At 63.8% G+C, this 227904-nt stretch carries 217 protein-coding genes and 4 tRNA genes (2 of these 221 only partly in view); 130 read left to right on the top strand and 91 right to left on the bottom strand.

The genetic code is table 11. The features are described from left to right. Positions 1-1109 carry the 5' portion of a hybrid sensor histidine kinase/response regulator gene (locus DW352_RS14605; protein WP_115692019.1) on the bottom strand. 796 nt of this gene lie to the left of the window's left edge, so only the first 1109 of its 1905 coding nucleotides appear in the window; the start codon lies at positions 1107-1109; the stop codon falls past the left edge of the window. Positions 1110-1659: 550 nt separating this feature from the next. On the opposite strand from DW352_RS14605, the gene DW352_RS27075 reads away from it, so the two are divergent. Then, a complete protein-coding gene (locus tag DW352_RS27075; RefSeq protein ID WP_170153525.1) occupies positions 1660-1821 on the top strand; it encodes a hypothetical protein in 162 nt (53 codons plus the stop codon). 58 nt (positions 1822-1879) lie between these two features. Here the strand turns inward: DW352_RS27075 and DW352_RS14600 are convergent, their stop codons facing one another. Beyond that, the gene (locus DW352_RS14600; protein WP_115692018.1) at positions 1880-2410 is read right to left on the bottom strand and encodes an invasion associated locus B family protein; all 531 of its coding nucleotides are present in this window, start codon (positions 2408-2410) and stop codon (positions 1880-1882) included. Between the two features lie 456 nt (positions 2411-2866). Between DW352_RS14600 and coxB the strand changes: the two genes are divergently transcribed. The 13 genes from coxB to DW352_RS14535 all read left to right on the top strand — a co-directional run bounded on the left by coxB (position 2867) and on the right by DW352_RS14535 (position 14232). Beyond that, on the top strand, positions 2867-3715 hold the full coding sequence (gene coxB, locus DW352_RS14595; RefSeq protein ID WP_115692017.1) for a cytochrome c oxidase subunit II: 849 nt from the start codon (positions 2867-2869) through the stop codon (positions 3713-3715). Between the two features lie 62 nt (positions 3716-3777). Beyond that, entirely contained in the window at positions 3778-5394 is a 1617-nt protein-coding gene (gene ctaD / locus DW352_RS14590; protein ID WP_115694419.1) for a cytochrome c oxidase subunit I, read from the top strand. A 23-nt stretch (positions 5395-5417) separates the two neighbouring features. Further along, a complete protein-coding gene (locus DW352_RS14585; RefSeq protein WP_115692016.1) occupies positions 5418-6383 on the top strand; it encodes a heme o synthase in 966 nt (321 codons plus the stop codon). A gap of 14 nt (positions 6384-6397) precedes the next feature. After that, positions 6398-6565 (top strand): CoxF protein, encoded by a 168-nt coding sequence (locus tag DW352_RS14580; RefSeq protein WP_115692015.1) that lies wholly within the window; start codon positions 6398-6400, stop codon positions 6563-6565. A gap of 13 nt (positions 6566-6578) precedes the next feature. Continuing rightward, positions 6579-7178 carry a cytochrome c oxidase assembly protein gene (locus DW352_RS14575; RefSeq protein ID WP_115692014.1) on the top strand — a complete coding sequence of 200 codons (600 nt, stop codon included), beginning with the start codon at positions 6579-6581 and terminating at the stop codon, positions 7176-7178. Between the two features lie 15 nt (positions 7179-7193). Continuing rightward, the gene (locus DW352_RS14570) at positions 7194-8045 is read left to right on the top strand and encodes a cytochrome c oxidase subunit 3 (RefSeq protein WP_115692013.1); all 852 of its coding nucleotides are present in this window, start codon (positions 7194-7196) and stop codon (positions 8043-8045) included. Positions 8046-8108: 63 nt separating this feature from the next. Further along, positions 8109-8495, top strand: coding sequence for a DUF983 domain-containing protein (locus tag DW352_RS14565; protein ID WP_115692012.1), 387 nt, complete (start codon positions 8109-8111; stop codon positions 8493-8495). Next, a complete protein-coding gene (locus DW352_RS14560) occupies positions 8495-9244 on the top strand; it encodes an SURF1 family protein (protein WP_115692011.1) in 750 nt (249 codons plus the stop codon). Before DW352_RS14565 ends, DW352_RS14560 begins: the two co-directional genes overlap by 1 nt. 102 nt (positions 9245-9346) lie before the next feature. Next, positions 9347-10048, top strand: coding sequence for an SDR family oxidoreductase (locus DW352_RS14555; RefSeq protein WP_115692010.1), 702 nt, complete (start codon positions 9347-9349; stop codon positions 10046-10048). A 121-nt stretch (positions 10049-10169) separates the two neighbouring features. After that, entirely contained in the window at positions 10170-11585 is a 1416-nt protein-coding gene (thrC, locus tag DW352_RS14550; protein WP_115692009.1) for a threonine synthase, read from the top strand. Then, complete coding sequence (locus tag DW352_RS14545) at positions 11582-12853, top strand: M16 family metallopeptidase (RefSeq protein ID WP_115692008.1); 1272 nt, start codon at positions 11582-11584, stop codon at positions 12851-12853. Before thrC ends, DW352_RS14545 begins: the two co-directional genes overlap by 4 nt. Before the next feature lie 27 nt (positions 12854-12880). Continuing rightward, on the top strand, positions 12881-13471 hold the full coding sequence (locus DW352_RS14540; protein ID WP_115692007.1) for a GNAT family N-acetyltransferase: 591 nt from the start codon (positions 12881-12883) through the stop codon (positions 13469-13471). Between the two features lie 104 nt (positions 13472-13575). Beyond that, on the top strand, positions 13576-14232 hold the full coding sequence (locus DW352_RS14535) for a hypothetical protein (protein WP_115692006.1): 657 nt from the start codon (positions 13576-13578) through the stop codon (positions 14230-14232). A gap of 174 nt (positions 14233-14406) precedes the next feature. On the opposite strand, the gene DW352_RS14530 is transcribed toward DW352_RS14535, so the two are convergent. The 7 genes from DW352_RS14530 to DW352_RS26835 form a co-directional block, all read right to left on the bottom strand. Continuing rightward, positions 14407-15063 carry an HAD family hydrolase gene (locus DW352_RS14530; RefSeq protein WP_162826975.1) on the bottom strand — a complete coding sequence of 219 codons (657 nt, stop codon included), beginning with the start codon at positions 15061-15063 and terminating at the stop codon, positions 14407-14409. A 270-nt stretch (positions 15064-15333) separates the two neighbouring features. Next, on the bottom strand, positions 15334-15819 hold the full coding sequence (locus DW352_RS14525; RefSeq protein WP_115694418.1) for a F0F1 ATP synthase subunit B family protein: 486 nt from the start codon (positions 15817-15819) through the stop codon (positions 15334-15336). A gap of 26 nt (positions 15820-15845) precedes the next feature. Beyond that, positions 15846-16382 (bottom strand): F0F1 ATP synthase subunit B, encoded by a 537-nt coding sequence (locus DW352_RS14520; protein ID WP_115692004.1) that lies wholly within the window; start codon positions 16380-16382, stop codon positions 15846-15848. 27 nt (positions 16383-16409) lie between these two features. Then, complete coding sequence (locus tag DW352_RS14515; RefSeq protein ID WP_115692003.1) at positions 16410-16637, bottom strand: F0F1 ATP synthase subunit C; 228 nt, start codon at positions 16635-16637, stop codon at positions 16410-16412. A 32-nt stretch (positions 16638-16669) separates the two neighbouring features. After that, positions 16670-17422 carry a F0F1 ATP synthase subunit A gene (locus DW352_RS14510; protein WP_115692002.1) on the bottom strand — a complete coding sequence of 251 codons (753 nt, stop codon included), beginning with the start codon at positions 17420-17422 and terminating at the stop codon, positions 16670-16672. 2 nt (positions 17423-17424) lie between these two features. Next, positions 17425-17781, bottom strand: coding sequence for an AtpZ/AtpI family protein (locus DW352_RS14505; RefSeq protein WP_115692001.1), 357 nt, complete (start codon positions 17779-17781; stop codon positions 17425-17427). Between the two features lie 118 nt (positions 17782-17899). Next, positions 17900-18079: a hypothetical protein gene (locus DW352_RS26835; protein ID WP_162826974.1), complete on the bottom strand. Its 180-nt coding sequence runs from the start codon at positions 18077-18079 to the stop codon at positions 17900-17902. Between DW352_RS26835 and DW352_RS26830 the strand changes: the two genes are divergently transcribed. Next, positions 18057-18728, top strand: coding sequence for a hypothetical protein (locus tag DW352_RS26830; RefSeq protein WP_162826973.1), 672 nt, complete (start codon positions 18057-18059; stop codon positions 18726-18728). The genes DW352_RS26835 and DW352_RS26830 overlap by 23 nt on opposite strands. A 160-nt stretch (positions 18729-18888) precedes the next feature. Beyond that, positions 18889-19350 (top strand): secondary thiamine-phosphate synthase enzyme YjbQ, encoded by a 462-nt coding sequence (locus DW352_RS14495; RefSeq protein WP_115692000.1) that lies wholly within the window; start codon positions 18889-18891, stop codon positions 19348-19350. A gap of 1 nt (position 19351) precedes the next feature. On the opposite strand, the gene DW352_RS14490 is transcribed toward DW352_RS14495, so the two are convergent. The 6 genes from DW352_RS14490 to DW352_RS14465 all read right to left on the bottom strand — a co-directional run bounded on the left by DW352_RS14490 (position 19352) and on the right by DW352_RS14465 (position 23259). Next, a complete protein-coding gene (locus DW352_RS14490) occupies positions 19352-19720 on the bottom strand; it encodes a hypothetical protein (protein WP_115691999.1) in 369 nt (122 codons plus the stop codon). A gap of 30 nt (positions 19721-19750) precedes the next feature. Next, entirely contained in the window at positions 19751-20167 is a 417-nt protein-coding gene (locus DW352_RS14485; protein ID WP_115691998.1) for a hypothetical protein, read from the bottom strand. A 116-nt stretch (positions 20168-20283) separates the two neighbouring features. Continuing rightward, positions 20284-20610, bottom strand: coding sequence for a hypothetical protein (locus tag DW352_RS14480; RefSeq protein ID WP_162826971.1), 327 nt, complete (start codon positions 20608-20610; stop codon positions 20284-20286). Between the two features lie 5 nt (positions 20611-20615). Next, positions 20616-20918 (bottom strand): YggT family protein, encoded by a 303-nt coding sequence (locus DW352_RS14475; RefSeq protein ID WP_115694417.1) that lies wholly within the window; start codon positions 20916-20918, stop codon positions 20616-20618. A 96-nt stretch (positions 20919-21014) separates the two neighbouring features. Continuing rightward, the gene (locus DW352_RS14470; protein WP_115691996.1) at positions 21015-22988 is read right to left on the bottom strand and encodes a sodium:solute symporter family protein; all 1974 of its coding nucleotides are present in this window, start codon (positions 22986-22988) and stop codon (positions 21015-21017) included. Between the two features lie 10 nt (positions 22989-22998). After that, positions 22999-23259: a DUF4212 domain-containing protein gene (locus DW352_RS14465; RefSeq protein ID WP_115691995.1), complete on the bottom strand. Its 261-nt coding sequence runs from the start codon at positions 23257-23259 to the stop codon at positions 22999-23001. Positions 23260-23651: 392 nt separating this feature from the next. Between DW352_RS14465 and DW352_RS14460 the strand changes: the two genes are divergently transcribed. Both DW352_RS14460 and DW352_RS14455 read left to right on the top strand, forming a co-directional pair. Beyond that, on the top strand, positions 23652-24329 hold the full coding sequence (locus tag DW352_RS14460; protein WP_115691994.1) for a response regulator transcription factor: 678 nt from the start codon (positions 23652-23654) through the stop codon (positions 24327-24329). Between the two features lie 298 nt (positions 24330-24627). After that, positions 24628-24858: a hypothetical protein gene (locus DW352_RS14455; RefSeq protein WP_115691993.1), complete on the top strand. Its 231-nt coding sequence runs from the start codon at positions 24628-24630 to the stop codon at positions 24856-24858. Between the two features lie 80 nt (positions 24859-24938). On the opposite strand, the gene DW352_RS14450 is transcribed toward DW352_RS14455, so the two are convergent. Next, positions 24939-28454: a PAS domain-containing hybrid sensor histidine kinase/response regulator gene (locus tag DW352_RS14450; RefSeq protein WP_115691992.1), complete on the bottom strand. Its 3516-nt coding sequence runs from the start codon at positions 28452-28454 to the stop codon at positions 24939-24941. A gap of 190 nt (positions 28455-28644) precedes the next feature. Here DW352_RS14450 and DW352_RS14445 point away from each other — a divergent pair, with 190 nt between their 5' ends. Together DW352_RS14445 and DW352_RS14440 are read left to right on the top strand one after the other, a co-directional pair. Then, positions 28645-29247 (top strand): hypothetical protein, encoded by a 603-nt coding sequence (locus tag DW352_RS14445; RefSeq protein WP_115691991.1) that lies wholly within the window; start codon positions 28645-28647, stop codon positions 29245-29247. A gap of 25 nt (positions 29248-29272) precedes the next feature. After that, positions 29273-31399 (top strand): DUF294 nucleotidyltransferase-like domain-containing protein, encoded by a 2127-nt coding sequence (locus tag DW352_RS14440; protein WP_115691990.1) that lies wholly within the window; start codon positions 29273-29275, stop codon positions 31397-31399. A 5-nt stretch (positions 31400-31404) separates the two neighbouring features. On the opposite strand, the gene DW352_RS14435 is transcribed toward DW352_RS14440, so the two are convergent. Beyond that, entirely contained in the window at positions 31405-31881 is a 477-nt protein-coding gene (locus DW352_RS14435; protein ID WP_210209834.1) for a hypothetical protein, read from the bottom strand. Between the two features lie 179 nt (positions 31882-32060). On the opposite strand from DW352_RS14435, the gene DW352_RS14430 reads away from it, so the two are divergent. After that, positions 32061-33164, top strand: coding sequence for an AbrB family transcriptional regulator (locus DW352_RS14430; protein ID WP_162826970.1), 1104 nt, complete (start codon positions 32061-32063; stop codon positions 33162-33164). Positions 33165-33170: 6 nt separating this feature from the next. Here DW352_RS14430 and hemA read toward each other — a convergent pair whose 3' ends face one another. The 5 genes from hemA to DW352_RS14405 all read right to left on the bottom strand — a co-directional run bounded on the left by hemA (position 33171) and on the right by DW352_RS14405 (position 38847). Beyond that, positions 33171-34400, bottom strand: coding sequence for a 5-aminolevulinate synthase (gene hemA, locus DW352_RS14425; protein ID WP_115691988.1), 1230 nt, complete (start codon positions 34398-34400; stop codon positions 33171-33173). A gap of 125 nt (positions 34401-34525) precedes the next feature. Beyond that, on the bottom strand, positions 34526-35086 hold the full coding sequence (locus tag DW352_RS14420) for an NUDIX hydrolase (protein ID WP_115691987.1): 561 nt from the start codon (positions 35084-35086) through the stop codon (positions 34526-34528). 127 nt (positions 35087-35213) lie between these two features. Next, positions 35214-36485, bottom strand: a complete 1272-nt coding sequence (locus DW352_RS14415) for a class I SAM-dependent methyltransferase (RefSeq protein WP_115691986.1) — start codon at positions 36483-36485, stop codon at positions 35214-35216. A gap of 136 nt (positions 36486-36621) precedes the next feature. Beyond that, positions 36622-37599 (bottom strand): NAD-dependent epimerase/dehydratase family protein, encoded by a 978-nt coding sequence (locus tag DW352_RS14410; protein ID WP_115691985.1) that lies wholly within the window; start codon positions 37597-37599, stop codon positions 36622-36624. A 201-nt stretch (positions 37600-37800) separates the two neighbouring features. Continuing rightward, on the bottom strand, positions 37801-38847 hold the full coding sequence (locus DW352_RS14405) for a Gfo/Idh/MocA family protein (protein ID WP_162826969.1): 1047 nt from the start codon (positions 38845-38847) through the stop codon (positions 37801-37803). 115 nt (positions 38848-38962) lie between these two features. On the opposite strand from DW352_RS14405, the gene DW352_RS14400 reads away from it, so the two are divergent. From DW352_RS14400 to DW352_RS14390, 3 genes are all read left to right on the top strand, one after another. Next, the gene (locus DW352_RS14400; protein ID WP_115691983.1) at positions 38963-41065 is read left to right on the top strand and encodes a hypothetical protein; all 2103 of its coding nucleotides are present in this window, start codon (positions 38963-38965) and stop codon (positions 41063-41065) included. Next, complete coding sequence (locus DW352_RS14395) at positions 41062-42762, top strand: IlvD/Edd family dehydratase (RefSeq protein WP_115691982.1); 1701 nt, start codon at positions 41062-41064, stop codon at positions 42760-42762. Before DW352_RS14400 ends, DW352_RS14395 begins: the two co-directional genes overlap by 4 nt. 173 nt (positions 42763-42935) lie before the next feature. Beyond that, positions 42936-45230: a putative bifunctional diguanylate cyclase/phosphodiesterase gene (locus DW352_RS14390; protein ID WP_115691981.1), complete on the top strand. Its 2295-nt coding sequence runs from the start codon at positions 42936-42938 to the stop codon at positions 45228-45230. 129 nt (positions 45231-45359) lie between these two features. Here the strand turns inward: DW352_RS14390 and DW352_RS14385 are convergent, their stop codons facing one another. Further along, complete coding sequence (locus tag DW352_RS14385) at positions 45360-47447, bottom strand: ATP-dependent helicase (RefSeq protein ID WP_115691980.1); 2088 nt, start codon at positions 47445-47447, stop codon at positions 45360-45362. A 225-nt stretch (positions 47448-47672) separates the two neighbouring features. Here DW352_RS14385 and DW352_RS14380 point away from each other — a divergent pair, with 225 nt between their 5' ends. The 7 genes from DW352_RS14380 (at position 47673) to DW352_RS14350 (ending at position 57408) form a co-directional block, all read left to right on the top strand. After that, on the top strand, positions 47673-48941 hold the full coding sequence (locus DW352_RS14380) for a DUF763 domain-containing protein (protein WP_115691979.1): 1269 nt from the start codon (positions 47673-47675) through the stop codon (positions 48939-48941). Positions 48942-49372: 431 nt separating this feature from the next. Continuing rightward, a complete protein-coding gene (locus DW352_RS14375) occupies positions 49373-49462 on the top strand; it encodes a K(+)-transporting ATPase subunit F (RefSeq protein WP_115691978.1) in 90 nt (29 codons plus the stop codon). 9 nt (positions 49463-49471) lie between these two features. Further along, the gene (gene kdpA, locus DW352_RS14370) at positions 49472-51175 is read left to right on the top strand and encodes a potassium-transporting ATPase subunit KdpA (protein WP_115691977.1); all 1704 of its coding nucleotides are present in this window, start codon (positions 49472-49474) and stop codon (positions 51173-51175) included. A gap of 17 nt (positions 51176-51192) precedes the next feature. After that, complete coding sequence (kdpB, locus tag DW352_RS14365; RefSeq protein WP_115691976.1) at positions 51193-53265, top strand: potassium-transporting ATPase subunit KdpB; 2073 nt, start codon at positions 51193-51195, stop codon at positions 53263-53265. Between the two features lie 11 nt (positions 53266-53276). Then, complete coding sequence (locus DW352_RS14360; protein WP_115691975.1) at positions 53277-53879, top strand: K(+)-transporting ATPase subunit C; 603 nt, start codon at positions 53277-53279, stop codon at positions 53877-53879. A gap of 158 nt (positions 53880-54037) precedes the next feature. Beyond that, positions 54038-56722, top strand: coding sequence for a sensor histidine kinase (locus DW352_RS14355; RefSeq protein ID WP_115691974.1), 2685 nt, complete (start codon positions 54038-54040; stop codon positions 56720-56722). Continuing rightward, positions 56719-57408 (top strand): response regulator, encoded by a 690-nt coding sequence (locus DW352_RS14350; protein ID WP_115691973.1) that lies wholly within the window; start codon positions 56719-56721, stop codon positions 57406-57408. The genes DW352_RS14355 and DW352_RS14350 overlap by 4 nt, the downstream gene beginning before the upstream one ends. A 48-nt stretch (positions 57409-57456) precedes the next feature. Here the strand turns inward: DW352_RS14350 and DW352_RS14345 are convergent. Next, a tRNA-Thr gene (locus DW352_RS14345) sits at positions 57457-57531 on the bottom strand. Positions 57532-57644: 113 nt separating this feature from the next. On the opposite strand from DW352_RS14345, the gene DW352_RS27070 reads away from it, so the two are divergent. Together DW352_RS27070 and murA are read left to right on the top strand one after the other, a co-directional pair. Continuing rightward, positions 57645-57812: a hypothetical protein gene (locus tag DW352_RS27070; RefSeq protein ID WP_170153524.1), complete on the top strand. Its 168-nt coding sequence runs from the start codon at positions 57645-57647 to the stop codon at positions 57810-57812. 154 nt (positions 57813-57966) lie between these two features. Continuing rightward, on the top strand, positions 57967-59256 hold the full coding sequence (gene murA / locus DW352_RS14340; protein ID WP_115691972.1) for a UDP-N-acetylglucosamine 1-carboxyvinyltransferase: 1290 nt from the start codon (positions 57967-57969) through the stop codon (positions 59254-59256). Positions 59257-59383: 127 nt separating this feature from the next. Here murA and DW352_RS14335 read toward each other — a convergent pair whose 3' ends face one another. Continuing rightward, on the bottom strand, positions 59384-62245 hold the full coding sequence (locus DW352_RS14335; protein ID WP_115691971.1) for a phospholipase D-like domain-containing protein: 2862 nt from the start codon (positions 62243-62245) through the stop codon (positions 59384-59386). Between the two features lie 192 nt (positions 62246-62437). Here DW352_RS14335 and DW352_RS14330 point away from each other — a divergent pair, with 192 nt between their 5' ends. The 10 genes from DW352_RS14330 to DW352_RS14285 all read left to right on the top strand — a co-directional run bounded on the left by DW352_RS14330 (position 62438) and on the right by DW352_RS14285 (position 70642). Further along, complete coding sequence (locus DW352_RS14330; RefSeq protein WP_115691970.1) at positions 62438-63124, top strand: molybdate ABC transporter substrate-binding protein; 687 nt, start codon at positions 62438-62440, stop codon at positions 63122-63124. 81 nt (positions 63125-63205) lie between these two features. Further along, the gene (locus tag DW352_RS14325; RefSeq protein ID WP_245434122.1) at positions 63206-63667 is read left to right on the top strand and encodes a DUF2948 family protein; all 462 of its coding nucleotides are present in this window, start codon (positions 63206-63208) and stop codon (positions 63665-63667) included. A gap of 111 nt (positions 63668-63778) precedes the next feature. Next, the gene (gene hisD / locus DW352_RS14320; protein ID WP_115691969.1) at positions 63779-65074 is read left to right on the top strand and encodes a histidinol dehydrogenase; all 1296 of its coding nucleotides are present in this window, start codon (positions 63779-63781) and stop codon (positions 65072-65074) included. Next, positions 65074-65571 carry a UPF0262 family protein gene (locus tag DW352_RS14315; protein ID WP_115691968.1) on the top strand — a complete coding sequence of 166 codons (498 nt, stop codon included), beginning with the start codon at positions 65074-65076 and terminating at the stop codon, positions 65569-65571. The genes hisD and DW352_RS14315 overlap by 1 nt, the downstream gene beginning before the upstream one ends. A 134-nt stretch (positions 65572-65705) precedes the next feature. Continuing rightward, positions 65706-66173 (top strand): arsenate-mycothiol transferase ArsC, encoded by a 468-nt coding sequence (locus DW352_RS14310; RefSeq protein ID WP_115691967.1) that lies wholly within the window; start codon positions 65706-65708, stop codon positions 66171-66173. Between the two features lie 195 nt (positions 66174-66368). After that, positions 66369-66992, top strand: coding sequence for a Maf-like protein (locus tag DW352_RS14305; protein WP_115691966.1), 624 nt, complete (start codon positions 66369-66371; stop codon positions 66990-66992). A 58-nt stretch (positions 66993-67050) separates the two neighbouring features. After that, positions 67051-68568, top strand: a complete 1518-nt coding sequence (locus tag DW352_RS14300) for an AMP-binding protein (RefSeq protein ID WP_115691965.1) — start codon at positions 67051-67053, stop codon at positions 68566-68568. Continuing rightward, entirely contained in the window at positions 68565-68774 is a 210-nt protein-coding gene (yacG, locus tag DW352_RS14295; RefSeq protein ID WP_115691964.1) for a DNA gyrase inhibitor YacG, read from the top strand. Before DW352_RS14300 ends, yacG begins: the two co-directional genes overlap by 4 nt. Before the next feature lie 442 nt (positions 68775-69216). Next, positions 69217-69292, top strand: a tRNA-Phe gene (locus tag DW352_RS14290). 129 nt (positions 69293-69421) lie between these two features. After that, positions 69422-70642, top strand: a complete 1221-nt coding sequence (locus DW352_RS14285; protein WP_342634866.1) for a tyrosine-type recombinase/integrase — start codon at positions 69422-69424, stop codon at positions 70640-70642. 64 nt (positions 70643-70706) lie between these two features. Here the strand turns inward: DW352_RS14285 and DW352_RS14280 are convergent, their stop codons facing one another. From DW352_RS14280 to DW352_RS26825, 4 genes are all read right to left on the bottom strand, one after another. Next, positions 70707-71639, bottom strand: a complete 933-nt coding sequence (locus tag DW352_RS14280; protein WP_115691962.1) for a hypothetical protein — start codon at positions 71637-71639, stop codon at positions 70707-70709. A gap of 284 nt (positions 71640-71923) precedes the next feature. Next, the gene (locus DW352_RS14275; RefSeq protein ID WP_115691961.1) at positions 71924-72751 is read right to left on the bottom strand and encodes a hypothetical protein; all 828 of its coding nucleotides are present in this window, start codon (positions 72749-72751) and stop codon (positions 71924-71926) included. Further along, positions 72752-74050, bottom strand: coding sequence for a relaxase/mobilization nuclease domain-containing protein (locus DW352_RS14270; RefSeq protein ID WP_425374609.1), 1299 nt, complete (start codon positions 74048-74050; stop codon positions 72752-72754). Between the two features lie 13 nt (positions 74051-74063). Beyond that, positions 74064-74528, bottom strand: a complete 465-nt coding sequence (locus DW352_RS26825; RefSeq protein ID WP_162826968.1) for a hypothetical protein — start codon at positions 74526-74528, stop codon at positions 74064-74066. Between the two features lie 366 nt (positions 74529-74894). On the opposite strand from DW352_RS26825, the gene DW352_RS14265 reads away from it, so the two are divergent. Genes DW352_RS14265 through DW352_RS14255 form a run of 3 tightly spaced genes read left to right on the top strand, consistent with a single transcriptional unit; the run spans position 74895 to position 77049 of the window. Continuing rightward, positions 74895-76268 carry a type IV secretory system conjugative DNA transfer family protein gene (locus DW352_RS14265; protein WP_162826967.1) on the top strand — a complete coding sequence of 458 codons (1374 nt, stop codon included), beginning with the start codon at positions 74895-74897 and terminating at the stop codon, positions 76266-76268. Then, entirely contained in the window at positions 76261-76824 is a 564-nt protein-coding gene (locus tag DW352_RS14260) for a hypothetical protein (RefSeq protein ID WP_115691958.1), read from the top strand. The genes DW352_RS14265 and DW352_RS14260 overlap by 8 nt, the downstream gene beginning before the upstream one ends. Before the next feature lie 33 nt (positions 76825-76857). After that, the gene (locus tag DW352_RS14255) at positions 76858-77049 is read left to right on the top strand and encodes a hypothetical protein (protein WP_115691957.1); all 192 of its coding nucleotides are present in this window, start codon (positions 76858-76860) and stop codon (positions 77047-77049) included. 41 nt (positions 77050-77090) lie between these two features. Here DW352_RS14255 and DW352_RS14250 read toward each other — a convergent pair whose 3' ends face one another. From DW352_RS14250 to DW352_RS14245, 3 genes are read right to left on the bottom strand one after another with little or no spacing between them, the layout of a single operon-like run. Then, entirely contained in the window at positions 77091-77273 is a 183-nt protein-coding gene (locus tag DW352_RS14250; RefSeq protein ID WP_115691956.1) for a hypothetical protein, read from the bottom strand. Next, complete coding sequence (locus DW352_RS26820; protein ID WP_162826966.1) at positions 77270-77431, bottom strand: hypothetical protein; 162 nt, start codon at positions 77429-77431, stop codon at positions 77270-77272. Before DW352_RS26820 ends, DW352_RS14250 begins: the two co-directional genes overlap by 4 nt. Continuing rightward, on the bottom strand, positions 77428-77640 hold the full coding sequence (locus DW352_RS14245; RefSeq protein ID WP_115691955.1) for a hypothetical protein: 213 nt from the start codon (positions 77638-77640) through the stop codon (positions 77428-77430). The genes DW352_RS26820 and DW352_RS14245 overlap by 4 nt, the downstream gene beginning before the upstream one ends. Before the next feature lie 600 nt (positions 77641-78240). On the opposite strand from DW352_RS14245, the gene DW352_RS14240 reads away from it, so the two are divergent. Genes DW352_RS14240 through DW352_RS14230 form a run of 3 tightly spaced genes read left to right on the top strand, consistent with a single transcriptional unit; the run spans position 78241 to position 84130 of the window. Continuing rightward, entirely contained in the window at positions 78241-81369 is a 3129-nt protein-coding gene (locus DW352_RS14240) for a tail fiber domain-containing protein (RefSeq protein ID WP_162826965.1), read from the top strand. After that, positions 81366-81692 (top strand): hypothetical protein, encoded by a 327-nt coding sequence (locus DW352_RS14235; protein WP_115691953.1) that lies wholly within the window; start codon positions 81366-81368, stop codon positions 81690-81692. The genes DW352_RS14240 and DW352_RS14235 overlap by 4 nt, the downstream gene beginning before the upstream one ends. After that, positions 81689-84130 (top strand): hypothetical protein, encoded by a 2442-nt coding sequence (locus DW352_RS14230; protein WP_115691952.1) that lies wholly within the window; start codon positions 81689-81691, stop codon positions 84128-84130. Before DW352_RS14235 ends, DW352_RS14230 begins: the two co-directional genes overlap by 4 nt. Here the strand turns inward: DW352_RS14230 and DW352_RS14225 are convergent, their stop codons facing one another. Then, positions 84131-84721, bottom strand: coding sequence for a tyrosine-type recombinase/integrase (locus tag DW352_RS14225; RefSeq protein ID WP_115691951.1), 591 nt, complete (start codon positions 84719-84721; stop codon positions 84131-84133). It lies immediately after the preceding gene. A gap of 285 nt (positions 84722-85006) precedes the next feature. Between DW352_RS14225 and DW352_RS26815 the strand changes: the two genes are divergently transcribed. From DW352_RS26815 to DW352_RS14210, 4 genes are all read left to right on the top strand, one after another. Continuing rightward, a complete protein-coding gene (locus tag DW352_RS26815; RefSeq protein ID WP_162826964.1) occupies positions 85007-85171 on the top strand; it encodes a hypothetical protein in 165 nt (54 codons plus the stop codon). Between the two features lie 91 nt (positions 85172-85262). Next, positions 85263-86129 (top strand): hypothetical protein, encoded by an 867-nt coding sequence (locus tag DW352_RS14220; protein ID WP_162826963.1) that lies wholly within the window; start codon positions 85263-85265, stop codon positions 86127-86129. Between the two features lie 8 nt (positions 86130-86137). Next, positions 86138-86470, top strand: a complete 333-nt coding sequence (locus DW352_RS14215; RefSeq protein WP_115691949.1) for a hypothetical protein — start codon at positions 86138-86140, stop codon at positions 86468-86470. A gap of 207 nt (positions 86471-86677) precedes the next feature. After that, on the top strand, positions 86678-87004 hold the full coding sequence (locus DW352_RS14210) for a hypothetical protein (protein WP_115691948.1): 327 nt from the start codon (positions 86678-86680) through the stop codon (positions 87002-87004). A 50-nt stretch (positions 87005-87054) separates the two neighbouring features. On the opposite strand, the gene DW352_RS14205 is transcribed toward DW352_RS14210, so the two are convergent. The 9 genes from DW352_RS14205 to DW352_RS14165 all read right to left on the bottom strand — a co-directional run bounded on the left by DW352_RS14205 (position 87055) and on the right by DW352_RS14165 (position 96175). After that, a complete protein-coding gene (locus tag DW352_RS14205) occupies positions 87055-87966 on the bottom strand; it encodes an ArdC family protein (RefSeq protein ID WP_115691947.1) in 912 nt (303 codons plus the stop codon). 865 nt (positions 87967-88831) lie between these two features. Beyond that, complete coding sequence (locus DW352_RS14200) at positions 88832-89926, bottom strand: acyl-CoA dehydrogenase family protein (protein WP_115691946.1); 1095 nt, start codon at positions 89924-89926, stop codon at positions 88832-88834. Then, on the bottom strand, positions 89926-90474 hold the full coding sequence (locus DW352_RS14195) for an OsmC family protein (RefSeq protein WP_115691945.1): 549 nt from the start codon (positions 90472-90474) through the stop codon (positions 89926-89928). The genes DW352_RS14200 and DW352_RS14195 overlap by 1 nt, the downstream gene beginning before the upstream one ends. Positions 90475-90513: 39 nt before the next feature. Beyond that, on the bottom strand, positions 90514-91332 hold the full coding sequence (locus DW352_RS14190; RefSeq protein ID WP_115691944.1) for an ABC transporter permease: 819 nt from the start codon (positions 91330-91332) through the stop codon (positions 90514-90516). After that, positions 91332-92573: an ABC transporter substrate-binding protein gene (locus DW352_RS14185; protein ID WP_115691943.1), complete on the bottom strand. Its 1242-nt coding sequence runs from the start codon at positions 92571-92573 to the stop codon at positions 91332-91334. The genes DW352_RS14190 and DW352_RS14185 overlap by 1 nt, the downstream gene beginning before the upstream one ends. 16 nt (positions 92574-92589) lie before the next feature. Then, positions 92590-93255 carry an ABC transporter ATP-binding protein gene (locus tag DW352_RS14180; RefSeq protein WP_245434121.1) on the bottom strand — a complete coding sequence of 222 codons (666 nt, stop codon included), beginning with the start codon at positions 93253-93255 and terminating at the stop codon, positions 92590-92592. Positions 93256-94022: 767 nt separating this feature from the next. Then, positions 94023-94985, bottom strand: coding sequence for an aliphatic sulfonate ABC transporter substrate-binding protein (locus tag DW352_RS14175; RefSeq protein WP_115691941.1), 963 nt, complete (start codon positions 94983-94985; stop codon positions 94023-94025). A 15-nt stretch (positions 94986-95000) separates the two neighbouring features. Continuing rightward, complete coding sequence (locus DW352_RS14170; RefSeq protein WP_115691940.1) at positions 95001-95609, bottom strand: RBBP9/YdeN family alpha/beta hydrolase; 609 nt, start codon at positions 95607-95609, stop codon at positions 95001-95003. Beyond that, positions 95606-96175 carry a flavin reductase family protein gene (locus tag DW352_RS14165; protein ID WP_162826961.1) on the bottom strand — a complete coding sequence of 190 codons (570 nt, stop codon included), beginning with the start codon at positions 96173-96175 and terminating at the stop codon, positions 95606-95608. The genes DW352_RS14170 and DW352_RS14165 overlap by 4 nt, the downstream gene beginning before the upstream one ends. 546 nt (positions 96176-96721) lie before the next feature. Here DW352_RS14165 and DW352_RS14160 point away from each other — a divergent pair. Genes DW352_RS14160 through DW352_RS14140 form a run of 5 tightly spaced genes read left to right on the top strand, consistent with a single transcriptional unit; the run spans position 96722 to position 100776 of the window. After that, entirely contained in the window at positions 96722-97627 is a 906-nt protein-coding gene (locus DW352_RS14160) for a sulfonate ABC transporter substrate-binding protein (RefSeq protein ID WP_342634865.1), read from the top strand. After that, the gene (gene ssuD, locus DW352_RS14155; RefSeq protein WP_115691937.1) at positions 97624-98793 is read left to right on the top strand and encodes an FMNH2-dependent alkanesulfonate monooxygenase; all 1170 of its coding nucleotides are present in this window, start codon (positions 97624-97626) and stop codon (positions 98791-98793) included. Before DW352_RS14160 ends, ssuD begins: the two co-directional genes overlap by 4 nt. Then, positions 98790-99578, top strand: coding sequence for an aliphatic sulfonate ABC transporter permease SsuC (ssuC, locus tag DW352_RS14150; protein WP_115691936.1), 789 nt, complete (start codon positions 98790-98792; stop codon positions 99576-99578). The genes ssuD and ssuC overlap by 4 nt, the downstream gene beginning before the upstream one ends. A gap of 2 nt (positions 99579-99580) precedes the next feature. Beyond that, on the top strand, positions 99581-100411 hold the full coding sequence (locus DW352_RS14145) for an ATP-binding cassette domain-containing protein (RefSeq protein WP_115691935.1): 831 nt from the start codon (positions 99581-99583) through the stop codon (positions 100409-100411). Further along, positions 100408-100776, top strand: coding sequence for a hypothetical protein (locus DW352_RS14140; protein ID WP_115691934.1), 369 nt, complete (start codon positions 100408-100410; stop codon positions 100774-100776). Before DW352_RS14145 ends, DW352_RS14140 begins: the two co-directional genes overlap by 4 nt. A gap of 42 nt (positions 100777-100818) precedes the next feature. On the opposite strand, the gene DW352_RS14135 is transcribed toward DW352_RS14140, so the two are convergent. Then, on the bottom strand, positions 100819-101019 hold the full coding sequence (locus DW352_RS14135; RefSeq protein ID WP_115691933.1) for a hypothetical protein: 201 nt from the start codon (positions 101017-101019) through the stop codon (positions 100819-100821). Positions 101020-101570: 551 nt separating this feature from the next. On the opposite strand from DW352_RS14135, the gene DW352_RS14130 reads away from it, so the two are divergent. From DW352_RS14130 to DW352_RS14110, 5 genes are all read left to right on the top strand, one after another. Then, the gene (locus tag DW352_RS14130; protein ID WP_115691932.1) at positions 101571-103004 is read left to right on the top strand and encodes an FAD/NAD(P)-binding protein; all 1434 of its coding nucleotides are present in this window, start codon (positions 101571-101573) and stop codon (positions 103002-103004) included. A gap of 276 nt (positions 103005-103280) precedes the next feature. Beyond that, positions 103281-104312, top strand: a complete 1032-nt coding sequence (locus tag DW352_RS14125) for a sulfate ABC transporter substrate-binding protein (protein WP_115691931.1) — start codon at positions 103281-103283, stop codon at positions 104310-104312. Positions 104313-104321: 9 nt separating this feature from the next. Continuing rightward, positions 104322-105173 carry a sulfate ABC transporter permease subunit CysT gene (cysT, locus tag DW352_RS14120; protein WP_115691930.1) on the top strand — a complete coding sequence of 284 codons (852 nt, stop codon included), beginning with the start codon at positions 104322-104324 and terminating at the stop codon, positions 105171-105173. Continuing rightward, a complete protein-coding gene (cysW, locus tag DW352_RS14115; RefSeq protein ID WP_425374608.1) occupies positions 105163-106032 on the top strand; it encodes a sulfate ABC transporter permease subunit CysW in 870 nt (289 codons plus the stop codon). Before cysT ends, cysW begins: the two co-directional genes overlap by 11 nt. A 9-nt stretch (positions 106033-106041) precedes the next feature. Then, positions 106042-107097: a sulfate/molybdate ABC transporter ATP-binding protein gene (locus DW352_RS14110; protein WP_115691928.1), complete on the top strand. Its 1056-nt coding sequence runs from the start codon at positions 106042-106044 to the stop codon at positions 107095-107097. Between the two features lie 168 nt (positions 107098-107265). Here DW352_RS14110 and DW352_RS14105 read toward each other — a convergent pair whose 3' ends face one another. The 3 genes from DW352_RS14105 to DW352_RS14090 all read right to left on the bottom strand — a co-directional run bounded on the left by DW352_RS14105 (position 107266) and on the right by DW352_RS14090 (position 109435). Then, entirely contained in the window at positions 107266-107517 is a 252-nt protein-coding gene (locus DW352_RS14105; protein ID WP_115691927.1) for a helix-turn-helix domain-containing protein, read from the bottom strand. Between the two features lie 177 nt (positions 107518-107694). Beyond that, positions 107695-108606, bottom strand: coding sequence for a nucleotidyl transferase AbiEii/AbiGii toxin family protein (locus tag DW352_RS14095; protein WP_115691925.1), 912 nt, complete (start codon positions 108604-108606; stop codon positions 107695-107697). Next, entirely contained in the window at positions 108596-109435 is an 840-nt protein-coding gene (locus DW352_RS14090; protein WP_115691924.1) for a type IV toxin-antitoxin system AbiEi family antitoxin domain-containing protein, read from the bottom strand. Before DW352_RS14090 ends, DW352_RS14095 begins: the two co-directional genes overlap by 11 nt. A 194-nt stretch (positions 109436-109629) precedes the next feature. Here DW352_RS14090 and DW352_RS14085 point away from each other — a divergent pair, with 194 nt between their 5' ends. Further along, positions 109630-110091 carry a mobile mystery protein A gene (locus DW352_RS14085; RefSeq protein WP_115691923.1) on the top strand — a complete coding sequence of 154 codons (462 nt, stop codon included), beginning with the start codon at positions 109630-109632 and terminating at the stop codon, positions 110089-110091. 137 nt (positions 110092-110228) lie between these two features. Here the strand turns inward: DW352_RS14085 and DW352_RS14080 are convergent, their stop codons facing one another. The 8 genes from DW352_RS14080 to DW352_RS14045 all read right to left on the bottom strand — a co-directional run bounded on the left by DW352_RS14080 (position 110229) and on the right by DW352_RS14045 (position 119656). Beyond that, positions 110229-111518: a DUF2130 domain-containing protein gene (locus tag DW352_RS14080; protein WP_115691922.1), complete on the bottom strand. Its 1290-nt coding sequence runs from the start codon at positions 111516-111518 to the stop codon at positions 110229-110231. 148 nt (positions 111519-111666) lie between these two features. Next, on the bottom strand, positions 111667-113481 hold the full coding sequence (locus DW352_RS14075) for a ParB/RepB/Spo0J family partition protein (protein WP_115691921.1): 1815 nt from the start codon (positions 113479-113481) through the stop codon (positions 111667-111669). Between the two features lie 195 nt (positions 113482-113676). Further along, entirely contained in the window at positions 113677-115899 is a 2223-nt protein-coding gene (locus DW352_RS14070; protein ID WP_115691920.1) for a S8 family peptidase, read from the bottom strand. After that, entirely contained in the window at positions 115896-117041 is a 1146-nt protein-coding gene (locus DW352_RS14065) for an AAA family ATPase (protein ID WP_115691919.1), read from the bottom strand. The genes DW352_RS14070 and DW352_RS14065 overlap by 4 nt, the downstream gene beginning before the upstream one ends. A 194-nt stretch (positions 117042-117235) precedes the next feature. Next, complete coding sequence (locus DW352_RS14060; RefSeq protein WP_115691918.1) at positions 117236-118132, bottom strand: HesA/MoeB/ThiF family protein; 897 nt, start codon at positions 118130-118132, stop codon at positions 117236-117238. After that, on the bottom strand, positions 118129-118632 hold the full coding sequence (locus DW352_RS14055) for a hypothetical protein (RefSeq protein ID WP_115691917.1): 504 nt from the start codon (positions 118630-118632) through the stop codon (positions 118129-118131). The genes DW352_RS14060 and DW352_RS14055 overlap by 4 nt, the downstream gene beginning before the upstream one ends. Then, a complete protein-coding gene (locus DW352_RS14050; RefSeq protein ID WP_115691916.1) occupies positions 118629-118961 on the bottom strand; it encodes a hypothetical protein in 333 nt (110 codons plus the stop codon). The genes DW352_RS14055 and DW352_RS14050 overlap by 4 nt, the downstream gene beginning before the upstream one ends. Continuing rightward, the gene (locus DW352_RS14045) at positions 118958-119656 is read right to left on the bottom strand and encodes a multiubiquitin domain-containing protein (protein ID WP_245434120.1); all 699 of its coding nucleotides are present in this window, start codon (positions 119654-119656) and stop codon (positions 118958-118960) included. The genes DW352_RS14050 and DW352_RS14045 overlap by 4 nt, the downstream gene beginning before the upstream one ends. Before the next feature lie 183 nt (positions 119657-119839). Between DW352_RS14045 and DW352_RS14040 the strand changes: the two genes are divergently transcribed. Then, the gene (locus DW352_RS14040) at positions 119840-120229 is read left to right on the top strand and encodes a helix-turn-helix domain-containing protein (protein ID WP_115691914.1); all 390 of its coding nucleotides are present in this window, start codon (positions 119840-119842) and stop codon (positions 120227-120229) included. Continuing rightward, the gene (locus tag DW352_RS14035; protein WP_115691913.1) at positions 120222-121133 is read left to right on the top strand and encodes an ImmA/IrrE family metallo-endopeptidase; all 912 of its coding nucleotides are present in this window, start codon (positions 120222-120224) and stop codon (positions 121131-121133) included. Before DW352_RS14040 ends, DW352_RS14035 begins: the two co-directional genes overlap by 8 nt. 91 nt (positions 121134-121224) lie before the next feature. Here DW352_RS14035 and DW352_RS14030 read toward each other — a convergent pair whose 3' ends face one another. From DW352_RS14030 to DW352_RS13990, 7 genes are all read right to left on the bottom strand, one after another. Beyond that, the gene (locus DW352_RS14030; protein WP_115691912.1) at positions 121225-121659 is read right to left on the bottom strand and encodes a hypothetical protein; all 435 of its coding nucleotides are present in this window, start codon (positions 121657-121659) and stop codon (positions 121225-121227) included. A gap of 2 nt (positions 121660-121661) precedes the next feature. After that, positions 121662-122456, bottom strand: a complete 795-nt coding sequence (locus tag DW352_RS14025) for a ParA family protein (protein ID WP_162826960.1) — start codon at positions 122454-122456, stop codon at positions 121662-121664. A 281-nt stretch (positions 122457-122737) separates the two neighbouring features. Next, the gene (locus tag DW352_RS14020; RefSeq protein ID WP_245434119.1) at positions 122738-123013 is read right to left on the bottom strand and encodes a hypothetical protein; all 276 of its coding nucleotides are present in this window, start codon (positions 123011-123013) and stop codon (positions 122738-122740) included. 769 nt (positions 123014-123782) lie between these two features. Continuing rightward, on the bottom strand, positions 123783-124679 hold the full coding sequence (locus DW352_RS14015; protein ID WP_162826959.1) for a replication initiation protein: 897 nt from the start codon (positions 124677-124679) through the stop codon (positions 123783-123785). A gap of 176 nt (positions 124680-124855) precedes the next feature. Continuing rightward, positions 124856-126229: an AAA family ATPase gene (locus DW352_RS14010; protein ID WP_115691909.1), complete on the bottom strand. Its 1374-nt coding sequence runs from the start codon at positions 126227-126229 to the stop codon at positions 124856-124858. A gap of 693 nt (positions 126230-126922) precedes the next feature. Beyond that, positions 126923-127957, bottom strand: coding sequence for a hypothetical protein (locus DW352_RS13995; protein ID WP_162826958.1), 1035 nt, complete (start codon positions 127955-127957; stop codon positions 126923-126925). Between the two features lie 407 nt (positions 127958-128364). Continuing rightward, complete coding sequence (locus DW352_RS13990) at positions 128365-129777, bottom strand: hypothetical protein (RefSeq protein ID WP_115691905.1); 1413 nt, start codon at positions 129775-129777, stop codon at positions 128365-128367. A 12-nt stretch (positions 129778-129789) separates the two neighbouring features. Here DW352_RS13990 and DW352_RS26810 point away from each other — a divergent pair, with 12 nt between their 5' ends. The 12 genes from DW352_RS26810 (at position 129790) to DW352_RS13935 (ending at position 140291) form a co-directional block, all read left to right on the top strand. Next, entirely contained in the window at positions 129790-130017 is a 228-nt protein-coding gene (locus DW352_RS26810; RefSeq protein ID WP_162826957.1) for a hypothetical protein, read from the top strand. Positions 130018-130239: 222 nt separating this feature from the next. After that, positions 130240-130905 (top strand): RNA polymerase sigma factor, encoded by a 666-nt coding sequence (locus tag DW352_RS13985; protein ID WP_425374660.1) that lies wholly within the window; start codon positions 130240-130242, stop codon positions 130903-130905. A gap of 141 nt (positions 130906-131046) precedes the next feature. Beyond that, complete coding sequence (locus tag DW352_RS13980) at positions 131047-131871, top strand: flagellin (protein ID WP_115691904.1); 825 nt, start codon at positions 131047-131049, stop codon at positions 131869-131871. Positions 131872-131925: 54 nt separating this feature from the next. Continuing rightward, complete coding sequence (fliD, locus tag DW352_RS13975; protein WP_115691903.1) at positions 131926-133656, top strand: flagellar filament capping protein FliD; 1731 nt, start codon at positions 131926-131928, stop codon at positions 133654-133656. Positions 133657-133659: 3 nt separating this feature from the next. Continuing rightward, on the top strand, positions 133660-134070 hold the full coding sequence (locus DW352_RS13970) for a flagellar export chaperone FliS (RefSeq protein WP_115691902.1): 411 nt from the start codon (positions 133660-133662) through the stop codon (positions 134068-134070). A 108-nt stretch (positions 134071-134178) separates the two neighbouring features. Continuing rightward, positions 134179-134556 carry a hypothetical protein gene (locus tag DW352_RS13965; protein ID WP_115691901.1) on the top strand — a complete coding sequence of 126 codons (378 nt, stop codon included), beginning with the start codon at positions 134179-134181 and terminating at the stop codon, positions 134554-134556. Between the two features lie 284 nt (positions 134557-134840). Continuing rightward, on the top strand, positions 134841-135515 hold the full coding sequence (locus tag DW352_RS13960) for a flagellar hook assembly protein FlgD (protein ID WP_115691900.1): 675 nt from the start codon (positions 134841-134843) through the stop codon (positions 135513-135515). A gap of 17 nt (positions 135516-135532) precedes the next feature. Then, entirely contained in the window at positions 135533-136798 is a 1266-nt protein-coding gene (gene flgE / locus DW352_RS13955) for a flagellar hook protein FlgE (protein ID WP_115691899.1), read from the top strand. 1 nt (position 136799) lies between these two features. Continuing rightward, positions 136800-137132, top strand: a complete 333-nt coding sequence (locus DW352_RS13950; RefSeq protein ID WP_115691898.1) for a hypothetical protein — start codon at positions 136800-136802, stop codon at positions 137130-137132. A gap of 16 nt (positions 137133-137148) precedes the next feature. After that, positions 137149-137592 (top strand): flagellar protein FlgN, encoded by a 444-nt coding sequence (locus DW352_RS13945; protein ID WP_115691897.1) that lies wholly within the window; start codon positions 137149-137151, stop codon positions 137590-137592. A gap of 14 nt (positions 137593-137606) precedes the next feature. After that, complete coding sequence (gene flgK / locus DW352_RS13940; protein ID WP_115691896.1) at positions 137607-139367, top strand: flagellar hook-associated protein FlgK; 1761 nt, start codon at positions 137607-137609, stop codon at positions 139365-139367. Between the two features lie 12 nt (positions 139368-139379). After that, a complete protein-coding gene (locus DW352_RS13935; RefSeq protein ID WP_115691895.1) occupies positions 139380-140291 on the top strand; it encodes a flagellin in 912 nt (303 codons plus the stop codon). A 7-nt stretch (positions 140292-140298) separates the two neighbouring features. On the opposite strand, the gene DW352_RS13930 is transcribed toward DW352_RS13935, so the two are convergent. Continuing rightward, complete coding sequence (locus DW352_RS13930) at positions 140299-142038, bottom strand: methyl-accepting chemotaxis protein (RefSeq protein ID WP_115691894.1); 1740 nt, start codon at positions 142036-142038, stop codon at positions 140299-140301. A gap of 314 nt (positions 142039-142352) precedes the next feature. Continuing rightward, positions 142353-143519 (bottom strand): patatin-like phospholipase family protein, encoded by a 1167-nt coding sequence (locus DW352_RS13925; protein ID WP_115691893.1) that lies wholly within the window; start codon positions 143517-143519, stop codon positions 142353-142355. 213 nt (positions 143520-143732) lie between these two features. Here DW352_RS13925 and DW352_RS13920 point away from each other — a divergent pair, with 213 nt between their 5' ends. The 15 genes from DW352_RS13920 to DW352_RS13850 all read left to right on the top strand — a co-directional run bounded on the left by DW352_RS13920 (position 143733) and on the right by DW352_RS13850 (position 158863). Then, a complete protein-coding gene (locus tag DW352_RS13920) occupies positions 143733-144515 on the top strand; it encodes a 3-hydroxybutyrate dehydrogenase (protein ID WP_115691892.1) in 783 nt (260 codons plus the stop codon). Positions 144516-144536: 21 nt separating this feature from the next. Then, positions 144537-145322 carry an acetoacetate decarboxylase gene (locus DW352_RS13915; RefSeq protein ID WP_115691891.1) on the top strand — a complete coding sequence of 262 codons (786 nt, stop codon included), beginning with the start codon at positions 144537-144539 and terminating at the stop codon, positions 145320-145322. A gap of 50 nt (positions 145323-145372) precedes the next feature. Next, entirely contained in the window at positions 145373-146989 is a 1617-nt protein-coding gene (locus DW352_RS13910) for an inorganic phosphate transporter (RefSeq protein ID WP_115691890.1), read from the top strand. A gap of 68 nt (positions 146990-147057) precedes the next feature. Next, positions 147058-147732: a CBS domain-containing protein gene (locus DW352_RS13905; protein WP_115691889.1), complete on the top strand. Its 675-nt coding sequence runs from the start codon at positions 147058-147060 to the stop codon at positions 147730-147732. 459 nt (positions 147733-148191) lie between these two features. Beyond that, positions 148192-148794 (top strand): hypothetical protein, encoded by a 603-nt coding sequence (locus DW352_RS13900; protein ID WP_115691888.1) that lies wholly within the window; start codon positions 148192-148194, stop codon positions 148792-148794. Positions 148795-148909: 115 nt separating this feature from the next. Further along, positions 148910-149623 carry a TetR/AcrR family transcriptional regulator gene (locus DW352_RS13895; RefSeq protein ID WP_162826956.1) on the top strand — a complete coding sequence of 238 codons (714 nt, stop codon included), beginning with the start codon at positions 148910-148912 and terminating at the stop codon, positions 149621-149623. Positions 149624-149713: 90 nt separating this feature from the next. After that, positions 149714-150685, top strand: a complete 972-nt coding sequence (locus DW352_RS13890) for an NAD-dependent epimerase/dehydratase family protein (protein WP_115691886.1) — start codon at positions 149714-149716, stop codon at positions 150683-150685. 18 nt (positions 150686-150703) lie between these two features. Further along, the gene (locus tag DW352_RS13885; RefSeq protein ID WP_115691885.1) at positions 150704-151927 is read left to right on the top strand and encodes a M24 family metallopeptidase; all 1224 of its coding nucleotides are present in this window, start codon (positions 150704-150706) and stop codon (positions 151925-151927) included. A gap of 8 nt (positions 151928-151935) precedes the next feature. Beyond that, the gene (locus tag DW352_RS13880) at positions 151936-152445 is read left to right on the top strand and encodes a cupin domain-containing protein (protein ID WP_115691884.1); all 510 of its coding nucleotides are present in this window, start codon (positions 151936-151938) and stop codon (positions 152443-152445) included. Between the two features lie 3 nt (positions 152446-152448). After that, positions 152449-153228 carry an ABC transporter ATP-binding protein gene (locus tag DW352_RS13875; protein WP_115691883.1) on the top strand — a complete coding sequence of 260 codons (780 nt, stop codon included), beginning with the start codon at positions 152449-152451 and terminating at the stop codon, positions 153226-153228. Continuing rightward, positions 153225-154004 (top strand): ABC transporter permease, encoded by a 780-nt coding sequence (locus DW352_RS13870; protein WP_115691882.1) that lies wholly within the window; start codon positions 153225-153227, stop codon positions 154002-154004. Before DW352_RS13875 ends, DW352_RS13870 begins: the two co-directional genes overlap by 4 nt. A 49-nt stretch (positions 154005-154053) precedes the next feature. Next, the gene (locus DW352_RS13865) at positions 154054-155016 is read left to right on the top strand and encodes an ABC transporter substrate-binding protein (protein WP_115691881.1); all 963 of its coding nucleotides are present in this window, start codon (positions 154054-154056) and stop codon (positions 155014-155016) included. Between the two features lie 111 nt (positions 155017-155127). Next, complete coding sequence (locus tag DW352_RS13860; protein ID WP_115691880.1) at positions 155128-155616, top strand: (2Fe-2S)-binding protein; 489 nt, start codon at positions 155128-155130, stop codon at positions 155614-155616. Continuing rightward, the gene (locus DW352_RS13855; protein ID WP_115691879.1) at positions 155613-157811 is read left to right on the top strand and encodes a xanthine dehydrogenase family protein molybdopterin-binding subunit; all 2199 of its coding nucleotides are present in this window, start codon (positions 155613-155615) and stop codon (positions 157809-157811) included. The genes DW352_RS13860 and DW352_RS13855 overlap by 4 nt, the downstream gene beginning before the upstream one ends. 62 nt (positions 157812-157873) lie before the next feature. Then, entirely contained in the window at positions 157874-158863 is a 990-nt protein-coding gene (locus DW352_RS13850; RefSeq protein WP_115691878.1) for a Bug family tripartite tricarboxylate transporter substrate binding protein, read from the top strand. A 52-nt stretch (positions 158864-158915) separates the two neighbouring features. Here DW352_RS13850 and DW352_RS13845 read toward each other — a convergent pair whose 3' ends face one another. The 3 genes from DW352_RS13845 to DW352_RS13835 are packed head-to-tail and all read right to left on the bottom strand — an operon-like array spanning position 158916 to position 161610. Continuing rightward, the gene (locus DW352_RS13845) at positions 158916-159773 is read right to left on the bottom strand and encodes an ABC transporter permease (protein ID WP_115691877.1); all 858 of its coding nucleotides are present in this window, start codon (positions 159771-159773) and stop codon (positions 158916-158918) included. 7 nt (positions 159774-159780) lie between these two features. Further along, positions 159781-160584 (bottom strand): ABC transporter ATP-binding protein, encoded by an 804-nt coding sequence (locus DW352_RS13840; RefSeq protein WP_115691876.1) that lies wholly within the window; start codon positions 160582-160584, stop codon positions 159781-159783. A 9-nt stretch (positions 160585-160593) separates the two neighbouring features. Further along, the gene (locus DW352_RS13835; RefSeq protein ID WP_162826955.1) at positions 160594-161610 is read right to left on the bottom strand and encodes an ABC transporter substrate-binding protein; all 1017 of its coding nucleotides are present in this window, start codon (positions 161608-161610) and stop codon (positions 160594-160596) included. Between the two features lie 313 nt (positions 161611-161923). Between DW352_RS13835 and DW352_RS13830 the strand changes: the two genes are divergently transcribed. Further along, the gene (locus tag DW352_RS13830; RefSeq protein WP_115691874.1) at positions 161924-162622 is read left to right on the top strand and encodes an isochorismatase family protein; all 699 of its coding nucleotides are present in this window, start codon (positions 161924-161926) and stop codon (positions 162620-162622) included. A gap of 135 nt (positions 162623-162757) precedes the next feature. Here the strand turns inward: DW352_RS13830 and DW352_RS13825 are convergent, their stop codons facing one another. From DW352_RS13825 to DW352_RS13810, 4 genes are all read right to left on the bottom strand, one after another. Continuing rightward, a complete protein-coding gene (locus DW352_RS13825; protein ID WP_115691873.1) occupies positions 162758-163717 on the bottom strand; it encodes an alpha/beta hydrolase in 960 nt (319 codons plus the stop codon). A 29-nt stretch (positions 163718-163746) separates the two neighbouring features. Then, positions 163747-164223 carry a GlcG/HbpS family heme-binding protein gene (locus DW352_RS13820; protein ID WP_115691872.1) on the bottom strand — a complete coding sequence of 159 codons (477 nt, stop codon included), beginning with the start codon at positions 164221-164223 and terminating at the stop codon, positions 163747-163749. A 65-nt stretch (positions 164224-164288) separates the two neighbouring features. Next, positions 164289-165785 carry an aldehyde dehydrogenase family protein gene (locus DW352_RS13815; protein ID WP_210209832.1) on the bottom strand — a complete coding sequence of 499 codons (1497 nt, stop codon included), beginning with the start codon at positions 165783-165785 and terminating at the stop codon, positions 164289-164291. A 21-nt stretch (positions 165786-165806) separates the two neighbouring features. Further along, complete coding sequence (locus DW352_RS13810; protein WP_115691870.1) at positions 165807-167351, bottom strand: hypothetical protein; 1545 nt, start codon at positions 167349-167351, stop codon at positions 165807-165809. A gap of 347 nt (positions 167352-167698) precedes the next feature. Here DW352_RS13810 and DW352_RS13805 point away from each other — a divergent pair, with 347 nt between their 5' ends. The 6 genes from DW352_RS13805 (at position 167699) to DW352_RS13780 (ending at position 170845) form a co-directional block, all read left to right on the top strand. Next, on the top strand, positions 167699-168442 hold the full coding sequence (locus tag DW352_RS13805; protein WP_115691869.1) for an iron-containing redox enzyme family protein: 744 nt from the start codon (positions 167699-167701) through the stop codon (positions 168440-168442). Position 168443: 1 nt separating this feature from the next. Further along, positions 168444-168791, top strand: a complete 348-nt coding sequence (locus DW352_RS13800) for a 2Fe-2S iron-sulfur cluster-binding protein (protein WP_115691868.1) — start codon at positions 168444-168446, stop codon at positions 168789-168791. Between the two features lie 14 nt (positions 168792-168805). Continuing rightward, on the top strand, positions 168806-169114 hold the full coding sequence (locus DW352_RS13795) for a ferredoxin (RefSeq protein ID WP_115691867.1): 309 nt from the start codon (positions 168806-168808) through the stop codon (positions 169112-169114). Between the two features lie 25 nt (positions 169115-169139). Then, positions 169140-169475: a 2Fe-2S iron-sulfur cluster-binding protein gene (locus DW352_RS13790; RefSeq protein WP_115691866.1), complete on the top strand. Its 336-nt coding sequence runs from the start codon at positions 169140-169142 to the stop codon at positions 169473-169475. Positions 169476-169672: 197 nt separating this feature from the next. Further along, positions 169673-170455 (top strand): GntR family transcriptional regulator, encoded by a 783-nt coding sequence (locus DW352_RS13785; protein WP_245434116.1) that lies wholly within the window; start codon positions 169673-169675, stop codon positions 170453-170455. Between the two features lie 186 nt (positions 170456-170641). Continuing rightward, a complete protein-coding gene (locus DW352_RS13780; RefSeq protein WP_115691864.1) occupies positions 170642-170845 on the top strand; it encodes a hypothetical protein in 204 nt (67 codons plus the stop codon). 12 nt (positions 170846-170857) lie between these two features. Here DW352_RS13780 and DW352_RS13775 read toward each other — a convergent pair whose 3' ends face one another. After that, positions 170858-171301, bottom strand: a complete 444-nt coding sequence (locus DW352_RS13775; protein WP_115691863.1) for a hypothetical protein — start codon at positions 171299-171301, stop codon at positions 170858-170860. Positions 171302-171367: 66 nt separating this feature from the next. Further along, positions 171368-171529 (bottom strand): hypothetical protein, encoded by a 162-nt coding sequence (locus DW352_RS26805; RefSeq protein ID WP_162826954.1) that lies wholly within the window; start codon positions 171527-171529, stop codon positions 171368-171370. Between the two features lie 81 nt (positions 171530-171610). On the opposite strand from DW352_RS26805, the gene DW352_RS13770 reads away from it, so the two are divergent. Further along, positions 171611-172159, top strand: a complete 549-nt coding sequence (locus tag DW352_RS13770) for a hypothetical protein (RefSeq protein WP_162826953.1) — start codon at positions 171611-171613, stop codon at positions 172157-172159. 6 nt (positions 172160-172165) lie between these two features. After that, the gene (locus DW352_RS13765; protein WP_115691861.1) at positions 172166-173629 is read left to right on the top strand and encodes a DUF2079 domain-containing protein; all 1464 of its coding nucleotides are present in this window, start codon (positions 172166-172168) and stop codon (positions 173627-173629) included. A 70-nt stretch (positions 173630-173699) separates the two neighbouring features. On the opposite strand, the gene DW352_RS13760 is transcribed toward DW352_RS13765, so the two are convergent. Continuing rightward, positions 173700-174677, bottom strand: coding sequence for a glycosyltransferase family 2 protein (locus DW352_RS13760; protein WP_115691860.1), 978 nt, complete (start codon positions 174675-174677; stop codon positions 173700-173702). Positions 174678-174965: 288 nt separating this feature from the next. On the opposite strand from DW352_RS13760, the gene DW352_RS13755 reads away from it, so the two are divergent. The 4 genes from DW352_RS13755 (at position 174966) to DW352_RS13740 (ending at position 180030) form a co-directional block, all read left to right on the top strand. After that, positions 174966-175490: a tripartite tricarboxylate transporter TctB family protein gene (locus tag DW352_RS13755; protein WP_162826952.1), complete on the top strand. Its 525-nt coding sequence runs from the start codon at positions 174966-174968 to the stop codon at positions 175488-175490. Beyond that, positions 175491-177023, top strand: coding sequence for a tripartite tricarboxylate transporter permease (locus DW352_RS13750; protein ID WP_115691858.1), 1533 nt, complete (start codon positions 175491-175493; stop codon positions 177021-177023). It begins immediately after the preceding gene. A gap of 236 nt (positions 177024-177259) precedes the next feature. Then, positions 177260-179407, top strand: coding sequence for a hybrid sensor histidine kinase/response regulator (locus tag DW352_RS13745; RefSeq protein WP_115691857.1), 2148 nt, complete (start codon positions 177260-177262; stop codon positions 179405-179407). A 152-nt stretch (positions 179408-179559) separates the two neighbouring features. Next, the gene (locus DW352_RS13740; protein WP_162826951.1) at positions 179560-180030 is read left to right on the top strand and encodes a DsrE family protein; all 471 of its coding nucleotides are present in this window, start codon (positions 179560-179562) and stop codon (positions 180028-180030) included. A 6-nt stretch (positions 180031-180036) separates the two neighbouring features. Here the strand turns inward: DW352_RS13740 and DW352_RS13735 are convergent, their stop codons facing one another. Together DW352_RS13735 and DW352_RS13730 are read right to left on the bottom strand one after the other, a co-directional pair. Then, the gene (locus DW352_RS13735) at positions 180037-180570 is read right to left on the bottom strand and encodes a hypothetical protein (protein WP_115691855.1); all 534 of its coding nucleotides are present in this window, start codon (positions 180568-180570) and stop codon (positions 180037-180039) included. Between the two features lie 83 nt (positions 180571-180653). Next, on the bottom strand, positions 180654-181826 hold the full coding sequence (locus tag DW352_RS13730; RefSeq protein ID WP_115691854.1) for a CaiB/BaiF CoA transferase family protein: 1173 nt from the start codon (positions 181824-181826) through the stop codon (positions 180654-180656). Positions 181827-182077: 251 nt separating this feature from the next. Here DW352_RS13730 and dctP point away from each other — a divergent pair, with 251 nt between their 5' ends. The 4 genes from dctP to DW352_RS13710 all read left to right on the top strand — a co-directional run bounded on the left by dctP (position 182078) and on the right by DW352_RS13710 (position 186447). Beyond that, positions 182078-183073 carry a TRAP transporter substrate-binding protein DctP gene (dctP, locus tag DW352_RS13725; RefSeq protein WP_210209831.1) on the top strand — a complete coding sequence of 332 codons (996 nt, stop codon included), beginning with the start codon at positions 182078-182080 and terminating at the stop codon, positions 183071-183073. A gap of 87 nt (positions 183074-183160) precedes the next feature. Further along, positions 183161-183727 carry a TRAP transporter small permease subunit gene (locus tag DW352_RS13720; protein WP_115691853.1) on the top strand — a complete coding sequence of 189 codons (567 nt, stop codon included), beginning with the start codon at positions 183161-183163 and terminating at the stop codon, positions 183725-183727. Further along, positions 183724-185040: a TRAP transporter large permease gene (locus DW352_RS13715; RefSeq protein WP_115691852.1), complete on the top strand. Its 1317-nt coding sequence runs from the start codon at positions 183724-183726 to the stop codon at positions 185038-185040. The genes DW352_RS13720 and DW352_RS13715 overlap by 4 nt, the downstream gene beginning before the upstream one ends. 45 nt (positions 185041-185085) lie before the next feature. Further along, positions 185086-186447 (top strand): malonyl-CoA decarboxylase, encoded by a 1362-nt coding sequence (locus tag DW352_RS13710; RefSeq protein ID WP_115691851.1) that lies wholly within the window; start codon positions 185086-185088, stop codon positions 186445-186447. Between the two features lie 38 nt (positions 186448-186485). Here the strand turns inward: DW352_RS13710 and DW352_RS13705 are convergent, their stop codons facing one another. Continuing rightward, entirely contained in the window at positions 186486-187193 is a 708-nt protein-coding gene (locus DW352_RS13705; protein WP_115691850.1) for an SDR family NAD(P)-dependent oxidoreductase, read from the bottom strand. Positions 187194-187295: 102 nt separating this feature from the next. Beyond that, positions 187296-188162, bottom strand: coding sequence for a type 1 glutamine amidotransferase (locus DW352_RS13700; RefSeq protein WP_115691849.1), 867 nt, complete (start codon positions 188160-188162; stop codon positions 187296-187298). Between the two features lie 187 nt (positions 188163-188349). Here DW352_RS13700 and glpD point away from each other — a divergent pair, with 187 nt between their 5' ends. The 5 genes from glpD to DW352_RS13675 all read left to right on the top strand — a co-directional run bounded on the left by glpD (position 188350) and on the right by DW352_RS13675 (position 194615). Further along, complete coding sequence (gene glpD, locus DW352_RS13695) at positions 188350-189849, top strand: glycerol-3-phosphate dehydrogenase (protein WP_115691848.1); 1500 nt, start codon at positions 188350-188352, stop codon at positions 189847-189849. A gap of 58 nt (positions 189850-189907) precedes the next feature. Then, entirely contained in the window at positions 189908-191398 is a 1491-nt protein-coding gene (gene glpK, locus DW352_RS13690; RefSeq protein ID WP_115691847.1) for a glycerol kinase GlpK, read from the top strand. A gap of 263 nt (positions 191399-191661) precedes the next feature. After that, entirely contained in the window at positions 191662-192753 is a 1092-nt protein-coding gene (locus DW352_RS13685; RefSeq protein ID WP_115691846.1) for an ABC transporter ATP-binding protein, read from the top strand. A 129-nt stretch (positions 192754-192882) separates the two neighbouring features. Then, a complete protein-coding gene (locus DW352_RS13680; protein ID WP_115691845.1) occupies positions 192883-193800 on the top strand; it encodes an ABC transporter permease in 918 nt (305 codons plus the stop codon). Beyond that, the gene (locus DW352_RS13675) at positions 193800-194615 is read left to right on the top strand and encodes an ABC transporter permease (RefSeq protein ID WP_115691844.1); all 816 of its coding nucleotides are present in this window, start codon (positions 193800-193802) and stop codon (positions 194613-194615) included. Before DW352_RS13680 ends, DW352_RS13675 begins: the two co-directional genes overlap by 1 nt. Before the next feature lie 388 nt (positions 194616-195003). Here DW352_RS13675 and DW352_RS13670 read toward each other — a convergent pair whose 3' ends face one another. The 5 genes from DW352_RS13670 to DW352_RS13650 form a co-directional block, all read right to left on the bottom strand. Next, a complete protein-coding gene (locus tag DW352_RS13670) occupies positions 195004-196854 on the bottom strand; it encodes an AsmA family protein (protein ID WP_245434114.1) in 1851 nt (616 codons plus the stop codon). Between the two features lie 197 nt (positions 196855-197051). Next, positions 197052-198767, bottom strand: coding sequence for an ABC transporter permease (locus DW352_RS13665; RefSeq protein WP_245434112.1), 1716 nt, complete (start codon positions 198765-198767; stop codon positions 197052-197054). After that, complete coding sequence (locus tag DW352_RS13660) at positions 198764-199789, bottom strand: Fe(3+) ABC transporter substrate-binding protein (protein ID WP_115691842.1); 1026 nt, start codon at positions 199787-199789, stop codon at positions 198764-198766. The genes DW352_RS13665 and DW352_RS13660 overlap by 4 nt, the downstream gene beginning before the upstream one ends. A 245-nt stretch (positions 199790-200034) precedes the next feature. Continuing rightward, positions 200035-200778: a DUF1194 domain-containing protein gene (locus DW352_RS13655; protein ID WP_115691841.1), complete on the bottom strand. Its 744-nt coding sequence runs from the start codon at positions 200776-200778 to the stop codon at positions 200035-200037. A 130-nt stretch (positions 200779-200908) separates the two neighbouring features. Continuing rightward, positions 200909-203905: a PAS domain-containing protein gene (locus DW352_RS13650; RefSeq protein ID WP_115691840.1), complete on the bottom strand. Its 2997-nt coding sequence runs from the start codon at positions 203903-203905 to the stop codon at positions 200909-200911. A gap of 191 nt (positions 203906-204096) precedes the next feature. On the opposite strand from DW352_RS13650, the gene DW352_RS13645 reads away from it, so the two are divergent. The 4 genes from DW352_RS13645 to DW352_RS13630 all read left to right on the top strand — a co-directional run bounded on the left by DW352_RS13645 (position 204097) and on the right by DW352_RS13630 (position 205942). After that, positions 204097-204459 (top strand): phasin family protein, encoded by a 363-nt coding sequence (locus DW352_RS13645; protein WP_115691839.1) that lies wholly within the window; start codon positions 204097-204099, stop codon positions 204457-204459. A gap of 262 nt (positions 204460-204721) precedes the next feature. After that, positions 204722-205255, top strand: coding sequence for a phasin (locus DW352_RS13640; protein ID WP_162826950.1), 534 nt, complete (start codon positions 204722-204724; stop codon positions 205253-205255). A gap of 144 nt (positions 205256-205399) precedes the next feature. Continuing rightward, a tRNA-His gene (locus DW352_RS13635) sits at positions 205400-205476 on the top strand. A gap of 37 nt (positions 205477-205513) precedes the next feature. Beyond that, positions 205514-205942, top strand: a complete 429-nt coding sequence (locus DW352_RS13630; protein WP_115691837.1) for a PAS domain-containing protein — start codon at positions 205514-205516, stop codon at positions 205940-205942. Positions 205943-206149: 207 nt separating this feature from the next. Here the strand turns inward: DW352_RS13630 and DW352_RS13625 are convergent, their stop codons facing one another. Continuing rightward, on the bottom strand, positions 206150-208270 hold the full coding sequence (locus tag DW352_RS13625; RefSeq protein WP_162826949.1) for a L,D-transpeptidase family protein: 2121 nt from the start codon (positions 208268-208270) through the stop codon (positions 206150-206152). A gap of 389 nt (positions 208271-208659) precedes the next feature. Then, positions 208660-209232, bottom strand: coding sequence for a MarR family winged helix-turn-helix transcriptional regulator (locus DW352_RS13620; RefSeq protein ID WP_245434111.1), 573 nt, complete (start codon positions 209230-209232; stop codon positions 208660-208662). Positions 209233-209417: 185 nt separating this feature from the next. On the opposite strand from DW352_RS13620, the gene DW352_RS13615 reads away from it, so the two are divergent. From DW352_RS13615 to DW352_RS13600, 4 genes are all read left to right on the top strand, one after another. Beyond that, positions 209418-209807 (top strand): RidA family protein, encoded by a 390-nt coding sequence (locus DW352_RS13615; protein ID WP_115691834.1) that lies wholly within the window; start codon positions 209418-209420, stop codon positions 209805-209807. A 65-nt stretch (positions 209808-209872) separates the two neighbouring features. Further along, on the top strand, positions 209873-210670 hold the full coding sequence (locus tag DW352_RS13610) for an ABC transporter ATP-binding protein (protein WP_115691833.1): 798 nt from the start codon (positions 209873-209875) through the stop codon (positions 210668-210670). 3 nt (positions 210671-210673) lie between these two features. After that, on the top strand, positions 210674-211474 hold the full coding sequence (locus DW352_RS13605; RefSeq protein WP_115691832.1) for an ABC transporter permease: 801 nt from the start codon (positions 210674-210676) through the stop codon (positions 211472-211474). Positions 211475-211514: 40 nt separating this feature from the next. After that, positions 211515-212561: an ABC transporter substrate-binding protein gene (locus tag DW352_RS13600; RefSeq protein ID WP_115691831.1), complete on the top strand. Its 1047-nt coding sequence runs from the start codon at positions 211515-211517 to the stop codon at positions 212559-212561. Between the two features lie 373 nt (positions 212562-212934). Here DW352_RS13600 and DW352_RS13595 read toward each other — a convergent pair whose 3' ends face one another. After that, positions 212935-213825: a LysR family transcriptional regulator gene (locus tag DW352_RS13595; protein WP_115694411.1), complete on the bottom strand. Its 891-nt coding sequence runs from the start codon at positions 213823-213825 to the stop codon at positions 212935-212937. 23 nt (positions 213826-213848) lie between these two features. Continuing rightward, positions 213849-214814, bottom strand: coding sequence for a thioredoxin-disulfide reductase (trxB, locus tag DW352_RS13590; protein ID WP_115691830.1), 966 nt, complete (start codon positions 214812-214814; stop codon positions 213849-213851). A gap of 249 nt (positions 214815-215063) precedes the next feature. Between trxB and DW352_RS13585 the strand changes: the two genes are divergently transcribed. The 3 genes from DW352_RS13585 to DW352_RS13575 are packed head-to-tail and all read left to right on the top strand — an operon-like array spanning position 215064 to position 216776. Beyond that, positions 215064-215531: an Lrp/AsnC family transcriptional regulator gene (locus tag DW352_RS13585; RefSeq protein WP_210209829.1), complete on the top strand. Its 468-nt coding sequence runs from the start codon at positions 215064-215066 to the stop codon at positions 215529-215531. Positions 215532-215565: 34 nt separating this feature from the next. Then, on the top strand, positions 215566-216225 hold the full coding sequence (locus tag DW352_RS13580) for a chromate transporter (protein ID WP_115691828.1): 660 nt from the start codon (positions 215566-215568) through the stop codon (positions 216223-216225). Beyond that, complete coding sequence (locus DW352_RS13575; protein ID WP_115691827.1) at positions 216222-216776, top strand: chromate transporter; 555 nt, start codon at positions 216222-216224, stop codon at positions 216774-216776. The genes DW352_RS13580 and DW352_RS13575 overlap by 4 nt, the downstream gene beginning before the upstream one ends. A 15-nt stretch (positions 216777-216791) precedes the next feature. Here the strand turns inward: DW352_RS13575 and DW352_RS13570 are convergent, their stop codons facing one another. From DW352_RS13570 to carB, 3 genes are all read right to left on the bottom strand, one after another. After that, positions 216792-217184, bottom strand: a complete 393-nt coding sequence (locus DW352_RS13570) for a YciI family protein (protein ID WP_115691826.1) — start codon at positions 217182-217184, stop codon at positions 216792-216794. A gap of 296 nt (positions 217185-217480) precedes the next feature. After that, positions 217481-217954: a transcription elongation factor GreA gene (greA, locus tag DW352_RS13565; RefSeq protein WP_115691825.1), complete on the bottom strand. Its 474-nt coding sequence runs from the start codon at positions 217952-217954 to the stop codon at positions 217481-217483. A gap of 246 nt (positions 217955-218200) precedes the next feature. Then, a complete protein-coding gene (gene carB / locus DW352_RS13560) occupies positions 218201-221494 on the bottom strand; it encodes a carbamoyl-phosphate synthase large subunit (protein WP_115691824.1) in 3294 nt (1097 codons plus the stop codon). A 315-nt stretch (positions 221495-221809) separates the two neighbouring features. Between carB and DW352_RS13555 the strand changes: the two genes are divergently transcribed. Continuing rightward, on the top strand, positions 221810-222823 hold the full coding sequence (locus tag DW352_RS13555; protein ID WP_115691823.1) for a YihY/virulence factor BrkB family protein: 1014 nt from the start codon (positions 221810-221812) through the stop codon (positions 222821-222823). An 18-nt stretch (positions 222824-222841) separates the two neighbouring features. Here the strand turns inward: DW352_RS13555 and DW352_RS13550 are convergent. Then, positions 222842-222916: transfer RNA gene (locus DW352_RS13550), tRNA-Ala, on the bottom strand. A gap of 595 nt (positions 222917-223511) precedes the next feature. Here DW352_RS13550 and DW352_RS13545 point away from each other — a divergent pair. Further along, positions 223512-224339, top strand: a complete 828-nt coding sequence (locus tag DW352_RS13545) for a formate/nitrite transporter family protein (protein ID WP_115691822.1) — start codon at positions 223512-223514, stop codon at positions 224337-224339. Between the two features lie 65 nt (positions 224340-224404). Further along, positions 224405-226138, top strand: a complete 1734-nt coding sequence (locus DW352_RS13540) for a bifunctional protein-serine/threonine kinase/phosphatase (protein ID WP_115691821.1) — start codon at positions 224405-224407, stop codon at positions 226136-226138. A gap of 15 nt (positions 226139-226153) precedes the next feature. Here the strand turns inward: DW352_RS13540 and DW352_RS13535 are convergent, their stop codons facing one another. Next, positions 226154-227071, bottom strand: coding sequence for a LysR family transcriptional regulator (locus tag DW352_RS13535; RefSeq protein WP_115691820.1), 918 nt, complete (start codon positions 227069-227071; stop codon positions 226154-226156). Between the two features lie 148 nt (positions 227072-227219). Between DW352_RS13535 and DW352_RS13530 the strand changes: the two genes are divergently transcribed. Further along, a protein-coding gene (locus DW352_RS13530) for a uroporphyrinogen decarboxylase/cobalamine-independent methonine synthase family protein (protein WP_115691819.1) crosses the window boundary here: on the top strand, positions 227220-227904 show its 5' portion. 452 nt of this gene lie beyond the right edge of the window; only the first 685 of its 1137 coding nucleotides appear in the window; it begins with the start codon at positions 227220-227222; its stop codon lies off the right edge, out of view.

Genomic DNA, 227904 nt, shown 5'->3' with positions numbered 1-227904 from the left:
AGGCCGCTATCGAGCACCTCGCGCACCGAACGAACGAGTGTGGAGACGTCGACGCGTTCGGGATTGACCTGCTGCCGACGCGAGAACGTGAGCAATTGGTTGGTCAGCGTCGCGCCGCGGTCGGTGGCGTGCTCGATCGCCTGCACGGCGCGGGCGAGTCTCGGGTCGGCTCCCATCGAACGCTTGAGCGTCTGCAAATGGCCCGAGACGATCATCAATATGTTGTTGAAGTCGTGCGCGATACCGCCGGTGAGCTGGCCGAGCGCATCCATCTTTTGCGACTCGGCGAGCTGCCGCTGCATTTTCTCGAGCTTGATCTGCGCTTCGCGCCGCTCGGTAATGTCGCGCGTGATCTTGGCGAAGCCGATCAGCTTGCCGGTATCGTCGCGGATCGGATCGATGACGACGCTTGCCCAGAAGAACGTGCCGTCCTTGCGGACGCGCCAGCCTTCTTCTTCGTAGCGGCCGGTGGTTTGGGCTATGCCCAGCGCGCGCTTCGGTTTGCCATCCGCTTGGTCCGACGGCGTGTAGAAGCGCGAGAAGTGCTGGCCGATGATTTCGGTCGGCGCGTAACCTTTGATGCGCTCGCCGCCGGCGTTCCAACTGACGATATTCCCCTGAGGGTCGAGCATGTAGAGCGCGTAGTCGGTGACGCCGCTGACCAGGAGCCGGAATTGACGCTCGCTCTCGAGCAGCGCTTGCTGCGCCTTGTAACGCTCGGTGATGTCGCGCGTGATCTTGGCGAAACCGATGAGCTCGCCGTCTTCGTATAGGGCGTCGATGACGACGAAAGAGCGAAATTCTGTGCCGTCTTTGCGGACACGCCAGCCCTCGATTTCGAACTTGCCCTTCTCCTGCGCCGTACGCAGCGCCGTCTCGGGCAAACCGGCTTCGCGGTCGCGCACGGTGTAAAAGACGCTGAAGTGCCGCCCGATGATTTCCGAGGCTGCGTAACCTTTGATGCGCTCGGCCCCGGTGTTCCAATTGGTCACGTACCCCTTGGGGTCGAGCATGCAGATGGCGTAGTCGACCAGTCCGTCGAGCAACAGCCGGAAGTTGCGTTCGCTGTCCAGTTGCGCGGTGTCCTGCGTCGGATCGTTGTCCTGCATTAGTTTCCTACCCCACAAAACCCGAAACGCGCCCGAGGGGCGGTTCGTTCCAAAGGGCCACTCCCACCGGTACGACGGTGGATGCCGTTCATCAATTCGGCCAACGACCTAGGTCCGGGGGGAGCCAAAGCGGGGTCTTGCACATTAGTAGTGCGGAGAGAGGTGAGGGCCCATGGCGGACGATCCTGACCGGACCATTTCCTGTCCGCATTGCGGCGGGGCAGCTGGCTATGCCGGTATGGTCGGTATGCCCGCCATACAATTTATCAGTGTAATGGCTGCGGCCGGGCGACCTGGGTGCCGCGCAGGTCCGTGCCGACCGGGCTGACGGAAGAGTCCTCCCAACAGCAACAACAACCCCGGCAGCCCCGTGCTGGCGACGAAGGGGGTTGATGCGCGACGACCGCCGCTCTTGTGCGCCCGGACAATTGGCATAAACACTTGATAAATTTAGCGGAACCTCCTCCGGCCGGTATGGACGTGCTTCCCTGCGGGGCCGCGGACTACTATGATAGCTATGTTGCGTAACGCGTAACCATGGAGCATCGCCATGGACCGTTTCATCTGCCGTGAGAACATCGAACGTTATCGGCGTCTGCTGGCGCAGGCCACCGACGTCGAACAACGTCGTCAGCTCATAAAGCTGCTGGCCGAAGAAGAAGCCAAAGAGCAGAGCATCGGCACGATTGCCGATCCGGGCGCCCAAAGCTGAGATCTTTGGACGTGCTTGCTGCCTTTGATGTGGGAGGATGCGGCCTAGGCCGTTTTTCCTACGGCAGCTTGTCGTAACCTTCGCCAAAGCCGTTGAGGCTCATCGGGAAGCCGATGCCTTCCTCCGGCGTCTGGAAAATAATGAAGGTCGCCGTCTTGCCGGTGCGCAGCTTCTTGATGAGCTCGTCGTCCATGACGACCTCGGCAATGCAGCCGTTCGGCAGGCAGCGCACAAATCCCGCGCGGCCGATGTCAGCCTGATCGATCTTGAGGCCCAGCCCGGACGGCAGCAACACCCCGAGCGGCGCCACCACGCGCATCAGCCGGCTCTTCTGATCGGCGGTCTTCAGCACGATCACCGTGAGACCGACATTGGCGCGGTCTTCCGCGGTCACGCTCTGGATCAGCGCGCATTGCTCCGCCTTGGCGCCGGGGGGCGTATCGCAGCGAATCTGCCAGTCCTTATGCACCGACTTGACCGCGCCTTGCGCCGCCGCCGGGCCCGCGCAAATCAGGCCCGCAATCAGCGCCAAGGCTGCGGCGGAAAGAAAATGCACCGCCGCCGGTCCGCCATGCTTGAAAATGCCCATCACATCAGTCCCTTGGATGCCACCGGCGGCGCCTTAGGCGTACGCCCCTGCCTCGAATCGCCGCCGCCGGCATTCTAGTCGTCCCCGTTGGCACATGCGCGGCCGCTCCTGTCAAGCGAGGCACCGCGTATGGTAATGCCGGGATTTCAAGGTCATCCAAGCCCTGCGGGCGTGGCGCAAATGCGGCGGAAGCGCGCGCCGGCGCCTCCGCTTGGGGGTAAGCCGGGCCGCAAACGCGAGCGGTTATAAGGTGCATTGCGGCTGCTTCCGAATTGTGGTTTGAGAGGCCGGGATTTCCCGTCCCGCTGCGCACAAAAGCCGCCACGCCCGTGGCCAAACGGCGTGCTTGGCGGGAGTGAGCCGAACATCTTTCCTGCGATGGGCGGCTCGATCGGGGCCAAAAGAAAGAGCCTTGCACCGCAAGGCCGTACGTCTCGTCGAGGAGAGCATTCGACAATGCTGGTGCTCAAGCGGTTGATCGCCTTTGTGGTCACGAGCGTGACCGTTCTTGCCGGAGGCGCCGCTTTGGCCGCCGATGGCGCGACGGGTCAGCCCCATCCCTGGCAGCTGGGTCTGCAAGGGGGTGCCACGCCGGTGATGGACAACATCATCTGGTTCCACAATCTATTGCTGTGGATAATCGGCGCGATCGTTTTGTTCGTGCTGATTTTGCTGGTGCTCGTCGTTGTGAAGTTCAACGCCCGCAGCAATCCGGTACCGTCTCGCACCACGCACAACACGCTCATCGAGGTGGTGTGGACCGTGGTGCCGGTGCTCGTCCTGGTGATGATCGCGGTGCCGTCGTTCCGTCTGCTCTTTCTGCAGCTCAACACGCCGAAGGCCGACATCACCGTGAAGGCGACCGGCAAGCAGTGGTTCTGGAGCTACAGCTACCCGGACGACAAATTCGAGTTCGACTCCCTGATGGTGGCCGAAAAGGATCTCAAGCCTGGCCAGCCGCGCTTGCTCTCCGTCGATAACGAGATGGTGGTGCCGGTCAATAAAGTGGTGCGCGTGCTCACCACCGGCGCCGACGTCATCCACTCCTGGGCGGTCCCGTCCTTCGGCGTGAAGATCGACGCCATCCCCGGCCGCGTCAACGAGACGTGGTTCAAGGCCGAGCGCGAGGGCGTTTATTACGGCCAGTGCTCCGAGCTCTGCGGCAAGGACCACGCCTTCATGCCGATCACCGTGCGGGTGGTGAGCGACAAGGATTATGCCGCGTGGGTCGACCAGGCGAAGAAGAAGTTCGCTTCCGACGACAGCCGTCCGACGACCGTGGCTGCGATCGGCGCGGCCCAGTGACGCATATCGAGATTTGAATATAATAGCGGGCGACTGAGACAAGCCTCGAAGGAACGGGAATGATGGCTAGTAACACGGCTGCGGCACACACCCACGATGCCCACGAGGAACATGCGCACCCGACCGGGTGGCGCCGTTTCGTCTATTCGACGAACCACAAGGACATCGGCACGATGTACCTGATGTTCGCGATCATGGCGGGCATCATCGGTGGCGCGCTGTCGATCGGCATCCGCCTCGAGCTGCAGAACCCGGGCATGACCATCTTCCCGTCGGCGCACGAGTTCAACGTGTTCACCACGGCGCACGGCCTCATCATGATCTTCTTCATGGTGATGCCCGCGATGATCGGCGGCTTCGGCAACTGGTTCGTGCCGCTGATGATCGGCGCACCCGACATGGCGTTCCCGCGCCTGAACAACGTCTCGTTCTGGCTGCTGCCGGCTTCGTTCGCGCTGCTCATCACCTCGGCCTTCGTCGAGGGCGAGCCGGGCTCCAACGGCGTCGGCGCCGGCTGGACCATGTACGCGCCGTTGTCGACCTCGGGTCACCCCGGCCCGGCGGTGGACTTCGCGATTCTGTCGCTGCACATCGCCGGCGCGTCGTCGATTCTCGGCGCCATCAACTTCATCACCACGATCTTCAACATGCGCGCGCCCGGCATGACGCTGCACAAGATGCCGCTGTTCGTGTGGTCGGTCCTGGTGACGGTGTTCCTGCTGCTGCTGTCGCTGCCGGTTCTCGCCGGCGCGATCACCATGCTGCTGACCGACCGTAACTTCGGCACGACGTTCTTCGCGGCCGAAGGCGGCGGTGACCCGATCCTGTATCAGCATCTGTTCTGGTTCTTCGGCCACCCCGAAGTGTACATCCTGATTCTGCCCGGCTTCGGCATGATCAGCCAGATCGTGTCGACCTTCTCGCGCAAGCCGGTGTTCGGTTATCTCGGCATGGCCTACGCCATGGTCGCCATCGGCGGCATCGGCTTCGTCGTGTGGGCGCACCACATGTACACGGTCGGTCTGTCGACCGGCGCGCAGGCCTACTTCGTCGCCGCCACGATGGTCATCGCGGTGCCGACCGGCGTGAAGATCTTCTCCTGGATCGCCACCATGTGGGGCGGCTCGATCGAGTTCCGCACGCCGATGCTGTGGGCGATCGGCTTCATCTTCCTGTTCACCGTCGGCGGCGTCACTGGCGTCGTGCTTGCCAATGCCGGCGTCGACCGCGTGCTGCAGGACACCTATTACGTCGTCGCGCACTTCCACTACGTGCTGTCGCTCGGCGCCGTCTTCGCCATCTTCGCGGGCTGGTACTACTGGTTCCCGAAGATGAGCGGCTACATGTACAACGAGACCATCGGCAAGCTGCACTTCTGGGTCACGTTCATCGGCGTGAATCTGATCTTCTTCCCGATGCACTTCCTTGGTCTCGCCGGCATGCCGCGCCGCTACGTGGACTATCCGGATGCGTTCCACGGCTGGAACGAGGTCGCTTCGATCGGCTCCTACATCTCGGGTGTCGGCGTTCTGATCTTCCTCTTCGGTGTTGCCGAAGCCTTCGCCAAGAAGCGCGTCGCCGGCGACAATCCGTGGGGTCCGGGCGCGACCACGCTCGAGTGGACGCTGTCGTCGCCGCCGCCGTTCCACCAGTTCGAAACGCTGCCGCGGATCAAGTAAGAGCGAGAGGACCCGCGTAACCGATGTCGTTCGTCACCGAAGGCGCAGAATTGCGCGGCCGTGTCGCCGCCGAATCGGAACTCGGCCTTGCCGAGCCGAGTCTCGCCACCGTGGGCGACTACATCGCGCTGCTCAAGCCGCGGGTCATGTCGCTTGTCGTGTTCACCGCCCTGGTCGGCTTGGCGGTCGCGCCGGGCAGCCTGCATCCGGTCGCCGCTTTCACCGCGCTGCTCTGCATCGCGGTGGGTGCGGGGGCCTCGGGCGCGCTGAACATGTGGTACGACGCCGATATCGACGCCGTGATGACGCGCACCGCGCGTCGTCCCGTGCCGTCCGGCAAGGTGAAGCCTGGCGAAGCCTTGGCCTTCGGCCTGACGCTCTCCGGCTTCGCGGTGGTGACGCTCGGCATTCTGGTGAACTGGGTTGCCGGCGCGCTGCTCGCCTTCACCATCTTCTTCTACGCCGTCGTCTACACAATGTGGCTGAAGCGCTCGACGCCGCAGAACATCGTTATCGGCGGCGCTGCCGGTGCCTTCCCGCCCATGATCGGCTGGGCTGCCGTAACCGGTTCGGTATCGTTGGAATCGGTGCTGCTGTTCGCCATCATCTTCTTCTGGACGCCGCCGCACTTCTGGGCGCTCGCGCTCTACAAGACCGAAGACTACGCCCGCGCCGGCATCCCGATGCTGCCGGTCGTTGCCGGCGATGTCTCGACGCGCCGTCAGATTCTCCTCTACACGCTGATCCTGGTGCCGCTTGGCATCGCGCCCTGGGCGCTCGGCTTCGCCGGCATCGTTTATGGCGTCGTCTCGGTCGTGACCGGCGCGATCATGCTGGCGCTGGCGTTCCGGGTTCTGCGCGAGAGTCGTCCGGCCGACCGCGCCGCCCGCAACCTTTTTGCCTTCTCGATCCTCTATCTGTTCCTGCTGTTCGCGACGCTCCTGGTTGAGCGCGGGTGGGGCGGGCTGATGGCCCGGTTGGCAGCGTGAGTATCGGTATTCCGATGGACGAGCCGCGCAAAGAAGACGAGGGTATCGTGCTCACCGAGGCGCAGAAGCGCGCCCGGCGGTCGCGCTCGATCGCTATCGCGCTGGCGCTCGGCGCGCTGGTGATTCTCTTCTACATCATGACGCTGGTGAAGGGCCCCGCCGTCCTCATCAGGCCGATCTGATTGTGAGGCGATAATGGCCGCTGACGAACCCCGATCCAAGAAGAAGCTCAGCCGCGATATGATCGTGGCGAGCGTCTGTGGCGCGGTGGTCGCGCTGATGGTGGGGGCGTCCTACGCGGCGGTGCCGTTCTACAACTGGTTCTGCCGCACCACCGGTTACGGCGGGACCACCCAAGTCGCCGAAAAGGCGCCCGACCATGTCCTCGACCGCACGCTGGCGATCCGTTTCGATTCGAATGTGACGCCCGGTCTGCCCTGGAAGTTCGTGCCGGAGCAGAACGAGATCCATGTGCGCATCGGCGAGGTGGTGACGGTCAACTACAAGGTGGTGAACCAGGCCGCGCGCGAAATCACAGCGCAGGCCTCCTACAACGTGTCGCCGCCGCAGGTGGGCATCTACTTCAACAAGATCAACTGCTTCTGCTTCACCGAGCAGACCATGAAGCCGGGCGAGACCCGCGAAATGGCCGTCGTGTTCTATGTCGATCCGGCGATCGTCAAAGACCGCGACCAGGACGATCTCAACACCATTACTTTGTCCTACACCTTCTATCGGCTTCCGGACGCCGCGCGGCCGGTCGCGGAGGTCCCGGACAAGTCGAACAAGCTCTAAACGGGGACTGAAACGATGGCTGAGGCCCACACCAAGCATCACGACTACCACCTCGTCGATCCGTCGCCGTGGCCGTTCGTCGGTTCGCTGTCCGCCTTCATCATGGCGGTGGGCGCCGTGAGCTGGCTGCACCACTTGTACGCGGCGGCACCGCTGGTGTTCGGTCTCGGCACGCTGGGCGTGCTCTACACCTTTATCGGCTGGTGGCGCGACGTCATCCGCGAAGCCGAGCATGGCGGTTTCCATACCCGCGTGGTGCAGATCTCGCACCGCTACGGCATGATCCTGTTTATCGCTTCCGAGGTGATGTTCTTCGTCGCCTGGTTCTGGGCTTACTTCAACACCGCGCTGTTCCCCGGCGATGCGCATGAGATCGCACGCGTTGCGGCGACCGGCGGCGTCTGGCCGCCGAAGGGCATCGAGACCTTCGATCCCTGGCATCTGCCGCTTCTGAACACGCTGATCCTTCTGACCTCGGGCACCACGGTGACCTGGGCGCACCATGCGCTTCTGGAGAACGACCGTCAGGGCGTGAAGTGGGGCCTGATCCTCACGGTCTGCCTCGGTCTCATCTTCACCTGCGTGCAGGCCTTCGAATATTCGCACGCGACCTTCGGCTTCTCGGGCAACATCTACGGCGCCACCTTCTTCATGGCGACCGGCTTCCACGGCGCACACGTTATTATCGGCACGATCTTCCTGATCGTTTGCCTCGTGCGCGTGCTCAACGGTCACTTCACGCCGACGCAGCATCTCGGTTTCGAGTTCGCCGCCTGGTACTGGCACTTCGTCGACGTCGTGTGGCTGTTCCTGTTCGCCTGCATCTATGTGTGGGGCCACGGCGCAACCGTTGCCGCCGGCCACTGATGTGACGGCAAATTCATGAAAGGGCGGCGGCAACGCCGCCCTTTTGCTTTGAGGGATGCAGTCATGACCGACATCGTGCCCAACACCTATTTGCCGATCGGGCGTGGTTTGCGCGGGCGCTGCCCGCGCTGCGGCGAGGGCAAGCTGTTTTCCGGCCTCGTCAATCTGCGCAGCAAGTGCGATCGCTGCGGGCTCGATTACAGCTTCGCCGACGCCGGCGATGGCCCGGCGGTGTTCGTCATTTTGATCGGTGGCGCGCTGGTGGTGTTCGCCGCCTTGATCACGGAGGTGGTGTATGAGCCGCCTTATTGGGTGCATGCGGCGTTGTGGCTGCCGATGATTCTGCTGGTTACCTTGCTGCCTCTGCGCTTGATCAAGGGAGTGCTGATCGCGCTGCAATATTATCACAAGGCCGCGCCCGGCCGGCTCGATGAGAAGGGCGAGTCGTGATGGTGGAGCGCGGGCGAGGCCGTGGCGGCAGCATCATCGGCGCGACTGTCTTCACGCTCGTCTGCCTCGCGATCCTGATCGGGCTTGGCGTCTGGCAGCTCGAGCGCAAGGTCTGGAAGGAAAATCTGATCGCCAGCCTTACCGAACGGTTGGCAAAGGCGCCGCAGGATTTGCCGCCGCGCGAAGAATGGCCACGGCAGACTGCCGAGGCCGATGAATTCCGCCGCGTGACGTTTCCCGCTGAGTTCATCCCGGGCGAGGAAGCGCTGGTCTATGCCGCCGGCTCGGCGCTGCGGAAGGATATTAAGGGCCCCGGCTACTTCGTGTTCGCACCGGCGCGCCTGGCCGGCGGCAGCATTGTCATCGTCAACCGTGGCTTCGTGCCGCTCGACCGCAAGGAGCTGTCGACGCGTGCGGACAGTACGCCGCAAGGCTTGATCGACATTGTTGGCGTGATGCGCTGGCCGGAGAGCCGCGGCATGTTCACGCCAGCCGACGACGTGAAGGGCAACGTCTGGTATCTGCGCGACACCAAGGCAATGGCGGACGCGAAGAAATGGAACGTCGCCGCGCCCTTCTACATCGATCAGGAAGCGCCGGTGCCTGCCGGCGGTTTCCCCTTGCCCGGCAGGCTCGAAGTGCATCTGCCCGACAACCACCTGCAATATGCGATCACTTGGTTCGGGCTCGCGCTGGCCCTCGTCGGCGTTTACGTCTTCTGGTTGGTCGCGCGTCTGCGACGGCGCTGATCTCTATTTCATTTCATGAAAGCGCGTGCCATTGGCGCGATAACGCCGGCATGATTAAGTGCGCGCATAAAGCATCATAACAATACGCAAGGGAGAGAACGAATGCTCGCGGGTCAGAAGGTCGTTGTCGTGGGTGGCTCCTCGGGCATTGGTTTCGCGACAGCCGAGTTGGCGAAGCGTGAAGGTGCCGACGTCGTCATCGCCTCGCGCAATGCGGAGCGCTTAAAGGCCGCCGCCGACAAGATCGGCGCAACGGCAATTCCTGCCGACGTTTCGAGCGACGAGAGCGTTGCCAATCTTTTCCGCGCTTGCGGTCCGGTCGATCATGTCGTGGTGACCGCGGCCCAACTCCGCTCCGGTCCGTTCAAGTCGGTGGCGATGGAGGACGTGCGCGCAACTTTCGACGGCAAGTTTTGGGGCGCCTGGCGTTGCGCGCGGGCGGCCGATATTCGCTCCGGCGGCTCGCTCACATTGGTCTCGGGTTTTCTCAGCCTTCGGCCGCGGCCTGGCTCGGCGATCGTGAGCTGCGCCAATGGCGCGCTCGAATCGCTCACGCGTGCGCTGGCGCTCGAGCTTGCACCGGTGCGGGTGAACTGCGTATCGCCCGGCATCGTCGACACGCCGATCCGCGCGGCGATGCCGGAGGCTGCGCGCAAGGACATGCTGGCGAAGACGGGGGCCGGCCTGCCGGTGGGCCGGGTCGGCGTCGCCGAGGACATCGCGCTGCAGATTCACGCTTTCATGCGCAACGGGTTCGCCACCGGCTCCATCGTCTATCTCGAGGGCGGTGGCTTGGTGGTTTGATGTTCTTCCCCTGCCCAAAAGGGCGGGGTGGAGCGCCGCTGCTTTCCTTGTGAAAGGGTGCCGCCGGGGCTACTGTGCCCGGAGAATGCGCCGCAGCGGAACTATAAACCTAGACTAATCAATGCGTTATATATCGACACGGGGTGAGGGAACCCCGCTGGATTTCACCGACGTCATGCTCGCGGGTTTGGCCCGCGACGGCGGGCTTTATGTTCCGCAGGAATGGCCCACCCTCGACTTCACGGCCATGGCCGGCTTTGCCGGCCGGCCCTATGCCGAGGTGGCGGTTGAGGTGATGCGGCCGTTCGTCGGCACGAGCATCCCCGCGGCGGACCTCGCCCGCATGGCGCAGGAAGCCTACGGCACCTTCCGCCATCCGGCGACGACACCGCTGGTGCAGCTCAATCCCGGCCTGTTCGTGCTGGAGCTGTTTCACGGACCGACGCTCGCCTTCAAGGATCTGGCGATGCAGCTTGTCGCCCGCCTGATGGATTATGCGCTGGAGAAGCGCGGCGAGCGCACCACCATCGTCGTCGCCACCTCGGGCGACACCGGCGGCGCGGCGGTCGAGGCGTTCCGCGGCCGCAGTCAGGTCGATCTCGTCGTGCTGTTCCCGCAGGGGCGCATCTCCGAGGTGCAGCGGCGCATGATGACGACGGCGGGCGATGCCAACGTGCATGCCGTCGCCGTCGAGGGCACCTTCGACGATTGTCAGGCGTTGGTGAAGGCGATGTTCAATCACCATGCCTTCCGCGATCAGGTACGGCTCTCCGGCGTCAATTCGATCAACTGGGCGCGCATCGTCGCGCAGGCGGTCTATTACTTCACCGCGGCTGTCGCGCTCGGCGCACCGCATCGTAAGGTCGCCTTCACGGTGCCGACCGGCAATTTCGGCGACGTCTATGCCGGCTATGTCGCCTCCAAGATGGGCCTGCCGATCGACCGCCTGGTGGTGGCCACCAACGTCAACGACATCCTGGCGCGCACCTTTGCGACCGGCACCTACGATATCCGGGAAGTGGTCGCGACCACGTCGCCGTCGATGGACATCCAGGTGTCCTCGAATTTCGAGCGGCTGTTGTTCGATGCCTATGGCCGCGATGCGCACGCGGTGCGCGGGCTGATGGGCTCGCTGGCGCAGTCGCGGCGCTTCTCGGTGTCGGCGCCGGCGCTGAAGGCGCTGCGGACGTTGTTCTCGGCCGAGCGCGCCGAAGAGCAAGAAGTCGCGGCGACCATTCGGACGTGGATGCGCGAGGCCGAATATTGCGCCGATCCGCATACGGCTGTGGCGCTCGCCGTGGCCGAGAAAGAGACCCGCGACCCGTCGGTGCCCATGGTGGTGCTGTCGACCGCGCATCCGGCGAAATTCCCCGATGCGGTCAAGGCGGCCTGCGGCGTCGATCCGGGCCTGCCGGATTGGTTGAGCGACCTGCCGAAGCGCGAAGAGCGCGTCACTGTGCTGCCGAACGATCAGCATCAGGTCGAACGTTTTGTGTTGTCGGCGTCGCGTGCGGCGCGTGAAGGAGCAGCGGCATGAGTGTCGAAGTCACCCGTCTTCCCTCCGGCCTCGCGGTCGTCACCGACCGCATGCCGCATCTGGAGTCGGCGTCGCTCGGCGTCTGGATCGGAGCCGGCAGCCGCGACGAAAAGCCCGACGAACACGGCATTTCGCATCTGCTCGAACACATGGCGTTCAAGGGCACCAAGCGCCGCACGGCGCGCCAGATCGCCGAAGCGATCGAGGCGGTTGGCGGCGATCTCAACGCCGCGACGAGCGTCGAGTCGACCGGTTACTTCGCGCGCGTCTTGAAGGCGGATGTGCCGCTGGCGCTCGACGTGCTGTCGGACATTCTGTCGGAGCCGGCCTTCGATCCGGAAGAGCTCCGGCGCGAGCAGAACGTGATCGTGCAGGAGATCGGCGCCACCGAAGACGCGCCCGACGATCTGGTGTTCGATCGCTTGCAGGAGACCGCGTTCCCGAAGCAGCCGGTCGGCCGTTCTATTCTGGGCACGCCCGATACGGTGCGCTCGTTCAACTCCGCCAAGCTGCGCGCTTATCTCACGCGCAATTATCGCGCGCCGGACATGCTGGTCGCGGCTGCGGGCGCTGTCGAGCACGACAAGATCGTGGCCGAGGTTGAAAAGCGCTTCACTGGCTTTGCCGGGCCGGCCGGCCCGGATCCGGAGCCCGCGACCTTCCACGGCGGCACGCGGGTCGAAACCCGCGATCTCGAGCAGGTGCATATCGCCATGGCGCTGCAAGGCGTGCCGGTGAAGGACGAGCAGCTCTACAGCCTGCAGGTGTTCACCAGCATCTTGGGCGGTGGCATGTCCTCGCGGCTGTTCCAGGAGGTGCGCGAGATTCGCGGCCTCTGCTACGCCATCCATGCCTTCCACATGCCTTACAGCGACACCGGGCTGTTCGGGCTCTACGCCGGCACCGACGAGGCGGACGCGCCCGAGCTCATGCGCGTCGTTATCGATCAGATCGGCGGCGCCACCGACACGATCACCGAGGCCGAGGTCAACCGCGCCAAGGCGCAGATGAAGGCCGGCCTGCTGATGGCGCTCGAGAGTTCGGAAGCGCGCGTCGGGCAACTCGCCCGGCAGATGCTCGCTTACGGTCGGCCGATCGCGCTGGAGGAGATCGTTGCTCGTGTTGACGCCGTCACCGTCGCCAGCGCCCGCGCCGCCGGCCATGCCTTGATCAGCCGCGGCCGTCCGGCGATCGCCGCGCTCGGCCCGGGTCATGGCCTTGAAAGCACCGCAGCGATCGCCGAAAGTCTCGTTCGCCGGGCGGCATAACCGAGCTCCGTTCGGCCCAAATCGCGCATGGCGTTCTTTCGCACCGTCAGCTTCGGCGAACTCATCCCGGCCATTCCTGGCGCCGGGGTGATGCTGCGCACGCCGGTGGCGAGCGATTATCCGGAATGGGCGGCCGTCCGCGAGGCGAGCCGCGACTTCCTGGTACCCTGGGAGCCGACCTGGCCGGCCGACGACCTCAGCCGCAGCGCCTTCCGCCGCCGCCTCCGGCGCTACGCCGAGGACCAGCGCAGCGACATCGCCTACGCCTTCCTGATCTTCCGCAGCGACGACGGCGCGCTGGTCGGCGGCCTGACCCTCGCCAATATCCGCCGCGGCGTCGCGCAGGCCGGCAGCATCGGCTACTGGATCGGCCACCCCTACGCCCGCAACGGCTACATGACCGCCGCGGTCAAGGCGCTGATCCCGTTCTGCTACGGCACGCTGCGGCTGCACCGTCTGGAGGCGGCCTGCATCCCGACCAACGTTCCGTCGATCCGCCTCCTGGAGAAGACCGGCTTCCAGCGCGAGGGTTATGCCCGGGGCTATCTCTGCATCAACGGCCAGTGGCAGGACCACCTGCTGTACGCGCGGCTCAAGGACGACCCGGAGCCGGGCTGAGACGGCCTGCCGCCTTGGGCTTGCCACGCTTGGCTTGCTATAACGCGGACACAAACGTGACGAAAAAGAGCGAGCTGGGGACCATGCGCGGGGATCGATATCGAATGGGGACGACGGGGCTGCGCGCGGTTGCCTTCGCGGGCGTGGCGTTGGCGCTCGGCGCGTGTGGCAGCACGAGCACCAGCAGCCTGCTGAGCGGCTCGCCCCTGGATCTGTTCAGCTCGTCCTCGAAAGCGACCAAGACCGATACCGCGGCCAGCGGCACGGAAACCGTCAGCGCAAGCGATATCGAATGCCCCGAGATGAAGGTCCGCACCGGCGCGTCGACCTTGATGGTCGGCAGCAAGCCGGGTGACGGCGAGCCGGCCGCGCTCGACGTGCGCTATCAAGGCACGATCATCCGCATGGCGCGCGAGTGCAATGTGCACGCCGGCATGATGACGATGAAGGTCGGCATCGAAGGCCGGATCATCACCGGGCCAGCCGGCGCGCCAGGCACGGTGGACGTTCCGCTGCGTATCGCGGTCGTGCAGGAAGGCCTGACGCCGAAGCCTATCGTCTCGAAATTCGCGCGCGAGCAAGTGACGATCTCGAGCGCGGTCGACCGCGTGACCTTCACGCATATCGACAACGACCTCACGTTTCCGCTGCCGCAGCCGCTCGGCCTGATCGACTCGTTCGTCGTCTATGTCGGCTTCGATCCGCTCGGCGCCAAGCCCGAGCCGAGGCGGCCGGCGCGGCGCAAGCCGAAGCAGAGCTGAGCCGGCGGCTCTGGGCGCGGCCACATACTCTCTGTCATTCCCGCGAAAGCGGGAATCCTGTACGCCGCAGCCCATCGTGAGCAAAAGGCGTCCTTGATTCCGGCTCTCGCGGAGCCTGTCATCGGGCCGCGCTTCGCGCCGACCCGTTGGCTCGGCCGGCATGACGGGTGGGGCTCACCAGCCTCTGAGATCGACGATCGTCGTCTTGAGCGCGCGCATGTCGGTGATCACCGTCTTGGCGCCGGCGGCGCGCAGATTGTTGCCGAGATGGCTGCCGGCGTGGCTGCCGCCGACGAAACCGATCACGGTCATGCCGGCCGCGACACCAGCGGCCACGCCAACGGCGGAGTCCTCGACGACGATGCATTCGCGCGGCAGCACGTGCATCTTCTGCGCGGCATAGAGGAACAGGTCGGGCGCCGGCTTGCCCTGGGGCACTTCGTTCGCCGAAAACAGATAGGGCTCGAAGAAGCGCAGGAGGTCGGTCGTCTCCAGGCTCGTGCGGATGCGGTCGAGCGAGGAGGAGGAGGCGACGCATTTCGGCCCGCGGATCCAGGACAGGGCCTGCATCGCGTGGCTGGTGGCGCGCAGTTCGGCCTTAAAACGCCGCAGCGTCTCGTTCGCGACCGTCGCGGCGAAGTCGGCGGGCAGCTTACGGCCGGCCGCGATCTCGACCTCGGTGAACATGTCAGCGGGACGCCGGCCGGTGAAATAGCGCGCGATCAGGTCGGGCGTGAGCGCGAAGCCCGCCCGTATGAACGCGTTCGATACGACAGCAGTCGCCAGCGGCTCGCTGTCCACAAGCACGCCGTTGCAGTCAAAGATGACCACAGGTCCCCCGATAGCTTAAGCCGGTGAACAACCGGCACCGCCCCGAACGCTGCGGACGAATCAGATGCGACGAGGATAGGCGCCCACCCCCGGTAGTCAAAGACCCGTCACAATTTGGGTTGCCCACAGCAAAAGAAATAGCGGGGAAATTCGCGGATAAGGGTCTTGCGGGTAAGGCAAGCCGACCGCCGGCGGCCGGTCGGCCCGGCCGCAAACGAAAATGGCCGGGGCGAGCCCCGGCCATGAACGTCTGTCGGTGTGTTTAAGCCGTCAGTTCAGCTTCTTGCGGACGTCCTCGATGCCCTTGGCGATCAGGTCGGCGGCGAGGGGGCCCTTGGTCTCCTGGACCAGGATCCTTTCCGCTGCAGCCACGGCGGCCTCCGCGGCAGCCGCGCGCACGTCGGCGGCCGCCTGGGCTTCCGCCTGGGCGATCTTGGCCTCGGCCATCTTGGTGCGGCGGGCGACGAATTCCTCGATCCGCGCCTTGGCTTCCTCGGCCATCCGCGCCGCCTCTTCCTTGGCGCCGGTGACGATCGCCTGCGCTTCGGACTCGGCCTGGTGCTGCTTGCGCTGATACTCGGCGAGCAACTGCGCCGCCTCGTCCTTCAGCTTGCGGGCTTCCTCGAGCTCTTCCTTGATCCGCGCCGCCCGGTCGTCGAGCGACTTGCCGACCATCTTGAAGACGCCGAGATAACCGAGGCCGATGACGAAGAGGACGAAGGCAACGGCAACCCAGAACTCGGCATCGCCCAACAATTCGACGAGCTTTTCCACGATCGACCTCAGCCTTTCAGTGCTTCGCCGACGGCGGCATCGACGGATGCATCCGCCGGCGCCTTGCCGATCAACTGCTCGACGATCGCCTTGGTCGCGTCCGTGGCGATGCCGCGGACATTGGCCATCGCCGCCTGCTTGGTGGCGGTGATGGTCTTTTCCGCTTCGGCGAGCTTCACGTTGAGACCGTCTTCGAGCTGCTTGCGGCGGGCTTCCGCTTCCGCCGCCTGCTTTTCACGCGTCTCGTTGGCGATCGCCTGCGCATTGGCGCGGGCATCCGCCAACGCTTTCTCGTAGGCCGCCAGCGCCGCGTCGGACTGCGTTTTCATCGCAGCCGCATCGGCAATGTCGCCCTCGATCCGCTTCTGGCGGCCTTCGATGATGCCGCCGAGACGTGGCAGCGTCACCTTGGCCATCAGCACGTAGAGGACGACGAAGGTAATGGCGAGCCAAACCAGTTGCGAAGTGAACGTCGACGAGTCGAAGGGCGGAAAGCCGCCTTTATGCCCTTCTGACGGCACTTCGGTGTGGGAGTTGGTTGCCATCTTGGCGACCTCAGCCGGCGTTACAGATTAGACCGCGAACAGGAGCAGAAGCGCGATCAGCAGCGAGAAGATGCCGAGCGCTTCGGTCACGGCGAAGCCGAAAATCAGGTTGCCGAACTGGCCCTGAGCGGCCGACGGGTTACGCAGGGCCGACGAGAGATAGTTGCCGAAGATCGAGCCCAGGCCGATGCCCACGCCACCCATGCCGAGGCAGGCGATACCGGCACCGATGAACTTTGCTGCGACGGGATCCATAGAACGACTCCTTTTCGAGGGATTGTCCGGGCTTAGTGGCCCGGGTGAATAGCATCGTTGAGATAGATGCAGGTGAGGATGGCGAAGACGTAAGCTTGCAGGAACGCGACCAGCAGCTCGAGCGCGGTCAGGCCGATGACCAGCGCCAGCGGCAGCGTGGCGCCGGCGACGCCGATGATGCCGGCGCTGCCGAGCATGGCGATGAAGCTGGCGAACACCTTCAGCGTGATGTGGCCGGCGAGCATGTTCGCGAACAGACGCACGCTGTGCGAGATCGGGCGCGACAGGAAGGACAGGATCTCGATGCAGACGATCAGCGGCAGAATGTAGACCGGGATGCCCTTCGGCGCGAACAGGCCGAAGAAGTGCAGGCCGTGCCGGTAGAGACCGTAGATCAGCACCGTGAAGAACACCGTCAGCGCCAGCGCCAAAGTGACGATGATGTGGCTGGTGACGGTGAAGGTGTAGGGAATGAGGCCGATGAGGTTCACCGTCAGGATGAAGGTGAACAGCGTGAACACGAAGGGGAAGAAGCGCATCCCTTCGGAACCGGCGGTGCTTCTTATCGTCGTGGCGACGAATTCGTAGACCAGCTCGGCGGCCGACTGCAGACGGCCGGGCACCATGGCGCGGCTGGCCGCGCCCGCGAGCAGGAACGCGGTGATGATGACAACGGCTGCCACCATGAAGGCCGCCGAATTGGTGAAGGCGATATCCGTGCCTCCGACCTTGGCGACCGGGAAGAGATTGACGATCTGGAACTGATGGATTGGGTCGGTAGCCATGTCTAGTCGTTCACAGTCGGGTCACGAACAATTCCCGCCGCCCGCATTACATTGAGTACGCCGGCGGCGAAGCCGAGTAGAAGAAACACGATGAGCCCCCACGGCGAAATGCCGAGCCAGCGGTCGAGTAACCAACCAAGGCCGGCGCCCACGAGCACGCCTGCAACCAGCTCGGATGACAACCGGAAACCGCGGGCCATGCCCGAGGTATCGGTGGTCGGACGCGAGTCGTTGCCGCGTTCGGAAGGCTCTTTCGCTTGCGCGATTCGATCGCCGAGACGTTTAAGTCTCGCAGAGAGAGCAGCCTCGTCGTCCGGCGGTTCTTGGCGTTTACCCTTGTCGCGCGTGCCGTCAGCCATGCTTTCGACTCGCTCGCGCGTAGGTTTTGCTCTGTCCCGCCGCCCTTAAAGCCGCGCGGACCATACTGATGGGCCCCCTATGAGTCAAGGAACCGTGATCGTGGGATAAGTGTTTGATTCATGCGGAAAAACGCAGAATTTTCGAGGAGCGGACAATGCGCCGCGTGCGGTGCGGCAGCTTCATCAACAGGGCATTGCCGGAAAGCCGGTTCAGCGACCCGCCCTGCGGTGCTAGGGTCGCGCTTCCGGCGCCAACACGAGACGAGGACTTCGCCATGCGCACCTTGATGGTCGCCATCGCCGTGCTGCTCGGCGCTGCGGCGCCGGCTTTGGCCGATGCCCGCGTCTTGAGCGTCGACGAGGCGCCGCCCGCGGCCGCGCCGTCAACGCCGGCCCCCGCGCCGCAGGCCCCCGAGCCGGCGCCGCCGGCCGCCGAGCCGGCACCGCCGCAGGCCGTCCCGCAAGCCCCGGCGCAGGCCGCGACGCCCGCCGTTCCCGTGCCGGGTGAGAATGCGTCCGCGCGGTTCAACTTCGAGACCGTCAAAGACGGGCTGCTGCGGCTCGATCGCCAGACCGGCCAGGTGGCGTTCTGCGCCAGCCGCGCGGTTGGCTGGGCCTGCGAGCCGGTACCGGAGGAACGGGCCGCGCTCGAGAAGGAGATCGCGCGCCTTCAGGACGAAGTCGCGTCCTTGAAGCGCGACGTTGCCGTCTTGCGCGAACCGCCGCCGCCGCCGCGTCCGCCGGCCGATCTCGCGCCGCGCCCGCCGGCCAAGGATAGCGAGAAGCCGGCCGATAAAAACGGCGAGCTCACGCTCAAGCTGCCGTCGCAGGAAGATGTCGACCGCGCCACGTCGGCGTTGCAGCGCGCCTGGAATCGCGTGCTCGACATGATCGGCCAGCTCAGGAACGACCTGTCGCGCAAGGCGCCGGACCGGACGACGCTCTAGTGCCTATCGCGTTTAGCTGGAATTGCCCAACACTCCGCTCGTCCCCGCGGAAGCGGGGACCCAGAGTCGCACGGAACGACATTTCAAATGCCGCGCTGGATTCCCGCTTTCGCGGGAATGAACGGAGATTGCGGCTGCCCGATCACGGATTGCTCTCATTATGACTGGACGTCTATCGAACCTGAGCGCGATCGCGCCCGATGTGATCGTCTCCGCCACGTTGCAGCTGGAGACGCCGGGCGCCGGCTTCACCGAGATCACGCGCCAGGCCGCCGACTTCGTCGCGCGTGCGCAAGCCGGCGATGGCGTGCTGTTCGTGTTCCTGCGTCACACCTCGGCGTCGCTGACGATCCAGGAAAACGCCGATCCGGACGTGCAGCGGGACCTCGTCACCGCGCTCGACCGGCTCGCACCGGAAGACGTGCCATGGGTGCACGACGTCGAGGGGCCGGACGACATGCCGGCGCATGTGAAGGCGATGCTCAACGGCGTGTCGCTGCATATCCCCGTGCGCGGCGGGGCGCTCGCGCTTGGCACGTGGCAGGGACTTTATCTGGTCGAGCACAGGCGGCGGCCGCACAGCCGCGAGGTGGTCCTGCAATTCGTCGGCAGCAAGCGCTGAATCAAAGGCCCGCGAACGAGAAGAGCAGCGCGACGATCCACATCGCGATGGCGATGGCCGAGGTCCACAGCGCGAAGGTGAGGTAGGTGTCGCGGAGCACCGTCGCGCTCGCCCATTGGGCATAAGCTTCCGGCGGGCGAAAGTTCTTCGGCAAATAAAGCCACATCTCGGTGCGGCGGTAATCCTTGGTGAGCGCCTCGCGCGCCTTGTAGATGAGGATGCCGGCCATCAGCATGGTCAGCGTGCCGCCGGTCTGGAAGGCGAGGCGCGGCTCGAACGACATGCCGACCATGGTGCAGAAGATGGCGAGCGAGCCGAAGAGGCAGGCGCGCAGCACCGTCTCGTAGGCGATCCGCCGCATTTCCTCCATGCCGGCCCCCGTCGTCGCGACGGCGCCATCCTAGCCCGGACCGGCGAGGCCCGCGGTCACGATGGCGTCAAAGCCGGGATCGTCCAGCGTCAGGGACAGCAGCAAGGCCGATGCGAAAAGCAGCGCGGCCACCGCCGATGCGCCCTGGGCGAAGCGCAGCAACAGCGTCTCGAAGTGCTCGCGGGCGAACTGCTGTCCGGTATCGCCGGCCGGCCGCTCGTCGGGGGTGAGCGCGCGCCAGGCTTCGCTGCGGCGGAAGCGCTCCTCGTTCATGAAGTAGCTGCGCGCGAGGAGCCCGATCGAGAAGACGAGCGCGACCGAGGCGCCGACTTCGAAGGCGAGCGGCGGCTCGAAGCTGAACGCCGTCATCAGCAGCAGGCCGGCGAGCGCGACGAACAGCGAGTCGCGGGTGAGGGTGAAGAATGCAAACCGGGCGCAGGGAATCATAGCGGCTCCTTGCCGAACCTTCGGCGCCTGCGAAAAAGCAAAGGACGTGCCAGGGCAATATCTGGGCTTCAGACTTGCCAACGGCAATGCCGCCGATGCGTTCCGGAAGGAGCGGCTTACAGGCCGAATTCGATAAAATTGCCGATCGCCGGCAGGGTCAGTAGCGCGGTACCGGCGAGCCAGATCCACAGCGAGGCGACCGTCGAGTCGTCCTTGGCGCCGGTGAAGCGCTCATACAGCGCGGCCGGAATGCCGGCGAGGATGATGGTCGCCGTCGAGACCATCAACGACGACAGCATCAAAGTGAGACCGGTGCTGCCGAACAGCAGGGCCGGCGCCAGCACCTGCAGATGAATGAGCGCGAAGACGAGCGCGGTCTGGTTGAAGATGCCGTTGATCATGCCGAAGAAGGCGATGCCGATGTAATAGGCGTTGCGGCTCATGAGCGTCACCCGGCCTTCGCGCCGATCAGCAGGAACAGATAGAGCAATCCGACGCGCAGCCAGAACAGCCACACGACGCCCATCAGCCATACAAGGACCGGCACGGTCGCCTTCGGCGTCACCACGCCGATGAGCGCGACGAACGGATCGGTGACGCGGCAGAAGAAACGCCAGATATAGTTCGGCGAGTCGGGCGCGACGAACAGGCCAAGCACGGCGCGGCCGAGCAGCGTGTACATCAGCGCCGCCAACGCGAAGTTGGGCACCAGATAGAGCCACGATGCGAGCAGCGGATTGGCGGATGTCATGACGGTCATTCTCGATGCGAGACGCGCGCCGGTCATTGTGCCGAAAAAAGCGGGGCCCCGAGGGGCCCCGCTCCGATCGGACCGGCGAGGCGCCGATCAGGTCTTCTCCTGCAACACCGTGCGGCCCCGCGGTTTGCGGATCTCGTCCACATAGTCCTGCATTTCCTTGGACGGTTCGGGCGTCATCAGGCTGACCACATAGATCACCAGGAAGCCGACCGGCATGCCGATCAGACCCGCGGCGATGTTGTTCAGCCCGAACCAGCCGACTTTGCTGGCCAGCGGATGCGACGCCGCAACCAGGCCTTCCATCGCGTTCGGCGCGGTCATCGCCTTGGCGAGGTCGACCAGCGGAGCGCCCGTGGCCGGATTGGTCAGCGAGCTCATGAACAGGTACTTCACGCCGAAGCCGGGGAAGTAGCGCGTCACGATCAGGTAGAGCAGGCACAGACCGAAGCCGGCGATCATGCCGGCAATCGCGCCGGCCGCCGTCGACCGCTTCCACCACACGCCCATAACGAGAGCCGGGAAGTTGCCGGCCATCGCGAGGGAGAAGGCCCAGCCGACCATCGCGAGGATGTCCGCCGGCCTGGTCGAAGCCGTGTAGGCCGCCAACACCGCCACGAAGAACAACAAGACGCGTGCGACCGTCAGGCGCCGGACGGTCGGCGCATTCGGGTCGATCATCTTGTAGTAGACGTCGTGCGATAGAGCGTTCGCGATCGCGAGCAGGAGACCGTCGGCGGTCGAGAGCGCGGCCGCCAGACCGCCCGCGGCGACGAGACCCGAGATCACATAGGGAAGGCCCGCGATCTCCGGCGTGGAGAGCACGATGACGTCTGTATTGATCACGAAGTCCTGCAGTCGCACCACGCCGGGGTGGCCGGCGATGGCCTTACAAGCCGCGACGATGGCGTCGATGCTGGTCGCGTTCTTGCCGCAGATTTGGATCAACCCGAGTTCGCCCCAGGTGAAGAGCCAGGGTCTGACCTGCGTCAGGTCGCGGCCGATGACGTTGGTGTACACTTCCAGCTTCGAGAACGCCGCATAGGCCGGCGCCGAGAAGTACAAGAGGAAGATGAACAGCAGCGACCAGGCCACCGACTGACGCGCTTCACGCACGCTCGGCGTGGTGAAGTAACGCATCAGGATGTGCGGCAACGAGGCCGTGCCCACCATCATGCAGAAGCAGATCGCGAAGAAGTTCAGCGGCGTGTAGTTGATGAACGGCTGAATGTGAGGCTTGAGCGCCGCCGCCGTCGTCAACCCCGTCTGCAGCATCTGCTGCTCGCGGGCCGTGATTTCCGCGATCGCCTGGCCGTAGGTCAGCTCCGGAATCGGGATGCCGTAGTGCTTGGTGGACAGGATCACGATCGGCGTGAGGTAGGCGATGATCAGCACGACGTACTGAGCGATCTGCGTCCAGGTCACCGCCTTCATGCCGCCCAGCATCGAGCAGAGCAGAATGCCGGCAAGACCCGCGAACACGGCGATCTCGAAGCTCAGGCCGAGGAAGCGTGAAGCGATGATACCGGTGCCGTAGATCTGCGCCGTCACATAGGTGAACGAGCAGCAGACGAGAACGACGACGGCGATCATGCGCGCGGTGTTGCCGCCGAAGCGGAAGGCCATGAAGTCCGGGACGGTGTAGGCGCCGAACTTGCGCAGATAAGGGCCGATCAGGATCGACACCAGCACATAACCGCCGGTCCAGCCCAGCACCCAGGTTAATCCGTCGTAGCCGAGCAGGAACAACGTGCCCGCCATGCCGACGAAGGAAGCCGCCGACATCCAGTCGGCGCCGGTCGCCATGCCGTTATAGAAGGCCGGCACCACGCGGCCGGCCACGTAATACTCGGACACTTGCGCGGTGCGGCTGAGCACGCCGATGACGGCATACACAGCGATGGTGAAGCCGACGAACAGATAGCCCAGTATTTTGTTCGGAACGCCGACCTGCTCGAGGATGGCGAGCAGAATGATGAAGGCGACGAAGCCGCCCGTATAGGTGCCGTACATCCGTCCGAGGTTTTTGATGAAATCGGACCCGCCGGCTGTTTGCGCTGTCATTGGTCCCCCCTCAGTCTTCTTCGGCGAAGCCGTGGTCGCGATCGATCTTGTCCTGCTGCCTGGCGAACAAGAACAGCATGACGACGAAGGCGATCAGCGAGCCCTGCGCGGCCATGTAGAAGCCGAGCGGGAAGCCGAGGATCGGGATTTTGATGGCGTTGAGAGGAACAACGAAGAAATGAACGATGTAGCCGAAGAACAGCCACACCCCGAGATGCTTGAACATCAGATTCCGCGTCGCGGTCCAATGCGCTTCGGTCTTGTCTGACATGGGCGTTGCCTTTCCGTCCCTGAAATGATCCGGGCCGCTGGTGCGGCCGGAACTCCTTGCGGGGAGGGCCGAGGCATTTGAAGAAAACGGCACCCCCCCGAGTTGCCGTGCCGGCTCGGTCTTGGGCGCCGAGTCCGATTTATGAACAAACCGTAACATCGCGCTTAACGGGCAATGCTATAGACTTTAGAATTAAGTGCGCTGCAAAAGCATTGTATTTATTGAATAATTCTTATCCTCTATGCCGCTGCCTTTTGACGCAGCAGCATTGTTGCGGCGCACCATCGCCCGGCGCGGGCAATCGCCAACAAGCCGCCGGAGGTGTAATTCGGTATAAGGAACCTGCTACTTTCGGCGCGTGCGCGCGCCGTCCTACGACGAAAGGCTATCCGTTGACCGAGGACGTGCAGTACCGGCTGTTCATTGCCGACGACCACCCCCTGTTTCGCGGTGCCTTGCGCGAAGCCGTTTCCGGACTCCTTGAGCGGGTCACAATTGCCGAAGCGGGCACGTTCGACGATGTCGTGGCATTCCTCGAGCAGAACGGCGACATCGATCTGGTTCTGCTCGATCTGACGATGCCGGGCACGCGTGGTTTTTCCGGCTTGATGTATCTGCGCGCGCAATATCCGAGCGTGCCGGTGGTGGTGGTGTCGGCGAGCGACGACCCCGCCACGATCCGCCGCTGCATGGAATTCGGCGCGTCAGGTTTCATTCCCAAGACGCTCGGCGTCGACGACATGCGCGCGGCGATCTCGCGCATTCTCGGCGGCGGCGTTTGGACGCCGCCGGATGTCGATCTGACGACCGGGTCGGACGCCGAAGCGGCCGAGCTGATGGCGCGCATGGCGACGCTGACGCCGCAGCAGGTGCGCGTGCTGATGATGCTGTCGGAAGGGCTGCTCAACAAGCAGATCGCCTTCCAGCTCGGCGTGTCGGAAGCGACCGTGAAGGCGCATGTCTCGGCCATTCTGCAGAAGCTCGGCGTCGAGAGCCGCACCCAGGCCGTCATCGCCGCCGCCCGCATCGAAGCCGGCCAATGGCCGCAGGGGATGAGCGCGGAGGGTTAGGCCGTTCTTATCCCTCCCCGCTTGCGGGGAGGGTGGCGAGCGAAGCGAGCCGGGTGGGGGAGAGCCGTGCTTCGATCTGACCCCACCCCCGGCGCTTCGCGCCGGACCCTCCCCTTTCAGGGGAGGGATAAGAAAGCTCACTCTGCCGCCGGCATTACGCGCGCTTGCGCGCCGGGCCCGCCTGCCGCATCACATGGGACGTGGTCGGACGCGGGCGCTTCGCTGCGCGCACCCTGGACATGAACAAGCCCGCGAACGCGGCGTGTTATCGAAATCTGGTTTGACGAGATAGAGCCCTATGGAAGAACAAGACAATCCGTCGAGTGTCGAGGTCAACTTCCCGGCCGGCGCCCAATACGGCAACGCGCTCTATCATCTCCGCAAGGCGTTGAAGCAGGAGTTCGACGTCGAGGTCCATAAACGGCCCGATGGGGCATTGATCATGTGCCCAAAGGAAATGCTGAGCGCCGTCGTGCTCAAACTCGGCACGCTGGACGGCTACACCATCGGACGCGTTCAGGAGTCCTAGCGCGCCACAGCGCCGAAATCGGCGCGTGCGCGCGGCGTGCGGGCGCACGCCTTTGCGCACCCGACGAGGCCGCTCGAATTTCACTCCGCCGCGGCGCGCAGCACGCGCCATTGCGCCAGCAGGGCGCGCAAGGCGGCCGGCTTCAGCGGCTTGTTGAGCAGCTGGATATCGTCTTCGCGCGCTTGCTCGCGCACGGCCGGCGAGCGGTCGGCGGTGATGAGGATCGCCGGCAGATCGCCGCAATGCGCGCGCAGCGCCGAGATCGCCTCGATGCCGGTGCCCTGATCGAGATGATAGTCGACCAGCAGGCCGTTCGGCGGCGTTGGGCTCTTCGACACGGCTTCGAGCGCCTCTTCCAGGCTCGGCGCCTTGATCACGTCGCAGCCCCAGCCGCGCAGCAGCGTCTCCATGCCGTCGAGCACCGCCGGCTCGTTGTCGATGCAGAGCGCCGTGGTGCCGGCCAGATGCGCCGGATCGACGCGCGTGTGTTCGCGCGCCGGCATGTCGATGGGTGCCGCATTGGAACGCGGCACGGCGACCGAGAAATGCGAACCGCGGCCAAGGACCGAACGCACCTCGACGTCGGAGCCGAGCACGCGGGCGATGCGTTCGACGATCGACAGGCCGAGGCCGAGGCCGCGCGCGATCCTCGCGCCCTGATCGAGACGGTGGAATTCGATGAAGATGTCGCGCAGCTTCTCCTGCGGGATGCCGAGGCCGGTGTCGTAGACGTCGATGCGCAGGCTGTCGCCGCGCCGCCGGCAGCCGAGCAGGACGCGACCGGCGGGCGTGTATTTGATCGCGTTGGAGACGAGGTTCTGCACCAGGCGGCGCAGCAGCCTGCGATCGGAACGCACGACGAGGCCGCACGGCACATAGACGAGCGCGATGCCCTTGGCGGCGGCGAGCGGCGCGAATTCGAGCTCGATCTGGCGCATCAATTCGTCGATGCGGAAGCTGGCGAATTCCGGGCGCAAGGCGCCGGTGTCGAGCCGCGACATGTCGAGCAGCGCGCCGAGAATGTCCTCGACGGCCTCGAGCGAGGCGTCGATATTGTCGACCAGCCGGTTGTCGTCGCGGCCGGTGCCGCGCTCGATCAGGCTCGTCACGTAAAGCCGCGCGGCGTTGAGCGGCTGCAGGATGTCGTGGCTTGCCGCGGCCAGGAACTTGGTCTTGGAAATGTTGGCCGCCTCGGCGTCGCCCTTGGCCAGCGCCAGCGCCTCGTTCAGCCGCGTCAGTTCTTCGGTGCGCTCGCGCACGCGCCGCTCCAGCGTTTCGTTGGAGCGTTCGAGCGCTTCGGCGGCTTCGACGCTGGCGGTGATGTCGGTGAAGGTGGTGACGGTGCCGCCGTCCGGCATGTGGTTGGCGCGCACCTCGATCACCGTGCCCGGCTCGGCGAAGCGCTCGAGGAACGGCTCGTTGACGGAGATATAGCGTTCGATCTGCTCGGTGACGAAGGCGCCGAGGCGCTCCGGCGCCACGCCGCCGCGCGTGCCGTTGAAGCGCAGGATCTCGGCAAGGCCGATGCCGGAGCGGATGAGGCTCGGCGGCAGATCGAGGATTTCGCCGAACTGCCGGTTCCAGCAGATGAGCTGCAAGTCCTTGTCGAAGACGGCGATGCCCTGCCGCACGTGGTCGAGCGCGGTTTGCAGGATTTCGCGGTTGTATTGGATCGCCGCATTGGCGTCGTCGAGCAGCTTGAGCGCGGCCTTGGTCGAGACCGTCCGCTTGCGCAGCACCAGCGACAGCACCAGCCGCGAGGAGGCGGCGCCGATGGCCGAGGCCAGGATGTGCTCGGCATGGCGGATCAGGCGGAAGTCGGCCTCGTCCTTCGGCTCGAGACTGATGCGATGCGTTGCCGCGAAGGTCTCGAACGCGGCGCTGGTGCGCTCGTCGCCGAGATAGCGCGCCACGGTCGTGGTCAGCTCCTCCACCGTCACCGAGGAGCGCCACAGCCGGAAGCTCGGGCTGATCGGCGCGAGATCGGAGGGCGCGAAGGTGTTGGCCTGCAGGCGCTCGATCGACGACGGCTCGCGCCGCAGCGACACGCCGATGTAGAGCAGGATGTTGATCGTCAGGCTCCACACGACGCCGTGCACGAGCGGCGCCGCCTCGAGGCCGAACAGATGTTGCGGCCGCAGGATCGCGATGTCCCACGGTCCATCCGTCAGGAAGTGCTGCCCGAGAACCCCAATGTCGGCGAAGGTCGGCAGCAGCAGCGTGTAGCCCCAGACGAGAATGCCGGCGCTCATGCCGGCGATGGCACCGCCGGCCGTGGCGCGGCGCCAGAACAGGCCGCCGAAGAAGGCGGGCGCGAGCTGCGCCACCGCGGCGAAGGCGAGCAGGCCGATGGAGGCCAGCTGCGCATCGCCGGCCGAGCGGTAATAAAGATACGCCAGCAGCAGGATGCCGAAGATCGCGACGCGCCGCACCGACAGCAGCACCGAGCCGACATTGGCGTTGCCGGTGACGAGGGTGCCGCGCCGTTGCAGCACCAAGGGCATGACGATGTCGTTCGAGATCATGATCGACAGCGCCACGGATTCGACGATCACCATGGCGGTCGCGGCGGACAGCCCGCCGACGAAGGCCGCGATGGTGAAGATGCTGGAGCCCATGTGCAGCGGCAGCGCCAGCACGAACATGTCGCTGTCGACCGCGCCCGGCTGGAACGTGAGCAGGCCGGCGATGGCGATCGGCACCACGAACAGGTTGATCAGCACCAGATAGACGGGGAACAGCCAGGCGGCGCGCTTGATCTCGCCTTCGTTGTTGTTCTCGACCACCGCCACATGGAATTGTCGCGGCAACAGCAGGATCGCGACGAAGGACAAGAGCGTCGTGACGATCAGCGCGTCGAGCGCGGGCGCGCGCGTGAACACCGCGGCCGTGGTCGGATGCGCCGCCGCCGCTTCGATCAGCGCGTTCGGGCCGCCGAACATCCAGAACGTCACGAAGGTGCCGACGGCGAGGAAGGCGAACAGCTTCACCATCGATTCCGCCGCCACCGCCAGCATCAGGCCGTCCTGGTGCTCGGTCGCGTCGATGTGGCGCGTGCCGAACAGCACGGCGAAGGTCGCCATCGACAGCGCGACGAACAGCGCGATGTCGCCGAGCAGGGGGCTCGCCAGATTGCTGCCGGGATCGACGTGGGCCAGGATCGTCTCGAGCGAGGCCGACACCGCTTTGAGCTGCAGCGCGATGTAGGGAATGGTGCCGACGATCGAGATCAGCGCGACGATGGCGGCGACCGCCTGGCCCTTGCCGTAGCGGGCGGCGATGAAATCGGCGATCGAGGTGATGTTCTGCGCCTTGGCGAGGCGGACGACGCGGATGATCAGCGGCGAGAACAGCCCGACCATCAGCACCGGGCCGATATAGATGGTGAGGAAGTCGTAGCCGGTGCGCGAGGACGAGCCGACGGAACCGAAGAAGGTCCAGGACGTGCAGTAGATCGCCAGCGACAGCGGGTAGATCAGCAACCGGCTGCGGCCGGCGCGGCCGAGCCGGCGCGTCCGGTCTCCGTAACTCGCGACGAGGAACAAGAGGCCGATATAGGCAAGCGCCACCGCGATGACGACCCAGCCTTGCAGCATACACACTCCGGTACGGGCCGACCGGCCCGGTCTGGGTACGATACGACTTTAGACCATATACGCCGTTTCTCCGTCTATTGCGCGCTATCCGTAGGTGCGACCTCAAAAAAAGCGACCGGCCAGCCCGGCTGGGCTAGGATCGCCGCCAAAGAACGGCAGCCAAGCCGCGACCAGGGGGAAACGAGGGGTCATGGGCTTTTTCGATCTGTTCCGCCGCGAGGCGCGGATTTCCGGGCGAGAGACGCTCGTCGATTTCCTCGATCAGCAGGCGGCGTTCCTGGCGCAGAAAGGCCTCTACGAATATTCGCGCGCCCGCGCCGGCCCCTACGGCAACCTGCTGTTCGATGAGCCGGCGTTCCTGGCCGAGATCGAGAAGGCGCGGTGGGCCGCCTATCCAGCGACGTTGGCCATGGTGGCTGAAACGGTCGACGGCGTATTGCGTCCCGCTGCCGGTGACAGGCGTGAAGCCATGCTGCGCGGCGTGAACGCCGCGGCGCTTGCGGCGTTCGATCGGTATCGAATGCCGGCTGCCTTCGACGCGGAGGCGTGGGCGCATTTGCGTCAGACGCTGGAGCACGATCTTGCATCGATCGGGCTGCATCCTGTGAAGCGGGTGATGGACGTCCCGGCGCGCTATCTCGACCGCTACGTCGAGGCCATGCCGATCCACGAGAAGCTCAAGGGCAAGGACGTGCCGACCATCCATAATTATCTGCGGACCAACCTGTGCCACGTGCACGATGCCTTCGTGCGTCGCGCGGATGTGCCGGCGGTGGTTGCAGCGCTTGTCTGATGGCTGAGGTCTTGCCGGGGGGCGAATGGCGACAGGCACGATCCGGAATGCGACCCCGCTGATCGCGCTTGAGGCGCTTGTCCTCGACAGCGAGACGACCGGGCTCGATCCGGCCAAGGCGCGCATCGTCGAGATGGCGATGGTGCCGCTGAAGAGCGGCGCGCTTGTGGAAGACGCCCCGTTGCGCAGTCTCGTCAATCCGGGCGAGCCGATCCCGAAGGCGGCAACGGATATCCATCATATCGACGACGCGATGGTCGCCGCCGCGCCGTCTATCGCGGCCGCGTGGCCGGCTTTCGCTGCCGCGATGTCCGGAACCATAGTGATCGGCCATACGCTCGGCTTCGATCTTGCCGTGCTCAAGCGCGAATGCCAGCGCGCGGGCCTGCCTTGGATGCCGCCGCGCACGCTCGACACGCGGCTTCTGGCGCAAGTCGCCGAGCCGCATCTCGGCGGTTATACGCTTGAACATTTGGCGAGCTGGCTCGGCATCGCCGTCGAGAACCGTCATTCCGCGGTCGCCGATGCGGTGCTCACCGGCATGATCTTTCTGGCGCTGCTGCCGAAGCTGCGTGAAGGCAATATCCGCACCCTGGCCGAAGCCGAGAATGCGTGCCTTGCCTTGAGCACGGTGCTTGAAGATCAGCATCGGGCCGGCTGGGAGGAGCCGGTGACGAGCCCGCGGGCGCATGAGGAACGCATCTTCGCGCGCATCGACACTTATCCCTATCGTCATCGTATTGCCGACGTGATGAGCGCCCCGCCGCAGACGATTGCAGCGGACGTGCCGCTGAGCGCGGCCTTGCAACGCATGGCGCAGGCGAAGATCTCGTCGCTGCTGGTGACGCCACCCGATACGCCAGGGCTCGTCGCGCGCGATGCCGCAATCGTCACCGAGCGCGATGTGCTGCGCGCCCTGGCGGAGCATGGCAAAGAGGCGCTGGACTGGCCCGTTGCCGCCTACGCGGGTAAACCGCTGGTGACTGTGCCGGCGGATGCCTTCGTCTACCGTGCGCTCGGCCGCATGAGCCGGCTGAAGCTGCGCCATCTTGGCGTCGAGAACGACGATGGCGCGCTTTGCGGCATCGTCAGCGCGCGCGATCTCCTGCGCCTGCGCGCGCAGGAAGCGACCGTTCTTGGCGACGCGATCGATCAGGCCGACGATGTCCCGGCTTTGGCTGCCGCCTGGGCATTGCTGCCGCACGCGGCCGAGAGCCTCGCAGCGGAAGGCGTGAGCGCGCGCGAAATCGCCGCTGTCATCTCGCGTGAACTCGGCGCGTTGACGCGCCGCGCCGGTGTCCTTGCGGAACGGCGTATGGTCGAGGCGGGCAACGATGCAGCGCCCTGTGCCTTTGCGCTATGCGTTCTCGGTTCCGCCGGCCGTGGCGAGAGCCTGTTGGCCATGGATCAAGACAATGCACTGATCTTCGCCGAAGGCGAACCCGACGGCGCCGCCGATCGCTGGTTCGCCGTCTATGGCGCGATCGTTGCCGACATCTTGCATGAAGTCGGCGTGCCTTATTGCCAGGGTGGTGTGATGGCCAAGAACGCGGCCTGGCGCGGCTCGCGCGCGACGTGGCGCCTGCGTATCGCCGAGTGGATCACGCGCAGCAACCCGGCCGACTTGTTGTCCGTCGACATTTTTTTCGATCTTGCCGGCGTGCATGGCGACCAACGGCTGGCCCACGATATTTGGCGCGGTGCTTTCGACGCGGCCGCGGGCAATGCCGCTTTTGCCAAGCTGCTCGCCGAAGCCGCCGGCGAAGTCGAACCGGGCACCACCATGTTCGGCGGCTTTCGCACCGAAAACGGCAGAATCGATTTAAAGAGGACCGGTCTCTTTGGCATCGTCACCACCGCGCGCGTGCTGGCGATCAAACATCATCTGCTCGCGCGCGCGACGCCCGCGCGGCTCGCCGCCGTCGCCGACCTCGGCCGTGGCGGCGGCGACGATCTCGATGCGCTTGCGCGGGCGCAGGCGGTCTTTCTCGATCGCATTCTCGCGCAACAACTCGAGGATATCCGCGCCGGCCGTCCGCCCGGCAACAAGGTTGCCGTCAAACGCCTATCGCGCGACGAGCGTGCGGCCTTGCACGACGCCTTCGGCGCCGTGCGTCATCTCGATACGCTCACGCGCGATCTCTTGTTCTGACGGCGTCAGCACGGGCCCCAGTAGCCATAACCGCGATGATTGTCGGTCGAGATCCAGCAGCGCCCGCGCGGCCCGCGATACACACCGCGCGGCCCATAATCGTAATACGGCGGCGCGACATAGACCGGCTCGCGATAATAATAGTAACGCCGGGGGCCGTAATACGGCGGCGCCACGTAGTACGGTGGCGGCACGTAATAGCTCGGCCCGTAATAATATGCCGGTCCGTAATAATAAGGGCCGGGGCCGTAGTAGTAGGAGTTGGCCGAGCCGGCGATGATGGCGCCGGTGATCACACCCGCGGCGATGCCGGCCGCGACAGCGCCGCCGCCCCGCCAACGCACGTCGGTCACCGTGCGCGGTGCCGTCGCGGACAGGGTGGCAAGGTTGCCGGGTACTGGGCCGGCGCCCGCGGGCGCCGTGATGGTGATGGCGGCGGTCAGCGTCAGCGCCGTCATCGCTGTCTTCCAAACAGGGGACATGACTCGCTCCTCAACCGTGGTTCCGCTGGCAACAAGCACCTGACGGGCCGGCGGCGTGTTGACGCAGATCAAGCAGTCGGTATTCGCAATTGACCTTGTCTCGCGCGCGCGGCATTGATCGATGGTGTCGAGCGGATCGCGCGCTTTGCGTCCGCGGCGCTCGCGAAAGTCACGCCGCCTTGTCTCCACCGTCATCTCACGACTACCGGACGACCTTACTCCGTCTCGCCGAGACGCTTGCGATCGGCACCGTCGGCGGCATGACGCTTGGGCTGGTCGGCGTGCCGGCCGGCTATCTCTCGGGCTCAATTCTCGCGGTGTCCGCCGCGGCTCTCAGCGGCCGTCCGATGCGCATACCGCCGCCTTTCGCGCGGACGATCTTCGTGCTGCTCGGCATCTCGCTTGGCGCGGTGGTAACACCGGAGACGCTGACCGGCATGGCGAGCTATCCCTTGAGCATCGCCGCGTTGATCGTCGGCATGACGGCAGTCAGCTTCGGCGGCACGGCCTATCTCCGCGCGGTGCACGGCTGGTCCACACCCAACGCCTATCTGGCATCGGCGCCGGGGGCCATGTCGCAAGTGCTCGTGCTCGGCGCCGAACTCGGCGCCGACTTGCGCGCGATCGCCATCGTGCAGAGCACGCGCGTCGTCATCGTGGCGATCGGCCTGCCGACCGGCCTCGCCTTGGCGGGGCTTGCCGGTCCCGCCATCCGCCCCGATCCCGGTCCACTGACGCTGCACGTCATCGATGAACTCGCGATCCTGGTCGCCGCCGGCGCGTTCGGCGCCTGGCTCGCACATCGGCTGCGTCTGCCCGGCGGCCTGCTGTTCGGCGCGATGATCACATCCGCGGTGCTGCACGGCACCGGGCTCATCCATGCCGTGTTGCCGTGGTGGATCACCAATGCGGCGGGGCTAGTGCTCGGCGCCATCATCGGCGCCCGCTTCGCCAATACGCCGCTGCGCCTGCTGACGGATTACCTCGGCGCCGCGTTCGGCTCATTCGCGGTGTCGGTCGCGATCGCTTCGGTGTTCGCCGCGGGCGTGGTGAGCCTGCTATCGATGCGCGCCGCCGAGGTGATGATCGCTTATGCGCCCGGCTCGGTCGACGCGATGATGCTGCTGGCGCTCGGGCTGCATCTCGACCCCGTTTATGTCGGCGCGCACCATGTGGTGCGCATCTTCCTGATCTCGCTGACCGCGCCGCTGGTGGCGCGCCGCATCGCGCGCAAGCCGAAGCCGCCCGCGTCGACGCGCGAGCCGCCGTCCTTTCAGGACTGATTGAGCCTACTCGGCGGCCAGGGCGCGCTGGCCGAGCGGCAGACCGAGACGTTCCCACACGTCGATCAGCGCTTCGGCCAAGCCGTCGATCAGCGCGTCGTCGTGATAGGGCGATGGCGTGATGCGCAGCCGCTCCGCGCCGCGCGGCACGGTCGGATAGTTGATCGGCTGGATGTAGATGCCGTGCTCGCTGAGCAGCAGGTCGCTCGCGGTCTTGCACTTCTCCGGGTCGCCGACGAACACCGGCACGATATGCGTGTCGCTCGGCATCACCGGCAGGCCGGCGGCGTTCAGCACCGCCTTGACGCGGGCGGCGCGGTCCTGATGACGCTCGCGCTCCCAGCTCGAGCTCTTCAAGTGCTTGATGGCCGCGGTGGTCGCGGCGCAGATCGCCGGCGGCAGCGCGGTGGTGAAGATGAAGCCCGGCGCATAGGAGCGCACGGCGTCGATCATCTCGCGCGAGCCGGCGATATATCCGCCGAGGCAGCCGAAGGCCTTGGCGAGCGTGCCTTCCAGCACGTCGACGCGATCCATCGCCTTGTCGCGCTCGCAGATGCCGCCGCCGCGCGGGCCGTACATGCCGACCGCGTGCACTTCGTCGCAATAGGTCATGGCGCCGTATTTGTCGGCGAGATCGCAAATCGCGTGCACCGGCGCGACGTCGCCGTCCATCGAATAGAGGCTCTCGAACGCGATCAGCTTCGGCCGCTTCGGATCGGCCGCCTTCAGCAGCTCTTCGAGGTGGGCGACGTCGTTGTGGCGCCAGATCACGCGCTCACAGCCGGACTGGCGGATGCCCTCGATCATCGAATTGTGGTTCAGCGCGTCCGACAGCAGCAGGCAGTTCGGCAGCAGCTTGGCGATGGTGGCGATGCCGGTCTGGTTCGACACGTAGCCGGAGGTGAAGACGAGGGCGGCCGGCTTGCCGTGCAGGTCGGCGAGCTCGCGCTCCAGCTCGACCAGCGGGTGGTTGGTGCCGGCGATGTTGCGGGTGCCGCCGGCGCCGGTGCCCATGCGCGTCGCGGTCTCGACCATCGCGCCGATCACCTTCGGGTGCTGGGCCATGCCGAGGTAATCGTTGGAGCACCAGATCACGACGTCGCGGGTGCCCTCGGGGGAATGCCACAGAGCGTGCGGGAACCGGCCGGCGATCCGCTCCAGGTCGGCGAAGACGCGATACCGTCTTTCATCCCGCAGCTGATTGAGGGCAACGTTGAAAAACTCGTTGTAATTCATCACGATTTTCTTTCTCGCCGCGCGCGGGGTCTTTTTAGAAGGCTTCCAGGGGTGTTGTCGAGGCGAGATTGGTCACATTCCAAGGAGTTACCTTGATCGGTATCAAAGGAAGGCCGGCTGCGGCGTTACGGCGTCTTGAAGGCGTGGAAATCAATAAATCCGTGCATTCCCGCCAGCATCAGGGCCCCGATGTGCAGCTGCAGGGTGAAGGCGCCGGTGCGGATCAGTTCCGCTAAATCCGCAGGGCTGACCAGCTTCACCTCGATTCCTGCCTCGCCGGGGTGATCCGCTTGCCGCGGGCCGGTTTCGACGAAGAAAGAGTGCACCCGGTTCGAGAGCCGGGCGGTGCAGGGGGCGAAGGTGCCGAGCGTGTGGACCGCGCGTGCGGGCAGGGCGGTTTCTTCCAGCAGTTCGCGCCGGCAGGTCTCCGCCGGCTCTTCACCGGGATCGGTCATGCCCGCCGGCAGCTCCCAGGTGAAGCCTTCGACCGCCGGCCGGTACTGCCGCACGATCGGGATCAGCCCCTCCGGCGTCAGCGCCACGATGGCGATGTAATCCTGCTGGCCGACCGCGTGATAGAGCTCGGGCTTCCCCTCGGCGGTGAAGGCGACCTCGCGCTCGACGATTTTCATCCAGGGTGAGACGTCGATCGTGCGCCGCGATGTGATTTTGGGGAAGTCGGGCATGGGGGCACGCTAACACGCTGCTGTCGTCCCCGCGAAGGCGGGGATCTATACGCTGTGTCCTTTCGATAGGCTGCGGCGTATGGGTCCCGGGCCTCGCGCAAGTGCGCTCGCCCGGGACGACAGAAAGCTACAACACCCGCGGCACGGGCAGCGGCGTGATGAGCTGCCCTTTGAAGCCCTTGGCCTTGAGCTTGGGCGCGAGTTCGTCGGCGATGTGCCAGGAGAAGATCACGGCGCAGTCGGGCTGGTCTTCGAAAAGCTTCGCCTCGTCGACCACGGGGATCGCCGTGCCCGGCATGCATTTGCCGATCTTCAGCGAGCCGGCGATCTCGACCACGTAATCGATGATGCCTTCGTCGAGGCCGACATAATTGACCATCGTCGACGCGCGCGACGGGGCGCTGATGCCGGCAATGCGCGCGCCTTTTTCCTTGAGGTCGCGCAGCATGGCCATCAAGCGCAGCTTCGACAGCACGACGTCGCGGCGGAAGTCGGCGAGGCGCTTGGCCATCGCATCGCCGCGCGGCTCGGCGGCGAGCATCTTGGCGACGCTGTCCTGCACCTTGTGCACGCCCTTGCGCGCCGCGTAGACCCGGATCGAGCCGCCATGGCTCGGGATCGGCCGCGCATGAAACACTTCGAGGCCGTGCATCTCGAGAAGATGCTTGAGGCTCGCCAGCGAGTAATAGCGCAAGTGCTCGTGATAGACGGTGTCGTACTGCAGCGTGTCGAGCAGCGGAATGAGATAGTGCGATTCCGAGATGAAGGTGCCGTTCGGCGCCAGCATCTCGACGATGCCCTCGACGATGGCATGCACGTCTTCGATATGGGCGAAGCAGTTGGCCGCGGTGATGACCGTTGCCGGGCCGTGCTTGGCTTTGACTTCCTTGGCGGTGTCGAGACCGAAGTAACGCTGGATGGTCGGGATACCGCGCTCATTGGCGATTTTGCTGACGTCGGTCGGCTCGATGCCGAGGATACGATGGCCGCCCTTCTGGAAGTTCGAGATCAGCGTGCCGTCGTTCGAGCCGATGTCGACGATAAGATCGTCGGCCTTGAGCCCCAGCATTTGGGACGACTCGGCATACAACTCGGCGAAATTGTCGCGCAGCAGTTTGGTGGTGCCGCTGGTGTAGGGGTATTCGGGCGGGAAGATGATGACCGGGTCGACGGCGAGGCCGAGCTGGACCAGATCGCAGACGCGGCAATGCAGGAGATTGGTCGGAAACCACGGCTGCTGCCGTGGCACCTGGCCGATCGGCACCATCTGGTTCACCGGCGGCATGTAGCCGAGCGAGAGCACGGTATCGAGCTTCTCGCTGCCGCAAATCTGGCACTGCTCGACCGGAACGCTGGCGCCGGTGCCGGCGGCACGTGCGACTTTGGTGGGGAAGGGCATTGGGTCTCCTTCTGGGCGCCGTCATCCTGAGGTGCGAGCGAAGCGAGCCTCGAAGGATGACAGCCACTGATTCATCGGCCGTCGCCCTTCGAGGGCCGCGCTTCGCGCGGCCACCTCAGGGTGACGGAAAAAGGGGCTATGGCGCCAGATCGGCGTTGCGCCAGTACCAATCGACGGTGGGCTTGAGCCCGGTATCGAGCGGCACGCGCGGCTTATAGCCGAGCTTTGAAAGTTTCGAAATGTCGGGGCAGCGGCGCGGCGTGCCGCCGGGCTGCAACGGGCCGGGCACCAGCTCGATTTCGCGGCCGGCCGCGGCGGCGACGCGGCGCGCGACGTCGGCGATCGTCACTTCTTCCAGCGTGCCGACATGATAGATGCCGAGATGCTCTCCCTTGTCGCGCATGACCATGACGCCGGCGACGAGATCGTCCACGTAGCAGAAGCTGCGCGTTTCTTCGCCGGTGCCCTGGATGTCGAAGCGCAAGGTGCCGGACGGCTGTGCGTCGGCGAGTTTCTTCAGGCGCAGCGCGAACTGCGGCACCACGTGCTCGAAGCCCATGTCGGGGCCATAGACATTGTGCGGCCGGAAGATCAGCACGCGCTCGAAATACTTGCGGCCGAAGTTGATGGCCATCAGTTCGCTGATGAGCTTGCCGCCGCCGTAGGAATAACGCGGGTTGAGCACGTCGGGCACGATGAGCGGCGCGCTCTCGTCGGTGGGGATCTGCGGCGGCGTCTGATAGACTTCGGACGACGAGGCGAGGATGAGGTTGCCGACCCCGTGCTTGCGGCAGGCGTCGATGACGTTGATCATGCCGCGCACGCCGACGTCGAGCACGAGATCGGGCTGCGTGTAGAAGAACTCGGTGCCGTTGACGTAAGCGAGGTGATGTACCTCGTCCATGCCCTGCGTTGCGCGCGCAACGGTCTCCGCATCGCGGATGTCGCCGCCGACGAACTCGATGTCCTTCTCGATCTCGGCCAGCCGCCGCGGGCGGCCGCGCGAATTGTCGTCGAGCACGCGCACCTGCGCGCCCGCTTTGACCAGCGCTTTCACCAGCCCGGAGCCGATGAAGCCCGAGCCGCCGGTGACGAGAACACGATTGCCACTCATGACGGCACCTTTGCTCCCCTCCCCCCGCGAGCGTCAGCGAGTGGTGGGGAGGGGGCGGGGGTGGGGGGTGTGCTGAGCGAAGGTCCCCCCACCCCGGCACGTATTGCTGACGCAATGCGTGCGGACCCTCCCCGCCGCTTCGCGGGGGGAGGGTTGAAGAGGCCGGCGATGAGAATCTTCGGAACGCTCAATTAAGTCTCCTCACTGTGTCTCGGCGGGCACCGCGATCCAAGTGCCGGTTTCGTGCGATCGCCGCGCAGCGTCGATCAGCACCTGCACGCGGTAGCCATCGGCAAAATTTGGTCTTGCCGGTGTGCCTTTTTCGATCGCGTCGAGAAAGCGCCCGGCCAACCGCGACACCGGCGCGATGCGCCCGTCCGGATATTGCGGGTCGAGCGGGTCCTCGACCGCAACGCGCGTCAGCGCCGTTGCCGGCCGGCGCGCGTGATAGAGCTCGAAGCCGCGCATGTAATCGGCCGTCGGATTGAACAGAACGAGCGTCCCGTCCTCGCCGAAGAATTCGAGCCGGTGGCCGATGCCGAGATACGAGGCGCAGCTCATCGACAGGCTGATCAAAACACCGGTCGCATAAGTGAGCGACATCGAGACCGTCGTCTCTGCCTGCGGATCGTCGGGCAGCGTGCCGATGCGCGCCGACAATCCCGATATCGGGCCGCCGAACCATTCCAGATAATGGAGACAATGCGAGACGAAGTTGCCGAGCACGCCGCCGCCGGTGGCGCCGTCGGTCTTCCAGTTGCGCAAGCGCAACTGCACCGCGCGGTTCTCGACGTGCCAATGCACCGCCACGTGACGCAACGGGCCGACCGCGCCGGCATCGAGCATGTCCATGGCGCAGGCCCACGCCGCAATCGGCGGAAAGTTGAAATCGACCATGGTCGGCAGCTTGCTCGCCTGCGCCGCATCGCGCATGGCGCGCGCGCTGGCGAGGTCGTTCGCCAGCGGCTTCTCCGCGAACACCGGCTTGCCGCGCGCGAGCGCGTGCAGGGCGATCTCGGGCTGCAGGCTCGGGATGGTGGCAATGGCGACGGCGTCGACCTCGCTGTCATCGACCAGCGCGCGCCAGTCACCGTAAGCTTTGAGGATGCCGACCTCTCTCGCGCGCGCGGCGGTGCGTGTCGCGTCGCCGCCGGCGAGCGCAACCACGTCGCAGCGCGGATCGGCGCGGAACGCCGGCAACTGCACGAGGCGTCCATAATTGCTGCCGACGATACCGAGGCGGATCACGGGGTCTAAGACCTGAAAGTGCGGGAGGTTTACGTGCGCGGCATGGATTTGAGGCAAATCGCCATGCTAGGCAAGGCCGAATTCGCGGGGCGAAGCCGGGCTACGGGAAGCAAGAATGACTGACGTACGCGAAAACGCGGGCTGCCAGGGCTGGCTCAAGGTGGCGGTTCTGGCGCTGGCCGTTGTGGCGATCGGGCTGCCGGTCAACAAACTCGCCGACTACGCGCTGCTGGTCATTCTCGCCGTGGCGATTTTTTCCGGCGTGATACGTGTGCGGCCGCGCGCCTGGGGCATGGCCATTCTCGTCGTCGCCATTGCGCTGCTCGGCAAGTGGCTGCTGGCGCCGCCGCGTATCGACGAAGGCCATAACGTGTTCGTGCCGAGCGCGCCGCTCGAGCGCACGCTGCCGGCCGATGTCTATCGGACCTTGCTTGGCGAGTTCGACGCGCTCTATCCGGAAGCGCAACGCTGCGATCCGACAGCGTTCGGCTGCTGGCGCGGCAACGGCACGCCCGATCGGCCTTATGCTTTCTCGGCCGACAGCGTCTGGCACAAGAGCGACGCATCGCGGTCGGTTACGTCGGTCGACTTCGCCAATCCGGTCTGGCTCGGCCTCGGCTTCATCAACGAGGTCAAATACAACTGGACCGCGACGACCGAGATCAAGCGCGGCGAGCGCGACAAGCGTTTCTGGATGGGCTTGCAGCGTTGGCACTTGACCATGCCCTGGTACGAGATGGTGCGCCTGCCGGGGGCCTATGTGGGTGGTGAGCTGTGCTGGCGCGGCACGTTGCTGTGGGAAGGCGAGGCCGACCGCTTCGCCATTCTGAAGGGCGATAGCTGCCGGCCGATCGAGCCGGCCGATATCGGCAAGCGCATTTTCGGTTCGGCGATCAAGCCGGACACGTTATCGATGCATGTGACGCCGCCTTTCATCGTACGGCTGAAACTGTTCGCGACCTGGGCGCTGACCATCATCGCTGCGGTCGGTGTCGTGGGGCTTTTGGTCCGGGTGCGCACGCAGCGCATGATGCTGCCGTTGCTGCTCGTGGGCCTTGCCGCTCTCGTGGTCGCCTTGGATGACGGCAGTTTCATCGGCGGGCTGCGACCGCTCGACGGCGGCGACGACGGCCTGTTCTACGACGGCTTTGGCCGCATCATCCTGCAGAAGCTGCTGGCGGGCGACATCTGGGGCACGCTCGAGGGCGGCGAGAAGGTCTATTATTACGGCGGCCCGGGCCTGCGTTACTTCATGGCGCTGCAGCACATCGTCTTCGGCGAGACCTTCCTCGGCTATCTGTCGCTGGTGCTCGCCTTTCCGTTCTTCGTGCTGGCGCTGTTCCGCCGCTTCCTGCCGGAGCGCTGGGCGCTCGCGCTCGTGCTGCTGTTCGTCGCGGTGCCGGTCGGCAATCTGTTCGGCACCAGTTTCATCCTCTACGAGAAGTGGGCGGCGCGCATCTTCGCCGATCCCGCCGCCTACATGCTCTTTATCGCCGGCCTTGCCGTTCTGGTCGGTGCGTCGCGCGGCTTCACCGCCTCGTTCTTCGGCGCGCTGCTGCTCGCGCTCGGCATCTTCATGAAGCCGATCGTCGCGCCGGCGGCGGCGATCTTCCTCGGCGGCGCCGGCCTCGCGGCGCTCTCCATGCGGCAATGGCAGCGCGTGGCCGGGCTGTGCGTCGGCTTTGTCTTCGTGTTCTCGATGGCGCTGCACAACTGGGTGTTCGGCAAGATCTTCGTGCTGTTCAGCTCGAACTCGGGCGACTCCAACCTCCTGGTCATGCCGCCCTCGGCATGGGGCGCGGCGTTGCGCGGCCTGGTGCACGGCGACGTGAGCGGCATCGGCCGCATCGTCATGCAGCTCGCCGATTGGCTCAGCGGTCCGGCCGAATCCTACTGGACGATACCGCTCAACGCGGCCGGCGTCGTCATCCTGCTCTATGTCGTGCTGCGTGGCCGCGCCTTCGATCCGTGGCTGCGGCTGATCGGCGCCGCCGCGCTCGGTCAGCACGTCGTCGCCTTCTTCTACAATGCGGCGACCGCGCGCTATCATTTCCTGACGTGGTTTCTCACCATGCTCGTGGTCATGGTTTGGTTTCACGATGTCGCAATGGCGTGGCTCGCACAGCGTTATCCTGACGCGATGAATCGCATTGCAAATCATCGCCTGTCGCGGCAGCTTGCGTCGGTACTCACGCGACTGCAAAAAGCAACGGCATGAACGACAAACCGACCGGCATCGCCAACAATCTCACCAATTACGGTGATCGCGACTTCTCGCTTTATCTGCGCCGCTCGTTCGCGCAGTCGATGGGCTATTCGCGCGAGATCCTGAAGCGGCCGGTGGTCGGCATCGCCTACACCGAGTCGGGCTTCAACAATTGCCACCGGCATTTCCCGGAAATGCTGGAGGCGGTGAAGCGCGGCGTGCTCACGGCGGGCGGCCTGCCGATGGAATTCCCCACCATCTCGCTGGGCGAGGTGTTCCTCAATCCGACCAGCCTCAAGTTCCGCAACTTGATGTCGATGGACACCGAGGAGATGGTGCGCGCGCAGCCGATGGACGCCGTGGTGCTGATGGGCGGCTGCGACAAGACCGTGCCGGCGCAGCTGATGGGCGCGGTGTCGGCGGGGCGGCCGTCGATCATGCTGGTGGCCGGGCCGATGATGACCGGGCGTCATCACGGCGAGCGTTTAGGGGCTTGCACCGATTGCCGCCGCTTCTGGGCGCAGTATCGCGCCGGCAAGGTGAGCGACGACGAGATCCACGAGGTGGAAAGCAAGCTCGCGACGACGGCCGGCACCTGCGCCGTGATGGGCACCGCCTCGACCATGGCCTGCATCGCCGAGGCGCTCGGCATGATGCTGCCCGGCACCGCGGCGATCCCGGCCGTGCATGCCGATCGCCTGCGCGCCGCGGAAGCGACCGGCGCGACCGCCGTGCGCATGATCGACGCCAACCTGACGCCCGAGCGTATCGTCACGCGCGAGTCGGTCGAGAATGCGCTGCGCGTGCTGCTCGCCATCGGCGGCTCGACCAATGCGGTCATTCATCTCGCCGCCATCGCCGGCCGCGCCGGCCTGTCGATCTCGCTCGACCGTCTGAACGAACTGTCCGACACGACGCCGGTGCTGGTGAACCTGAAGCCGGTCGGCAACGGCTACATGGAAGACTTCTTCGCCGGCGGCGGCGTCGGCGCGCTGCTGCGCGAGCTGAAGGACCTGCTGCATCTCGACTGCATGACGGTCACCGGCGAGACATTGGGCGAGCGCCTCGGCTACGACAGCGGCGCCTGGATCGACCGCACCATCATCGCCGAGCGGGCGAAGCCGCTCGAGCCGCAAGGCGGGCTCATCGCGCTGTTCGGCAATCTGGCGCCCGGCGGCGCGATCCTCAAACGCTCGGCCGCCGACGAGAAGCTGTTCGAGCACGAAGGCCGCGCCGTCGTGTTCACCTCGCTCGAGGACCTCGCGGCGCGCATCGACGATCCGGCGCTCGACGTGACGGCCGACGATATTCTCGTGTTGCAGAATGCCGGCCCGCATTCGACGTCGGCCATGCCAGAGGCCGGTTATCTGCCGATCCCGAAGAAGCTGGCGACTAAAGGCATCAAGGACATGGTGCGTGTCTCGGACGCGCGCATGAGCGGCACCGCCTTCGGCACCATCGTGCTGCACGTCACGCCGGACAGCGCTTCCGGCGGGCCGCTCGGCTTGGTGCGCAACGGCGACCGCTTGCGCCTGTCGGTGAAGGAGCGCCGCATCGATCTTCTCGTCGATGAGGCGGAACTCAAGCGTCGCGCTGCCGAGCCGAGGCCGGCGGTCGACAAACCGTCGCGCGGTTATGCGAAACTCTACGCCCAAGAGATCATGGGCGCCGACGAAGGCTGCGATTTCGCGTTCTTGAAGCCGCGCTGAAGGTCGAGAGTTCCGGATCATTGCGTGCGCAATCATTTACCCGCACGTAGGCCTAACGCCCATTAACCAAAGATATTCCCCGATATTAATCGGGTCCACAGCCCTGTCCGGCCATTGTTTTTCCAGAGATCGGTGCTCGTGCGCGTCGCACGCTCGACGATCCGGGTATAGGCATGGTCCGGAGAGACGAAACAGCGTCGAATGCCCGCGGCTGGCGGATTATCGCCGGAGCCGGCGCGCTCGGTTTTTTCCTCGCACTCATCATCACGCTCGTCGTCGATAGCTATGCGCTGCCGATCGGCGCGCTGTCTATCGCACTGGCGGCGCTATGCGGCGGACTGGGCGGCATGTTCGTGACCGGCGAGTTGCTCGCCCGTCGCACCGGCGCGAAGCTGAGCGAGCAGAACAAGCAGCTCGACGGTGCGCTCAACAGCATGATCCAAGGTCTCTGCATGTTCGATGCGGACGACCGGCTGGTCTTGTGGAACCAGCGCTACATCGAGATGTATCACATCAATCCGAAGAACGTCTGGCATGGCGCGACCATCCGCGACGTGCTCGAGGCCCGCCGCGCCGCGGGTACGTTTCCGCTCGACATCGAGGCGTACGTCAAGGAGCGCAAGGCCGTGCTCGACAACGGCGGCACGATGACCTTGACGATCGAAATCGCCGATGGCCGCTTCACCACGGTCACCTACCACGCGATGGCCAGCGGCGGCTGGGTGGCGATGCATGAAGACGCGACCGAAAGGATACGTGGCGAGCGTGTGCTCGAACACACGCGGGCCTTCCTCGATACGATCATCGAGAACATGCCGTCGCCGCTCGTCGTCAAGGACGTGCCGACCTTCCGTTACATCCTGGTCAACCGCGCTGCGGAACGCTACTTCGGCGTCAGCCGCTCCGAGATACTGGGCAAGAGCGTCCACGATCTCATCCCGGAACAGGCCGAGATGGTCGAAGCGCAGGATCGCCGCCTCGTCGAGACCGGCAAGCCGGTGTTCGAGGACGAGCACGCGGTCATCACGCCGGGCAATGGCACGCGCATCGTCACTGCGATGCGATTGCCGGTCGACGGGCCGCGGCGCAAACCGCAATATCTGATCAGCCTCATCACCGATCTCACCGAGCGCAAGCAGGACGAACAGCAGCTCGCGCACCTGGCGCATCACGATGCCCTGACCGATCTGCCCAACCGCTTCGCCTTCAACGACTGCATCGCCGCGACCGTCGACCGCGCGCGGGTTCTCGACGCGCCTTTCGCCGTCTTGTGCATCGACCTCGACCGCTTCAAGGCGGTCAATGATGTGTTCGGTCACGTCACCGGCGACGCCTTGCTGCAGGAGGTCGCGCGTCGGCTCGAATTCATCAGCGAGGGCGCTTTCTTGGCGCGTATCGGCGGCGACGAGTTCGCCATCATCACGCCCACCGGAGCCCAGCCGGAAGGCGCCGATGCCCTGACGCATCGGCTTCAAGCGGCGTTTGCGCACGACATCGATATCGGCGGCCACGCGGTGCGCGTCAGCCTTACGATGGGCGTCTCGATCTTCCCGAATGACGCGGCCGACGCGGCCACGCTCGTCGCCAATGCGGAAGCCGCGTTGTTCCGCGCCAAAGGCGAGGCCCGCGGCTCGGTCCGGTTCTTCGAAGTGGCCATGGATACCAAGCTGCGCCAGAAGCGCGCGCTGCAGCAGGATCTGCGCACGGCGATCGCGCACGACGAAATGGCTTTGCATTATCAGCCGCAAGCGGAGATCAACGGCCGTATCAACGGTTTCGAGGCCTTGGTGCGCTGGCATCATCCGCGCCTCGGGCTCGTGCCGCCGGCGACCTTCATTCCGCTTGCCGAGGAAACGGGTGCCATCGTTGCGCTCGGCGAATGGATCTTGCGCGCCGCCTGCCGCGAAGCGGCGGCGTGGCCGCGGCCCCTGCGCATCGGCGTGAATCTGTCGCCGGTCCAATTCCATCACGGCGATCTGCCGCTGTTGGTGCATCAGGTGTTGCTCGAGACCGGCTTGCCGCCTGACCGGCTGGAGCTCGAGATCACCGAAGGCGTGTTGATCGGCGACTTCGAGCGGGCGCTTTTGGTCCTGCGGCGGCTGAAGAACCTCGGCGTGCGCATCGCCATGGACGACTTCGGCACGGGCTATTCGTCGTTGTCGTATTTGCAGTCGTTCCCGTTCGACAAGATCAAGATCGACCGCGCGTTCATCGCCAATCTGGGCCGCAGCGAGCAGGCGGCGGCGATCGTACGCTCGGTCATCGCGCTCGGTCGCGGGCTGTCGCTGCCGGTGTTGGCCGAAGGTGTCGAGACCGAAGCGCAGCTCGATTTCCTCGTCGCGGAAGGCTGCGATGAAGTGCAGGGCTATTTCATCGGCATGCCGAAGCCCATAGGCGACTATGCTGAGATTGTCGGCCGCGCGCCGGTGGCGCGTCATCCGCGCAAGAAGCGCGCGGCGACAGGTTAGTTCTTAGTCGCCCGAGATACACTCCGTTCATTCCCGCGAAAGCGGGATTCCTGCACGCAATACCAAGTTTGCACGATCGTGCTGGGCCCCCCGCTTCCGCGGGGGCGAACGGAAGACAATAGCCTCTAGCTACTCCCACATCTTGCGCATGCGCGCGCGCACGTCGACGCTGACGCCGCCATTCGCGCTTCCCGGCCGCGTTCCCCTTGATGGCGGCCAGGACGCGCTGGCGAAATGCTTGGTCAGCGCGCTGGGGATGAAGCGCGTGCGCTGCGCATAGACGTGGCGGTCGCCGGTCGAGCGCTGGCCGCTGGTATAGAAGCGCTGCGGCACCATGACGTGCAGTTGGTCCTTGGCGCGGGTCATCGCCACATAAAGCAGGCGGCGCTCCTCCTCGATTTCGGTCATCGAGCCGGTCGACAGATCGGAGGGGATGCAGCCATCCACGGTGTTGAGCACGTAGACGGAGGTCCATTCCTGGCCCTTGGCGGAATGGATGGTCGAGAGGATCAGATAGTCCTCGTCGAGCAGCGGCACGCCGGATTCATCGCTCGTGGCGTCGGGCGGATCGAGCGTCAGTTCGGTCAGGAAGCGGTCGCGGCTCGGATAGCTCGAGGCGATCTGCACCAGCTGCGCGATGTCGCCCTGGCGGACGGCGGCATCCTCGTAAATGCGTTCGAGATGCGGCTCGTACCAACGCGAGACGAGATCGAGTTCGCCCGGCCAGCCGATCGCATTCCGCCGCAGCAGGCCGATGGTCTCCTCGAAATCCGGCCAGTGCTTCACGGCCGCTGCCGGCGGCTTGAAGCCGGCAATGGCGGCGACGGGATCGCCCATCTCGTTGATGCTGTCGAGCAGGCGGCCGGCCGTGCCCGGTCCGATGCCCGGCATTAGCTGCGACACGCGGAAGCCGGCAACGCGGTCGCGCATGTTCTGCGCCCAGCGCAGCATCGCCAGCACGTCCTTGATGTGCGCGGCTTCGAGAAACTTCAGGCCGCCGAATTTCACGAAGGGGATGTTCTTGCGCGTCAGCTCGATTTCGAGGCCGGCGCTGTGGCTGGAGGTGCGGAACAGCACGGCCTGCGATTTCAGCGTGATGCCGGCCTCGCGGTTCTCCAGGATCTTGGCGACGATATAACCGGCTTGCGCGACATCGTCGGCGACGTTGACCAGCAGCGGCCGGTCCGCCGATGGCCGGTCCGACCACAGGTTCTTGGTGAAGCGTTCGGCGGCGAGCTCGATCACCGCATTGGCGGCGGCGAGGATCGGCTGGGTCGAACGGTAGTTGCGTTCGAGCGTGACGACCTCGGCCTTCGGCGTGAAGTGGCCGGGAAAGTCGAGAATGTTGCGCACGGTGGCGGCGCGGAAAGAGTAGATGGACTGCGCGTCGTCGCCGACCACGGTCAGCCCGCGTCCGGTCGGCTTCAGCCCGAGCAGGATCGATGCCTGCAAGCGGTTGGTGTCTTGATATTCGTCGACCATCACGTGATCGAAGCGCGATGCGATCTCCTCGGCGATCGCGCCTTCCGTCATCATCTGCGCCCAGTAGAGCAGCAGATCGTCGTAATCGAGCACGTTCTGCTTCTGCTTGGCTTCGACGTAAGCGCCGAACAGGCCGCGCAGTTCGGCTTCCCATTCCGCGCACCAGGGATAATAGCGCTGCAGCACTTCGGCGAGCGGCGTTTCGGCATTGACGCTGCGCGAATAGATGGCGAGGCACGTGCCCTTCATCGGGAAACGCTTGTCCATCTGCGACAGGCCGAGTTCGTGCCGCACGAGGTTCATCAGGTCGGCAGAATCCTCGCGGTCGTGGATGGTGAAGACCTGTTCGATGCCGATCATCTGCGCGTATTCGCGCAGCAGCCTCGCGCCGATGGCGTGGAAGGTGCCGGACCACGACAGCGACGCCGCGAGCGGGGCGCCTTGCGCGCCGAGGATTTGCGCGGTGATGCGCTCGACGCGCCGCTGCATCTCGGCGGCCGCGCGGCGCGAAAAGGTCAGCAGCAGGATGCGGCGCGGATCGACGCCGCCGAGAATGAGATGCGCCACGCGGTGCGCCAAGGTGTTGGTCTTGCCCGAGCCGGCGCCGGCGATGATCAAGAGCGGCGGGGCGTCGTTGAGGAACTCGCCGCCGTGCTCAACCGCGCGGCGCTGCTCGGCATTCAGCTTGGCGAGATAGGACGCCGGAGCAGCCTGACGATTCGAGCTAAGTTCCAGATTTTGCAGGCTCTTTCCCCATTGCTCAGCACGGCCAGTGTATCGTACAAAGCATGAACGAAGGGTTTTGTCGATTGCGACCGATCATGGGTTCGTCGCCGTAGGGTGGGTTAGGCGCGCGGCGCCGTAACCCACCATCGAGCGCTTCGGCGAATTCAGCCGGTGGGTTACGCGCCTTCGGCGCCAACCCACCCTACGAAGCGGCGAAAGGGAGAGGCTTTATTCATGGCGCGCCGGGCCGGAAGTGCCGATCTGCCGCTGCACGGCGGTCACGTGCCGCCGTGGCTGGCGGCGCGCATGACGCGGCTCGGTGCGGTGATGACGCAGGCCATCGTGCACCATTACGGCCGCGACGAGTTCCTGCGCCGCATCGCCAATCCTTTCTGGTTCCAATCCTTCGGCTGCGTGATGGGCATGGACTGGCATTCGTCCGGCATCACCACCAGCGTCATCGGCGCGCTCAAGCGCGGCCTCGCGCCGCTCGCCGGCGAACTCGGCATTCATGTCTGCGGCGGCCGCGGTGCCAAGTCGCGCGAGACGCCGCAGCAACTCGTGAATATCGGCGAGCGGCAGGGCTTCGACGGCGCGGGGCTGGCGCAGACGAGCCGCCTCGTGGCCAAGGTGGACAGCGCGGCGGTGCAGGACGGATTCGATCTCTATCTGCACGGCTTCTTCGTCACCGACGACGGCAAGTGGACCGTGGTGCAGCAGGGCATGAACGGCGACAAGCGCCAGGCGCGCCGCTATCACTGGCTGTCCGAGGGACTGACCAGCTTCTTCGACGATCCGCACACGGCGATCGACGGCAAGGGGCAGGGCGAGATCGTCAACCTCGCCGACAAGCGCGCGCAAGGCTCGCGCAACGCGCAGCTCGACCTGTTGGCGTCGCTCGGGCCGGACAAGATCGCGCGCGAGTTCGCATCGCTCGGCGGCGAGCCGGCGCCGAAGCCTGAGCCCGCGCAGCTCGCCTTGCCGCATCTCGTCATGCCGGCGCACCACGACGTGCGCGAGGACGACGTGATCGCCCGCCGCCTGCGCGGCAATCTCGCCGCCGCCGCCGATCGCGGGCCGAAGGACTTTTCCGAATTGCTGCTCACGCCCGGCGTCGGCGCGCGCACGGTGAAGGCGCTGGCGCTGGTGGCCGAAGTCGTGCACGGCGCGCCATGCCGCTTCAGCGATCCCGCGCGCTTCTCGCTCGCCCATGGCGGCAAGGATCGGCATCCGTTCCCGGTGCCGCTCAAGGTCTATGACGAGACCATCGGCGTGCTGAAGTCGGCCGTGCAGAACGCCAAGCTCGGCCGTGAGGAAGAGCTGTCGGCCTTGAAGCGGCTCGACGATCAGGCGCGTCTGCTCGAAGCGCGCGCGGAGGGGCCGTCGGTGGAGGGCTTCATCGCGCAGGAGATGGACGCCTCTCCGACCTATGACGGCCGCTCGGTGTTCGGCTGGGAAGCCGAGTTGCGCGCGGCCTCGCCGAAGCGGCGGCGCAGCGTGTGACGCGGCTGAAGCCATTTATGATCAAGCTGATCCAGTCTCCGTTCATTCCCGCGCAAGCGGGAATCCAGCGCCGTATTGCAACTCTTATATGTTTGGCCCGGGGGTCCCGCTTTCTCGGTTACGAGCAGTATTGGTCAATCCACGACCATGAAACATGTTCGCGCGGTGCAAGTTCGCCGTCTTTCAAGCCGCCAGTCATAAACCCGGCATAAAGGCCGTGGCGCCGCGGCATCATCTTTATTTCCTCTTGATGTGGCGCAAATCCATTCCGCATCGCTTCTTTACGGTCGGACTTCTATTTCGAAGCTCGCTCCAGAACCTTTGAAAGGGAACGTTTTATGCTCGATCTCGTCGTTCTTGCCCTCGGTATCGCCCTGTTCGCGCTGACGTTCGGTTACGCCATCGCCTGCGACCGCCTCTAAAGGTGCGCCATGCCCATCGACTATTCGCTCGCCGCCCTCGTGACCATAGGGCTGCTGATCTACCTCACCTATGCGCTGCTGCGCCCTGAGCAATTTTAGGGGGTGACCATGACCGTCATCGGTTGGGTCCAGATTGTTCTGTACTGCGCTATCATCGTCGCGCTCACGCCCATGCTGGGCGCCTACATGACGCGCGTCTTCAACGGCGAGCGCACCTTCCTGTCGTTCGCGCTGCGGCCCGTCGAAGTGGCGCTCTATCGCGTCGGCGGTATCGACGAGAAGAGCGAGCAGGGCTGGCTCACCTACACGGTGGCCATGCTGCTGTTCCATGTCGCCGGCTTCGCCATCCTCTATGCGTTGATGCGGCTGCAGGGCGTGCTGCCGTTCAATCCAGCCGAAATGACCACGGTGCCGCCGGATCTCGCCTTCAACACGGCGGTCTCCTTCATCACCAACACCAACTGGCAGAACTACGGCGGCGAAAGCACGATCTCCTATCTCGTGCAGATGCTCGGCCTGACGCACCAGAACTATCTGTCGGCGGCGACCGGCATCGTCCTCGCCGTCGCGCTGGTCCGCGGCTTTGCCCGCGCTTCGGCGAAGACGGTCGGCAATTTCTGGGTCGATGTCACGCGTTGCACGCTCTACATCCTGCTGCCGATCTGCGTCGTCTACACGCTGTTCCTGGTGTGGCAGGGCATCCCGCAGACGCTCGGTCCCTATGTCGATGCAACGACGCTGGAAGGCGCCAAGCAGACTATCGCCGTCGGCCCGGTCGCCTCGCAGGTCGCGATCAAGATGCTTGGCACCAATGGCGGCGGCTTCTTCAACGCCAACGCCGCACATCCGTTCGAGAACCCGACCGCGCTGTCGAATTTCGTGCAGATGCTGTCGATCTTCGTGCTCGGCGCCGCGCTGACCAACGTGTTCGGCCGCATGGTCGGCAACCAGAAGCAGGGCTGGGCGATCCTCGCCGCGATGGGCGTGCTGTTCCTCGCCGGTGTCGTCGTCTGTTACTGGGCCGAGGCGAGCGGTACCAACATCCTGAGCTCGCTCGGCCTGACCGGCGGCAACATGGAAGGCAAGGAGGTCCGCTTCGGCATCGTCGCCTCGGCGCTGTTCGCGGTGATCACCACCGCGGCCTCCTGCGGCGCCGTCAACGCCATGCATGACTCGTTCACCGCGCTCGGCGGCATGATCCCGCTCATCAACATGGAGCTCGGCGAGATCGTCGTCGGCGGCGTCGGCGCCGGCCTCTACGGTGTGCTGCTGTTCGTCATCGTCACCGTGTTTGTGGCGGGCCTGATGGTCGGCCGCACGCCGGAATATGTCGGCAAGAAGATCGAGGCGCGCGAGGTGAAGATGGCGATGCTCGCCATCCTGATCCTGCCGCTGATGATGCTCGGCTGGACCGCGATCGCCGTCGTCTATCCGCCGGCGGTGGCGTCGATGGCCAATGCCGGGCCGCACGGCTTCTCCGAGGTGCTCTATGCCTACACCTCGATGACCGCGAACAACGGCTCGGCCTTCGCCGGCCTCACCGGCAACACCTTCTTCTACAATCTGTCCGGCGCGGTCGCGATGTTCATCGGCCGTTTCTGGATGATCGTGCCCGCGATGGCGATCGCCGGCGCGTTGGCGGCCAAGAAGTCGGTGCCGCCGTCGCTCGGCACTTTCCCGACCACCGGCGGCCTGTTCGTCGGCCTGCTCGTCGGCGTCATCCTCATCGTCGGCGGTCTCACCTTCTTCCCCGTTCTCGCGCTGGGCCCCATCGTCGAGCATCTCGCGATGCTGGCCGGCAGCGTCTTCTGATCTCGGAGTAACGACCCATGGAAGTCTCCAAACTGCGCAAGCGGATGCCGGCGTCCACGCTGCTGGATCCGAAAATCGTGATCCCGGCGATCGGCCAGTCGTTCGTCAAGCTCGACCCGCGCACGCTGGTAAAGAATCCGGTGATGTTCGTGCTCGAGATCGTCACGCTGCTGACGACGGTTCTGCTCGTGCGCGATCTCGTTGCCGGCGGCCAGTCGATCGGTTTCGAGTTCCAGATCGTGCTGTGGCTGTGGTTCACCGTGCTGTTTGCCAATTTCGCCGAGGCGGTCGCCGAAGGCCGCGGCAAGGCGCAGGCCGATACATTGCGGCAGACGCGCACGCAGACGCGCGCCAAGCGGCTGCAGGCGGCCGGCAATGCCGATCGTTATGACACCGTCGCCGCCGACGAGTTGCAGGCCGGCGATCTGGTCGTGTGCGAGGCGGGCGATGTCATCCCGGGCGACGGCGAGATCATCGAGGGCGTCGCTTCGGTCAACGAAGCGGCCATCACCGGCGAATCCGCGCCGGTGATCCGCGAGTCCGGTGGCGACCGCTCGGCCGTCACCGGCGGCACCACCGTGATCTCCGATCGCATCGTCATCCGCATCACCTCGTCGCCCGGCTCGTCCTTCCTCGATCGCATGATCAAGCTGGTGGAAGGCGCCGAGCGGCAGAAGACGCCGAACGAGATCGCGCTCACCATTCTGCTGGTTGGCCTCACCATCATCTTCGTGTTCGCGACCGCGACCATCCCGAGCTACGCGGCTTATGCCGGCGGCGCCATCTCGGTGGTCGTGCTGGTGGCGCTGTTCGTGACCTTGATCCCGACGACGATCGGCGCGCTGCTCTCGGCCATCGGCATCGCCGGCATGGACCGCCTGGTGCGCTTCAACGTGCTCGCCATGTCCGGCCGCGCGGTTGAGGCGGCCGGCGACGTCGACACGCTGCTGCTCGACAAGACCGGCACCATCACCTTCGGCAACCGGCTGGCGACCGAGATCATCCCGGTGCCGGGCGTCACCGAGCGTGAAGCCGCCGAAGCCGCCTTGCTCGCCAGCGATGCGGATGAGACGGCGGAAGGCCGCTCGATCATTACGTTGGTGCAGGACAAGTATTACGTCCGTCGCCAGGTGGTGCCGGCCGAGGCGAAGTTCATCGCGTTCTCGGCGATGACGCGTCTGTCCGGCGTCGATGTCGGCGCGCGCCGGCTGCGCAAGGGCGCCGTCGATGCCGTGCTCAAGTTCGCGCGCGAACAGGCGGGCCAGGATGTCGCCGAGCCGCCGGCCTTCCGCGCGGCGGTCGACAAGATCGCGCGCGCGGGCGGTACGCCGCTGGGCCTCGCGGAGAACGGCCGCATCCTCGGCGTCATCCACCTCAAGGACGTGGTGAAGCCGGACGTGAAGGACCGCTTCGCCGCCCTGCGCCGCATGGGCATCAAGACGGTGATGATCACCGGCGACAACCCGGTGACGGCGGCCTCGATCGCGTCGGAAGCGGGCGTCGACGACTTCATCGCCGAGGCGACGCCCGAGGACAAGCTGCGCTACATCCGCAACGAACAGACGCATGGCCGATTGATCGCGATGTGCGGCGACGGCACCAACGACGCGCCCGCGCTGGCGCAAGCCGATGTCGGCGTCGCCATGCAGAGCGGCACGCAGGCGGCGCGCGAAGCCGGCAACATGGTCGACCTCGACAGCGATCCCACCAAGCTCATCGAGGTGGTGGAGATCGGCAAACAACTGCTGATGACGCGCGGCGCGCTGACCACGTTCTCCATCGCCAACGACGTGGCGAAGTATTTCGCCATCATCCCGGCGATGTTCGCCGCGTTCTATCCGCAGCTCGGTGTGCTGAACATCATGGGTCTGTCGACGCCGCAGAGCGCCATCCTGTCGGCGATCATCTTCAACGCGCTCATCATCATCGCGCTCATCCCGCTAGCGCTCAAGGGCGTGAAGTATCGGCCGATCGGCGCCGCCGCGCTGCTGCAGCGCAATCTGGTGATCTACGGCGCCGGCGGCATCATCCTGCCGTTCATCGGCATCAAGGCCATCGACATCGTCGTCACGGCCTTGCACCTCGCTTGAGGAGAAAAAGAATGTTGAAGGAAATCCGCCCGGCCATCGTCTTCGTCGTCGGCCTGACGATCATCACCGGCCTCATCTATCCGCTCGCCATGACCGGCCTCGCCGGAGCGCTCTTTCCGTATCAGGCGCAAGGCAGCCTGATCGAGAAGGACGGCAAGGTGATCGGCTCCGCGCTCATCGGTCAGTCTTTCGCGGCAGACAAATACTTCCACGGCCGTCCCTCGGCGACGACCGGCCCCGACCCGAAGGATCCGACCAAGAGCGTCGGGGTGCCTTACAACGCGGCGAACTCCGGCGGCTCCAATCTGGGTCCGACCAGCAAGGCGCTGGCGGACCGCGTCAAGGAGGATGTCGAGACTCTGAAGAAGGAAAATCCTTCGGCAGCGGTCCCGGTCGATCTTGTCACCACATCGGCGAGCGGCCTCGATCCCGACATCTCGCCGGCGGCGGCTCTGTTTCAGGTGCCGCGTATCGCCAAGGCCCGCGGGCTGACGGAGGCCAGCGTGAGCGCGCTGGTGCAAAGCCAGACGCAGGGCCGCTGGCTCGGGCTTCTCGGCGAGCCGCGTGTGAATGTGTTGAAGCTTAACCTCGCCCTCGATGCGATGAAGTCGTAGGCTGGCGCGCCAGATCGCGTTCTCCGCGTCATGGCCGGGCTTGTCCCGGCCATCCACGTCTTCTTCCTTCTGTCGTTGGAAGACGTGGATGCCCGGCACAAGGCGGGGCATGACGGCGTCGTTGGACGCGCTTACGGAGGCAGTCTTCAAGGGACCATATGGCGAGCGACGAGACGCAAAGAGCTTCGCCGGATGCGTTGCTGGCCCTGGTCAAGAAAGAAGGCCGGGGCCGGCTGAAGATTTTTCTGGGCGCGGCGCCGGGCGTCGGCAAGACCTACGCCATGCTCACCGCCGCGCACAGCGAGCGCGCGGGCGGGCGTGACGTCGTCGCCGGCCTGATCGAGACGCATGGCCGCCGCGAAACCGAGCAGCTTGTCGTCGGTCTCGAGGTGCTGCCACGCAAGTCGATCGTCTACCGCAACCAGATCGTGCACGAGTTCGACATCGATGCCGCGCTGGCGCGGCGGCCGAACCTGCTGCTGGTCGATGAGTATGCGCACACCAATGTGCCCGGCAGCCGGCATCCCAAGCGCTGGCAGGACGTCGACGAACTGCTCAATGCCGGTATCGACGTCTGGACCACGCTCAACATCCAGCATCTCGAAAGCCTCAACGACGTCGTCCAGAAGATCAGCAAGGTGCGCGTGCGGGAGACCGTGCCCGACACCGTGTTCGACAAGGCGGACGAGGTCGTGCTGGTCGACTTTCCGCCGGACGAACTGCTCAAGCGTCTGGCCGAGGGCAAGGTCTACGTCCAGGACACGGCCGCGCGCGCGGTCGAGCATTTCTTCAAGCCGCAGAACCTGACGGCGCTGCGCGAACTGGCGCTGCGGCGCGCCGCCGAGCGGGTCGATGCGTCGCTGATCGAGCGCATGCAGGCGCAGGCGATCGAAGGGCCATGGGCCGCGGGCGAGCGCATTCTCGCTTGCATCGGCCCCGACCCGATCTCGCCGACGGTCGTGCGCACCGCCAAGCGCATGGCCGACCTGATGGATGCGCCGTGGATGGCGGTGACGGTCGAGCGGCCGGGGACGGTGCTCGACAACGTGCAGCGCCAGCGGCTCGACGACGCGATGGCTTTGGCGCAGAGCCTGGGAGCGGAGACGCAGACGCTCACGGGGCCGGATCTGCCGGCCGAGCTGCTGCGCTTCGCCAAGTTCGAGAACGTCACGCAGATCGTCATTGGCCGCTCGCGCGGCGGCTTCTTCAACGAGCTGTTGCGGCGCTCGCTGCCGCACGAGCTGGTGCGGCGTACGCAAGACATCGCCATTCATCTGGTGACGCGTGAGTCGGAGGCGCCGGCGGAGCCGGGCAAGCGCCGCTGGCGGTGGCTGGCGCCGCGCCCGTTGCACTTCATCTATGCGACGCTCGCGGTGGCGGGGGCACTCGGCGTCGGCGAGGTCCTCACCTCGCTCACGCCGCTTCCCAACCTGTCGATGATCTTCATGCTGGCGGTGCTGTTCACCGCCATCAACTTCGGCATCTGGCCGGCGATTTATGCCTCGCTTCTGTCGTTCGCCGTCTACAACTTCTTCTTCATCCCGCCGCTCTACACCTTCACCGTCGCCGAGCCGTACGAACTGCTCGCGCTCGTCATCTTCCTGCTCATCGCCGTCGTGTCCTCGGCCATGGCCGGCCGCGTCCGCGATCAGGCGCGCGTGGCGGCAAACCGGGTGCGTGCGATGCGCCGGCTTTACGAGTTCACCCGCCGCATGTCGGGGCTTGCGACGCAGGATGCGCTGGCCGAAGGCGCGGCGAGCGAGATCCACGCCAGTCTGGCGCGGCCGGTCGTGGTGCTCCTGGCGCAGGGCGACGAATTGGCGCTGACCGCTGCGTGGCCGCCGGAGGACGAACTCGACGCCGCCGCCGCGACCGCGGCGCGCTGGGCCTTCAGCCATGGCGAGCCGGCCGGTGCCGACACCGGCACCTTGCCGATCATCCCATGGTACTTCGTGCCCCTGCGCATCGGCGACAAGAGCCTCGGCGTCATCGGCGTCGGCAAGGAAGGCGACACGGGCCCGCTCGATTCGGAAGCGCGCGCGTTGCTCGATACCCTGTCGGAGCAGACGGCGGCGGCGCTCGACCGGGCGTCGCTCGCGCGCGAGATGGTCAACGCGAGGACCGCCACCGAAACCGAACGCGTGCGTAACACCTTGCTGGCATCGATCTCGCACGACTTCCGCACGCCGTTGTCCTCCATTCTCGGCGCGGCGACGAGCCTGCTGGACTACGGCGACAAGCTGGACGGCGCGACCAAGAAGGACCTGCTCGGGCAGATCAAGCAGGAGACCGAAGACCTCGACGAGATGGTGCGCAATCTGCTCGCCATCACCCGCATCGATGCCGGCGCGCTGGAACTGCGGCGTGACTGGATCGATCTACGGGACGTCGTCGACCGGGTCGTCGGTGCGGCGCGCCGCCGCGGCGCACGCCAGACGATCGCAGTCGAGCTGCCCGCCGACCTGCCGCTGGTAAGGGCCGATGCGACCCTGGCCGAGCAGGCGATCGGCAACGTCGTCGCCAACGCGCTCGTCTATACGCCGAAGGAAACGCGTGTCGTGATCGATGCCATTGTCAGCCCGGATCGCGTAACCTTGCGCATCGCCGACGATGGCCCCGGCATTGCGCCGGACGTGCTGCCGCATATCTTCGACAAGTTCGCCAAGGGAACGGACCACAGCATGACACGCGCCGACGGCAGCCAGAGCACCGGCCTCGGCCTCGCCATCGCCAAGGGCATCATGGCGGCGCATGGCGGCGCGATCGACGTCGAGACCCCGGTTGCCGGCGGCCGCGGCGCACGCTTTGCCTTGGCCTTCCCGCGCGAGCAGGCCGGGGCATGAGCGCGAAGACCCGCGTCCTGGTCGTCGACGACGAGGCGGCGATCCTGCGCTTCCTCAAGCCCGCGCTCGAGGCCAACAATTACGAGATGGCGAGTGCCGGCACGGTGGCCGAAGCGATCAAGCGCATCGCCGCGGATACGCCGGACATCGTGCTGCTCGATCTCGGGTTGCCGGACGGCGACGGCAAGGATGTGATCCGTCGTGCGCGCGAATGGTCGGACGTGCCGGTCGTCGTCTTGTCGGCGCGCGAGCGCGAAGCCGAGAAGATCGAGTCGCTCGATCTCGGCGCCGACGATTACGTCAACAAGCCGTTCAACATCGGCGAGCTGATGGCGCGCATGCGCGCCGCGCTGCGGCACCGCCTGCAGCGCAAGGCGGAGATCCCGGTGCTGCGCGTCGGCGATCTCGAGGTCGATGCGGTGCGCCGCCGCGCGACGCGCGCCGGCGCGGAGTTGAAGCTGACGCCGAAGGAGTTCGAGCTGTTGTCGTTTCTGGCGCGCCATGCCGGGCGCGTCATCACCCACAAGCAGATCCTCGCCGCGGTGTGGGGACCGGCGCATACCGAGGATACGCAATATCTGCGCGTCTATATCGGCCAGCTGCGCCAGAAGATCGAAGAGAAGCCCGACGACCCGCGCATCGTGCTCACCGAGCCGGGCATCGGCTACCGCATCGCGGAAAGCTGAGGGCCGGGCGGCGGCGGCAACAACGCCGCCTAAAGCCGCGGAAGCGACTGGTGCTGCCGGAGTGGATTGAACACTCGACCTCCTCATTACCAATGAGGTGCTCTACCACTGAGCTACGGCAGCGAACGGGCGGCCCCGAACGGGTCCGAACCGCGGCGTTACTGCCACACGCTCCCCCGTGACGCAAGGCAAAGGCGCGCCTTGCGCGCCCGCCGGCGCCTTGGATAAGTGAACTCATGGCGACCACCGGCAATAAAGGTAAACCGGACCCCCGCAAGGAGCGGCTCAAGGCGGCGCTCCGGGAGAACCTGCGCCGGCGCAAGGCGCAGGAGCGGGGCCGGGAAGAGGCGACAGGGGCCGAGGCCCCCGAATCGGGTGCGGAGGCCGCCGATTCGGCCAAGTAGCACCGACCGGCCTACCGCTTGGCCGGAGTTTCGCCGTATTTGCCCGGCGTTCCTGGTAACCCCCGCGTAATTTCGGGCTTTGCAGGCGGGCGGCCCCGGTCCATAGATCGGCCAGGCTGAGGAAAAGCCGCTTTACGCAGCGCGGGGCGACAAGATGGATCGGATACGCATCGTCGGCGGGCAGCGTCTGAACGGAACTATTCCGATTTCCGGCGCCAAGAATGCCACGCTTCCTTTGATGATCGCGGGGCTGCTCACCGACGAGCCGCTCATTCTGGAAAATGTGCCGCGGCTGGCCGACGTCATCCAGCTCCAGCGCATCCTCGGCAATCACGGCGTCGACGTGATGATCAACGGCAAGCGTCTGGGCGACGACCCCAACGCCGGCCGCACGATCACGCTGTCCGCGAAAACCATCGTCGACACCACCGCGCCCTATGAGCTCGTGTCGAAGATGCGCGCCAGCTTCTGGGTGATTGCGCCGCTGGTCGCGCGCATGGGCGAAGCCAAAGTCTCGATGCCGGGCGGCTGCGCCATCGGCACCCGCCCGGTCGACCTCCTCATCATGTCGCTGGAGAAATTGGGCGCCGAGATCGAGATCGAAGGCGGCTATGTCATCGCCCGCGCCAAGAACGGCCTGCGCGGCGGCGAGATCGCCTTTCCCAAGGTCACTGTCGGCGGCACGCATACCGCGCTGATGGCGGCCTCGCTCGCCCGCGGCACCACCGTGATCGAGAATGCGGCGCGCGAGCCGGAAGTGGTCGACGTCGCCGACTGCCTCAACAAGATGGGCGCCAAGATTTCCGGCGCCGGCACCTCCCGCATTGTCGTGGAGGGCGTCGCCAAGCTGTCCGGCACGCGTCACGCCGTGCTGCCCGACCGTATCGAGACCGGCACCTATGCCATGGCCGTCGCGATGGCCGGCGGCGACGTGCTGCTGCAGAACACGCGGCCCGATCTGTTGCAGTCGGCGCTCGACGTGCTGACGGAGGCCGGCGTCACGATCACGCCGACCAACGAAGGCATCCGCGTCGCGCGCAACGGCGCCGGACTCAATCCGGTGCAGGTGACGACGCAGCCGTTCCCCGGCTTCCCGACCGATCTGCAGGCGCAGTTGATGGCGCTGATGACCAAGGCCAAGGGCACCTCGCACATCACCGAAACGATCTTCGAAAATCGTTTCATGCACGTGCAGGAACTGGCGCGTCTCGGCGCGCGCATCTCGCTCGACGGCGACACCGCCACCATCGAAGGTGTCGCCAAGCTCAAGGGCGCGCCGGTGATGGCGACGGATCTGCGCGCGTCGGTGTCGCTGGTGATCGCGGGCCTCGCCGCCGAAGGCGAGACCATGGTCAACCGCGTCTATCATCTCGATCGCGGCTTCGAGAAGCTCGAAGAGAAGCTCGGCGCCTGCGGCGCGGCCATCGAGCGGATCAGCGACTGAGCGAACTCCCGTAGGGTGGCTAAGGCGGCGCAGCCGCCGGGCCCGCGACCGGGGTCTCAAACAAGCAGACTTTGAGGAGGTGGGCACGGTGCGCAACGCGTGCCGTTGCCCGCCCTAAAGAGAGGCTTCACAAGGTCTCGAGATATTCCTCGATACTGACCTTGACCATACCGCGCGGCGCCGCGCCCTCCGCGGTTGCGAGCTCAACTCCGGACGGAGCCGAGTCGATATCGTCGGTCGCCAAGTTGGCCCAGTCGTGTTCGAATACGTTGGCGAAGTAGTTCGCGAGCTTTTCATCCTCGAACAACAGGCTGGCGTCGCGGTTGAGCGACACGCCTTGCTCCGACCAGTTCTGGCTGCCGATCATCACGCGCTGGCGGTCCACCACGATGCCCTTGGTGTGGCAATTGCGCTGGACGCGGATGGCGCTCATGTCGAAGCCGAAGTCCTGGAGCGCCTCCAGGTTCTTGCGCGCATCGGCCTTCATCAGCAGGCGAAAGATGACGCGCACGTTGACGCCGGCGCGCTGTTTGTCGAGCACGGCGGACATCAGTTCGCGTAGCTTGGCGTGGTTCGGCTTCGGCGTGTTGAAAGTCTGATTCTGGATCAGCAATTCCTCCTGCGCGCTCTCGATGAGCGATAGAACGTGCTCATGGTAGTTGTCCGGCGTGAGCAAAGGCTGGACGTCGAACTCGCGGGTTTCGATCAAAGGCTCGAAATACTTGAACGCGGCCGCACGCTCCGTGGCGGTCGGCATGAACATTTCGGCCGGCATCAAAAGGTCGGGCAGGATCATCGCCTCTTCGGCGCCGCCGATATTGTGATCGTAATCGTTGCGAAGGTACTTTTCGAAGTCGGCGGCGAGCCCCGGATGGTCGACGATGGCGTGCCATTCGCGGTTATATTCCGACAGCCATGATCGCTTCCACGGCAGCGCCAGTGGGTTTGCCGGCGGCTGGTTCGACGATTGCCAGTTGCCGCTCGACAGCCAGAACGACGACTTGTCGCGGACCGCGACCTTGATGTGATAGGAACTCGCGACCCAGCCGTTCACCGCGCCGATTTTGACCCAGGCGACCTTGAATTTGTCGCCGAGCGCGGCTTCCAGCTCATCCACGACCTCTTTGTCTTTGAGATCGTTGGCCTTGGTGCCGCTGCCGACGCTTTGCCCCGGCTGGATTGTCAGCAGCATCTCCTTGAAGCCCCGGACGGTGCCGGCATTTTTGACCGCATCGACGATATGCGGGGCGCCGAAGTCGTACATGCCGACGGTCAAGGTCTTCTTCGTGCCGTCGAGGAAAGCCGAGAGCTGCGTCCATCCCGCGTCGGGGCTTAAGTGCGCGTTGACCGTCATGGACGCCTTTACCCGTTGCAGACCGGGGCTTGGCGGCGGCGTATAGGTGATCTCCTCGACGCTCGGCAGATTGAGCGCCAGCGCCTCGCGCGCCGGCACGCCTTGGTCGGCGAGGATCAGCTCTTCGATGGTGGGATCGCTGACCTGAACCTTCAGGCCGCCATAGCTCGCCGGCAATTCCTCGACGCCGGCCACGCGAAGGTCGGCGTTGCTCATCTTCTTGCGGACGGTGACGACGAGGGCGCGTTCGCTGGTGATGCGGCCTTTGTCGAACACGTAGCCGAGCCGCACGCTCATGACATTGCCGCGTTGGCCGAGTTCGGCGCGAGCGGCGGCCAGGACCTCGTTCGGGCTCTTGCCGGTGGTGGCTGGCGTTGGCGGCGTCGGCGCCTCTGGTGGCGCTGCGGGCAGCGGTGACGGGGCCGCGGCAGGTGGCGCTGCCGCAATCGACGGCGCGGCCGGTTTGCCGCCGACGTTCACCGTGACCGTCAACGGTATGGTCCATGTGGCGGAGCCATCCTCGGCGACGGTCGCAGTCATGGCGGCTTGCGGCGGCGCCTGCGTGGCGGCTTCGCGCGGGGAACCGATGACGAGCGGCACGACATCCTGCGATGGCGCGAGCATCTCATTGAACAAAGTCCGATGCGCATCGGTGCGGAGTTGATCGCGCAGATGCTGGATGAGGCGGCTGATGCGGACGCCTTCATTCGCCTCCCACTTGATGCGGTCTTCGCCCATCCACGACTGCCAGGGCTGGCCGTCGACCGCCATCGGTCGTCCATCGGCCGTCTTGGCGTAGACGCCCGAGTGATGCAGCGCGACGATTTCCCACCGGTCGTTGAAGACCGGAGCGCCCGACGAGCCGGGCGCCGTATCGGTCTTGTAGTGCAGGAACTGCGGCAGGACGTCGACGATCTGGTTCTCGCGCAGGCTGAGCTGTTTTGGCTCGCCGCTCGGATGCTGGATGATGTTCGCCCATTGCGCGGCGATGGCTTTGCCTTCGTCCTCCGAGAGGAGGTTATAGCCATAGGTGGAAAGATCGCGGCCATCGCGTGACCGGGCGCCGACAGCGACGCAGGCGTAGTCGAGGTCACGGTCGGCGTAAAAGAACTTGTCGGGATCGAACGTGAAGTTGACACCTTGCGTGATGGTGCCGTCTCCGCGTCGTTCGTAATTGAATTCGGCGAGCGAGTTGCGCGCGACGATCGGGTCGCCGAGAACGTGATGGTTTGTAATGAGCAGGCGCGGCGACACCATGAAGCCGGTGGCGTAGCCTGCCGGACGGCTGTCGCGCACGCTGATCCAGATGCGCGCGATCGTGTTGGCGACGCGGAGGCCTTCCGCGAGGAACGCCACGCCCATGAGGTCGCTCGCACCGATCTGGCGTTCGAGAGCGATCTCGGGTGGCAACCCCGCCGTCTCACCGGCCATGACTGTCGACAAGGCTTCGACGGTCGGCGTGCCGTCGGCCGACAGGGTCAATCCCCGCCGCTTGAGGAACTGCTGCACGCGCTCCGGCGTGTCGACTTCCAGCGGCCGGTGTTCTTCGATCAGGCGCTCGTTGCGCTTCCGTTGCGCCGTCCGCTCGTCAAAACGCTTCTGTGTCTGCTGCAGTTGGTAATTGTCGATCAACATGGTGGCCCCCCGACCATCCGACCCGTTGATGCCGTTACAGCCGCCAGTACAGGGCAATGCGCGGCAACCTGCAATTGTTTTTTGAAGTTTTTACTGTCTTAAAGCTGTCATGACGGCGCTGGACTTGGTGGCCGGTCGCCGCCACGATCCCCTGGCGTCAGGGGAGGTAACAGGTTGGTCCAGGTTAAAGTCATGAGCGCCGGCGCCGTCGAGGCGGTGGTTCGTCAACTCGCGCCGGAATTCGAGCGCGCAAGCGGCCATAAGGTCGATCTGAATTTCGGCACCGCCGGTTCGATGCGCGACCGCATCAAGAACGGCGAAAAGGCCGATCTCATCATCCTCGCCGATGCCGGCATTGCCGAGCTCGACAAGCTCGGCCACGTCAAACCCGGCAGCGTCACGCCGCTCGGCCGCAGCGTCATGGGCGTCATCGTGCGGGACGGCGAACCGGCGCCGGACATCTCGACACCTGAAGCCTTCATCCAGGCGCTGCGCAATGCGCCGACCTTTGCCTATACGAACCCGAAGTCGGGCGGCACCGGCGGCATCATGTTTGCCGCCCTGCTGCAGAAGCTCGGCCTGCTCGATGAGGTGGACGCCAAAGCCGTGCTCGGCAAAGGCGGTCACGACGTGTCGGTCATCATCGCGGAAGGGCGCGCCGCGCTCGGCACCACCTTCATCAGCGAGGCCTTGCCGGTGAAGGGCGTCACGGTGGTCGGCCCGCTGCCGGGCGACCTGTACTTCGCCAATACCTATACCGCGGCGCTCGCCGCCGACAGCGCCGTGGGGACGGAAGCGGCGGCCTTGCTGGCCGCCTTTACCGCCCCGGCGAACCGGCCCCGCTGGACGGCCGCGGGCCTCGAACCGGCCTTCCCTTAAGTACGTCTCGCATCTTGCGGCTGCACAGGGCCTTGCCTAATTAGCGGTGATGAAGGAGTGATCAGCGCCAGGGGCACGGAAATGGACCAGATCAAATTCATCGTCCTCGACGAGGAGGACCTGCAAGTCGCTTCGGCGCATCTGCAGGATGCGGTGGTCAAGGTTTCCGACATCCTATGGCGGCCGCAGGAGAAGCGCTTCGTGGTCGCGCTCAATCGCTTCGATTGGGAAAGCGCCAACGCCGATGAGCCCAAGTTTCGCCGCCGCCGCGCGGCCCTGCGCTTCGAGCGCGTTCAGTCCTGCAAGTGCAAGGACATGAACCCCGCCGGGAAGGACACCGTCCATAACCTTCTGGCGGTCGAGTTCGCTCCCACCGATATGCCCTCCGGCGTCGTCAGCCTGTTCTTTTCCGGCGGCGGTGTCCTGCGGCTGGAGGTCGAATGCCTGGAGGCCGAGCTGGCCGATCTGGGGCCCGCCTGGGTCACGACCTGCTGTCCCAAGCACGCCGAGATCGAGGGCGTGGCGGTCGCCGAGCAGCGCTAATATCCCTTGATTCAGCCGTTCCGAGGCGCTCGCGGGGCGAGCGGACCCGGAATGACCGCGAGATGGGCTCGGAGGGTTGACGGCCGGGCGCGTATCACCCATTCACCTGTCATGCCCCTTCGCCTCGACAGCCAAAGCGCCGATTTTGCCGACCGTTTCCGGTCCTTCCTCAGCGTCAAGCGCGAGGCCTCGCAGGATGTGGAGCAGACCGTCCGCGGCATCATCGAGGCGGTGATCTCGCGCGGCGACGAGGCGCTCAAGGAATTCACCGCCAAGTTCGACCGCATCGACGTCGCCAAGATCGGCCTGCGGGTCAGCGCCGCCGAGATCGATGCCGCCGAAAAGGCGTGCGATAAAGACGCGCTCGCTGCGCTCAAGCTCGCCCGCGACCGTATCGAGGCCTATCACCTCCGGCAGAAGCCCAAGGCCGAGGAACGTTTCACCGACGCGCTCGGCGTCGAGCTGGGCGCCAAGTGGACCGCTATCGAAGCGGTCGGCCTTTACGTGCCGGGCGGCACCGCCGCCTATCCTTCATCCGTTCTCATGAACGCCGTGCCGGCCAAGGTCGCCGGTTGTCCGCGGCTGGTGATGGTCGTGCCGTCGCCGGACGGCAAATTGGCCCCGCTGGTGCTGGCGGCGGCAAAGCTCGCCGGCGTCGACGAGGTTTATCGCGTCGGCGGTGCGCAGGCGGTGGCCGCGCTCGCCTATGGCACCGAGACGATCGCGCCGGTGGCCAAGATCGTCGGTCCCGGCAACGCCTATGTCGCCGCCGCCAAGCGTCTGGTGTTCGGCAAGGTCGGCATCGACATGATCGCGGGTCCGTCCGAGGTGCTGATCCTCGCCGACAAGACCGGCAATCCCGATTGGATCGCGGCCGACCTCCTGGCGCAGGCCGAGCACGATACCAGCGCGCAGTCGATCCTGATCACGGACTCGCCCGAGCTGGCAACCGACGTCGAGAAGGCCGTCGAGTCGCAGCTCAAGACCTTGCCGCGTGCCGACGTCGCTTCGGCGTCGTGGCGCGACTTCGGTGCGATCATTCTCGTGCCGAAGCTGGCGGACGCGGTGCCGCTGGTCGATCGGCTCGCGCCCGAGCACCTCGAGATCGCCGCTGTCGATGCCGAAGCGCTCACGGCGAAGATCCGCAATGCCGGCGCCATCTTCATCGGCGCGCATACGCCCGAGGCGATCGGCGATTACGTCGCCGGCTCCAACCACGTGTTGCCGACGGCGCGCTCGGCGCGTTTCTCGTCGGGTCTCAACGTGCTCGACTTCATGAAGCGCACGTCGCTGCTCAAATGCGGTCCCGAACAGCTGCGCGCGCTCGGCCCCGCCGCGATCGCGCTCGGCGAGGCCGAGGGCTTGGGCGCGCATGCCCGTTCGGTGGCGATCCGCCTCAATCTGTGATGAACACCCCGAACACCCCTCCCGGCTCGAAGCAGCGTCTGGTTGCGGTGACGCTGGACGAGGCGTCGATTGGGCGTTCCAACGCGGATGTCGAGCACGAGCGCAAGATCGCGATCTACGATCTGCTCGAGCAGAACTCGTTCGTGCCGGTCGGCCATGAGGGCGACGGCCCCTACACGCTGCACCTGTCCATCAACGGCAACCGTCTGGTGTTCGACATTCGCCGCGAGGACGGCACGCCGGTGATGGCGCATCTGTTCTCGCTCTCGCCGCTCAGACGGATCGTGAAGGATTACTACCTGATCTGCGACAGTTACTATCAGGCCATCCGCACGGCCACACCCGACAAGATCGAGGCGATCGACATGGGCCGCCGCGGCATCCACAACGAAGGCTCGCGCATCTTGATGGAGCGGCTCAAGGACAAGGTGGCGATCGACAGCGACACCGCTCGCCGCCTGTTCACTTTGATCTGCGTGCTGCACTGGCGGGGGTGAGCGGTGCCGCAGCGCCTTTGCCCCATACTCCGCTCATTCCCGCGCAAACGGGAATCCAGCGCTGCCTATGACGTGAATGCGACGTCGCGCTGGGTCCCCGCTTGCGCGGGGACGAGCGGACCTTAAGACCGTCCATGATCGCGCCCGCGCGCTCCACGCGTCCTCAGGCAGTGTTGTTTGCATGCGGTCAGAACGCGGTGCGCTCGCCGATGGCGGCCGGTCTGTTCCATCAGCTTTATGGCAAGCAGGTCTATGTCGCATCCTGCGGCGTGCAGAAGGGCGAGCTCGATCCCTTCGTGGTCGCGGTGATGGATGAAATCGGCATCGACGTCGCCCGGCACAAGCCGATCACCTTCGAGGAACTGGACGAACTCGAGGGCCTCAACTTCGACCTGATCGTCACGCTGTCGCCGCCGGCGCACCACAAGGCGCTGGATCTGACCCGGACCATCGCCGCCGACGTCGAATACTGGCCGACGGTCGATCCGACCGGCATCGAGGGCAGCCGCGAGCAGCGCCTGAATGCCTATCGCGAGGTCCGCGATCAGCTGCTTGCCCGCATCCGCGAGCGTTTCGGCCGGCCAGGGGCGGGGAATGAGTAGTCATGTCATTCCGGGACGCCGCGAAGCGGCGGGCCCGGAATCCATACGCCGCAGCGCTGCGGGTTATGGATTCCGGGTTCGCTCGCCAAGGCTCGCGCCCCGGAATGACAGCGAACATTGTGAACCCGCGCCTGTTCCGCTAGTTTCCGCGCCCAATCACCTGTTTTTGCCTCCAGATTCGCGGTAACCCGCCCGATGATCGGCCGCTCGAAATTCGTTCTCGCCTCCGGCTCGCCGCGCCGGCTCGCGCTCGTCAACCAGGCGGGCATCGAGCCGGACGCGCTCAAGCCCGCCGACCTCGACGAGACGCCCAAGCGCGGCGAGATCCCGCGCGCCTACGCCAACCGCCTGGCGCGGGCCAAGGCGGAGGTGGCGCTGGAGAACGTCAAGCTCGACGATGAACTGCGCGGCGCCTACATCCTCGCCGCCGATACGGTGGTGGCCGTCGGCCGCCGCATCCTGCCCAAGGCCGAGTTGCTCGACGAGGCGGCGCAATGTCTGCGGCTGCTGTCCGGCCGCAACCACCGGGTCTACACGTCGATCTGCCTGGTGACGCCGAAGGAATCGTTCCGCCAGCGGTTGGTCGAGACGCGCGTGCGCTTCAAGCGGCTGACGTCCGAGGACATTGAGGGCTATCTCGCGTCCGGCGAATGGCGCGGCAAGGCCGGTGGTTACGCGGCGCAAGGCATTGCCGGCACGTTCATCGTCAAGCTCGTCGGCTCCTACACCAATGTGGTGGGCTTGCCGCTCTACGAGACCATGCAACTCCTGGGCGGCGAGGGCTATCCAATCCGGTTCGGGTGGCTCAACGCGGTGTGATTGCTTCTCCACATCGGTTGCCACACACTTCGTTCGTTGCCGCGAACGGACGTAACCGATGAACCTTGCCCTCTGGCTTTCCCGTGCCGGCTTGAGCCATCCCGATGGCCCGGCGGTGGCTTTCGGGACAGGTGTGACCGCGACCTATGCGCAGGCGGCCTTGCGCGCCGCGCGGCTGGCCGGCGCCTTGCGCGCGCGCTGTGGCCTCGGCATCGGCGACCGCGTCGCGATCGTCGCCAAGAACATGCCGGCCTATCTCGAGTTGTTGTACGGCATCTGGCACGCCGGCCTCGCCGCGGTGCCGGCCAATGCCAAGCTGCACGGCGCCGAGCTCGGCTACATCCTCGACCATTCCGGCGCGCGCGTCTGCTTCGTCTCGAAGGGACTCGAGAGCGAGATCGCCGCGCACGCACCCAAGACGCTCGAGCGGCTGATCGTCATCGGCAGCGCGGAATATGAGGCGCTGTTCGCGAACGATGCGATCGATATCGTGTCTTGTTCCGGCGAGGCGCTCGCCTGGCTGTTCTACACCTCCGGCACGACGGGACGTCCGAAAGGCGCGATGCTGACGCACCGCGTGCTGGCGGCCGCCAGTTATGCCTATGCGATGGAGGCCGATCCCATTGGTCCGGGTGACGCCATCTTGCACGCGGCGCCGATGAGCCATGGCTCGGGCCTCTACATCATGGCGCACGTGGCGCGGCTCGGCCTGCAGGTGGTGCCGGAGTCGGGCGGCTTCGAGCCGGACGAGATTTTCGATCTAATCGAACAATGGCCGCGCGCGTCGATGTTCGCCGCGCCGACCATGATCAAGCGGCTGGTCGAATGCCCGGCCGACTGCCGGCCGGAAAACTTCCGCACGCTGATCTGGGGTGGCGCACCGATGTACGTGGAGGATGCGCTCGCCGCGCTCGACCGCTTCGGTCCGCGGATCGCGCAGATTTACGGGCAGGGCGAGTCGCCCATGACCATCACCACCTTGTCCAAGGAGGACATCGCCGATCGCGATCATCCGCGCTGGCGCGAGCGGCTCGGCTCCGCCGGCAGGCCCTATGCCTGCGTCGAGGTGAAGGTTGCCGACAGCCAGGATGCGCCGGTCGCCACCGGCGAGATGGGCGAGATCCTATGCCGTGGCGATGTCGTGATGCCGGGCTATTGGCGCAACGAGGAGGCGAGCGCCGCCACGTTGCGCGGCGGCTGGCTGCACACCGGCGATGTCGGCGCCTTCGACGCCGAAGGCTATCTGCACCTCAAGGACCGCTCCAAGGACTTGATCATCTCGGGCGGCTCCAACATCTATCCGCGTGAGGTCGAAGAGGTGCTGCTGACGCATGGGCAGGTGCGCGAGGTGTCGGTGATCGGCCGGCCCGACCGCGAATGGGGCGAGGTGGTCGTGGCCTATGTGGTCGGCGACGCCAGCCGGACGGAACTCGACACGCTGTGCCTGTCGAACATCGCCCGCTTCAAGCGACCGAAGGATTACGTGTTCGTGGACGCGCTGCCGAAGAACAACTACGGCAAGATCCTCAAGACGGAACTGCGCGTCATGGACAAGAACAAGGCCGGCTCGCCATGAACGAAATAGACCGCACCCTGTCTGCGCCCCGCTGCCCGATCTGCGGCAAGGCCCGGGACGAGGCCTTTCGGCCGTTCTGCTCCAAGCGCTGCGCCGACATCGACCTCAATCGCTGGCTGTCCGGGGTCTATGCCATTCCGGTCAAGGACGACGCCGACGATGAAGACGGCCTGCGGCCCGCGGACAACGACAACGCCGAACGCTAGAGCGCATCTCGTTGAGCTCGCATCGCCTCACAGTCCGCTCGCCCCCGCGAAAGCGGGGGCCCAGGGGCCAAAAGCACCCGCATTTCGAATGCCGCGCTGGATTCCCTCGCAAGTCGGCTGTAGCCGATTTGCGCACTTTAGGTGGCGGACATCGGGTAAACCCGATGTCCGCGCGGGAATGAGCGGAGAGTGTTTCAATCTGGTCATAAACTGCTTTAGGCCCGCGGCTTGGCGAGCGTGCCGCTCAGCCTGGGAAAGGCCGGCTTGGGCCGCGGAGCGGCAGGTCGGTGGGGCAGGACCGTGTCGTCCGGTAGGGATGCGGCCGGTCCGCGCTGCCGGCGGGGGCCCCGAAAATTGTCCCCGAACCCGTTCTAGACAGAGGGGAATCGAGCCTCTATAAACCCCGCCACTCTACCCATCCGGCCCTCGGGCCGGTCTCGGCGCCCAGGTAGCTCAGTTGGTAGAGCATGCGATTGAAAATCGCAGTGTCGGTGGTTCGATTCCGCCCCTGGGCACCATTACCCTCTCTCACCACGTAACATACTGGCTCATGGTGACCCAAAAACCCTTATTTTACAGGGTTGCATTGACACATGCGGACTCGCGACGGTCCCTTGCGTCACACGGCTCTGGGGGTATCTTTGGGGGTGTCCCTGGAAGAGCGCGAAGGCGATACCCCCATGCCCCTTTCGGAGCTTGCGGTCAGGACGGCGAAGCCGCGTGAGAAAGCGTACAAGCTGACGGATGGCGGCGGCTTGCACCTTCTTGTCCAGCCTGGCGGCGGCAAGCTGTGGCGTTTGAAGTACCGGTTCGGCGGCAAAGAGAAGCTGCTCTCCTTCGGGCCGTACCCGGCGACGAGCCTCGCGGATGCGCGCCGCCGGCGCGAGGCCGCCAAGTCGCTTCTCACGGCGGGCACCGATCCCTCCGAAGAAAAGCGCAAGGAAAAGATCACGGCGGCGCTCTCTCAGCGCAACACCTTTGGCGCCATCGCAGCGGAGTATCTCGACTCCAAGCGATCGGGCGGTACGGCCGAGACGACCATCGGCAAGCTGCGATGGCTTCTGGAAGACCTGGCCCGGCCGCTCAGCGAGCGGCCCATTGCCCAGATCACGCCGGCCGAGATTCTCGAACTGCTCAAGCGGGTGGAGAAGAGCGGGCGCCGTGATACAGCCCGCCGTCTGCGGGGCACGATCAGCAGCGTGTTTCGGATGGCGGTTGTGACCCTGCGCGCTGAAACTGATCCGACGTTTCCGCTTCGTGGTGCTCTGCTCGCGCCGAACGTCCAGCACCGCGCCGCCATCCTCGACGAAAAGAAATTCGGGGCATTGCTGACTGCCATCGATGAATACGACGGCTGGCCCACGATCACGGCGGCGCTGAAATTCATGGCGCTGACCTGCGCGCGGCCGGGCGAAGTCCGTCTGGCCCGCCGCGACGAGATCGATTTCACAAAGGCCGTCTGGCGAATTCCGGCCGAACGGATGAAGATGCGTCGTCCCCATGATGTCCCGCTTTCCCGGCAGGCCGTCGCTGTGCTCAAGGATATCTGGCCGCTGTCGGACCATGGCGAGCTGATATTCCCGTCGGTCCGCTCCAACCGTAAAGCGCTTTCGGAAAATGCTTTCAACGCATCGCTGCGCCGGATGGGATACAGTAAGGAAGAAATGACAGCCCACGGCTTCCGCTCGTCGGCCAGCACCATCCTTAACAGCCGCGGCTTTGACCCCGATGTCATCGAAGCCGTGCTGGCGCATCAGGACGAAAACGAAGTCAGGCGCGCCTACAATCGGGCCAAATACTGGCCGGAGCGAATAAAGCTCATGCAGGATTGGGCGGACCTGCTCGATGAATTTCGCAGGCAGCATTAGGCTGGATACTCGCGAAGAGAGTTTTTGTTGCTGGTGCAGAAGAGACTTCAGTATGGATCTGAAGCTATGTCTGAGTTTTGATGCGAGTACCTGCGCTCCCGGATCGGCATTTCCAGGTCTCAATATTGTATCTTCTGCAGAACTGCAGGGTGGACGCATCGAAATCCCAAGCGACCAGAATGGCCGTGACCCGGTTGTCGCTGAGACGCCAACTACGCGCAGCGGCCTGTAGAGCCCTGTATTTGATCGCTTGATGAGCGCCCGGAAATGGAAATCTGGTCTCGATTTCAACGACGGCGAACTGCCCGGTTGGCAATGTGAACAGGATGTCAACACAGTCGCCGCTCGTAAATAAGTGCTCCAGATCATATTTGGAATTCCGGGGCAGTCCGACAGCGGCCGGGTTGTGCGCAACCCACTCTTTTAGCGCCAGATGATCCGGGCCTTCGCCTCCTGGATATTTTCTGGCGATTGCCGCTTCCTTTCCAGCCGGTAGCTTGCCCTTAAGGGCGCCGGCCGGCGGCGCCGGTTGCGTCCCGCTGAAATGCTTGACGAGCAAGGCTTCGGCTGCGGCTCCCGCGCGCGTCTCGCCACAAACCGTGGCCATATCGGTCAGTATGGTGTGCACCTGCTCGGGCTTGAGATACCGGAAAAGACCGGTCTTCCATTCCATGCCTGGTTTGGCATTTCGGAAATAACGCCAGAACGGCAGCAATTCCGATTGCTGTTTGGTCAGCCGAATTCGGTTGTTTGGCGTAGCCGTAAGATTGTACTGCGCATCGATCTTACCGATTTCGTAAGCGCCAATTATCTGGCGTTCACCTTCGCTCTGGTCGGGGCGGCGGGTCGTCAGGATGACAATTTGGCCCGGCGCGGTGTTTTTTACGGGTATCAGTTCGCCTTTGCGCGGACCGTTGTGCCAAGAGCCTCCGTTGAAAGTCCAGTCCTGGAAAAGCCGGCTTTCCAGACACGGAAATTCAGGCAGGGCTCCTTTCATGCCGGCTCGGTAAAATCGTCTACAGCCATTCTCTGGCTGACTGCACCACACGTGCCGTTGCACATTGTCTACGATGAGATCGCGGGAGCATGTCCCCCGAAATCCAACAAAATTGTCCGATGGGCCGTCTGAGCGCGTCCCATCATTGTAAGTGCATTTAAATGCGACCGAGAATGCCATGCACTCATCCTTGAGCAGATCAGCAAATGTACAGATTAGTTAGACGTGAACGATCGTACCACTTCAAAGTCTCATAATCGGTCGATTTCTAGCATCGTCTACGCTTACATCTCCCGTCCATCGTCGCGCTCGCGCTGCGGCCGGGTCTTGAGCCAGTTTTGCATGTCGATGCGGATTTGTTCAGACCGCCGATGAAAAACATGCCCTGCGTCTCTGGCTTTGGCCGCGAAGGCTTGCACCGGCGCTTGCGGTTCTGCCGGTGGAGGAGCCGGGGCCTCTGCCGCCAGATGGGGCGCGAAACGTGTCTGATAATGTTCTCGCGCCGCTTTCGAGTCTGGAGAGCTCGAAATGAAGCGGCCGAGTTCGGTGTTGAGCTCGGTGCGGGTACGGGTCGTCACGGCCTCTTCGCTGCGGCGATACTCGGCGTCGACGGGCTGGATATGCAACTGAAAGGCGGCCGATTCTTTGCGCTCAAGAGTCGTGCGTTCATCGAGATGCAGGGCTGACAACGTCCTTGCAAACCGGTCCGGCGAGCCGATCATGGCTCCGATCTCGCGCGGTGCAAGGCGCTTGTGCCGTGAGAGCCGTTGCCGGTTGGCGGCAATAAACAGTGCCCGGTCGAGCGGTCCGGTTGATTTCGCGGCGGCGAAGCGCTGCTCGCGTCCATGAAGGCGCGCCAGATCGACCTTCAGCGGGCGATAGGCGGCAACGACTTTATCCAGAATTCGGGCACGCGCCTGCGAATACTCAAAGACAATACGGCTTCTCTCCCGCTCCTGGCGGTCGAGGATGGCCGTCCGGGCCGATTGAAAATATGCCGTGGCCTGGAGCTGTGATGCGAAGCTGGGCTCGGCCTCGCCACTGAAGACATCGGAAAGCCGATCCGGTCTGGTCTTCTCACTATCTGACATGCGGTCCTCCTTTTGATTCATTTACAGCTCGCGCCCGAGGTCGCGATGTCCCTGGTGGCGGCGCCAGTCTTCCATGTCCTGCCGTATGCGATCCGCTCGTCTCGGCAATTCGTCGAAAGATAGGGAATTCGCAGCCCAGGCCGCGTCATTAAATTGATCCGGCACGGGCCCATTTGGCGCCAAGCGCGTGCGCTCGACCGCCGGCGTCATGATCTTCGTCTTTGCCGCCGACAGCGTGATCAGGCCGCGTTCATGGTCGTGGTGCTGTTCGAGCGCGCGCGTTTCGTTCAAATGACGCTGAGCCATGGCATGATAGCGCTCGCGGTGCGCCTGCATAATCAGGTCCGATCCGCGGCGCAGGGTCGCATTCTGTGAACGGCCCAAGGCGCGGCGTTCCTTCTGATGAACGCGGGAAAGCGCCTGATCGAGCTTCTTACGGGACACAATAAGTCCTGCAATCTCCTTGAATTTAGGCGGATAGGCGGAGAATAGACGCGCGCGGTTGCGGAATACGAACACGGCCCGTTCGAGAATATTGGTCCGGTTGTTTGTGACGAATCGTCGTTCGCGGTTCTGGGCCTGATAAAGTGTCTTCCACTGCGGACGGAACAGGTCTTTGACGGCCCGGGCCTGACGGTCGAGGGCAGCGGTGCTCTCCTTGTCGAGCGCGTCGCGTTCGTGTTCGCGGGCGAAGCCGGCCTGGCTTCGCTCCACCTTGTGGCGCTCATCCAGGTTGGCCCGCATCATCTTCATGGTTTCGACGAGGGTCTGCCGTGCGATCCAGACAGGACGCGAGGGCGATTGATCTTTGACCGGCCGATAGGGGGCGGGCGGCGCCAGGGCGGGCTTTTCAAAGAGGCGCTCGCGTTGACGTTCCTTGCGGATAAGGTCGCGTTGCTCGTTATTGCGCACCCGTTCCTCGCAGTGAATCATGCCAAGCGTCTGCTCGTACTCCTGAGCCCACCGCGAAAGCTTTTCTTTTGTAAATTTGAGATCGGCGGTCCGTCCGGTATAGGGGTGGACTGTATTGCAGACGATATGAACATGGCAGTGCTTGGTGTCCGTATGGCCAACCACAACGGCCTCGTGCTCGCCAAGGCCCAGCAGAACGAGGGTATTGATCGCGGCATCCCTCATTTGCTGATCGGTCGGGCGATCTGTCTCATGCCACGATAAGGTATAATGCAGGACGGGATTGGTGTTCTTCCGCCCTCGCGCCTGCAATCCTGCATTGGCCTTGAGCTGGGCCTGATTGCGCCATGTCTCGTACATTTCGTACCAGGCATCATCGAAATGCGATGACAGGTTCTGGGTCAGCACCCAGGATACGCGCTCACGGCTCTCCGCCTTCTTGTCGTGAAGGATATATTTGCACGACCCTTTGAAACTCGTTCCGCGCTTTTGGAGCCTGGGTATCATCGGCAGAGACTTTCTGCTGGGTTTCGTTGATGCGTTTTGCAAGTAATTCGTCCGCGATCAGGACCTGCAGCACGTCGCGCAGAGCAATCGCTATGGCCCTATTTTCGGAGTCGATCCGTGCCTCCGGCGCGAGCGCGGCCGCATGCAGCGCGTTCACGAGCCGTTTGAGCTCTGCTATGGCCAGCGGCGGCAAGTGTCCGTCGTTCTGGTTGGCCGCATGCGGTGTGGATTGCTGTGTCAGGAGCTTCTCGACATAACCGGCAAGCGTGTCCTGATTCTGAACCGCCAGTGCACGAAGCTTCGCATGCTGTTCCGCTGTGACGCGCACCGTAACGGAGTGGGTGCGGGCAGCCTGACTATACGTGCGGGGTCTTGGCATTCGAATTCACTTTCACGCTCATTCATTCGAGCGCTCGCTCGAACCGGGATGGGGTGTGGGGAAGAGCGGCAGCGGCCTTCCCCGGTCCCTTAGGGATTTGGAATTCGAATCCGGAACGGATTTCGATTCCAAATCCACATCTCGTTACCCCACTCCGCTTAAGCCTAGCGTCGCTCTACCTAAGTGCGCTTTCGTTACTTGCAACTTATCCCGCAGTATCTTTTCTATCGTTGTTATCTGCATCGTCGCGGCACATTGTGTCGCATGCGTGCGCATGGTGCTCCATGCTGCACGTCTGTTTTTATGAAATCAGTATGGCCATCTCCTTCTCATCGCGCATGAGGCGCGTTGAAAGAGGAGGGTGCGATGACTGGGTCATTTCCACCGCGCGGTTCAGGTCGTGCGGACTGCGCCAATACGCCGCCGTCCCAGATCTGGGGCAATCCCTGGGAGCTCGGGCCGAACTGGGATTGGCATCCCGGCATGGTAATGCTCGGCCAATGGGACGAGCGCCGTATCGGCATTTCAGACGATCGCCATGGCGTAACGGTCGCAGGCGCGCGCTCTGGAAAATCCTCAACGGTGCTTATTCCGAATCTGCTTCGCTATCCCGGCTCTGTCGTCGTTCTCGATCCGAAGGGCGAGCTGGCGCGCGCCTGCGCGGTGCACCGGGCCAAAATGGGTCAGCGCGTATTCGTGCTCGATCCGTTCAATGAGACTGGCCTTGCGAATGCGTGTCATAATCCGTTCACCGAACTCGGTCATGGCAGGCCGGAGCATGTGGCGGCCGACGCCGCCCAGCTCGCCGACTCGCTCATCATCAACAATGCACGCGATCCGCACTGGACGGATTCAGCCAAGAATCTGGTGCGCGGCATCGCGCTGCATTTGATTTCGTCGACGGCGCTCCCAACGACCCTGCGGGAGGTTCGCCGTCTTCTGAGCGCGACGCCGGCCGAACTCGAACGGCTGTTCGAGGCGATGGCCAATTCATCTGCCTTCGACGGTGTTGTCGGGAATATCGGCGCGTCGTTCCTCGGAAAATCGCAGGCCGGCGGCCGGGAATTACAAGGCATTTTATCGACCGCGCAGGAGCAGACGGCGCCGCTCGACGACATTATCCACGTTACGGAGCGCTCGGATTTTGCGCTGACGGATTTGCATAAAGGGGACCTGTCAATCTTCCTGGTCCTGCCGGGCATGCGGATGGGGACGCATTACCGGTGGCTGCGTCTCGTCATTCAGCAGGCATTATGTGCGGTCGAGCGCGCGCCCGCGGCGCGCGGGTCTCTGCCGGTGTGGTTCGTCCTCGAAGAATTCCCGGCGCTCGGGCACATGCGCTCGATCGAAACGGCGGCGGGATTAATGGCCGGGTTCGGGGTAAAGCTCTGGGCGGTGCTGCAGGATTTAACCCAGCTCAAGACCCATTATCCGAAATCCTGGGAGACGTTCCTCGGGAATGCCGGATTTATCCAGGCGTTCGGGAATGCCGATGTCACCACGACGGAGCATCTTTCCAAAATGCTCGGCATGACTCAGGTCTTGGACCGGCACGATGTTCGCGTATCGGGCTCGGCGATGAGCCACGGCGACACCGGCCGGCGCGAGCATCCAAGGAGCGTTCGCCTGCTCGACCCCTATGAAATCACGCGGTGGTTTTCGCGCGAGAGCAACCGCCAGCTCGTGCTCGTGCCGGGCCGGCCGCCGCTTTACATGAACCGGGTGCCGCGCGATGCGTAGTTTCCAGACCACACCCATTCGCGAGCGCGACGCGCAGGGCCATCTCACGGCGGCGGGTCTGAACTGGGTCGAAACCCGTTACGGCATTTTCGGGCTATCGGCCGTCATTCTGGTCACGGGCGCGGTGCCCGCTTTAATCTGCCTCTGGTGCATAATCGCCGGCGCGTATCGGCCGGCCTATATCGCCGCCCTGGTCTGCGGCGCGCTCGTCTGGCTGTCGATTTCCGTCGCATCACGATGGGGGAGCCGTGACCGTGCCGTGATTTTCCACGCCGACCGGATCGAGGCGCCCCACGGCCTTCCGCGCAGGCCGACGCCGGCACGTTTGCCCATAAGGGTGGCGGACACCGCGAATATCGAGGCGTGGAGCGAGGCGAGGGATGCCTTTCCGATGCTCTACACGCGCGAGGGCGACTCCTATTTGCTGGGCTGGGCGCTGAATGAGTTTCAGGCGCGTAAGGTCATCGTGCAGCTGACCGCAGCCCGCGACGAATTGCTGGCCAGCCTCGCGGAGCCCGCGCGCGCGGCCGGCTCCGCGCGGCAGGTCATACGCTGAGTGAATCTTTCATCGGCCATAAAGGAGCAGAGCATGGACGCAAAACTCATCCGCATTCGCGAGCTCATCGATCAAAAGGAATCGATCGATGCGGAGCTCGCGTCGCTCATCGGAGGAATGCCGGACGCACCAAGGCGGGGCCGCCCGAAAAAATCCGACAACAACCACAGCGCCGCCGGTCCGGGACTTGCGCAGGCGCCCGGCGGCGAGGCCGCGGACGCATAAAAAAGATCGGCGGCGCCGCGCAAAGCGGTGCCGCCGATCGCTCATTCGATCCATGTATCCTGCATGAGGCCGGCCTCGCCGGTCTCGACACAGCCATCGCGGCACCGGAAGAAGGTCTCGCCGTCGAGGTCGTAGAGATCCTCCGCCCGCAGAATGGCGCGTTCGATGCGCGCCTCGTAATCATCTGCGGCGAGCCCGCGCCTGGGAACGGTGAGCGGCTTCATCGCGCACCTGCCGGCTGGAAACTGCGAGCGGCGTCCCAGAATATCCGGGCTTCATCCCGGCTGCGGCCGAGTTCGAAGCAGAAGATGTCTTCGATGGCGGCGAAGGTGAGCGCGACCGTTTCCGGTCGCGCCGCCTTTTGCCTGACGGCCGGGGTCATTGCTGACCCCCGGTCTCCTCTTGCGCACCGTCCTCGGTGACCTCGCGCAGCACGATGCGACCGGAGAGGGGGACGGAGTCGAGAACGATATTAATGCCTTTGCCGTCCTTGTTCATCCAGCCGGCGCCGATGCGGGTCCAGCGGGCTTTTTCGTCGCCCTGCACCTGATAGAGCGCATGGGTCGGACGCTTGGTTTCGGATTTGGTCATTGTAGTCTCCTTCGTTTTCAGTTCGGCCCGGCACCACGCCTGGCCTTGTGGGAACGTGAAAACCGCGCACCAAAGGGCGGCGGTCACACGCAGCGCCGGAGGCGCTCCCGAAGGGGGCGGAGCTGCACAAGGCGAAGCCGCGGAAGCGAGCCGCGTTTACCGATGACCGGTGCCGGTTAGTTCCCCATCATCAAGGCCGTCGTGGAATCCGCCGGGTTGATGGAAAGGAGACGCTGAGACCAAAGCCAGCAGCCGTGTATTCGCACCGAGGTCGCTAGGATGACCGGCCCCGGATTGTCCCGGCCGACTGAGTTCGGAGCGGCAAAGGAAAATCGGCCTCGTCGCTTAACGCTGTCCGACTGTGCATGTGAGGGAATTGACGTTGAGCAGGAGCAGGATGCGGCAATCGCCCGCCTACAAATGGCGGAAATCCGCCATCTTGCGAAACTAAATTGACCGCTGTTGCTGATCGCACGTAGACTAGGATAAGGACTGAGCGAGTTGAGCCGGTCCGGGGCGTCGAAACCCTTAATAGATAGCGGCAGACATGTGCCGGAAAACATGTCGCTTCTCGGTCGCATGGCCGGGAGGCGGCGTTGTATGTCCAAGCCTCCGCGGCCAAAGAGCGCCGCGCCGTTTCCTATCTATGACGGTTTCGAACTCCCGGCCACCAGCCAGCGTGTGCGCGCCGGTCTGGTGGCTATTGGCAAACGGAGTTTGATGCGTCGCTGGTTATTGCCCGTCTTAGGTCTCATTCTTCTTGCGGTGGCACAGCCGGTCCAAGCCGCCTGCCATTATCCGGATGCGGATGAAGGCAACATCATGTACAACGACGATTACAACATCGTTCAGTACTGCGACGGCGTGAACTGGGTCTCGATGGGCGGTGGCGTTACCGATGCGCGCATCGGCACGCTGACCGCCAATAAATGGTGTGCCGCCAATGCCGGCGGCAACGGGCTGGAGTGCACGCAGGACGCCCCCGTCGGCGTGCTTTCAGGACTAAGTGATGTTGATGCGACCGGCCTCGCGGACGGCAACATCCTAAAATACAGTGGCACGGCCGGCAAGTGGCAGACGGTCAGCGCCGGCACCGCCGATCCGTCCTCGGCATTCAGTGCTACGGCCCCATCCGGCGGGACGCTTGCTATAGGCACGAACGTTATAGTGTATACCAGTGTATCGTTTGATACCCACAGCGATATCAATCCATCGACCGGCACTTTTACGGCGCCTGCCTCTGGTGTGTACGTGTTCGCGGGTAACGTTCAGGTCGTCGGTAACCCGACGAACTACTACACCCAGTTTGCCGTTAATGGCATCGGCACAATCAATTATGGTTCACGCTTTAATTCGACAACGGGCGCAGCGTCGCATCCGATCAGCCATGTTTCGGCTGTTCTGAAATTGAATGCGGGCGATACCGTGAGGTTGGCAGCGTACACGGACACAAGCGTGATGCTCGCGTCCGCGGTTTTCTCCGGGGCCAGGTTGAGCGGCGGCGGTATCGGCGGCGCGTCCACGCTGGCGGGCCTGAGTGATGTCGATGCCTCGGGCGCGGCCAACGGAAAGTCGCTGGTCTACAACGGCAGCACCAATAAATGGGAAGCGCAGACCATTTCAGGCAGTGGCAGTGCCCAGGTGGCGTTCCACGTCGATAAGAACGGCGCGACGCAGCCCACATCGGGCCAGACGGTCGTCACCTGGCCGAATGAAGTGTACGACACTAACAATAATTTCGCGTCCAACCGTTTTACGCCGACCGTGGCGGGAAAATATCTTATCGTCCTGAGCACGTATATGGCGAACGCTACGACGATCTCTTCGATATTCAAAAACACGTCGACCGTGGCGCAAAGCTATAGTGCCGCATCCAACGGCATCACGCCCGTCAGCGCGATCGTCGATATGAACGGCACCACCGATTATATCGAAGCACGCGCCGAATCCATTACCGGCAGTACCACGCTTTCCGGCGTTCCCGCGCAAACCTACATGACTGGCATATTGCTGAACGGCGGGGGTCCTAGCGGCGGGTCGTCGCAATGGTCGGATGTCACCGGCGGCATCAATTATGCGGGCGGCAATGTCGGCATTGGCACGGCGACACCGGCGGAGAGGCTTGAAGTCTTTACTGATGCCAATGCTGTCCCGCCGCGGATATTCTTGACTACGGTCGGCGTCGGCTCGCCTGGGTTTATCGGACGACGCGCGGATGGATCCGTTGGCTCGCTCGCAGCAATCGCAGGGGCGGACGAGTATCTCGCTTATTTCGGGGGACGTGGCTACAACGGCTCGGCGTGGACCTCAGCTGCTGCGTCCTTTATAGGCATGTTGTCTTCACAGGCATGGACGACGACGGCGAATGGTTCTTACATGAATTTTTACACCACGCCGAATAACAGCACGACGTCGGCCGAGCGCATGCGCATCGACGCCTCTGGCAATGTCGGCATCGGCACGGCGACGCCCGGCACGCCATTGCATGTGTATTCGACGGCAACGGCACCTTTGGTTCAGTCCGAGGTCAAATGGGACAACGTCAATTCTTTCAGTGGATTTTATGCTCAGACCGAATCCGCCGACAATTCCGTTGATTCTTCCCTTTATATTCTGGCGCATGCCAGCGAACGGACGGTCACGCGCTATGGCTTAACGTTAGGGGGATGGAGCGAAATAGTAGTGCCTGCCGGAGCTACGAACGGCAACGGACTTGCTATAGGCACGGCCATTAATAAGCCTATTGTGTTTGGCACCAATTCGCTTGAGCGAATGCGGATCGATTCAAACGGCAATGTCGGCATTGGCGTCACAACGCCTTTGGACCGGCTTCAGGTCGCCGGCGGGCTTAGGCTAAGCGCGGTTACGCCGGTCTTGCGTCTCAACAATAGTTCGGCCGCCTCCGGTTCACAGAGCTGGCAAGTTCAGAACAATAACGGGTTGTATTTCGGCACGACGGCGGACGATTTCTCAAGCTGGCAAACATCCGCGGTCTTGTATCTTGACCGATCCGGCAGGATCGGCGTGGGAACGGCCTCACCAACGGCAAAGTTCGAAGTCGCCGGCAATACAATCTTTCTGCATACAAGCGGAGGCGCCAATTTCCAGATGATGGACGATAGCGCCACGGCCGGGTCGAAACGTTTTCAGATGGCGGTCGGAAGCGGCTACCTGACGCTGGGACCGGTTTCGGATGACAATACCTCCTGGACCGCCACGGCGATGCAGGTGAACCATGCCGGGAATGTCGGCATTGGCGGCGGCCCGAACGCGAGCTACGCCCTGAACGTGACCGGCACCGCTTATGCCACGGGTGCGGCGGGCGCTCTCTCGGATATCAGGCACAAGAAGGATATTCACACATTGCCAGAAGGGGAATTGGCGAAGGTCATGAAGCTGCGGCCCGTCTCGTTTCTGTGGAAGCAGCCGGTAGACGACGGGATGAAGGGCGAGCAACTCGGTTTCATCGCGCAGGAGGTCGAACAGGTGCTGCCCTCCATCGTCCTCACTCAAGACGACAAGGATCGGACCAAGGGCCTTAAATACACCGAGATCATTCCAGTGCTGACAAGGGCCATTCAGGAGCTTAAGGCGGATAATGACAACCTGCGCGCCGCCCTGAAGGCTGCCAACGACAATGAAGAAAAGGAATTCCGCGCCCTGCGTGCGGAGATCGACGTGCTGAAGAAGGCACGCCACCCCGTCGCGGCTCACAAGGGAGGATCATGATCAGATTTGAACGCATTGCACTGATTATTGCAGCGGGTGGCCTGCTCGCGTTTGCGGCGGTCGCACTGGCCTCCACGGTTTCGGCCCCGGCAAGACCGGCCTGCGAGACGGGCGTGTCACGAGCGGTGGCCGAAGCGCGCCGCGCGCTCAATGCGAACGATCCTGGGCAGGACCGAGTCGCGCTGGCATGCATGGTGGACGCACTCGCGACGCTCGATGCCAGGGTAACTGGCCTCAGCAACGGCTCGGTGCCCTTCGAAGGCGCGGTGTATGCCCCGAAAGGCATGGTGATATCGAAGCCCCCCACGAAGGAGGCGCGTTGAAGCAGTTTAAGGTGCACAGCATCCGGGCGCTCGGTGAAGCCGGGCCCCCACAGCCTTATTTGTCGGGCGTCCGGACCCTGTGCATCGCAGTCTTCTTCGCGATTCTCGCGCATCCGTCCGCCGCACGCGCGGATTGTCCGGCCGCCCCTATCGGCAACGCCGATGACATGGCGATCAGTTTCCTTGCCGCGAATGGCGTGCAGGCGGCGTCCGCCTCGCAACTGGCGTCAGCCATTAAGGACGGCACGCTCATCTATGACAGCGCGGCCAGCGCGCTCAAGGTCTGCGACGGCACGAACTGGGTCTCCCTGCAAGGCGAGGGCGCCATCGGCACCGCGGCGGGCTCTGCCGACGAAGTGCAATTCCGTAATGTTGGTACGGGAGCATTCGCGGCGGATTCAACCTTCGTGTACGACGCGGCAAATCACCGTCTTGGCGTAGGGACGGCAGCGCCGGCGGTGACTCTGCACGTGGCATCATCCGCTGATACGCGCCTCGTACTCACGGGCGATAACAGCACCGTTACGGGAATTGATTTTCAGACCAAGGGCACGGACGGCAACGTTGTCGGCAGCAGCAATAAGGGATGGCACATCATTGCGCACGGCGACAGCGATCCGCACACGTCTTGGCAAAATGGAATCACGATCGCCAACTACGACGATACGGTGGGCAAGACGGTGTTCGCATTGCTGCCGACCGGCAGCGCCTCTCTCGGCATTAATGTTCCCAAACCGTCGGCGCTGCTCGACCTGACCGCGACGGACAGAGGGTTTTTGCCGCCCCGCATGACCGCAGCGCAACGTGATCTGATTTCATCGCCCGCGGTAGGTCTTGTCGTCTACAACACCACCGACAAGGCTCTGAACTATTACGACGGCACGGCATGGACCGCGGTGGGAGGGAGCGGCGGGGCCGGCTCATCCACGCTTTCGGGCCTGAGCGATGTCAGTGTGGGTTCACAGAGCAATGGACAGGCGCTGATCTGGAATTCGACGTCCAGCAAATGGGAACCGGGCTCGGTGTCTGGCGGCGGACCAAGCGAACCCATGTCCCGCTCGGGCACCTTAACGTTAGGAACGGTTTATGGCCCCGCAACGTCCGACGGACTTTTGATCGTCCAAGGTAGGCAAGATGGCGCAAGCGGCCAGAGTTTCCTGTCGGTCAATGCAGATACCAGCAATCCACCGACGACCCAACGTGGTCTCCAGTATAGCTATAACAACGGTACGGGCTATTTGGGCACCGTCTACATGACAGTGCCCATTAAAGCCGGCGAATATTACCGAGTCCTTTGCAATAACGGAACATCTTGCGGTGGTACGTCATTTATCGGCATAGCCAGTTATTACTTCGTGTCCTTGCCGACCGGCGGAGGCTCTTCCCAATGGATAGATGTGCCAGGCGGCATTAATTTTTCTGGCGGCAATGTTGGTATCGGCATAACGACTCCGTCCGGAGCTGGAGTGGTGAACGCTGGAGCTTATGCCTCGTTGGGAGCCGCCACAGCCCTCGTTAACGGTGGTGCTGCCGTCATATTGGACTATGCAAGTGGAGGGCGCCTTTTCACGCAAAACGCGACACCATTGAGGTTCTTGACTGACAATGCGGAACGCATGCGCATCGACCCTGTCGGGAACGTAGGCATCGGCACGGCTTCGCCGGTGGCCCCTCTCGATGTTCAGGCCACGGGGACGAGCGTGAGGCTGGCGCAATTCCTTGCACCGAACCAAGGCAATGGCTTGCTGTCTCAGATCGTTGTCGGAAAGGACAGCGCGACAAACTATGCCCAAGGCGCGTTGACCTACACCTACAACAGTACGACGCCGTCGAGCTCATACATTTCGCTCGGCAATGCCACCGTAAACTCGGCGATGCTGAACGTCCTCGGAAATGGCAACGTCGGTATTGGCTCGGTGAGCCCTTCAGCAAAATTGGATGTAAACGGATCGGTGGTGGTCGGCACGGCAAATACGGCGAATTCGAGCGTAATCGCGTTTAGAAGAGCAGGAGGAGATCCGATCGGCGGAATCGGCGTGAACCAGTCGACAGGCCTTACAGAAATCTACAACAGTCAAGGAAGTGCAGGAATCTCATTCAATATCGGAGACGGATCGCAAACGTTCCAGAACAATCCCGAGGTTTTGCGTATCACGGAGTCCGGCAGTGTTGGCATTGGAACGACAAATCCATCCGAACGTCTTGATCTTGGCGGGGGAAATATCAAAGTCGGCTACCAGCAAGTCGTCAATAACTGCGGATCCGCGGTAGACTGTGTGGCAACCTGTCCAGCTGGAAAATATGTCACCGGTGGCGGCTGCTGGCTTATGTCTGCCTGGGTAAGCTATCAACATGAGCCTACCGGGAACAACGCGTATCACTGCATGGCGAACGGCTCGTCTGTCCGCGTGACCGCGATCTGCGCGAATGTTCGATGATTATGCCCACATGCGCGCCGCAATTTCCCGCTCTTCGACACCCATGGCCTGAAGATAGATCGCCGTCGTCTCCATGCGCGCGTGGCCAAGCCAGCGCTGGATGAAGTTTATCGGCACTCCCGACCTGACCGCATGCAGGCCAAAGCCATGGCGGAGGCCTTTCGGCGTGGCATGAATGCCGTCCGCGATGCCGGCGTCGGCCATGAGGCCCTTGATGAGACACCAAGCATGCGCGCGGCACCACGGCCAAAGCTTATCTTTGTCGGGCTCGCTCAAGTCGTGCGTTGCCAGAAGCTCCTCAAGCAGCTGAGGCGGCACCGGGACCTCTCGGAAAACAATGGCGCCGTTGCGCTTCTTCAGCGAGCGCACGACGATAAAGCCGGACGCGAGTTCGAGGGACCGCCCCGATATCGCCAGCGCCTCGGAAATCCGGCAGCCCGTGTATACCAACGTCAGGCAGAAGGTTCGCAGTTTCCGGCTGGGACAAGCCCGCGCTGCCGCGATCAGGGCGTTCCGTTCGGCCTCGTTCACGTACTTCCGCTCTCCGGCAGCGGTATAGAGCGATAACTGGCCTCTGGACTGAACACGCATGAAGTCGCTCCCGACGCCGCTTGGGGGTCTTGCGACAGTCTTGCCTATTCTGTTGGATTATCCCGGAAGCGGCCTGTTTTCGGCCTTTCGCTCCGCGCGATAGTTAAGAATCTAGCAATCGCAGAATCCCGCCGCAAGCGATAAATCCGGCATTTTTTCACGCACCAGACAGAATAGGCAATTCTGTTGGCTCCCGCATAAGCCGACTCCGCCTTCGCCGCAGCCTTTGGACCGTATCGGTCCGGGGCTGTTTTGATTCACGACCTGTAGTGAACGGAGTATCCGATGGCCAACAGCGAAGAATCCGCCCGCCAGCAGGCGCGCTCGGATTATGCCCTCAATCCCCAGACCCCGAAGCTTACCGAACAGCAAGCCGACTGGACGACGCGCAACGCCTACGACGCAGAACTCGAACGTCAGCGCCGTCTCGACGACGAGCGCAAGCGCTGAGCGTCCTGGGGCATCCGTTTACGCGGATGCCCCTTTTTCATTCCGTGGAGGGAATACCGTGAAGCATATCTTCTGGGCGGTCGGCGCGGCCATGCTCGCGCTGACCGTCCCTGCGCACGCGCAGCAATCGATCGAATGGAAGCAGGTGACCAATCTGCCGAAGGGGCTGAACCAGCCACCGGGCCTCAAGCTCGATATTCTCGGCATCGAGCTCGGCGACAGTTACGCGGAGGTCAAAGCCAAGCTGCAGAAGCTGGCTGACGAATACCCTGCAGCGCCAAAGCCCGCCGGAAACACGGCCAATGATTTTATGCTCCGGCAACTCGGCCAGATGTCGGGCGCGAGCGATGCACCGCCAATCGAGGAGCGCGAGACGATCATTCGCTATCAAACGCCGGGCGGCCAGATCACGGCCCAATTCGTGGGACAGATATTCCTGCGGCGAAAGCTGCCAAGCGGCAATTCGAAGATCGACGAGACGATCCATGTTCTGCTGAGCGCCCCATCTTCGGGGGCGCAGGTCTATGCGGTGCGTCGCTCGCTTTCCTTCGACAACGGCAATCAGGTTGCCATCGCGACGTTCCTGCAGGCCCTAAGCGACAAGATGGGCGGCGCACGGCCCCAGCCCATTGGCCCCTCGGGCAATACCTATCGCTATCAGTACGACAATGGCCGGTTGGTCGCACCCAACCCGCCCACGCAAGACGGCCAGTGCGCCGTGGAAGTGGTCGGCACCGAGATGCGAAGCTTTGCCCGGAGCATCAATGCGAGCGGCGCCTGCGATGTCTCGCTGGTGGTGCGGTTCGGATTCGGGATTTCGCGCGAGCACGCCGCCTCGGCGGAGTTCTATCTGAGCGACCAGGAACGCGCCAAGGCGAACAAGGAAACCGACTACGCCTTTGTCGAAGCGTATGTGCGGGGCCTGCAATCGCACAGCGGCGCCGCGCCCAAGCTCTAGGTGGGATCATGAAACGACGCGTTCTCCTTCCCGCATTCGCAAGCCTCCTGCTCGCCGCCTGCTCCGGCGAGCCAAATTCGGATGACATTTTGAAAGCGCTTAATGCCGACCCTAAATTCCAGATGACATTGGGAATGCTGGCCGGCAGCCAGGCCAATCTCGATGCCATGAAGAAGAACGGCGTGGTCGAGAAATCCGGGTGTAAAGACGCGCAGGGTGCGCCCGGTTATGTCTGTGACTTCCGGTGGGGCACGAAAGGCCCGGATGGCCATGTGCGTTACGGGAATCCCATGAGAGGGCGGTTGTTCAAGACGTCGCAGGGATGGGCCGGCGAATTCTAGAACCAGCCATGCAGCGGGATCAGAACAAGGCGCATCGTCCCGTCATATCTTGACACATACGAGCGCATGTCAAAATTCGGCGCGCGGTTGCGATCCTCGCAACCGCGCGCCATTTTGTGGTGATGACGGTCAAACACATCATCATGGCTGCGCCGGAGGGCTCTACCGAGCGCAGAACGGCCGTGACCGCTGCCGAAGAAGGGCGCAATGGTCGTGGACAGCACTGAGCCAAACGTGGCCTGGACGCGCCTGAAGCTGGCGCCGATGCCGATGGGCTCATGGCGGCTGATCCGGCGGGGCCAGCGCTTTTGCTACGCGCTGCGCCGTGTGCGCCTGCTCAGCGTAGAAGAGTACGACGCGTGGTTTGGAGAGCGTTGCGAGCGCATCGAGATCCTTGCGCCGCCCGATCTGGTCACGATCTGGAAGGCGCCCGCGCCGGGCGAATGGACGCTCGTCCGTGTCGCCGCCGGCTATCTGCTCGGCATGGCGGAAGACGCGATCGAGCGCCTCGACGACGAGCACATTCCATTCTAGCGCGACCGAAAGGCGCATGATTTGTGGGCCGTTCGGCCAGCAAGCAGACGTCACGCGGCGTTGCGTGAATCCGGCGCGTCCTGTGCCGCCGGTTGCAGACCGTGCAGATAATCGGCCGCGCGCTGGGCATGAGACGCGGCGGTGAAGATGGCGCGCTTGTCGTTCTTCAGCGCCTTCAGCCATGAGCCGATATAGGCGGCGTGATCGTCGCAGTGGCCCGGCGTCAGGTCGAGATCGGCGCAGAGGAAGGCCGCGCCCAGCTCGGCGACCAGTTCCTCCATGGCATAACCTTCGTCGCCAAAGCGCTTGCGCCCGAAGTCGCGGGCGAGGCGCTTCGGATGACGCGTCCAGTGCGTCAGCTCGTGAATGAGCGTGGCGTAATAGGCGGGTGCGTCAGAGAAGCTTTCAAAGGCCGGCATACGCACGCGGTCCTCGGCCAGGCTGTAGCAGGCCATGCCGCCGCCATGCACGATGTCCGCGCCGGTTGCGGCCGTGAAGGCGTCTGCGTGGGCAATGCGGGCCACCGGGTCGAGGATGGGCTGCGGCTTTACATAATAATGTTCGGGCAGACCGTCGATCTGCTCGACGTTAAAGACAGTGTAGCCTTTCATGAACGGGATATCGCGCTCGGAATCCTCGCCGGTTTCGGCGTCGGTTTCGGTGCGGGTGAGTTTGGAGGCGTAGACGACAAGGCTGCCGCGCTCGCCCTTGCGTACATGCGCGTTCAGCTCAAGCGCCTGCTTGAAGGTCATCCAGATAGGGGAGCCGTAGCCCTTCTCGATGGCTTCCGACCACAGCATCAGCACGTTGATGCCGCGATAGGGAATACCGTTGGCTCGCAGCGGGCGCAGGATGCGCCCTTCTGCGTGTCCGGCACTCCATGGCTTCGCCCATGGGCGCACGCCCTGTTCAAGCGCCTCGACAATCCTGGTCGTGACGCGTTCATACACATCGTTTTTCATCGCTTTTCTCCTTCGTAGTTCGCGGTTTGCGGCGGTGGCTGCAAACCGGACTAGCCGGAGCGGCAATGAGCGGGGTCAGGCCGTCACAGGCCGGAAAACGCCAAGGGGTGGTGCGGGCCGGGAGCGAAGCGCACTACACGGCCCGGCGTTTTCCGCCCGGAGCCGAGGCGAAGGGCCTGGCCTTGACGGGCAGGGGCGGCGAGCCCCCAAATGGCAGGAGAAACGCCAGCCGCAAGGCTGTCATGGGATTGACTGGGGATGGCTTGTTCGCGCTTCAAACGGCGGCAATGCAACGGTCGGTTTTCAGTCGATGCTGCCGGATACACTTGGCGACGGCAGACTTGGGGCACCAGCCTCGGCTGACCAGAGCCGCCAGTGAGTCGGGTCGATGCTCAGAGGACGGCTTGTACTGACGTTGATCCAGCCCCAGCGCGCTTTGCGCGCCGGGAAGTTCAGAGCATGCAACTCGCCGCGGTATTCGACGGCCAGTTCCGGATCGCTATCGGACGGGGCGCTGGTGATGGTTTCCCACGTATCTTAAATGTACCTGGCGGCACCGGCGCGCTTTGATACTATCAGCCGGCAACTCTGGCCTGTGATGACGTTGTATTGCCGACGCGAAGTGCGCCCGCGGGACTTCAAACTATCGGCGTCCGAGCTAAATACATGTCCGCGGACCGTTGGGAATTTTCAAAATCAGCTTCGCTCGGCGCTCGCGCCAATGCTTTTAAAGCATGTGCGCGACATGCCGAGCGCTTTTATTTCAGAACCGCGGTAAAGGCCAAACTGGTTTCAACGCGGGGTCGTGTCAGCTTGGCGGCCGAACCCAGACAACATGGCTCGGGCAGTCGGGATTATGGCTATCTCAACCCCTCGATAACTCCGCCAGAATATGTTTCACCGACGGGGTTACGAGCGCGACGAACTGGGTTTCGCGCAGGCGACGCGCGGCCTCCGCGCCAACAAGGTAGCCGCGAGCGCCGGCCTGCAGAACGGCCGATTGCGCCGCCTCGAGGGCAAGCCACGAGAGATCGAGCCGTGCCTTGAGAACGTCTAGAAACGCGGACCGGTCGGTCAACTGCGGATCCGATGCCAGGGCCCGGATTCGCTCGGCTAACCGGTCGGCACGGGCGTCGATTTCGTCGGGGCCGAACGGCAGGTGGGCCGCGAGCTTTCGGCCGGGGCCGTCACCTCGCATGCTGGCCGCCGCGCCACGCGCGGCGCCAATCCCCATGCCGGCCTGTAGAAGCACGAAACCTTTACGAATGCGGGGAATAAACCTGTCCGCGTCATGGCTCAGGATGTCATCATCACTGACAAATGCGTCGCGGATCAAAACGGTATATGTGGCGCTGCCTTCGAGGGCGACGAAGTGCGCATTCCGGGCCAGCGCGACAGCGTCGCTCCCGGCATGGAATACGGCCATGACGCGGCGATCCGGCTCATCCTCCAGAGCAAACACGGCTGCGAACAGGTGTCCGTCCTGGACATTTGACACGAAGGGAAGCCGACCGGTGACGCGGTATCCCCCAGCCACCTTACGGCCTTTCAGCGCCAGGGGCTCGATGCCGGAGAATGCCTTCATGGCGTTCGAGAGTCCCGTGCCGCCAAGTTGTTCTCCGGAGGCGACGGCAACGAGATAGCGCGTACGCGGTGTCGGGTTTTCGGATTGTGTCAGATACCAGCCGAGCGCGTCCTGGCACCACATGCAAAATCCGGTGGTGATGCAGGACGCCGAAACGTCCGCCATAGCTTCGATCGCGCTGACGAGACCGGAAGCATCACCTTCCGGCCGCGATATATGACGCGCAAAGCCGCCTGCATCGCCAAGACTGCGCAAGACGGCTTCGGGGTAAAGGCCTTCCTCGTCGATCCGACGCACCAGCGGTCGCAGATCGCGCGCGACAATGTCGGCAATGCTGCGGGTCGGCGCGTCAGCCTCGGCGAGTTCCTGCGACATCAGCCGTGATCCCGCGCAACGCTGACAGGCACGGGATTCTGCACGGTGTTGAGAACCGGCGACCACATTGCGGCGTGTGCGACGAGTTCATCGAGCTCGGCCTCAGTCGCGCCGTCGGCGGCAACGCGTGCCTTGATGCGGACAGCGGTCAGCCCTAACGGCTTGGGTGACAAGTCGCCTACGCCCCAGACCGAGGTGATGTTGATGTCGCCTTCGAGATCGACCTCGATCGAGCGCACGGTCCAGCCCCGAGCTACTGCATTGGCCTGGATGCCGACTGCGACGCAGGAGCCGAGTGCCGCGAGCAGAGCCTCGGTTGGATTCGGCGCGGTGTCGTCGCCGAGCAGCGCCGGTGGCTCGTCGACAATATGCGCCGGCAGGTTGCGGACATAGTTCTGATGCCGGAATTTCTTGCCCTCGGCGACTGTCTTGCAACGCACGGTGCGCACCGCGGACGGATCGGCTTTGCCCTTTTCGGCGAGAGCCTGCAGCCCCGTCTTGTCGATCGGCTCGAAGGTTGCGGCGGTTTTCAGCGAGGTTACAGCCATATTAGCATCTCCCGGATATCGCTATTCTGAGCGTGGTGACTAAGCAGTGGGTGTCCATTGTGTGCGCCTGATGCACGACGCGAGGACCGCGTCCAAAGCGAAGCCTATAACGCCAATCAGGATAACGATGGCGCCAAGGCGGTCGTACGAAAGCGTGTCGCGCGCATCGTTGATGGCGTAGCCCAAGCCGCTGGTGACGCCCAGGAATTCGGCCGGCACCAGAACGATCCAGGCCACGCCCAGGGCCAGGCGCAGGCCGCCGAAAATATCGCGGGCCACGGCGGGAAAGATCACCCGGCGGAGCACCGATAGCGGCCTGCCGCCGAGATTCGACGCCATCGCCAGCCAGACCGGGTCGATGCGCTTCACGCCGGCAGCCGTGGAGAAGATGATCGGCCAGATGGAGGCGACAGCGATGAGAAAGACGATCGCGCCATTCCAGCTGGGAAACATGAGAATCGCGATCGGCATCCACGCGAGGGGGCTGATCATTCGCAAGAACTGAAATGGGAACTGCAGGAGGCTTTCGAGGAGGCGCCAGCGGCCTACGGCAAGTCCGATCGGCGTGCCGATGACGAAAGCCCAAATAAGGCCCTGAAGAACCCGCGACAGGCTCGGCACCGTTGCCTTCAGTGCGTCACCGGAAGCGACGAGCGCCCACAGAGCCCGCGATGTGTTCGCGACCGTAAAGCCGTGAAATGCCGACAGGCGTGGGGTTGCTTGAATGACCAGTCCACCTAGCCACCAGATGCCGACGATGATCGCGATGCCGCCGAGCGGCGCCACGATCTTTTTCAGGGCATCGAGCTGCAGGATGGGCGAAGGGCGCCGGGCCTGATGGTGGAGCGCGAGAGTCATTACAGTGCCAGAATTTCCTGCCGTTCGAAGGGATGGGCTCTGTCGACGCTGGGATCGTTGAGCCAGTCTGGGTTCTTGTTGATGGCCTCCTTGACGAAGCGATAGTCGACGAGGTCTTCTGCAACAAATTCCGGATCGAGCCCCTTGAGGAAAGTGGTGTTTCCCTCCACCAGCGTCTTATTCATGTTGTCGACGATGAGTTTGGTCGCCGACGGATAGGGCCACGGTTGGAAGTCGATGCGGCCGTTTTTCCAATCACGGTGACGGATAGCGCCACTCTTTTCGTAGGCGGGACCATAGTCGGTGACGGCCTTGACGACGACGTCGGCCGGGGCCGGCAGATAGCCTTTGCCATCGCGAGAGATCAGCTTGGCGACCTCTGCCTTGTTCTTGGAGGCGAAGATGTGCGCGCGGACGATCGAGTCGGTGACTTTCTGCGCCCACTCCGGCTTGTCGCGTGTATAGCTTTCGTGTGTGCAGATCACGCAGCAGGGATGATTTTTCCAGATGTCGCCGGTGAAGCGTAGCATCTTGGCACCGGCGCGCAGCTCGCCAAGCGCGTTGAACGGTTCGGCGACGATATAGCCGTGGATTTTCTTCGCGGCGAGGGCGGTCGGCATGTCCGGCGGCGCCAGGATCTGCAGCGCACACTCATCGGCGGCCAGCGCCGCGCTTTCAGGCTTGATTACCGGCTTTACGCCGGACTGGCGCAGCGCATATTGCAGCACGATGTTATGCATCGAGTACCAGAAAGGCACCGCAATGCGTTTGCCGCCGAGGTCGGAAAATTTGGTGATGCCCGTGTCGCCGCCCACCACCAAGCCGGAACCATTCGTATGGCCCCAGGCAAGGATCTTGACGGGGAATTTGTTATTGTAGCGCATCCACACCGGGATGGGCTTCAAGAGATGGACAACGTTGAACTTGCCTGAGGCGAAGCCCTCGACGAGCGCCGACCAGCTCCGGATCAGCACGGGCGCTTCCACCTTGAGGCCCGCCTCTTCAAAATATCCGTTAGCATGTGCCACCAGCAACGCCGTCGCGTCGGTGATCGGAAGATAGCCGATACGCACGACATCGTCGTTCGTCTGCGCCTTCGCGACGTCGATGCCCTTGGCCGCCAGCAGTGCAGCGAGGCCGCCGCGGGCCAGATAGTCCAGCGTGCCGCGACGGGTGATGCCGCCACCGTCGTGGGGACCGCAGCATGCGTCGGAATGAAAGCTCTTGAAGAATTTGGACATCGGCGGATCCTTTGAATTAGGCGGCGTCGCGCCGACCGGCGAAATAAGCCCTGAGTTCGTCTTCGGGATTATCGCCAAGAACGACCTCCCGTTCGATGCGCCCCGGTGCTCCGGCAAGAACAAAAATGCGGTCGGCAAGCGCCGCAGCATCGCTGAGATCGTGCGTTACGGTCACCAGCGTCATGCCGCGGGCCCGCGCCAGCGCGCGGATATCACTCCGCAGAACGGCACGGGTGTCTTGATCGAGCGCCGAGAAGGGCTCGTCGAGCAGCAGTACCGCCGGATCGCTTGCGAGCGCCCGCGCCAGAGCAACTCTTTGCTGTTGGCCGCCGGACAGATGGGTAGGAAGGGCGTCAGCGCGCTCGCCGAGACCGACCTGCGCGATGAGACCGTCTGCCTTCGCCGTAGCTGCCGCACGATCGAGACGAACGGCGTTAGCAAAGTGCAGCGGCAGCAGGACATTGTCGCGTGCGCTGAGCCAGGGAAGGAGTGCCGGCCGTTGGAACATAAGGACCGGATGGCCGATCTCATTGTTCAATGCGCCGCCGTCGATAGCAATACTACCGCGCGATGGCTGCAGAAGACCGGCAAGAAGATGCAGTAGCGTCGATTTGCCCGCGCCGGAACGTCCGAGAACGGCGATATGCTCGCCGGTCCCGATATCCAAGGAGATATCGGACAAGACAGCTTCGTGTCCGTAGTAAAACGATACGTGATTGACGCTAATTTGCCCGGGTCGCATGGGCGCACTATGACGAGAAAAATATTCTAGGGAATTCCAAATACCGATGGATCGGAGAAAATATCCCCTCGCCTTGCTGCGAATGACAGTATGGATCTCCTAAGCGGCGACCTAAGTGGGGGCCGGCGGAGCGCCGATCTCAGCTTTGGAAAGGGCTTTGGCTATTCGATCAGAGCCCCGATCATGTTGCGCCACCCACGACCACCACGATGAAATCCTTGCCATCGCGGATAACCTGCTGGAGAAACGGGCGGCCGATCGTCGCCTCTAATCCGATACGTTGGGTCGTCGCGGCCAGTGCCCCAAGAAGGGGAACCGGATCCGTCCGCGTCGAATCCTGGTCTCCATGGCCAATCCCCGTTTTGTGGTCGGCCTGGAACGGTCGGCGATTGCCTGGCGATCCGCAAAGAAGATGAGGTCGAATTTGCCGCGTTCGAGCGTTCGTGCGACCTCAACGTAATATGGCAACGACAGGCACGGCGCTGCGTGGTCGGGGTTGCGTCAGAGGGCATGACTGTGGCTACGGGGCCGGCGATCAAGAAACCCGCAAGTGTCATCTTGGGGTTCGGCATCAACTATCCGTCCTTACGCAGCAGGATCCGTGGCGGCGCCTCGACAGGCGACTACCAAGTCGATTTGATTCAAGGGGACAAAAGGCACCTGCCGAAAAGCCGCAGCAGGGCCTTCCATTCAGCCTCTGCGCTGTGTCAGTTCGTCGCCTGCCACAACGTGACATCGGTCGTGTCCACCTTCTTCGGAAGCAGCCCTGCGGCATAGAACGCATCGGCAATCTGCTTCTGTTCGGACAAGCCTTCACGTGTGACGTGGCCTACCTTGTAGCTGCGGTTTGCGATGGCCTCGGCGGCGATGGCGGGATCGATTTTCCAGATTCCGGCAAGAAGCTTCGCCGCGTCCTCAGGCTTCGCCTTTACCCATTTCCCGGTTTCGTCGAGTTGGTCGTAGACGACCTTGAGAATATCGCCGTGCCTTGCGGCATAGCTCTCCGAAGCCAGATAGTAGCGTTTGTAGCTTGCCAAGCCGTGGCTGCCGTCGGTCAGCACGCGGGCGTTGTTCTGGGCTCGGGCGGTCGACAGAAAGGGGTCCCAGGCGACCCACGCGTCGACGTTGTGGCTTACGAAGGCGGCGCGACCATCGGCGGGCGTCAAGTAAGCGGAGGTGACGTCCTTCGACGTTAGGCCGGCCTTTGCCAAGGCGGCGATCAGCAGGTAGTGGCTGCCGGCACCTTTGGTGACGGCTACCTTCTTGCCCTTGAGATCGGCAACGGACTTGATCGGGGAATCTGCGGGCACCAGGATTGCCTGCGCAGCGGGCGAGGGGGCTTCCTGCGCGACGTAAGCAAGCTTGGCGCCGGCGGCCTGTGCGAAGATTGGCACGGTGTCGGCGACGTCGGCACTGAAATCGATATTGCCGGTATTCAGCGCTTCGAGTTGCGGCAATCCGCTGGTGAATTCATGCCAGGTGATCGTCACTCCGAGCGGAGCAAGAGCTTTTTCTAGCCCACCGTTCGACTTGAGCACCGTGATCAGGGTTGATGAACGTTGATACCCGATCCGCAATGTTCTGTCCTTGTCCTGCGCCGCCGCCACCGTGCTCGCGACGAGCAACGGAATGACCGCGAGCCCGAGGCGACGAAATCGATTTGCAATCATAGAATTGGCTCCTGTCTAATGGCTAAGATGCTTGAAGAAAACGGCCTTCCGTGCCGGTGTCGGGACTTCGTCGGCGATGACGCGACGCAATTCCTCCAGTAACAATTCACCCTCGACCCAATCGCCGAATCCCGACGCAACGTTGATGTGGCCACACGCGCCAACATTGTAGAAAGATGCACCCCAGGACTGGGAGAATTCTTCGGATCGGCGGATATCGACATAATCGTCGTTTGTGCTGCCAACCACGACGCTGCGAAACGGCAGCCGTGTCCGCGGTACCGGTGAGAAGCTTTGCACGCGGTTCCCAAGGCTGGCGCAGTGCTCGACGTCGGCCGGAGCGACCAGCAGCGCGCCGGCGATAGTGGATGCAAGTCGAAAGCGGGCTAGATGCGCGATCAGGATCGAGCCAAGGCTATGCCCGATCAGTATTGCGCCGGGATTGAGCTCGATCGCCTCGTGCAGTTTCGATAGCCAGGCGGAAAGTTCGGGATTGTCCCAGTCATCCTGTTCGACCATCTTGGCATTCGGCAAGGTTTTGCTCCAACGCACCTGCCAGTGATCGTCGCCGGAGCCGAATATGCCGGGTACGATGAGCAGCGCGGAGCGGCTGTGGCTGGTCATGCGCTGCCTTTTTGATCGCCGTTATCGCCAATGCGAAAATAGCTGCCCAACCGATGGCCCAGCGCATCGCCACCTTCGTCGGCGCGTACCGCAGCGACCCGGCCGAGTACGATCGAATGAGTATGGCGGTCGATGATCTCATCGACGTCGCAGTCAATGCTTGCCAGCGCATCGACAAGAACAGGCGCTCCGGTCACAAGCGTTATCCAGTCACCGGCAGCGAATCGTTTTGAGCCCTCGGTACCGGTTTGCCCGGAAAACCGGTCAGCCAGGTCGGCCTGCGACGCGCGCAGAATATTCACGCTGAAATGACAAAATCGTCTGAGCGCGGGCGACAGAGAGGAACGATGCGCCACGCAGACGAGTAAGGTCGGTGGGCTTAGCGAGAACGAGGAAACGGAAGTTGCCACAATACCGGCGCGGTGTTCGGCATATCCAGCGGCGACGATACAAACGCCGCTCGCAAGGCCGCGCATTGCCCGGCGGAAGGCATCACGCTTTGTCGCCGCCTCGTCCGTTGCGAAACTGACTGTCATCTTCGGCGGCAATCCCAGTGAGGCGTCCATTTGAAAGAGCCGTGCCAAGGCCTCGCACAAGTGCGCTCATCCGAAAATAAGACGCCGGCGAAAAAAGCCAACTACAAACGGCAAAGAGGCATGAATTTGGAAGAATCGAATTGTGCCATTGCGCTGAGATGGCATCGCCAATGCGATAAAGAGCCTCGCAGGGGAATATTCTATTGGCGTTGTTTAGAATGTGACACGCAGCTCCCGCCCGGATGTCTGTGATTGTGTAGATGAAGCAGGCTTACGACATGCAATGTCGAGAAGGTTGCTAGCACATTCCCGCGAGTCTTAATGGCCGGCGCCGCCACTCAAATGCCATCGATGCGAATTCATTTTTGCTTATTGCGCCGGAAATAGTGAGTTTAGGCTGCAAGTCACTCAACTTTGGTTTTCCATTTTATCGACAAGCGAGAATTCTTTGCCAACATTGAGCCATGTCGGCTCGCGCCTTCGCGGCGCACTTGGTGGAGGCATGTCATGACTTTGGGCTGGAGGGTGTGGACTTGGAAGGTGTGGACTTGGAAGGTGTGGCCGACTATAGCAGTCTTGGGTCTGGTGCTCGGCGCTGCGAGCGGAGCGCAGGCGAGCGAGAAGGTCATTCGTATCGGCTTCCAGAAGTACGGCAAGCTCGTGTTGCTGAAGAGCAAAGGCTCGCTGGAGGGAAAGCTGAAGGCGATTGGCTATACGGTCGAGTGGAAGGAATTCCCGGCCGGGCCGCAGATGTTGGAAGCGCTCAACGTCGGTGCCATCGATTTCGGCAATACCGGTGAGACACCGCCGATCTTCGCGCAGGCGGCGGGTGCGCCGCTTGTCTATTTCGCCTATGAGCCGCCGGCTCCGAAGGGCGAGGCGATTCTGGTGCCTCCAGGCAGCCCCATCAAGGCTGTGGCTGATCTCAAGGGCAAGAAGGTCGCGCTTAACAAAGGCTCGAACGTTCATTTCCTGCTGGTCGAGGCGCTGAAGAAGGCCGGTATTCAATATTCCGATATCACTCCGGTTTTTCTGACGCCCGCGGATGCGCGTGCGGCGTTCGAGAAAGGTGCGGTCGATGCCTGGGTGATTTGGGATCCGTATCAGGCGGCGGCGGAGAAGACTTTCAAGGCGCGCGAGCTCGTTAATGCCGAAGGCCTGGTGCCGAACTATCAGTTCTATCTGGCGTCTCGCAAGGCGCTCGACGTCCACGCAAAAGCATTGGATATCGTGCTCGAACAGCTTCGTGAGGTCGATACCTGGGCAAAGGGGGATATCAAGGCCGTCGCAGCGCAGCTGAGCGCGTCGATCGGCATCCCGGCCGACGTGCTCGAAGTCGCGCTGACGCGCCAGGCCTATGGCATCCGCTCGATCGACGCCAAGGTGATCACCGATCAGCAAAAACTTGCCGACGTGTTTTTTGGTCTGGGCCTTATTCCGAAGGCGCTGAAGATCTCCGATGCGGTGAGGTCGGGGTCATGACGGTATCTCCGGCAAATGCGGCGAACGTTTTGTGGTTCCTTCCCACCCACGGCGACGGGCGCTATCTGGCAACGCAGGAAGGCGGCCGTCAGGTTGATTTCCGCTACTTGCGCCAGATCGCGCAAGCTGCAGACGACCTGGGATATTTCGGCGTGTTGTTGCCGACCGGGCGCAGTTGTGAGGACTCATGGGTTGTCGCCTCGGCCGTGGCACCGCAGACAGAGCGGCTTCGCTATCTCGTCGCCGTAAGGCCAGGGCTGCAATCGCCCGCCGTCGCGGCGCGCATGACGGCGACGCTCGATCGCGTGACCGGCGGTCGGCTGCTTATCAACGTCGTTACCGGCGGCGACCCCGCCGAGAACAAGGGCGACGGTGTCTTTCTGCCGCATGACGAGCGATACGAGATCACCCGCGAGTTTCTGCTGATTTACAAGGAGCTGCTCGCCGGCAAGGCCGTCAACTTCTCCGGCAAGCACATCCGGATCGAAGACGGTCGCCTATTGTTCGAACCGGTTCAGAAGCCGCATCCGCCGCTCTATTTCGGCGGCTCGTCGGCGGCCGGCACGGCGGTCGCCGCGGAGACGATCGACAAATATCTCACTTGGGGTGAGCCGCCCGCCGCGGTTGCCGACAAGATCAAAAACGTCGCGGCTCTAGCGCAGGCCCGCGGCCGCAAGCTGACCTTCGGCATCCGTCTTCATGTGATTGTACGCGAGACTAACGCGAAGGCTTGGGCGGCGGCCGACGATCTCATCCGTTACGTTGACAACGCGGCCATTGCGAAGGCGCAAGCTGCCTTCAGTAAGATGGATTCCGTCGGTCAACGCCGTATGGCCGAGCTGCACGGTGGGCGTCGCGATAAGTTGGAAGTCAGTCCCAATCTGTGGGCGGGCGTCGGCCTCGTTCGCGGCGGCGCCGGAACGGCGCTCGTCGGCGATCCGCCGACTGTCGCCGCACGAATTAAGGAGTACATGGACGTCGGCGTCGACACGTTCATCATGTCGGGTTACCCGCATCTCGAAGAGGCGTACCGTTTTGCAGAGCTAGTCTTCCCGCTGCTGCCTTTGGCGCACGAGACGCGATTCGGCAATGCGTATAACGGCGGTCCGTTCGGCGAGATCGTTGGCAATCATTTCCTGCCGGCCAAACAGGCGTCGTCATCATGAGCGTCCGTGGCCCGAACCAGAGGTTCGGTGGGCTGACGCAGTGGGTTCTGCCGCTGGCGATCATCGTGGTTTGGCAGGCGCTTTCGTCGGCAGGCTTCATTCCCGAACGCGTCTTGCCGTCACCGGTTGCCGTCATACTGGCCGGCTGGCGGTTGCTGCTGAGCGGCGAGTTGCTGATCAACATGTGGGTGAGCTTTCGCCGCGCCGCGATCGGCCTGGTCATTGGCGGCGGCATCGGTTTTGCCCTGGGGCTTGCCAATGGCTTATCCGATCGATCAGAGCGTCTTCTCGACAGCACGCTTCAGATGGTGCGCAACATTCCGCATCTGGCGATGATTCCGCTGGTCATTCTTTGGTTTGGCATCGATGAAAGCGCCAAGATATTCCTCGTCGCCATCGGCGTGTTTTTCCCGATCTACATCAACACTCAGCATGGTATTCGAAACGTCGACGCCCCACTCGTGGAGATGGGTCGTACGTATGGCATGACGCCGGTTGAACTGTTCTGGCGTGTTTACCTTCCGGGCGCGCTGCCGTCTATTTTCGTCGGTCTGCGCTATGCCCTCGGAATTATGTGGTTGACGCTCATTGTCGCGGAGACAATCGCGGCGTCTTCTGGCATCGGCTACATGGCGATGCAGGCTCGCGAGTTCTTGCTCGTCGATGTCGTCGTCCTCAGCATCGTAATCTACGCCCTGCTTGGGAAGCTTGCCGACACACTGGCGCGCCTCCTGGAGCGAGGGTGCCTGCAATGGCATCCGGCCTTCCATCAAGCCAGGTCATGAACATGAATACGCGCGTAAAACCGCCGTTGACCGCATGGCAAGGCGAGAGGCCCGCCGCGGCCCTTCAGCCGCAGTCCAACGGCGGCCTTTCGATCAGGGTCGACGGGCTGAAAAAGGCGTTTGGAGAGAACAATGTACTGCGCGGCCTGGATTTTGAGGTTGCTGCCGGCGAATTCATTGCCATCGTCGGACGCAGCGGGTGCGGCAAGAGCACGTTGCTTCGCCTCTTGGTCGGGCTGGATACGCCGACGGCCGGTACGTTTCGTATCGGGGGCAGCGCCGTCAATGTAGTCGATCGCGAAGCTGTTCGCGTGATGTTTCAGGAGCCGCGTCTCCTGCCATGGGCCTCTGTGCTGTCGAATGTCGAAGTCGGCTTGGGAAGACAGCGCAAGGCAGCCGAGGGCCGCGCCCGGGCCCTGGAGACTCTCAAACGCGTCGGCCTGGTTGAACGTCGAGGCGATTGGCCTTACGTCTTATCCGGCGGTCAGAAGCAGCGTGTTGCGTTGTCACGTGCGCTCGTCAGTCAGCCGCGCGTTCTTGCTTTCGACGAGCCGCTCGGGGCGCTGGATGCCTTGACCCGCATATCGATGCAGCGGCTGCTTGAACAGGTCTGGACCGATCAAGGCTTCACCGCTCTTCTTGTTACGCACGACGTCGCCGAGGCCGTCACCTTGGCTGATCGGGTTTTACTAATCGAAGAGGGGCGAATTTCGCTCGATCTTCGCATTGATCTGCCAAGACCGCGCCAGCGAGGCTCGGCAGATGCTGCGGCCTTCGAGGGGCTGATCTTGCGGGAGCTCTTCAAGAATGCCCGACCCGGCGAAGATGCGTGAAAACTTTGGGCTATTTCATGCGCGAATATATGACCGATGGCGAGGAACGGGCTTCTCCGATTCTCTCCCCTCGGGAGACCGATTGGGAGAAGAACGACGCCGATCGGATGGTCGTGCCGGTGGCAGGACTCGCCTGGATCGTGATGGGTATCGCAGCCTATGTCTGGCCTGAGCATTTTCGGGCTTGGGCTTCCTTTGCCAACGAAATAGGGGCCGGATTTACCATCATCGGTCTTTTGTTGTTGGTCGGTAACGTCGCGCCTCGCATCATCGCGCGCCAAGTGTTGCGTCTTGCGCCCTGGTTTCTTTTCTTTGTACTGTTTGTCGAAATCTGGCTGGTCGGACCAGCCAAGACGCCGCTCTGAGCGCGCCGTCTGCAGCGTGGCGGCTCATCCGGTAACTCTGAATCAGCCGTTTGGCCGAGTGGAATTACGCCGCTTGGCAGCGTGATCGCGGGCGGCAGCCTCTGCCGCCCGGAGCGAGTTGAAGTCGCGTCCTTCGAGTGCATCGAAGCGGCGGTCCGAGGCGAAGAATCGATATTGCCGACCGTCACGGACAACGATGCCGGCGGTCTCCGATTGAACTTCAACGATGTATGCGTTGGACATAAGGATCCTGCCGCCGGCTCGTGCCGGTGTTTCCTGACCGTGTCAGCGATGAGGGATATAGCGTGATCGGCGGGTCAACACACGCCGGTCGTGCACGCTGCGCGGCAGCAGGACAAGTTATCCAGGGAGGAGGAATGGACTGACATCCACCGAATGGTCATAATCTTCTCCGTCAGAAGAAGCCCACGAACACCATTCGTGGCGCTTTAGCGATTGAGCACGCGGCGCAAGCTGCTTCGTCAAATCCCGCGGCCGACAAATGTATTGTCCGCGTGTTCATCTTGCTGATGCGGGAGGTGTAGTCAATTCACTTGGGAAAAATAAGATACTTCATACTGCATGCCAGCTGGGGCTAAAAAATCGTTATCACGAACCCCGGAACCGCGAGAACGCGCATTCGCGCGCCTGGACCGGGAACCGGAAGGCGCTCGAAGTGGTTGAGACGAGGCTCTTCGTCGGGCACGCTCACTGGAGTGCCAATGCGGCTTAAGTCGCCGAATCGGTAAAGCTATAAGCGGACACCGTAGCGCGGATTAGGAACGGAGGAGCGGATGCGGCGGGCGCAGCAGCATGCGGTGATTGTGGGTGGCGGGGCGAGTGGGGTTCTGCTGGCCGTTCATCTTCTGAAGAAATCATCCTCCCCATTGAACGTTACTCTTATTGAGAAGAGGCCGTCGGTCGGTCGCGGCGTCGCCTATAGCACGTCGAATCCGGATCACCTTCTCAATGTTCGCGCTCACAACATGAGCGCGTTTCCAGACGAGCCAAACCATTTTTCTCAGTGGATCGCGGCGAGAAGGACTCGATCAAGCAACGATACTCCATCGGCGCTGGAGTCCTCCAGTTTCGTGCCGCGGGGCCTCTATGGGGATTATGTCGCGGGTCTGATCGAGCCCTATATCGGAGCCGGCGCAAATGGCCGTTCGCTCGAAGTTATGACTGGCGAGTGTATCTCGCTTGCCGAAAACGCCGGAGGCGTAAGCGCGCGGCTGAGCGATGGTCGCTCGTTGGAGGCCGATCTTGCGATTCTCGCGACAGGACATCCGGAGACCGAGATCGGCGCACGTTGCTTCGCAGACCCGTGGACGCCTCCGGCCGAAGCCGGCATCAAACCCGACGATACCGTTTTTATTCTAGGCACTGGCCTGACCATGGTTGACTACGTGATGGCGTTGCAGTTGGCGGGCCATCGGGGGCCGATAATCGCGATGTCGCGGCGTGGATTACTGCCTAAGCCGCACCGACCAGTGAAACCGTTCCCCTTGGGCCCGGCGGATATCCCGACCGGCGCGAGCGCCGCTGAACTTGCTCGCTGGCTACATATTTGCGCGCGCACGCACATCGGCCGTGGAGGTGACTGGCGCTCGGTTGTCGACGGCCTTCGACCTTATACGCAATCACTGTGGCAGGCGTTTTCGGCAGCAGACCGCAGACGTTTTCTCGAACATGCCCGCGCATGGTGGGATGTCCATCGTCACCGCATGGCTCCGGCGGCGGAGCTGCGTATCAAGGCGGCCGTAGACGCGGGTCAGCTGACGATCGTTGCGGCAAAGACTTGCGGCATCGATCTCTCGGGCGAGGGCGCGGTTGTCCATTTCCGCCGGCGCGGAGTGACGACGCTCGAGTCTGTCTGGGTATCCAAAATTGTTGAATGCAAGAGTTCATCGGATTTGGCCCCAAAAAATACCAGCCCATTGTTGCATGGAATGCTTGCAGACGGCACGGTTCGACCGGATGCTCTGGGTATTGGACTCGACGTTACGGATGATTGCGCCGTGCGGTCACGGTCGGGCACTGTCTCTGAGCGCATCTATGCCGTTGGTCCCCTCACTCGCGCGGCTTTCTGGGAGATCACTGCTATTCCCGACATCCGGACCCAATGTGCCAAACTCGCGGCGACATTGATTGACAGGCTGTCTGTCGATTGGCATCGCTTCGCGAAGCCACCGTCCGCTGAAGACAAAACGCGCGCCCCGGATCCGTAGCTCTGCTGCGCGCCCGCGCAAACGCCTCAAACGATAGAAAGCTAAGTGCGGGCGGGCGTGACGGACAGGATTAAACAGTCTGTCAGAACAAAATCGGGCCCGGAGTGCAGAATAGACCTGTAGAAAAAATTGCTCGCCCGGCTCCGGCGGGCGAACAGATCATTGCGACAAGTGCCAGATGGCAGATCTATTTCGTCTTTTCTGGAATGGCCGACTTGCAGATGACGGGATGACTCGCAATGGTCAAGGCGTCGACAACTACGGGAGTCATAACCAATGCGCTTTTTAAACGATAGAGTTGTCCGCCGCACCCTCTTCGCCGCCGTCGCTGCCTGCGCTCTCGCAACTGGCGTCGCAGGGCCGGCCGTCGCGCAGAACCGGATACTCAATGTCTCTTATGATCCAACGCGCGAACTGTATCGCGCTTATGACGCCGCGTTCACTAAGTATTGGAAGGCTAAGACCGGCCAGACAGTCGTCGTGCAGCAATCCCATGGCGGCTCCGGCGCGCAGGCGCGCGCGGTCATCGACGGCCTCGAAGCCGACGTCGTCACGCTGGCGCTGGAAGCCGATATCGACGCCATCGTCGCCAAGTCCGGCAAGATCGCCGCCAACTGGCGCAGCCGCCTGCCGAACAACAGCGCGCCTTACACATCGACCATCGTCTTCCTGGTGCGCAAGGGCAATCCGAAGGCCATCAAGGATTGGGACGATCTCGTCAAGCCGGGCGTCGCCGTGATCACGCCGAACCCGAAAACCTCCGGCGGCGCGCGCTGGAATCTGCTCGCGGCCTGGGCCTGGGCGCGCGAGAAGTTCGGTGGCGACGACGCCAGGGCGCAAGCCTATGTCAAGGACCTTTTCGGTCACGTGCCGGTGCTCGACACCGGGGCGCGTGGCGCGACCACGACCTTCGTGCAGCGCCAGATCGGCGACGTGCTGCTCGCCTGGGAAAACGAAGCGTTCCTCGCGCTCAATGAACTGGGGCCAGACAAGTTCGAGATCGTCGTGCCGTCGATCTCGATCGTGGCCGAGCCACCGGTGGCGCTGGTCGATGAGAACGCCAAGAAGCACAAGACGACCGAAGTGGCGCAAGCCTACCTCGAATATCTCTACAGCGCCGATGGCCAAAAGATCGCCGCCAAGAACTATTACCGCCCGGCCAAGCCGGAACTGGCGGACCCCGAGGATTTGAAGCGGTTTCCCAAGCTGAAGCTCGCGACCATCGCCGATTTCGGCGGCTGGAAGGAGGCCCAGCCGAAGTATTTCGGCGACGGCGGTATATTCGATCAAATCTACAAGCCGAAGTAAGATCGCCGAATGTCGATCGCCGAATCGTGGACCTTCAGGCGGCCCAGCGTCATCCCGGGATTCGGGGCGACGTTCGGCTTCGCGCTGACCTACCTGAGCCTGATCGTTCTCATCCCGCTGGCGGCGCTGATCGTGCGCAGTACGTCGCTCGGCTGGAGTGAATTCTGGCATCTGGCGCTCGACCCGCGCACGCTGGCGGCCTTGCGCGTCAGTTTCACCACCGCGTTGATTGCGGCGCTCGTCAACAGCGTCTTCGGCCTGGTGCTGGCCTGGGTCCTGGTGCGTTACCGGTTTCCCGGCAAGAGGCTGATCGATTCGATGATCGACCTGCCCTTCGCCTTGCCGACGGCGGTCGCCGGCATCGCGCTGAGCACGCTCTATGCCCCCAATGCGTGGATCGGGGGCCTGCTGGCGCCTTACGACATCAAGATCGCCTATACGCCGGCCGGCATCGTCATGGCGCTGATCTTCATCGGCCTGCCGTTCGTGGTGCGCACCGTACAGCCGGTGCTGACCGACCTCGACAGGGAACTGGAGGAGGCGGCGGCGACGCTCGGAGCGAAGCGGTTGCAAACCATCCTGCGGGTCGTGCTGCCGCAACTGGTGCCGGCGATCCTGACCGGCTTTGCGCTGGCGCTGGCGCGGGGCATCGGCGAATACGGCTCCGTCGTCTTCATTGCCGGCAACATTCCATTCGTGTCGGAAATCGCCCCGCTGCTGATTGTGATCCGGCTGGAGGAATTCAACTACGGCGCGGCGACGGCGGTGGCGGCACTGATGCTGATGATCTCCTTCGCCATGCTCCTGACCATCAACCTCATCCAGGCCTTGAGCCGGCGGAGGTTCGGTCATGCCGTCTGAACGCGGGCCCGCCCGGACGATGGCTCCGGCCACCGGCGAATCGGCGCCACTGCGCGCGGCGCTGATCGCGATCGCGCTGACGTTCTTCGCGCTGTTTCTGCTGCTGCCGCTGCTGCTGGTGTTCAGCGAGGCGTTGCGCGCCGGCATCCCCGGCTTCATCAAGACGATCGCGGAGCCCGATGCCGTGGCGGCGATCGAACTGACCCTGCTGGTGGCGGCGATCTCGGTGCCGGCCAACATGGTGTTCGGCATCGCCGCAGCCTGGGCCATCGCGAAATACGATTTCAAGGGCAAAAGCTTCGTCATCACGCTCATCGACCTGCCGTTCTCGGTGTCGCCAGTGATTGCCGGTCTCGTCTATGTGCTGCTGTTCGGCGCGCAGGGCTACTTCGGTGGCTGGCTTAGCGGCCACAACATCGAGATCATCTTCGCGCTGCCCGGCATCGTGCTGGCGACGATGTTCGTGACGTTCCCTTTCGTGGCACGCGAGTTGATCCCGCTGATGCAGGAGCAGGGCACCGGGGACGAGGAGGCGGCGCTCTCGCTCGGCGCCAGCGGCTTCAAGACGTTCCTGTACGTCACGCTGCCGAACGTGAAATGGGCGCTGCTGTACGGCGTGCTGCTCTGCAACGCGCGGGCCATGGGCGAGTTCGGCGCCGTCGCCGTGGTGTCCGGCAAGATCCGCGGCTTCACCAATACCATGCCGCTGCATGTCGAGATTCTTTACAACGAATACGCCTTCACCGCCGCCTTCGCGGTCGCCTCGCTGCTGGCGCTTCTCGCCCTGTTCACGCTGGCCATCAAGGCGCTGCTGGAGTGGCGCTATGGCGATCAGATCGCCGGCAACGGACGTTACTAGGGACGGTTCATGGAAATCCGCATTACCAAGGTGCGCAAGGAGTTCGACCGCTATCCGGCGCTGCACGGCGTGTCGCTCGATGTCCGCTCCGGTGAACTGATCGCGCTGCTCGGGCCCTCCGGTTCGGGGAAGACCACCTTGCTGCGCCTGATCGCCGGGCTCGAATGGCCGACCGGCGGCTCGATCCACTTTGGCGACGAGGATGCATCGAGCCTGAACGTGCAGGAGCGCAATGTCGGATTCGTGTTCCAGAGCTATGCGCTGTTCAAGCACATGACGGTCGCCGACAATATCGGCTTCGGCCTGCGCGTGCGGCCGCGCGGCACGCGTCCGGCGGCAGCGGAAATCCGCCGCCGCGCCGCCGAACTGCTCGACCTCGTGCAACTGTCCGGCCTCGGACACCGTTTCCCCGCGCAACTGTCGGGCGGCCAGCGGCAGCGCGTGGCGCTGGCGCGAGCGCTCGCCATCGAGCCGCGCGTGCTGCTGCTCGACGAACCCTTCGGCGCGCTGGACGCCAAGGTGCGCCGCGAATTGCGACAATGGCTGCGCGAGCTGCACGACAAGACCGGGCACACCACGGTGTTCGTGACGCACGACCAGGAGGAGGCGCTCGAGCTCGCCGACCGCGTCGTGGTGATGAGCCAGGGCCGCATCGAGCAGGTCGGCACGCCGGACGAGATTTACGACCGGCCGAACTCGCCCTTCGTGTTCTCCTTCATCGGCGAGGCCAGCGAGCTGCCGGTCACGGTGACGGGCGGCCGCACCAGCATCGACGGACAGCCGATCGACATCGGCATCGCCGGTATAGCCGACGGTGCGGCGCGCCTTCTGATGCGGCCGAACGGCATCGAAGTCGTCGAGGAGAGGCCGGGCGCGATCACCGGCGACATCGTCGCCGTGCGCCGCAGCGGCGGCTGGCGTCGCGTCGAACTTCTCATCGGCGCCGGACGGCATCGCGTCGAGATCGAATTGCCGGTCGATGCCGCTCAAACGCCCGATGGCAAGCTGCATTTCCTGCCGCGGCACTGGCAGCTATACGCGGCCACGCAGCCTCGCGGCCTTTGAACGCGGCGCGAAGCGCATTTAACTGGGCGCATCGCCAGGGGTAGGCGCGACGTCCACGAAAGCGATGGCGAACGCAATGCCCGCAATTCGAATTCTCTGTGGCCTGCGACTTTAGCGTCGCCCGGTAGCGAAACCGGGGAAGTATTCAAATGCGAAGGGCGCGATCGATCAGAACAAATCTTCGATGGCTTGAACCGGCATCCTGGTTCGCGGCCTCACCACTAATTCGAGGTCGAGCGCCGCGAGCGCGTCGATGAGTGTGTCGAGCTGTGTTGCGGGTGCGCCGCCCTCCAGCTTGGAGACGGTCGCCTGACGTGCGCCCATGCGTTCCCCCAAGGCCGCCTGAGTGAGCTTCTTCTGGCGTCGGTAGCGCCTTAAAGCGGCGCCGATTTGCTTGGATGAGCGGGCTATGATGTCCATCCTGTTGATATACGCGAGCGCGTATAATACGTCAATATACGCCTTCGCGTATAATCAGGAATCATATTGCGAAGTGGACATTATCGGGCAGTTTTTGCGTATGAAACTGGAGGGCGTGCACGGATCATTGAAAGCGACCCGTTGCAGAGCGGAGCGCATTGAAATGGCTCGGGCGGTCTAAACGCCAAGAGCCTTTTTGAGCCCGGCGACAAGGGCGTCTCGTTTTTCCTTGGGCAGCTTGTCGAGATTGATCTGGCGCCATTTGACGGCCGGAAGATCAGGCACGCCGGGCAGGCCCAGCAGGTCCCAATCCGGTTCGCCGCGCTCGAAGCCGATCAGGAAATCCTTATGGGCGGCCGGCATGCCGCCGACGATCGTCTCAATCATTTCCTCGCGCGTTGATTCCAGCTCGGCGAGCGGGACGGGTTCGTCGGTCATTCCTACGAAGCCGTGCTCGTAATCCTCCGTCATGTCCAGGCGCGGCGGGTCAAGAACCTCCGCCATAGGCCTGTGATGACTGAGCATGTAGACGATGAACGCCTTTCGCAGGTCGTCGGTGATGCCTTCATTCGCAAGCAAATGCCGCACATCGAAGAAATCCCGCGGGTGCTGCCGGTCGAGCGCCGCGACCAGTTTCCCGGCATAGAGATCGGAGTGCGAGACCACCTGGATTTCGGCAAATCCGAACTCGTCTTCGACGGTCTGTGTGACGGTGCGTGTTTGCGCCGGGTAGACGGAACCGCGAAGGACCGGCGTTACCTCGATCTTGACGGTGGCGGTGCCGAGCTGGACGAACAGCTTGTTGACGCGGCCTTCGGCGGCGCCTTCCGTAACCTGACAGCCGGCAATTTGCGCGCGGATGCGGTCTGCAATGCGCCTAAGCGCGGCTTCTATCTGCTTAAGTGATTGGTCGCGCGGCTGCACCGGCAGATAGGTGAGATCGATATCAACGGACAGGCGGGGCAGATCGCGAACGAACAGGTTGATGGCGGTCCCGCCCTTGAGCGCAAAGCAGCTTTCTTGCGCGACCAGCGGGATGACGCGGATCAGCAGGGTGACTTGGCGGCGGTATTGGTCGCTAAACGGCATCGAATCGCCTCGGCACGGTGATTTGATAGGTGCGATCAAGCACGCCGCCTTTGACCAGCATGCGCTTGCCGTGTCCGAGATCGACCTGGGTCTTGCTTATCCTGTTTTTCCAGGCATGCGAATGGCGATCGGCAAAGAAGAAGAACAGCCGCTTGGCCTTCACGCTGCGGCAGGCCTGCAACAAAGTCTGCATGCGCCGGGGGCTTAGGGTCGAAAGGCTTTCGACCAGCTTGTCCACGTGTTCGAAGCTCTCGTGATCGGGGAGTTCGTCCAGCAATTCGAGCAGCGCTCGCTCCGGCGAGGAGATCACCAGCGGCCAGCGCCATTGCCCCCAGGACTGGATGACGAAGCCCTTTTCGGCCGCGTCTTTCTCGGCCTGGGCGTTTGCGCGGTTGAGATCGCCTTGGGGCGGCAGCCCCGCGTCGGGTGAGAAGAGCCTCGCGCTGTTGTGGAAGGCAAAGCGCACGGAGAGGGGAAGCTTCGAGAGCCAGCCGGGTGGCGCGGACGGTCCATAGAGATGGACCTGGCGCGTGGTGCGGGGCAGGTAGTGTTCGTAGCCTTGCAGCTCCAGCGCCGTGTGTCCGCCGACAGCCAGGGGCGTGCGATAGAGAAGCGTCTGTAGGGATATGACGGCCTGCTCCCAACTGAGCGTGCCGCGCGGCTTCCTGTAGACACGGCCGGCGGGCCGTTCGAGATAGCCGGCAGCGACATATTTGCTGACGAGGCTGGTCGTATAGCCGTGGTCGCTAAGCCATGCCGCGTCCACGAGCAGGCCCTCCGGGAGATCCTGGCGGAGTTGGTTTAGCTTTCTTGGCAATTGCGTCGTCATGCTACGCAAAATAGCATGGTTTCAAACTCGATGCCAGTTTAAACAAGGGCAGAAATACGTAGGGAAGGGACGTAAATATCGATTCTTGTAAACTGATTTCCGCAAGGGCAAACAGATAGCTGAAAATATTAGACTATCGCCTTATAATCCTATATAATTATTAGGCTATGCTCTAATTATCGGATAAGGCGACTATGAAACCTGAAGCCCGCAAGCGCGCCAGAGAGCGCCTTGATCAACGTTTGGCGCCTTTGAAGCCGACGGACCGCTTCCGCGCACCTCCGAAAGGATGGGTGCGTGCTGTCCGGGACGCCCTCGGAATGAGCGGTGTGCAGTTCGCCCGCCGTCTGCATGTGCGGCCACCGAGCATCGCGGCCCTCGAAGCCTCGGAAGAGAACGAAACCATCCAGATCAAGACTCTGCGTCGAGCGGCTGAAGCGCTCGATTGCACGCTCGTCTATGCGCTCGTGCCAAACGACTCGCTTGAAGGTGCGGTGCACGCGCGCGCGCGCAAAATCGCGTTCCGCGAACTCGATCGTGTTGCGCATACGATGAAACTCGAAGCGCAGGAAACGCCGGGCACGGGCATGGACGAGCGCGTCGAAGCGTATATCCGCAACAACGTCAGAGATCGCGACATCTGGGATGAGCCATGACGGCTCGATGAGCGCACGCAGCGACAGGGCGCCAGTATGGACACACGAATGTGGAATTGAAGGCGATCAAGCCGCTGAATTAGATCATAAACACCAAGAGTGATAATGTAACTTACGAAAAATCCGGAGCAGGGGCGTCATGCCGCCTGGCTATCGTCGCCCTCCGTGCTCTGGTCTACGAGCATGGGCAGCGCCATGCCTTCGATCTCTTCGAGCGCCTTGCCGGCGATGCCCTGAAGATCGCCGTACATGCCGGCGGTCGCGTCGATCACGCCGCGAATCTGCGCCTCACGCTTGGCCCAGCTGCGCATCATCGAGCGGCGCTCCTTGTCGAGGTCCGACTGCATCTCGCTGAATTTTTCGACGATCGCCTCGATGCGGTGCCGGAAACGCGGCCCGGTGAGATACTGGTAGACGAGCTCCATCTTTGTCTGCTGTCCCTCGCCGGCCTGCCGGGCGGCGGCGAGTTCAATGAGCGACTGCCGCAACGCAATCGCGACCGGGATGGCGCAGCGGGTCTCCGTCACCCAGATGCCATCGACATGATCGAAGCTGTGCACGCCCTTGGGGAGTACATTTGAGACGATGAGCGCGACATCGGCCTTGGCCTTGCGTTGATCGTCGCGAAGCTTGGTCAGCCATCCATCGGTCCAGTTCTTCGTTCGCTTCGATTCCCATAATATCGTGCCGCAGGGCTGATTGATCGAATTCATCACGCGGTGCAGGACATCGCCCCCGAATTCGCCCTTCGGGACCGGTTCGATCACGTCCTGCGGAAACTTCGTGCGCAACGACGCTTCAAGCTCCAGCTCCAGGGCTTCACCCTGCAATTGCTGTGAGCCCTGCTCGGCCTTGCGCTTGAGATCTTCGATCTGGCGCTGCATGGAGGCGATCTGCTCTTCCTTTTCAAGGACGCGCAGCTTCAAGGCCTCCTCGGCGTCCTGCTTGGCTTTCGTGCGGACCGTGTCGAGCGATGCCTGCACCCGTTTTTCGATGGTCAGGTCCATTTCCCGCTTGGCGTCGTCAAGCGCGCGCTCCTTGCGCATGAGCTCGGCCTGGGCCTTTTGCGCTTCGGCGAGCTTCTCATCGCGCTGCTTGAGGACTTGCTGCAGCTCGGTGACTTCCTTCGCCTTCTGGTCCAGGTCGGCCGCCGCAAGGCGTTTGGCCTTGGCCGCTTCCTCGGCGGCGATGCGCGTGCGCTCGGCCGAAATCTTCTTGGCAACCTCCTGCTCGACGTTTTCCTTGGCTTTCTCGATCTCTGCCTGCTGGCTGCGCAATGCGGCCTCGCGGCCCGCGATGTCCTTGTCCTTCTGTGCCATCAGCCGCTCGTATTTCGACTGGGTCGCCTTGATGAGCGGCGCCGCCAGCGACTCCGTCAGCGGGATGTGGGTCTGGCAGTTGGGACAGGTGATGGTTGGTTCGGTCATGACGTGAAACCTCGAAGACGTGCTCGCGGCGGTTGGTGCCCAGAGCCTAGCGCCAGTTCACGGAATGTTCACGGGAAAAATTAGCCTTTTTCCCCGCCAATTATAAGGAAAGCCCGGCCGCGCCGTCAGGCGCGACCGGGCCAAGCCGCTAAGCTGCGGCTTTAGACGCGGGGCGAAGCGGCCCGGGCAGCCAGCCTGTATTCGCGACCAGGTCTGCCGCCCGGACGACCAGTTCGCTCTTCTTGAGCTTTTCGAGCGCGGGAGCGTGAGCGCCATGGGCCTCGTCGATGGCGCTCAGGATGACACTGCGGCTGATGCGGCCGAAATACCCCTCGGCGCTCGCGGTGAAATACCGCGTCATGTCGAGACCGAGCGCATCGGCCAGGGCGTTCGCGTGCGAGAGCCGTTCAGAATCGGGCTGAGCGCCTTTGCCTTGCACGGCGTTGACGCTGATCGCCGCGATGAAGCCGAGAATGCCAAGCAGCGTCTCCTTGGGCTGCGCGAGCATCCAGGGCCAAAGCGCATCCGGGCTTTCAGGCAGGATCGACGCAAGCCGCTCGCGTTCGGCTTCGATGGCCGCCAGAGCGGGGCAATCGCCTCCGACCTTGATCAAGCGCGCAAGGTTCGCTTCGCGGACGCCAATCTCCACGCACGTCTCACCGGCGGACCCATGATAGAACGCCTGCAGCGTCATGGCATGAACCATGGCAACGAGCGCGATCTCCGGCTGGCGGATCAGTTCGGCTCCAATGGCCGCGCTGCGCTGCGCCGTCAGGTCCTCGATCAGCGAGGCGGGCAGAGCATTAGCCGGCTCGCTCTTCTCACTTTTCGCCGCTTTGCGGAGCGCCTTGGCATCGGACTTGCGGACGAGACTCCGCTCGATCCGCACGCTGCCGTCATGCGATAGACCGATCACAGCGCCCGCGACAGCCAGGGTTTCGGCGGGCCAGTATTCGGAGCGCTCGGTCAATGCGTCCATACGCTGCTGAAGCTCGTCCAGACGGTCGGAGGCGTCGTCACCGTCGGAATCGACTAACTCGTCGTACTCGGCCGTAAGCGCTTCGAGTTCGGCCTGATCGGCGTCCGGCCGTTCGGCACGCTCTGGCGAAACCCGAGTGAATTCCGCCAAGGCCTGATAGTCGAGATCGATCAGCGTGTGCACGAAGCTCCACCCCTCGCCCGACAATTCGGCGGCGACAGCCGAAAGCTTATCGGTGACAAGGCGGTCCAGGAGCTCGGCGTCCTGCGCATATCCGCCATTGGCGTCATCGAACAGATCGCGGCGGACGGACCCGCCGGCGGTCTCATAGGCTTCGAGCCCGATGAAGCGGACGCGCTTGTCGCTTGCCGGCACTTCCGTTTCGGTCAGCGCGCGCCGGATCGACTGCGGATCGAGGCGCCAGTCCGAAAGCTCGGTCAGGATGCGCTCCTGAGCCGCGTGATCGTCGGTGATGGCGAAGGCCTGGGCCTCTTCGAGATCGATGTGGCCCTCGCGGTAAGCGCCCAGAATGACCGGGCTCAACCGGCCGAGGCGCAAACGCTTGGTCACGATGGTTTCGCTGACGCCGAACCGGGCCGCGACATCGGCGATACCGGCCCCCTTCTCGATGACGGTGCGGAAGGCTTCGAACTGATCGGCCGGATGCATCGACATGCGCACGACGTTCTCGGCGAGGCTGAGTTCGGAGGCGTCGATCTCATCCGATGCCAGCGTGCATGCGACCGGATAGTCCTTGGCAATCGTGCCGGCCTTGGCAAGCGATTGCAGGGCCAGATAGCGCCGGCGGCCTGCGATGACCTCGTATCTGTCGGCCTTTGCAGGACGAACGACGAGGGATTGCAAAAGGCCGTGCGTGGCGATTGAGGCGGCCAGTTCGTCGATGCCGTCCTTGGCGCCCGTCTTGCGTACGTTGCCTTTCCAGGCGGTAAGCTTGTTCAGGGCGATTGCGAGTGTGTCTGTCATGAGAGTTCTCCTTTTCCGTTTGCGGTTTTCTCGTAAGAGACGCGGAAAGGAGAGCCGGACGGAAAAGCCGCGGCGGTCAGATGCCCAACACGGGAGCGAAGCGAAGGAGCGGGCCGGGCATTGAACGCAAGGCGCGCCCGGCTAGAGAAGCGTCAAATCTTAAGAAGAAAACCGCCGAAAGGAGATGCGAGCGGACTACGTCGTAATCGGGATGTCTACAACGGGACGCAGCGGCTCAAGGAGGTTGGCGTATTTCCGGACCACATCGTCGTAGAGCTGGCCGAGGTGTTTGGCCTCGACGGTGATAACGAGGGCGTAAGCGAGGTCATCGTCCGGCGCGAAATTACGGCCGCCAAGACGCGCGTTGTAATGGATGTCGAAGACCGGGTTGCGCAGGCTTTTGCCCTGAAACCCGACCGAACCGTGCAGGCAGTTCTCCCATTTCCAGGCGTCCCGCCGCAATTCGTCTTCCATCAGCCCGTTCTGCGCTTTGCCGAAGAAGCTCTTGGTGTCGGCGTGGATCTGCTTGTGGCTCTTGCGCTTCTGGTCGTGCGGCCGGAAGGCGGCCTCAAGGCCGGCGCGGGTGTAATTGCCGGGATGGTGCGGATCGACGCCGGTCGCGTAGCACAACGTGGCCGTGATCTGGACTTTGCCGGGGATGGTGCCGGAGGGAACCGGTATCGGCGCACGGATATAACGCGAGGGCGCGATGTTGCCCTGATAGACGACCCGCACCGTGTCGTCATCACACAGGACGATGTCCTGAACTGACCGGGCGACTCGGCCGCGGCCGACATCCTCGCAGGGATGATCGCAGGCCTCAGTGGTGTGGATGAGCAATGCGCGGATGGCCAGCGCGTTCAGGTTCGCCCCGAAATGCGCGCGCACGCCGGTGGCTAGGCGAAGCGCGGATGGAGCCGAGAAAGAAGTCCCTTCGGTGGCTTCAAGCGCGATCGCAGTGGATTCGCTCAGGGCGATGAACGGGCGCTGAAGACAGCCCCCGAATTCGACAAAATCGGGCTTGATGAGGCCGGGGCTGCGGCCCGGACCGACAGAGCTGTAGGCGCAGCGTTGCCAGGGCGAGTCGGGATTGTCGCAGGCGCCGACTGCAAGCGCGTTGACGCAGTCGGCGGGTACCTGGATGCGATTGAGACCGCCATTGGCCGGGCTGTCACCGTCATTGCCGACGGCGATGGTCGCGAGGGTTTTCCCCCGCGAGAGGCGGTCGTCGATTACGGCAGTCCAGGCATGGACATCGTCGTCCTCGATCGGGAGCCGCGGGCCGATGCTGAAATTGACGAACTCGTAGTCCTTGTCGACGAGAATCTTGTCGATACGGTCGAGCACTTCGTAGAGCTCGTGCGGGTTCTGGCCAGGCGTTGCGTCCAGCACCCGGTAATGGTCGACGGGCGCAAAGGGACGGCTGATCGGCTTTGCGGGATCAATGTGACCGAAAAGAAAGGATGACGTGACCGCAACGCCGTGCTTCTGAAAATCAGGGATGGTCTTGCCGATGCCCGGCGGCTCGATGGGTTTCGCCCATTTGGTGAGCGGGTGATTCTTCGGAATGCCGCCATCGAAAATGGCGGCGCGGATTTTCGGATCGACGGGCCCCTGGGTCGGCAGGCTCACGTCCTGCATGGGAACGCGCGATGAGCGGAATGTCGGCCGCAGCATGCGCAGCGCCGGCATCTGCCGCAGGGCCCGGACGGGCGTGAAGGTGGCGATCTCTTCGGCGCTCTCGACGGGCGCTTCGAGTTCTACGAAGCAAAGGCCTCCGGCATAGAAACGGCGATCAAGGCGCTGATCGAGTCCGATCTCCTCCAGATATTCGCGAAACAGGGGAACGATGCGGTTTTCCCCGATCTGGGCGTCGGTGTGCAGCACCACTTCGAACACCGCTTCGCCCGACTTAGGCAGCTTCCCTTTGATCTTGTCGCGGACCGTCGGCGCGGCGACTTGCTCAATGGTGGCCAGCTCCGCCGCACCTGGGGCATCCTCGTGCCAATTCGGAAGTCCGGAGCGCCAGGCACGAAAGGCAGAGCGCGATCCCATTACGAACAGCTCGGTGGTGATCGTCTCTTCGGGCTCGCGGTCCTTGGATCGCTTTTCCGGCGTGATGCGCCGCGGCCGGCTGCCGACAGGCTCAAGGCCCACGGCGCGCAGGAGGTGGTCCGGGAAATAAGACTTTGCGATGTATTCGGGATTGAGGGTGACGGTTGCGACCGCCTGATCATTGGGGCAGGCCTCATCGGGCAGTTGGTCGATGCCGCGGACGACACGCGAGAGCATCGGCGCAAGGCGCGTCTTGGCCTGGCTGAACGTATAGGGATGATATTTCGGACCGCCTCCGCGGATTCCCGCCACGTCTTCAACGAGACGCTCGCCCTTGCCCAGCAGGAAATTGCGTTTTGTCATGCAGTCGCTCCCGCATTCCTGCGCCGCGAACCGCCTCCGCGTGCGGCAGCCCGGCTGCGGATGGTATCCCGCGCGACGCCGGTCAGCTCGTGCGCCTTACGCTGTGAGAGAAGCCCCTGCTCGACAATGACGGTCGCAAGACCGATGCGCTTGGATTTCGGAAAAGCCTCGTTCGATACGAAGGCTGCCAGGCAGTCCTCAAGGGGCTGCGTGCCGAGTGCGGCACTCCTGCGCGCTGCCGAGAGGTCGCGCTCGATGTCACTGAAAGAGCGGCCGGCGAAGGCTGCGGCGAGCACGTGGCTCCATGGTTTGGCAGCCGCAAAGTGCGGCGCGAGTGTGCTCTCCACGAATTGCGCAATGGCTGGCTCGGAAGGAAGCGGAAAGTCGATATGCATCTCAAAGCGCCGCCAGATCGCCGGATCGAGAAGGTCCGGATGATTGGTGGCCGCAAGAAGCACGCCGGAAGCAGGCCAGTCATCGATCTGCTGGATCAGGACGGTGACCAGACGCTTGAGCTCGCCGATCTCGGCGTGATCGTCGCGCCGCTTGGCGATGGCATCGAGTTCATCGAGCAGAAGCACGCAGTCGATCGTTTTGGCGTAATCGAGCACATGGCGCAGATTGCTGCCGGTGCGGCCCAGCAGGCTGCTCATGACGGCGGCGAGATCGAGGATAAGAAGCGGGCGGCCCAGTTCCCGAGCAAGCCAGCGCGCGGCCATGGTCTTGCCCACGCCCGGCGGGCCAACAAACAGGGCGGCGCGCGTCGGATCCAGGCCGGCGCGCATTAGCGCGTCGGGGTTGCGCCGTTCCTGCACGATTTGGGTTAGTGACGCGCAAACGCCAGGCGTGAAGACTGGCTCGTGATCGAGACTCGGATGCGCCTCGACGCGCATGAGGTGCAGGCGCGTGTCGAGATCGACCGGCACCGGCACCTCCTGCTGGCGCCGCAAGGGCGAAGCGGCTGAAGGAGATTCCCGCAAAAGGTCGCTCAACGCCTCGGCAAAGCGGGGCACGGCCTCATAGTAGCGCTTGGCTGCACGCCGCAGGATAACCTGTACATCCTGTGTGCGGCCGGAGAGTGCGCTCCGGGCGAGGTGGAGGAAGTCGGATTCGATGTCAGTCTTCTTGTTGTTCTGGGTCATGTTCCGGTCGTTCGTCAGTGGTGCGCCCCAACATACTCGCCGGTGGACGAAAATTCAACGAACGACCTAAAAATCGTCCACTGCCGACATAATTGTCGTAAAAACAATGCATTAAAGGTGGACGAATATCGCCAAGGCGGTCGACATCCCGCGCGGAGCCAAGCCGCGCAGGTCTATGCCGCAGCGGGTTGCGCTCAGAGTGCATCCTTGATCCGCCGCAGAAGAGCCCGCCACCACGGCACGGGCCGGGCCGGAGCGGCCGGCGCTGCGCGCGGTGCAAACGTCTGGCGGCGGATGTCGAACAGCGGGTCGCCAGTCTCGTCGGCCGGGTGGTGCGGACAAATGTGGTTCTTGAGCAGCTCCATGCGGGGATTGCGGGTGATCGTTCCCTTGTTGCCGTCATAGTCGAGGTAGACGAAGCGCGGCGGGTTCGCGAACCAGGGCGTGAGTAACTGCGTCAAAAGGCCCACCGCCGTCGAGGCGAGCACGCCGTTGGACCATACGACCTGCGGGCGCGAGCCGGCTGCGCCGTAATGCTGGGCCTCCTGCTCCAGGCGCTCGTCGGTGATGAAGCCGCAGCAGCGCAGGCACGGGCAGCCAGGCATCGAGAGGATCACCTGACCGCTGACGAGGTAAGCCTTTTTGCCGATCTCGTGGACGTCCATGCCGATGTCGATATACGGAATGAGATGTCTGCGCGCGAAACGTTCGAGCTGCTCGCGCTCCTTGAAGCTGTCAACGGCGCCGACGATGACATCGCAGAGCTTGAGATCATCGGTGGACCCATGCCAGTCAGCCGGCGCCGAAACGATGCGGGCATCCGGCTGCAGGCCGCGGATCAGCCTCTGCGCGATATCAACCTTGGGCAGCTTGTCATCCACGTCGGCAAGTGTGCCGCCAATGAGACGGTTGGTGTTGGTGTCCTCGATAATGTCGGGGTCGGCATTTACGTAACCGCCGATGCCCATATGGGCGGCCTGCTGCGCAATATGTGAGCCGCCCCCGCCCAGGCCGACGATGCCGATCGTGGCGGCGCCGAGGATGGCATCACTCTCGGGCCCGAGGAAGCTTTGACGATCGAGGCGGCTCATGCGGCTCTCCAGTTGCGAATCGGAATCCCAACTTCGTGAAACGTCGTGATGAACGGCTGCGGCGACTTGCGATCAAGCCACACCTGTCCGTGTGCCGCGGTGTCGCTCAGGACAATGGCGCCATGCCCCGCGTGCGGTGCCACCGCTGTGAAGTTGGGCACAAACTTGGCGTTCTCGCTGACGTCGGTGCCGCTGAAGCCGGGAACGCCGGTGCCGCCATGCGTATGCACATGGAATATCGCGACGCGCTCATCCATCGCCCACTGCCTGGCACTCCGGATGGCTTCGGCGCTCATCATCGCGCCGACGCGCGGGTCGTTCAGATACTCGTCGTCCCGAACGGGGCGGTACTCGCGCGCGAGAATGAGCAGTTCGTCATGTGCTGCGGCCAAGCCTGCGGCGATGAAGCCCACGCGCTCGTGCGCGAAAGGATGCGGTCGCCTGAGGTCGATGCGGATAGTGGCGAGCAAGGCGCTCGTGATTTTGAAACGGATTTTCATGCGACAGCCCTCAAGTGTGCGGAGAGCATGCGGGTCCAGGACATCGTCGCCGGCACGTGGTTCCACGACGGCGCCCACCAGTTGCGCTCGACGACCCGATGCTGGTTCCAGTTGGCGCCGCGGCCTTCGATCTTGCGTTCGAAGAACAGCCGGGTGACGTAACCGGAGTGGGCGAAGGGCACGAGCAGCAGGTCCATCTTGTGAGCCTGCTCACCCGCCGTGAAGGCGAAGCCGGGCAACAGGGCGACCGGCTGGCCGCCCTCCTTGAGGAGGACGGCTTCCTGATGCATCGCCTTGAGGCTGGCGAAGTGCGTGGCCGGGTCGGTCACGACGAGCCCCCGCAGGGGACTTGCTCGAAGAACTTCATACCCGCCTTGACGTGGAGCTTGGCCCCCGGCTTCAGCGGCGTGAGCCGCCCCTCCTGGTTGATGAATTCCAGGACGTAGCCCGCCTGCACGCCGAAGATCTGCTTGAGCTGCTCGGTCGTGTAGACGCCGCGGGCAATCTCGCGCGGGTCGTTTTCGAAGAAGACCGTGATCAGCCGCTTCTCCGTGTGGAGATGCTCGGTGCCGCCGCCGCCGAGATCGACGATGTCGGCGGGCGCGAGGTCGGTTTCCTGGCCTTCGCGGTCGAGCACGATGATCTCATCGTCCGCAACATGGGCGATGGTGCGGAGGTCCGGCTCGGAGAACTTGTCCACGCCCCACTCGTAGCCGTGGCCGTTGAAGGTGAAGCGGAAGATGCGGTCGCTCTTGAAGGCGCGGAACTCTTCCGTTCCCGCGGCACCCAGATCGACCGTCTCGTCGAGGCCGACCGAGCGGCTGCTGTGACGCAGGAGCTGGATCAGCACGTAGTCGCCGGCCGGCTTCAGGCCGGCCTTGTCGAGGATCGCTTCGCCCTTCGGAGTCTGGTCCGCGAACTTGACGGTCTCGCCGTTCACGGTCGTGAAGAACTTGCCATCCGCCCCGGGGCCGCGCGTTTCGTGCCCGCCCTTGACGCCTTCGCGGCCGGTTTGGCCGCTCATCCCTACATTTTCCATTTGAATGGTTCCTTGTCGCTTTCCCCTTGAGCCCGATGCCCGCGAGGTTATGATGCCAAGATAAGGTGGCATGCAAAGCATATCAAGCATATTCTGAGCATGCTTGACTTTCTTGGCGATGGGCGCTAAATAACTAAGTTGAATCAAGTGCTTTGGAGGAGCTGCATCATGATCAGGAAAAGCGTGGGGGCGGAGAGCAAGCTCACGCTTGGACAATTTCTCGCCTCAATTCGTACCGATCGCGGCTTGTCGCAGCGCGAGGTGGAGAAGGCGACGAACAAGGTCGTATCGAATGCCTACCTAAGCCAGATCGAAACAGACCAAATTAAAAAGCCCAATCCCAATATCCTGCACGCGCTCGCTGAGGTGTATGGCATCTCGTATGAAGACTTGATGGAGCGCGCCGGCTTTGTTGTGCCGACGCGCGCGCGCACCGGTGCCGAACAAAGGCATGGCCGCGTCGCCACCTTCGCCGGCCACAATCTGACATCGGAAGAGGAAGCCGAGTTGGTCAAGTTTCTCGGCTATCTGCGCAGCAGGAACAAACCGGGTGGCTAAGTCGGACGACAGCAGTCTGGACCCCGAGGGGTTGCGCGCCGTGCAGCACGCTGCGCGGCGCGCTCTAGACCGTGCGTCAGCTTGGGGTGTTTATCCGACTCCCACGGCGATTATTCTGGAAGCGGCTGACTTAAAGGTCGCCCCGGCCAGTGCCTTCGATCCAAAGCGCCTGATGGCATATCTGATGGACAAGGCCGAGGAGGCCGCATCCGCGCTGAAGTCTGCGATTTCGAAAGTCTTTGGGGTCTACGATGCCGGAGAGCAGCTGATCCACATCGATCACGATGTCCACCAGTCGAAGCAGAACTTCCTCAAGCTGCACGAGGCCGGGCATCACGAGTTGCCGGCGCATCGCAAGCTCTTCCGCTTCTTCCAGGACTGCGAAAAGACGCTCGATCCCGAGACGTCCGATCTATTCGAGCGCGAGGCGAACAACTTCGCGCGGTTCGTCCTGTTCCAGGGCGATGGCTTCCAGTCGATGGCGGCTGACCACAAATTCGAGATCAAAACGCCTATCAAGCTGGCCAAGACCTTTGGATCGTCAGTCTATGCGGCCTGCCGCGAATATGCGCGCACAAACCACCGCGCATGCGCTGTGTATGTGCTTGAGCCGGTCACCTATTGCGAAAGGACTGGCGCGCGCGCCGAAGTGCGCCGGATCGAAACATCTCCGCTGTTCCGGCAGCAGTTCGGCATACCCTGTGAAGAGGTGATCACGCTCGATCATTCCCTGGGCCGGGTTCTGCCGTTGGGACGAAAGATGACGCGGCCAACGACGATTTCTATCACGGATCGGAATGGGCAGGCGCATGAATGCCTCGCCGAGGCATTCGACACGACATTCAATATCCTGATCCTGCTCTATCCCGTAAAGGCTCTCACGCGCACAACGATCGTATTCTGATCTTTGGGGGTGCCTGCCAGAACTAGAGAGCGGCCCGCACAGGCGAAGGCGGGCCGCCCCTAGCACGGGCCAGAAGGGGTTCTGACCGGCGCTATCTCTTGGCTTTGAGGCTGCGGGTGCGCTGCGAGGCGTCGATCATGTCGATCTCGTTGATCGCGATTCCGTCGCGGCGCAATGCATCCATGATGACATGCCGGACACTGGTCTTGCGCTCGGCCGCGCGGATTTTCAGGGCGGTCCAGACATAGTCGGGCAGCTCGACATTGAGCGTCTTCATCGGGGTGCGGGCAGGCGCCTCGTCGAACAATACATCGAACGGTGCGGCCGCAATGGCCGGCGAAGCGATTAACGGCGTGGCCGGCGTGCCGGCTGCAGACGCCGGGGCGGGGAGTGTCTCGCTGGCGCGAGCCCCCTGCTCACCCTGCGCGGGCCTCACGAGAGTGCTGACCCCCTTCTCGCGCGCGAGGGTTTCGATCCTGGTGTCGAGATCATCATCGAGTGGCTGAAACGGCGTGCGTTGCTTCATGATCAGCCTGCCTTCCGAAGTAGCGCTTCGGGTTCGACGATTGCGCGGATTTCCGTGAGCAGCGTTGCGATCTCAAGGCCCGCCCCCTTCTCCGGCTCGGTCAGTGTCGGCGGCTGGCCGTTCAGGAACATCTCGCGGTAGGCGGAGCGCTCGACCAGGGCCGTGCGGAACAGCGGCAGGCCTTTGCGCTCAAGCTCTGCATAGGCGTAGTCGGTGACGCGTGTGCGCAAGGGGAAGATCTTGGTCAGCAGCAGCCGGTACGGAATCCTGCGCCCCGTCGTATCGCCGATGTCGCGGATGTCGCTGACCACGACCAGGGCCTCACGCAGATCGGGCTCGGAGGCCTGTGCGGGAATGATGACCAGATCGGAGCGGGCGAGCGCCTTGAACAGCGTGACCTCCCTCGTCCCGGGCAGGTCGATGCAGATATGGTCATAATCACCTGACGCCTCGGCGTCGCGGAAGTACGCCCCGAACTTGTCGGTCTCGATCGCGCTGACCGTGAGCCCTTCCACGGCCGTGCGCTTCGCCCAGCGGCCAAGCGTGCGGTTCTGATCGAGATCGATGATGAGCACATGCGCGCCCTCAAGCGCCAGCGCGGATGCCACGGCCGCGCATGTGGTCGATTTGCCGACGCCGCCTTTCGAGGATGCAAAGGTAAGAATCATGAAAGCCTCAAAAATGGATTTGTGGAAATGTGGATTGGTGGAAATGAATAATCGAACACCTCTAAGGCTACGGGATTCGTTCAATCCTCCAAGTAAAGAATGGTGCAGCCGTGCAATCGCACGGTTCAACGGCTCTACAGCCGTAGCAATGTGTCCTTACACAAATGTGGAATCGTATAATTCAATGTCGGTCTGGTTTTCGAAAGCCGCGTTGCGCGACCGCAAAGGGCGCGGCGCGACAAGCCGGTCAGGGCCGGCCCTGCTTCGGGCCGCTCGCCTTGGCCTTGAACGGATCGGAGCGCGCGTCAGGGTCAGGGATAAACGGCGGCCCGCAAACCTGAGCGCTGGTTTTTGGTGAGTCTAGGCTACCAGGCAAAGCCACAAATGTGGATTTGCACAAAAGCGTAATTCTACGAATCTTTATTACGCTCCCTGGCGCGCTGCGCTTCACGCTCAAGCCGCGCGTCGTCGTCTTCGTCCGGTTCGAGCAGGATGATCCGGCCGTCGCGGGGCAGGGCATCGAGAAGGATGGTCAGCCCGGCGCCTTGTTCATGCGGCCAGGCCGCGCCGATGCGTGTCCAGACAGCAGGCTTGTCTTCGGCATAGCGCTTCACGGCATAGGCAATCAGGACGGGATCGGGCTTCGTCACGGCATAAAGCGTGAGGCGTACCGGCAGAGCGGTCAAGCGATTGATCGGTGAGGAAGTGGGCGGAATCCCGAGTCGCGCTCCGGATTCCTTGGCTCACCCGTGAGTCGAACGGTGAGTTAATGGGCGTCGACTCACCGAACCTGGAATTTCGGGCTCTTTATACGCGTCCACATCGCGCGTTTTTACGGCGCAGGGCAAGCCGCGTCGCACGTGAAACAGGAACACCAGCGGCGTCCTGATCGGGCCTGCCGGCCTATCGAGAGGCAGGGGAGGGCGGGCTTACGATGTTGAACCGTCCACAAGCCCCACCCCGCTGGCCCCCTTTAGACCTCACCGCAGGCACTGTGCGGGTAGTTGTGTGCGTGTCTCGCACACTTGCCAATCAATCATGGTTATCCGCGTAAGCGGATTCCGAATCCAACAGGTGCGGCGGAGCGAGCGCATAGCGCGAGCGCAGGGTGAGGGAGTCATGGTTTGTGGTCGCGCATGCGGCCACGCCATTATATCGCCGAGCGCATGCGAGGCGCTTGTTGCGCGTGATTTTAATGGCCGACCTCACCCTTTCTATTAATTCTGATTCAATAGTTCAGATTCAGACGCTGAATTTGAACACCGGATCAAATGCTTGTCGCGCCAAATGTGAAGTTATGGGCGAGATAGGTGGGAAACGGGGCGGAGTCGCGCGAAGAATCGGGCGTCCAACGACGAGGAACGGGGCGTATTGCAGTGAAGAAGTGGGTGGCATTGAGCGCAAAATAAGCGGCTCAGACGTTTCGGTGAGGGATTGGGCGTTTGATTATGTATTCTATTCCGCGCCGATGACATGAATGGTCGCAGCACCGCGCCAGCGCTCGCTGCGGCCGATGCGGCTTTTCTCGCGTTCGTCATGAGCCTTGCGCAGCTCCTCCGCGGATTTCCGGAACCAGTGCACGAGCAGCTTTTGGACGGCACGGCCATTCTTGATGGCGGCTATCGATACGGTGAAGTCAGAAAGGTGATTCACCTCTTCCATGGCAGGCTTGAGGCAGTACTTGTTGAAGTCGGCGAAGCGTTCGAGCTTGCTATTCGGCACGCCCAGGAGCCCCCGGAATTCGTCGATCGTGAACTCTTCGTGCTGTTTGACCAGGCCAATTCGGCGCTCGATCATCTCATAAAGCCGAATCGAGTATTTCGAACGCAGGGCGTACATGATGTGCGACTTTATGGTCGCCCAGGCCTTGCTCTGGCTGATAACGGCGAGAAGATCCGGGGGGAAGGTGTAATAGAAATACCCGTCATCCTTCTCTTCCTCCTTGTTGGTGCCAAGGAGGTGGACGCGGAAGGTCGCCATGGCGCCGGTTTGCGGGTCGCGGGCGCGAACCTTGACCCAGGCGCCCATGAGCTTGTCGAAGGCTTCGTGCAGGCGGTCATTGCTCTCATGCGAGCCGCGCAATGAGGCCTTCAGCACCTTATGGACGGGATTGGTGCGGATGTTGTTCCAGGCGTGGGCGAGAAGCTGGTTGTAGAGAATCGTCTCGCTGCGATTGAGAGGCGTGAGCTCGATAACGTCGACCAGCTCGCGGGGCTTGATGATACGCCCGATATGGGTGGGGTCGAGCGGCTGGCCGGTGACCTTCACATCGGTCGCAAGAAGCTGGCCCGGACGCTTGATCGGCTCTGGCTCTTGGTAACTCCCTATCAGTGCATCACTGACCTCAGACACAAAGCGAGCCTGATGATGAATGGTGAGCGCGTCAAGCGTTCACCTCACTTTACCCCGAACGTATGCAAGACACCGCCCAATAACTCGCCGTTCGATTCCCCTCGCGTCTGCGGAATCCCTAACGCGACTCGGGATTCCGCCCAATGTCTCACTTTTAAAAACAGGCGTCGCGAGCGTCAGGCATTCTTGGAATCGAAGGTCGTGGGCACCATGCCAGCCATCATCAGCAGGTCATTGTGTGGAATCGCGCGGCGGCGGAGCAGCGCCCGGGCCGTCAGGCGAATGAGGTCCTGATCGGAAGTAATGATGGATTTTGCCTGGACATAAGCCTGGTCCAGTAATTGTTCGACCTCTTCGGCAACAGGGCGGAAGAGAGCGATCTGCGGCTGGGAATCATACATGCCGTACCAGACCAAGCTCTGTTCGGGGCCGAGTCCCTGAGCCATCACCGCGTTGAAGGCGACCTCGGTCGCTTTGGCGAGATCGGAGTTTGCGCGTCCTCCGGCGCCGGCACTGGCAGCGCCCAGAATGATCTCCTCGGCCGCCCGCCCGGCGAGCAGCGTCGCGAGTACATTCTGGACCCTTTGCGCGGTGACGCCCGCGCCCGCGATGCGAAGGTCGAGGCAGGTCTGCGGCCGATCGCTCAGGCATATATTGATCTGCTCGGAGACTTTGAGACGAAGGCCGGTGACGGCGTGTCCTGCCTCATGGACAGCGATCCGGGAGAGCTCCGCAGTGCTAAGATCCTTGAGGTTTTCGGCGAGCACTTCCAGAAGATGGGGATGGCCAAGGGGCGAGCGGCTTTTGCGAGCCAGACGGCGTGCATCCCTGACCAGCTGCGCGATGTCGGCACCGGATCGTCCGACACACTGGACGGCAATCGCATCCAGGTCGTCGATCGCACTGACATCATCGCGAAGGTGAAACCGGAGGATCGCAGGGAGAGCCTCAAGCGAGGGAAGGGGGATTTCGATCAGTCGACCGAGCCGCCCGGGCCGCAATAGGGCCGCGTCGAGATTGCCTGGATCGTTACAGGCGCCAATGACGATGATGCCCTCCCGCGCATCCGTGCCGTCCAGCTCTTCGAGGAGCGCATTATTGATGCTGTTGAACCAGTCGGCATGACGGCTCTTGGTGTTCCTGGACGGCATCGTGTCGATCTCGTCGATAAAGACGATGCACGGACGGTTTTGCCGCGCGGCTTCGAATGTGCCGTGGATCGCCTGCATGAGATTGCCGAGATGCCCTTCGCCGCTACGCTGCCAGGCCGCGTAGGACGTGGCGATGAGGGGGACGCCGCAGCTCGTGGCAAGAGCGCGGGCGAATGTGGTCTTCCCGGTTCCAGGCGGTCCATACACGACACAGCCCGAGTCTACGTCGTCCCACCGTATTTCGCCGGCACGATAATCCGAAATATCGAGCTGCAAGGCCTCGCCCCAATCGCGCGCGGAATCCATGCCGGCCAGGTCTTCTAACCTCACGGCACGGGCACCTGGTGATGAAGCCTTTGCTGTCGGTTGATTTTGCGGTGTTGGTTTTCGCTGGGCCATGGTCGTGTCCGCAAGTGTGCCAGTTTTGAAAGTCAACGTTCTTCGGCGAGTCGAGCCGGCTGGAATGGATTAGCTCGGGGGCGTCCCCCGGAAGAACAGGCCGCTCAGATATTCGTGCATGAACGCCGTGAGCTCGGCCTCATGCCGAGGAGGGACGTGGATGCCGCTTGCGCTGGCTAAGTCCTGCAAGACACGCTTCGCGCGCTCGCAAGGCGCTTCTCGCCGCCGGCTGTAATGAACTAAGTGCGCCTGGAGTATCCCGTAGGCCCTGCTTGCCGCACCGGCTCCGCAGGTGCGCATTCCGCGGTATTGAAGGCGGCAGAGGGCCCGCGCCGCTTCGGCTGAGTAGGTGCGCATGACGGCTACTCCGGCTTGGAAGCTTGCCGGAGCGCAGCCCTGGCTTCGATGAAGGCATCAATGTCCTGAGACAGCCACCCCTTGCGGCCCCTATTGCCGCTCTCAGGATTTAGGGCGAACCGCGGGGGGAACCTGCCGGCCTTTTCAAGCCGCGCCACGTGTTGGCGGCTGTATGGAATTCGCTGGCTCAACTCCGCCCAGCTAACAATCCGAAGGGGTTTCTTCTTGGATCCGTTGTCTTCTGACATACGCAACCTCCATCGTCCCTATCCTCTGGAGGGTAGTTACTATGGAGCAGAAAATCAAGTACGAGGGTGCAATAACTCAAATAGAAAACTATTGGCGACGCAGCGCAGCATTGTAGAGCCTGGCCGCTGTTTTCTTGTCGTTGGGAAAGCGGGCAAACGCGTCTTCAGGCTTGTTAATGCGGTGCTTTTTCAGCTCAGCGTCAATTTCCTCGGGAGTCCGGCGCTTCTTGGATTTGAAGAATTGGGTCAGGTCGGCCGGCGGCTTGCGGTCTCTGACCCAGCTTTTCAAAGTGCCATAGAGCTTCGGGTCGAGATCACCTATGTCCGAAATAGATAAGGGGGTCGGGAGCCAGTCCGAATATACGCGCCGCAGAAACCCTACGGCGTTTTCGCCGGAGCCTTTACCGCGTCCTTCGTAAAGCTCGGGGGCCTCGGTCGGAATAGGGCGCTTCGATTTGGAACGCATGCCTTTGGATGCGCTTTGGAAGACTTTGCGAAAACTAGGCTGCTTGCTCAACTCGGAGGCAAGTTCGGGCCTCTCGTCGATCAGTTGTGCGAGTGCATCCACTAAAAATGTGGCTTGGTCTAATTTCGGATCCAAATCGGCGTGTAGTGGGGCAGAAAAAATCTCGTCAATTCCGGCCGCCCATCTCGGGTTCAAGGTTAAAATCCTAGAGATGATAGAGTGCCAAATGTCTTCCGGCAAATTGTGAATAGTGGCTCTATCCGTCCGGGCATCCGGGTAAAGCTGAATAATGCGGCCAACAATTTGGCTGACTAGAAGCGCGAGAATAATATGAAAAGTACTTTGGCCGAGCTTCGGATAGGCCTCGATAAAATAGCCATATCGCCACGCAATATGATTGGCAGCTAAAACAATTCCGGAGGGGTCTCGCGGCGACCCATCTTCCGGCAATAGGTGTGCGCGTGGGTCCAGAATTACATGAAGTGCGAGATCTTTGAGTTCGGTAATAGTCCGGCTGGACGCTACAAACGGAGACGCCGGATCTCGGTCCAAATTTGAACGAATCCTCACGTTCTCAGCGGAGACCGCAGTCGGATCGCGCGGCTCCCCGGCGTGATCGATGCTTCTTTCGTGTGGTCTTTTTGGGACGGAGCTCATTCACTCAAATCTCAGTGCTGTTCGTGAGACCCGATTGAAAGCTGCAGAAGCTCTCCACCGTCAACTGCCGCTTCAGAAGATGACGATTCTTCGCATAGCCTTGAGTGGCCGTCACGTAGCCGGGCCGCTGTATGGCAGTTGCCTCGAACCACGTGACACATAGGGCAACATGGGAAAATCGACAAACTGGGGGTATTTCTGAGGGTATTCCGTCGCGGAAGCCGAAAAAATCAAGTTGAAATTCAATTAGTTAGGCCACGGGTGCGATGCCGCCCCTGGCACCATGTTCTCTCTATCTCATTGAATTAAAGATATTTTCCGATGAGGTGTGGCCGGTCGACGGTCTGCCCCATTCGCCGCGGTTCCCACCTGATACCGAAGGCGGCGGTTGCTCGGCCGCTCACTAATCAGGAGACGAGCCTCAATGGCTTTGAGTGCGGGCCGAGCGCGCTCTCTTCTCCGCGGTTGAAAGCGCCGGCGCGCCCGAAGATCGCTTTGGCGCCGCTTGCCTCGATGGATATGCCGGTCGAGGTCCGTCTCTGAGCCGTTGCTTCGGGCATGATGAATTGCGGCCGGTCGGCATCGCTGAAAACCGACAGCCTTTGAAACGTATCGGCCTCGAGCGCCAGGCCGGGCAGGGCGTATAGAATCCAGCCGTCATTCGTCAGCCGGACCGCTTCCGCCGCTTCCTGCGCGTCGTTGCAGACCAGGATGCCGAGGCAACTGAAGCCACCGTCTCCGGCGGCGAAGGCGGCGGCCGCGTTGCGCACCAAGCTTGCCGTTTGCGCGGCCGGACCTTGTGCATGTGTAATGAGAAGCAGCGGGCCGCGGCCCTCGAACCGGCTGTTCAATATGCAATGCGGCTCCGGCGAGCCGGTGCGGCCGGCCTTGCGCGCTCGTCTCTGCCCGGGCGTTGTCAGCATGTGCTGCTCGAAGGCCTGTGCCCAGGCATCGGACGACCTAGCCTCGTCGGACGCAGCCCGCTGCGGCGACAGCCATTTTGTCACCAGCGCCCGTTGCGATGAGACCATCGCCCAGGCCGCGTCCAACATGTACTCTGCGGGGAGGCGCGGATATTCGAGGCAGAGGCTTTGCCAGCTCTTGAGCAGATCGACAGCGGCCGACGTGCGGCCGAAATATAGAAATGCCGTCGAAAGGCCTGAGCTCGTCTGAACGGCGGCGAAGTCGACCCCGGCAACGTCAATATCGAGGCTGGTCAGGTCGGCGGTGCTGTGCGGATCGAGCCAGATCAGCGGCTTTGTGCTCGTCTCCCAGGCGGTCAGCAAGAGCTGGCTGCGAATGGGCGTGCTCTCGTCGCACGAGATGAAGGCCTCGTCTCGTTCGATCGTGTAGGTGATGCCGAATACGTCGAGCGCTTTGGCGAACAGCGCCGCGGTGGTATCCTGCGGCGTGTTCGGCCGTACGCAGGTTACAATGTGGGCGTTCAGCAGGTTGGTAAGGCAGCTCTTCGGCGCCTTGGACGATCTGCCGCCCCACCAGACCAGGTGTGGGGCTTCCGGCGCTTGGGCGCCGATGACGCCACGGCAGCGCAACCTCGACTTCAAGTAATCGAATGCCGGATTCTCACCGTAGGGAATGATGACCGTCGCCTGCGGCGACAGCGCCCGCCTGAGGGCATGAACTTGCGCGGGATTGGGCGGCTCGTCGACGACGACGATGGAGGACTGCGATACGTCGCGGTCTTTGTCCCAGACCGACATGGTGTCGCCGAGCTCGGCGCACTCGCAAAGCCGTTTGATCTGCGTGTCGGCAATCTGGTGGCCACGCGCTGCGAGGAGCGCTTTCAATCGGTCGATCATGAATCCAGGTCAATGCTTTTTGATACCGGCTGCCGGCGCGCCGTCGGGATTGCGATGCGATCGACGACCCAGAACACATGTCGACCAATTGAACTTGTTACGAAGCAGATACAAAAATCAGGCGGGGATTATTTCGAAGCGTTGGCGCGCCGTGTGCGTGTATCGGCGCACGTTTTGGATGCTTTGATCCTGATGCACTGCTTGCGAATTTTATGTCTTTATTCGTTCTTCAATGAATAGATCGCGATTTTTCTAAGTATAAATTGTTCTTCTGAGTAATAATTGGATATCAAATACTGCGATAGGCATTTGTTGCCGGGTGCGATAGGCAAATTATTCCGTTATTTCAGGCATTTATTATTCTAGATTTCGAAAATTTTACGCCCGGAATTCTTCGCGCCCCCGTTCAAGACCATGACAGACAATCAGGGCGGCCCGGAGACGCAGATGACGCAAGCCTATATGAATTTGAGTCGGCCTGCAGCGCAGAGCGCCGCGGTCGAGATCGGCATAGGGGATGCGGTGGCAGAGACATTCGGGCGCGTCGACGAAGCGCCCTCGGCAGCCGATACCGACGATGGTCTGCTCGAGCGGATTGCCGCCAACGATCAAAACGCTTTCCGGCTCTTGGTCGAACGCCACATCGACCGCGCCTACGGTCTTGCGCTCCGCATCCTCAACAACCGCGCCGACGCCGAAGATATCGTCCAGGACACGTTGCTGAAGATCTGGCTGCACCGGGGGCGCTGGGAAAGCGGGCGCGCCAAGTTCTCGACCTGGCTCTATCGCGTCGTGACCAACCGCTGCATCGACTATCGCCGTCAGCCGCGGACCGAAGATCTCGAGCAGGTGCCCGAAGTCGCCGACGCCAAGCCCCTGCCGATCGAAGAGCTTCAAAAGCACAAGGTCACTTCGCTGCTCGACGCGGCGATGGAGCGCCTGCCGGAGCAGCAGCGTATCGCGCTAATCCTCTCCTACCACGAGAACATGAACAACAGCGAAGTCGCCGAAGTGATGCAGACGACGGTGATGGCCGTCGAGTCGCTGCTCAAGCGCGGGCGTCAGAAGCTGCGCGAGTTGCTGCGCCGCTCGGAGAAAGACATCCGCGGTTCGTTTACCGACGATTAGCCATGTCCACGGCCGCCGCGAAAAACACCGCCCGCTGCCGCGTCGCGCCCCGTTGAACGCTGCAGACGCCGGCGAACCGACGTCTGCTCGGTTTCCTGCGCGTTGCGGGACAGGGGCTTGTTCAAACCAGGAGGGCTTACAGTGCCTGTCATTTCGACCAATACGGCGGCCAATACGGCGGTCCGCTTCCTCAATCAGAACGCCGCGTCGGAATCCTCGTCGCTGGCGAAGATCGCCAGCGGCTCGCGCATCAACAAAGCGTCCGACGACGCTGCCGGCCTCGCCATCGCCACCAAGATCTCCTCGGACATCACCTCGCTGCAGCAGGCATCGACCAATGCGACCCAGGCGGTCGCGGTGCTCCAGACCGCCGACGGCGGCGCTTCGAACATCAGCGACATTCTCACCCGTATGAAATCGCTCGCTTCGCAGTCGTCTTCGGGAACGGTGACCGATACCGAGCGCACCTATCTGCAGGACGAATTCTCGCAGCTCCAGGACGAAGTCGACGGCACCGCGTCCGGCACCCGCTATAACGGCGTCAGTCTGCTTGACGGCACGAGCAACTTCTCGACTGGCGTCGACGTGCTGGTCGGCACCGATGCCTCCGACACGATCCAGATCAAGATCGACAATCTGAGCGCGTCGAATCTCGGCATCTCCTCGCTCGACATCAGCACCCAGAGCGGCGCCGATTCGGCCCTCACCACCCTCGACACCGCGATCAGCTCGGTTTCGTCCGCCCGCGCCAGCATCGGCGCGCAGGAATCGCGGTTCGAATTCCGCGCCAACGCGCTGTCGAGCACGGAAGAGAACCTCAGCTCCGCCAAGTCGTCGATCACCGACGTCGACGTCGCGGCCGAGCAGGCCAACCTGTCGTCGGCGGAAGTGAAGACGCAGGCCGCCGTCGCGGCCGCCGCGCAGGCGAACCAGATGCCGCAGTATCTGTTGAGCCTCCTGAAGTAACGTAGTCCTGGCGGGCCGGCGTTGCCGCCGGCCCGCTTCTTCTAGGCAGGGTCGATGAGCACAGTTTCCAGCACGGCCAGTACGGCCAACACAGCCAGTGCGGCGAGCACCAGCACGGCCTCGACGTCGTCCTATACGTCGAGCACCGCCAGCACGAGCGCGAACAGCTCGACGGTCGACTGGAACGGCCTCATCGAAGCGATGGTGCAGGCCAAGCTCGCCAAGGCCGACACGATCGACACCCAGATCACCACCAATCAAACGAAGATATCGAGCTATCAGTCTCTGCAAGGTCTGTTGCAGGATCTTGCCACCAAGTCCAATGCGCTCAGCAATCCGGCCGGCGTGTCGAATGCGAGCACGAACGTTTTCGCCAACCGCGCCGCCTACCTCACGGCCAACGGCGACGTGACGGCAAGCTCCGTGGCTTCCGTCGACGTTGACAGTGGCACCGACGAAGGCACCTACGATCTCGTCGTCGAGCAGATCGCCAAGGCGCAGAAGGTGGCGAGTTCGACCATCGCCAGCAGCTCGACGGCGCTGGGCTACAGCGGCGTTTTCAGTATCGGGACCAGCGCCGGCACGAGCGCCGACATCAGCGTGACCAGCGGCATGACGCTCGGCGATGTCGTCGAAGCCATCAACAATCAGACGACCACCACGGGCGTGCGGGCTACGACGCTGCAGGTGTCGGATGGTGAGTACGAGCTGTTGCTGACGACGACCGGCACCGGCCAGACGATTACCACGAGCAGCGTCTCGGGCGACGACGTCCTCAATCAGCTCGGCGTGACCGATTCATCCGGTGCTTTCACCAACGAGATCCAGGCCTCCCAGCAGGCGAAGATCAAGCTGGACGGTGTCGAGATCACGCGTGATTCCAACGACATTTCCGATGTTCTCGACGGCGTGACGTTCCACCTCTATTCGCCGACGCCGACGGGCACGTCGGTATCGGTTCAGGTCGCGCCGAACCTCACGAATATCGAAACGGCCATCAACAATTTCGTCACCTCGTACAACGCGCTGCGCGACTTCGTCATCGCCCAGAACAAGACGGCGTCCGACGGCACGGCGGACAGCAGCACCGTGTTGTTCGGCGATTCGGCGTTGCGCTCCGTGAGTCAGCAGCTCGAGAGCGATCTCAATACGATGGTGTCGAACAACTCGCTGGCGAGCTTCGGCATCACCTTCGACAGCGACAATAAGCTCGAAGTCGACACGACGACGCTGGAAAGCGCGCTCAACAATAATCTGAGCGACATCCAATCGCTGTTCGAATTCCAAACGACCACATCGGCGAGCGACATCCGCGTGCTGGCACGCGGCACGGATGCGCCGACGTCGTTCACGCTCGATGTGACCTTGGACGGTTCGGGCGCCATTACGTCGGCGTCGGTCGGTGGCGACTCGTCGCTTTTCACCATCAGCGGCACGCGAATTATCGGTAAAGCCGGCACGGCCTTCGACGGGTTCTCATTTTCCTTCGCCGGGAGCGCCTCCGAATCCATCGATTTCACGCTGAGCTACGGCCTCGCGCAGAAGATCTATGCGGACAGCGATGCGGTCGGCAATGCCACGAGCGGCACGCTGAAGACGGTCATCGATAACATAGAGCAGCAGGATACGGACCTGACCAGTCGCAGCGCGACGATCAAATCGCAGGCCGACACGTACCGAACGCAGCTCACCGACCGCTATGCCAAGATCCAGCAGCAGATCTTGCAGGCCAATTCGACGATCACTTATCTGAAACAGCTCAACAACACGAATTCGAGTAACTAGGCGATGGCGCAGCAAGCAACGCATAGTATGGTGGCCAGCATCTACCGGACGACGGCCGCGACCACATCGCCGCTCGCCGGCGTGGTGATGCTCTACGACCGGGTCATCCAGGAACTGAGCCGCACCGTCGCGGCTTTGGAGCACAAGCGGCTCGACCAGGCCTTCGGGCACCTTGAAGCCGCGACGACGATCCTGCGCGGTCTTTGTCACAATCTCAATTTTGACAAAGGTGGGGCGGTGGCCGAGCACATGCGCGACACTTACGTGCGGCTCATCCTCTCCGCGCTGCACTCGCTGGGGAAGCCCGACGCCATCGCCCGCTTCAACAAGCTTATCGTGGCGGTTACCGACCTGCGCGATGCCTGGGCGGACGTCCGCGTTCAGCAGGCCAAGGCGACCGCCGAACGAGGTTGAATTGTGTCTGATTGTGTCTGCTTGTGATAATGTACAACAGACCGTATAGATGTGTATCATTCTGTAGCAGAATCGAGCTACAGGCTTGGCCTGCCGGGGCAGTGCGTCATGAATCTTGCGGAGTTCGAGGATCTGGTCGACCGCTGCGGTGAGCAGCCGGCGGCTTGGCCTGTCGAAGTCCGTGCGGACGCGCTCAAGCTGCTTGACGAGTCGCAGGAGGCGCGGGACGTGATGGCCAGCGCGGTCGCCCTGCGGGAGATGTTCGACGACAGTCCCGCCGAGCCGGCGCCGGCCAATCTGTCGAACAGGATCGTCGCCCTGGCCGGCCGTATCGACGACCTCCCGGTGGTCCACGACAGCAAGCCGCAGAAGGCGCCGGGCCGGTTTCCTTTTCTGAGCCGCAGTGGCCTGCCCAAGTCCTACATCTGGATCGCGGCGTGCTTTGCCGCCGGTATCGGTCTTGTGGTGAGCGGCTTTCTGAAATAGCGCCGCCGGCGACCGCCGATCGCGGCGCGTTAGCCGACGTCACCGCCAGCTTCCATCCTCTCACGTTCAATCGACGCCCGAGGCGAAAGACCTTGCGCGATCGGTGCCGCATGCACGTCGCCGTTGTCGTGATCGCGCGCGCTTGGCCCGCGGGCGCTGAGAGAATCCGCGCCTGAATTGGTACGCGCTCTCGTATTAATATCCGAAGACAACACCGACATCGCATCACACAGAACGAACGATACGGCGCGCAAAAGTCGCGCCCGTGCAGGATCAGCCGCGCCATGACGATCTCATCCGTCAGTTCCGCCTACGCCGCCGCCACAGCGTCAACGTCGTCGACGTCAAGCACCGACTCGTCGATGTCGCTGTCGACGACCGACTTCTTGCAGCTCATCGTCACACAGCTCAAGAACCAGAATCCCCTCGATCCCACGGATCCCACGCAGTTCATGAGTCAGCTCGTTTCTTATGCGAGCTACGACCAGCAGACGCAGATGAACAGCAATCTGACATCAATGGTCTCGTCGATGAACAGCCTGCTGACGAGCAACGGCATCGGCTACATCGGTCAGACGGTCGAGGCGAAGGGCGACACGACGCCGTTGACCGGTGGCCAGGCGAACTGGGGCTATTCGCTCTCGTCGGCTGCGGCCTCGGTCAACATCACCGTCAAGGACCAGAACGGTAACGCCGTTTATACGACCACCGGCGACACCGCCGCCGGATCGCACACCTTCACCTGGGACGGCACCACCAATTCGGGCGGCACGGCCGCCGACGGCGACTACACCATCTCGGTCGGCGCCGCCAACGCCAGCGGCTCGTCGGTCCTCGATTACACAACCGTCATCGGCAAGGTGACCGGCGTCGACAGCACCAGCGGCACGTCGCAGTTGCTCATCGGCGATACCACGGTCGCGCTTACAAGTGTCGTCGGCGTCAAATCCGCCAATTGAGTTGAGGAGTTTTTCAGATGAGTCTCACCGGTGCTCTTACCTCTGCGGTGTCCGCCCTGAGCGCGCAGAGTCAGTCGATCGCGATGGTCAGCGACAATCTCGCGAACTCGTCGACCTACGGTTATAAGACGTCCTATGCCAGCTTCGAAGAACTGGTGACCGGCAGTTCGTCGGCCGGCTATTCCTCCGGCGGCGTGATGGTGAACGCCCGCTCCGACATCTCGAAACAGGGGCTGCTGGTCTCCAGCACGACGGCGACGAATCTCGCGATTTCGGGCAGTGGATTTTTTGTCGTCAGCCCTTCGGACAGCAGCAAAGAGACTTACTACACGCGCAACGGCGCGTTTGCGGCCGACAGCGACGGCTATCTGGCCAACGACGGCTATTATCTGATGGGGTGGCGGACAGACGCCGATGGCAATGTCGTCGGCAACGAGAGTGCCAGCACGCTTACCGCCGTCGATACCAATATCGTGACCAGCACGGCCTCGGCCACCACAAGCACATCGATTCAGGCGAATTTGCCGGCCGATGCCGCGGTGGGCGACACGTTCACCAGCGATATGTCCGTATACGACTCGCTCGGCACTGCCCATTCGGTCCAGATCACCTGGACAAAATCCGCGACCAATACGTGGACGGCCGCGTTCGGCAATCCGACGCTGTCGTCGAATACGAGCGCGACGACAGGTGCGGTCACGTCGTCGCCGATTACAGTGACATTCAACAGCGACGGCACCTTGGCGAGTACGTCGCCCACGCCGCCGACCCTATCGATCTCTGGCTGGACGACGAGCGCGGCCGACAGCACGATTTCGCTCGACCTCGGCACTGCCGGCAAGGCGGACGGCCTCACCCAGTACTCGACCGGCACGACGTCGCCGACGGTCGACGTGACCAGCATCAAAAGCAACGGCATGGCCTACGGCACGCTGACCGGTGTGTCGATCGGCAACGACGGGGTTGTCAGCGCTTCGTACAGCAATGGTCAGACGATCGCGATCTACAAAATTCCGGTTGCGACCTTCACCAATGCCAACGGTTTGCAGGCGATGTCGGGGAGTGTCTATGCCTCGACGCAAAGCTCCGGCGACAGCACGCTGCATGAGGCCGGGACGGGCGGCGCCGGCAACGTCAAAGGCGGCGAACTCGAATCGAGTGCGACGGACTCCAGCGAGGAGTTCAGTACGATGATCGCGGCGCAGCAAGCCTACTCCTCCTCTGCGCAGGTCATCACGGCGGTCAATAAGATGTTCGATACGCTGCTGAGCGCGGTGCGTTGACATGACGCATGACGAGGAAACCGAGCGTGGCGAGCGCGATGCCCTGCATCGCACGCGCTGCGCGGTCAGCGAAGCGGTCGCGCATTTGAAGGTCTTGGGTCTCTACCAGATGGCGCCGGACTGCGCCGCTCAGCTGCGGCCCGTCGACCTCGACCCTCGGCAGCGGCGCGAGCTGCTCGTCTTTCTGACCGAACTGGAAGACCTGGTGGGTGTGCTGGAGTCGTTCAAGCGTGACTTGGCGCAGAACATCGAGATCGCGAACCGTAGCCTGAATGCGGTATCGGCCTATCGCCGGACCGGCGCAACGTTGAAGCAGAACGCGCGCAAACACTAGATCGAAGGAAAGCGTCATGATTGCACAGAACAACGAGGCCGATACCGCGGCGGAAGCTTTGGTGGCGCTGATCGACGAGTTCATCGGGGTGGTGAAGGAAGAGAATGCGATGCTGGCGCGCGGTCTGCCGGCGTCGCTGTCCGTGGTTGCCAAGCGCAAGGCGGAACTCGCGGCGGCTTTCGAGGTCTGGGCCAATGCGGCCACGGCCCGCACGTTCCGCATCGACATGGCTTCCGAGCCGGTGCGCAAACGTTTCCTCGACCGGCTTGCGTTTTTCCAGGAGACGATGAACGACAATATCGTGCACCTGGAGGCCGCGATGGAGGCGAGCCGTCGCCGCATCGACGCGGTGATGGCGGCGATCCGCGACGAAATGGTCGAGGCCTCGCCCTACGGCGCCAATGGCAAGACCTATCACGTGCGCAGCTACACGGCGGTGCGACCCGGTACCTACATCTGAGACGAGCGTAACCCATGTCCCTGTCGATCGCGCGATATGCCGCCACGTCCGCCTTGATGGCGGCGGAAACGCAGCTGAGTGTCACCTCGGCCAACATCGCGAACGCCGACGTCGACGGCTACACCCGAAAAACCGTCACGCAAGTGTCGACGGTTTCGAACGGCATCGGCAGCGGCACGGCAGTCACCGGCATCTCCGGCAGCGTCGACAAGCTGCTGCTCAAGTCGCTGATGCAGGCGGTCTCGGACCTCGGTGCGGCGAGCACGACGAACGATTACGCGAGCCAGTTGCAGTCGTACTTCGGCTCGACCACGGGCAGTTCCGACAGTAGCGGCACCTCGATCGCCAGCACGATGGCCTCGTTGGCAACCGCAGTGTCGAACCTTGCCGATACGCCGGAGAGCTCCACTCTCAAGCAGCAGGTCGTGAGCGCGCTCGACGACGTGGCGGCTCAGCTTCGCGATACGTCGAGCTCCATCCAGACATTGCGCTCGAATGCCGATCAGCAGATCGGAACCGCGGTCGATGCCGTCAACAGCGACCTCGCCACGATCAAGGATTTGAACAGTCAGATCGTGAAGAGCACCGCCGCGGGCGAGTCGACGGCAGATCTCGAGGACAAGCGCAACAGTGCGCTGCAAGACCTCTCGTCTTACATGGGCGTGAATTACTCCGTCACCAGTTCGGGCGCCATGCAGATCTACACGGCCTCGGGCCAGACGCTGCTCGACTCGTCCGTGCATGCCCTCAGCTTCACCACCGCGGCCAAGGTGACCGCGGCATCGAGCTATCCGTCGGGCGGCCTGAGCGGCGTCACGGTCGATGGCGCCGACATCACATCGCAGATGAAGTCAGGCTCCATCGCCGCGCTCGTCAGCCAGCGCGACAGCGTCTTGCCGGCGTCGCAATCGGAACTGGACGAATTGGCCGTGCAACTGGCCGATACGCTTAATACGGTCAGCAACGCGGGGACCGCATCGCCGCCGCCGAACAGCCTCACCGGCACGACCGCGGTGGCCGCCGGCGACACGCTGTCGGGCACGGGCACATTCCGCGTCGCGGTCACCGACGGCAGCGGCAGTCTCGTATCGTACCAAGACTTCGATCTGTCCAATTATGCGACGGTCGGTGACCTTGTCTCGGCCATTAACGGCGTCAGCGGGCTGTCGGCCAGCATCGATGCGAGCGGCCATGTCGTGATCGCCGCCGCCGACGCGAGCGGCGGGATTGCGGTCAATGAGATGACCAGTAGCGTCGGCACGGAAGGTAAAGGCCTCTCCGATTGGCTGGGCTTGAACAATATGGTCTCGGCGACGGGGGCTTCCGATTTCGCCGTGAGCAGCAGCCTCTTGAGCGACTCCAGCAAGTTGGCGAGCAGCAGCCTAAATTCATCGGCGACGCTCACCATCGGCGCCCAGGTCGTGACAGCGGGCTCTACCGTCGTCGCGCAGAAACTCTACGACGCGCTGACCGGCGATACGGCCTTCTCGGCGGCCGGCGATCTGTCGTCGCGGACGACCTCCTTCTCCTCATATGCAGCCGACATCGTAGCCGATGCCGCCTCGGCGGCGACCAAGGCGTCGAACACGCTGACCTCGAAGGAAACGGTCAAATCGAATTTGGCCGACACGATTTCGTCCCAGTCCGGCGTGAACGTCGATGAAGAGACGGCGCGGCTGTCCGACCTGCAGAATGCCTATGCCGCCGCGGCGCAGGTGCTGCAGACCTTGAACAACATGTTCACGTCGCTGATCAATTCGGTGCAATCGACCTGACGGAGAGTAGCGATGGTCGCCCGTGTAGCAACGTTCGCGTTAAGCGAACAAATGGTCAGTGCCGCACTCCGGACGCAGGCCAAGATTTCCGAACGGCAGATCGAGACGGCGTCCGGAAAGGTCTCGTCCGACTACGGCGGGCTGGGTGCGACGTCGAAGAAGGTGATCGATCTCCAGGTCTCGATCTCGCAGTCCAAGAGCTACGAGGACGCGGCAAGCAGCGCGGACGACCGGGTCCAGGCCATGTATTCCGCGACCGGATCGATCGCCGAGTTGCTTTCGAGCTACAAGTCCGAACTCACGGGGGCTGTGTCGGCCAGCGGCACGGACGCGTCGACGCTGACCAGTGCGGCTGAGGGCTTCATGAGCGAGATGACGTCGCTGCTGAATACGCAGTACGGCGGACGCTATCTGTTCGCCGGATCGCGCACCGATATGGCCCCGGTCGATCTCTCCAGCTATTCCAACACGACCTCCGCGACGGCCGCCGACACGTCCTATTATACGGGAGACGATCAACTCGCGTCGGCCAAGGTCTCCGACAGCCAGTATGTCACCTACGGTGTGACGGCTTCCAACCCGGCCTTCGAGAAGGCGATGCGCGCCTTCAGCATGATCGCCAACGCGACGTCGTCTCCGATCGACAGCACCACCCTTAGCTCCGCGCTAGATCTCGCTACGTCCGCGCTGGACGCCGTGACGGGGGTGCAGACGAAGCTTTCGTTGTCTGCGTCGCAGTTGGAGCGTGCGGTAAACAACCAGCAGACCTATCAAAGCGACGCGACGACACTGTCGGACTCCTTGACCAACGTGGACGTGGCGGCCGTCACTGCCGAGATCTCCACCTATCAGGCGCAGCTCGAGGCGAGCTACTCGGCCATCTCCAAGATCCAGAGCCTGCGATTGAGCGACTACTTGAGGTGACCGGGGCTCAGAAGTCCTGCCAGTCGTTGGCCGCTCGCTTGCGTGGGGCCGTCGTTCGCGGGCCGGCGGGCAAAGCGCGCACGGGATGTGCGACGCGGGCTTGGGCTGGTGCCGGCGACGCGGGCAAAGCGAGGGGCGGCGCGGGCGCGGCACCGAGTTTGAAGTACGACACGTGGTCGTCCATGGTCCGCGCCTGCATCTCGAGTGACTTGGCTGTCGCCGCGTTTTCCTCGACCAAGGCCGCGTTCTTCTGAGTGACTTCGTCCATCTGGGTCAAAGCCGTGTTGATTTGATCCAGGCCGCTCGACTGTTCGACGCTGGCGCGCGCGATCTCGTCGACCAGCGTCGCGACCTCCCGAACCGATTCGACGATCTTTTTGAGAGCCTCGCCGGTGTGATTGACGAGTTGCACGCCTTCGTCGACCTGGGCCCCGGAGTTGGTGATCAGCGTCTTGATGTCTTTGGCCGCCTGAGAAGAACGTTGCGCGAGACTGCGGACCTCGGAGGCGACGACGGCGAAGCCGCGGCCGGCTTCGCCGGCTCTGGCGGCTTCGACGGCCGCGTTAAGCGCGAGCAGGTTGGTCTGGCGCGCGATTTCGTCGATGACGCCGATGATGTCCGAAATCTTGCGCGACGAATCCTCGATCTTCGCCATTGCGCCGATCGCGCGTGACACGATCGCGCCGCCTTCACCGGCGACGGCGCAGGCTTCCGCCGCGGAGCCGTTGGCCCGTTCGGCGTTGAACGAACTGTTTTTCACCGCGGACGAGATCTGCTCCATCGCCGCGCTGGTTTCCTCGAGGCTTGCGGCCTGCTCTTCGGTGCGCTGCGAAAGATCGGTCGTGGCACCGGCGATCTCGGACGAGGCGCCGTTGACTTCGGACGCCGCACGCTTGATTTCGGTAATGGTGGCGCTCATCTGCGTAACCATGGCGCTTACCGCGCTCGCGATCTGGCCGATCTCGTCGCCGCGGCCGGTGCCTTCCACCTTCACGTTGAAGTGGCCTTTGGCCACCTCGCCGATAGGCACGATGAGCCGCTTGAGCGGCCGCGCAATCGACGTTCGCCCGAAAATGGCGGCGCCAATCAGAACCGCCATCGTCGCGATCGTGAGACCGAGATTCATCCATTCGATGGAGCTCGCCATCGTCTCGGCGCGATCGATGGATCGACGCGCGTACTCCTGCGACACGGCGGCCGCCTTCTCGGAGAGGGCGCTGATGTCGGCGCCGGCTTTCTGGGTCTTGTCGCGCGACACGCGATTGACTTCGGTCCAAAGCGCCGCGGTCTTGGCCACTCCGGCCTCGCTCTTGTCGGCGGTCGAGCGGATGTGCTCGGCGCGGATGCGCACGATGTCTTGTGAGCCGGCGATGTACTGTTCGGCGAGGGCTTTCAGCTGCGCGAGACGCTCCCGCTGGTCCGCTTCGTAAACCGATGCGGTTGCGTCCTCGATCTTCGCGGCGACGACCTTGAAGCGGGCATTGACGGTCTGGCGTTCGCTCTCGAGCGCATTCAGGTCCGGCACCAGGCGCAGGCTTCGGTTCGAGAGCTGGGTGTTGCGAATGGCGGATTCGATGCTGGCGAAGCGCGTGGCGTTCTCGAGCTGGCGCGTGGCGTCGGCATTGGCCTCATTGATGAGGCGGTTGCCGTAAATCTGCATGCCGATCATGCCGCCGACCAGCACGATGCCGAGCGACGAGATGAACATCAGCTTCGCGCTGATGCTGATGTCGGAAAGACGGATCATGATGATGTGGACCCCCGGAATAGAGCAGCCGAGGGACAGCAGGACTAGTCACTCGGAATTTCTGTAAAATTATGCCGCGGCGTCTTTATCTCTGGTTACCGCGCGGTATTCCAAGCAACGGTGGATGGTATCTAAGTATAGTTTTTGGCTGGGTTCGTCTCTCGGACGAAAATAAGCGCGCGCACGACACGCATGTCGGGTATCCGACCATGTGCACACGCGGCCGAACCGCAGCGGCGGCTGCGGTTCGGCCGCGCATCGGCCTTGGCTAGGCAAGCCGGCTTATCGTCCGGTGGCTTTCGCCGCCGGCCTGTTCAAAAGCTCTCGCTCTCGCGGTGCACGTCGTGCACGAGGATGCCGGAGCCCTGGCGCGGCATCGCCAGCCATTCGCGGCGCTTGAGCGTGCGCTTGGTGTCTTCGTAGCCGCTCTGCCAATGCTCGCGCATCGAGGTGCCGGAGAATTCGTAGTCCTTGGCGTGCCCCTCGTAAGCCTTCTGCTGATAGATCAGATGCAGGATCGTGATGTCGGGCAGGCCGCCGAGCTCGCGCTTGAGCGCCCGCTCTTCTTCGGTCAGTTGCTCTTCCGGAATCTTTCCGAGCGCGTCGCGCAGCTTGGTCTTCCAGTTGTGGATGCGGCGATAGACGTCGGTGTTGTAGCGCGTGCGCGACGAGTACATGATGTCCTTCTGCCGCGCCATCACCTCCTGGATGTCGCGGGGCAGGGCGCCGCGCGCGCTGAAGAGATCGACCTGGAACACCAGCGTATTGTGCGTGGTCTCCTGATCGAGCAAATGCTGCAGCGGCGTGTTGGAGACGATGCCGCCATCCCAATAGTGGTCGGTGCCGATCTTGATCATCGGCAGGGCCGGCGGCAGCGCGCCGCTGGCCATGATATGTTCCGGCAGGATCTCTTCGCGGCTATTGTCGAAGTAGATGAAGTTGCCGCTCAGCACATTGACCGCGCCGACGGCGAAGCCGGTCATCTTGTCGTTGAGCAGCGAGAAGTCCACGAGATTGAGCAGGGAGTCGCGCAGCGGCCCGCTGTCGTAATAACTGAGCGCGTTCTGCGCGCCTGCCGGGCTGAACCACGGGCTCGTCTCGCGCGGCTTGAAGAAGCCGGGTTGCCCCAGGGTGACCGTCATCCATGAACTGGCGGCGTTGCGCGCCTTGCGGAACATGTCGCCGTCCGGCGTGTAGTGCCAGATCTTGCGCTCGGTGATCATGTTCCAGAACTCGCGCAGGCGCGGCAGACGTTGATCGCGCGAGTTTCCGGCGATGATCGCGGCGTTGATGGCGCCGATAGAGACGCCGGAAACGAAATTCGGCTCGATCTCCGCTTCGTGCAGCGCTTCATAAACGCCGGCTTGATATGCGCCGAGCGCACCGCCGCCTTGCAGCACCAGGGCGACGCGGTCGCAGCCTTCCGGCCGCCAGCCATACCCACGATGGACACTCTGTTGATTATCGACGCTTGCGTCCACGGACTGCTCCTTGCGGTTGCCTGGGCGGAAATGAAATGAACATCCATGACGCGCCAATGACGTGTTCGGCCGAGAACTGCCTCGGCCTGCCTATTTAGTCGCCATCTGTCGTCCTCGAACCGCGGCCAATTATTTCTGTCCGAATTCCTTCACACCGGTGTCAGACCGCTTGTGTTGATTGCCTGCAACGCAAACGTGCTGGTGGGGAAGTGCATGCTGGCGGGAAAGACCGCGGTTATTGCCGGCTCGACAAGTGGGATCGGTCTCGGCATTGCCGAGGCATTGGCGAATCAAGGCTCCAATATTGTCCTTAATGGGTTCGGCGACGCCAACGAAATCGAAAATTTGCGTAACCGTTTGTCACGCGATCACAATGTTGGCGTGAGTTACAGCGGCGCCGACATCAGCAAGCCGGATCAGATCGGCGAGATGATCGAAGGCGCGCGGTCGGCGTTCGGCAAGGTCGACATTCTCGTCAATAACGCCGGCATCCAATATGTGGCGCCGGTGGAGGAGTTCCCGCCGGAAAAGTGGGAAGCCATTATCGCCATCAACTTGTCGGGCGCCTTCTACACCACCCGCATGGTCGTGCCCGCGATGAAGGCGGAGGGCTGGGGTCGCATCATCAACATCGCTTCCGCCCACGCTTTGGTCGCCTCGCCGTTCAAATCCGCCTACGTCGCCGCCAAGCATGGCATCGCGGGTTTCACCAAGACCATCGCGTTGGAAGTCGCCGAGCACGGCATCACCGTGAATGCCGTGTGCCCGGGCTACGTGATGACGCCCTTGGTGCAGAAGCAAATTCCCGAGCAGGCCAAGGCGCGCGGCATTTCCGAGGAAGCCGTGGTGCGCGATGTGCTGCTCGCCGCGCAGTCGACCAAGGAATTCGTGGCGGTACCGGAGGTCGCGGGTTTCGTCGCTTATCTCTGCTCGCCCGAGGCGAAATCGATCACCGGAGCGGTCATGCCGATCGACGGCGGATGGACCGCTCACTGACGTAAGCGAGCGAGGAAGACCATGCGCAAACAAGACGTACTCAAGCTGCCGTCGATGCCGGCGGTGGGGCCGAGCTACCCCGCCGGTCCGTACCGGTTCGTCGACCGGGAATTCATGATCATCTCCTACGAGACCGATCCCGAGATCATCGCCGAGCAACTGCCGGAGCCGCTCGAGCCGCTCGATCAGGCGCTGGTGCATTACGAATGGATCAAGATGCCGGACTCGACCGGGTTCGGCAGCTACACCGAGTCCGGCATGGTCATTCCGTGCCGCTTCGGCGCGGAGGAAGTAAACTTCGTCACCCAGATGTATCTCGATGACGATCCGCCGATCGCCGCCGGGCGTGAGATCTGGGGCTTTCCGAAGAAGTACGCCCACCCCAAGCTCGAAATCGTCAAGGATACGCTGACCGGCACACTGGAATACGGTGGTCAGCTCGTGGCCATGGGCACCATGGGCTACAAGCACGAGAGCATGGCCGGCAACGGCGTACGCACGACCGCGACTTTGTCGAAAACGCAGGTCAACCTCAAGGTCATCCCCGGCGTCGACGGCCGCGCGGAGATCTGTCAGCTAGTCGCCTACAACATGACCGACATCGTCGTGAAGGGCTCGTGGGTCGGACCGGGCCGTTTGCATCTCATTCCGCACGTCAACGCGCCGGTCGCGGACTTCCCGGTCCGCAAGGTCATCGGCGCGCATCACTTCCTGGCCGATATGACGCTCCCCTACGGCCGCGTTCTCTACGACTACAACCGCGACGATCAGTTCGCGACGATCCAGCAGCTGAGCGCTGTCGGCTGACGCATCAACATTCCCGCCGAGAAGTCGACTTTCTTAAAGGAGGATGTCCCATGAGCGACATGGCTTTACCGGGCTCTATCGAGCCAGCAGTACGCCGAGGCCCGGACCTTGATAGAGGCTTCCATCCGCTCTCGGGCATCATCTTTTTCGGCGTCATCGCAGCGGCGTTGCTGTTCGTCGCCTACAGCATCTATGTCGACGTCGACGCCACCGGCACGCGCATCACGACGCTCGTGCCGTACATCCTGCTCTTCGTCGCTCTGCTGATCGCGCTCGGCTTTGAGTTCGTCAACGGCTTCCACGATACCGCCAATGCCGTGGCGACGGTGATCTATACGCGCTCGCTGCCGGCGCACATCGCCGTGATCTGGTCGGGCATGTTCAATCTGCTCGGCGTTCTCCTGTCGAGCGGCGCGGTCGCGTTCGGCATCGTGTCGCTGTTGCCGGTGGAACTCATTCTCCAAGTGGGCAGCAGCGCCGGCTTCGCGATGGTGTTCGCGCTGTTGATCGCCGCCATCGCCTGGAATGTCGGCACCTGGTATTTCGGCCTGCCGGCGTCCAGCTCGCACACGCTCATCGGCTCGATCATCGGCGTCGGTATCGTCAATGCGCTCATGCACGGCCGCGACGGCACGTCGGGTGTCGACTGGTCGCAGGCGACCAGCATCGGCAAGGCGTTGCTCCTGTCGCCGCTGTTCGGCTTTGCCTTGGCGGCGGTGCTGTTGCTCCTGCTCAAGGTCCTCGTGCGTAACGCCGCGCTCTATGCCGAACCGAAGGGCGATCAGCCGCCGCCGTGGTGGATCCGTGGCATCCTGATCACGACCTGCACGCTGGTCAGCTTCTTCCACGGTTCGAACGACGGCCAGAAGGGTATGGGCCTGATCATGCTCATCCTCATCGGCACCGTGCCGACGGCCTACGCGCTGAACCGCGCCATGCCGACGAGTCAGATCGAGCGCTTTGTCGCCAACTCCAAGGCCGCGAGCGCGGTGATCGACGCCAAGGCCGCCGGTTACAACGTCCTCGGCAATCCGCGCCCGGCGGTCACCACCTACGTCGCCCAGCATCAGATCGCGGAAGGGACCTACCCCTCGCTCGCCGTGCTGGTGCGGGATATCGCGGACCAGGTGACGCAGTACGGCTCGCTGGCGAAGTTCCCGGCGGAGGCCGTCGGCAACACCCGTAACGACATGTATCTGGCGTCCGAGGCGATCCGCTTCCTGATGAAGGACAAAGAGAGCGACCTGAAACCGGAAGAGGTCGCGGTTCTCAACGCCTACAAGGGATCGCTCGACAACGCGACCAAGTTCATCCCGGATTGGGTCAAGATCGCCGTGGCGATCGCGCTCGGTCTTGGCACCATGGTCGGCTGGAAGCGCATCGTCGTCACGGTCGGCGAGAAGATCGGCAAGACGCATCTGACCTATGCGCAGGGTGCCTCGGCCGAGCTCACCGCCGCGGCCACCATCGCCGCCGCCGACATCTACGGTCTGCCGGTGTCGACCACGCACGTGCTGTCGTCGGGCATCGCCGGCACCATGGCGTCGAACGGCTCAGGCTTGCAGTGGAGCACCATACGCAACATCGCGCTCGCCTGGGTGCTGACATTGCCGGCCGCGATGATGCTCTCCGGCTTCTTGTACTGGGCGTTTTCGCAGATTTTCTAGCCCGATGGGCGGCGGCGTCCGTTCCGTGAAGGCGGAACGGACGGGCCGCGTCGAACAGGAGATGGAAGATGAAAGCGATCGACGTGATGGTCCGTGACGTCGTGACGGTGGGACCGGACGACGACGTCGCGGATGCGATCAAACTGCTCGCCGAGTTCGATGTCAGCGCGCTGCCGGTCGTCGAGGAAGACGACAAGGTGATCGGCATCATCAGCGAGGCCGATCTGGTCCGCCGCCCGGAGATCGGCACGGAGAAACACCGCGCCTGGTGGCTTGAAGCGCTCACGCCGGGCTCGACCCTGGCCGAGGAGTTCGCCAAGGCGCATGGCCGCCGCGTGTCGGAAGTGATGTCAACCGACGTCGTCTCGGCGGGCGAAGACGCTTCGCTCGGCGAGATCGCGACTTTGCTCGAGAAGCATCGCATCAAGCGCGTGCCGATCCTGCGCGACGGCCGGCTGGTCGGCATCGTCAGCCGCTCGAACCTGATCCAGGCCCTGGCCTCGACGCAAGCCGGCAACGGCACCGACACCGATGGCGACCGGGAAATCCGCGAGGCGCTGCTGGACCGGTTGGACGATCAATCGTGGACGGATTTCGGCTCGCGCAACGTGATCGTCGCCGGCGGCGTCGTTCATCTCTGGGGTCTCGTCGGCTCGGCCGAGGAGCGCAAGGCGCTGCTCGCGCTGGCCGAAGAGGTGCCGGGTGTGACGCGCGTGTCCGACGAGATGATTCCCGCCTATTAGATCAGGGAACTCGGTTTGCCTCCGCGACAGCGGGGGCGAACTCATTATACGCGAACGTTCTGATAAATATTCAGCGGACGCTGTCGTCCCGGGCATCACGCCTGCCGGAAACCGGCTGGGCGTAGGGCTTTTTGGCTCATCCCGCATCCAACCCCGTACGTGCTGCATTATGCCGCAACGGCGAGGCCCCGTGACTGTCCCGTTGGCATCGCCCTTCGCGGTTGCGCGCCTACAGTCGATGCTGCGCCGTGCATCGCACCGATTCCCAACAATGCCGGCTATGGTTCATAAAGCGTGCGTGATGAGTTGATTCTGGCGCGCGTGACGAGCCGCGAATCGATGCCGAGGAACAACGTTCTGCCGAACGCGCACGGCGTGTCCATTCGGTTCCAGTACGTCAGTCTGCCGCTGCGATAAGGCGGCCCTGCAGCGCGCCGCGCCTGCCACTTGGAGAGTTTGATGTTCAATACGCCGGCCTTCTCCCTGGTTCTGTTCAGCGGACTGAGGGAGCTCGGAGAGATCTTGCTTCTGGTCGGATTGGGTGGCGAAGTCGCACTTCTGATCCTCAAGATTACGAACGGTAGGTGGGAGAAGCGGCTGGCCATCACGTTCGCCGTTCTGGTCATGGTTGGCTGTGGCCTGGAGTGGTGGGCGGACAGCCCGCGGTCCCTGAGCGCCGCATCGCAACAACGCTTGACCAAAGCTCTTAAGGTCCACCATGGCACGCCGTTCGATTTTTCGGTCGGGCTTGATCCGGAAGCCGTCGATCTGATGGAGGATATCGGCCAAGCCCTCGAGGCTGCTGGGTGGAACAGGCGGCCGGCCGCCAATCGCTCCGGCTATCTTCCGCCAGGAAAGCCTCCGGTTGGCCTCGTCGTGCTTAAGGGTGTCGAAGTGCACGTCACCAAATCGCGTCACCCGGATTGGGGCGCGGACGGCAAGCCGGGCGCCGCACTTTTAAAGGCTTTGCGGAACGAAGGCTTGACCGCCTTCGGCAAGGAGGTCCCGGATGATTATGAGACCGGCGACGCGATCCATATCATGGTCGGCGCCAAGCCGTAGAGACGGGATGGTGAGTACCTCCTGAGGTATGGCGTGCCCGCTCGCATCGCGAGCATGCTTGTCAAACAGACACATTGGCGGCAATAGAGGGAGTTCCGCAGAAGGACTGTGCCCAGTGTCGCGCCGCGTGGCCGTTTCAAAGGCCAAATCTTCGAAGCCGTTGCCAGTCGCGAAGCCCAAGGCAGCGGGGCGGCGTACCGAAGCGCGACCCGTCAGACGCCGCGACGCGGCGGCGACGCGCCAGCGTATTCTCGATGCGGCGCTGAAGGAGTTCGCCGACAAAGGCCTCGACGCAGCCCGCATCGAAGACATCGCCGACAAAGCCGGAGCCAACCGGCGCATGGCCTACTACTATTTCGGCAGCAAGGAAGGTCTCTACCTAGCCGCGCTCGAAACGACCTACTTTCAGCTCGTCGAGGTCGAAGAGGCGATCAACGTCGAGGCGATGGATCCTATCGATGCGATCGAGGCGATGGTCGCCGCGAAATTCGAGCATTACGTCAAATATCCACACTACATCGAGTTCGTGAAGATGGAGAACCTGTACCAGGCGCGCCATCTCAAAACCTCGCGCCGCATCGCGGAATTAAGGGCGCCGCTCATCTCGATCATCAAGCGCGTGTTGCAGCGCGGCGAAGCACTCGGTGTGTTGCGGAAGGGCGTTGATCCGCTCGATCTGTATCTGTCGATCTGCGCACTCGGATTCTTCGTGTTCTCGAACAGGCACACGCTCGACGTGATTTTCGACACTGACGTCATCAGCCCGAAGGCGCTTGCGCGCCGGCGCGAGGTGATCGTCAACATGATCAAGGCCTATCTCGCGCCTTAAGCCGCGCTGCGACAACGGACTGCCTTGACTCGCCCTTGCCCGGCAGATTAACTCACGCGCGAGTTAATAAGAAAGTTTCGGGAAGGAAGCATGAAGGTCCTCATCACCGGCGGCATGGGCGTCATCGGCGCGGAAACGAGCCGGAAGTTCGTGCGCGAGGGGCATCGGCCTGTGGTTTTTGCACGGCACCGCGAGGACCGGCTGATCAGCGACATCGTCGACAAGATCGACTTCGAGGCGGGCGATATCGTCGATATGCCGCGCCTGCTGGGCGTCATCAAGGAGCACAAAGTCTCGCACATCGTGCATGCGGCGGCTTTCGTCGGCGCGGTGTCGGCCGCCAATCCCGCGCTCAGCATCCAGGTCAACGTGATGGGCACGGTGAATGTGCTCGAGGCGGCGCGTCTGTTCGACGTGAAGCGCGTCGTGTTCACCAGCGCCAAGGGCATCTACGGCCCCGTTCTCGGCGAATACGGCCCGCCGCACTACAAGCCGATGCCCGAGGACATGCCGAAGAATCCGCAGCGCATCTACGACAGCGCCAAGCTGATGGCCGAGCAGACGACGCTGTATTACGCGAACAGTTTCGGCGTCGATGCCGCCATCGTGCGTTTCGCGACGACCTACGGTCCGGGCAAGACCGCGCGTCACGGCAAGATGGGCGTCACCAGTCAGATCGTCGAAAACCCGTTCCACGGTCTTCCCTTCATCCACCCCTATGGGGCGGAAGCGAAGGACGACTTCATCTATAACAAGGATTCCGCGCTCGGCATCTACCTCGCCACCGTGGCGGAGAAAGTACCGAGCCGCGTCTACAACATCGGCAGCGGTGTCGGCGTCGGTCTCAACGACATCGCGGCTGCCGTGCGCAAACGCATCCCGGGCGCCAAGATCGAGATCGGCCCCGGCGATAATTTCCTCGGCATGCCGTATCCGCCGCACGGCGTTTACGATGTCAGCCGCGCGCACAACGAGCTCGGCTTCAAGCCCGAATACGACGTTGAGCGCGCGGTGGCCGACTATGTCGACAGCCTCGAGCGCATGCGGGCGCAAGGCATCTGATAGGCGACGGAGAGCACGATGCGTGAGAAGCTGGAACTGGTGCGACTGTCGCTTGCTGAACGCGACCGGCGTTGGGCGTTGACGCGTAAGGAGATGGAAGCACGTGGGCTGGATTGCCTCGTGCTGTGGGGCTGGCCGGCGGTATGGGATTTCTGCACGGCGAATGCCCGCTATCTGTCGCCGATCGGCGGCAATGCCGAATTCAACATTCTGGTGTTTCCGCTCAAGGGCGAGCCCACGTCGTTCGTGATGATGCCGACCTTTGTCGACGGGTGGCGCGCGGCGCAGGACTGGATCACCGACGTGCGGCCGCGGCGCGGCACCTGGGCCGACGGCGTCGTCGACCGGCTCAAGGAGCTGGGGCTGACGAACGGCCGCATCGGCATGGACGGCTTGGCCGGCCCGCTCGACCCGGACGGCTGGCTGCCGCACAGCGTGTATACGCGCCTCAAGGAACTCGCGCCGCAGGCGGAATTCATCAATCTCGACGACATGATGGAGATGATGCGCACGGTGAAGAGCGAGGAGGAACTGCAGATCCTCGCCCGCGCGGCCAAGCTCGGCGATCTCATGCTGACGACCTGCCGCGATATTGCGCGGCCCGGCGTCAAGGAGTCCGCCGTGTACGGCGGCATGATGGAGACCATGCTCGCCAATGGCGGCGAGGAGCCGACGCTGTTCCTGTGGGCGTGCGACCCGCTGCCTTATCCGCATCCGTTTCGCGTTCCGACGATGCGCGAGATGGGCCGTGGCGACGTCATCATCTGCGAAATCCATCCCAAGATCGGCGGCTATTACACCCACGTCGAGCGCACGTTCTCGCTCGGCGACGCCAAGCCCGAGCAGCACCGCATCTACGAAGGCTGCCTCGCGGCCTACGAAGAGGGGATGAAGAACTTCGCGCCGGGCAAGCCGATCTCGGTGGCCATGGATCGCGTGCGCGATGTCATCCACGCGCAGGGATTCGGTATGTGCGAGACCGGCATTCACGGCCATGGCCTCGCGTCGCTGGAGTATCCGCGCTACCGCCATCACGCCATCAAGGCGGATCAGGCGGCGCTCAAGAAGCTCGGCGACGAGTTCCGCACCGGCATGGTGTTCGCCTTCAACATCGACCTCTACGATCCGAAATTTCACGACGGCAAGACCGGCTGCGTGTTCGCCGAGACGGTTGTGATCACCGAGAACGGTGCGCGCCGCATGCACGACTATCCGACCGACTTCCAGACGATTGCGGTGTGAGCCTTCCTATGACCGAGACGAAGCCCGATTACCCGGCAATCCGCCGCATCGTGACAGGACACGAAGGCGAGGTGGCCAAGGTGCTCATCGACGCGCCGGCGAGCAACGCCAAGTATCCGTCGCCCGGCACCGTATCGACCCTGATCTGGTCGACCGACAGCGCGCCGGCCAAGATTCCGGCGGGCACCGATGTCGAGGACATGGGCGCGCGCATCATCGGCACGGCGCCGCCGGCCAAGGGCTCGCGCTTTGCCGTCATCGACTTTCCGCCCGGCAACAAGCCGCACATGCACCGCACCGAGACGGTCGATTACGTCATCGTGCTCGAAGGCGAGATCGAGATGGACATGGACGACTCGACCGTGAAGATGAAGGCGGGCGACATCATGGTTCAGCGCGGCACCAACCACGCCTGGGCCAATCGCAGCAACACGCGGGCGCGCGTCGCATTCGTGCTGCTCGATGCCGAACCGATCGGCATCGGCAAGCCGGTGCAAGGCACGGCGAACGCGCGCTAAGCCATGCTCGAATTCCGTAACATCAGCTTCTCGTTTTCCGGCCGGCGCGGCAGCGTCGAGGTGCTGCACGATGTTTCGTTCGAGTGCCGCGAAGACGAGATCGTCGCTGTGATCGGGCCGAGCGGCTGCGGTAAGTCGACCTTGCTCAGCCTCGCCACGGGCCTGCGCAAGCCGACCGCGGGCGAAGTGCGCATCGACGGCAAGGTGGTGAAAGGGCCCGACCCGCGCCTCGGCATGCTGTTTCAGCAGACGACGCTGTTGCCGTGGCGCTCTGTGGTCGAGAATGTAGAACTCGGCCTGGAAATTCGCGGCGAGCCGAAGGCCGCGCGGCGGCAGAAGGCCGTGTCGCTGATGGGGCAATACGGCCTGGGCGGTTTCGAGCGCAAGTATCCGCACGCGCTCTCCGGGGGCATGCAGAAACGCGCGGCCCTGGCGCAGACCTTGGCGATCGAGCCGACCGTGCTGCTGCTCGACGAGCCTTTTGCCGCGCTCGACGCGCAGACGCGCGTCGTTATACAGAACGACGTGGTCAAGATCTGCCGCGCCGGGCGGCGCTCGATGCTGATCGTCACGCACGATATCGCGGAAGCGCTGGCGATGGCGGACCGCGTGGTCGTGCTCACGCGGCGGCCGGCGACGGTGAAGGAAGTCTACGAGGTGTCGTTCAGCCGCGAGGCGGCGAGCGTCGCCGATGCGCCGGCGATGCCTGGGTTCTCCGAGTACTATAAGCGCATCTGGAACGCGCTCGACATCAGCGTCACCGGCATGGGAACGGCGGCATGACGTCGACGACCATGCACAGTATCGTTGTCAATCTGGCGCGCCTGCTCGTGCTTGCCGTCATTCTCGTCGGCACGGAGCTTGGTGTCCGCTATGGCGTCATGAGCCAGCTCTTTTTCTCCAGCCCGACCGACATCTTCGGCGCGCTGCAGATGCAGTGGGCGAAGGGTTCGTTCCTACCCGACCTCGGCATCACCGTCTTCGAGACCTTGCTCGGACTCGTCGCCGGCTCGCTCGCCGGCATGGCGGTGGGCCTCATTCTGCCGCAGCTGCGCACGGTCTCGAAAGTGATCGAGCCGTTCCTGATGGTGCTCAACGGCATCCCGGTGATCGTGATCGCGCCTTTGTTCATCTTGTGGCTGGGCCTCGGCCTCGCTTCCAAGATCGGCATCAGCGTCTACATCGTGTTCTTCGCGATGTTCATCCCGGTCTACACCGCCTCGCTGCGGCTCGACACGACCTTCGTCGACGCGTTGAAGGTCATGGGCGCGAGCCGCCATCAGATCTTCTGGAAGGTCGTCGTGCCGTCGTCGCTGCCGAGCGTTTATACCGGGCTCAAGATCGGCTCCGGCCTGGCGCTGATCGGCGCGGTGATCGGCGAGTTCGTGGCCTCGCGCGCGGGCCTCGGCCACATGATTCTTTACGCGTCCGGCACATTGGACACGCCGTCGCTCTATCTCGGCATCATCACCATCGCCATCTTCGCCGCCGCGCTCAGCTTCGCGATCGACGCGTTGGGGCCCGTGCTGGTGCCGTACAAGTTTTCTGACGAGAAATGAAAACGACGTCGCGTTGAAAAGCGACGCTAACAACAGGGAGGAGATCGCAATGACGAAATATGGGAAGATGGCGGCTATTGGCCTGTCGCTGGCCGCACTGTGGTCATCGGCGGCATGGGCCGAGCCGGTCAAGATCGCGCTGCCGGTGGCCTCGCTGGAATCGATGCCGATCTACATCGCGCAAGACAAGGGCTTCTTCAAGAAGCACGGCGTCGAGGTCGACGTGATCACCAGCCGCGGCGGCGGCGAGGCGATGAAGGCCTATCTCGCCAAGGAAGTCGACATCGTCGCCACCGGTTTCCCGGAAGTGGGCCTGATGCGGGCGCGCGGCGTCGATGTCGAATTGTTCTTCGCGCAGACGTCGCGCGTGCCCTTCGCGATGATCTCGCGCAAGGATCTCAAGCTGAAATCCGTCGCGGAGCTCAAAGGCAAGACCGTCGCGGTGACGAGCCCAGGCTCGCTCACCTCGAATCTGGCGCGCTACTTCGTCAAGCAGGCGGGCCTCGACCCGGACAAGGACGTGAGCTTCGTCTCCGTGGGCGGGGGTGGCGAGCTGCTCGGCGCGCTCAAGAGTTCCCGTGCCGATGCGGCGATGCTGTTCGAGCCGTTCGTGACCGTCGGCATCCAGACCGGCATCGCCGACATGCTCGTCGACGTGCCGCAGCAGCTCGACGCCTTCTCGTCGTCGCCTTTGGCGACCAGCAAGACCTTCGTCGAGAAGCGTCCGAAGGAGGCGCGCGCTGTGTTCGATGCGCTCGCCGAGTCGCTGAAGATCATCCATGGCGACAAGGCGACCACCTTGGAGATCGCCAAGAAGGTCTTCACCAACGCCGACACCAAGGTGCTCGAGGCGGCGCTGGCACGGATGGAGAAATCCTATTCGCAGGACGGCCGCTTCACCCGCGCCAATGTCGACCAGACGCAGAAGATCTCGGTCGACATGAAGATCATGCCGAAGGTCTTCCCCTACGAAGACGTGGTGGCGCCGATGGCGCGCGAGGGCGGGAAGTAACTCCCGCGCCGAGAACGCGGACGGCCTGGGGCCGTCCGCCCACGACAAAGCTGATATCGGACCCCGCCGTAAGCGGTGGCCGAGAGATCATGCCTCCCAGGGAGATAGATCATGAAGCTGGTGGTGAATCAGCGGCGCTATGACGTCGATGTCGACCCCGAAACCCCGTTGCTCTACGTCTTGACCGACGATCTCAAGTTGAAGGGGCCGCGCTTCGGTTGCGGCCTCGCGCAGTGCGGCTCCTGCTCGGTGCTGATCGACGGCAAGGAGACGCGGTCCTGCGTGACGCCGGTCTCCGCGGTCGGCGAGGGCGCCGTCACCACCCTGGAAGGGCTGTCTCAGCTTTACGCGAAGGAAAAGGGCCTCGCGGCGGCGCCGGCATTGCATCCCGTGCAGAAAGCCTTGCTCGACGAGCAGGCGCCGCAATGCGGCTATTGCTACAACGGCATCACCATCAAGGCGGCCGAGCTTCTCTCGGAAAAGGCCGATCCGTCCGAGGGCGATATCCGCGAGGCCATGGACGGCCACCTGTGCCGCTGCGGCACCTATCCGCGCATCATGAAAGCGATCCGTCGCGCCGCCGCGGAGATGCGCAAATGAACGCCATCGTCCAGACATCGTTTGCGCGCCGTAGCCTGCTCAAAGGCGCGGGCGCGCTGATTATCGGCTTCGGTCTTGGGCTCGACGGCAAATCGGCGTTGGGCGCGCCGGCCGTTCAGGATCCTAAGAGTGCCGCGTCGTGGATCGCCGTCGGCAACGACGACGTGGTGACCGTGTATCTCGGCAAGGTCGAACTCGGGCAGGGCAACGGCACGACCATGCTGCAATTGGTCGCGGAAGAGCTCGATGTCCCTGTGTCCAAAGTCGTTGCGGCGCAAGTCGATACCATGCGCTCGATGAACCAGGGCGCCACCGTATCCAGCTCGTCAATCCAGGTGGCGGGCCAGCAACTGCGGCTGGCGGCCGCAGAGATTCGGCAAGAACTGCTGCGCCGCGCCTCGGCGAAGCTGGGCGTGCCGGCGGACAAGCTGAGCGTCAGCGACGGCGTCGTGCGGGGCGGCGGCAAGACCGCGCGCTATGCCGAACTCGTCGGCCCAGGCACGCAGGAGATCGCACTGACCGGCAAGGCGCCGCTCAAGGATGTCGCACAGTATAAAGTGATTGGCGCGCGCACGCCGCGCCGCGATCTGCCCGCCAAGATCGACGGGACATACACCTTCATGCAGCAGGCGTCGGTGCCGGGTATGTTGCACGGCCGCGTCGTCCGGCCGAAGGGGCAGGGCGGCTATGGCCATCCGCCCAAGGTCAAGGCAATCGACGAGGCTTCGATCAAGCATCTGCCGAACGTACGCATCGTGCGGCAGCGCGATTTTGTCGGCGTGGTCGCGGAGCGCCAGTGGGACGCGGTCCGCGCCGCCGAGGCGTTGAAGGTCGATTGGGAACTGCCCGCGTCGCTTCCGGGCGACGTGAAGCTCTACGATAAGATGCGGTCGGCCAAGACCGTCGACAGCGTCGTTCTCAAAGAAGGCGACGGGGCGCAAGCCGGCGATCACGTCGTGTCCGGCACATTCCACACGCCCTACCAGGCGCACGCGCCGTTCGGGCCGAGTTGTGGGATTGCCGACGTGAAAGCCGACGGCGCACTGGTGCTATGTTCGAGCCAGGATGTCTTCGCGCTGCGCGACCGTATCGCCGGTGTCGCCGAACTGCCCAAGGATAAGGTGCAGGTCCAGTATCTCGAAGGCTCCGGCTGCTATGGCCATAGCTGCTACGACGATGCGGCTTTGGCGGCGGTGGTGATGTCGAAGGCCGTCGGCAAGCCGGTACGCGTGCAGTTCATGCGCTGGGATGAACTCGGCTGGGACAATTACGGTCCGGCCCATGTGGGTGAAGTGCGGATCGCGGCCGGCAAGGACGGCCGGTTGACCTCGTATGAGTACCAGGGTTGGCATCACGGCTGGCAGATCGAAGAAACGAGCGAATATCTCGCCTCCGGCAAACCCGTGCGTGAATTCAACAAGGGTGTCGGTTCGCTCATCGTCAACAAGCAAGATGCCGGCGGCATGTACGACATTCCGAACCGGCTGCTGTTCAACCACGCGGTGCCGGGGCTCGACGGCTACCTCAAGGGCGCGAACCTGCGCTCGCCGATGGATCTGTCCTACTCCTTCGCTTCGGAGCAGTTGATCGACCGCTTGGCGCGGTTGTGCGCGCTCGACCCGGTCGAATTCCGCCGCCGCAACATCACGGACGAGCGTTGGCGTGGCGTGCTCGAGGCGGTTGCCAAGGCCGCCAACTGGCAGTCGCGCGCGCAAGCGCCAGGGGCGAACGGTGACGTTGTGAAGGGCCGCGGCGTCGCGCTCGGCACGCATCGCGCGTCCATGGCCGGGGCAGTCGCCGATATCGAGGTCAACCGGCGCACCGGCGCCATTGTCGTGAAGCACGTCTATGCCGCGATGGATTGCGGCATCGCCGTGAACCCCGACATCGTCGAGAGCCAGATCATCGGCATGTCGATCCAGGCGACCAGCCGCGTGCTGAAGGAGGCCGTGACGTTCAACGAGACGAACGTCACCAGCCTCGACTGGGTGAGCTATCCGGTGCTGCGTTTCGGCGAGCATCCGGACGTGACGCCGGTGATCGTGCCAAGCCGTAATCCATCCATCGGCGCCGGCGAGGAGGCGATTCCCGCCGTGGGCGCGGCGATCGCCAATGCCTTCTACGACGCGACAGACAAGCAGCTCTCCGAATATCCGATGACCCCCGAACGCGTGTTGCAGGCGCTGCGCGCGTAAGGCCTGTGATTGCGGCAGGGTGCCATCCGCGCCCTGCCGGTCTCTCGAAGGATCAAAGAGCCATGTCACATCGACCGAACAGAACACGCCGTATCGCGATGCGGCTCATGCTGGCGGCATTGCTGCCGGTTTTTGGCGCGAGCGCTTCAATCGCGGCTGAAACGTTTCCGAAGCGCCCGGTGAAGATCATCGTGCAGACGGCCGCCGGCTCGTCGATCGACGTCGCCGCGCGCATTCTCGCCGAAAGTCTTTCGCGCAAGTGGGGCCAGCAGGCTTTCGTGTTCAACCAGCCGGGGGCAGGCGGCGCCGTCGCGGCGCGGGCGCTGGCCTCGGCTCCGGCCGACGGCGAGACGCTTCTGCTTGCCGCGTCGTCCATTTTCGTCGCGTTGCCGTTGCTGCAGCCGGCGCAAGCGGCGAGCATCGATGCCTTTGTTCCGGTCGCCTTCGTCGGCGAGCAGCCGATGGCGGTCGCGGTGGGGGCCGATCAGCCGGCGAAGACGTTCGCCGATCTCCTCGCGACTACTCGTGCGACCAAAGGCGGCCTGAACTGCGCCGTTTCCACGCGTGGCGGGCTCTCGCACCTGTCGGCGGAGTCGTTGAAGGCGGCTGCGGGCGTCGACATGAATTTCATTCACTATCCCGGCACGGCGCAGGCGCTGTCCGACGTCATCGGGGGGCGCGTGCCGATGGTCGTCGACAGCCTTTCCGCGTTCGTCGGTCCGGCGGCAGGCAAGCAAATTCGGATACTGGCGGTGGCCTCCGCCGGCCGGCTCAAGAAATTCCCGGACATACCGACGGCCGCGGAGACGCTGCCGGGATTCGAGGCAACCGCGTGGCTTGCGCTGGTGGCGCCACCGGGCACGCCGGCCGCCATCGCGCAGCAGGTCGGCCGCGACGTCGATGCAATCCTGGCCGATCCCGGCTTTGTCGCGCGCCTGGAAGATGTCGGCACATTCGCCCGCCCCATCAAGGCGAACGACCTGCCGGGGTTCATCAAGGCGCAACGGGAAAAGTGGCTGCCGGTCGTGCAGAAGTACGGCGTCGCGCAATAACGTGTGACCGCACAGCGGCCCGTGGCGCCGACCGCCACGGGCCAGCGTGCCTTTATTTGCCGCTGCGGCGCAGGACGTAGGCTTCCAGTCCCTGAATGCCGATGAACAGCACCGAGGAGATCGCCGCGAGCACGACGATCGCGGTCATCACCAGGTTCATCTGGAAGATCTGGCTGCCGTAGGTGATCAGGTAGCCGAGGCCGGCCTTCGCCGCCTGGAATTCCCCGACCACCACGCCGACCAACGCCAGGCCGACATTTACCTTCAGCGTCGAGATCATGGTCGGCACGCTTGCCGGCAGCACGATCTTGCGCAGGACTTGCAGGCGTGAGGCGCCGAACAGCTGCACCAGCTTGATCTTATCCGGATCGACCGCGCTGAAGCCCGTGTAGAGCATGATGATGGTCACGAACAGGCTGACCGCGATCGCCATGGCGTAGATCGAGGCCACGTCGCCGAGCCAGATATAGAAGATCGGCACGAGCGCGATCTTCGGCATGGCGTTGACCACGACGATGAACGGGTCGAGTACGCGGTGCACAAAGGGCGACCACCAGAGCGCGACGGCGCAGGCGATGCCGAGCAGCATGCCGCCGACAAAGCCGACGACGGTCTCGCTGAAGGTCACCCAGGTGTGTACCAGCAGGGTGCCGTCTTTCAGCATCGTCATGGTGGTGCGCGCCACGGCTGACGGATAGCTGGTCAGCATCGGGTTGATCCAGCCGGCGCGCGGCGCGACCTCCCACAGGATCATGAAGACGACCAGGAGCCCGACTTGCCAGGCCTGGATGGCGTACGTGCGCCGCTTCAGCGACCGCAGATAAGCTTCGTAGGCGGGGCTCCGCGCCGGAGTGGCGGGGGCTTTCGCATCGCTATGCGCGACATTGGAGACGACGGTTTCGCTCGCCATGGTGTCCTCACTGAACCTCGTGGAGATCGAGCTCGTCCCAGATGGTCTGGAAATAGCTGGCGAACTCGGGGCACTTGCGCGCTTCGAACGGCGTCGGACGCTCGGGCCCGGCGCTCGGATAGCTGATACGGTGCTCGATCTTGATGCGGCCGGGCCGGCGGCTCATGACGATGACGCGGTCGGCCATGCTGATCGCCTCGCCGATGTCGTGGGTGACGAGGATGATGGTCTTCTGCTCGTTGCGCAGAATGGCCGCGATCTCGTCCGACAGCGCGAGCCGCGTCTGATAATCGAGCGCCGAGAACGGTTCGTCGAGCAGCAACAGATCGGGATCGGCGCACAAGGTGCGGGCGAGGGCGGCGCGCTGGCGCATGCCGCCGGAGAGCTGATGCGGCAGCGAGTGCAGGAACTCGCCGAGTCCGTAGCGCCGCAGCAGATCCTCGCCCCGCTTGCGCGCGGCGCGCATGTCGAGGCCGAGCAGCTCGGCCCCGATCACCACGTTGTCGAGCACGCTGCGCCATTCGAGCAGCGTGTCCTTCTGGAACATGTAGCCGACGCGCGGCGACGGCGCCGCCACCTTGCGGCCCTCGAGGAAGATGTCTCCCCGCGACGGCTTGATGAGGCCCGAGATGAGGGAAAGCAGCGTGCTCTTGCCGCATCCCGACGAGCCCACGATGGCGACGAACTCCCCGCGCTCGACCTCGAGCGAGATATTGGACAGGGCCAATGTCTCGCGGTCCGGTGAGAAGTAGTGCAGCATGACATCGCGAATGGCGACGACAGGGGCCGTAGTGGCTGCCGGCGTTTGCATTGTCGCCCCCTATTTCTGCGCGAATTTCTGCTGCGCTTTTTCGGCGTAATCGGTGGTCACGATCTTGTCGTACGCGACCTTCTTGTCGGCCGGCAGCGTGCCGCCGGTGACCATGATCTCCTGCGCCAGGGCCAGGCCCGCCGGATCGACGATCGTGCTCGACGCCCAAATCGGGACGCCGGCATTGCGATAGCGCGTAACGACCGCCTCATTGTCTTCGAGGGTCAGGCCCGGGAAGTAGGGCGCGATGGCCTCGGCGATCTCCTTCGGGCTCGCGCTCGCGGTCCACTTCTGGGCGCGCGCGATGGCGTTGGTCCATTTCTGCGCCGTCACGGCATTCTTCTCCAGCCAGCTCTTCTTGGCGAAGAAGACGGTGTAGTCGGCGCGGCCGACCTCCTTGCCGATCGACGTGATGACATGGGCTTGTCCAGCCCGCTCGAGACGGGTGAGGTTCGGCTCGATGAAGATGGCGAAGTCGCCGGTGCCGGACGCCCACGCGCCGTCGCGCGCCGGAATAGCAATGTTGGTGATGATGCTGGCGATGGTGGCGGGATCGACGCCGCGCTGCTTCATCACGTATTCGAGATAGAGGCCCGGCGTGCTGCCCGGCCGGAAGCCGATGATCTTCTTGCCGTTCAGCATCGACCATTCGAACTTGTCGATTTTGGTGCGCGAGGCGAGGAAGAAGCCGTCGGTCGCGGTCAGCGCGGAAAAGATCAGCGGCTTGTCCGGCGATTCACCGTTGAAGATGTAGATCGGCACTTCCGGTCCGGCGAGCGCGAAGTCGGCCTGTCCGGACAGCACCAATGCGCCGGCGCGATCGCCACCATTGGCGGTGACGAGATCCACGTCGAGACCCTCCTCCGCCGCGAAGCCCTTATTCAAGGCCACGTACATCGGCACGTACAATTGCGAGCGGACGACCTCCGCCAGCTTCACCTTGGTCCGATCGGCGGCTTGAGCCTGCCAGGCAAAGACAGTGGCGAGCGCGGCGACGACGAATGACTTGATTATGTTGCGTGGCATTTTTTGCTCCTTGCGAACCATCGCTCTGTGAGCAACATCCATGCCAATCCCTGTGCGCGGAACCGACTGGATGGCAGCGTTGCCGAACATTGCTGGGCGATGGGTTCTCCTCCGCGGCAATATGATTTTGTATACAGTTTATCAGGGTGTCAAATGCTCATAGTGAGCAAAATCATGATGTATCGGAAGGCAGAGTGTGCTTTAAAATGGTGCATACCGAATTTTGGTATACAAAATCGATGCCGCTGGCGGGCGGGATAACGTGGTGCTTGCGGCACGAGAGTTGCTAAGCTTGGGCCATGGAGGGATAGCAATGCATACATTCTCAATTCCGCCGGAACTGACCGAGCGCGTGACCAAGCGAGCGGGGCGGGCGCATCCGTTCGACACGATGGATCCCGCGAAGACTGCATTTGTCGTTGTCGACATGCAAAATTACTTCATGAAGCCGGGTTTCCAAGGCGAGGTACCGATGGCGCGCGCGGTCGTGCCGCATGTGAACCGCCTCGCGGCGGCTTTACGCGAGCGCGGCGGGCACGTCATCTGGGTGAAGAACGCGACCAACGACACGCGCGAGAGCTGGAGCGTGATGCATGATTGCCTCATGACGCCTCAGAAGCGCGATATGCGCTACGCGACCATGGACTTGGCACATGAAGGGCACGCGCTCTGGCCGGAGCTCGATGTGCGGGGCGAGGATGCGCAAATCGTGAAAAAGCGTTTCAGCGCGTTCATCCAGGGGTCGTCGGATATCGTCGCCTATCTGCATCAGCGCGGCATCGACAATCTGCTGATCGGCGGCACGGCGACCAATATCTGCTGTGAGAGTTCGGCGCGCGACGCCATGATGCTCAACTTCAAGGTGACCATGGTCGCCGACGCGCTGGCGACGTTCAGCGACGCCGAGCATAACGCCTCGCTCACGACGTTCTATTCCATCTTCGGCGACGTCCAGACGGTGGACGAAGCCATTGTCTCACTCGACCGCGGCGCGCAAATGGCAGCGGCTTGAGCATAACCTCCACTCCGCTCGTCCCCGCGAAAGCGGGGACCCCGCGCGGCGGTAGAAATTGCATGGCCCAACTGGGTTCCCGCTTACGCGGGAATGAGCGGAGTGTGTGTCCAGCTCCGCAGTTTCATCTGCGGATCAAAGATACGGCGCCAAGAACTCCAATAACTGCCGACCCAGCCATTCCTCCTTCGTATTGAAATGCGCGACCGTCGACGTGTGGTTATGCCCGAGCATCTGCACGACGTGGGGCACTGCGCCGCGCACCATGCCCAGGCGCGCGGCGAATTCGAGTCCGTAGGAATCGAGAAAGCGGTTCTCGTTCTCGGCGATGGCGATGAACACCGGCCAGCGGCAGCGTTCGACATGGGTGATGGCCGAGCGGCGTGCGAGCGCCTCCGGATCGTCGCCTGCATAGGCCGCGACGTTCTTGGCGTTCGGATTGCCGGGCAGGGTTTCGAGCTTCAGCCGCGCGCTTACCAGAATGGCGGCCTTGACCGCGGGATGCGGCGTCACGCCGATCTCCGGATCGAGCAGATAAGACGCGACGTGGCTGCCGCCCGCCGAATGACCCATCAGCACGATGCGATCCGGATCGCCGCCGTAGCGCGCGATGTTGGCGGCGATCCAGTCCACGGCGAGCGCCGTGTCCTGCGCGCCGGCGGGGAAGGGCGCGGCCGGCGCCAGCCGGTATTCGATGTTCACGCCAATGAATCCCTGGCGCGCGAACCAGTAGAGCACGTTGTCGTAGATGTCGCCGTTGACGCTCTTGCTGCCGCGCGTGAAAGCGCCGCCATGCACGAACACCAACACCGGCGCCTTCTCGGCGCCGGGCGGTGCGAAGACGTCGAGGCACTGACGCGGATCGGTGCCGTAAGCGATGTCGCGCGTCAGCGCGATCGTCGCGTTCTCGGGGTGACGCACCAGAGGGCTGTAGACCTCGAGCACGACCGCACGATTTTTGACGATGTCGTCATTCCAGCGGGCATTGACCGCGCTGAGCCGCGCCCAATCCTCCGGCGAGAGATGGAGCGCCGGCGAATTCGTCGCCGACGCTTCCGATAGACTTTGTTGCGATACGGTCTTGAGCGCTTCCATCGTGTCTCGCCGCTGTCTCGTGAGCGAAGTTACTTCTTGATGTCGGCCTGCACGATCACCTTGTGCTTGCTGCCGAGCAGGTCCTGTAGCGCCTGCAAGGCGGCGACGCCGCAGGCGGTGTCCTGCTCGCCATTGCCGCCGGACAGGCCGACGCCGCCGATCACCTGGTCGTCGACCACGATCGGATAGCCGCCGACGAACACCGCGAACTTACCGTCGAAGCTCCATTGGATGCCGAAGGCTTCATTGCCGGGCAGCGCCGGGCCGTTTGGCGGCACGTTGAACAGATGCGTCGAACGCTTGTGGCCGGCGGCGGTGAAAGCCTTGTTCCAGGCGATCTGAGGGCCGGTGATGCGCGCGCCATCCATGCGCTCGAGCGCAAGCGGATAGCCGCCTTCGTCGGCGATGCACACCGTCTCCGGCACGTTGAGCTCCGCGGCTTTGCGCAGGGCGGCCGCCACCATCGCGCGGGCTTCGGCGAGTTCAAGCTTGACGTAGGTCTTCATGGTCTTCCTTTCCAAAGAACGATGCGCCGCGCGCCTCGGCACGGCGGAATGCGAAGGCGTTGCGCTCAGCAGCCGCGATAGACGGTCTTGATCTGCGTGTAGAACTCCAGACCGGTGCGCCCCGACTCGCGGAACGTCGAGGTCGAGGAGCGCTTGAGGCCGCCGAACGGCGCGTTGATCAGATTGCCGGTCGTGGTGCGGTTGATCTTCACCGTGCCGGACTCGATGTCGCGCGCGAAGTCGTGCATGGTGCGCGGGTTGCGCGTCGCGATCGCGGCGGAGAGGCCGTATTCGGTGTCGTTTGCCTTGGCGATGGCGTCGGCATAGCTCGTGACCTCGATGAGGGCGAGCACGGGGCCGAAGATCTCCTCACGGGCGATCCGCATCTCCTGGGTCACGTCGGTGAACACGGCCGGCGACACGTAATAGCCGCCGTCGTAGCCGGGACCGGTCAGGCGTTCGCCGCCGCACAGCAGCGTCGCTTCACGTTTGCCGATTTCGATGTAGCGCAGGATCGTCTCGAGCTGGCGCGCGGTGGCGATCGGGCCGAGATCCATCCCCGGCGTCATGCCGCTGCCGATCTTCAGCGTCTTCACCTTGGCGACGAGCTTCTCGGTGAAGGCAGCCTTCACGTCCTTCATCACCAGGATGCGGCTGGTGCCGGTGCAGGCCTGACCGCTCAGCGACAGTCCGCCCTTGATCGCGAGATCGACCGCTTTGTCGAGGTCGGCGTCTTCCATGACGATCAGCGGGTTCTTGCCGCCGAGCTCCATCTGCGTGCGCGTGGTGAAGGAGACCGAGCGGTGGATCTGCTCGCCGGCCGCGGTCGAGCCGGTGAAGGAGATCGCTTTGACGTCGGACGCGGCGGTGATCGCCGGGCCGACGACACCGGCCGAGCCGGTGATGAAGTTCAAGACGCCCTTCGGAATGCCGGCGGCGATGAAGGCTTCCGCCAGACGCAAGCCGCTCAACGGCGCGTCGGAGGAGGGCTTGAACACCACGGTGTTGCCGGTGATGAGCGCCGGCGCGATCTTGCGGGCCGGAATTGAGACCGGAAAATTCCACGGCGTGATCACCGTCACGACGCCGAGCGGCTCGCGCTGCGAGTAAACGAGCATGTCGGCGTCGTCGTTCGGAAATGTCTCGCCGGTGAACGACTGCCCCTCGACCGCGTAGAAGCGCAGGCATTGCGCCGAGCGCAGAAATTCGTCCTTCGCCTGACCGAGCGGCTTGCCCATTTCGCGCGTCATTTCCTCGGCGAATCGCGCGGCATTCTTTTCGAGATAGTCGGCGGCGCCGTTGAGCACCTTGGCGCGCGCGGAGATGGACGTTGCCCGCCACGGCGCGAAGGCCGTGGCGGCCGCGCGCACGGCGGCTTCCGCGTCGGCGGCGCTGCTCGCCTGGAAGCGGCCGACGGTGTCGGTCGTATCGGCGGGGTTGATGTTGTCGAAGCGATCGCTGGCGCGGCTTACGACCCACTCTCCGCCGATATGGTTCTTGAACTCTTCAATGGCGGTGCGCGCCGAAGCGGCGCGCACCATCGTCAACCCGGCATCATTCATCGTTGTACTGACCTCGTCTCGCTAGCCAAAGAACAGCACGGCGCAGAGGGTGGAAACGATCAACCCTGCCAGCACCGGAATGGTGAGTGCCCGCACCGTGTCGAGCACCGATACGCGGGCGAAGCCGGCCACCGCGATGAGCGAGGACCAGGCGATCAGCGTGCCGCCGCCGGTCCACACCGCGCCCATCTGGCCGATGGCCGCCAGCGTGTTCACGTTCAGGCCGACGGTCGGTCCCAGCGCGCCGGACAGGGCGCCTGTCAGCGGCAGGCCGGAGAAGCCCGAGCCGTCGATGCCGGTGATCATGCCGACGATCAGCACGCCGAATCCGACCAGGACGTGGCTTTGCGGAATCCAGTGCTGACCGGCCTGCACGAGATCGAACAGCAGCGCGGGCGATTGCGCCGCCGGGATGTTGAGGATGCCGGCGGTCATCTCGCCGCCCGCGCCCATGAAGAAGAAGCCGGCGATCGGCAGCACCGACCCCATGGCCTTGAAGGCGAAGACGAAGCCGTCGGTGATGTGGTCGGCGCAGACGTCGAAGCTCTTGCGCCAGCCTTCGGCGGCGAAAGTGGCGAACAGCATCAGCGCGGCGCCCATGCCGCCGACCAGCGCGGCCGCGTCGCCGCCTTTGAGATCGGCGACGCCCATGCCGAGCTTGGGCAGGATCATCACGGCGATGACCAGCGCAAAGCCGATCGGCACCAAGATGGCGAAGAACTTGGACCAGCGTTCGCGCTTGAGCTCGGCGGGCGTGCTCGGCTTGCGCAGAGCGTCCGAGGGGGACGGCGGCAACTCGTAACCGGTCGCGCGCGCGATCTCGGCCTTGTCGAATGAGCCTTCCGCTTCGAGCCGGGCGCTTTCGCCGTCGCCCGACTGCTGCTGCCAACGCACAAGCAAGGCTTCGCTGCCAGGAACGATGGTCTTGCGCAGCGAAAAGTAGGCGATGGCCAGAGCCACGCCGCCGGTAATGAGCGACAGCACGAGCGCGCGATCGGCCACGAGGGCAGCGTTGGCGGCTGCGCCAGCCGCCTTGGCGCTGATGCCGGGCGCGACGCCGATCACGTAGTCCGACGACAGCGCCATGCCTTGACCGGCGATCGCGATCGCAACCGCGCCGGCGAGCGGCGGCAGGCCGGCGACGATGGCGGCCGGCAGCAGCACCGCCGAAACCAGCGGCACCGCCGGCGTCGGCCAGAAGAACAGGGAGATCACATAGGTGATGGCGACGAGGATGAAGAAGGCCGAGTGACCGTTGGTCATAATGGCGCGGAACGGCTTGACCATGCGCACGTCGGAGCCGAGCGTCTTCAGCGAATTCAGGAGCGAGGTGATCAGCGCGATCACCAGGAAGATGTTGAACAGCTCCTTGGCGGCCACGAAACTGGCGTTGAAGATACTGCCGAGCGCGCCGACCGGATTGTGCGTCCAGGCGAGCGCGACCAGGAACGTGGCGATGATCGATGGCACGACCACGTTCGTGCGCAGGATCATCGTGACGACAATGGCGACCACGCCGGCCAGATAGACCCAGTGCGCCGCGCTAATTGCGATGTGTGATGTCAAAGCTCTCCCCCAAGAAAGGCCATCGCGGCTGTGCCGCATTGTTTTCGCCTTGCGCCTGTCATGATTGTATACTGTATGCGCACTTGCAATGCTAAAATCAGAGCAGCGCGATTTGGTGCGTTTTTGCCTGAAACGACACGAAAACTCCGGCGCCGCCCATAAAATGCGCATTAATGCGCTATTTATTGAGCGCTTGCGGTGTCATCGTCCTGATGATGGAACTGCGGACACGGCGCAGTTCGGCGTTGACAGCCGTTCAGGATTGTATACCAAATGTATCAGAAGGACGGATCGCACGCGTATCCGTCTAGGTCATTATTCCTTAAATCGGCAGGGAGAGCCACGAGATGTCAGGATTGATGGACAAGGTCGAATTCCGCTCCGCGCTCGAAAACGCCATCAAGGGCAAGAGCGCCAACAAGGCGCCCTTCAGCATCGCCTGGGCGAGCGGCAAGCTCTCGCGCGCGCATCTCGCGCGCTGGGCCGAGAACCACTATCACTATGTCGGTCCCTTCGCGGATTATCTCGCTTACATCTATGCGCGCATGCCGGAGCGCTACACCGAGGCGAAGGACTTCCTGCTCGCGAACATGTATGAAGAAGAGATCGGCGGCGACCGCCACACCGATCTCCTGATCCGTTTCGCCGAAGCCTGCGGCACCACCCGCGCCCGCGTCACCGATCCGGACAACATGTCGCCGACGACCCGCGGCCTGCAGAGCTGGTGTTATTCGGTTGCCATGCGCGAAGACCCGATCGTCGCCGTCGCGGCCCTCGTGGTCGGCCTCGAATCGCAGGTGCCGTCGATCTACCGCAAGCAGACGCCGACGCTGCGCGAGAAGTACAAGTTCACCGACGCCGAGGTCGAGTTCTTCGATCTGCACATCGTCTCGGACGAGATTCATGGCGAGCGCGGCTATCAGATCGTGCTGGAACATGCCGACACGGTCGATCTTCAGCAGCGCTGCCTGAAGATATGCGAGATCGGCGCACAGATGCGTCTGCTCTACACGACGGCGCTCTACTGGGACTATGTCGCCCAGGAACTGCCGCTGAGCGAGCTCGAGGCCGTGGAGCGCAAGGTCGCCTGACGTGCCGAAGATCGTCCTGCATCGCGATGGCCAGACCTACGAAGGCGAGGTCAACGCGAACACCAATCTCGTGGTGATGGCGGGCATCAAGCGCTTTCCCTATCCCAACCTGCGCTACGGGTGCGGGATGGGGAAATGCGCGAAGTGCGCCTGCCGCGTCCTCAAGGGCGCGGAGCATCTGCCGCCGCCGAACTGGAAAGAGCAGGAGCGGCTCGGCCCGCGGCTGGAGGAAGGCTATCGCCTGATCTGCCAGCTTTGGGTCAACGAGGACGTCGAACTGTTCCAGGACAAGGACCCGATCAAGCCGCTGCTGCCGGCGCCCGCGGTCCGTTCCGGCGCCGCCGAGTAGAGAGGAGTCTGCCCGTGTACGTCATCCTCACCAGCAAGCCCGGTCAGTTCAAGACCGTGATCCACGATGGCGTGCGCCCGCTGGAGGCTTACGACTACTTCTTCTACGGCACCAAGAAGGCGCACTTCGTCATCGCCGAATTGCTGGACGAGCGCGCCAAGATCCGCGTGGTCGAGGACGACACCGCGATCGTCAACGACGTGCCCTCGAAGTTTCTCGAGAAGTTCGAGAGCGTGGAGGGGGCCTTCAACGAGATCAAGCACCTGACCACGTTCGGTCACATGGAAACGGTGCTGCGCAAGACCGACGTCGCGGCGCAGTAAGCCGGACGTCACGGATGACGACACGATGATCCAGGTCACGTTTTTGACGAATGGCGGCAAGGTCGTCACCGCGCCGGAAGACAGCAATCTGTTGCGCGTGTCCCTGCGCGAGCAGGGCGGTATCCCTTTCAAGTGCGGCGGCGGCATTTGCGGCACCTGCAAATGCAAGATCGAGCAGGGCATCGAGAATACCGACGGGGTCAAGCCGAAAGAGCGCAAGCATCTGACCGAGGAGCAGTTCAAGGAGGGCTACCGCATGGCGTGTCAGACCTTCCTGAAAGGCGATGTCAGCGTGTCGTGGCAGCCGCGGCCGGCCGCATCCGCGCCGGTCAGGCCGGCGTCGGCGGAACCGTCCAGTTGAGCGCCGCCTGCGCGCCGATGCGGTATTCAGCGGACTTGCCGCGAGCCAATCGGCCCCGTTAAGAAGGGCCGCGAAACGCGGTTGGCCGCGTTCTCGGCTATACTTTAATGGCGAGCCGAGATTCGTCGGCGGTTTGGCCCCATGTCGCGGCAGGGGGCGAGGATAGTTCTCTGGCTATGGTCTCGAAGACAGGAACGGTGAAGCGGCGCCTGGGTGAGGACACCCCGTCGCTGCACGGCAAGGTCGTCGACGAACTGCGCCAACGCATCCTCACCCGGCGGTTGCTCCCGGGAGAACGGTTGGTCGAGGGCCGTCTAGCCGAAGAGCTCGGCGTGTCGCGCAATCCCGTTCGCGAGGCCATCCGTGTGCTGGCATCGGAGGGCCTCGTCGAGGTCAGCGCCCGCCGCGGCGCGTCGGTCGCCGACATGTCGATGCACGAGGCCCGCGAGACCATCGAGGTGCGCGCCTTGCTCGAAGGCCAGAACGCCAGGCTGGCGGCGCGCCGTCACGACAAAGAGGTGATCAAGCGCATCGAGGCCGTGCTCGACAAGGGCTCGCAGGCGGTGTCGCAGGGCCGCTTCGACCTGCTCAGCGATCTCAATCAACAGTTCCATCGCGAACTGGCGCTGGCGGGGCAGAACACGGTGCTCGGCGACCTTCTCAAGCGGTTGCGCGAACGCACGGCCATCCTGTTCTCGCCGACGGATCCTTCGCAACAGCGCCGCGCGTGGGAGGAACATGCCGGCATTCTCCGTGCCATCATCGACGGCGACGAGCGGCTCGCGGCGACGTTGGCGGCCGAGCATGTGATCCGCGCCGGGTCCGACTATCTGCTGGCGCTCGACATCGGCGACGATTTGCCGGAACTCGACGCGGGGAGGCCGCGCGCGCCGCAGCGCGAGCCGCTCAAATCCGCGAAGGCGTCCGCGGGCCGCTCCCGCAATGCGGCGGGGAGCTCCGGGCGGGCGCGCGCGCGTTAAGCTGTCCGCGATCGGCGCAAATCGCCGACCCGCCACCGCAAAGACAAAAAAGTTTTTGTGTTCGCAGCTGTCCGGCGGCGGCGATTGAAACGTTACTGTCGCACATCGCAACGAGATTGATCGGCCGCAATGCAGCCGCGGCCGATTCGGCGTTGGCTGCCATGACGATGGAAAGGGCGGTATCGGATGTGGATTACGCACGACGAAGCGATCGAGATGTACGCGCGCTTCTGGGCGGCGCGGCACGGGGTTAATGCGACGAAAGCGGCGCGCGAAGCGGCGAAGGCCTTCGAACGGAGAGGCGACGTGGAAGGTCTCACGGCCTGGACCGAGGTGGCCGACCGCATCGAGCGGAAGCGTCACGACGTGCCGACATGGCCGCGGGCTTGAACAGCGTGCGCGCTACACCTGTTCGGCGTTGAGATAAGCGAGCCGCGCGCCGCAGAAGGCGCAGATCAGGCCCAAACTAAGCGCGGAGAGGCTGGCGACGACATCGATGGTGCCGCCGACGTTGCCGACTTTGCTCATCACGCCGCCGACGGTCGCAACCGCAAAGACAATCGCGATGAGAAAGCGCTGCGCCAGGCGATAGACGAAGGTGCGCTCGCGCGCCGCGGCGATGAGATAGATGCCGGCGCCCCAGCCGCCAATGAAGCCGGCCGCGGCGATCGCCCACCAGGCGAGGGCCGAGACGAATTGATGCCCTTTGGCCGCGGCCGCATCGCGCAGCACCTGATCCAGGCCGACGCCGAGCACTGTCAACAGGATGTGCACCGCCAGCGCGGCGAACAAGCCGCAGGCGATGGCAGCGACATAATGCAGTCGGCGGAGGGCGTCGGTATCCATGCGCGGGTCCAGGGGCGGTGCAACGCCCGTCCACCTTACCCCAAGCCGTTGTCCGCGCGAAAGAAATTAGGATCGTGCGGTGAGCAGATCGTGGAATTCCCGCTCGAGGGCGGCGAGGGCCGCCTGACGCGCCGGCGTCATCAGGTTTTTCGGCTTGTCCGGCTCGTAGAAAGGCTGCTCCGTCTCCCGCAATGCCCGCCCACGGTGGTCAGCTTCGTGCAAGCTCATGGTGTGGCCCCCAACCTGATTCGCCGCGATGCAATCGCTAGCTGAGTCGGGCGGTGGCTAAAACGGGGGATAACTCGGCCAATGCAATTGAAAGTAGGTGTGACTTTTCGGCTACACGCCGCTCGGCTCATGTCTCCAGCTTGGCCGCTCGCTGGCCTGCTGATGGCCTCCGCTTCGGCTCATGCGGCGCCGCGCGGTGCCGACCCCGCTCTGTCGCGGGCGGACATCGTCTGTACCGCCCGCAAGACCGACCGGCGGTTCGGCTATCGCTACCGTTACGATGTGACACTCGCCGTTCGCGCGGGGCGCGTGCGGCGGTTCAACCTGTCGCAACGGGCAAAGGCTGAGGACGGCGACGAGCAGGGCTGCGCCATCGGCCTTGGCGATCTCAAGCAGGAGCCGGGCAACGGTGCCATCGTCCTGCGGGCGGATGGCGATGGCGAAGGCAAGCCGCGCTGCACCATCCGCATCACGGCCGAGGGCCGGCAACTCCGCATCCGGATCGGCGACGCCGCCGAGGAGGGCAACGACTGCCGGGGCGGCGACAACGTGATGTATTGCAGTCCGCGCTCCTTCTGGGCAGACGTGATCATCGATCGCAAGACTTCGGCCTGCAGGCCGGTGGAGTAGACCGCTTTGACGCCGCAAGCTTTGACGCCGCAAGCCGACCGCCGCAGCACCTTCCTGTTCCTGTTCGGATTAGTCGTTCTCTACGCCGCGATCATGGCGGCGAAGTTCGCGCTATGGCGCGCCAATGTGCTGATGAACGACTGGGCTTTCTATAACAACTCGTTCTGGAACACGAACTTCCGCGACCTCTGGATGCTCAGCCACGACCGGCTGATCCAGTTCGGCTATCCGAGCTATCTCAACGAGCACTTCGCGCCGCTGCTGATGCTGCTCGCAGCGGTCTACGATGTTCTGCCGCAGACGCAAGGCGAGGCGATGTTGCTCTTGCTGCACGGCGGCTGCGTCATCGTCGCGGCGTTGTTCATTCACGCGACCGCGCTGCATCTGCTGCAGGACCGGCGGCTCGCGGCGCTCATCGCCTTCAGCTATGCGCTGAGCCCCGGCATCCTGTGGCCGACCATCAGCATCGTTTACGGCTTCCAGCCCGATTGCCTGCTGGCGCCGATGGCGGCCTGTGCCGGTTGGGCCTTGGCCACGCGGCGCGACGGCGTTTTCTATCTCGCGCTGCTGCTCGGCCTTGGCGTGAAGGAGAACGTCCCCGGCTACGGTGCGATCCTCGGCACATGCCTCGCGCTGTTCACATCGCGGCGCAAGCTGGGCCTGATCACGATCGCCATTTCGCTCGCTGTCTTCGTGATCGCGTCGAAGGGCGTGCCGCTGATTACCGGCGTCGAGAACCGCAATGTCGGCCGCGTATGGACCTTCGTCAACGACGTGCTGCATCTCAATCCGCACTTTGATTACACGCTGCCGGAGATCGCCATCGGCGTCGGCTACAGCCTGGCCTTTCTGCCGGCGCTGGCCGTGTGGCCGTTCCTGGCGATGCTCGGCCCCGACCTGTTGCTGATCGGACAAGTGCCGTACGCCAAGCTCGTCACCTGGCACGTGATGCTGCCGGTGACTGTGCTCGGTGTCTGCGCGACCTTCGGCACGCTGCGGATCGCGCGGCCGGAGCTGATGCGGCGCTACTGGACGGCGGTGTTGTGCGTCAGTCTGATCGCGGGGCCGGCGACGATCTACCTCTCGTATTCACGCTATATCGCGCTCGCGAGCGTGGTCGACCGGGCCGCGGTGGCGCAGGCTATCGCGCTTATTCCGAAGGACGCCGGCGTCGCCGTTACCAGCGATCTCGAACAGTATTTCGCGCGCCGCGCGATTGTGTCGTCGCGGCCCGACGTGCTCAACACGGCTGCGCATGAGTTCACCTATGCCGCCGTCAATCGCAACGCGCTGACGCCGGCGCGCCGCGACGGACCGCTCGCCTTTGTGACGCGGCAGGACGCGTGCCTGGTCGCGCTCGCCGAACGCGTCGCGCAAGCCGGTGGCGCGGTGATGGACGCGGGGGGCATTCTCGTCGTGAAGTTCTCGCGGATGCCGCCGGGCTGTGTGATGGGCGGGACGGAGCGGTAAGACTTAAGAAGACACAGCGTATGTGGTCCCCGCCTTCGCGGGGACGACCGACAAAGGCAGCGGGCGACATTTAACCGTTGTCGCTTTTCGTACCTGTCTCTTTCTCGACGATGTAACGCGGGCGGGACTTCGCCTCGAAATAGATCTTGCCGACATATTCGCCGATCACGGCCAGCGCGAAGGTCTGGAACGCGGCGATGAGCAGGAACAGCAGCATCACCGACGTCCAGCCCTGCACGGTGTGTCCGGCGAGCCAGGTCCAGAATACCCACACGCTCATGCCGAGGAAGATGAAGAACAGGATCACGCCGAGCAGCGCGATCAGCCGGATCGGCCTGACCGACAGCGAGGTGATGCCGTCGATGGCGAGCCGCAGCATCTTCTGCAGCGTGTATTTCGTCTCGCCGTGCAGCCGCGGCAGCCGCTCGAACTCGACGACCGCGGTTTTATAGCCGAGTTGCATCACCAGCCCGCGCAGGAACACGTGCACTTCGCCGTACTGCGATAGCGCCCGCAGTGCCCGGTCGCTCATCAGGCGGAAATCGGCGTGATGCGGGATGATGTCGGCGCCGAGCCAATTGAGGATTCGGTAATAGAGTCCGGCCGTGCCGCGTTTGAACAGGCTGTCGCTCGACCGCTCCTTGCGCACCGCGAAGACGATCTCGGCCGGGTCGCGGCGGAAGTGCTCGATCATCCTGGCGATGATCGAGACGTCGTCCTGCAGGTCGGCGTCGAGAGAGATGGTCGCGTCGGCCTTGCCGATCTGGGTGAGCAGCCCGGCGAGCAGCGCGTTCTGATGGCCGACATTGCGCGAGAGCTTGAGGCCCTGCACCCGGCCGGGATGCGCCTGGGACGCCTCCTCGATCAGAGACCAGGTGCGGTCGTGGCTGCCATCGTCGACGAGCAGGATGTAGCTCGCCGCCGCGATGTTCTGCCCGGCGACCAGACTGTCGATGTCCGTGATGAGCCGCGCCAGTGTGTGCGGCAGCACGGCCTCCTCATTGTAGCACGGAACAATGAAGGCGATGGTCGGGGGCGTGGCTGTCATGGCGGCGGGTTCTAGCAATTTGGCGCGATCGAACGAGGCTTCCGGCGGTCGTGCAACGCAAAATTTGGTCCTGCTCCCAATTTTTTTATCCGTAAATGTGCGCCCTATACTTTAGTTCATATCACCTGGCTAAGCGGTTTGAAAATAAAAGCATCGCTGCGTGCGCTTAGTAGTACCTCCCTGCGCGCGGCGCGCGAAAGCGGCGTTGATCGCGCGGCACATAGCATTGATTGTGCGTTCTCACGGCACTAATGCTCGCTTTAATCGCGTCCTGCGTGAAGAAAATTTGTGGTTGGGAGAACGGCCCTGCGTTCTGAATCAAAGCACGGTTCTGCCTCGGATCTGGTCGCGAACCTTATTCGCAAGCGCGACTTCTATGCCGGCGGCTTGATGATCCTGTTTGGCCTTGTAATGGCCTTGAAAGGTCCGAGCTATCGGCTCGGGACCTTGATGCATATGGGACCGGGATTTCTGCCGACGGTGCTCGGCGTCATCCTGATCGGTCTCGGCATTGCCATCGCCTGCACGGCGCTGGCGGCTGGCGAAGGCGAGGACGAAGACATTCTGCCCGAGAACCCGGAATGGTTCGCTTGGGGCTGCATTCTGGTCTCGCCGCTGGCCTTCATGTTGTTCGGCAGCTACGGCGGGCTCGCGCCCGCGACCTTCGCTTGCGTGTTTGTCGCCGCGATGGGTGACCGCAGTATGACGTGGAAGCAGGCGGTCGTGCTGTCTCTGATCATTACCGTGTTCGGCGTGGGACTCTTTCACTACATACTGCAGATCCCGATGCCCGTGCTTGAATGGAGAGGCTAAGTGATCGGTACGGCGCTCACAGATCTCTGGTATGGCTTCGGCGTTGCGCTCGAGCCGCACAACATCGTCTGGTGTTTCGTTGGCGTGCTGGTCGGCAACATGGTCGGCGTGTTGCCGGGCATGGGTCCGCTCGCGACCATTTCGATTCTTCTGCCGCTGACCTTCGGCATTAAGCCGGTCGGCGCCATCCTGATGCTCGCCGGCGTCATGTACGGCGCGCAGTACGGCGGCGCCATCTGCTCGATTCTGCTCAATCTGCCGTGTCACCCACCGCATGCGGTGACGTGTCTCGACGGCTTCCCGATGACCAAGCAGGGGCGCGGCGGCGCCGCCCTCGGCGCCACGGTCTTCGCGTCCTTCGTCGGCGCGTCGTGGGGCATCACCGAGATGATCTTCCTCGCGCCCGTCTTGGTGCGGGTGGCGATGGAGTTCGGCCCCGCGGAGATCTGTTCGCTGATGCTGCTCGGCTTGCTCGCCGGTTCGACGCTGGCGCGCGGGTCGCCGCTCAAGGGCGTGGCGATGACCGTGCTCGGCCTGATGCTCGGCATCGTCGGCACCGACATCGAGACCGGCGCCGAGCGCTTCACTTTCGGCATGACCCATCTCGACGACGGCATCGAACTGATCGCGCTCGCGCTCGGTCTGTTCGGCATCGGCGAGTTCATGAACAGCGTCAACCAGGTGTCGACGGTCAACGCCAAGTACGCCAAGGTCGGCCTGAAGGACATGCGGCCGTCGAAGGAGGAAATGAAGCGCACGATCGCGCCGATGTTCCGCGGCACGTTGATCGGCAGCTTGTGCTCGCTCATCCCTGGCACCGGCCCGACCATCGCTTCCTTCGTCGCCTACGCGACCGAAAAGAAGATATCCAAGACACCGGAGAAGTTCGGCACCGGCATGATCGAAGGCGTGGTGTGCCCCGAGGCGTCCACCCACTCGTCGGTGCAGGGCGACTTCATCCCGACCATGAGCCTCGGCATTCCCGGCGACGCCGTGATGGCGCTGCTGCTCGGCGCGCTGATGATTCAGGGTATCGTCCCGGGTCCGCAGCTCATCAAGGAGCATCCGGATATCTTCTGGGGCTTGGTGGCCAGCTTCTGGATCGGCAACATCATGCTGGTCATCCTCAACGTGCCGCTGATCGGCGTGTGGGTGAAGCTGCTGACGATCCCGTACAAGTATCTCTACTCCAGCGCGATGTTCTTCGTGTGCATCGGCGTCTATGCCGCCAACAACGACATGTTCCAGGTGGGCGAGACGGCGGTCATCGGCGCGTTGGGCTACGTGTTGCTGCGCCTCGGCTTCCACCCGGCGCCGATCCTGCTCGGCTTCGTGCTCGGACCGCGGTTCGAGGAGAACTTCCGCCGCGCCATGCTCATCTCGCGTGGCGACCTCGGGGTGTTCGTCGAGCGACCCATCTCCGCGGTGTTCGTGTTCCTGTGCGTGCTGCTGATCGGTCTGCAGATCTACGTCCGCATCCGGGGGCCCAAGAAGCCGCTGGTGCCGGTTCTCGAGACGCAAGGCGCAGAGTGACCTTAATGCGCGGCGGGGCTTAAGGCCCTGCCGCGCGTTACATGCCCGTCACCCGGCGGCCACGAAAAAACCGCCAACGTCCCTAACATCAGCGACGCAAAGTTCCACCTGCAGCGCGGCAGTGCTGTGGGTTCGATTCTTTTTTGTCTCAATTCAGTTCCATCGCTCGGATGAGTTGTCCTTGAGTCTCCCAAGGATGGGGCGATATCGTCGTTGCAGGGGGTCTGCCGCCGCTCATGTTGTCCGCGCGCAACGCAGCCATAAGACTGCTCAAGTTCATGATGGCGGCATCGCTGGTGCTGCCGGCGCTGTTGTTCGCGTTCACGGCCTGGGTGAGCCACACCAACATCGAGCGCGTCACCGACGAACGCATCGACCGGTCGCTCGACATCCTGCACGAGCACGCTCTCAAGGTGTTGCAGACGATCGAGCGCTCCTTCGCGGAGGTGGACGAGATCGTCCGCGGCATGTCCGACGACGATGTCCGCATCAACGAGAGCATGCTGCACGATCGCCTCAAGCACATCGTCGAGGCGCTGCCGCAGCTCCAGGACATTATGATCGTCGATCGCGACGGACATCCGCTGGTGATGTCGAACCGCTATCCGGCGCCGCGCGACCGCGACTATTCCGATCGCGAGTACTTCAAGGTGCCGCAGAACGGCGCGACGGGAACCTATGTGAGCCGAATTCAAGCGCCGGGGACGAACGGGACGATCGGCCCGTTCTTCGCGCTGTCGCGGCCGCGGCCGTCGGATGACGGCGCGTTCAACGGCATTATGGTGGTCTCGGTGCTGCCGAGCTATTTCGAAGGCTTCTATGCCCGGATGAGCACGGGCGAGGGCAACTATTTCGCCCTGGCGCGGGATGACGGGAGTTTCCTCGCGCGTTATCCGGTGCTCCAGAATCGCGGCGTGGCGCTCGATCCCAACAGTCGTTTGCGCCAGGGCATCGGGCAGGGCGAGGACCGCAAGATCTACACGACCGAATCCCAGCTGGACCATGTCGAGCGCAGGATCGGCTACCGGAAACTCAGCGGCTTTCCGCTGTATGTGCTGGCCGGCGTCGAATCCTCGGCGATTACCGGCGAATGGCTGCGCTACATGACCAGCCATCTGACCTTCGGCCTGCCGCTGACGGCCTTCCTTTATGCCGGTCTCGCGCTGGCGCTCGGCCGTACGCGCCGGCTCTACGACGAAGCCGACCGCCGTGAGATGGCAGAGGGCGCCTTGCGGCAGGCACAGCGTCTGGAGGCCATTGGCCAGTTGACCGGCGGCGTCGCGCACGACTTCAACAACCTGCTGATGATCATCAGCGGCAGTGTGCAGCGGCTGCGCAATGAGCTCACGGACAGCAAACATACCCGTCTGCTCGACATGATCGTGACGGCCACCCAGCGTGGTGAAACGCTGACGCGCCAGTTGCTCACCTATTCGCGTCAGCAGACGTTGACGCCGGAGGTGGTGGATCTATCGCAGCGTCTGCCGGTCCTGCGCGAACTGCTGACGCGCTCGCTGCGCACCGACATTGAAATCAAGGTCGACGTGCCGGACGGCGTATGCGCTACGCGCGTCGATCCGGGCGAGTTCGAGCTGGCGATCCTCAATCTCGCGGTCAACGCCAAGGACGCGATGACGACCGGCGGCACCTTGTCCATTCGCGCCAAGCCCGTGACGCTGAAGGGCGAGGCGAGCGAGGAGGGCTTGTCGGGCGACTTCGTCGCGATCCGCGTCGCCGACACCGGGCATGGCATTCCGGCGGACATCCTGCCGCGTGTTTTCGAACCGTTCTTCACGACAAAGGAAGTCGGCAAAGGCACCGGGCTCGGCCTCAGCCAGGTCTACGGCTTTGCCAAGCAGTCGGGCGGCACCGCCACGGTATCGAGCGTCGAAGGGCGCGGCACCACCATCACGCTCTATCTGCCGCGCAGCGCGGAGGCGCCGGAGGACGAGGTCGTGGCGGCGCCGGCGCAAGCGCCGACGGGCACGTCCGGCACGGTGCTGCTGGTCGAAGATAATGCCGACGTCGCCGATGTGGGTGCCGGCTATCTCCGCCAACTGGGCTATCGCGTGCGCAGCGTCGCCAACGGTCAAGCTGCGATCGCGGCGCTCAGGCTCGATGCCGATGTCGATCTCGTATTTTCCGACATCCTCATGCCGGGCGGCATGAACGGACTGGAGCTCGCGCGCGAGATCAATCACCGGTTCCCGGGAATCCCGGTATTGCTCGCCACCGGCTACAGCGCCAGCGCGCAGGACGCGGTGCACCAAGGCTTCGTCGTCTTGCAAAAGCCCTACGATCTCGAAAGTCTGCGCCGCCATATCCACGAGGCGATGGAAGGCATCAGAGCGCGCGACCGATCGTTCGTCGCCAGGGCCTCCTGAGAGTCGATTGTTCCTTCCTGCTGCGCGTCGTAACAAGCCGCATCACGGGGGACACGACGTGACCGTCGCATTCCGGATCGATTGGCGCGCCGCTTTTCGGGCCGGCATGAAACATGTCAGCATGGCGCGCCGGCTCGACGGGAGAGTACGTCATGCGAAAATCGATCGTTTTCATGTGCGGGCTTGCGCTCGGCTTTGCGCTTGCCTTTGCCATGCCGCCCGGGCGGGCGCACGATGCGGATCAACTCGCGGCGAGCGCGCCGCAGAAGAATCCGCTGTTCATCAACATGACGACGGGCGATAGCTGGCGCGGCTGGATGGGCCTGCATTTCGCCCACGCGACGCTGAAGATGGGGCATCCGGTCGCGGTGTTTCTCAACCTCGATGCCGTCACGCTCGCATCGATGAAGGGCGAGCAGGAGAAGAAGCCGTCGATGCAGCGCATCCCGCGTGACATCATCGCCGACTTCATCCGCGATGGCGGCGTCGTGCTGATGTGCGGGCCGTGCATGGCCGAGTTCGGGCTGAAGCTGGAAGACCTCGTGCCCGGCGTGCAGATGGGTAAGCCCGGCTTCACCCAGGGTTTCATCTTCGCCGAGAATGCCCGCACGTTGACCTGGTGAGGCGCTCTAGTTCGGCTTCGCCGCGTCGCAGAGCTTGCGGTCGGCGCGGGGCAGAATGAACACGCGATCGTCGGTGCCGGGCCCGCCGAACTCGCCGAAATCCTTTGCGCCCTCGGTGTGGATGTCCGAGGACGGACCGCCCGTGATTTCGAGCCGCAGGGCCTCACCGCGTGGATAAAGGTTGAACGTGCCGCCGTCAGCCTCAAGGTAGCATTCGAAGTGATCGCCGGCTTGGTTGCAGACCAGCGCCTGACCATACCATTCGCGCGAGCGCTTCAGCATGAAGCCGATCCCGGCCTGGAAATTGGCCGCGCTGTTCTTGGCCGGCGGGTCGGAGCGCTCGTTGACGTCGAAGTCGATCTCGATGCGCCGCACCTGCTGCTTCGGATGCGCCTTGAGATGCGCGTCGTCGTAGGTGCGCGCGTAGCAGGGTTTGCCGGCGGCGGCGCCGGCAAAGTAGCGCGTGTAGAGATCGTCGGCCGCCGTCGCCGGCGTGCCAATGGCAGCCGTCAGCATCAGGGCTAGGGTGCGCAGCCGCATCGGCGCCTCCTTGTGATCGACGAAGGCCGTTATGACGCGCCGACGCGGGCCGGCATTGACGTAGGTCAGGTCGCGACCGGTCCTTACGCCTCCCCGATCTCCTTGAGGATGTCGTCCGTGTGCTGGCCGAGCAGCGGCGCGGGATTTTCGCTCGCCGCGCGCCAGCCGTCGAAGACGATGGGCGTGCGCACGCCCGGAATCTTGCCGGCCTTGGCCGCGTCGCTCGGCAATTCGAGCTTCATGCCGCGATGCACGACCTGCGGATCGTTGAACACCTGCTCGAGATTGTTGATCGGCCCGGCCGGCACGCCCTGCGCCTCGAGCTTCGCGAGAAGGTCATCGCGCTTCATGCGCGCGGTCAATTCGGACAACTTGCCGATGACCACTTCGCGGTGCTTCATGCGGCCGACGTTATCTTTGTACTCCGGGTTCTGCGCGAGCTCGGGCGCCCCGAGCACGTTGCAGAATTTGACGTACTGGCTGTCGTTGCCGGTGGCGACGATGGCGTAGCCGTCGGCGGTCGGGAAGACCTGATACGGCACGATGTTGGCGTGGGCGTTGCCGATGCGCTTGGGGATGTTGCCCGACACGAGATAATTCAGCGCCTGGTTCGACAGCACGCCGACGGTGGAGTCGACCAGCGCCGTATCGACGTAGCAGCCTTTGCCGCTTTTCTCGCGCGCCTGCAGCGCGGCGAGGATGCCGACGGTCGAATAAACGCCGGTGAAAATGTCGGAGACGGGAATGCCGATGCGGGTGGGCTCGCCGTCCGGCGTGCCGGTGAGGTCCATGAGCCCGGCCATGCCCTGCGCCATCAGGTCGTAGCCGGCGCGTTTGGCATAGGGGCCGTCCTGGCCGAAGCCGGTGACCGAGCAGTAGATCAGCCGCGGGCACTCGTCCTTCAGGCTCTTGTAGTCGAGGCCGAACTTGGCGAGGCCGCCGACCTTGAAGTTCTCGATCAGCACATCCGACTTGGCGGCGAGCTTGCGGACGATGCGGCGCCCCTCGTCGCTTTCGAAATCGAGTTCGATCGAGCGCTTGCCGCGGTTGGCGGCATGGAAATACGCCGAGCCGATGTGCTTGCCGTCCTTGCCCTCGACGAAGGGCGGACCCCAGCCGCGGGTATCGTCACCGGCGCCTTTGCGCTCCACCTTGATGACGTCGGCGCCGAGGTCGGCGAGCAATTGTCCCGCCCAGGGACCGGCCAGGATGCGGGCAAGTTCGAGAACGCGGAGGCCCGCCAGCGGCTTTTCCATATCGAGAAAACTCCATCTAGGAAACGCCGAAGCCCCGGCGCGGCCGGTTTATAAAACCTCGTTCCGGCCCTGACCAGAGCGGCGAAAATTCATTCTCGCCATGGGCTTGCGGGCGAAACCTGGCGATTTCGCATGGCACAATGACAGATCGGCCGCTAAGGTGGCCTCAAGTGCGCGAAATCCGCTATCTTGCCGTGACCTGCAATTGCGGCTGGCAACGGCATAAAAAAATCATCGGTAGGAAACACGACATGAAGGTACTGACCAAGCTTCTCCTCGGCACGCTCGCTGCGGCCGCGCTGACCGTCTCGGCCCAAGCGCAGGTGACGCTCCGGGCTTCGCACCAATTCCCGGGCGGCAAGGGGGACGTCCGCGACGACATGGTGCAGATGCTCGCCAAGGAGATGGCGGCGTCCAATCTCGGCGTCACGGTGCAGGTCTATCCCGGCGCCTCGCTGTTCAAGCCCAACGACCAGTGGAACGCCACCGCCAACGGCCAGCTCGACATCACCTTGTTCCCGCTCGACTACGCGAGCGGCAAGGTGCCGGTGTTCTCGGCGACGCTGATGCCGGGTCTGATCCGCAGCCAGGAGCGCGCCAAGCGCATCAACAAGTCGCAGTTCATGAAGGACGTGCGCGCAGAGATCGAGAAGCGCGGCGTGATCGTGCTGTCGGATGCGTGGTTCGCCGGCGGCGTCGCGTCCAAAGGTGGCTGCATCGTCAAGCCGGACGACATGAAGGGGCGTAAATTCCGCGCCGCCGGTCCGACCTTCGCCGGCATGTGGGAAGCCGCCGGCGCGAGCATCGTCTCGCCGCCGTCGAACGAAATCTACAATGCGTTCCAGACCGGCGTCGTGAACGGTACCGACACCAGCCTGTCGACCTTCAACTCCATGCGTCTTTATGAAGTCGCCGACTGCCTGACGGCGCCGGGCGATAACGCGCTCTGGTTCATGTACCAGCCGATGTTGATGTCGAAGAAGAGCTTCGACAAGCTCAACAAGCAGCAGCAGGACGCGATCCTCGCCGCCGGCAAGAAGGCCGAGGCCTATTTCGAAAGCAAGGCCGACGCCATCAACCAGGAAGCGATCAAGGCCTTCGAGGACCACAAGGCTAAGGTGGTGTCGCTGAGCGATGCCGACTACGCCGCCTGGCTCGAAGTGGCGAAGAAGACGGCTTACGCCGAGTTCGCCAAGGCCGTGCCGAACGGTCAGAAGCTGATCGACGAAGCCCTCGCGGTGAAATAGCGCCACGCGGCGCGGCCGGTGGCGCGTGCCGCCGGCCGCGGCCTGATGCCTATTGCCGGTCTCTCCAACGACCTCGGAATCATTCCTATGGACGGCTTTATTAGCGCGGTGACCTTCGTGTCCCGCGTCGCGGGAGTGGTGGGCGCGTTCTTCATCGCCGCCGCCGTGCTGATCATCTGCGACATGGTGATCGAACGCTATATCTTCAATCTCACCACCATCTGGCAGATCGATGCGGTGACGTATCTGACGATCGCCGCCACCTTCATCAGCAGTCCCTACGTGCTGATGACGCGCGGCCACGTCAACGTCGACATCCTGCCGCTGCATCTCAAGCCGCGGGCGCGCTATGTGCTCGCGCTGGTGACGAGCTTCATCGCGCTGGCTTTCTGCGTGACGCTGTTTGTCCTGTGCGCCGCCTATTGGTACGAGGCCTATTCCGAGCGCTGGCTCTCCAACACGGTCTGGCGCGCGCGGCTGTGGATCCCGCTTCTGTCGATGCCGGTCGGGCTTTTCCTGCTGGTGCTGCAATACATCGTCGACATTTACTGCGTGATGACCGGACGGACGTCGCCGTTCGGCATTTCCGCCCGGCAGGACGCCGAGGATGTCGCCCGCGAACAGGCGCGTGAAGCCCTGGGAGGTGCGCCATGAGCCCCGCCGCACAAGGCTCCATCGTCCTTATCATTACGCTGCTGATGCTGGTGTCGGGGATTCCCGTCGCGTTCGGCCTCGGCGCCATCGCGCTCGCCTTCCTCGTCATCTATCAGGGCTTCGACGCCTTGCACGTCGCGGCGGAGACGTTGTGGTCCGGTCTCGACGATTTCACGCTCGTCGCCATCCCGATGTTCGTGATGATGGGTGCCGCGATCGGCTCCTCGCCGGCCGGCAAGGATCTCTACGAGGCGCTCGAGCGTTGGCTCTACCGGGTGCCGGGCGGACTCGTCGTCTCGAACCTCGGCGCCTGCGCCATCTTCGCGGCGCTCACCGGCTCGTCGCCGGCCTGCTGCGCCGCCATCGGCAAGATGGGCATTCCGGAGATGCGCAAGCGCGGTTATCCGGACGATGTGGCAACAGGATCGATCTGCGCCGGTGGCACGCTCGGCATCCTCATCCCGCCGTCACTGACGTTCATTCTGTACGGCATCGCCACCGAAACCTCGATCGGACGGCTGTTCATCGCCGGCATCATGCCGGGCCTGCTGCTGACGACGATGTTCATGGCGTGGAGCATCTTCAAAATCTGGCGCAGCGGCTTCCGCGCGCATGCGCCGGACTTCCGCTACTCGTGGAAGCAGAAGTTCGAATCGATACCGAAGATCGCGCCGTTCCTCTTCATCATTGCCGGCGTCATGTACGCGCTCTACGGCGGCATCGCGACTCCGTCCGAGGCGGCCGGCGTCGGTGCGGCGCTTTGCCTGATCCTGGCGATCGCCATCTACCGGCTTTGGAAGCCGGACCAGATCTGGCACATCCTGCGCGACACCATGCGCGAGTCGGTGATGATCCTGACCATCATCGCGACCGCGGTGTTGTTCGGCTACATGCTGACGTCGCTGTATCTCACCCAGACGTTGGCGCAGGGCATCGCCGATTTGCACGCCAATAAGTGGGTGCTGATGCTGCTCATCAACCTGTTCTTGTTGGTGTGCGGCTTCTTCATCCCGCCGGCGGCGATCATCTTGATGACCTCGCCGATCCTGCTGCCCATCATCACGGCGGCCGGCTTCGATCCGGTCTGGTTCGGCGTAATCCTCACGATCAACATGGAGATTGGGCTCATCCACCCGCCGGTAGGGCTCAATATCTACATCGTCAACGCGATCGCGCCGGATGTTCCGCTCGCGAAAGTGATGTGGGGGACGCTGCCATACGTCGTCTGCATGATGCTGGCGATCGTGATCTTGTGTATATTCCCCGAAATCGCGACATGGCTCCCTAACCACCTGATGGGGCCAGGCAAATAGTGGGCGACCGTTACTCTCGGTCCGCCGCGGCCGCAGGGGCATCGGATGAACACTTCGTTTTTCGGCGAATTGCTGCAAACCATCTCCGACCGCGGGCGGGCCCTTCTCGCCCGTGGGGACCGGCGGACCGATGCCTCGGCCCGCTCCGAAAGCCTTGTGGAACTTTGCGAGGACCTGCTGTCCGGGCGCGGCGAGGCCTCCGGCGTCGCACTGGCCCGGGAAATCCTGGGCCGCTACGCCGAGCTGACCACCGGGCCGCGCATCGCGTTTTTCGAGGCGCTGGCCCGGCGCTTCGGCACCGACCCGGCCCGGGTCGATAAGGCCATCGCGGCCTGGCAAGCCAAGCCGTCCGATGCGACGGCCGCTGACCTGCACGTGGCCTCTGAACCTCGCCGGCAGGAGCTGTTCCGCCGCCTCAATCTGGCGCCCGGCGGCACCGCCTCGCTGGTGCGCATGCGCGAGCAGCTCATGGATGTGCTGGCGCATCGCGACGACCTCAAGTCGATCGACGAAGATTTCGTGCATCTGTTCACGTCGTGGTTCAACCGCGGCTTCCTGGTGCTGCGACATATCGACTGGTCGACGCCGGCGCTGATCCTGGAAAAGATCATCCGATACGAGGCCGTGCACGAGATCCATGATTGGGAGGATCTGCGCCGCCGCATCGATCCGCCGGACCGGCGCTGCTACGCCTTCTTCCACCCGGCGCTCAACGATGAGCCGCTGATCTTCGTCGAGGTGGCGCTCACGCGTGAGATTCCGCCTGGTATTGGGCCGATCCTCGCGACCACGCGCGAGACCGTCGAACCGGACAAGATGCGCACGGCGGTGTTCTATTCGATCTCCAACTGTCAGCGCGGCCTCGCCGGCGTGTCCTTCGGCAACTTCCTCATCAAGCAGGTGGTCGAGGAAGTCAGCCGCGAGATGCCGAAGCTGAACACGTTTGTCACCTTGTCGCCGGTGACGAGCTTCGCCTCGTGGCTCAAGCGCGAGCGCGCGGCGGAGAGCTCGATCGCGCTCAGCGAGGCCGACAAGACGGCGCTCGCCGCGCTCGATACGCCGGGCTGGTGGCAGGACGCCGAGAAGGCGGAAGCGCTCAAGGAGCCGATGATGCGCGCGGCGGCGTATTACTACGTGCGCGCCAAGAACGGCCGCGGCGCGCCGCTCGACGCGGTGGCGCGTTTCCATCTCGGCAATGGCGCGCGTCTCGAGCGCATCAACTATCTCGCCGATACGTCCGATAAGGCGATGAAGCAGGCGCACGGCTTCATGGTCAACTATCTCTACGTGCTCGACGACATCGAAAAGAACCACGAAGCCTATGCCGAAGGCCGCACCGTCGTCGCCTCGAACCAGGTGCAGCGCCTCGTGCGGCCGTCGCTCGAACTGGTGCCCGTGGCGGGATAGCTTCTTTCTAACCCTCCCCCTTGTGGGGAGGGTGAAAATCACACCTTCCCATACACCGGCACGACGGCGCCGCGGGTCACCTTGTTCTCAGGCGAGGCGAGGAACAGGATCGTCGCCGCGACTTCCTCGACCTTCGGCCATGCGTTGAAATCCGCCTGCGGCATCGCCGCGCGATTGGCGCCGGTGTCCATGATCGACGGCGCCACCGCATTGACGAGGATGCCCTCGCGCACGACCTCTTCCGCCAAGGTTGTCGTCAGCGTCGCGACGCCCGACTTGGCGATGGTGTAAGCGGCCATGCCGGCGCCGCTGCGCCATTCCAGCGCCTGGCGCGAGGCCACGTTGACGACGCGGCCACCCTGCCGGCCGGCGCGCATGGCGTTGACGGCCGCACGGCAGCACAAGAAGCACGACACCAGATTGCCGTTGAGCTGCGTCATCAGCGCCGCCTTGTCGGTGTCGGCGACATTGCCCGGCGCGAAGCCGCCGGCAATGTGGATCGACGCCCAGAGCGGCGCCGCGCCGGGGCTGGCGTAAACACGCGCCACCTGCGTCTCGTCGGCGAGATCGCCGACGGCGATCATCGTGACGTTCGGATCGCCGCGATGCGCGAAGCGCTGCGCTTCCAGCTCGGCGCGGTAGGGCACGATGCAATGCGCGCCGCCGCGCAGGAGCCCGGCGACCACCGCAGCGCCGAGCGCGCCGGTGCCGCCGGTGACGACGACGTATTTGTTGGAGAAGTCCATGGCGTTACTCCGTCACGCCCGGCCTTGTGCCGGGCATCCACGTCCTGCTGGCGGAGAGCCTAAAGGCGTGGACGGCCGGGACAAGCTCGGACATGACGAATTTCAGCCTCGGCCGCGCTTCGCCCGGGTCGGCAGCACCTGGAATTCGATCCAGTTGGCGACCTCGCTGGTGCGCAGCTTCTTGTCGAGCACGTTGGTGCTGATGCCGTGCCGCCACGACAGGCGCTTGCAGGCCGGGTCCTTATCGAGCGTATCCAGCTCCTGCGAAAACGCTTTCACCTCGGTCTCGTCGCCAAAGAAGCCTTCGGCGATGAGACCCGTACCGATACGGCGAACGATGGCCGCGAGCTCCCGCAGCGGGTATTCCGGGTGATATTGTACCCCCCAGGCGACCGAACCGTTGGTGCGGATTTCGGCGCTCTGCACCGCCGAGACCGCATTCGAGGCGAGGATGGTGGTGCCGGGCGCCACGGTCTCGACCTCGTCGAGATGCACAGTGGGCGCGTTGAACACCTCGATCTTGCCGACATACATCGGATGCTTGCGGCCGGCGTCGGTGAGGCGGATGCCACGGCCGAAGCCGATCTCGCGGCCCTTGGGGTTGCGCCGCACCTGGCCGCCCGCAGCGACCGTGAGGACCTGCAAGCCCCAGCACGAGCCAAACAGCGGTGTGCCGGTCGAGAGGGCGGCGCGCACCAGATCGATCTGGCGCGTGACCTCCGGGCCGTCGTTGTAGACGTGCAAGCCCGAGCCGGTAATCGCGATGCCGTCATAGCCCTCGAGCGCCTGGCCTTGCGGCAGCGCTGCGGCGACGTCGCCGGGATAGCAGACATCGACGGCGGCCCCCGGAAGCAGTTCGCGCAGCAGGTCGCCATAGCCCTGGCTGGCGATGGTGCCGCCGACCGCCTTGTGTTCGGCCATGGTCTTGGGGGAGTTGCCTTCGATGACGAGCAGGCGCGGGGAGGGCATTACGGGTCCTTCGATCGGTCGTACGGGGCGCGAGCGCGCCGCACCGGAATGACAAGTTCGATATGGCCAGCTTAAGGCAAGTTTGCAATCTCGGCCGGATCTTGCTGCTTTAATCGACGTTAACACGCCTGCAGTAGAGTAAGTTTCAGCCGCGCCCTGCGGCCGCAATGAGGCAGTCCGCAAGGCCATGGCCGATTTCGACCTCGCCATCATCGGGGGCGGCATCAACGGCACCGGCATCGCCCGCGATGCCGCGGGCCGCGGCTTGCGCGTGCTGCTGGTCGAGATGAACGATCTCGGCAGCGGCACTTCCTCGGCCTCCTCCAAGCTGATCCATGGCGGCCTGCGTTATCTCGAGCACGGCGCGTTCCGTCTCGTGCGCGAAGCGCTCACCGAGCGCGAGGTATTGCTGCGCATGGCACCGCATGTGGTGCGGCCGATGCATTTCCTGTTGCCGCCGCTGCCGGGTCTGCGCGCGCCGCTCAAGCTCAGGCTCGGCCTGCTGCTCTACGACTGGCTCGGCGCGCGCAAACTGCTGCCGGCTTCGCGCACGGTCGATCTCACGCATCACGCTTACGGCCAGCCGCTGCAGCGCAAATTCTCCTACGGCTTCGAATACTCCGACTGTTCGGTCGACGATGCGCGGCTGGTGGTGCTGACCGCGGTCGATGCCGCCGCGCGCGGCGCCACCATCCGCACCCATGCCAAGCTGACGCGTGCCGAGCGCGGGCCTGAGCGCTGGAATCTGGTGCTCAATGTGCGCGGCCGGCGCGAGACGGCGACGGCGCGCGTTGTCGTTAATGCCGCCGGTCCCTGGATTGGCGAGGTGGCCGAGAACATCCTGCGTCAGCCGCTCAAGCGGCCGGCGCGGCTCGTCAAAGGCAGCCACATCGTGGTGCGGCGGCAGTTCCGGCACGACGCCGGCTACATCCTGCAGACGGCGGACAATCGCGTCGTTTTCGCGCTGCCCTTCGCGCAGGACTTCACGATGATCGGCACTACAGACATCCCGTTCGTCGGCGACGTCAACACGCCGGCGCCGGACGCCAAGGAAATCCTCTATCTCTGCGACGTGATGAACGAGTATTTCCGCGACAAGATCACGCCGGACGAACTAGTGTGGTCGTTCGCCGGCATCAGGCCGCTCTACGACGACGGCTCCAACAAACCGGAAGATGTCACGCGCGATTACACGCTCGTGCTCGACGAGACGGCGCGGCAGGCGCCGATGCTGACCATCTACGGCGGCAAGATCACCACCTATCGCCGGCTGGCCGAGACGGCGATGGAGAAGATCGGCCCGTTCTTCAAGACCGGGCCGGCCTGGACGGCGGGCTCCACGCTGCCGGGCGGCGGCTTTCCGCCGGATGACTTCGATGGCGTGGTGGCGGAGACCATCGCGCGCTGGCCCTTCGTGTCGGAGCCGCATGCGCGGCGCCTGGTGCGCGCTTACGGGCTGCGCATCGAACAGATCCTCGGCGAGGCGCAGAGCATGGACGATCTCGGCCCGCGCCTGACCGGCGATCTCACCGGCGCGGAGGTGCGTTATCTCGTCGAGCACGAATGGGCGGAAACCGCCGAGGACGTGCTGTGGCGCCGCACCAAGCTCGGCCTTCAGGCGACACCGGACGAGCGCATCTCCATCAATCAGTTCATCGTGTCTTTGAGCAAGCCGGCGGCGGGCTGAGACTGCGTCTATCCCTCTCCCCGGAAGAACGAGAGGGAAATAAAAAGGGGAAGCGCCATTGCCGACCGCACTCATTGCCATCGATCAGGGCACGACCTCGACGCGCGCGATCGCTTACGACGCCGCGCTACAGCCGCTCGCCACCGCGCAACAGGAGCTGCCGCAAATCTATCCCGCGTCCGGTCAGGTCGAGCACGACCCTGAGGACATCTGGCGGGCGACGGTGCAATGCGTGCGTGACGTCATGGCGAAAGCGTCGCTCGCCGCCAACGAAGTCGCCGGCATCGGTATCACCAATCAGCGCGAGACGACCGTCATCTGGGATCGCGCCAGCGGCCAGCCGGTTCATAACGCCATCGTCTGGCAGGACCGGCGCACGGCCGCCTATTGCGACACCTTGCGTGCCGGGGGCCACGAGCCGGAGATCACCGCCAAGACCGGGCTGCTGATCGATCCGTACTTCTCGGCCAGCAAGATCGCTTGGCTGCTCGAACACGTCCCCGGGGCGCGGGCTCGCGCCGAAGCGGGGCAGCTCGCCTTCGGCACCATCGACAGCTTCCTGCTGTGGCGGCTGACCGGCGGCAAGGTGCATGCGACCGATGCGACCAACGCCGCGCGCACCGGGCTGTTCGACATCGGTGCCGGGGCATGGGACGCCGATCTCTGCCGGCTCTATGACGTGCCGGCGGTGCTGTTGCCCGAGGTACGCGATTGCGCCGGCAAGTTCGGCGTCACCGACCTGTTCGGCGGCGCAATCCCGATCCTCGGCATCGCCGGCGATCAGCAGGCGGCGACCATCGGGCAGGGGTGCTTTACACCCGGCATGATGAAGTCGACCTACGGCACCGGCTGCTTCGCTCTGCTCAACACCGGCACGCAGTGTGTGGCCTCGCGCAGCCGGATGCTCACCACCATCGCCTATCAGCTCGACGGACGGCGCACTTATGCGCTCGAAGGCGCGATCTTCGTCGCCGGCGCGGCGGTGCAATGGCTGCGCGACGGCCTCAAGATCATCACCAGAGCGAGCGATTGCGATGCGCTCGCGGTGAAAGCCGACCCGGCCGAGCGGATCTATCTCGTGCCAGCCTTCGTCGGACTCGGCGCGCCGCATTGGGATGCGCAGGCGCGCGGTGCTCTCTACGGCCTGACGCGTAAGACCGGCGCGGCGGAGCTGGCGCGCGCGGCGCTGGAGGCGGTCGGCTACCAGACGCGCGATCTGCTCGATGCGATGAAAGCCGACTGGCCGGCGGCACAGGATGCCGCGACCGTGCTGCGCGTCGATGGCGGCATGACCGCGAGCGACGTCGCCATGCAGTTCCTGGCCGACATCCTGGCCAGTCCGGTCGACCGGCCGGTGCTGATGGAGACGACCGCGCTTGGCGCCGCCTATCTTGCCGGCCGCGCCGCGGGCCTGTGTCCCGATCTCGACGGCTTCGCCGCGCAATGGCGGCGCGAGCGGCGGTTCATGCCGGCCATGGCGGAAGACCTGCGCGCGCGCCAATACGCCGGCTGGCAGGACGCCGTGCGCCGCACGCTCTCGGTGCCTTGAAGCTGCTCTGGAATTGAGCGGCCACAATCTCCGTTCATTCCCGCGCAAGCGGGAATCCAGCGCTGGGTCCCCATCGCAAGTCGACTGTAGCCGACTTGCGCACTAAAAGTGGCAGACATCGAGTAAACTCGATGTCTGCGCGCGGGGACGAACGGAGGGCTACCAAGTTCAATGCCCTCTAGTTTTCCAGATGCGCGCATTGCCCGGTTGAGCGCCCGTGCGCGTCCCGCTAGCGTGCGCGCGGGTTAGGCTAGACGAGGGGCATGATGGCGGGTGGTGCCGCGGCGGATAAGCCGGCATTGGTGCGTTTCGAGGGCATCGTTAAGCGCTTCGGCGCGCTGACGGCCATCGATCACGTGTCGCTCGACATCGCCCAAGGCGAGTTCTTCGCGCTGCTGGGGCCATCGGGCTGCGGCAAGACCACGCTATTGCGTATGCTCGCCGGCTTCGAGACGCCGACCGAGGGGCGCATTCTGCTCGACGGCCAAGACATCAGCCGGACGCCGCCGCACAAGCGGCCGGTCAACATGATGTTCCAGAGCTATGCGCTGTTTCCGCATTTGACGGTCGAGGGCAACATCGGATTCGGCCTGCGCCAGGATAAAGTCGGAAGGGACGAGATTGCCGCACGGGTCGAGGCGATGCTGGCGCTGGTGCGGCTCACCGGCTACGGCAAACGCCGCATCGATCAGCTTTCCGGCGGTCAGCGTCAGCGCGTGGCGCTGGCCCGCGCGCTGATCAAGCAGCCACGCGTGCTGCTGCTCGACGAGCCGCTCGCCGCTCTCGACAAGAAGCTGCGGGCCGAAACCCAGTTCGAGTTGATGGAGCTGCAGCGCAAGCTCGGCACCACGTTCGTCATCGTCACCCACGACCAGGAAGAGGCGATGATCGTCGCCGATCGCATCGCGGTCATGGATCATGGCACTTTGTCCCAAGTGGCGACGCCGGAAGAAATCTACGAGCGGCCGAATTCGCGCTGGGTCGCCGATTTCATCGGCGAGGTGACGCTGATCGAGGGAACGCTGTCGCAGCCCGATATGCTGGCGACCGCGCTGGGGCCTTTGCGCGTCGCGCAGAACGCCGCCAAGGTCGGCGACAAAGTATGGCTCGCGCTGCGCCCGGAGAAGATCAGGCTGGGCAACGGCCGTGCGGCCGGCGAGACGTTCAATGCGCTCGGCGGCACCGTGCAGGAGATCGGCTATCGCGGCGACATGTCGGTTTACAAGGTGCGTCTCGGCGATAATTCCTCGATCAAAGTCGCCCTCGCCAACAGCGGCGGCCCGCCACCGTTTTCGGTCGGCGACGATGTATGGCTGTCCTGGCCGCCCTCGGCCGGCGTGGTGTTGGTGCGATGAGCGGGACAGGCACTCCGTCATGCCCGCCCTTGTGCCGGGCATCCACGTTCTTCTTTGACGCGCCGGGTCGTAAAAACGTGGATGGCCGGGACAAGCCCGGCCATGACGCGCTGAGATGCCGAGGCGAGAATGTCTGAGGCCGTGCGCAAGCGCTCTTGGTCCGCACGCTTCGTCGTGCTGATCCCCTATGCCTGGCTGCTGGTGCTGTTCCTGGCGCCGTTCGCTATCGTCTTGAAGATCAGCCTGTCGCAGACGGCGATGGCGCAGCCGCCTTATCTGCCGGTGCTCGATCTTGCGGCCGGCTGGCAGGGACTAAAGGATTTCATCGCCCAGCTCTCGTTCGATTCCTATGCGATGCTCGGCTCCGACTGGCTCTACATCCTGTCGTATCTCAAGAGCCTCGAGGTCGCCTTCGTCTCGACAGTGATCCTGCTTTTGATCGGCTACCCGATGGCCTACGGCATCGCGCGGTCGCCGCGCGCGTGGCAGCCGCTCCTGGTGATGCTGGTGGTGCTGCCGTTCTGGACCTCGTTCCTGATCCGCGTCTACGCCTGGGTCAACATCCTGCAGCGCGACGGGCTGCTCAACACGCTGCTGCTCAACCTGCACATCATCGACCAGCCGGCCGCCTGGCTTGCTTCCGATACCGCGATCTATATCGGCGTCGTCTATTCCTATCTGCCGTTCATGGTGCTGCCGCTCTACGCGACGCTGGAGAAGATGGACGAGAGCTTGCTCGAAGCCGCCGCCGATCTCGGCTCACCGCGGTGGAAGGCGTTCTGGCAGGTGACTGTGCCACTGTCGCTGCCCGGCATCGCCGCCGGCGCGCTGCTGTGCTTCATTCCGATCTGCGGCGAGTTCGTCATTCCCGATCTGCTCGGCGGCTCGGACACGCAGATGATCGGACAGACCTTGTGGACGGAGTTCTTCGCCAACCGCGACTGGCCGGTCGCCTCCGCCATTGCCGTCGCGCTGCTGGTGCTGCTGCTGGTGCCGATCATGGTCTATGAGCGGCTGCAGCGGCGCGCGATCGAAGGGGCACGGTGATGCGGCGCCTTTCGCTGTTCAACATCACCGTTGTCGCGCTTGGCCTGGCGTTTCTCTATCTGCCGATCGCGATCCTGGTGATCTATTCGTTCAACGCGTCGCGGCTGGTGACGATCTGGGGCGGCTGGTCGCTGACCTGGTATCGCGCGCTGCTGCAGGACGAGGCGATGTTGCAGGCGGCCTGGGCGAGCCTGCGCATTGCGGCTCTATCGGCGACGGCGGCGACCTTGCTCGGCACCTTGTCGGCGGTGACGCTCACGCGCTTCGGCGCCTTCCGCGGCCGCCTATTGTTTTCCAGCATGGTCTATGCGCCGCTGGTGATGCCGGAAGTGATCACCGGGCTGTCGCTGCTGTTGCTGTTCGTCGCGCTCGGTGTCGATCGCGGATTCTGGACGGTGGCTGCCGCACACACCACGCTGACCATGTGTTTCGTCACGGTGATCGTGCATTCGCGGCTGGTCAGCTTCGACCGCAGCCTCGAAGAAGCAGCGATGGATCTCGGGTGCCCGCCGCTCAAGACCTTCCTGACGGTGACGCTGCCTCTGATCGCGCCGGCAATTGCCGCCGGCTGGATGCTCGCCTTCTCGCTGTCGCTCGACGATCTGGTGATCGCGAGTTTCACCACGGGGCCGGGCGCCACCACGCTGCCGATTCGGATCTATTCGGAGGTGCGGCTCGGCGTGAAGCCGGAGGTGAATGCGATCTGCACGCTCATGATCGCCTTCGTGGCGGTGGCGACGATTATATCATCGCTGCTGACGAAGCGAGGAGCCGTGCGACGCGCTCGCGATACGACGCTCGGCGCGGCGGTCTGACCGCTGCGCGCGATTTAACTCAACCGCGTCCTAAATCTTCGCGACCACGCTTTCCGTATAATCGCATTCGCGGCACTCGAACGTACGCAGGTCGAACCCCGGCCGTGACGGCTCGATACGAGCCAACATCATTTTTAAGCCACAATGCGGACAGGGCCGCTGTGGAATCACGTTGATCGTTGTGGCTTGCGGATGAAACCGTGCCATGCCCCTCGCCCCCCAAATCCCGACAGCGGCGAATCTCGGTTGGAACTAGGGCATTTTTACGGACCGACGGGCGCAATTTAAAAGATGGAAATAGAAGGGGAACGTTATGTCGGAAGACATACACGCCGCGTGTACGATCGCGCGATCGTTGCGCGCGAAGGCGAATCAGGCGTCGTGTTGCTTAATCGGCTTTGCCAGCGGGTGCGGGCTGCTGTTCAGCAGCGGGCTGAGCGCCGCCGGTGAGCCTGTCGATGACCGACCGTACCTGATCGCGCGCGCTGCGATCGCGCACCGCGTTGAGCAGCGGCGCCGCCGCGCCGGAGCGGCGGATGAGCGCTTCTGGATCCGGCATCATCAGCGGATCGTCCCACGAGCCCTGCACGATGAACGGCAACTCGAACGGCGTCGCGCCGGGACGCGCCACCGCGACCAATGTCGCCGTGCCCTTCAGATCGAGTTCGCGTTGCGGAATGGACGCCGAGCCGACGAGGCCGAGGCGCACCGCCGAGCCTTCGACCTTCACGTCCTCGACGCTGGCCATGCCCTTTTCGATCTTCAGACCGACGCTGATCTTCTCATACGGCGTGCGGCCGCTGCGGAAGTCGCCGGCGCCGGACAAAGGCCGCCGCTCGAGACGGCGCAGCAGTTGTTCGACGTTGAGGCCGGCGAGCGCGCCGTTCTGTCCGACGAGGCTTGCTTCGCCATGCAGGGTGCGCGTGACGGCGAGCACGCTATCGCCGCGTCCTTCGACGGCGAGCGACATGTTGCCCCGGCCTTCCAGCCGCTTGAGATTGAAGAGCTGGCCGAGGCAGCTCTCGAGATCCACGTCGATGAACTGGAGTTGCGATTTGACGTCGACGCTGTCTTCGAAGTTGGCGAGCGCGAGCGAGCCTTTGATCACGCCGCCATAAGCCTGCGCTTCGCCGATGGTGACGACCAAGTGGCCGCCGCGCAGATTGGCGGCGATGGCAGTGCGTCCGAGCGTTGCGTTGGATACCGTGACGTTGCCGGCCGACAGCCGCAGGTCGAGGTCCATGCCGTTCAGACCGTCGAGCGCGATGTTCGCATTGTCCCATCCGCGCTGATTGGTCGTCAGCAGCCGTACGGTGGAAACGTAGGGCGTCAGGTCGAGCTTGTCGGCGGCGAGCGTGCCTTGCAGCGTCTGACGGCCATCGGTCGCGAAGGTGAGCACGCCCTCGGCGCTGTTGCCGTCGAGCTCGACGTTCACGCCGGAGAGACCGACCGTGCCGCCGACCACATTGGTCTGCGCCTTGAGCGTGAAGCGACCGAAGCCGCCGCCGGGCAGCGGCCGCTGTCCGGCCCAGAGCAACGCCGTACGCAGCGAGGGCGAGTCGGCGGCGATGGTGCCTTCGATGCGCAAGGTGGGCTTGACGCTGATCGAGCCTTCGAACGCCGCTTTGAGCGGCGCGCCGGCGAGACGCAGCCGCACGCCGGTGCGGTTACCATTGAGCGCCGCCGGAAAATCCGCGAGCGTCAGCGTCGCATCGACAGGCTGCTTGTGCCAGACGAAGTGGCCGGTGGCGCCGAAGCTCTTGGAGATCGACGGCCAGGCGAGAGAGAAATCGAAGTCGGTCAGCTTCTCTTCGTTCTTGCGCGTCAGGTCACGGACGATCACCGTGCCATTGTCGATGCGCATTTCGGAGAAGCCGGTGGTGCGCGCATCGCCGCGCTTGCGGCCATTGGCGAGCGCCGCGATCAGGCCCGACCAGTTGGTCTGTCCGTCGGCGTCGAAGTCGATGCGGATGGTCGGCTGTTCGAGCGAGACGTCGGCGATCTCGACGCGGCCGATCAGCAGCGGGAAGAAGCGTAGACGCGCGGTCAGGCGCTCGGCGACCAGTGCGGGCCGACCCTCGTCGCCCAGCATCACGTCCTCGAAGCTGATGCTGCCGCTCGGAAACAGGTCGACCTTGGTCGAACCGCGCAGCACCGGTTCGAGCCCGGTGGCGGCGTGGATTTCGCGCAGGGCCTGGCTCCGCACGGTATCGGCCGAGATCAGGTACCCTGCGGCCATGAGCAAGCCGGCCACCGCCACGAATGCGGCAAGCAGCGCGAGTCCCAGGCGTTTTAAGCCGGCGGCGGCGTTCAAAAGGAAGGATTCCGGTTGTGGTTCAGCGCCAAGCGCCGGCGGACTATATCATCGGGCCCGCTGCAGCCAACCTTGGGGGTGGTCTGTGACCCTTTTAGGGCCGACTTTCCCAAGGGTTAAGCTTACTTAGCGGGTCTCGTCCGGGCCGCCGGGCGGCCTTCGGCCAGATGGACCATACGCGCCACCGGCAAGAGGCCGACGGCAACGATCAGGAGCGCGGCCAGCGCTCCGTCCTCGAAATTGCCGCGGCTGGCGAACTGGTAGATGTAGGTCGACAGCGTCTCGGTATTCAGCGGGCGCAACAGCAGCGTCATCGGCAGCTCTTTGAGGCAGTCGACGAAGACGAGCAGGGCGGCGCCCCATAGTGCGGGGCGCAGCAGCGGCAGGTGAATGTCGCCGACGAGCTTCGTGGGTCCGGCGCCGCAGGCGCGTGCCACTTCGTCGAACTCGCGGGGGATGCGCGCCAGGCCCGCCTGCATGAAGCCGATGGCGATGGCGAGAAAGCGAACGCTGTAGGCGATGATGAGCGCGGCGCTCGATCCGGCGACGACGAGACCGACGCTGGCGCCGGTGAAGTACAAACTCAGCCAGTTGATGGCGTCGTCGATCGCCACCAGCGGTCCAAGCAAACCCAAAGCCAGCACCGTGCCGGGGATCGCATAGCCGAGCGTGGCGATGCCCACGCCGGCCGCGACGAAGCGCCCGGGCACGAGCCGACGGCCCAATGTGGCGGCGAGCCCGACGAGCAGAATGACCAGCGTCGCGCACGCCGCCAGCGTGACGGTGGTCAGGCCATGCCGCAGCAGCGCCGGATCGATGCCGCCGCTCAGGCTGCGCAGGATCGCCTCGCGCAACAAAAAGCCTGTGGGAATCAGGAAGCCGAACGCCACCGGCACGAGGCAGGCGACGAGCGCGAGCAGCGACCGGGAGCCGTGCAGGGCAACCGGCGCCGTGACGCGACTGTCCTGCACGGACTGATAGCGCTGATGCCGGCGGCCATAGGCTTCGAACGCAATCAACGCGGCGACGATCGCCAGCATCGCCAGCGCGATCTGCGCCGCGCCGGGCAGGCTGCCGCGGTTGAGCCAGGTCGTGAACACCGACAAAGTCAGCGTCTGCACGCCGAGATATTCGGTGGCGCCGATGTCGTTGAGCGTCTCGAGCAACGCCAGCGCGACGCCGACCGCCAAGGCCGGCCGTGCCAAGGGCAGGGCGATGTCGCGCATGGCGCGTGTCGGCGTCGCACCGGTTGCCCGCGCGGCATCGATGAAGGTCGCGCATTGCGTCTGAAACATCGCCCGCGCGGCGAGATAGACATAGGGATACAGCACGAAACCGATGATCAGGATGGCGCCCGGGAGCGAGCGCACCGGTGGAAACCAATAATCGCCGGCGCTCTGCCATCCGAATGCCGCGCGCAGCGCACTTTGCACGGGGCCCGCGGCATCGAGCATGTCGCCGTAGACATAGGCGGCGATATAGGTCGGCAGCGCGAGCGGCAACGGCAACAACAACAACAACATGCCGCGCCCGGCAAAGCGGAAGGTGGTGACGAGCCATGCGGTGCCGGCGCCCGCGGCGGTGGTAACGATGGCGACGCCGCCGAGCAGCAGCACCGTCTGTGCTGCCGCATTGGGGATTACATAGGCGGCGAGGTGCGGCCAGATCTCGGCATCGCCGATGGCCGCGATGCGCGCGAGGCTGACGAGCGGCAGCGCCAGCAGCGCGGCGACGGCCAGGGCGATGGCCGTCGCGGCAACCGGCGTCCAGTGTGGGCGGCGAAACGCGTCGGCCCCGCGCGAGGCGGGGCCGTTCAATTCGGACGGGATCGCGCTCAATTGTCGAAGCCGACCTTATCGACCAGCGCGGCCGCCGCCTTCTTCGCGGCCGCGACCTTCGACAGCGCGAGCGTATCGGGCTTGAGCGTGCCATAGCCGGCGATAATCGCATTGACGGCGACGCCGGCGCGCAGCGGATATTCGTAATTGACGTCGGCGTAGATGTGTTGCGCCTTCTCGCCAGCCAGCCATTCGATCAGCGTCATCGCATTGGCCTTGTTGGGCGCGTATTTGGCAAGCACGACCCCGGACACGTTCACATGCGTGCCGCCGCCCGCGAAGGTCGGCAGGATCACCTTGGTCGCGTCGGCCCATGGCTTCTGCGCGTCGCTCGTCGCCATCAGCGCCCAGTAATACGTGTTGCCGATGCCGAGGTCGCACTTGCCCGCCGCGACGTCGCGGGCGGTCTCGCGATCCCCGCCCGAAGGTTTCTGGGCGAGATTGGCCTTCAGCCCGCGCAGCCATTCTTCGGCTTTCGCTTCGCCGTGCTTGGCGATGAAGGCGGCGATCAAGGCGTTGTTATAGATGTGCTGGCCGGAGCGGATGCAGATCTTGCCCTTCCACTTCGGGTCGGCGAGCTCTTCGTAGGTGATGCTGTCCTGCTTGACGCGCTCTTTCGAGGCGTAAACGACGCGCGCTCGCAGCGAGATGCCGACCCAGTGGCCTTCGGGATCGCGGTACTGCGCGCCGATCACCTTGTCGAGCGCGGGCGAGACGATCGGCTGCGTGATGCCGGCGCGCACCGCATCTTCGAGACGTCCGATGTCGACGGTGAGCAGCACGTCGGCTGGGCTGCGCTCGCCTTCGGACTTGATGCGCTGTTCGAGACCGGAGCTCGCCGAGATGATGTTGACCTTGATGCCGGTGTCTTTGGTGAAGGCGTCGAACAGCGGCTGCACGAGCTTGGTCTCGCGATACGTGTAGACGTTGACCTCGCCCGACTGGGCGAACGCGCTACCGGCGGCCGCGACGGCCCCGAGCGTGACGAAGGCCCGTGCGAAAGTTTTGGCCGCAGCGAACATGGCTTGATCTCCTGGCAAGAATACTCCGCGTTGGCCATCGGCCGGGCACGCGACGTGGTGCCGATGTGAGATGTCGCCCCTGGAACGGTCAATAAATTTTTTGATGAAAGATCAATAGGTTAGAATAGTTCTAGGGTACTAAAGTCGTTACCCGTTGTGAAAATGCCGCGCATCATCATGGAGATAAGCGGCGTGCGCGCGATGGCGCTGCGGGCGAGCCCACATCTTGCGACAAAGTGCCCGGGTCAGCGCGGCGGCAAGGCCGCCTGTCGTCCCGTCGGCGCGGCCTGCGCGATCTCGGCGATCATCTTCTTGATGATGGCCTCGCCGAAGGAATTGAAATCCTTCGCCTCCATCACGAACGCGCCGGGACCGCCCGTGACGTTGTCCTGATAATATTTGGCGAGGCCGCCGGGCGGATTGGTGTGCTCCGGATTCCACGGCAGCGGCTGGTCGCTGAGGATCACCAGGCCGTTGATGGTGATGCCGAGCTTGAGCGCCTCGTCGCGCGCGGAGGTGACGTCGCGGCCGGCATTGTTGGTGCCGTCACCGGAAACGTCGATGGTCTGCCGGTCCGCGGTGAACGGCGCGCGTGCAAGCTGCGCCACCGCCGCCTCGATACCGCCGCTGATCGCGGTGCGATCGGCGAAGGAGCGTGGCGATTCCAGCAATCGGTCGCCGAAAGCCTGCGCCGCTTTTGGCCCGTCGATCATGGTCCAGTCGATGACGACCTTCTGGTTGCCGAAGCCGGACCACTCGATGAAGGTCAAACCGATCCGCCCGTTGCGTCCAGCCTGAATCGCCTCGAGCACGCGGCGGTCCGAGATCGCCGCGGCATACCCTTCGCGTTGAAGCTGGAACTTGCGCGCATCGACGCTGCGCGAAACGTCGGCCGCGAGAACCAGAAGCAGGTCGACCTTCTCGGCCGCGCGCGCGGAGGGGAGGGCAGCGATGACCGAGATGATGAGGCTCAGTACAAGGCGACGCATGACCACCTTTCCCCGTCATCCTGAGGTGCGGGCGAAGCGAGCCTCGAAGGATGATCGGCCGTTCTCCTGCGAGGGCCGCCGCGCGGCCACCTCAGGATGACGGTGATAGGCGGAGCATAAACGAAAAGCGCTACTGCGCCAGCACCCGCGTGGCGGGGAATGCGACTTCGACCAAGGTACCGTCGTCGACATGGCTGACGATGCGGAAGCGCGCATGGTTGGCTTCGGCCAATGCCTTGGTGATCGGCAGCCCCAGACCGGTTCCGCCGGAACCCCAGCGCGCCGACGTCGACAACTGCCGGAACGGCTCGAGCGCGGTTTGCAATTCCTTCTCGCTCATCCCGGTACCGGTGTCGCGGACGCGCAGGACCACTTCGTGCGTATCGTTCACCGCGGTCGAGACGATCACCTGTCCGCCGGCGCCGGTGAACTTGATCGAGTTTGACAGCAGGTTGAGCGCGATCTGCCGCACCGAGCGCGCGTCGGCGATGATGTGCGGCAAGGTCGGCGGCAGCGAGGTGCGGATGATGACGCGCTCGCGGTTCGCGTCCTCCTGCATCTGCGCGACGCACTGCTGCACGACATTGTTGAGGTCGATGCTGACGAAGGACAGGTCGAGCTTGCCGGCTTCGATCTTCGACAGATCGAGCAGGTCGTTGAGCAGCGTGATCAGGCTTCCGCCGGAGGCGTGGATGTCCTTGAGATACTGCTTGTAGCGCTCGTTGCCGATGGCGCCGAAACGTTCGTGCATCATCACTTCGGAAAAGCCGATGATGGCGTTGAGCGGCGTGCGGATCTCGTGGCTGATCTTCGCCAGGAATTCGGACTTGGCCGTGGAGGCCCGTTCTGCCTCCTGCCGCGCCTTGATCAACTCTTCTTCGGTGCGCTTCCAGGCGGTGACGTCGCGCAGCACCACGCAGACTTTGTCGCCGCCTTCGAGGCGCCCCATGGTGATGTAGAGCGGCACCAGCCCGCCTTTGGCGACGCGGCCGATCGCTTCGCGCCCGGGATCCAGCATGCGCGCGCCATTTTCGCGCGTCAGCCGGTCGAGATGGTCGAGCACGCCACGCCGGCTTTCCGGCGCGAACAGATCGCCGAACGACAACTCGCTGAATTGCGTGGCCTCGTAGCCGAACAGGGCCTGGGCGCTGCGGTTGCCCGAGAGCACGCGGCCGGCGCGGTCGAGCACCAGCACGCCGTCGGTCGCGGTGTCGAGCACCGCCTTGAGCTGCTGGTTCTCTTCTTCCAGCCGGCGCAGCGACGCTTCCGCCGCCTTGCCGCGCTCGTCGGAGACGACCGGCTGCGTATTGATCATCAGCACCAGCGCGTTCTCGTCGTTCCAGGACACGGTGAACAGCCGGCCTTCGACGGCCTTCTGGTTGCCGTTGACGGTGGTGATGGAGAGCGTCTTGCCGTTGCCGTTCTTGGCGCCCGCGGGCGCTTCGCGAGTTTCGATGAACAGACTGTCGAGGCCGCCGGCTTCGGTCAGCGCTTCAAGCGTGCCGTAGCCGGTCCAATCGAGGAACGCGCGGTTGGCGTAGATCAGATTGTTCAGCCGATAGACGAGAATGCCGACCGGCAGCCGGTCGAGAATGGGACGGCCTTCGTGCGTGTCGCGCGCCGCGTTCGGGTTGCGGGCGAGGGGCAGCGATGTCGGTGCCAATGGCGCGACCGGCGCAGCCGGCGCAAGCGGTGCCGGCGCAACGAAGGGCGCGATCTCGTCTTCGGCTTTCTTCTCGCCGCCGTTGCGCAGCCTTTCGCTAAGCTCGCGCGCCAGCTCCTGGAATGCGCTGTGCTCGCTCGGGCTGAGCGCGGGCGCCTGTACGGACGGCGTTTCCGCCGCGGGAGCCGGCGGCGGTTCGGGCGCGCGCGGAGCGGGCGGCGCGGCCGACGGGAACGGCAGCACCTTGGCTTCGAGCGGCGGCGCGGGCGCCTCGGCTGGCGGCGGCGCTATCGCCGGCGGCGGCTCGGGCGCTGTTTGCGAACGCTGGCGCTGCAACGCGTCGATGCGATCGGTGTCGCGGCAGATGCCGAAACCACGGAAGCCCGCGAACTGCCGGTCGCGATCGAACACCGGCAAACCGGACATCTCGATCGGCAGCCGCTCGTCGCTGCCGTCCACCGGCCACATCACGACGAGACCGCTCCAGGTTTCGCGTGCGCTCAGGGCCTGCGCGACCTGTCCCGACGGATCGAGTTTGAGGGCGTCGGCGATCTCCTTCCACGGCCGGTCGAGCACGGAAGCTGTGTTCGGTCCGATCAGACGCTCGAAGTCCTCGGTGCCGACGGTGAAACACGTGTCTTCGTCCATCTGCCAGACGAAGCGAAACGGCATGCGGCGCGCCGGCGCTTCGAGGCTTGCCGGATTGGGCACGGTCGGTGGCGACGCGATCGTCTGCGGCTCGGGCGGCGCGACCGGCGCTTGCGGCGGGACGATCGCAACGGGCGGCGCGACCGGTGGCGCAGCCGGCTTGCGCGCCGGGCCGGTGAAGAGCATCAGCAAGGTCACGGTCGGGCCGGCGCCGAGCTTGCGTAAGGTCACGGCGCCCTCGCCAAGCTCGCCGTCGGCGCGGCCATTGAGCGTTGCCTCGCGCGCGAGTTTCTCGGCGCCGAGCGCAATCAGATCGCGCTTGTCGCCCATGCGCTCACGCGCGCTGGCGAGGCTTTCGATCAACTCGCCGTCGGCGGTGAACAGCGCGGCCGGTTCGTCGACATCTTTCAACAGCCGATGCGCGCGCTCCGGCAGCGCCAGCTCTTTCCCCGCGCGCTCGGTCGAGACGATGAGGATGGCGTTGCGATGATCGGCAAGCGTGATGCGCGAGCATTGGCAGACGAGCGTGCCGCCGAGCGCGGCACCGAAGCCGCGCAGCCGTTCGAGGCGCGGCAGGCCTTGCGGCAAGGTGCCGGCCAAGCGCGCGACCTGCGCGACGGCGGAGTGATTGGGCTCGAACGTAACCTCCGACGCCGCGGCCGGTGAGGGCGCGTCGAAAATGGCGGCTGCGACCGCATTGGCCCACAGGATGCGCGGCTCGGTCGCGCTCCATAGCCACACCGGAACCGGGCTCAGGGCGTGTGCCGCGAGCCGCGGATCGTTCAGCCAGTCGACCTGGAATCTGGGCTCAAGCATGGCACGCGTCGCGGACTTTACGGCTAATAAAGCCTTAATAGGGCTCGGGCCGACCGGCGTCCACGGCGCATCACACGCGTGTCACAGCGAAGCGGCAATAACGTTAATGGAAGAGGGCGGGACCCATTCCGCCCCCGCGAATTTGTGTAATATCGACTTGCACGCCGGGTCCGGAGGAGAGGAGGACAGCCATGTCTACCGCTTTCGATATCTCGAATGAGATGCGCGCCTTTGCCGAAAAAAGTGTCGAACAGGCGCGTGCCGCCTTCGACAGCTTCGTGTCTGCCGCTCAGCAGGCGGTGAACACGGCGCAGAACCAGGCCATAACGGCGCAAACCGGCGCCCGGGAGGTCGGGGAACTCGCGATGCGCTTCGCCGAGACCAATATTTCCTCGTCGTTCCAGTTCGCGCAGCGCCTGTTTCAGGCCAAGGACCCGCAGGACGTCGCCCGCCTGCACACCGAATACGTGAACAGCCAAATGGCGGCCCTGGCCGAGCAGGCCAAGGAGCTGAGCCAGAAGGCCGCCGCAATGGCCAAACCGCCGGCTCACTGAGCCGGGCGGTTTCGCCGCGACCGATCGAGCTTCTCCGGACTTAGTTACCGCTGGTCGTGCGCCGGCGCGTCGGTGGCACAGCTTTTGTGCGACGCAATAATATTATTGCAACGCATCAAAAATGTGCTATAAACATTCCACGAGCGCCCACCGGATGCGCAATTTCATTACTCCGGTGGGCTGATGTGAACAGACGAGGACCGTGTGCCGAGGGCGGGCGGTCTGTCGACGAGCCGGAACGCGCCCTCCGAGGATGCTTGTTATGGCCGATATCGCTGCTGCGGCGCCGACAACGAAATCCAGGAAGCCGGTCGCCTCCTTCATGCCGCCGTTCGAGATGCCGAAGTTCGAAATGCCCAATTTCGAGATGCCGAAGTTCGCAATGCCGCATTTCGAGATGCCGTCGATGGAAATGCCGACTGCCTTCCGCGAGATGGCGGAAAAGGGCATCGCCCAGGCGAAGGAAAACTACGACAAGGTGAAGGGCGCCGCCGAGCAGGCCACTGAGCTGCTCGAAGACACCTATTCCACGGCCTCCAAGGGCTGCACCGACTACGGTCTGAAGGTGATCGCGCACGCGAAGGCCAACAGCAACGCCGCCTTCGACTTCTACGCCGATCTGTTCACCACCAAGTCCTTTGCTGAAATGGTGGAGAAGTCGACCGCCTTCATGCGCGGCCAGTTCGAGACCATGACAGAGCAGGCCAAGGATCTCGCCGAGTGCGCCCAGAAGACGGCCAATGACACCGCCGAGCCGCTGAAGGAAAGCTTCACCTCCTTCACCAAGCAGGCCTGAGCCGTAGGCTCCCCGAGAAATCCAGCAAGCCCGGGGTCCGCCCCGGGCTTTTTGTTATGCGGGAAGGGCAAATGGAAACTTGCCAAACCCGGAGGCGGCACTTAGTTTCCGCCTCGCCCGGCTAGGCCGGTCATCCGTACTCGTGCAGGTGTAGCTCAGTTGGTTAGAGCGCTGGTCTGTGGAACCAGAGGTCGGTGGTTCAAGTCCACCCACCTGTACCATCCGCATCCTCCCCGGCAGTCCTAAGGCCCGTCCTGCATGACCCCCTTCGCGCTTCCCGAGAAGTTGGACCGCGATCTGGTCCCGGTTCAGTCCTACTGGGATGGGCTCCGTCGTGCCGGCAATGAGATGCCGTTCTGGGACGACGTGAAGCAGCCCGTGCTCGAGGAATTGGGGACCGGCGCCCTGCTGATCGACGTTTTCGCGCAACCCGAGCGCTTCCGCTTCAATTTCCTGTCGCGGGCCCTCAACCAGGGCGCTGCGAGCACGCTCAAAGGCCGCTTTGCCGATGAAGGCGCGCTGCCGCATCCGTTCGAATATCTGCGCGCGCAGGCCAGTGCCGCGGTCGAGGCGCGTAAGCCGACCTACTACCGGCACGAAGGCGATGGCGGCTACGCGCGGCTCCTGCTGCCGATGTGGGGCGACGGCCGCATCAGCATGCTGCTGGGCGCGATCTCCAGCGTCTAAGGATTATGGCGCGCCGCGACCGATCGCCCGCGCCTCCGTGACTGCAAACAAAAACGCCGGCGGTTTCCCGCCGGCGTTTTTGTTTTTCGATCCGGTCTCTCTGCTGATTTCCGCCAAGGCCGGAATCAGCAGGCTCCCAAATAAGCTTGTATCAGCACGCTGAGTCCCCGCTTTTGCGGGAACGGATGGCGTGTTGGGCGAGTCTGCTTAGCGCCAGCTGCCGTAGTAGCGGCCCGAGCTGTCGGCGCGCGGACCATTGGGGCCGCGCCCACGGCGCATTTCCTGTTGATCGCCGCCGTTGAACAGCCAGTCGAAGAAGTTCGGACCGGAGTCCCGATAACCGCCGCCGCGGCCGTTGTTGAGCATGCCAACCGGCACCCGTACCGGCTTAGACGACGTGTTCGGCGGCCGGTCGATGGCGGTGTCCGCCACCTTCATCTCGCTGCCCTTCATGATCGAGATCATCTTGGCATCGCGGCCGTAGATATCCTTACGGAGCTGCAGCTTGCCGTCCTGATCGACCCAGGCGGTCTGATAGGTCAGGTGTACCCAGATCGGCTTCGGGAAATTGATGTTGATCTCGTTCGAGCCCAGCATCTTCTCGATGCGCGCCTCGCTGTAGTTCTCGTTCGGCAGCGCCAGCGACAGCAGCTTCTCCGCATAGGTGAAGGGGTTCTGCACGCGCATGCAGCCGTGGCTGTAGGCGCGCTCGCTGCGGGCGAACAGCTGCTTGTCCGGCGTATCGTGCTGATAGACCAAGAACTTGTTCGGGAAGTTGAAGCGGATGCGGCCGAGCGCGTTGGCGGCTCCCGGCGGCTGATAGACGCGGAGCGTTCCGTCCGGCCGCTGCTCGACCTTGAGGCCGATGCGGTCGAGGGCATCGGGATCCTCGCGCAGCGCCGGCAGATATTCGTTCTCGATGATCGATGGCGGCACGTTCCAGGTCGGATTGACCGTGATGAACTTCATTTCCGCGCTGATCAGCGGCGTCGCCTTGTTCGGCTTGCCGACGACGATCTTGGAATGCCAGTAGGGCTTACCGTTATTCCAGAGCGTTAGCGTATAGTCGGGAATGTTGACGACCACGTGCGGATTGCCGAGGTCGCGCGGATACCAGCGCCAGCGCTCCATGTTCACGAGCACTGTGTCGATGGTGTTGTGCGAGGCGCGGTTCTCGCCTCCCTTCTGATCGCCGTTCAGAGCGGCCAGAGTATTGCGACCGACGTTGCCATCGACGCCGATCTCGGCTGTTTCCTGGAACGTCTTCACCGCGTCACGGACGTCTTCATCGTAGACCGGGTTGTTCTTGTCTCCCGGGACATCGAGGCGCTTGCGCAGCGCGATGACGCGGTCGTCCTTCATGCCGAGGCGCAGCAGTTTGCCTTCCGGCACGCGAACCTGCTCCGGCTTCTTCTGTTCCGGCTTGGCGGCGAGCTGGCCGTCATTGTTACGCAGTTCGGCGAGCTTGGCCTTCAGCGCTTTGAACTCGGGCATCGGCGGGTTGTAGCTGTCGAGCGTCTTCGCCGCGTCGTCGCTGGCGGCGAGCTTGCCGAGTACATCGGCCGGATCGGGCGCGACCGGCGTGAACGCAATGTCGGCGGAGACGCGGGTGAAGTGGATGCGACCCGTCTGCGCCTGACGCGCGAAGGTCAGCGCCGACGCGGTGAGCCGAAGCTCGGCTTCCGCCTGCGCCTCGGGCGTCGTCGCCGCCTTGAAATCCGGCGTCGGATAATCGCTCGACTCGAGGCCGACGGCCTCCGCGTTGTTCAGATAGCCGATGGCGGAAGCGGCGCGGGCCGCGGCGGCATCGCTGCCGATCCAGATCGGCGCATAGTTGCGCGCGGCGTAGAAGGACTCGACGCCGGTGCGCTCGGCCTTGCGCAGCCCGACGCGGTCGAGCTGCTTGCCCGTCACCATCTCACGCAGCTTGTCGCTCAGCGCGGCGTCGGCCGTCACCGTCGGCTGCGACAGGTTGAGCTTGGGCGGGAGATCGGTCTTCGGCGTTTCGACGGCCGGCACGGCTGCCTTCTGCACCGGTTCCGATTTCGGCGGTTCCGCAGCCGGCGCGGTGGCGTTCTGAACCGGTTCGGTCTTCGTCGGCTCGGCGGCCGGGGTCGCGGCTTCCTGCTTCGGCTCTGCGGGCTTCACCTCGGCGGCGGCCGGCGCGGGTTGAACATCCTTGAGCGTCGGCGGCGGGGGCAGGGTGGTATCCGGGACCGGCACAGCAGCGTCGACCTTCTGCTGATCGGTTTGCTGGGCGAAGCCCGGCTGGCTCGTCAGCAAGGCCAGACCGAGGGCGGTGGAGGCCAGCAAACCGTTGAGTCGCATGCTTTTCACCTGTGTCTCCCGAAGACTGAGGGGCTTCGCCCCCGGCATTTAAGTTCCGCGCGGCAATCTATAACCGATAGACTCGCGCTCGTTACGTTTTTCACAATTCGCGGCCGTCGAAGGAAAGGCTGTGTGGCTATTTTGCACAGCCAAAACGGCGCAGTGACGACCATAAAGACGTACGGCAACGACGCGGTAGTCCTGCGGTTCCCGCGTCTATTTTTCCGCTTTTTGCCCGATGACATTCACGTGATGAGAGCCGCTGTCGCGTGTGTACCGCCCGGACAGGCAAGCCGGCGAGCGTCATCGGTGCCACTCGCCGCCATCCTTAGTTAGTCGTTCGCGGCGCGGTTCCGGTTCAACGGTTCCGGCAGGAAGGTCGCAGGCGCCTATCGCCGCCGGCGCGTCCGTGGTTGCTCGGCCCGTCGCGCCTCGACGGCTTTCAAGAGCGCCGAGAGAAGCCCGGCAAGCTGGTCGCGCTCGCGGCCGTCGATACCCGACAACATCTCCGCCAGCGCATCGAAGTGCAGCTTGATCGCGCGGTCCGCCAGCGTGCGGCCTTTCGCCGTCAGCCGCACGATCGTGCCGCGCCGGTCGTTCGGATCGGGCAAGCGCTTCACGAGGCCCAGCGCCTCGACGCGATCGATGCGGTTGGTGATGGCGCCCGACGATAGCAGCGACTCGCGATAGAGCGCCGTCGGGTTGAGCTCGTAGGGCGGTCCGCAGCGGCGCAACGTCACGATCACGCTGAAAGACTCGAAGGTCAGCCCGAGCGGCGTCAGCCACGCCTCGGCATCGCTGAGCACGGATGTCGACAGCCGCCAGATGCGACCGAAGATTCCGAACGGCGAGGGATCGAGATCGGGCCGTTCGCGCCGCCATTCCGCGAGCAGCCCTTCGATCGAGTCCGCTTCCTGCGCGCGCATGGCGTTTTGTCCGCGCACGGCCTTCTGTTTGCGCATTGTGTGTTCGCGCATCGCATCCTTGGACGCCGTAGAGGCTGCCTTTTTTCGCGCCAGCGGCTGCTTCCGTGATTGTCTTGACATTAAGATACTTGATGTCATGATTTCTTCTAACAGGCTGCAAGGCCGCGCGCGACCAAAAACAAACTTTGTCGCTGCGCGCGGGCCAATCAAGGGAGACGTCGGTGCAGAAGACCTTCGTGCGCGGCACTTGGCAACAGAAGCGTGCCTTTTCTCCCGCGGTCATCGTGAGCGGCGAGGCGCGAACGATTTACGTCGCCGGCCATACCGGCCAGGCCGCGGATGACGGCCGTTCCCTTGCCGGCGACTTCGAGGCGCAGTGCCGGCAGACCTTCCGCAACATCGAGAAGACATTGGCCGAGGCTAACGCCACGCTGGCCGATCTCGTCACCATGACCGTGTTCATCAGCGACGTGCGCCACACGACGCGCATGACGGAGATCCGCACCGAAATCTTCGGCAAGGATTTTCCCGCCAGCGCCGCGATCACGGTGACGGGCTTTGCCGATCCGTCGATCTTGATCGAGATCCAAGGCATCGCGGTCGCGCCATGACGCAGCGCTGCGCCCGCTGTGACCTGACGGCGCGCGCCGCCCGCTGTCGCCGGAGCTAGCCGGCCATGGAGATCGTCGTCGACAATCTGATCCAGGTTTTCGGCGAGGCTCCGAACGACGTGCTGGCACTGGAACGCGTGTCGCACCGCTTTCCGTCGCAGCGCTTCACGTGCATCCTCGGCCCGTCCGGCTGCGGCAAGAGCACATTGGCGCAGATCGTCGGCGGTATCGAGCCGTTTACCAGCGGCACCGTCACGGTCGGCGCGGCCGGCGGCGCGGCGCAGCCGCTCGGCACCCATTCGGTGATGATGTGGCAGCATCTCAACCTGTTTCCGTGGCGCAGCGTCATCGACAACGTCGCGTTCGGCCTGGAGGTGCAGGGTGTCGCCAAAGCCGAGCGCTATGAGCGGGCGCGCGCGCTGATCGCCATGGTGGGCCTGCGCGGCTTCGAGGCGCACCGGCCGCCGCAGTTGTCCGGCGGCATGCGTCAGCGCGTGGCGCTGGCGCGCGCCTTGATCATGGAGCGGCCGATCCTGCTGATGGACGAGCCCTTCGGCGCGCTCGACGCGCAGACCAAGATCGTGATGCAGGAAGAGCTGGTCCGCATCACCGAGCAGACCAACAAGACCGTGCTGTTCGTCACCCACGCCATCGACGAAGCCATCCTGCTCGGCGACGAGATCGTGGTGATGACGGCGCGGCCCGGCCGGATCAAGGAAGTGATCAAGGTCGATCTGCCGCGGCCGCGCTCGCAGGAAATGGTCAACACGCCGGAGTTCGGCCGGCTCTACGACAGGGCGCTGCATCTGATCCGCGAGGAAGTCCTCAACGCGATGCGGCAACAGGAAGAAGTGGCGGGCTAGGCGATGGGCACCACCGGCACCAAGCACAAGAGCAAGGCCGGGGCGATCGTCTACATTGTCGTTCCTTATCTTCTCATCGTCGCGGTGGTGCTCGCCTGGGAAATCATGGTGCGCGTGAAGGGGGTGCAGCCGATCTTCCTGCCGGCACCGAGCGCGATCTTCAAATACCTGGTCGTGATGATCGCCGACGGCGAGATCGCCTATCATCTGTCGATCACCTTCCTGCGCATCATGGCCGGCTTCCTGGTGGCCGCAGCGACCGGCATCCTTGTGGGCATCGCCATGGGCATGTCGCGCCTCGTCGCGCGAATGGTCGACCCGTGGATCGCGGCGCTCTATCCGCTGCCGAAAATCTCGTTGATCCCGCTGCTGATCATCTGGCTCGGCACGGGCGAAGCCTACAAAATCGTGATCAGCGCGGTGACCGCGTTCTTCCCGGTCGCCATCGCCACTTTTGCCTCGATCCGCCAGGTGGACAGCGGCCTGATGAAGGCGGCCAAGGACCTCGGCGCCAATGTCCGGCAGGTGCAGCTGAAAGTGGTGATCCCGGCGGCGCTGCCGGGCATTTTCTCCGGCCTGCAGCTCGGCATGGGCGTGACGATCATCATGGTGGTGGCCGCCGAGATGATCGGCGGCTCGAGCGACAGCGGCATGGGTTACCTGCTCATTCACGCCGGTCAGGTGATGGAAACCGAAAAGGTATTCGGCGCGCTGATCGTGCTCGCGGTGTTCGGCGCCGTCATTACCAATGCGCAGAAGCGCATCGACCGCATGATCGCTCCCTGGACGGAGCGCGAGCATTGAAGAAATTGCCGGTGGTGGGTTCGTATCGGAGGGGAGAACGATGAAGCTTGGTAAGACGCTTGCGATGCTGTCGCTTGCCATCTTGGCGGCGACGGGGCGGGTCGCATCGGCCGACGATGTCGTGCGAGTCGGCGAGGGGCCATTCATCACCGGCGGCGGTTATTTCGTCGCCGAAGGCAAGGGCTACTTCAAGAAGCTCGGCATCGACGTGCAGCCGAAGATGTTCATCGACGGCGCGCTTGCGGTGCCGTCGCTGATCTCCGGCGAGCTCGATATCTCGTTCATGACGGCGAACGCCGCCTTGTTCAACAGCATTGCCAAAGGCGCGCCGCTGGTCTTCGTGCTCGATCGTGGCAACAACAAGCGCGGCCGCGGCTATACCGTCATCAACGTCACGCAGGAGCTGCATGATGGCGGGCTGAAGTCGATGGCCGACTTCGCCAAGCTGAAGGGTAAGCGCATCGGTCTCGGCGCGACCGGCAGCATCAATCAGTACCTCTTCGCCAAGGCGCTGGAAAAGGCCGGCCTCGATCCGCGCAAGGATGTCACCTGGGTCACCAACGTGCCGCAGCCGGACCTCATGAAGATGCTCGGGCAGAAGCAGGTGGATGCCACCGATCTGGCTTATCAGTTCGGCTTCTTTGCGCAGAACAACAAGTGGGGTCCGATCGTCACCGTCGACGACGAGATCGATCCGGACGGCGCCGTAGGCCTCTACGCGGCACGAAAGCAGTTCGTGCAGGAAAAGCGCGACGTGCTGGTGCGCTTCGCCATGGCTTATCTACAGGGCGTCAAGGATTTCAATGCCGCCGCCGGCGATCCCGACGGACACAAGGACATTGTAGAGATTCTGGCCAAGCGGACGGCACTGCAAAAGCCCGAGTTGGTCCGCGCCATCGCACCGCATTGGTCTTACACCAACGAAGATGGTGTACCGAACGTGAAGTCGGTGATGGCAATGCAGGACTACTGGTCGGATTATTTCCGTCTCGTGGAAACCAAAGTGCCGGAAAGTCAGCTGTTCGATCTCAGCATTGCGCGCGAAGCCAAGGCGCGACTGGATCGTGACAAGCCGTTCGGCAACTGACGGAACCCGCGGCGATGGGCGGCTCGTCCCATCGTCGCGATCCTTGAGACGAACAATCTTATGAAAATATAACGAGAATATAAAAAGCCGGGCCCCGTGGGTGGGGCCCGGCGACAGTATCACCGGCGTGGGGGCCGGCTACTCTTCCAGAGGGGAACATGCTGCGACGTCGGCTCATCTGGGAGGATACTTCCGGCGCAGCAGCAAGCCTGAAGTATGCTGTCGATATCGCTGCTCAGCAACGCGGCACACCGCATGTCAGCCATGCTGAATTTGCCGTCACATGACGGATGCGGCAAACGCGATATGAATTGTGGCGCTTGTGCGTTCGCCCGCATTTGTTCGCGCGGGCGAAACGTTCAGCGATATGAACTTAGAAATTCCAGCGCTGCGCATTCGCGACGAGGAAGTCGCGGAAGACCTGAATGCGCGCGACGGATTTGAGTTCTTCGGGATAAACGAAGTACGCATCGAGCGCGAGCGTGTTCGCTTCGCCGAACAACTGCACCAAGCCGCCATTCTCTTCGACGAGATAGTCCGGCAGCATCGCGACGCCGAGGCCGCGCTGACACGCGCGCAACACGCCGAGCACGTTGTTGATCGACAATGTCGGCGTGCGCGAGCCTTTGCCGTCGCGGCCGGCATCGAGCAGCCAGCGCCGGTTGGAGAAATGCGCCGGCACGGCGCCGCCGAGCAGGATGATGCGGTGGCTGTCGAGCTCTTCGTGCGTGCGCGGCGTGCCGAAGCGCTTGAGATAATCGGGCGACGCGTAAGCGTGGAAGTGCACCGAGAACAGCTTGCGCTGAATGAGATCCGGCTGCGTCGGTTGCCGCAAGCGGATGGCGACGTCGGCCTCCCGCATCGCGAGATCGAGCTCTTCGTCGGTGGTGATGAGCGTGATCTGGATGTCGGGATAGAGATCGAGGAATTCGCCGAGCCGCGGCGTCAGCCAATGCACGCCGATACCGAGCGAGGTGTGCACCTTCAGCTCGCCGTTCGGCCGCTCGCGGCTGTCGGTGAGTTTGGTGCGCGCCGCTTCCAGCTTCATGAACACTTCATGCGCCGTGCGGTAGAGTAGTTCGCCCTGTTCGGTGAGGATCAGGCCGCGCGCATGGCGGTGGAAGAGCGAAACGTTGAGTTCGCCCTCCAGCGCGGAAACCTGCCGCGATACCGCCGACTGCGACAGTCCAAGACGCTCGCCGGCATGGGTGAAGCTGCCCGCTTCCGCGGCAGCGTGAAACACTTTCAGCTTGTCCCAGTCCATCGACGAACTGTGCGTGGTCATCGTCATTCGGCGGCCGCCCGTTGCGTTTCATGTGCGGCCAAAAACCGCTCGACTTCGAGCGCCGCCATGCAGCCCTGTCCGGCGGCCGTGACCGCCTGCCGGTAAATGTCGTCGGTGACGTCGCCGGCGGCGAACACGCCGGGCACCGAGGTTGCGGTGGAATGGCCGGCCGTGACGATGTAGCCGGACGGCTTCATCTGCACCTGGCCGACGAACAGCTCGGAGGCCGGCTGATGGCCGATGGCGATGAACACGCCGTCGATCGCGCGCTCGGTGGTCGCGCCGGTCTTGATGTTCTTGAGCCGTACCTGATTGACCTTGAGCGGGCTCTCGCTGCCCATGACGTCGTCGAGCACGCTGTCCCAGAGAACTTCGATTTTCGGGTTCTTGAACAGCCGGTCCTGCAGGATCTTCTCGGCGCGGAAGTGATCGCGCCGGTGCACGATGGTGACCTTGGAGGCGAAATTGGTCAGGAACAGCGCTTCCTCGACGGCGGTGTTGCCGCCGCCGACGACGATGACTTCCTTGTTGCGATAGAAGAAGCCGTCGCAGGTGGCGCAGGCGGAGACGCCGTAGCCTTTGAACTTCTGCTCGGAAGGCAGGTCGAGCCAGCGTGCCTGGGCGCCGGTGGCGATGATCAGCGCCTCGGCGAGATAGACGTCGCCGGAGTCGCATTCGAGCCGGAACGGGCGCTGCGACAGGTCGGCTTTGAGCACGGTGTCGGTGATGATCCGCGTGCCGACGTGTTCGGCCTGCTTCTGCATCTGCTCCATGAGCCAGGGGCCCTGGATGACATCGGCGAAGCCGGGATAGTTCTCGACGTCGGTGGTGATGGTGAGCTGGCCGCCCGGCTGGATGCCCTGCAGCAGGATCGGCTGCAGCATCGCGCGCGAGGCATAGATGGCGGCGGTGTAACCGGCCGGGCCGGAGCCGATGATGACGACTTTGGCGTGGGTGGTCTTTGACATGGAGAAGCCCCCTGGCGGGCGTTTAGGGTTGCTCCCCCGGCATCGCCCGGGCTGACCGGACGGAAAACGCCGGCTCTTTTGCCCAGTCCCGATGTATGGCCTCCTGAGGAGCTATGCAAGATACGCAACCCCTGGAGTCACAGACTTGGGGTCAACGACCCCCTGATCCTCTGGATTTCGCGCAATATTCTTTCGCGAAACAATATTTCGCGGTATGGAAGGAGCATGCCGATCGAAAAGGATTCCGTCTTGCCAGCCCGCCTGGACGCCATTGACCGCAAGATCCTCAAGGAATTGCAGGACGATGGCCGGATCACCAACGTGGAACTCGCGCGCCGGGTCGGGATTTCCGCGCCGCCTTGCCTGCGCCGCGTGCGGGCGCTGGAGGAGGCCGGCTTCATCAAGGGGTATCGCGCCCTGCTCGACGAGAAGATGCTTGGCTACGAAGTGGCGGTCTTCGCCATGGTGCATCTCGCGAGCCAAGCCGAAACCGATCTCGCCGCGTTCGAGGACTTCGTGCGCAAGCAGCCGCTGGTACGCGAATGCTGGATGCTCTCGGGCGAGATCGATTTCGTGCTCAAATGCGTCGCGCCGGACTTGAAGACCTTCCAGGCCTTCGTCGAGAAGCTCACCTCGGCGCCGAACGTACGCAACGTGAAGACCTCCTTGGTGCTGCGCAACTCCAAGGATGCGGCCATGGTGCCGATGGAGGACTAGTCCTCCCTGAGCGCACAGCATCGCCGGCACGGGCGTGGCGCAGGCCGATGAGCCTGCCGCGCATACCAGCTTCGCGGCGCTCGCCCCGATGCGCGACTCTCACGGCGTCGCTATGGTGCGGCAGAAAGCCGACACCGCCGTGACCGAACAAGCGCCTCGTCCGACCCTCTTCGCACTCTTCCTCGTCTTCTTCCGTATTGGGCTGCTCAGCTTCGGCGGCGGTCTGAGCGGCTGGGTCTTCCGCGAGGTGGTGACGCTGCGCGGCTGGCTGGACGAGGACGAGTTCATGTCGGGCTTTGCCATGAGCCAGATCCTGCCCGGCGCCAACATCACCAATCTCGGCGTTTACGTCGGCCAGAAGTTGTTCGGGGTCGCGGGCGCGGCCATCGTGCTGTTTGCCTTGCTGTGCGGTCCGTTCTTCGCGGTGATCGGCCTCGCCAGCATCTACGGCGCGCTCAATTCGCTTCCCTTCGCGGAGACGGCGATGGATGGCGTCGCCGCGGCGGCCATCGGCTTGTTGCTGATCGTCGCCGGCCGCGGTGCCAAGCGCGCTTCGCGCCACATGGCGTCGATGGCGGCGCTGCTCGCGACCTTCATCGGCGTCGCTTTTCTGCATGTGTCGTTGCTGCTGGTCGTTGTGGTCATCGGGCCGTTGTCCGTGTGGGCGGCCTGGAACCGGAGCGCCGGTCAATGAAGGATGACCTGCCGCTCGCGTTGATCCTCGTCTTCGTGCCGTTCTCGCTGGTCTCGATCGGCGGCGGCACCAGCATCCTCGCCGGCATCCATCATCAGGCCGTCGACGTGCATCACTGGGTCACGGCCCGCGAATTCGTCGATCTGTTCGCCATATCGCGCGCGGCGCCCGGGCCGGGCTCGATGCTGACCACCTTGATCGGCTGGCACGTCTGGGGCTGGTCGGGCGCGGTGATCGCGACGCTCGCCTTGTTCGTGCCGTCGTCGCTGCTGTGCTACGGCGTCGCGCATGTCTGGCGGCGTCATCGCGGCAAGCGCTGGCATACCGCGCTGGAGCAGGGACTCGCGCCGATCGGCATCGGTCTCATGCTCGCCGGCGCGGTGACGGTGCTGCGCATCGGCAGCGGCGGTGTGCTTGCGTGGGTGGTGGCGTTCGGCTCGGCCGGACTCATGTCGTGGCAGCCGCGCCTGCATCCCTTGCTCATCTTCGCCGTTGGCGGGGCGATCTTCGTCGCCGCCCGCGCGTCCGGTCTGTCTCTCTTCGGCAGTTGAGCGCGGTCAACGCGATCAGATGACTTCGCGCTTGCCGTCCGAATAGGTCAGCTTGATCGTCACCGTGCCTTCGTTGAGCAGCCACGGCCGCACCGTGTAGCTGCGCGCGCCGGCTTTGTGCATCGGATCGGACGCGGCGATCGCCTTCGCCGCGGCGAGCGACTCGGCCCGGACGATGACCATGCCTTCGCCTTCCCAGGCCTCTTCGGCATCGTTCCAGAACGGACCCGCGCCGAACATGATGCCGCGCCGCTCGAGGTCGATCTGAAAGTCGAGATGCTCCTTGAGCACCGCCATGACCGGCTCCATGCCCTTCGTCGGCTTGGTGAAGATCACATAGAGCTGCTTGCGCAGCATGCCGTCGCAGGCTTGCAAAATATCCGTCACAGCAATCGATTGCAGACTCATGGTCGTTTCCTCATGCCCTTGGCGGGTCACGGCGACCCGCGCGGCGGAGCATAAGTCAAAACGCCGCCGCGCACCGGCTATGAATCGCGGGCGCGCGATCCGGCGCTTTCACATCGTGAACCGGTGCAGCGGGGAGGGCTAAGGCCGGACGGCGCTTCTGCGCGCGTCCGATCTCTTTGCGCACTGTATGAATCAGTGCCGTGGCGAATGCGAAGATCGAGAAAGAGTGAGCCGGCCCCAAAAAAACGAAGGCCCGGCTGTTGGCCGGGCCTTCGACAACGCCAGGCAGGCGCGGTCTACCGCCACTCCACCTTCTTGATCTCGTAAGCCTTGGCGCCGCCGGGCGCGTTGACCTCGACGGTGGCGCCCTTCGCCTTGCCGATCAGCGCGCGTGCGAGCGGCGAGGTGATCGAAATCTTGCCGGCCTTGGCATTGGCTTCGGGCTCGCCGACGATCTGCCACACCTTCTTCTCTTCGGTGTCTTCGTCGATCAGGGTGACGGTGGCGCCAAACTTGATGGTGTCGCCCGACAGCTTGGAGACGTCGATGATGTCGGCGCGCGCCAGCTTGTCCTGCAGCTCGTCGATGCGGCCTTCGTTGAGCGACTGCTGTTCCTTGGCGGCGTGATATTCGGCGTTCTCCGACAGGTCGCCATGCGAACGCGCCTCGGTGATCTGCTGGATGATGCGCGGCCGCTCGACCGACTGACAATGTTTGAGCTCGGCTTCGAGCACGGCATAGCCCTCGGCGGTCATCGGAATCTTTTCCATCGTTCTATTCTCCTCTCGGCGGGCGCCAGATCAAACTTGAACGTGCAATCGCGCCGCCAAGCCTTTCACCCTTAAAATTTCGCTCCGACCTTTCGTAATACGACTCCGGCCACGGGTTCCCGTACCGGAGTCTTAAGACGAGGGCCGCTTAAAAAGGCCCGGGCCCAGGCGATCTCCCGCCGGGACCCTGAAGCCTTCCAACTAACTCACACCGCCACGTTCAGGTCCGCGCCCAGCGCGGAAAACTCACGAGCGGTTGTAGCTTTGCAGCGCCCGCACCTCGAGGTCCCCCCCGAGATAGGCTTTGATGCCTTGCGCCGCCGCGACGGCTCCCGAAAGAGTGGTGTAGTACGGGACTTTATGCAAGAGGGCGGCATGGCGCAGGGACCGGCTGTCGGCCAAAGCGGTCGCCCCCTCGGTCGTGTTGAAAACGAGCTGGACGCCGCCGTTCTTGATGGCGTCGACGATGTGCGGCCGCCCTTCCAACACCTTGTTGATCTTGGTCGCCTGCACGCCCTGTTCGGCCAGGAAGCGCTGGGTGCCGGAGGTGGCGATCGTCTTGAAGCCCAGCGCGGCGAGCAGCTTGATCGCCGGGAGGATGCGCGCCTTGTCGTCGTCGCGGACCGAAACGAAGACTGTGCCGGACCGCGGCAAAACGGTGCCGCCGCCGATCTGACTCTTGGCGAAAGCGACTTCGAAGGACGTATCGAGCCCCATCACCTCGCCGGTGGACTTCATTTCCGGCCCGAGCAGCGTGTCGACTCCGGGGAAGCGGGCGAAGGGGAAGACGGCTTCCTTTACCGCGCGGTGCGCATAGGTGCTGTGCTTGAGATTGAAACTTGCGAGGCTTTCGCCGGCCATGACCCGGGCGGCGATCTTGGCGATCGGCAGGCCGATCACCTTGGCGACGAAGGGCACCGTGCGCGAGGCGCGCGGATTGACCTCGAGCACGTAGATCGCGCCGTCCTTGATGGCGTATTGCACGTTCATCAAGCCGCCGACATTGAGCGCCAGCGCCAGTTCGCGCGTCTGCCGCTCGAGCTCGGCAATCATGTCCTTGGACAGCGAGTAGGGCGGCAGCGCGCAGGCGCTATCGCCCGAGTGAATGCCAGCTTCCTCGATGTGTTCCATGATGCCGGCGATGAACGTGTCCTTGCCGTCGGCGAGACAGTCGACATCGACCTCGGTCGCATCCGTCAGATAGCGATCGATTAGCAGCGGGCTCTTTTCCGACACCACCAGCTCGGACGGCTTGTCGAGCGTCGCCGCGAGGCGGCTGACATAGCGGTCGAGCTGCGCACCGTCGCGCACGATTTCCATGCCGCGTCCGCCGAGCACGTTCGAGGGGCGGATCACGACGGGATAACCGATCTTGTCGGCGATCTCGCGCACGGCCGCCGGCGACGTGGCGATGCCGTTCTGCGGCTGGCGCAGGCCGAGCTTGTCGAGCAGCTTCTTGAAGCGGTCGCGGTCTTCCGCGAGGTCGATGGCGTCGGGCGAGGTGCCGAGGATCGGCACGTTCGCCTTTTCCAGCGCGCTCGCGAGCTTGAGCGGCGTCTGGCCGCCGAACTGCACGATCACGCCGTGCAGCGTGCCCTTCGAGCGCTCGACGTCGATGATCTCGAGCACGTCTTCCGGCGTGAGCGGCTCGAAATAGAGCCGGTCGGACGTGTCGTAGTCGGTCGACACCGTCTCCGGATTGCAGTTGACCATGATGGTCTCGTAGCCCGCGTCCTTGAGCGCGAAGCAGGCGTGGCAGCAGCAGTAGTCGAACTCGATGCCCTGGCCGATGCGGTTCGGGCCGCCGCCGAGAATGACGACCTTCTTCTTGTCCGAGGGCCGCGCCTCGTTGGCCGGCGCGCCGGCGAACGGCGCTTCGTAGGTCGAGTACATGTAGGCGGTGGGCGAGGCGAACTCGGCGGCGCAGGTATCGATGCGCTTGAACACCGGCCGCACATCGAGCGCGCGGCGCTTGCCCGTCACGGTGTCGGCGTCGCTGCCGGTGAGCTTGGCCAGCCGCTTGTCGGAGAAGCCCATCGCCTTGAGCCGGCGCAGCGGGCCGGCCGTGGTCGGCAGCCCCTTCGCCTTGATCTCGGCTTCGGTCTCGACGATGCCGCGGATCTCGGCGAGGAACCATGGATCGATGCGGCAGGCATTGTAGATGAGCTCGTCGCTCGCGCCGAGGCGCATCGCCTGCGCCACTTTCAACAAACGCTCTGGCGTCGGCGTGCCGAGCGCGGCGCGGATGGCGTTTTTGTTGTCGGCATCGTCCATGCCCTTGGCCGGATCGAAGCCCTCGATCTCGATCTCGTCGAGACCGGTGAGGCCGGTCTCCAAAGAGCGCAGCGCCTTTTGCAGCGACTCCTGGAAATTGCGGCCGATCGCCATGGCTTCGCCCACCGACTTCATCGATGTGGTGAGCACCGGCGACGCGCCGGGGAATTTCTCGAAGGCGAAACGCGGAATCTTGGTGACGATGTAGTCGATCGTCGGCTCGAACGAAGCCGGCGTCGCGCCGCCGGTGATGTCGTTGGCGATCTCGTCGAGCGTGTAGCCGACCGCGAGCTTGGCCGCGACCTTGGCGATCGGAAAGCCCGTGGCCTTCGACGCCAGCGCCGAGGAACGTGACACGCGCGGGTTCATCTCGATGACGATCATGCGGCCGTCGGCCGGGTTGATCGCGAACTGCACGTTCGAGCCGCCGGTCTCGACGCCGATCTCGCGCAGCACGGCGATCGAGGCGTCGCGCAGGATCTGGTATTCCTTGTCGGTGAGCGTCAGCGCCGGCGCGATGGTGATCGAGTCGCCGGTGTGCACGCCCATCGGATCGATGTTCTCGATCGAGCAGATGATGATGCAGTTGTCTTTCTTGTCGCGCACCACCTCCATCTCGAACTCTTTCCAGCCGAGCACCGATTCTTCGATCAGCACTTCGCTGGTGGGGGAGGCGTCGATGCCGCGCTCGACGATCTCGATGAATTCGGCGCGGTTATAGGCGATACCGCCGCCGGTGCCGCCGAGCGTGAAGGACGGACGGATGATGGCCGGCAGGCCGATGTCTTCCAGCGCTTCGAGCGCCTGCGCCAAGGTCTTGATGTGATGCGAGCGCGGCGTCGGCAGACCGATCTTGGTCATCGCTTCGCGGAACAGTTCGCGGTCTTCCGCCTTGTCGATCGCCTCGGCGGTGGCGCCGATCATCTTCACGCCGAACTTGTCGAGCGTGCCCATCTTCTTGAGCGACAGTGCGCAGTTCAGCGCCGTCTGGCCGCCCATGGTCGGCAAGAGCGCGTCCGGCCGTTCCTTCTCGATGATCTTGGCGACGATCTCGGGCGTGATCGGCTCGATATAGGTGGCGTCGGCGAGATCGGGATCGGTCATGATCGTCGCCGGGTTCGAGTTGACCAGGATGATGCGGTAGCCCTCTTCCTTGAGGGCCTTGCACGCCTGGGTACCCGAGTAGTCGAACTCGCAGGCCTGACCGATGACGATCGGACCGGCGCCGATGATCATGATCGATTTGATGTCAGTGCGTTTGGGCATTGGCTGACGCGACTTGTCCTTTGCCGTTCGTCATCCCGGGGCCGCATCGGCGCGGACCTGGAATCCAGAGGCACATGTCGAGCTTGCGTCTGGATTCCGGGCCCGGCCATTGGCCGTCCCGGAATGACCGGAAACCACGGGGCACACAAAAAAAGGGCGCGCTTTTCGCGCGTCCTTTGCCCCAAGCGGGGGCTACGCCCCGCGCGAGGGGCTGCTTAGACCAGAATCGCCGGGTAGGGAAGGGCGCAGGCCGTCCAAGTCCCCATTCGGCCACAGCTCCGTCGAACCCGGGGCGGCCGGCGCGGTTATGGACCTATGGCCCTCATCGACCGCATCACTCCCGGTGTCCGGCGCACGAATGTGCCGGCCTTGTTGGCGGGGGCGGCGCTGGTCGGCACCTACGCGCTCAGCCTGGCATTCCGTCCGGCGGCACCGGCCCAAAGGCTGGCGGCGACCACCGCGATCGTGCCGCGTCGCGGCTGGACGTTCTGGCGCGGCGTTCTGCTGCGCACGTACACTGCATTCAATGACGACCGCCTGCTCGCGCTGGCTGCAGGCGTTGTGTTCTACGCGCTTCTCGCGCTGTTTCCGGCGATCACGGCGCTGGTGTCGAGTTACGCGCTGTTCGCGGCGCCCTCGACCATCACCGGCCATCTGGCGCTGGTCGCCAGCATGGTGCCGCAGGGCGCCTACAGCATCGTCGACGAGCAGGTGACGCGGATCGTGACCCGCACGACGGGAACGCTGGGCTTTACTTTCTTCTTCGGTCTTGGCCTGGCGCTGTGGAGCGCCAATGCCGGCGTGAAGGCCGTGCTGGACGCGCTCAACATCGCCTATGGCGTGAAGGAACGCCGTGGTTTTATCAGGCTCAATCTCGTGTCGCTGGCGTTCACGATCGGCGGCATTGCGATGCTGTTGCTCGCCATCGCCGGCGTCGTCGCGATGCCTATTGCGCTCTCTTATCTGCCCGTCGGCCGCTTGAATGAGAGCGCGCTGACATGGCTGCGTTGGCCGGGGCTGCTTGTGCTGCTGCTGCTCGGATTGGCGCTGCTCTATCGCTTCGGTCCCGACCTCGATAATGCGCGGTTTCGCTGGATCAGTCCCGGCGCGGCCTTTGCGACGCTGGCCTGGCTGTTAGGCTCGGCGCTGCTGTCCTGGTATTTGCGCAGCTTCGCCGATTACGACGCGACCTACGGCTCGCTCGGGGCGGCTATGGCGCTGATGATGTGGATGTGGATGAGCGCCATCACCGTGCTGCTCGGGGCTGAGCTCAATGCCGAGATCGATGCCGCCGCGGCCGCGTCTCGGGCAAGGGACGATGATCTGTGACGCTGCGGGTCGGAAGATTGGAGGCCCGGCCTGGAATCGAACCAGGCTGGAAGACCTTGCATGGCTTCTGCGTCGCCACTCCGCCACCGGGCCGTCCGCAGCCATAAGGGGGCAGCCTTTCCGGAAGGTGTATGGGATCGCAGACTCCCCTTCGGCTGGCCGTTGGGGTTAACGCTGCCTTAACAGCCTGGCGCACGACGGCGGGCGTCGGGCGTGGCGTCTAATTGTGCATTCTAGGCCAGGCGGTGGGCAGGCGGCGGTGATCGGGCCGCCGAGCGGGGCCCTGCCTTAAGCCGATACTGTCCGTCGATGCGCCCGTCGGCCGCCGCGGCACTTTGGCATACCCCTTGCTTTTATCCCGGCACAGTCAACGACGACTGCCGCTCTGCGGGCTGCCGACGCCAATGACGGCCGAGGCATGGAAAGCGCGAAACCGCCCGGTTCGGGTGGTTTGGCCATCGTCGTTGCGCCTGCCTTCTCGCATCGTGTCACGACATTTCCCCCGCGCCTTCGAGCGGCCGTCGCACGTCAGGAAGCAAGCGTGTGAGCCGATGCACTGCCAATCAGAAACCGGCTTCTGCCGCACACGCGTGCGGTCGGGTCGCGCGCTCACGCCCATCGCTTCGGACAGCGTCGAACACGGCTGACGCTGCCGGCTGCTCCGCACACCTATAAGGGGGACTCAGGAATGTCTTATCTCGTGCCTTCGGAATTCGCCACCAAGATGGTGGATGCCGGTGAATCCAAAGTGTTCATGTCGACGCGGGACACGGTGGTGCGCGCCTATATGGCCGGCGCCATTCTCGCTTTGGCGGCCTGGATGGCGATCACCATCAATGTGAATACAGGTCAGCCGCTCGCCGGCGCGATCCTGTTTCCGGTCGGCTTCATCATGCTTTATCTGCTGGGCTTCGATCTGCTGACCGGCGTGTTCGTGCTCGTGCCGCTGGCTTTGCTCGACAAGCGGCCCGGCGTCACGGTGAAGGGCGTGTTGCGCAACTGGGCCCTGGTGTTCATCGGCAATTTCGCCGGCGCGCTCACCGTCGCTTTCATGATGGCCTTCGTCACCACGTTCGGCTTCACGCAGGGGCCGGACAAGGTCGGCACCGTCATCGGCAATATTGGCGAAAGCCGCACGCTCGGCTATGAGTCGCATGGTGCGGCGGGCATGGCAACCTTGTTCATCCGCGGCATGCTGTGCAACTGGATGGTGTCGACCGGCGTAGTCGGTGCGATGGTGTCGACCAACGTCACCGGCAAAGTCGTCGCCATGTGGATGCCGATCTTCCTGTTCTTCTACATGGTGTTCGAGCATTCGGTCGTGAACATGTTCTTGTTCCCGGCGGGCCTGATGCTGCACGCCAAGTTCTCGATCCTCGACTACTTCATCTGGAACGAGATCCCGACCGCGCTCGGCAACCTCGTCGGCGGCCTCGCCTTCACCGGCCTGACGCTTTACGCGACGCACGTCCGCACCGCGCCGAAGCGCACGGTCGAACTCCGCAAGGTCGCGTAATTAAAGTTCAAGCGGTGGGGCCTCGCCTGTTAGAGTGAGGCCCCATTGCATTTTGGCCGGGGGCGATGCCGGGCGGGCTGAAAATATCGGTCGGGCAGTATTCTGATAAAGGTCGCAAAGAGACCAATCAGGATTTCCACGGCGTTCTGGTGCCGCAGGAGCCGCTGCTCAGCGCGAAGGGCGTCGCGATCGTCCTTGCCGACGGCATCAGCAGCAGCGATGTCGGCCACATCGCCAGCGAATCCGCCGTCAAGAGTTTCCTGACCGACTATTACTGCACGTCGGAAACCTGGACCGTGAAGACATCCGCGCAGCGGGTCATCGCGGCCACCAATTCCTGGCTCCATGCGCAGACGCGGCGCGGCCGCAATCCATACGACAAGGACAAGGGTTACGTCTGCACGCTGAGCGCGATGGTCGTCAAATCGGCGACCGCCCACATCTTTCACGTCGGCGACGCGCGCGTCTACCGCGTTGCCGGCCATTCGCTCGAGCAACTCACCGACGACCACCGCGTCGTCGTTTCATCGGAACAGTCATATCTCGGCCGCGCGCTCGGCATCGGCGCGCAAGTGGAAATCGATTATCAGAGCCTGCCGATCCAGAAAGACGACGTCTTCGTGCTGGCGACCGACGGCGTGTACGATTACGTCGGCGCGCGGGACATCGTCGGCGCGGTCAAGGACAACAACGCCGATCTCGACCGGGCGGCGCGGCGTATCGTCGAACTGGCCTACGGCAATGGCAGCAACGACAATCTCACGGTGCAGATCGTCAGGATCGACGCCGTGCCGGACGGCGAGGCGGGTGAAGTCGTCGACCGGCCGTCGGAACTGCCGCTGCCGCCGCTGCTCGAAGCGCGCATGGTGTTCGACGGCTATCGCATCGTGCGCGAACTGCACGGCTCGAGCCGCAGCCATATCTATCTTGCCGTCGACACCGCAAGCGACGCGCTGGTGACGCTCAAGCTTCCCTCGATCGATCTGCGCGGCGATCCGGCCTATCTGCGGCGCTTCGTCATGGAGGAGTGGGTCGCGCGGCGCATCAACAGCGCCCATGTGCTCCGGCCCTGCGGCCAGGACCGGAAACGCAACTACCTCTACGTCGTCATGGAGTACATCGACGGCCAGACCTTGCGGCAGTGGATGACGGACAACCCCAAGCCGGATGTGGAAACGGTGCGCGGCATCGTCGAGCAGATCGCCGCCGGGCTGCAGGCTTTCCACCGCATGGAGGTGCTGCACCAGGATATCCGGCCCGACAACATCATGATCGACAAGACCGGCACCGTGAAGATCATCGATTTCGGCTCGACCAAAGTCGCCGGTGTGGTCGAAGCCAAGCCGGAGGCCGCGGACGATATCCTCGGCACGCCGCAATACACCGCGCCGGAGTACTTCCTCGGCGAGAGCGGCGCGCAGGGCTCCGACATCTTTTCGCTCGGCGTGATCGCCTATGAGATGTTGACCGGCCGGCTGCCTTATGGCGCGAAGGTGGCGACGACCCGTACGCGCGCGCAGCAGCGCAAATTGAAGTATCGCCCGGCGATCGGCGACAACAGCGCCATTCCCGCTTGGCTCGACAAGGTGCTGGAGAAGGCGGTTCAGCCCGATCCGTTCAAGCGCTACAGCGAACTATCGGAGTTCGTCTTCGACCTGCGTCATCCGCCGCGCGCGTTTCTCGATCCGGTGCCGGCGCCGCTGATCGAGCGCCATCCTTTGTTGTTTTGGCAGGGGCTGTGCTTCGTCCTCGTCTGCGCCGTTCTGTTTCTGCTCGCGCGCCTGCACGGCGTCATCTAGGCAACGGTCGCCGCGTCAGTCGGCGTAGGTGTTGGGGTCGTGCTCCCTGAACCAGCGCATCAGCCATGAATTCACGGTCTTGACCTTGCTCGAACGCGCCAGGGAGCGCGGATAGACCGCGGCGAGCGGCCGCGACCCAAGCCGGTGGCGGCGCAGCAGCGGCGTCAGCCGCCCCGCTGCGACGTCTTCGGCGACCGCGTAAAGCGGCAGGATGGCGATGCCGAGTCCGCGCAACGTCGCCTCGCGCAGCAGCAGGGCGCTGTTGGACTGGAACGGCCCATCGATCTTCACCGACAACCGCTTGCCGTCGCTGTCGAAGCGCCACAGCCGGTCGTTCGGCTCGAGATTGAGATGCGCGAGACAGGCGTGGTGCTTGAGATCCTGCGGATGGTTCGGCCGGCCGTGCCGCCGGATGTAATCGGGCGCCGCGCAGACCAGCCATTCGAGCGTCGCGATACGCCGCGAGATCAGCGCCGAGTCGTTGATCGAGGAGATGCAGATCGCGATGTCGTAGCCCTTCTCCATGAATTCGTTGGCGCGAAACGAGAAGTCCTCCAACGACAACGACAATTGAAGCTGCGGCTCGGCCTTCGCCAGCGCCAGAATGGCATCGGCGAGCTTGAGCGTGCCGAACGACTTCGGTCCCACCATCTTGACGGTGGTCGCGGTCTTCTCGCGGTAATGACCGAACTCCTGCTCGCGCTCCATTTCGCGCAAGACGCCTTCGCAGAACTCCAGATAAGAGTGCGCGGCTTCGGTCGGCGCCACGTTGCGCGTCGAGCGGCTGAGCAACGGAAAGCCGAGATGCTGTTCGAGCGCGATGATGTGCCGCGAGATCAGCGCGCGCGAGACGCCGAGCTGCCGCGCCGCGGTCGAGAAATTGCCGGCGCGCATCACCCGCACGAAACTCTGCATCGCCTTCAGACGGTCCATGGCGGATCCATTGTCGACAAATATGCGACACTCTTTTGCACAATCAGCGCTTTCGTCGTGACGCCGTCAACCCCTAGGCTGACCGTGACAACATGCGAGCGGCCCGGACTCAAAGGGACGCCGCGCTTTGCTAGGGTAGGAAATCGCCATGAACGTCCACGCCGCCGTTGCGACGGTCAATCCGCCATTTCGCGCCGAGCATGTCGGCAGTCTGCTGCGGCCGGCGGAATTGCTGCGCCAGCGCGAGCGCTTCGAACGCGGAGAGATCGACCGGGATGCGCTGACGGTGGCGGAGGACCAGGCCATCCGCGATGCCATCCGGCTGCAGGAACAGCTTGGCTTCAAGTTCGTAACCGACGGCGAGTTTCGGCGCCGCTCCTATCACAGCTTCTTCTATCGTCAGCTCGGCGATCTGAGCATCGACACGATCGGCGGTGCGGACGCGGTCGGTGCAAAGGATGGTGGCGGCCGCGGCGCGCAGCCGATGGCGCTCATCCGCAGCCGCGTGAAGTGGACGCATCCGATCAACGGTCCCGATGTCGCCTTCCTGAAGGCGAATTCCGAGCGACTGCCGAAGATCACGATCCCGGGTCCGTGCGCGCTGCATTTCCGCGGCGGCGACGCGGCGGTGACGGCGAGCGCTTATAAGGACACCGATCAGTTCTGGTCGGACACGGTGGAAGCCTTCACTCTCGAGCTGAAGTCGCTGGCCGACGCGGGCTGCAGCTATGTGCAGATCGACGAGACCGCGTTCGCGAAGTTCGGCGATCCCGACGTGCAGGCAAGCCTCGCCGCGCGCGGCGACAACTGGAGCGAACTGATCGACAAATACA

Origin of the sequence: Pseudolabrys taiwanensis (assembly GCF_003367395.1) — a bacterium.
In the GTDB taxonomy this organism is placed as follows: domain Bacteria; phylum Pseudomonadota; class Alphaproteobacteria; order Rhizobiales; family Xanthobacteraceae; genus Pseudolabrys; species Pseudolabrys taiwanensis.
This window is presented reverse-complemented; position numbering and strand designations above follow the sequence as displayed.

Coding starts and splice junctions, on each gene's coding strand:
- DW352_RS27075 (WP_170153525.1), top strand. CDS start 1,660: ATGGACCGTTTCATCTGCCGTGAGAACATCGAACGTTATCGGCGTCTG.
- DW352_RS14600 (WP_115692018.1), bottom strand. CDS start 2,410: ATGGGCATTTTCAAGCATGGCGGACCGGCGGCGGTGCATTTTCTTTCC.
- coxB (WP_115692017.1), top strand. CDS start 2,867: ATGCTGGTGCTCAAGCGGTTGATCGCCTTTGTGGTCACGAGCGTGACC.
- ctaD (WP_115694419.1), top strand. CDS start 3,778: ATGGCTAGTAACACGGCTGCGGCACACACCCACGATGCCCACGAGGAA.
- DW352_RS14585 (WP_115692016.1), top strand. CDS start 5,418: ATGTCGTTCGTCACCGAAGGCGCAGAATTGCGCGGCCGTGTCGCCGCC.
- DW352_RS14580 (WP_115692015.1), top strand. CDS start 6,398: ATGGACGAGCCGCGCAAAGAAGACGAGGGTATCGTGCTCACCGAGGCG.
- DW352_RS14575 (WP_115692014.1), top strand. CDS start 6,579: ATGGCCGCTGACGAACCCCGATCCAAGAAGAAGCTCAGCCGCGATATG.
- DW352_RS14570 (WP_115692013.1), top strand. CDS start 7,194: ATGGCTGAGGCCCACACCAAGCATCACGACTACCACCTCGTCGATCCG.
- DW352_RS14565 (WP_115692012.1), top strand. CDS start 8,109: ATGACCGACATCGTGCCCAACACCTATTTGCCGATCGGGCGTGGTTTG.
- DW352_RS14560 (WP_115692011.1), top strand. CDS start 8,495: ATGGTGGAGCGCGGGCGAGGCCGTGGCGGCAGCATCATCGGCGCGACT.
- DW352_RS14555 (WP_115692010.1), top strand. CDS start 9,347: ATGCTCGCGGGTCAGAAGGTCGTTGTCGTGGGTGGCTCCTCGGGCATT.
- thrC (WP_115692009.1), top strand. CDS start 10,170: ATGCGTTATATATCGACACGGGGTGAGGGAACCCCGCTGGATTTCACC.
- DW352_RS14545 (WP_115692008.1), top strand. CDS start 11,582: ATGAGTGTCGAAGTCACCCGTCTTCCCTCCGGCCTCGCGGTCGTCACC.
- DW352_RS14540 (WP_115692007.1), top strand. CDS start 12,881: ATGGCGTTCTTTCGCACCGTCAGCTTCGGCGAACTCATCCCGGCCATT.
- DW352_RS14535 (WP_115692006.1), top strand. CDS start 13,576: ATGGGGACGACGGGGCTGCGCGCGGTTGCCTTCGCGGGCGTGGCGTTG.
- DW352_RS14520 (WP_115692004.1), bottom strand. CDS start 16,382: ATGGCAACCAACTCCCACACCGAAGTGCCGTCAGAAGGGCATAAAGGC.
- DW352_RS14515 (WP_115692003.1), bottom strand. CDS start 16,637: ATGGATCCCGTCGCAGCAAAGTTCATCGGTGCCGGTATCGCCTGCCTC.
- DW352_RS14510 (WP_115692002.1), bottom strand. CDS start 17,422: ATGGCTACCGACCCAATCCATCAGTTCCAGATCGTCAATCTCTTCCCG.
- DW352_RS14505 (WP_115692001.1), bottom strand. CDS start 17,781: ATGGCTGACGGCACGCGCGACAAGGGTAAACGCCAAGAACCGCCGGAC.
- DW352_RS26830 (WP_162826973.1), top strand. CDS start 18,057: ATGCGCACCTTGATGGTCGCCATCGCCGTGCTGCTCGGCGCTGCGGCG.
- DW352_RS26835 (WP_162826974.1), bottom strand. CDS start 18,079: ATGGCGACCATCAAGGTGCGCATGGCGAAGTCCTCGTCTCGTGTTGGC.
- DW352_RS14495 (WP_115692000.1), top strand. CDS start 18,889: ATGACTGGACGTCTATCGAACCTGAGCGCGATCGCGCCCGATGTGATC.
- DW352_RS14490 (WP_115691999.1), bottom strand. CDS start 19,720: ATGGAGGAAATGCGGCGGATCGCCTACGAGACGGTGCTGCGCGCCTGC.
- DW352_RS14485 (WP_115691998.1), bottom strand. CDS start 20,167: ATGATTCCCTGCGCCCGGTTTGCATTCTTCACCCTCACCCGCGACTCG.
- DW352_RS14480 (WP_162826971.1), bottom strand. CDS start 20,610: ATGAGCCGCAACGCCTATTACATCGGCATCGCCTTCTTCGGCATGATC.
- DW352_RS14475 (WP_115694417.1), bottom strand. CDS start 20,918: ATGACATCCGCCAATCCGCTGCTCGCATCGTGGCTCTATCTGGTGCCC.
- DW352_RS14470 (WP_115691996.1), bottom strand. CDS start 22,988: ATGACAGCGCAAACAGCCGGCGGGTCCGATTTCATCAAAAACCTCGGA.
- DW352_RS14465 (WP_115691995.1), bottom strand. CDS start 23,259: ATGTCAGACAAGACCGAAGCGCATTGGACCGCGACGCGGAATCTGATG.
- DW352_RS14455 (WP_115691993.1), top strand. CDS start 24,628: ATGGAAGAACAAGACAATCCGTCGAGTGTCGAGGTCAACTTCCCGGCC.
- DW352_RS14450 (WP_115691992.1), bottom strand. CDS start 28,454: ATGCTGCAAGGCTGGGTCGTCATCGCGGTGGCGCTTGCCTATATCGGC.
- DW352_RS14445 (WP_115691991.1), top strand. CDS start 28,645: ATGGGCTTTTTCGATCTGTTCCGCCGCGAGGCGCGGATTTCCGGGCGA.
- DW352_RS14440 (WP_115691990.1), top strand. CDS start 29,273: ATGGCGACAGGCACGATCCGGAATGCGACCCCGCTGATCGCGCTTGAG.
- DW352_RS14435 (WP_210209834.1), bottom strand. CDS start 31,881: ATGTCCCCTGTTTGGAAGACAGCGATGACGGCGCTGACGCTGACCGCC.
- hemA (WP_115691988.1), bottom strand. CDS start 34,400: ATGAATTACAACGAGTTTTTCAACGTTGCCCTCAATCAGCTGCGGGAT.
- DW352_RS14420 (WP_115691987.1), bottom strand. CDS start 35,086: ATGCCCGACTTCCCCAAAATCACATCGCGGCGCACGATCGACGTCTCA.
- DW352_RS14415 (WP_115691986.1), bottom strand. CDS start 36,485: ATGCCCTTCCCCACCAAAGTCGCACGTGCCGCCGGCACCGGCGCCAGC.
- DW352_RS14410 (WP_115691985.1), bottom strand. CDS start 37,599: ATGAGTGGCAATCGTGTTCTCGTCACCGGCGGCTCGGGCTTCATCGGC.
- DW352_RS14400 (WP_115691983.1), top strand. CDS start 38,963: ATGACTGACGTACGCGAAAACGCGGGCTGCCAGGGCTGGCTCAAGGTG.
- DW352_RS14395 (WP_115691982.1), top strand. CDS start 41,062: ATGAACGACAAACCGACCGGCATCGCCAACAATCTCACCAATTACGGT.
- DW352_RS14390 (WP_115691981.1), top strand. CDS start 42,936: ATGGTCCGGAGAGACGAAACAGCGTCGAATGCCCGCGGCTGGCGGATT.
- DW352_RS14380 (WP_115691979.1), top strand. CDS start 47,673: ATGGCGCGCCGGGCCGGAAGTGCCGATCTGCCGCTGCACGGCGGTCAC.
- DW352_RS14375 (WP_115691978.1), top strand. CDS start 49,373: ATGCCCATCGACTATTCGCTCGCCGCCCTCGTGACCATAGGGCTGCTG.
- kdpA (WP_115691977.1), top strand. CDS start 49,472: ATGACCGTCATCGGTTGGGTCCAGATTGTTCTGTACTGCGCTATCATC.
- kdpB (WP_115691976.1), top strand. CDS start 51,193: ATGGAAGTCTCCAAACTGCGCAAGCGGATGCCGGCGTCCACGCTGCTG.
- DW352_RS14360 (WP_115691975.1), top strand. CDS start 53,277: ATGTTGAAGGAAATCCGCCCGGCCATCGTCTTCGTCGTCGGCCTGACG.
- DW352_RS14355 (WP_115691974.1), top strand. CDS start 54,038: ATGGCGAGCGACGAGACGCAAAGAGCTTCGCCGGATGCGTTGCTGGCC.
- DW352_RS14350 (WP_115691973.1), top strand. CDS start 56,719: ATGAGCGCGAAGACCCGCGTCCTGGTCGTCGACGACGAGGCGGCGATC.
- DW352_RS27070 (WP_170153524.1), top strand. CDS start 57,645: ATGGCGACCACCGGCAATAAAGGTAAACCGGACCCCCGCAAGGAGCGG.
- murA (WP_115691972.1), top strand. CDS start 57,967: ATGGATCGGATACGCATCGTCGGCGGGCAGCGTCTGAACGGAACTATT.
- DW352_RS14335 (WP_115691971.1), bottom strand. CDS start 62,245: ATGTTGATCGACAATTACCAACTGCAGCAGACACAGAAGCGTTTTGAC.
- DW352_RS14330 (WP_115691970.1), top strand. CDS start 62,438: ATGAGCGCCGGCGCCGTCGAGGCGGTGGTTCGTCAACTCGCGCCGGAA.
- DW352_RS14325 (WP_245434122.1), top strand. CDS start 63,206: ATGGACCAGATCAAATTCATCGTCCTCGACGAGGAGGACCTGCAAGTC.
- hisD (WP_115691969.1), top strand. CDS start 63,779: ATGCCCCTTCGCCTCGACAGCCAAAGCGCCGATTTTGCCGACCGTTTC.
- DW352_RS14315 (WP_115691968.1), top strand. CDS start 65,074: ATGAACACCCCGAACACCCCTCCCGGCTCGAAGCAGCGTCTGGTTGCG.
- DW352_RS14310 (WP_115691967.1), top strand. CDS start 65,706: ATGATCGCGCCCGCGCGCTCCACGCGTCCTCAGGCAGTGTTGTTTGCA.
- DW352_RS14305 (WP_115691966.1), top strand. CDS start 66,369: ATGATCGGCCGCTCGAAATTCGTTCTCGCCTCCGGCTCGCCGCGCCGG.
- DW352_RS14300 (WP_115691965.1), top strand. CDS start 67,051: ATGAACCTTGCCCTCTGGCTTTCCCGTGCCGGCTTGAGCCATCCCGAT.
- yacG (WP_115691964.1), top strand. CDS start 68,565: ATGAACGAAATAGACCGCACCCTGTCTGCGCCCCGCTGCCCGATCTGC.
- DW352_RS14280 (WP_115691962.1), bottom strand. CDS start 71,639: ATGAAAGGAGCCCTGCCTGAATTTCCGTGTCTGGAAAGCCGGCTTTTC.
- DW352_RS14275 (WP_115691961.1), bottom strand. CDS start 72,751: ATGAATCAAAAGGAGGACCGCATGTCAGATAGTGAGAAGACCAGACCG.
- DW352_RS26825 (WP_162826968.1), bottom strand. CDS start 74,528: ATGCCAAGACCCCGCACGTATAGTCAGGCTGCCCGCACCCACTCCGTT.
- DW352_RS14265 (WP_162826967.1), top strand. CDS start 74,895: ATGACTGGGTCATTTCCACCGCGCGGTTCAGGTCGTGCGGACTGCGCC.
- DW352_RS14260 (WP_115691958.1), top strand. CDS start 76,261: ATGCGTAGTTTCCAGACCACACCCATTCGCGAGCGCGACGCGCAGGGC.
- DW352_RS14255 (WP_115691957.1), top strand. CDS start 76,858: ATGGACGCAAAACTCATCCGCATTCGCGAGCTCATCGATCAAAAGGAA.
- DW352_RS14250 (WP_115691956.1), bottom strand. CDS start 77,273: ATGAAGCCGCTCACCGTTCCCAGGCGCGGGCTCGCCGCAGATGATTAC.
- DW352_RS26820 (WP_162826966.1), bottom strand. CDS start 77,431: ATGACCCCGGCCGTCAGGCAAAAGGCGGCGCGACCGGAAACGGTCGCG.
- DW352_RS14245 (WP_115691955.1), bottom strand. CDS start 77,640: ATGACCAAATCCGAAACCAAGCGTCCGACCCATGCGCTCTATCAGGTG.
- DW352_RS14240 (WP_162826965.1), top strand. CDS start 78,241: ATGTCCAAGCCTCCGCGGCCAAAGAGCGCCGCGCCGTTTCCTATCTAT.
- DW352_RS14235 (WP_115691953.1), top strand. CDS start 81,366: ATGATCAGATTTGAACGCATTGCACTGATTATTGCAGCGGGTGGCCTG.
- DW352_RS14225 (WP_115691951.1), bottom strand. CDS start 84,721: ATGCGTGTTCAGTCCAGAGGCCAGTTATCGCTCTATACCGCTGCCGGA.
- DW352_RS26815 (WP_162826964.1), top strand. CDS start 85,007: ATGGCCAACAGCGAAGAATCCGCCCGCCAGCAGGCGCGCTCGGATTAT.
- DW352_RS14220 (WP_162826963.1), top strand. CDS start 85,263: ATGCTCGCGCTGACCGTCCCTGCGCACGCGCAGCAATCGATCGAATGG.
- DW352_RS14215 (WP_115691949.1), top strand. CDS start 86,138: ATGAAACGACGCGTTCTCCTTCCCGCATTCGCAAGCCTCCTGCTCGCC.
- DW352_RS14210 (WP_115691948.1), top strand. CDS start 86,678: ATGGTCGTGGACAGCACTGAGCCAAACGTGGCCTGGACGCGCCTGAAG.
- DW352_RS14205 (WP_115691947.1), bottom strand. CDS start 87,966: ATGAAAAACGATGTGTATGAACGCGTCACGACCAGGATTGTCGAGGCG.
- DW352_RS14200 (WP_115691946.1), bottom strand. CDS start 89,926: ATGTCGCAGGAACTCGCCGAGGCTGACGCGCCGACCCGCAGCATTGCC.
- DW352_RS14195 (WP_115691945.1), bottom strand. CDS start 90,474: ATGGCTGTAACCTCGCTGAAAACCGCCGCAACCTTCGAGCCGATCGAC.
- DW352_RS14190 (WP_115691944.1), bottom strand. CDS start 91,332: ATGACTCTCGCGCTCCACCATCAGGCCCGGCGCCCTTCGCCCATCCTG.
- DW352_RS14185 (WP_115691943.1), bottom strand. CDS start 92,573: ATGTCCAAATTCTTCAAGAGCTTTCATTCCGACGCATGCTGCGGTCCC.
- DW352_RS14175 (WP_115691941.1), bottom strand. CDS start 94,985: ATGATTGCAAATCGATTTCGTCGCCTCGGGCTCGCGGTCATTCCGTTG.
- DW352_RS14170 (WP_115691940.1), bottom strand. CDS start 95,609: ATGACCAGCCACAGCCGCTCCGCGCTGCTCATCGTACCCGGCATATTC.
- DW352_RS14165 (WP_162826961.1), bottom strand. CDS start 96,175: ATGGACGCCTCACTGGGATTGCCGCCGAAGATGACAGTCAGTTTCGCA.
- ssuD (WP_115691937.1), top strand. CDS start 97,624: ATGACGGTATCTCCGGCAAATGCGGCGAACGTTTTGTGGTTCCTTCCC.
- ssuC (WP_115691936.1), top strand. CDS start 98,790: ATGAGCGTCCGTGGCCCGAACCAGAGGTTCGGTGGGCTGACGCAGTGG.
- DW352_RS14145 (WP_115691935.1), top strand. CDS start 99,581: ATGAATACGCGCGTAAAACCGCCGTTGACCGCATGGCAAGGCGAGAGG.
- DW352_RS14135 (WP_115691933.1), bottom strand. CDS start 101,019: ATGTCCAACGCATACATCGTTGAAGTTCAATCGGAGACCGCCGGCATC.
- DW352_RS14130 (WP_115691932.1), top strand. CDS start 101,571: ATGCGGCGGGCGCAGCAGCATGCGGTGATTGTGGGTGGCGGGGCGAGT.
- DW352_RS14125 (WP_115691931.1), top strand. CDS start 103,281: ATGCGCTTTTTAAACGATAGAGTTGTCCGCCGCACCCTCTTCGCCGCC.
- cysT (WP_115691930.1), top strand. CDS start 104,322: ATGTCGATCGCCGAATCGTGGACCTTCAGGCGGCCCAGCGTCATCCCG.
- cysW (WP_425374608.1), top strand. CDS start 105,163: ATGCCGTCTGAACGCGGGCCCGCCCGGACGATGGCTCCGGCCACCGGC.
- DW352_RS14110 (WP_115691928.1), top strand. CDS start 106,042: ATGGAAATCCGCATTACCAAGGTGCGCAAGGAGTTCGACCGCTATCCG.
- DW352_RS14105 (WP_115691927.1), bottom strand. CDS start 107,517: ATGGACATCATAGCCCGCTCATCCAAGCAAATCGGCGCCGCTTTAAGG.
- DW352_RS14095 (WP_115691925.1), bottom strand. CDS start 108,606: ATGCCGTTTAGCGACCAATACCGCCGCCAAGTCACCCTGCTGATCCGC.
- DW352_RS14090 (WP_115691924.1), bottom strand. CDS start 109,435: ATGACGACGCAATTGCCAAGAAAGCTAAACCAACTCCGCCAGGATCTC.
- DW352_RS14085 (WP_115691923.1), top strand. CDS start 109,630: ATGAAACCTGAAGCCCGCAAGCGCGCCAGAGAGCGCCTTGATCAACGT.
- DW352_RS14080 (WP_115691922.1), bottom strand. CDS start 111,518: ATGACCGAACCAACCATCACCTGTCCCAACTGCCAGACCCACATCCCG.
- DW352_RS14075 (WP_115691921.1), bottom strand. CDS start 113,481: ATGACAGACACACTCGCAATCGCCCTGAACAAGCTTACCGCCTGGAAA.
- DW352_RS14070 (WP_115691920.1), bottom strand. CDS start 115,899: ATGACAAAACGCAATTTCCTGCTGGGCAAGGGCGAGCGTCTCGTTGAA.
- DW352_RS14065 (WP_115691919.1), bottom strand. CDS start 117,041: ATGACCCAGAACAACAAGAAGACTGACATCGAATCCGACTTCCTCCAC.
- DW352_RS14060 (WP_115691918.1), bottom strand. CDS start 118,132: ATGAGCCGCCTCGATCGTCAAAGCTTCCTCGGGCCCGAGAGTGATGCC.
- DW352_RS14055 (WP_115691917.1), bottom strand. CDS start 118,632: ATGAAAATCCGTTTCAAAATCACGAGCGCCTTGCTCGCCACTATCCGC.
- DW352_RS14045 (WP_245434120.1), bottom strand. CDS start 119,656: ATGAGCGGCCAAACCGGCCGCGAAGGCGTCAAGGGCGGGCACGAAACG.
- DW352_RS14040 (WP_115691914.1), top strand. CDS start 119,840: ATGATCAGGAAAAGCGTGGGGGCGGAGAGCAAGCTCACGCTTGGACAA.
- DW352_RS14030 (WP_115691912.1), bottom strand. CDS start 121,659: ATGAAGCAACGCACGCCGTTTCAGCCACTCGATGATGATCTCGACACC.
- DW352_RS14010 (WP_115691909.1), bottom strand. CDS start 126,229: ATGGCCCAGCGAAAACCAACACCGCAAAATCAACCGACAGCAAAGGCT.
- DW352_RS13995 (WP_162826958.1), bottom strand. CDS start 127,957: ATGAGCTCCGTCCCAAAAAGACCACACGAAAGAAGCATCGATCACGCC.
- DW352_RS13990 (WP_115691905.1), bottom strand. CDS start 129,777: ATGATCGACCGATTGAAAGCGCTCCTCGCAGCGCGTGGCCACCAGATT.
- DW352_RS26810 (WP_162826957.1), top strand. CDS start 129,790: ATGCTTTTTGATACCGGCTGCCGGCGCGCCGTCGGGATTGCGATGCGA.
- DW352_RS13985 (WP_425374660.1), top strand. CDS start 130,240: ATGAATTTGAGTCGGCCTGCAGCGCAGAGCGCCGCGGTCGAGATCGGC.
- fliD (WP_115691903.1), top strand. CDS start 131,926: ATGAGCACAGTTTCCAGCACGGCCAGTACGGCCAACACAGCCAGTGCG.
- DW352_RS13970 (WP_115691902.1), top strand. CDS start 133,660: ATGGCGCAGCAAGCAACGCATAGTATGGTGGCCAGCATCTACCGGACG.
- DW352_RS13965 (WP_115691901.1), top strand. CDS start 134,179: ATGAATCTTGCGGAGTTCGAGGATCTGGTCGACCGCTGCGGTGAGCAG.
- DW352_RS13960 (WP_115691900.1), top strand. CDS start 134,841: ATGACGATCTCATCCGTCAGTTCCGCCTACGCCGCCGCCACAGCGTCA.
- flgE (WP_115691899.1), top strand. CDS start 135,533: ATGAGTCTCACCGGTGCTCTTACCTCTGCGGTGTCCGCCCTGAGCGCG.
- DW352_RS13950 (WP_115691898.1), top strand. CDS start 136,800: ATGACGCATGACGAGGAAACCGAGCGTGGCGAGCGCGATGCCCTGCAT.
- DW352_RS13945 (WP_115691897.1), top strand. CDS start 137,149: ATGATTGCACAGAACAACGAGGCCGATACCGCGGCGGAAGCTTTGGTG.
- flgK (WP_115691896.1), top strand. CDS start 137,607: ATGTCCCTGTCGATCGCGCGATATGCCGCCACGTCCGCCTTGATGGCG.
- DW352_RS13935 (WP_115691895.1), top strand. CDS start 139,380: ATGGTCGCCCGTGTAGCAACGTTCGCGTTAAGCGAACAAATGGTCAGT.
- DW352_RS13930 (WP_115691894.1), bottom strand. CDS start 142,038: ATGATCCGTCTTTCCGACATCAGCATCAGCGCGAAGCTGATGTTCATC.
- DW352_RS13920 (WP_115691892.1), top strand. CDS start 143,733: ATGCTGGCGGGAAAGACCGCGGTTATTGCCGGCTCGACAAGTGGGATC.
- DW352_RS13915 (WP_115691891.1), top strand. CDS start 144,537: ATGCGCAAACAAGACGTACTCAAGCTGCCGTCGATGCCGGCGGTGGGG.
- DW352_RS13910 (WP_115691890.1), top strand. CDS start 145,373: ATGAGCGACATGGCTTTACCGGGCTCTATCGAGCCAGCAGTACGCCGA.
- DW352_RS13905 (WP_115691889.1), top strand. CDS start 147,058: ATGAAAGCGATCGACGTGATGGTCCGTGACGTCGTGACGGTGGGACCG.
- DW352_RS13900 (WP_115691888.1), top strand. CDS start 148,192: ATGTTCAATACGCCGGCCTTCTCCCTGGTTCTGTTCAGCGGACTGAGG.
- DW352_RS13890 (WP_115691886.1), top strand. CDS start 149,714: ATGAAGGTCCTCATCACCGGCGGCATGGGCGTCATCGGCGCGGAAACG.
- DW352_RS13885 (WP_115691885.1), top strand. CDS start 150,704: ATGCGTGAGAAGCTGGAACTGGTGCGACTGTCGCTTGCTGAACGCGAC.
- DW352_RS13880 (WP_115691884.1), top strand. CDS start 151,936: ATGACCGAGACGAAGCCCGATTACCCGGCAATCCGCCGCATCGTGACA.
- DW352_RS13875 (WP_115691883.1), top strand. CDS start 152,449: ATGCTCGAATTCCGTAACATCAGCTTCTCGTTTTCCGGCCGGCGCGGC.
- DW352_RS13870 (WP_115691882.1), top strand. CDS start 153,225: ATGACGTCGACGACCATGCACAGTATCGTTGTCAATCTGGCGCGCCTG.
- DW352_RS13865 (WP_115691881.1), top strand. CDS start 154,054: ATGACGAAATATGGGAAGATGGCGGCTATTGGCCTGTCGCTGGCCGCA.
- DW352_RS13860 (WP_115691880.1), top strand. CDS start 155,128: ATGAAGCTGGTGGTGAATCAGCGGCGCTATGACGTCGATGTCGACCCC.
- DW352_RS13855 (WP_115691879.1), top strand. CDS start 155,613: ATGAACGCCATCGTCCAGACATCGTTTGCGCGCCGTAGCCTGCTCAAA.
- DW352_RS13850 (WP_115691878.1), top strand. CDS start 157,874: ATGTCACATCGACCGAACAGAACACGCCGTATCGCGATGCGGCTCATG.
- DW352_RS13845 (WP_115691877.1), bottom strand. CDS start 159,773: ATGGCGAGCGAAACCGTCGTCTCCAATGTCGCGCATAGCGATGCGAAA.
- DW352_RS13840 (WP_115691876.1), bottom strand. CDS start 160,584: ATGCAAACGCCGGCAGCCACTACGGCCCCTGTCGTCGCCATTCGCGAT.
- DW352_RS13835 (WP_162826955.1), bottom strand. CDS start 161,610: ATGCCACGCAACATAATCAAGTCATTCGTCGTCGCCGCGCTCGCCACT.
- DW352_RS13830 (WP_115691874.1), top strand. CDS start 161,924: ATGCATACATTCTCAATTCCGCCGGAACTGACCGAGCGCGTGACCAAG.
- DW352_RS13825 (WP_115691873.1), bottom strand. CDS start 163,717: ATGGAAGCGCTCAAGACCGTATCGCAACAAAGTCTATCGGAAGCGTCG.
- DW352_RS13820 (WP_115691872.1), bottom strand. CDS start 164,223: ATGAAGACCTACGTCAAGCTTGAACTCGCCGAAGCCCGCGCGATGGTG.
- DW352_RS13815 (WP_210209832.1), bottom strand. CDS start 165,785: ATGAATGATGCCGGGTTGACGATGGTGCGCGCCGCTTCGGCGCGCACC.
- DW352_RS13805 (WP_115691869.1), top strand. CDS start 167,699: ATGTCAGGATTGATGGACAAGGTCGAATTCCGCTCCGCGCTCGAAAAC.
- DW352_RS13790 (WP_115691866.1), top strand. CDS start 169,140: ATGATCCAGGTCACGTTTTTGACGAATGGCGGCAAGGTCGTCACCGCG.
- DW352_RS13780 (WP_115691864.1), top strand. CDS start 170,642: ATGTGGATTACGCACGACGAAGCGATCGAGATGTACGCGCGCTTCTGG.
- DW352_RS13775 (WP_115691863.1), bottom strand. CDS start 171,301: ATGGATACCGACGCCCTCCGCCGACTGCATTATGTCGCTGCCATCGCC.
- DW352_RS26805 (WP_162826954.1), bottom strand. CDS start 171,529: ATGAGCTTGCACGAAGCTGACCACCGTGGGCGGGCATTGCGGGAGACG.
- DW352_RS13770 (WP_162826953.1), top strand. CDS start 171,611: ATGCAATTGAAAGTAGGTGTGACTTTTCGGCTACACGCCGCTCGGCTC.
- DW352_RS13760 (WP_115691860.1), bottom strand. CDS start 174,677: ATGACAGCCACGCCCCCGACCATCGCCTTCATTGTTCCGTGCTACAAT.
- DW352_RS13745 (WP_115691857.1), top strand. CDS start 177,260: ATGTTGTCCGCGCGCAACGCAGCCATAAGACTGCTCAAGTTCATGATG.
- DW352_RS13740 (WP_162826951.1), top strand. CDS start 179,560: ATGCGAAAATCGATCGTTTTCATGTGCGGGCTTGCGCTCGGCTTTGCG.
- DW352_RS13735 (WP_115691855.1), bottom strand. CDS start 180,570: ATGCGGCTGCGCACCCTAGCCCTGATGCTGACGGCTGCCATTGGCACG.
- DW352_RS13730 (WP_115691854.1), bottom strand. CDS start 181,826: ATGGAAAAGCCGCTGGCGGGCCTCCGCGTTCTCGAACTTGCCCGCATC.
- dctP (WP_210209831.1), top strand. CDS start 182,078: ATGAAGGTACTGACCAAGCTTCTCCTCGGCACGCTCGCTGCGGCCGCG.
- DW352_RS13720 (WP_115691853.1), top strand. CDS start 183,161: ATGGACGGCTTTATTAGCGCGGTGACCTTCGTGTCCCGCGTCGCGGGA.
- DW352_RS13715 (WP_115691852.1), top strand. CDS start 183,724: ATGAGCCCCGCCGCACAAGGCTCCATCGTCCTTATCATTACGCTGCTG.
- DW352_RS13710 (WP_115691851.1), top strand. CDS start 185,086: ATGAACACTTCGTTTTTCGGCGAATTGCTGCAAACCATCTCCGACCGC.
- DW352_RS13705 (WP_115691850.1), bottom strand. CDS start 187,193: ATGGACTTCTCCAACAAATACGTCGTCGTCACCGGCGGCACCGGCGCG.
- DW352_RS13700 (WP_115691849.1), bottom strand. CDS start 188,162: ATGCCCTCCCCGCGCCTGCTCGTCATCGAAGGCAACTCCCCCAAGACC.
- glpD (WP_115691848.1), top strand. CDS start 188,350: ATGGCCGATTTCGACCTCGCCATCATCGGGGGCGGCATCAACGGCACC.
- DW352_RS13685 (WP_115691846.1), top strand. CDS start 191,662: ATGATGGCGGGTGGTGCCGCGGCGGATAAGCCGGCATTGGTGCGTTTC.
- DW352_RS13680 (WP_115691845.1), top strand. CDS start 192,883: ATGTCTGAGGCCGTGCGCAAGCGCTCTTGGTCCGCACGCTTCGTCGTG.
- DW352_RS13675 (WP_115691844.1), top strand. CDS start 193,800: ATGCGGCGCCTTTCGCTGTTCAACATCACCGTTGTCGCGCTTGGCCTG.
- DW352_RS13670 (WP_245434114.1), bottom strand. CDS start 196,854: ATGGCCGCAGGGTACCTGATCTCGGCCGATACCGTGCGGAGCCAGGCC.
- DW352_RS13660 (WP_115691842.1), bottom strand. CDS start 199,789: ATGTTCGCTGCGGCCAAAACTTTCGCACGGGCCTTCGTCACGCTCGGG.
- DW352_RS13655 (WP_115691841.1), bottom strand. CDS start 200,778: ATGCGTCGCCTTGTACTGAGCCTCATCATCTCGGTCATCGCTGCCCTC.
- DW352_RS13650 (WP_115691840.1), bottom strand. CDS start 203,905: ATGCTTGAGCCCAGATTCCAGGTCGACTGGCTGAACGATCCGCGGCTC.
- DW352_RS13645 (WP_115691839.1), top strand. CDS start 204,097: ATGTCTACCGCTTTCGATATCTCGAATGAGATGCGCGCCTTTGCCGAA.
- DW352_RS13640 (WP_162826950.1), top strand. CDS start 204,722: ATGGCCGATATCGCTGCTGCGGCGCCGACAACGAAATCCAGGAAGCCG.
- DW352_RS13630 (WP_115691837.1), top strand. CDS start 205,514: ATGACCCCCTTCGCGCTTCCCGAGAAGTTGGACCGCGATCTGGTCCCG.
- DW352_RS13625 (WP_162826949.1), bottom strand. CDS start 208,270: ATGCGACTCAACGGTTTGCTGGCCTCCACCGCCCTCGGTCTGGCCTTG.
- DW352_RS13620 (WP_245434111.1), bottom strand. CDS start 209,232: ATGCGCAAACAGAAGGCCGTGCGCGGACAAAACGCCATGCGCGCGCAG.
- DW352_RS13610 (WP_115691833.1), top strand. CDS start 209,873: ATGGAGATCGTCGTCGACAATCTGATCCAGGTTTTCGGCGAGGCTCCG.
- DW352_RS13605 (WP_115691832.1), top strand. CDS start 210,674: ATGGGCACCACCGGCACCAAGCACAAGAGCAAGGCCGGGGCGATCGTC.
- DW352_RS13600 (WP_115691831.1), top strand. CDS start 211,515: ATGAAGCTTGGTAAGACGCTTGCGATGCTGTCGCTTGCCATCTTGGCG.
- DW352_RS13595 (WP_115694411.1), bottom strand. CDS start 213,825: ATGGACTGGGACAAGCTGAAAGTGTTTCACGCTGCCGCGGAAGCGGGC.
- trxB (WP_115691830.1), bottom strand. CDS start 214,814: ATGTCAAAGACCACCCACGCCAAAGTCGTCATCATCGGCTCCGGCCCG.
- DW352_RS13575 (WP_115691827.1), top strand. CDS start 216,222: ATGAAGGATGACCTGCCGCTCGCGTTGATCCTCGTCTTCGTGCCGTTC.
- DW352_RS13570 (WP_115691826.1), bottom strand. CDS start 217,184: ATGAGTCTGCAATCGATTGCTGTGACGGATATTTTGCAAGCCTGCGAC.
- greA (WP_115691825.1), bottom strand. CDS start 217,954: ATGGAAAAGATTCCGATGACCGCCGAGGGCTATGCCGTGCTCGAAGCC.
- carB (WP_115691824.1), bottom strand. CDS start 221,494: ATGCCCAAACGCACTGACATCAAATCGATCATGATCATCGGCGCCGGT.
- DW352_RS13555 (WP_115691823.1), top strand. CDS start 221,810: ATGGCCCTCATCGACCGCATCACTCCCGGTGTCCGGCGCACGAATGTG.
- DW352_RS13545 (WP_115691822.1), top strand. CDS start 223,512: ATGTCTTATCTCGTGCCTTCGGAATTCGCCACCAAGATGGTGGATGCC.
- DW352_RS13540 (WP_115691821.1), top strand. CDS start 224,405: ATGCCGGGCGGGCTGAAAATATCGGTCGGGCAGTATTCTGATAAAGGT.
- DW352_RS13535 (WP_115691820.1), bottom strand. CDS start 227,071: ATGGACCGTCTGAAGGCGATGCAGAGTTTCGTGCGGGTGATGCGCGCC.